We start from the raw sequence: 221,790 nt of genomic DNA, 5'->3' as shown, positions 1-221,790 counted from the left end.
GTAATCACCCTGGGCAGAACGCCGCAAGCCTTCTCCCACTTCTGCCGTACTTGTGGATTGAGAAATCCCGTCGTAACAATGAAAGACCTCTGCACAATCTGCCTTGGATTTGCCACTAAAGATGTCAAGTGCGACACTATATCGCGATACTCCTTCCTACTCTGCATAACATGCGAGATCTGCTCAAATGCGTCAACAACATGACTAGCCTTCAGTTCAACAAGTATAATGTCGACGCGGCCAGATCTAAATAAGACGAAAAGTCCATCACATTTTTTTGGTAATCCGTAAAGACACATCCATCAAGCGCCAAGGCAGCGGCAATTTCTCCTTTTTTTGGCCTTATAGTAACACGTATCCCCTGATCTAGAAAACAAATCTTACCGCAGCAGAGATCACAGGGATTCTTGTTGGCCAAACAAATACAATGAACCAGACTGGCTGGAATAAGGTCTAAACGAGGGGTTCCTGCCATGTCCTAGCCATTTTCTTCTTGATGTTCATTCTGCAATCTCCACTCGAGCTCACGCATGTGTTCAAAGGTGAGTGAGACTTGATTAAAGTTCTCAATTAAGCTGTCAGCAGTTAGGCCTTCTTCCATGTCCATAAGCTCTACTTGATCGTATTGCGTAACCTGATAGACTGCCGTTTCCGCTGGATTGAGCGGGTGCAGGGCCCTAATATTAATCAGCGAGTCATCGTCCAAGAAGGCTGGAAGCAGTTTGTCAATGGCATATCTTTTCAAGAGATTATTAATCCCTTCAACAATAATCGGGCTATGAGTCGTTACGATAAATTGAGTATTGGGAAAGCATTTGAGCAAATCCGAAACAATCCTCTGTTGCCAGGCTGGGTGGAGATGTAGATCCACCTCATCAATCATTACGATTGCGGGCGATTCCAAAGGGTTATCCATGTCAGGATTGCCTGCTGCCATGCGACGTGACAGGTCAATAGCTACACCGATCATGGTTTTATAGCCATCGCTCAATTGTGAAAGTTCTAGATCCTCTCTATTCTCAGTGACTATGAGACGAAGGGGAGGTTTCACGGAAAAACGAGGATTCGTAAGAGTTGGAAAAAGTGTCGTTAAGCATTTACGTACAGCCCTTAGCTGTGGAAGCGTAATGTCAAAGTTACGTATCTCATTGCGTAGCCTCAACTCTTCCATCTCTTTGTTGAAATACCATATAAAAGCAGATCTGAAATTAGATCCAGATGTCAGGGCTTGATCCAGGGCATCAAAAATTCGATCGGACTCTAAGTCAAAACCACGACGCCTTTCTGGAATATCAAGCAAGGCCCTGCTGACCCCGTAGAAAGCGAAGATTGGAAGAACAAAATCATCTTCATTGGCGAGTGGCTCGAGAATTTGTTGGTCAAGATATTCCTTCAGCTGTCTCTTGCCAATCTCAGGTATCTTGACTCTTGACTTCGGATCTTTCTCGACGCAATCCCAAGAAATACCCTCTATACTTTCAACAGCAATACGCGCGTATTTGAGTGTCCTCCCTCCAATTTGACGAATCTCTCCACGCTTCTGGAAGCTTCTCCCTTTAGCCTTGGGTAAATAGGAAATGATGGCACCTAATGCGATCGCTATCGCATCAAGGAATGTTGTTTTACCAGACCCATTCTCGCCGAGAAGTAGAGTAAGACGTGAGCCAAGCTTAAGAGTGGCCTTGTCCTTGCAGCGGAAGTTTTCAATTTCTAGCCTTTTTATTTTCACAAGCTTTTGTGTGCCACGGCAGGAATAAGTAGCGTTACTTGTTTGTAATAACCTTATTATACCTCAGTCCTCCTTCGCCGCCAGCCCAGGAATCGGTGCAAGCACCTCCTGAAGCTTGAGGTAGTTCACCTTCACACCGTCATCGAGGTCGAGCTCGATGCGTTGCTGGGCCAGGGGGAGGAGGGCGTCCTGCTCCCAGGCCTGGCATTCGCGCAACACCTTGGTGATTTTCTCGGCCTCCTTGCGGGCGGCGGTGCGCTCGCGGGTGGGGAGATCGTCGTTGAGTTGATCGAGGCCTAGCTGGGCGAGGCGAGCCTCCAGTTTGGAGAGGTAAGGGCGGAAGTAGTTGTTGAGCACAAGGTTGAGGGTGTCCTTGGTATAGCGGTGCAGGTAGATCAGGCAGCCGAAGCCCTTCTTTGGGCTCTGCACCATCCAGTAGATCGGCCGCTTCTTGTAGGTCTGCAGGTGGTCCTTGTAGAAGTCTGAGCAGAAGTATTTGCGCAGGTCTTTGCTGAGGGAGGTTTCGATGAAGCGCAGATTCTCGGCCAGGGAGCTCTCTGGGAAGGTGACGGCCAGGAACTCGCGGCTACGGGCCACGATGTCGTCTTCAAACCATTCACCATCGAGCACGGGGAGGATGCCGTCCGCATCGGGCAAGTACTGGACTTCGCTGAGGGGCTTGCCCGCCTTGCCTTCGTAGGCAGCGAGGTGGTCGGCTTGGCTATCGAGGGAATCGGCCAGGGTCAAGCCTGGCTCATCGAGGCTGTAGCGCCCCATCATGCAGCCGACGGCATAGGAGAGGAAAGCGGCCACATCCGTGCGGGCGTCGGCGCGGGCGAGGGTGATTTGCTCTTCGGGCACTTCCGGCTCAAGCTCATCCTCGAGGCCGTAAGCGGCGATGAAGAGCCGGTTGTTTTCCGTTTCCAGCTCCTGCATCCGGCGGATGGCGGCGGTGCTCTGCGCCTCCCAATTCCGCCAGCTCGCCTTCAACGCCTGGCCCTTCAGCCCCGGCCGTAGCAAGGGCTGGTCATGGAAGTCCCACGAAGTCTCGAAGTTGTCCCAGTCACGCTTGGCAAGACCGATCAGTTCTGCTACGAAGGTATCCTTACATTTTTGAATAAATGGAACTCCCTCGATGTCTTGCTTTTGATAGTTTAGCGTAGGGTTAATAGCTTCAAGAAAGTGATTGCCGAGTTTTGAGTTAAGCAGTCCTGTTACCTCATGACATCGGTCGTTAGCAAAGATGCCTGGTCCGGCATCTGAGAAAAGAACTCCATTGTCGATAACTCGAAATGCAACGTCTGACGAGCTAATCCTTGACCAAGTAACGAATGGCTTAAAATACCAGGACTTGTCACGAAGCCGATAATCTGGACTTTTTGTTTTAATGTCAATCGCGTCATCATACAAATTAACAACGTGTTCGGAATTGCCATACCACTTTCTAAACGGACCTCCCTTATGCAGAGGAAACCAACGTAGATCATCTCTCATTTGAGCCGCATCTGTTAGGCCAAACTGAATCGCATTCTGTGAGACTTCAAACCAAAGTCTCAAGAACTGCTCATCTCTTCCTGTGCGGATTCCCGGATTGACGCTAAAGATACTGCCAAGTTTCTCGTTTGACTGGAAAATTGTTCCCGTACGCTTACTAAGCCAATATGCGATCTGGCTGCCAGGTATTTTGCAGAAGTCTGAAGTGGATGCACGGTAAACCATTGAATTAGTGGAGCGAGATAAAGACTCAACTGATTGGACGAAGGCTGTCTCTTTGGCAAATTCGTTCTGCCCTTCAACTAGACGGAAGAAATAGCCTCGATAATTATTGGCAGGTCTTTTCTCAAAAATGAAAGCTGTCGTTTGAACGACTGCGCCGCCAATGCTGTCAAATCCACGAGGTCCAAGATGTACCATCGAAAGAATTCGAGTCTGCGAAAGAAGTTTTTTACGGAGATTCTGGTATGAAGACAAAAACATCCAACTCTGCATCGTTATCATCGCATTTGTTCCATTGGGGATGAGACGAGCGTTGTTGGATTCGATAAACGCAGCAAATAAATCTGATTTTGAATCAGGATACCGCTCGGAAACAAAAGCCTTTAATTCTGGGTTCATAACACCTTGGCCCATGTAAGGCGGATTGGCCACGACGACGTGACACCGCTGGGTGAGCGCCTCAGCTTGATCGAGCAAACGCAACACTTTGCCGTGCGTCTCGGAAAGGAATAGCTGCCCGCCGAGGTCCTTCGCCTCGATGGCTTGGCGCACGAAGATGATACTCCCCTCATCCATACAGGGCTGGATCAACGAACCGAAGGTCTTCGCGTCCTCGAACTGGTGGAGCAGCTTGAGCAAGCGCTGATCGAAGAGCTCGCCTAGATCCAAAGCCTGGATGTAGTCATTCAGCTCATCATCACCAAACCGCACATCCTGCAGGTCAATGATCTGCGGCCGCACCAGCTGATCCGGCTGGAAGAAACGCCGTGATGATTCCCGCGCCTTGAACACAAGAGCCAGCTCAGAGAGCTGGGCGGCACGGGGGCAGATCTCCAGCCCATACAGATTGTTCCGCAGGATCAGAGCTGGGATCTCGCTGGGCGCGTAGCCTTCCTCCGCGTAGATGAGGCTGAGCAGGTCGAAGGCGTAGGTGAGCATGTGCCCGCTGCCACAGGCTGGATCCAGCAGCTTGATTTCTTCTGGTCTATTGATCTTCAGGAAATCGGTTTCTGCTTCGCCCTCGATGTAGTAAGGCATCTGCTCGCGCAGCTTCGAGTCCGGGCGGTTCAGCAGCCACAGCCGCCCCAGTGAGTTCTCCACCAGGTAACGCACGATCCAGTGGGGCGTGAACAGCTGGGTTACCGCAGGAATGTCTTCCGTGGGCACCGCCTTCTTGCGGGCCATCACCTCATCTTTCTTCTCGGCGATATAGAACTGATACAGCCAGCCGAGGATCTCCACGTCGTCGCAGTCGGTGTCGCTGATCGAGTGGCGGAAGCCTGCCGCGATCGAGCCTTCGGTGAGCAGGTCGTCGGGCAGCAGCAGCTCAGTGGCGTCATCAAGCCCCTCGAACAGGTTTGGTAGCAGCTGGTGATAGAAGCGGCACACCGCCAGCACCAGCTCCCGATACACCTCCCCTGGGGGTCGGCGCCAGCGATGGCCGGTGGGATCTGGCCATTGAGTAGGCCATGGAGCCGATCTTCGTTGGTGTGCAGCTTGAGCTCGGCTGGCAGGCCTCCCGAGCGCATCAGCTTGAGCAGCTCCGGCTGGGTTTCGGCTTCACTGGCGGGCATAAGAACCCTGCAGCCAAACGGATGCCAGCCTTTGGCATCTAGGTATCGCAGCGCAGCCAGCCGGTTGAACCAGCTGTAGGCCACCCGCTCCAGCAGCACCGCTCGGTTTTCCGCCTCCTGCTCGCGAAGCTGTGCGATCTGGCTGGCGTAGGTCGCCAGAGTGTCGGTCGTCTGGCTGTTGAGCAGCAGATCGAGCTTTCGGCCCACGGCCACCAGTAGCTGACGGCGCATCGCCGGCGCGAAAGATTTCAGGGCAGCGGTGTTGACGGTCATGGATCAGGAGGGGTTAGCAGGTGGGTCAATCGCGTGGTCAATGAAAACGGTCTGGAACCTCAAAGGCTGATCCGATGCCCCTGATCCAGCTCGGTTTGGGCTGCTGTCCGTAGGGCATCGAGCCACTGCTGCAGCTCCTGGCCGCTGGTGATCTGGCTGAGCGGGCAGTTCACCTTCAGGTTCGAGGCCGCTACCACCTTGATCGGCGCCACCGCTTCGACTCCCTGAGGCATGCTCAAGGCCGCGATCCGCTGCAGTTGCCGGGGCACCTCCTCCTGCCGGTAACGGTTCACCCGCAGGGCCACGCGGCCCGGTTGTGCGGCGGTTTTCACATCCGCTTTCGCCTGGGTGGTGGCCTGAAGCACCTGGCTCTGTTGTTCGTCGTTGAGCTTCTGGAAGGCGGCATCTGCCTTCAGGCGGGTTTCCTGCTCCTCGAGCACCAGTAGGGCTGCAGCCTGGGCCTGTTGCAGCTTTTGCTTGAGCTGGCCTTGCAGTTCCACCATGGCGTTGTTGGCCTGGGGGACGAGACCACCGGCAAAGGGCCTCGTGCTCGCCAGCAAGGTGGTCAGGCTCTTCACCAGCTGTTCTGGCAAGTCGGCGAATTCATCGCGGTAGCTGGCCTCGAAGGCCTTCACCTGGTCAAACACCGCCTTCTGGTTGCCCTTGAGGAATTGCTTGATCGGGGTCAGCAGCTCTTGCTCGCCGTCCAGCCAGTCGCCCTTGAAGCTGGTCAGTTGGTTGAGCAGATGAGCGTCGTCTTTCTTGCTCAGCTCCTCAGCCTTCGCGGCCCAGGGCTTCAGCTCGGCCAGGAAGGGATAGGCATCAGCCTTGGTGGCGATCTCCCGCAGCTCCTGTGCTTCATTCGCCATCACCATTCTGAACGATTCACCGGTGCTGCGAGCATCGGTGCCGCTGCTCTGCACGCCAAACAGCTCCTGGTGGAAACGCTTGAGCGCATTCACCGCACTGGCATCGAACTGCTCCTGCTTGCGCACGCCCACACCAGCCAGCCGGCGGCTGTTGGTGAGCGCCTCGATCACCTGGGCGTTGCTCAGCAGTTCCTTCTCCCGCAGCTCGAGCTTCCCGAGCCGATACAACCGCGCCACAAAGGTGAGCGTCGCCCAGTTGCCCCACCCGTAAGGCCTGGCCTCAAACTTGCGCACCAGATCTTCCGCACTGAGCCGCTCGCCCAGCTTCTGCTGGCGCTCCACCTCCACGAGCACCTCTTGCTCCGCTTCTGAGAGCTGAATCGCCGAGCCCTCCAGCAGGTCGTCCTGCTCCTTCACCACCTTGGCCACGGTGGCTTCACTGAAGTTGCCGTGGATCATCTTGAGCTTGGGGAAGGCCGAGCGGATCAGCTCCTGATACGCCTTGCTGAAGCGGGTGGCCGGTTCCCCTTCTCCCGCCGAGAGGGTCTGGCCATTCACCACCAGGGTGGCCTTGCGCAGCAGGGCGGCCGCTTGCAAGTTGATCTCCTGGCGCCGGCTGGTGTTCTGCCGGGCCCTGACGCCGAGGATCGCGTTCAGCGTCTCGTCGTCGCCGCCAGTGTTCTGGCGGATGTAGAGGTCGGTCTTCAGGTAGCTTCGGATCTGATCGAGCAGCCGGCCTTCTGACGGCAGGATCGCCATCAGCTCGGTGCCACCGAAGTTGCGGCTGTGCAGCACCGCCTCGCTGCTGTAATGGGGGTGCTCCGGCGTCACCAGGTTCACAGCCACATCAGACTCCTTGCCCTTCACCAGCCCGTCGTCGATCTTCTGGGCAAACGGGTAGTCGTTGCCGTTGTCTTCAAAACGAATCTTGTTGCTGCGCAGCACGTCGTCAAACACCACCCCGTGCAGGGCCTTGATCACCTGAGAATCCGCCACCTCGGTGCGCTTGATCTCCTGCTCCACATCCTTTTCCTTGTCGGTGAGGAATTCGTAGAGCTCTCCGCTGCGCTGTAGGTACGACTGCGAATCGAGATTGATCAGGGCCTCTTTGATCGCCTGCTCATGGGCGCGGATGTCGAAACTTGGTTCATCGATGAGCAGGATGGCGATGTTGCGCGCCGTGCTCTTGAACTGGGGCACCCACTTGAGCAGGAACAGGGCCTTGAGGATGCGCAGCTCCAGCGGACCCACCTGGTTCTGGGCCAGCACCATCGTTTGCTGCTTGTCGGCCCGGATCACATCGCGGATACCGTCATAGAGCTGGTCAAAGCTGGCCAGGCGCCCCACGGGTAGCTCCTTGATCGCCTTGGCCACTTCCTGGAACACCGAGAGCATCGAGCGCTCCCCCACCGCCATGTTGCGCCCTTCGAACACGCTGTGGGCCGCGAGGCTCTGAATCGCCTGTTGGAACAGGCTCAGCTGGTAGGGATGGAAGGGATAGAGGCCGCAGAAGCTCTGGCAGTCGCCCCAGCCCTTCAGCTGCAGGGAGCCATCGCCAAAGCGGAACAGGGTGGTGAAGTTGTCCTTCTCCTGTTCGTAGATCTCGATCAGCTGTTCAGGCTCATCGGGTGTTTTGGCCAGCAGGCGCCGCTGGATCACCTCCTGCACATCAGCGCTGGCCAGGGTGAGCTTGGTCTTGAAGCGGCCCTGGATCTTGCTCAGATCATCGGCTTGCTCGAACTTCACCTGCCCCAGGATGTTCTCCAGGTCGGCCTGGGAGGTGATGAACACCGCGGCCCGCCCATCGGTGGCGGTGGCCAGGCTTTCCACCACGGTCTGCAGATTCAGCAGGCGGCTGCGTTCCTGGCCGATGAACTGACCCGCCTCATCCACGAAGAAATTGAGCCGAAAGCCTGCTGGCTGGCTGTCGAGATACTGCTTGACGCGGGCGGCAAAACCCTCGATCGAGAGGCGGTAGCTGTCCTTGGCGTCATTGATGACCTTCACGGCATCGTCTTCGCTGCCGCCGAACTGTTCGGCATAGGCCCGCGCGAAGCTGCGCTTGGTCACCGTGGCCAGGGCGTCGCGGTCTTGCTCCCAGCTGCGGCCATTGAGGCGCTGATACGTCTGCTTGAAGGCCTCGAACTGGCCGCGCGTGTCGAGGTCGTGCTCCAGCTGGGCCACATAGCCCTGGTTGCCGTAGTAGCCCTGCAGCTCGTTGAGCACCTTCATGAACACCTCGAGGATCGGTGCCTCGTGGGTGCCGCCGATGCCATCGAACTTCTGATCGATGTTGAACAGCAGGCTGCGGGCCGGGATCGCCGCTGCTTTCTTGAGATCGGCTCGGATGATCTCATCCTCCACCTTGGGCAGGAGGATCTCCACCGGCAATCTGCCCTGCTCACCTACCCGTTTCTCGCCATCGAGCATCAGCGAGAGCATCTTCAGCAGGTGCGACTTGCCCGAGCCAAAGAACCCTGAGATCCACACACCGTTGGCGGTGGGGTTGTGCAAGTAGGCGTCGGTGAAGGCACCCAGGCCTTTGCTGACCTCCCGGGTCACGACGTACTCGTCGAGCTCGATCTCGAGGTGGCGCTCGTCGTCGGCCTTGATCACCCCGTCGATCGGGCGATCAACCGGCTTGGCAAACAGCTCGCGGATGGTGGAGGCAGTCATGAGCTCTTGATGTCGAAGTAGTCGAGGTTGGTGGCGCGGTAATGCGGGTTTTCGATCTTGGTGGTGGCACTGGTGCCGAACAGGCGCAGGTAGGAGCCGCCGTCGGCGTCCTGCGAATACTCGCCGGGGAAAAAGATCACCACCGGATGGCGCACCATCGCCGGCTGCAGTGCCTCCAGGATCGTGTGGGTTCGCAGGAACGGGTAAACGCGGCCGGAGCCGGTGATCAGGCTGACTTGGGTGTCATCGCCCAGGTCAGCCATCAGCTTGGGCACCAGGGCCGATGTGGGTTCAGCCACGTTCTGCAGGGTGTCGAATAGATCGCTCTTGCTCCAACTCGCCTCCTCCTGCAGCACCACATCCAGGTATCCCTTGGCCTCCAGCAGCTGCAGCACCAGCTCAAACAGGTCCACCTGCTTCACTCGCAGACCCTGCTTGCGCAGGTGCTGCTCCACCCCCTCACCACCAACCGCAGCTGATCTTCATCGGCGGGGTTGTAGGTCTGAATGAAAATCGGCACTTCCTTGGCGACGCCACGCATCTCAAGGAACTCCGGCCGCATGAGGATCTCTTGCAGACGCTTGTCGAGGCCGGCGACGCTGCTGCTCATGCCGTCCTCTTGGTGCGGCTTGCTGGCTTACGGCTTGCTGGCTTCGCCGCGGTGGGTTGAATCGCTCGCAGGCTCGGTGGGCTGAGTAGGAAGCCGCCTAACAGAGCTGGATCGTCTTCCGTCACCAGCTGCTGGGCCTGAGCTGTGAGCGAGGAGCTCTGCACCATTCCAAGTGTTCCTCCTTTTCCGGACTTACCGGCGAGTAGCCCCGCTTCGCGGAGCATGTGCAACAGGGTGGAGCGGATCTTCTGCTGCGAGGACGGGGCCACCTTGGCCAGCTCCGGGTGGTGGCGTTCCTGCAGGTCATAGAACGCGACCATTTCGGAGCGGCGTAACACCGGATCCATCCCGACCAGCTTCTTGGCCAGCACCTCCTGCACTAGATCGCAGGCCAGCTGGATCCGCTTGAGCACCGCCAGCCAGGCCATCGCCCTGCGCTCCTCGCTCGTCCCCCTGGCCAGCAGTTCCATTTGGGCAGGCGTGAGGGTCTGCAAGCGCTGCCGCAATTCCGACTCCAGCCTTTTTGCGGTGCTGGCGGATCGGGCTTGGAGGGCGTTGCTCTCCAAGACGGCCGCCTTGGTCTTGCGCCAATCCCCTCTTGCAGGTGCACTTTGGCGATCACGGCCGCCAGTTCGGGCCTCAGGCTGGCGGCGGTGAAGCTCAGGCAGTAGCGCATGGATCCGACTGCAGCTTCCGCCAACGCCCCCAGCCACCCCCTTTGCCCTGATCCTGGCATCGCCAGGGAAGCCCCCAGGTCCAACAAGCCAATTCCCCCATGCCGTTTCGTGTCAACGCAAGTTATGGGGGCTCAGCGTGTTTTGGTCGGCGTTTCCTGCGAAGCACCAGATTCCTGCAACCAGCAACCATGGCCAGCTTTCGCTGATGTGCTTCACCTCAGCTTCAGGGCCTCCAGCTGAGAGAACGGTTCGTAACCATTCAAGTGGGCAGGGCCAGGCCCTGGGACTCCAGCTGCCCAGCCGCCTCAGGACAAATCAGATCCGCCGCCTGCCGCGCCTCGCTGAGCACCTGAAACAGCACCCTGGGCGATTCCTTGAGCAGCTCGATCCAGTGGCCGAGATAGGCGGCATGACTCTCGATCTCGCTGCCGATCTCCAACCGATCACCCAGCAGCACCGCCCCCAACTCAGCAACAAGTTCCTCGCGGGCATAACGCGCCTTCCCGAAGACACCGCCGAGATCCCGCTTCAGGCGCGACTCATGGCCGGTGGAGTGGACGGCTTCATGGGCCCAGGTGGCGCAGAACGCCGCTGGTGAGTGGAAGCTGGCGCGATCAGGGAGTTGGATCCGATCGATCGCCGGCAGATAGCAGGCTCGATCACCCCCGAAGCTGACCGGCGCCGGCCAGGCACCCAGCACGGCCTCGGCGGCCCCCAGGCGCTCGGGCTCCGGCTTGGACTCCACGCCTTCCGCTGCATTGCGGGCTTCGATCAGGCCAGCCAGTGCTGCTCCCTCAAGATCAGATGCATTGAAGACCGCCACCGGCCGGTAGCTGGCCCAGCTACGCACGTTGACTTCACCGCCAACGCTTGCCTCCTCGCAGCTGTGTAGCTGGGGCCGCAGGATGCAGACCGCCTTGCTGCCCTTCTTGGGGAAGATCCCCAGCTTCCTGGCCTCGGCAAAGCCGCACCAGAACGGCAGGGCCGATCCCCGAACGTGCATCCCAAGTGTGAGCATGATCGGATTGGCGCCGCGGTAGCGATGACCCGAGATCAAGTTGACGTGGTGGCCGCCGCCGCTGCCATCCCATGGCCGGCGCCAGGGAGCTGAACCGGCCTCCATCAACTCGATCAACGAGGCGAGAATCTTTTCCTCAGCCGTGGGACCAGCGAAGGTTTTGTGTGAGCGGGACTTGGACGCGGCCATGAAAGGCAAAGCGCGGGACGCCCGAGTGGTGCCCCGCGCAGGCAAGGGCGGCGACGGCGCCTGTCGCCGAGCCGCTTGCGTCAGCCCTTGCCCGTGGGGCGACCATGAGGAAGCCCGCGCGACCCATCCCCAGGTGAGTCAGTCCCCAATGGCCCTTCTGGTGGTTCACGGGGCACTATCAGCCGAGGAAGGTGCCATCGTTGGAAAGCGAGTAGAAGCTTCCATGGCGATCGCGATCGAACTCAGCGACCACCAGGCCCAGGCGCTCAGCGAGGCTGCCGCTCGGCTCCAGGTACCAGAGGCGGAGTTGGCCGCTGCAGCCGTACGGGATCTGCTGGCTCATCAGTCCGCCGATTTCGATGCTGCCGCGCAACGGGTTCTTGAGAAGAACCAGGTGCTCTATCAACGCCTGGCTTGATGCGTTGGCTGCACTTGGCAGAGGTGCTGGAACTGCACCGTCGCCTGATTCACCAGAGTGGTGGCATGACCGGCCTACGCGATCTGGGCTTGCTGGAGGCCTCTCTGGCCCAGCCTCGCCAAAGCTTTGCCGGTGTTGATCTCTACCCAGGGTTGATCGCGAAAGCAGCAGCTCTGGGCTTTTCGCTGATCCAGAACCACCCCTTCGTGGACGGGAACAAGCGCGTCGGCCATGCCGCCATGGAGACCACCTTGGTGCTCAATGGATTTGAGCTTTCCGCCAGCGTGGATGCTGCCGAGGCGGTTGTGCTGGCCGTCGCCAGTGGTCAACTGAATCGTGAAACCTTCACCCGCTGGGTGATGGCCAACCAACGATCCCTCAACCCCTGTAAGCAGAGCGATCGTTCGGCTTGCTTGCTTCGAGGACTCAGGCTGAATCCGTGCCTGTGCCGTGGCTATGGGGTGCACCGCCCCGTTCGTCCAGCGCTCAAGAGATCCTGAGCAGATTGCCGCTGCTCCAGCCACCGGTGCGCCGCACCCGTGACGGCACAGGCAGGGTGGTCTTCGTCATCTGCCGATCGAAGCTGCCCCGCGAGGGGGCCATGGCGACGGAAAAGGCAACGCCCGGTGCGCCGACCACCTGCTGGGGCCAGATGCCGGTGCGGGGTTTGGCGTGGACCCGGGCGACCTGAGCCGGGGCCTTCATCGACCTGGCGCTGATCATGGTGGCGGGCATGGCTGGGCTCCTTGTGTTCAGGCTCCATTGCCAGGCCACGGTTGCCGCTGGCAAGGGGTGTTGACGTCTTGTGGCTGCGCTGATGCCTCCGGCCATTCGTGGCTCTGCCAGCCGTGGCTCTGCCAACCGTGAACCGCCGCCACAGGAACCAGCTGGCCCCTGGCGCGTGTCGGCCAGGATCAGTGGCGGCCTGCTGCAGATCAGCAACAACAACGAGTCGCGGGTGATCCGCAAATCTGAGGTGGAGGCCTACCTGCGGAGCGGCAAGGCCTGGTGATTCGAATCCTGTGGAGTTCAAAGCGCCTGTGCGGCGCCTTACGCCGTTGGTGCCCAGTTATCAACATGCAGACCGGGCACTTGGGCAAACTCACGGGTGTTGTTGGTGATCAGCGTGGCCTGCAGGCTCAGGGCATGGGCCGCGATCATCGTGTCGAGTGAACCAATCGGTGTACCCCGGCGTTCCAGCTCCGCACGCAGGTCGCCGTAGGCCCAGGCGGCGCGCTCGTCAAAGGGCAGTATCGTTAGTGGGGCCAGAAACATCTCCAGAGCCTGACGGTTGCGTGCCGAACTACTCTTGGCAACACCAAAGGCCAGCTCGGCAGCTACCACACTGCAGAGGCCAATCTCTCCAAGTCGGTAGTTCTTGAACCGCTCCAGCACAGCGGCTGGTTTGGCATTGATGATGTAAATACAGATGTTGGTATCGAGCAAGATCATGGGCTGATCGCTTCTCGGATCTGCTCTTCGGGTTGCTCGCGCGTGATCACAAACCCCGGCTCAAAGGCTGCCAGCCCCGCCTCCAGGGTTTGCCAGGGGTCATCGATGGGCAGCAGCAGCACGCCGTTGCCGAAATGCTTCACCACCACCTCGTTGCCGCTGAAGCGGTAGTCCTTCGGGAGCCGTACCGCCTGGCTGCGGCCCGATTGGAACAGACGTGCGGTGTCCATCGGATGCCCCTGATCTGGTAATGACCCATGGTAGCTACCACGGCTGGAACTCGACTCACGGCGACAAGGCCAGCTGCGCTCGCCCGATTGCCCTTGCCCGTGGGGCGACCATGAGGAAGCCCGCGCGACACACCCCCACCGTCAGATCGCTCGACCTGCTGGGCCTGGCAACAGAAGTGAGCGGCACGATGACAGGTGGTTGGAGCACGAGACGAGCTGGCGGCCTTGTTGGGTGAGTGCCCGAGGCCGGTCCCGACTGAACCCGGCCCATGGCGAGCCACGGCTGCCATGACCGGTGGCCTAGTTCAGATCAGCAACAACCACGAGTCGCGGGTGATCCGCAAGGCGGAACTGGAGAGCTACCTACGCAAGGGCAAAGCCTGGTGAGGGGCATGGCCCCGAGGGACAGAGCCCCAAAAGGGCTGGCGCGTGGCAGCCCCTGATCGCCTCAGGCGGCGGCTGCCTCAGTGGCAGGAGCGCGATCACGAACGGCCTCCAGCTGGCACCTCTCCAGAAATTCCTGCTCTCGCCAGGAGGCAATCATCGATCTCCTTGATGCGGGAGAGGAACTCCTCCATCGCAGGGATCAACTCTTCTTCCAGCAGGGTGATCTCCTCTTCTCCATAGGGCTGATCGCTGATCCAGGAGCGCTGGATCGGGTTGCATTGCTGAGAGCGCAGGATCTGCAGCAGGTGCAGGTGGCACTGCTCGATCACGGCGACGGGATCCTTGCGGGTGATCGCATCGAGATAGCAGGACATGGCAGGTAGCGCCTCGGGGGCGCTGTGACGGGACGCCCGCCAGTCCGTCGGGAAGGCAAGGGGCGGCCACCGCGCAGCGGCCAGGCCGCCTCGCGCAGCCCTTGCCCCCGGCGGAGACTGCGGCAACCCGGCACAGCCTCCCCAGCAAGGGGTCGCTCCGAGCAGCGACCCCAACGGACTCAGCTGCTCTTCTGGGGCTCCTCGCCATCGGCGAACGCCTCCTCGAACAGAGAAGCCGGGAGTTCGATGAAATCTGGCTGGCTGGTGGCATCCGTGAGCTGGGCCAGCTTGCGCTCCAGCTCCTTGCAGCGGAGCTCCAGCTCGCTGATGCGGTGATCCTGCTCCCTGACATGGGTGATCAGCACCCTCAGCAGGTGGAAGGCACCCAGGGGCAGGGCATCGAGATCAGAGCCGCAGCTTTGCAGCAGATCGAGCAGCTCATCGGATCGGAAGGTGTTGCGGGGCATGGGAAGCCAGGCGCAGGACCCCATGGACCATCCCGGCGTGGGCCAGGGCGGCGAGGCACGAGCCGCTTGCGCAGCCCTTGCCCCGCCGGGAACCATGGGAGGGCCTGCGCGGCGTACCCCCAGGCGTTTAGCTCCCCGAACTGCTCCCCGAATTTGGCTCGGCAGCTCCCCGAATTTGGAAGACATGCTCCCCGAATCTGCCGCTGTGATGGCTGCTGGGCCAGCCGCAGCTGGCCCGCTGGCCTCGGGCCTTTAGGCCAGCTCACAGCGCAGGGTGGCCAGGCCGGCCTTCTCCCGGCGATGGGCGCTCATCGGACTGATGCCCAGCTCGGCCGCCACTTGGCGGAGGGAGCGGCCCTGGAGGATGTGGAGCCGGATCACCGCGGCCTGAGCGGCGGGCAGCTGATCGAGCAGCGCCTCGATTTCTGCGGAGGTGGGCTCATCCTCCTGGGGGGCTGAATCGGGGGACTCGATGAGATCGAGGGCGCTTCTGAAAGCGCCTGCTGCGGTGACATCCAGGCTGTGGTGCCCCCAGGGGTGGATGCCCTTCTCGTGCTCCCTGCGGGAGACGCGGACCAGGCGGCCGTGATCGCGGAGGTGATGGAGCAAGGCGCCTTTGATGCAGCGGCTCAGGTAGGCGGGGGCTGTGATCGATTCAGTGATCTGGCAGCAGGAGAGCCAAAGCTGCATGTGGGCCCCCTGCCGATCGTGCGAAGTCCGGCATGGCCCTACGGAGCTGGCGGCCTGTTGCTGTCGCTCAAGGCCTTGCCGCCGAGCAAGGCCAGCAGCGTGTTGAGTGCGACGCCGAAGGCGGTGTGGACGGCGTTGTCAAGGCGGGTACACAGCCCCCCTGGGGCACCAGTTGTTGAGCGCCGCGCCAGGCGCAGACACCGGCGCCAAAGGAGTAGAGCGAGACCTCAGCGATCAGCACCACGGCGACCAGACGCAGCAGGAAGCGCTCGCGGTTGAACGGCCGCTGCTCCACTTGCTCAGGGCTCCTGGAAGACGCCGACATAGACCGTGCCCTTCTCGTAGAGCGGCAGCACCTTGTCACGCAGGTCGACGTTCTGCAGGCGGATGCAGCCGAGCGTCGGCAGCAGAGGCTGATTCGCGGCCCAGGCTCCGGGCCAACCGCAACCGGAGCCGCCGCCATGGAGCATGATCCCGGCGCGCCCGACCTTCACCTCCTGGTTTTCCAGCTCCACCAGATCGAAGCTGTACCAGCCGTAGGACATGGCGGTATCGCTGCAGGGGGTTGTGGTTGTGCTCGTAATCCGGGTAGACGGTGCTGAGCTTGTAGAGCCCAGGCGGGGTGTCGGTGCTGGTGTGTTTCCAGTCGTTGTCGGCACCCTGACCCCGCGCCAGACAGGGGACCTTCCACAGGAACGTGCCGGAGTGATCAAACGCCTCCAGGTCCTCGTCGCGGTCGTTGACGAGCAGGTAGGAATCGCCCTGTTTGACCGGTGCGGCGATCTTCGGGCCCACCAGGCCTGCTTCTTCTGAACCGCGTGGATCAAGGCCTCCGGTGGGAGCTGGGGGAGCCGGTGGAGCCGGTGGTTTCTCGCTGAACTTGAGGGCCCAGACGGCTTGCTCGTCGAGCACGACCTCGCTGCCTGGGAGATCTGCAATGGCGGAGTGGAGGAGCCAGACGCCGGAGACCTGTTGGGGTTCCCCCTTGAAGGCTTCCCAGCGGTCCTGGAACCGCTCGGGGGTCATGGTGCTGGACATGGCGGCAAGGGGCTCTCAGCTCCAACCCATTGCCATGTGCGATAGCGGTACGCTTTGACGTACGTGCCTGACGCTCTGCTCTGGTGGCCAGCATTTCCGCGACAGAAGCTCGCAAGCGGTTGTATGCCCTGATCGACGAGGTCGGCGACTCCCATGAGCCGGTGCAGATCACCGGCAAGCGCGGCAATGCCGTGCTGCTCTCGGAGGCCGACTGGAATGCCATCCAGGAGACCCTGCACCTGGTTTCAATCCCGGGGATGCGCGAGTCGATCCTCGATGGCTTGGCCACACCGGCAGAAGATCTCAGCGATCAGCCCGGCTGGTGAGCTGGAGCGTTCGCTTCACCAGGCAGGCGCAGAAGGACGCCCGCAAGCTCGCTGCCGCCTCACCTGCCTTGAAGGCCAAGGCCGAGCAGCTGCTGCAACTCCTAGCAGAGGATCCCTTCCGGCAGCCACCGCCCTATGAGGCGCTGGTGGGTGATCTGCGCGGAGCCTTCTCCCGTCGGCTCAACATCCAGCACCGGCTCGTCTACGAGGTGCTCCGCGAGGAAAGGATCGTGAAGGTGCTGAGGCTGTGGACGCACTACGAATAAGCCCGGCCGCAGCCGGGCCGGAGCTGCGCTCAATAGGGCAGCTGCTCCAGCTCCATCCAGGCCGGGAAGCTGGCGGGCGTGAGCAGCTGGCGCTCAAAGAGGATCTGCTCGGCGAGATCCGCGAGCCGGGGCAGTGGCACCAGGGCCGTGCGGCAGCAGAAGCTCAGGCGATCCAGCGAATCGGAGCTGTGGCGCTCCAGAGCGGAGCGGCGGAAGGAAGAAGCCATTGGGGCGTTGAGAAGGACGCCATGGGAGCGCGGGGTGGGGTCAAGGGCGGCACCGCCGCTTGCGTCAGCCCTTGAGGCCACCCCGCACCATGCAGCGGCCTGCGCAACGCCAACCCACCAACCAACGAACAGTGGCGTCAGGGATTGAACCGGCCAGTGGCCGGCCCGCCGCCATCAGCGGCGCGAGAGCTCTTGCATGCCCACCTTTTGCTGCGCCATCCAGGCACCGACCGGATACTTGATCCGATCGGCAGCTATCTGAGCCTCGATCTTTGGCTTGAGCAGATCGGCGGCTGCCTTGCGCTCGGCCAACACCCGCAGGCGGATGGCGAGCTTGCCGGCCTGATCGGCCGCTCGATACTCCACAAGCAGCGGATGGCAGATGCTGCCAGCGAAGGCTTGATCCACCGGGCAGAGAAGCGGGCTGAGTGGCTGGGCTTCATCCCGCAGCCAACGGAGCGCATTGCGGCCCTCCCACTCGGTGAGCGGCCGCATCGCAAAGGGCTCGTGACAGGCGGACTCTCCAGGCCAGCGCGCTCCCATGCGCAGGCCGATGGCGCGGCCGTGGATGACGGGCTGATCCAGGAACGGCCAACGCAGGGAATCGAGCTGGCGCCTTTTGGCCCATTGGCCGCCATGGGCCAGTTCAACCGGCCCGACGCGGGTGAACTCGATGGCCTTGGCCGGGCAATCGATCATCCAGCTCAGCGTGGCCAGATCAAGCTCTGGGGTGGGCGCGATCACGAGCCGGAGCCGCGAGAAGGAGAAGCTCGGGCGCTCCTCGCGGGAGATCAGCAGCAGATGGATGGACATGCCAGGCAGGGCGATGGACCCGCAGACCCACCACGGCGAGGGCAAGGGCGGCGTAGCCGCTTGCGTAGCCCTTGCGCCGCTGTGGACACTGCGGATCCCCTGAGCCCCAACCTTTTTGCCGTTAAAGTGTGTACACAATCAGCAGGATCCAGTGATGGCGAGCCGCGTCGGCATCCGGGAGCTCAGGGCACAGCTCTCCTCTCATCTGGAAACCTCGACGCCGATCGAGGTGACCCGCCACGGCCGCACGATCGGCCTCTACGTTCCACTGCCGCAGCACCCTGATCTCAGCGAACGGGAGCAGCTGATCGAGGCCAGCCGTCAGATGCAGGCTGAGCTTCTGCGCCTCGGCCTCTCGGAAGAAGACATTGCCACTGACTTCAAGGGCTGGCGTCAGCACCAGACCCGGGGTGCCAGGAACAAGGCGTGAGCAAAGAGCGCAAGCGCCTGGTTCTCGACGCCAACATCTTGATCCGAGGCGTTTTCGGCGTCCGCGTCAGTGCTCTGATCGCCGAGTACGCCGATCGTGTCGACTTCTTTGTCGCCCAGGCCAACACGGAGGAAGCCGCCCACTACATCGCTGAGTTGAGCGAGAAGCGGAAGCTGAACCCTGAGATCACCAACGAGGCGTTTCTGCGCTTGATGCGAATCGTCCAGGTCGTGGATGACTCAGCTCTCGAATCCGCGCAGCAGGAGGCCGAGGCAAGGATCCGTGATCCGAGCGATTGGCCGGCACTGGCTCTGGCCATTCAGCTGGAATGTCCCATCTGGAGCGAGGACCAGGACTTTTTCGGCACAGGAGTGGCCACCTGGGTGACCGCGACCGTCGAAGTGTTCCTCCGCGACTGACTCACCAACCCCCGTGCTCGCCCATGGCAATAGGTGGTGACGTTGCTGGGGTCAGGCCCCGGGAGTGACCATGGGCCTCACGTTGATCGAGGCGATGAAGCACGAAACCCGAGTCGACAGGCTCGCGGTTGCCAAGACCTTCACGGAAGGTCAGCTGCTTCGTCGTTTGCCGTTCCGCAATCTCTCGGGCGGCGCCCTGCAGTTCGCCAAGGAAAAGAAATTGCCCCGCGTCGGCTTTCGTGCCGTGAACGAGGGCTACCGCCGTGATTACGGCGCGGTGGCGCAGGAGAGCGAGTTCGTTCACCTCTTTGGTGGTGATCTCGATGTGGACCGCTCGATCGTTGACCTCAACGGCCCCGAGGCCCGTGCTTCTCAGACCGAGCAGAAGGTGCGCTCGATGCGGCTCACCCTGGAGGCGGCGATCATCAATGGTGACGCCACCTTTGATCCGCGGGCGTTCAACGGCCTGAGCAAGCGGCTGGTCCCTGGCGGGGCCCAGACCGTCGACAACATCAGCGGCACCGTCAAGCTCACCAAGCTGGAGGCGCTGGTCGATTCGGTCAACGCCCTGGGCGGCGAGAAGGTGATCCTCACCAGCAAGGCCGGCCGGCGCCAGATCAGCCATGCCTCGCGTGAGGCGGGCGGCGATCTGTATCAGGTGATCGACGGCCGCCACTGGTTCGAGGACACCGAGATCCTGGTCGTGGATCAGGACGCCCAGGGCCATGAAGTGCTGGGCTTTGGCGAGGCGGCGAACACCACTTCGATCTACTGCGTGGCGCTTGGCGATGAGCTGATGACCGGCATCCAGGGGCCGTTCGAGGGCCGCTACGGGATCTCGGTGCGGGACTTCGGCGAAGTACAGGACGCCCCGGTGTTCCGCACCCGCGTCGATTGGTACGTGGGCTACGCGGTGGTTCACGACAAGGCGATCGGTCGCCTGTACAACGTCGGCCCCGCTGTGGCCTGAGGGCCATAGGCCCCAGGGCCATAGGCCCAGAAGGCCACACCCCTGATCTCTTCATCTCTAGAGGACACGACCATGGCCCAACAGGGCAACAAACTGATCGACGCCGCCACCACCTTGGTTGGCTGGGTCAACTACAACGCCACCGATCCGTTTGAGCGCACCCGCGTCAGCGCTGAGGTGGTGCGGCTGACCACGCCGCTCGATGCCGCCGGAGCGTTCACGCTGCTGGCCAGCCACCCCGGTGCTGCGGTTGCGGTGACGGTGGTGCTCCAACTGGCGCCGCTGCTCAAGGACGGCACCGTCGGCACCTGGGTGACGGCGGCCACCGTGGCGATCCCCGCCGCCGGTGGTCAGGTGGAGGCCCCGATCGCGGGCGGCAGTTTGGCGGTGGCACCTGCTGATGCCGCCAACGTGGAACTGCCGGCCTTCTTCTACGCCAAGGCCACGTTGACGCCGTCGACCCCGAACGGCGCCCACGTCAGCCTCACCTACTGAGGCGGCCATGAGCGACCTCGATAAAGACAAGCCTGACAAGCCAGGCAAGCCGGTGATCAAGCCGACCAAGCCAGGGCGGCCCTGGGCGCCGCCGCAGCCGGAGGTGGAGGGCACGGATCCAACGGTTCCGACCGCACCGACACCAGATGCTCCCCCAGAGGAGCCGACCGACCCCACCACCCCCAGCGATCCGACCGTGCCCCTTGAACTGACAGACACCGATCCAGTGCTGGAACTGCCGCCCGAGGGGATGCTGCGCATCTCCAAATCGGGCCGACACGATCAGTTCGTGTACCCAGTCCATTCCGACCGCTGGGCGGCGGAAGGCTGGAAGGTGCATCCGCCGGTGAACGTCGATCCGAGCGCGGGCGTTGAGGATCGTGCTGAGCCTGAGGTGCCCGAGCTGCCTGTGGATCCTGTTGTGCCTGAGGTGCCTGAGCTGCCACCAGTGGAGACACTTCCGGGAGCACTCCCGGATGCAGTCGAACCTGTTGTGCCTGAGGTGCCGCCTGCCGATGCGACTGATTTCGCGTCGATGACGAAGGCTCAGATCGTTGCGGAGGTCGAGGCCACCTATGGCGTCGCCCTGGACCCCTCTCAGACCAAGAGCGAGCTGGTGGAGCAGGCCGAGACGCTGGCGACCGAGCCGACGCCCCAGCCAGTCCCTGGCCTCGATGCTCCGAGCACAGAACTCGACACGTCGATTCCCGCTGACCTGTTGGGCTGATCCCTGCCAGCTGGCAAAGGGAGATAGCGCCAACCTCCCGCGAGGAACCGCCTGCTCATGCCTTACCCCTTGCCTCCCATCGATGAGAGCGGCCGGGTGCGGCTGCTTCCTCCGTACGGCTGCCCGGGTAAAGAGGAGTGGGTCTTGCACCACGAGGCCGACCGATGGCTGCAGCTGGGCTTTCGGGTGGGGACGGTGCCAGCCCAGGCGCTGGAGTTGTTCTGGATGCCCTCTGATCGGCTCTGGAGTGATCCGATAGCTGTAGCGCCGATCACGCTCTCGATCGATCCGTTGATCAAGGCGCCCCAGCCGATCCAGGTGGACTGGGGCGATGGAAGCATCGAGACGATCGGCTGGGATGCCCTCTCGCGGGAGGTGCCGATGCCGCGGCATGTGTACCTCGATCGGGTGGATCTGACGGTGACGGTGTCGATCGGCCTGACGGTGGCCAGCTTGCCTGTGGCGCTGCTGGGTTGCCCGGTTCCGCCGAGCGTGGTGCAGCAGGGGCTCTCCGGCGGTGGCGATGGAAGCGGCGGCCTGGCCGGTGTGGAGCCCCTTGTGCCGGGCGATGGCCTCGATGGGCGCGCCTACAACGGCTCCACCACGGAGCTGTGGCGGCTGCGCCTGCACCCGGACGGTGGCTTGGCGCTGCTGCCGAGCCCGGTGGATGGCAAGCCTGCGCTGGCGGTGATGTACGGCAGCGGCGCCGCCAGTCGCGGCACCCGCTGGTATTCCGGTGATGGGCCGCCCGTGAGCGCGGCGCTGAATCCGCCGCCTGCTCCGGGCGATCTCTACCTCAATCGCCTGAATGGCCAGGTGTACGAGCTGATGCCGGGCGCCTAGGGATTGCTGGGCAATGGCAATAGGGGTCGTAGAGCCAGGAGCACATGGGCTGGGACTCCACCGGCGATTCGATCAAGGGACCGGCAGGTGCTGGCGGGGCCGTTGGCCCTGCTGGTGCTGATGGTGCGCCCGGCGCCCAGGGCCCCCAGGGGATCCAGGGTGAGCCGAGCGGCCCGGGTCAGCCGATCTTCATTCAGGCAGCCCAGCCAACTTTCGGCGAACTGAGCGGCGCCACTCGCTACGAGTGGTGGCAGCTGCTGGGCCCTGATCTCACCTGCTGGATCGAGGACGGAACCTGATGCTGCGCAACGCCTTCTCCAATCTGGTCTCCGAGGGACTGGCCCTGCGCCTCAATCAGGTCGCCTCTGTGCTGGCCGACCTGTCGATGACCTTCGACACGGCGGGCGCCAAGCTCCGCGTCTCGCTCACCGGTGAAACGCTCCCGACCGTGACGACAGTGGGCACGGTGTCGGCGGTGACGACCGTTGCGACGGTGACGACCTGCTCGACGGTGACGACCGTGGGCGCGGTCACGAACCTGGCCTCGATCGGTGGTGTGAACGCCGCCGGGATGGTGCTCGAGAGCATGGAGACCAGCTGGTCTACGTCCATCCGGGGGCGGATCACATGAACCCGAGCGCCCAACTCTTTCCGCCCCTCTGAGCGACCGCGATGCCCACCACGCTTGCCTTCAAGGACATCCTCGATCTGCCCAAGTGGCGGCCGCTGGCTCCTGCGCCTGCGGCATCAGCGGCCGGGAGTTCGCTGGCCTTCGACATGCGCGGCGGCGGCAAGGCGCACCCGCTCCACTACCTGCTGAGCAATGCCACCACGTTCTCGGCCTACAGCCCGCAGAACGATGAATGGATCGGGCTGAGCAGCCCGGCGCTGGCAGGCGCCTTCGGGGCGGGAGCGAGCTCGATTGTTCACCCCACCAGGGGCCCCGCGGCAGCCTCGCGGCTGGCAATACCACCACCTCTGTGGTGCTCTCCACGGCGCTTCCTGCCGCCGTGGCCGTCAACCAGCTCGCCAACCGTGGTGATGGGGTGGGTTTCACCCTGCGGGTGATCGGCAGTGCCGCCGGTGGTTCTGGCAAGACGGAAGAACGGCTGATCGTGGCCAACACGGCTGGCACCACTCCGACCCTCACGCTCGATGCGGCGCTGACCTTCACGCCGGCGGTGGGTGACACCTACGAGATCCTTTCGGGGCGGGTGTTCCTGCTCTCGGCGGGCACCCTGGCGGCCGGGATCTGGAAGCACTACGACATCGCCACGAACAGCTACAGCGGCAACCTGGCCACCACCAACCTGCCGGCGACGATCGGCAGTGACTCGTCGCTGGTGGCCCTGAGCGAGGGCTACGTCCCGAACGATCTCCTACCCGGCGCCGGTTTCCTGGGAGTGCTGAGCGCCACAACGGGCGCGACGAGCACCACGATCGTGCAGGGCACCGCGTCGGTCCCGGCGCTGCTGCTCAACGAGTACCGCAACTTCCAGATCCGGATTACGGAGGACACCGCCACGCCGACGGCGGTGGGCCAACGGCGCCGGATTGCGTCTCACACGGCCGGCGGCTCGCCCATCTGGACCGTGGCGACGGCCTGGACGGTGACGCCATCGGCCACCGCCAAGTTCGTGGTCGAGAACGACGACGACAAGATCCTGCTGTTCACGAACCAGACCAGCGTCTTCACCTACAACATCACCGCCAACAGCTGGGACACGTCCAGCTTTGCGGCGGCGGCTGTCGCTGGTGGTGCTGGGATCTTCTGTGAGCACAGCTTCGGGATTGGCCGTGATCCCTCCGGCAATGCACGCCACAGCTTCATCTACCGGATCCGTGGTGGTGCTGCGAACATCATCGACCTGTTTGATCTGGCCGGCGGCGCCACCGGGGTGTGGTCGGCGGATATCGCCTACGGCAACAAGGGGCTGACGACCTTCACCACGGGCACCTGCGGTGCCCATGACCCACTGGCGAATGGCGGGCGCTATCTCTACCTGAGCATCAACGGCACCCAGCGGTTTGCGCGCTTTGACTTGCGCAACCGGGTGCTGGAGCCCTGGACCTACCTGCGCTATCCCCAGGGCGCCGCATTGGTGGGCGCCAAGTTGGCGATGAGCTTTTTCGTGGATGGGTCCACCAAGCTGCCGTTCCTCCATGCCTTGATCAACACAGGCACGCTGCTGTTCTCGATTGCCGCTCAGCGGTGAGCACGTCAGTGGCAATAGCTGGTGACGTGATGCGGCCTGGCTTCGATGCCCTGGAATAACACCGGCTCCCTGCTGGGTCCGCAGGGTTCCCCTGGACCGACCGGCACGGCGGGCGCACCCGGGTCAGCCGGCCCGCAAGGTCCAGCCGGCCCGCAGGGCACCGCCGGCACAGCAGGTACAGCTGGCAGCACTGGCCCGCAAGGTCCGGCTGGCACGGCTGGAGCTCCTGGAGCAGCCGGTCCGACTGGCCCGCAAGGCGCGGCCGGCACCGGCATCAACCTCAAGGGCTCGGTCGCCACCTACTCGGCGCTGCCGACCTCGAACCGGCAGCAGGGTGACGCCTACATCGTTCAAGACGAGGGCGACACGCTCTATTCCTGGAACGCCGCTGGCAGCAACTGGGTCAACGCAGGTCAGATCCAAGGCCCGGCCGGTCCGACGGGCCCCGCTGGAACAGCAGGTGCCCAAGGTCCGGCTGGCGCCGCTGGCCCCCAGGGCCCGGCTGGTACGGCTGGATCGGCTGGCATCCAGGGCCCTGCTGGCGTGGCTGGCACCACTGGCGCGGTGGGCTCCCGCGGCACGGGCTGGTTTGTGGGATCCGGGCCGCCACCGGCCAACATCCCCGGCCAGATCGACGGGGACATGTACCTCGACAACGTGTCGGGCACCGTCTACAAGCTGACGGTGAGTGCTGGCACTCCGGTTGGCAGCCTGCCGGCGATCGGTTCTGCCTATGAGGGGGCTACTACGGCGGGCTGATCTCGGCTACGGCGAATGGGGTGGCCACCCATGCGCTGATCATTTCGCCCAAGTCCACGGGTCAGGCCCTGAAGGTGCTCAAGACCGCCAATACGGCCACGGCCGGGGCCACGAGCACGTTCGATGGGCTGGCCAACAGCAACGCCGCCAACGATGCGGGCCACCCCGCTGCCCAGTGGGCGCGGGCGCTCACGATCGGCGGCTACAGCGACTGGTATGTGCCGGCGCTCTACGAGCTGGAGATCCTGTACCGGAGGTTCAAGCCCGACAACACCGATGGCAGCACTCCGGGCTATGGCGCCAACCCCTACGCGGTGCCGGTGACCACGGCGAACTACAGCCTGTCGATCCCGGCCCAAACCGTGGTGACGGGCTTCTCCATTGGTGGTGCTCAGGCGTTCTTCGAGGGGAACATGTGGACCTCGACTGAGGATCAGGCCACCACGGCGATCTGCCAGGACTGGTATTACGGCTCGTGGGGGCCCATCAGCAAGAGCTTCAGCCAGACCACTCGCGCCATCCGCAAAATCCCTGTGGTGCCCTGATGGGCTGGGTTCCCCGGATCGACACGCCTCGGCGCGTGGAGGAGCAGCGGGTCACGGCGACTGTCACGGCGCCGTCGGTGCTGGATCTGACCTTCGTGGAGCTGGGCACTGATGGCCGCTTCCTGGCGGTCGGTTGTGACATCGCCGCCTGGATCACCTTTTATGCGAGCGCGCAGGCGCGGAACGCTGATACGGCGCGGCCGATCGTGGAGGATCCGCCGCTCTCAAGCGGAGTGCTGCTGGATCTGAGCTTCGATGGCGTGATCCCGTGGCTGTGGCCTGCACCGGGCTCGACCTATTCCAATGGCGAGACGCCGCTCAAGGCGCGGCTCTTCGCTCGGGTGCGCACTGCGCTGAACGTGGCCCATGCGGCGACGGTGACGGTGCGGGCCCTGGTCGAGCACGACACGGTGCCGTCCTGATGGCGGCAACGATCCGCGATCTCTCACGCCGCGGTGACGAGCCAAACGCCTTGGGTGCGCTGAGCGCGATGGCGGCGCAGGTGGACATGGAGCTGGCCACCTGGATCAGTGCGGCCAACTCTCAGAACCTGGCTCAGCTGCTGACCCTGAGCACCAACAGCGCGGCAGCGCCCGGTTTCCTCGGTTGGACGATCAAGGCACGGCTCACCGCTCAGAACCTCGGCTCGCCGGTGGAGCTGATGAGCCAGTGGGTGATGAACACCTCCACGGCGGCGGTGAACGCCCATGCGGGCCTGGCTGCGGGCCACGCGCCCGCTGGCGGCTTGGGTAACCACGGGTTGCTCTCCGGTGGTCGGGGCACGACGAACACAGCGGGCACGGTGACGTTGCCGATGCCGATTGGTGCGGCGACGGCCTGGAGCCTGACACCGGGCCAGGAGTTTTTCGCTTTTGGCCTCACTCAGCACGCCTTTACTAACCGCCAGGCCTTGCCGCTGCTGATCGCCAAGGACGTCACCACTGGTGACTGGCACCTCTCGAACACCGACATGGCCGCTGTGATCAACACGGCGGCCTGGAGCCGCAACCTGCCGCAGGTGCTGCTGTCTGGGGGTTTCCGCAATGACTGGACGGCCAGCGGTCCTCCGTTCCTGCTCGCCCGGCCGGCGCAGTGGCTCCCGATCACACCCGGCGTGGCCTTTGCAACGCCACTGCCGCCGGTGCAGTGGTGGGATCCGGTGGTGTTGCCACAGGACCTGGCGACCTACAACCGCACCTTCGTCACGCTCGGTTATTTCAAGGCGGCTGACGGCAGCGAATGGCTGCAGCTCGGCCCCTCGCGCCTGGCGGTGCGGGTCGTTAATCCCACCACCTGATTCCAGCGCAGTTCTTCCCTATGGCCCTTGCCACTTCAGCCCAACAGTGGGCCTCCTGGAACTGGACCAGCAAGGCAGTCGGCAGCCCTGGCCTGCGGCTGAGCGAGGCCTTCTCGGCGTTCGCGGCGGTGGTGAACGCCACGCCGGCCAATGCTGCTCTGCAGTTGCAGGTCGTCAAGGATCACAATTCCGCGTCGGGAGTAACGAACTTCGGGTATGTGTGGCGCCTCGGCCATCCGGTTAATCCGGTGCTCTTGAGCTTCTACAACACCAGCAAAGTCCAGGGCTACAACGCATCTTCGAGCACGGCTCTGTTGCGGCTGGGCCTGGAGAGCGCCTACACCATCGACAGCAGCAACGGCGGCTACGGCACGTTCGCTTCCACTTTGCACAGCGTCAGTGCTGGTCTGTCTCATTACGCGGCGGATGGATCGCCGGCGATTGATTACGGCGCGATGTTGCTGGTGCTGATGGACACGGCACCTGGCCGTGAGTTTTTCTGCTACTCGATTGCACCGATCGGCGCGGACACCTACACGCAGAACCACACGATGGTTCTGTTCAGGTCGCCGGCAACATCAGGCTGGAATGTGTTCTTCAACCGCTCCAATGCCTATGTCGGCATGTTCTATTCGCAGAACAGCTACATCTGGAACAACAACACGTTGGTGTCATGTTCTGTGATGCCGTATGCGCTCGGTGGTGTTCAGCAGCTGAGTCAAGGCTATGGGTTGTATGCGAACCCCACCAGCGGTCTGTTCCAGCCGGGGACGATTCAGCCCCGGGTGGTGCTGCCCGATTGCTTGTGGTTGGGGGACAACCAGCTCAGCAGCCCGCGCCGCCTGGGCCGGGTCAGCAGTCCGGCCGGCGGCGGCACCTTCTATCAGCTGGCGGCGGCCTATGGCGGTGCCACTGATCTGTGGTTCCTGCAGCCAACGGGGACGCCTGCGGCGTTGGCGCTCTGGAGCACCGTCGGCTCACTGCCGTGGGAAACGGTGCCGGATCGCCTGAGCTTCTGCCCGCTGGCGCCGCTGCAGGCCCTTGGGATGGGTCCGGCCGCTGCGCCGGACTTCCTGACCGACTGGAGCATGTCGGCGCTCGGCGCCGCTGGGGTGCGCCAGCACCCGTTCTATGCCAAGCAACTGCAGGGCAGCGGCGGGGGCGGTGGTGGCAGCAGGCCCAGCAGCGGGGTGCTGTGGCCGAGGGGGACGTCGTGATCTCCTACGGGTGCTGACGATCCGACTGCAGCGAAGCCCCAGGAGCCGTGTTGATCGGCAGTGACTTCCGGCTGGACCGCACCACCCAGGTCTGCCTCAGCCAGCACCTCCGCCATTGGGACCAATGCAGCACCTGGGGATCGGAGCAGCCAGCTGGCAGATCTCAGTGCCCAAGCAGGTCCAGCTGTTCGTCGGCCCTGCGCAGAATCTCAATGGATTCCACCGCCACAAGACTGGGCTGCTTGTCGGCAGCCGCCTCATAGCTGCCGCTGACCCGGACGGTGCAATCAAGAATCTCCTTGACTTTTGTCTTATACCGCTCGTCGTACATGCAACGGATGCCGCGCAGATACCGGGCGCCGCGGATCTCAAAGCGAAAGGCATCCAGATCGATTTCCCGCACCACACCCTCAAAGGAATCGGTGCCACTGGAGCGCTTCCAGGACGGTTCGTTCAAGCTTTTCCTCAAGATCTCCCGGCTCTTCTTGGTCAGCGCAGTGGGTGCCAGCTCGTCTTCTCCTGGGCAACTCAGGTACAAATTGGTGATGCCTTTGTTCTTGGAGGATGGGGCCAGCTTGTGGGCAGCCAGCATGATCGTGTCTCGTACGGCAGGATCAGGAAACAGGGAATAAACCTCTTCACTGACACCGTCATCCTCGATCAGCCTTGGGATGATGGGAAGGCTGCGGACAGCGTCACGCACGGCTTGGTAAAGCCCGTCGGTGACGCCTTCGAGAACCAACTGCCCCTGGGAGTCCAGTTCCCCAGGGCGCGGCACCCGCATCCCCACCACCAGGCTTCCGTAGGCCAACCCGGACAGGTTGGGATCGAGATGCTCAGGCCAACGCACCTTCTTCTCTTCCAGCCCTGCGATCGATTTGGCGATGTGCTGAATCTGCGTGCGCAGCTTGGAGAAGGCTCCGGTGACCAGCGAAACCGGCGGCTCGTGATTGAGAACCCCTGGCCCCGTAAAGCGAGCGACCAAATCCGAATGATCCGCCAGGAAGGCAATGGGGAAATCATCCCGATAGAGCTTCGCGAGCAGCTCGAAATAGGGAGAGCTGATTTCATCGGGATCTTTGCCCATGCGCACGGCTAGCTCACGCGCCGCCAGTAACTCCTGGTGGATGATGCGGGCCTTGCCCTCAGTCGCGTCGATCCAGCCGCCCATCACCGCAACCTCAACAGACCTTTTTTGTGGTCGTGATACAGATTCATGGCGATTGCCTCCCTGGGATCCAAAGAGCTGAAGTAAGCAACAAGGTCTGCCCCCGATCGCTGCAGCGCTGTTTTCAGGTCGATCCGATAACGCAGCAGGATGTCAGGGCATCGTTGGCAAAGCTCAAGTGCCTGCATCTTTTGCTGATCAGGAAATTCCTGCAGCTCCATGACGAGGTTGATGTCGGCTGGGTTCTCCTCCGAGGTCACATAACTGCCGTCCAGCACCACGGGAGGAAGCACAGAAAAGCGAGGTGACAGTTCCTCCGTGATGAATTCCCTCAGCAGCGAGGTCAGCTGACGCCGTTGGGCATTCCAAGCAAGGGCGGCCTCCACTTCCTGCATCGTGCATCCATGAACTCCACCTGGAAGCAGGCCATACCGATCAAAACCTGGGACGGGCATGCGCTACCTGCTGGCTGCAGCAGGTAGGCGGGTGGCGTTGCCTCCCATGCCTGCGCAAGGATCGCTGCCCAAGGCAGTGCCGGCGGTGTGGCTGGGCATTGGCTGAAAGGATTACCCGGTTTATACCGAGCCTCCCTGGCAAGCGGAACAGGCCGACAGGGTTTGCAGATGCCCCTGGCAGCGTCAGCCGTGACATGGAGGTAGGGCCGCTCGTCGATCGACATCTTGAGCCGAACAGCTTGCGCTATCTGCCGGGGAGGAAGAACCGCCATCACCGATCAGTTGCCCACGCCTGCACTGGCTCGACTCCGGCTCGACCGAAGACCGTCCGAGGAGCCGCCACTTCTTCGGTTGTCACACGCGCCTTATTGAGAACGATGAGAACCGTTGCGCTGCAGTGCCTTTGCGCGGTGTTACTGGAATGAGGTTGCGCCGGTTCTCGGGATGCCCAGCCAGACGGGCTCTCACAACCAGATCACAAGGGGGCGATCCTACGGACAACCACCAAATCTGGCAATCGCTGAGGGCCCTTACACCACTCCTGGTGTTTGCCGCCCGTCTTGGCCCAGAAGCCGGTGCTAGACCTTGAACTCCGCACGGGACGGCCCTTCTACGCAAGAAGGGCCCAGGGAATCTGACCTCCCTGAGCCTCCCCTTGCGGGCCACTCCACATGTTCTGGAGCCTTTTCATGCTGAATCATTCCCGGCAGTCACCGGAGCCCGATCCGTACAACTCAACAACCGCCCACCCATGGCGGGGGACTGCGCCTGCTTTGCTCATCCGCTCCCGCCAGGTGACATCGATGGAGATGTCTAGGGCGAGAACGGCAGTCGATCGCGTGTGAGCGGAGAGCTGAACGATGACGACGGATCAACCGACGCGAGCCCTGCTCCACAAGGTGGTAACGACAGCGGAAGGGCCCTTTGGCACCTCCTATACCGTTGCCTACTTCGAAGATCGTGAGGGCGACAAGCTCCTGGCGTTCGCGACCTCCGACCACTTCGGGGACCTGGATCTTCTCCCATTGATGACAGGCCAAGAGCTCGCTCTGGCACCTGGGAGCGCTTGTCTCGAGGTGCTGCCGCTAAAGGTCCAGAGCGAGGAAGTTCAGCATCAGGTTGCTGAGCAACGTTCCCTGCTCTTGCTGCAACAGTTCATGCGGACTGGGCACTGACCCACTCGGGCGTAATTGGGTGCAATGAAGGTGCCCACAAGTAGCACAGCCGCTTCTACTCCTGGAATCACGCTGGAACAGCTGCGTGCTGCACCAGGAAGGCCTCGATCCAATCGTGATGCCGCTTCTGCAGCATCCGATCGGCGATGGAAGTTGCCTCCTCCGGGACCTGAAACCGCTTGCGGAATGCTTTGGTGAAGACGGAGTCTTCCGCGGAGCGGTACCCCTCCAGCTGAGGCTGGGAAAGGCTGCGAATGGTGGCGTGAATCCGCTGGATCGTGGCGCCATCGAGGGGCAGCAGCGCCTGGTCCTCGATGGCTGAGTCGGCGCCATCGGTCGGTGCAGCATCGGATGGCAAACCTGCGGGCAGGCGGTTGGGAGCGTGGCCGTTGCCAGCTGCTGGGCGCCGCGAAGGGATGTTCGCGACTGCGGCGCTGAGGTGTTCAGGGAATGAACAGTTCCTCGTAGCCACCGCTTTCAATGGCGGCGACCGCTGCCTGGAGCTCGCCTGTGACCTCCCGAATCCGCGGCCAGCTGGTTGTTGTCAGCACCAGGATCGCGTTGCTGCGCCCGCTCAGGTTCTGCTGATATCGCAGGTTCGTATCGGTGGTCATCAGGAGCTCGTAGCCCTCCCGCTCCGCCAGGCGAATCAGCTCGCCATTGGTGACGGTCGACCAACCCAGCTCATAGGCCGTGACCACCACATGGCCGGTCAATGAGCGGCGGAGGGGAACGGGTGTCCCCTGGTCAAACAGGATCCGCACTCAGGCCAGTGCGGCAGCAGCGGTGCTCCGAGCGGCGTGCTCCAGGACTAGCCGTGACTGCTCGAGGCTCACCCCTGGGAACAGTTCGACGAATTCAGCCAAGGAGACACCGTCTTCCAGGTTTTCGAACAGAGCCGCCACCGGAATCCGGGTACCGCGGAACACCCAGGCTCCGCTCACGCGCTGAGGATCCATCTCCACAGCACTGCAGCCTGCCCAGCCCAGATCGGTTTGCGTGGTCATGGCCCTTAGGGCGGCCGGTCTCATGAATGGTAGGCAGCTCATCCGATCTGAGCTGCCGGATCACTGGATCTCAGACAACGCTCTGGTGCTGAACCAAATACGCCTCGATCCAGTCGTGGTGACGCTTCTGACAAATCCGATCGGCGATGGAGGTGGCGTCCTCCGGGACCTGAAAGCGCTTGCGGAAAGCCTTGGTGAACCCCTCCAGCACCGGCCTCGGCAGACTGCGCAGGGTGGCCAACATCTGGCTGATGGTGGCCGGATCGAGGGGCGACAGGCTTGGGTCGCCTGTGGCTTCCGCTGCGGCGTTCTGTGCCGCGGGGGACGGGCGGCGATGGATCGACCTCTTGCCGTTGCTGGCAGGGACTTGATGGGCTCTGTCCCCTTCCGATTGGGTGACCTCCCGCTGCTGCTTGTCATAAAGCGCCAGCCCGAACGGGTTCCCGAAGGTCATCAGGGCACGCTTCATGGCATCGGTTTCGGACTCCTTGATGGCCGATTCATGGGCCTGGCCCAGGTCCACGTCAATGCCGTGGCCGGCGCCGGTTCCCTCGCGGATCAGTGGGGCGGTGCCCAGATGGCCGACGGTGATGCGAACCCGGGCTGTGTAGGTGACGCCCCAGCCAGGGCGGTTGTCCCGGCCGATGCTGCGCTCGCTCTGGTTGACGCAGCGGACTGAGGTTGTTTCTCGCGTCCAACCGTCAAAGCCAAAGATGCGGTTGGCTTCCGCGATCACCTGCCATCCCTCCAGGTAGCTGACGGTGGTCCGGCCCTGCTCCCGCTGACGCACCTTGGCGCGATCGAGGGGTGCAGTGAGGGTGGCGATCTGCTCGGCAGTAAAGGTGCTGCTGGTCATGGCTTGTTCTGTAAGGGGTGCAGTGGGCCGCCAGGCAGCGGCCCGGTTGAAACAGCTCTGGCCGGTCAGCGGATGCGCCAGCTGCGGCGGCTGATCAGCTGGGCGCCTGGGACGTCCTGGCCTGCCTTAAGCGCGTCTTTGATGAGCAGGCGATCCGGCTTCCAGCTGGTGGTGGAGGACTGCCACTCCCGCGCCAGGGTCTCCTCGTCCTCGATCTCGACGGCCTGGGATTTGCGGCTGCTGAGCTCGTGATTGGGGAAAGAGAAGGCGGTGGCGCCGGGCTGTAGCCGGGTGAGCACCAGCACCAGCGATTCCTCCAAGGCATCGGCCCGGCCGACATCGGAGCGGGAAAGCTCCGTGAGGCGCTTGGCCTGCTGCTGGCGATAGGCGGCCTGGCCGCGCAGATGCTCGATCACCCAGCAGGTGGCATCGGCCTTGGCCGCCAGGGCCTGCTTGTTGCCCTCCTCAGCCAGCAGGGCGGCCTCCAGCTCAGCGAGGGCCTGACTGCGGGAATCGTCGTCATCGGCCTCAAGCTGCTCGGCCAGCTGGCCGATGGCGGTGGTGAGCTCCTGGGCCTCGATGCCCAGCTGCCAGAGGGAACCGTTGCGCTGCAAGGCGCAGGCGGGACCGGCGGATTCAGAAGCAGCTACCGGTGGGGCAATGGCCGGAGAGACGGAAGCGATCGGGATGGGGGTGAGAACAGCCATGTCGTTGAGAGGAATGGGGAACGGAGGCAGCAACAGGCGCGGAAGGCTTCAACAGCGAGCGGCAGCAGCGGGATGGGCCCAGCGACCGGCGGATGGGCTGACTTCCACCACGGCGATCGGCACCGGGGAGCGTGAGGCCATCCGGCGGGCCTGCTGCACCAGGGAGGCGGTGCCTGGCCCGCCGGGGAAGGCCACCACCAGCACCGAGGTGGAGACACCGGGGGAGGAGTGGGACAAGGCCCGGGCAACGGCCAGTTCGAGCAGTTCCCGATTACGGATCGGCCCGGCAGCCCGGCCATGGCGCCGCCACTCGGCAGGCATGACCAGTGCCGACCAACCCAGCTGATGGGCGGCGCGGGCGATGGCGGCATCGGCTCCGCGTGCTCCGCCATGGAGCAGCAGATGAACGAGCCGGCCGCTGCTGCGGGCCAGCAGCTCAGCAGCCACCCGCTGATGGGGCCAGGCCAGATCTCGGCCGCCGCCGGCCACGATCACAAGGGAGCGACCGGGGCCCACTTCAGGCCTGGATGAAGTACAAACAGCCATGGAATCAGTTGCCGCAGGTGACAACTGATCGGGGCATCATGCCGCTGATACGAATGCGGCGGTGATGGCGAGATCAGGGGATGACGTTGCCGCAGGCGATGGGCTCGGGGCCTTTGGCGCTGACCTAATCTTAGCAGTACAAATCCACTTTATGCAGGCCAGAGCCACTGCAATCACTGGAATTTGAGGGGTCACAGCTCACGCTCCACGGCTGAATTGAGTGGCGTCCAACTGGCCATCTTTGTGGCCAGCTTGGTGCTCCAGGCCTGATTGATAGCCCGCGCAGCCGCGCGAGGGAACCTCTTGCAATCAGCACACCTGATCCATCAAGCACCAGCCGGCCGGATGAGCAGCGGCACCGCAGCCGCGGGAGAGGCGCCGTGCAGGCGTGACCTCAGCCACCCATCCCGGTGGCGGCGAGGAGCGAAGAGATCACGCGAGCGCAAGGGTCGGTGACCGCGCAGCGGCCTCATCGACTCGCGCAGCCCTTGCGCCGTGTGACACCATCACTCCCCGCTCCCGGGGTGGGCCTTCATGGCTCAGAGCGGCTCAGTGCCCTCGCTGAGGATGGCCAGATAGGCGTCGTAGGCGAACAGGCGATTGCGCCGCCCACCGGTGATCTCGCGGGCGATCCCGAGCTCGACCAGGGTCTCGATGGCTTTGCTGATGGTGGGAAAGCTCAGGCCGCTCATCGCTCGGATCTGGCCGATGCTGGTCAGTGGGCGCTGGCGCAGGGCTTGGAAGATCTGGCGCACGCTCGGACCAGACCGCCCCAGGCCCGTGAGCCTGGCCTCGTCGCCGCGAAAAAGCGCCAGCAGCCGGTGTGCGGTGGCGACGGCTGAGCTCGCGGTGGTCACGATTCCCTCCAGGAAGAAATCGATCCAGGCCTCCCAGTCGCCCTCGCGGCGAACACCTTCCAGCAGCTCGTAGTAGCGGCTGCGGTGCTGCTTGAAAAACAAGCTGAGGTAGAGCAAGGGCTGCTGCAGAACGCCGGCATCGATCAGCACCAGCACGATCAGGAGCCTGCCCAAGCGACCATTGCCGTCGAGGAATGGGTGGATCGTCTCGAACTGCACGTGGGCCAGGGCGGCACGCACCAGCACCGGCAGCTCGTGCTCGTTTTGGGCGGTTCCATGGATGAAGTGCTCCAACTGCGCCATGCAGTCCTCCACTAGGCCCGGTGGCGGCGGCACGAAGCTTGCATTGCCGGGCCGGGTGCCGCCGATCCAGTTCTGGCTGCGGCGAAATTCACCAGGAAGCCGATCGGCCCCGCGGCCCCGTGCCAGCAGCTTGGCGTGGATCTCCCGCAGCAGGCGGGAGGACAGAGGGAATCCTTCCCGCAGCCGCGCCAGACCATGCTCAAGGCCGGCCACGTAGCTGGAAACCTCCACCACGTCATCAAAGGGAACACCAGGCGCCTCTTCCAGTTCAAAGAGCAGCAGATCGGAGAGGGACGACTGGGTGCCCTCGATCTGGGAGGAGAGCAGCGCCTCTCGCCGCACGTAGGTGTAGAGGAAAAGCTCTGGATCCGGCAGCAGCGCCGAGACTCCGTCCAGACGTCCGCAAGCCAACAGGGCTCGCTCGTGCAGGGCCTGAAGCGGCCCTTCAAGAGTGATCGGTGGATGAGGAGGTAGCGACGCCGGCACGAAGGCCCGCACGGATTCTCCTGTGGTGGTGCTGATTTCGTAGCGACCTGTGGACTCGCGCCGCATGGGAACGTCCCTCGACGAACCTTGAACACAGCCGAAGCTTATTCAAGGAAAGCAGGCTTGCCTTTAATAGGGGCGGCAAGGAGTGGTCTGCTTGCGCTTGGGGTCTTAGGTCAACGGCGTGGCGTCCGACTGCCTTCGTCTCGGAGGTCCAGAAGCTGTCTCGCCAACTCCCAAGAACCCCCTGCTCGATTTTTGCCGCCGGGGCTTATTGACAACGCCTGCGCCAAAACATCTCACATAACATCTCACATGGCCGATTTTTGTAATTGAGAAACCAGTCACAGCAATGAGACTGGGCATTTTATAGCTCAGCCTTCCAAGCTGATGATGCGGGTTCGATTCCCGCCGCCCGCTCTTGTTTTGTTGGCACGACGCCCGTTGTGTTGGGGGTTCCTCTCCTGATGTGACGGGCGGTTCCGCTTCGTCCTCAGAGCCTCACTCCTGCCAGCAGCGGGGCGGCCACCAGCAGCATCAGGCTGCGGCTCTCCAGCGGCGCCCCCGGCGGACTCCAGCGTTCGGGCCGCTCGGGCAGGTCCTGACCGGCGGGCAGGGCGGTGTCGATCACCCGCAGCCAGCCGCCGGGGCAGGGGGGCAGATCGAAGTGCATGGCCTTGAAGTAGGCGTTCATGCCGCACCAGAGCAGCGCCCCCTGGTGGGGGTCTCCAGGCTCCAGGCCAGGGAGTGGGACCACTTGGCCCAATCGGGGGCATTCAGCTCCACCCCGTGCCAGTGGCGTTGGACCGGGAGCTCCTCGAGGGTGGCCTGGTCGGGGTTGAGCAGCGGTGTCAGCCGCTCCCGTAGCCGCAGCAGCCGGCGACAGAATTGCCGCAGGGCCAGGTCTTGGGCGTTGGCGCGCCAGTGCATCCAGCCGATCGGGTTGTTCTGGCACCAGGCGTTGTTGTTGCCCCCTGGCTGCGGCGCACCTCATCGCCCATCAGCAGCATCGGCACCCCCGGTGCCAGCAGCAGGGAGGCCAGCAGGTTGCGCAGCTGCCGCTCCCGCAGGGCCACCACCGCATGGTCGCTGCTGGGGCCCTCCACCCCGTGGTTCCAGCTGTTGTTGTGGTTGTCACCGTCGCGGTCGTCCTCGCCGTTGGCGAGGTTGTGCTTGCGGTTGTAGCTGACCAGGTCCGCCAGGGTGAAGCCATCGTGGGCGGTGATGAAGGTGATGCAGCGGCCGGCCTCCGCCGGCTGGCCGCCAAACAGATCCGGGCTGCCGTTGAGCCGCTGGGCCATCGACCAGCTGGTCTTTTCATCGCCTTTCCAGAAGCTGCGCAGGTCATCGCGGAAGCGGCCGTTCCAGGCGGCCACCCGCCGGGCCGGAAAATCGCTCAGCCGGTAGAGGCCGCCGCAGTCCCAGGGCTCGCTCACGAGCTTGAGATCGCTCAGTTCCGGGTCGGCCTCGATGTCCTCGAACAGGGGCGGCTGGTCGAGGGGGCGAGACCCTCCCCCGCGAGAGGGCAATGCCCAGATCGAAGCGAAAACCATCCACCCCCAGCTCCAGGGCCCAGCAGCGCATCGATTCCAGGATCAGCCGCCGCACCAGGGGCCGGTTGGCCGCCACGGTGTTGCCGCAACCGCTCACATCCAGGTACTCCCCCTTGGCGGTCTGGTGGTAATAGAGCCGGTCGTCGAAGCCCCGCCAGCTGAGGGTCGGGCCCTCCTGGTTGCCTTCGGTGGTGTGGTTGTAGACCACATCCACCAGCACCTCGAGGCCGAGCTGGTGGCAGGCGCTCACCAGCCGGCGCACCTGCCCCCGGGCCGTGAGCGGATCACCGCCGGCGACGTAGGCGTGGTGGGGCGCCAGCCAGCTCAGGGGGCTGTAACCCCAGTGGTTCAGCCGGCCGTCGGGGGCGTCGTGGGGATCGAAGGCCATCACCGGCAGCAGTTCCAGGGCGGTGACCCCCAACGCCTTGAGCTCGCCGAGCACCTCGATCAGCCCGAGATAGGTGCCCTGCAGCGCCCGGCTCACCGGGCAGCCGGGGCCCTGGGTGAAGCCGCCCACGTGCAGTTCATAGATCACGGTGCGCGACCAGCTGTGGCGGGGCCGCGGCGCCGCCTCGAAATCGAAGCGGTCCCGTTCGGTCACCACACCCTTGAGGCAGCTGCTGGTGTTGGGGGCGGCGCCGGCGGCGGCGCCACGGCGGTAGACCTGCCAGCCGTCGATCGCCCGGGCGCAGGGATCGAGCAGCACCTTGGAGGGATCGAAATTGTGCTGGCCGGGCAGCAGGGGCCCGAAGACCCGGTAGCCGTAGCAGGCCCCCAGCCCCAGCCCCGGCACCTCCACATGCCAGTGGTCGCCGGAGCGGTGGCGCCCATCCAGGGCAATCACCCGATCGGGTTCGGGGGAATCGCCGCGCTCAAACAGCAGCAGTTCCACCCGGGTGGCCCGGGGCGCCACCACCGAGAAGTTCACGCCAGCGGCGGTCAGACTCGCCCCCAGGGGCCAGGGGTGTCCCAGTTGGATCGACGCCAAGGGCCCGCGCAGATGGCGTCACAAGCTAGGTCGGTGATCCGGTTCGGTGACTCCATGGCCATCGCCAGCCCCAGCGAAACCGGACGACCACCCCAGCCGGTGCAAGACAACCTGTGGGTGTTCGCCCCCAGCCGCGACAGCCAGGGGGCACCGCCTGGTGGCAGGCCCTGCCGGGCGGCGGTGGCGGCGTGCTGATCGATTGCCCGGGGTACACCGAGGCCAACCTGACCTTTCTGCGCGAGCGCCAGAGCGGCAGGATCCTGCTCACCAGCCGCGAGGGCCATGGCCGCTGCCGGCGTTTCCAGGAGGCGCTCGGTTGGCCGGTGCTGGTGCAGGAGCAGGAGGCCTATCTGCTGCCGGGGGTGGCCCGGCTGGAGACGTTTGCCGAGGAGGCCGAGCCCCAGCCCGGGGTGCGCCTGCTCTGGACACCGGGGCCCACGCCGGGGGCCTGCGTCGTGCTGGCGTTGGAGGCGGGCGGGCTGTTCTGCGGACGCCTGCTGGTGCCCACCGGCGTGAACCAGCTGGCCCCCCTGCGCACGGCCCGCACCTTCCACTGGCCGCGGCAGCGGCGCAGCCTGGAGCGCCTGCGCCGCTGGCTCCCCCCGGGGCCCCCGACTGGATCGCCAGTGGGGCGGGGCTGGGGGCGCTGCGGGGCGAAAAGCTGATCAGCGGCGGCCGCCGGCTCCTGGAGGACCTGCTGGAGGATCTGGCCGCTCAGGCCGCAAGGGAAGGCGAATGAGCCGTTCGCCGATCGGCCCACGGCGAAGCTCGATTGTGTGCCCTGGGCAACCAAAGGCCCCCTTGAGCGTTCGTGCGGGGCCAAAACTATGGCTGAGATTGATGTTCCGGTTGCCTGGGGCCGCGAACACCCATACGATTAGCGCGCTCACACCCACGGCCGCAAGGGACTCTCCGACCCGCACGGCTTCCGCTGATCCGGAGGATTCCGTTCCCGATGACCAACAAAGCTGATCTCGTCAACCTCGTTGCCCTCCGCACCGAGCTCACCAAAACCGATGTGTCCCTGGTGATCGATACTGCCATCGAAACCATCATCGATTCGGTGGTGGGAGGAGAAAAGGTATCCATCCTTGGTTTCGGTTCCTTCGAAGCCCGCGAGCGCTCCGCCCGCCAGGGTCTGAACCCCAAGACCGGCGAGAAGATCGCCATTCCCGCCAAGCACGTGCCCGCCTTCACCGCCGGCAAGCTGTTCAAGGACCGGGTCCAGACCGAGTCGAAGAAGACCAAGAAGAAATGAATCCGCCCCTTGGCGGCTGAGCTGGGCGGCCCGCTGGGCCGCCTTTTGCTGGCCCAGCGGTGGCGTTGCCGGCCCATCTGGTGCCCCTGCTGCGGCCCGCCCCTGGGCGGAACCCGGCCGAGGTCGCTGGGCCGGCGCCCTACCGCGGTCGCTTCGCCCCCTCCCCCACCGGAGAGCTGCACTGGGGCAACCTGCGCACCGCCCTGCTCAGCTGGCTCGACGCCCGGCTGCATCGGGGCGAATGGTTGCTGCGCTTCGACGATCTCGATCGGCCCCGCAACCGTGTCGGCGCCGAGGACGCCATCCTGCGGGATCTGGACTGGCTGGGGCTCCACTGGGATGGTCCGCTGCTGCGCCAGAGCGAGCGGCGGGGCCTCTATGGCTCGGTGCTCTCGGCCCTGCGGCGCTCGGGCGAGCTCTACCCCTGCCGCTGCAGCAGGCGGATGCTGGCGGACCCTTCAGCGCCCCACGGCGAGGCGCCGGTCTATCCGGGCACCTGCCGGGGGCGGCCGAACCGGTGGGGGATCGAGGCGGGGCGCCTGCCCAGTTGGCGCCTGCGCCTGCCGGACGCGCCGATCCAGTGGCGGGAGCGGCTGGCGGCCCCTGGAATCCTGCAGGCGGCCCGGCAGGTGGGCGATCCGGTGCTGCGCCGCGCCGACGGGGTGCTGGCCTACCACCTGACCACGGCGGTGGATGAGCTGGCCCTGGGCATCACAACCGTGGTGCGCGGGGAGGATCTCTGGGCCTCCACGGCCCCCCAGGTGGCGGTGATCGAGGCGTTGGGGGGAGTGGCCCCCAGCTACGCCCATGTGCCCCTCTGGCGCCAGCCCTCGGGGGAGCGCCTGGCCAAACGCCAGGGGGCTGAGGGCCTGGCGGCCTGGAGGAGCGAGGGGCTGGGCGCCCCCGAGGTGATCGGGCGACTGGCGGGGAGCCTCGGCCTTGTGGCTAGGCCCAGCGCGCTGAGCGCCAGGGCTCTGCTGGAGCAACTGAGCCTGGAGGCGTTCGAGCGGGCCCTGAGTCTTAACAAAGGCTTCGGGATCAAGGGCGCCCTGGGGTCCGAAACTGGGTTCAACTCCTGATTGTTTTGATGAGCGACCCGCTCACCCCATCACCAGACTCCCCATCACCCAGCCCTGGTGATCGTCCCTGCTGCCAAGCCTGCGGCGGGAGCGGTGTGCTCCGGATGAGCCACCATCGTTTTCGCACCTGCCTGGATTGTCTCGGTCAGGGGGTGCTGCCGCAGTTCAGCGCCAGCCCAGAGCTGACCCGCCTCCTCAGCGGGGAGAGCAAGGCTGCTCCCATCGCGCCCGGGGTGGTGGGGGAGGCCGAGGTCAGCGCGGGGGCTTTGCGGGTTTCTTCGCGATGAAGAAGACCGCGGTGGCCACCACCACCGCCAGCGGGGCGGCGGTGAGCAGCAGCAAGATGACGGCGGTCCAGTCGGTGTACATCGCTGCGTGGAAGGAGACCTCTGCCATCATTACCTTGAAGGGTCCGCGCTGAACATGGTTCGAAGGTTTCGCCCCCTGCTCGCCAGCGCCCTGTTGCTGGGTTGTCTGGCCGCGCCGGCGGGCTCCCGCGCCGATGTGCGTTTTCAGAACTGCACGCCGGCTCCAGGTGGTGGCATCACCTGCGACACCCGCCCCGAAGGCAACACCTTGCTCAACGACGAGGCAGCCCGCTTCGGTCTGTTCAACGACGCCAGCCCCGGCTGGGATGAGTTCAACCCCTACCAGGGGGTGGATCAGATGTTGGGTGGCAACCAGAGCTGAGCTGAATCCCTCAGGCTTCAACAGATCCTTGGCAGCTGCTCCCCCGGCCTGGATCCAGCCAGCGCCTCACCCCCATGGCGTTCTCCAGGCGCACCTTGCCGGTCCCAGGACCCTCCACCTGGCCGATCCGCTGGGCCGTCGGCTGCACCTGCCTGAGCAGGGCGAGGGCGGCCTCCGCCTGGGAGTCCGGCAGCGCCACCAGGAAGCGACCCTCGTTGGCCATGGCCAGGGGTTCAAGCCCCAGCAGGTCGCAGGCGCTGCCCACGGCGGCGGCCACCGGCACGGCTTCCTCCAGCACCAGCATGTCGAGGCCGGCCGCCGCCGCCAGTTCATCGAGGGCCGCCGCCAGGCCGCCGCGGGTGAGGTCCCGCAGGCCGTGGAGTTCCAGGCCCGCGGCCAGCAGGGCTTGCACGTCTTCGTGCAGGGGTGCCAGGTCACTGGGCAGGGGGCTGCTGAAGCCCAGTTCATGGCGGGCGGCCAGGATCGCCACCCCGTGGCGGCCCAGGTCGCCGCTCACCAGCAGGGCGTCGCCGGGGCGGATCGCCGCCGGGCCGATCGCCAGGCTGTGCTCAATGCGGCCGATGCCGGCGGTGTTGAGGAACATGCCGTCCCCCTTGCCCCGCTCCACCACCTTGGTGTCCCCGGTGACCACCGCCACGCCGCAGCGCTCGGCCGCCGCCCGCAGCGAATGGAGCACCCGTTCCAAGGTGGCCAGGGGCAGGCCCTCCTCCAGGATCAGGCCGAGGCTGAGGGCCAGGGGCTGGGCCCCCACCATGGCCAGATCATTCACGGTGCCGTACACCGCCAGGGAACCGATGTCGCCCCCGGGGAACTCCAGCGGCCGCACCACATAGCTGTCGGTGGTGAAGGCCAGCGGGCCTTCCTGGGCCGGCAGCAGCGCCGCATCGAGGGCGCCCCCTGCGGGAGTGCCCAGGATGGGCAGGATCAGGGTCTCGAGCAGCTGGCGGCTGAGGCGGCCGCCGCCACCGTGGCCCAGCTGGATGGTGCCGGAGGGTTCTGTTGGTATCGGGCAACCTGAGGTCATGGCTCAGGGGCGGTAGCGGTGGTAGGCGGCACAGGCCCCCTCCGACGACACCATCGGCGCCCCCAGGGGCCGATCGGGGCTGCAGTGCGTTCCGAAGCTGGGGCAATCCGTGGGCCTGGCCAGCCCCTGCAGCACCCGGCCGCTGAGGCAGACGGGCTCGTCTTGCGCGGCTGGTGTCGATTCGGTGCTCGCGGCACTTTGGTGCGGCCCATCGGCAGCCAGGGCGTCGTAGGGGGCGCGCAGGCACAGGCCGCTCAATCTGAGCACCCCGAGGCCCCGCCAGATTCGGTCGCAGGGCACGAACACCCGTTCGATCAGCGCCTGGGCGGCGCCGTTGCCCCCGTCTGGGGCTCCCTGGAGGTAGGCGTTCTCCACCCGGTGCTCCCCCTGCTCCAGTTGGCTCACGCAGCGCAGCACCCCTTCGAGCAGTTCGATCGCCCCGAAGCCGGTGGCCACGATCGGCACCCGGTGGCGCTGGGCGATCGGCTCGTACTCCGCCAGGCCCATCACCGCCGCCACGTGGCCGGCGGCGAGGAATCCCTGCACCCGCGCCGCTGGCTCGGCCAGGATCGCCTCCAGGGCCGGCGGCACCCGCACCAGGGACACCAGCAGCTTCAGGTTGCTGAGCCCCTCGCTCCAGGCGTGGTGGGCCAGCAGGGCGGTGGCGGGCGCGGTGGTTTCGAAGCCCACCGCCAGAAACACCACCGTGAGCTCGGGGTGGGCGCGGGCGATGGCCAGCACGTCGAGGGGGCGTAGACGATCCGCACCCGGCCGCCGCCTGAGCGCACCGTGAGCAGATCGTTGCCGCTGGAGCCCGGCACCCGCAGCATGTCGCCGTAGGTGCACAGGAGCACGCCGGGGGTGGCGGCCAGGGCCTGGGCCCGATCGATCACGGCGGCGTCGGTGACGCAGACCGGGCAACCCGGGCCGTGGATCAACTCCAGTTCCGGGGGCAGCAGCTGGTCGAGGCCATGGCGCAGGATCGCGTGGGTCTGGCCGCCGCAGACCTCCATCAGGGTCCAGGGCCGGGTGAGGCGGGCGCGGATCGACGCCAGCAACGCCTGAACCTGGGCCACCTGGGGCGGATCGAGTCGTTGGCTCACCAGGGCCCCTGCTGGGCATAGCTGCCCAGGGCGCGCATGTACTGGGCCCGCTCGAACTCCTCCGGGTCGGGGCTGCGCCGCTGGCTCATGCAGCCGCGCAACTCCCTCAGCGAGAGGTGGCCGTGCGCCTCGAGCCAGGCGCGCAACTCGCTCTCCAGTTGGCGCAGGTGGCCCGGGCCGTGGCGCAGCAGGGCGCTGACCACCTGGGTGATCCGTGCCCCCACCATCAACAGCCGCACCACATCGCTGCCGCTCTCGACGCCACCGCTGGCGGCCAGCTCCAGCTCGAGGCGGCCCTCCAGCAGGGCGATCCAGCGCAGGGGCGCCCGCAGGTCGGCGGCCGTGCTCAGCAGCGGGTTGGGGCGGATCTCCAGGGTTTCGATGTCGATGTCGGGTTGGTAAAAACGGTTGAACAGCACCAGACCACTGGCCCCCGCCGCCTGGAACTGGGCGGCCATGTGGGCCAGGTTGGTGTAGCTGGGGCTTGGCTTGACCGCCAGCGGCAGGGCCACTGCGGCGCCGACGGCGCGCACGATCGCCACATGCTGCGCTTCGATCTCGGCGCCCGGCAGCCGTGGGTCGGTGGGCACGCTGTAGAGGTTGAGTTCGAGGGCGCTGGCGCCGGCCTGCTCGATGGCCCTGGCCGCCTCGGCCCAATGGCCCGGCCGCAGGCCGTTGAGGCTGGCGAGGATCGGGATGTCGACCCGGCGCCGGGCGGTTTCGATCTCCCGCAGGTAGCCATCCAGGCCCAGGTGGGCCGGATCAATGCTGGGCTGGTAGCTGATGGATTCCGGATGGCTCTGGGAGCCGAGCTGGTGGTGGTGCTCCCACTCCAGCCAGTCGCGTTCGACCTGCTCGAGGAACAGGGAATGGAGCACCACGGCGGCGGCACCGTGCTCGGCCAGCAGCGGGATCCGGTCGGGATCGGCGCTCAGGGGCGCGCAGGCCCCGACCACCAGGGGGAGGCCAGGGGCAGCCCGAGCCAGGACGTGCTCAAATCGATGCGGCTCATGGCTCCTGCTCCGCCAGGCGGTGGTAGAGATCCCAGCGCCGGGACACGTTCTCCTGGGCCGCGCGGCTGAGCTCCCGGGCACGCTCCGGCTGGCTCAGGCCCAGCATCCGGAAGCGGTTCTCCGTGGCCATGGCTTCGGCCAAGGGCACGGTTGGGGCACGGGAATCCACCACCAACGGCGATTCTCCGCGTTCGCGGCGGCGCGGGTCGTGGCGGTAGAGCAGCCAGCGGCCGGAGTCCACCGCCAGACGCTGTTGCTGCAGCCCCTTGGCCATGTCGATGCCGTGGGCGATGCAGTGGGAGTAGGCCAGGATCAGCGACGGGCCGGGGTACGACTCCGCCTCCAGAAAGGCGCGCAGGGTGTGTTCATCTTTGGCGCCCATGGCGACGCTGGCCACGTAGACGTTGCCGTAGGTCATCGCGATCAGGCCCAGATCTTTCTTGGCGGCGGGCTTGCCGCCGCTGGCGAACTTGGCCACGGCCCCCATCGGCGTGGCCTTCGACATCTGACCACCGGTGTTGGAGTACACCTCCGTGTCGAGCACAAGGATGTTGACGTCGTGGCCGCTGGCGAAGACGTGATCGAGCCCGCCAAAGCCGATGTCGTAGGCCCAGCCATCACCGCCGATCATCCAGATGCTGCGCTTGACAAGATCGTCCGCCAGGTTCAGCAGGGTGGCGAGTCGGGGGTCGGTGTCTGCTCCTGAATGGGCGTTCAGCTGCCGCTTGAGGGCCTCCACCCGCTGGCGCTGCTCGTAGATCCCGGCCTCATCGCTCTGGTCGGCCGTCAGCAACCCCTCGGCCAGGGACGGCGGCACGGCGGGTGCAGGCGTGCTTCCCTCGCCGTTGCTGGCGGGGGCGGACAGCTCCCTCAGCAGCCGCTCGGCGGTGGCCTTGCGCTGGTCGAAGCCGAGGCGGAAACCGAGGCCGAATTCGGCGTTGTCTTCAAACAGCGAGTTCGACCAGGCGGGGCCGCGCCCCTCGCCGTTGGCGCTCCAGGGTGTGGTGGGCAGGCTGCCGCCGTAGATTGAGGAGCAGCCCGTGGCGTTGGCCACCACCATGCGGTCGCCGAACAGCTGGGTGGCCAACTTGATGTAGGGGTCTCCCCGCAGCCGGCGCAGGCGCCGGAGAACTCGAACAGCGGTTGCTGCAGCTGCTGCTGGTTGATGTGGCGCAGGTCCAGCGTCTGGCGGTCGGCCTCCGGCAGTTGCAGGAAGAAGTCCCAGTTGGATCGCTCCTCCTCGCGCAGGGGCCGCTGGGGAGCCATGTTGATCGCCTTGAGGCGCGGCTCACGGCGGTTGCGGGCCGGACAGACCTCCACACAGAGCCCACAGCCCGTGCAGTCTTCGGCGGCCACCTGCAGGCTGAAGGCCTGGCCGGCCAGGTGGTGATCACGGGCGTCGGTGCTGCGGAAGCTGGCCGGCGCCGCGGCCAGCAGGGCGGGGTCGTAGGCCTTGGCGCGGATCACCGCATGGGGGCACACGAGCACGCACTTGGCGCATTGCACGCAGACCTCGGGATCCCAGACCGGGATCGATGCGGCGATGTTGCGCTTCTCGAAACGGGCGGTGCCGCAGGGGAAGCTGCCGTCGGCGGGCAGGGCACTCACGGGCAAACGGTCGCCCTGGCGCTCCAGCTGGGGCTGGATCAACTCCCGCACCCAGGCCGGCGCCCCCGCCAAAGGCTCGAGCGGGGGGTGATCGGCCGCCTTGATCGGACCCCGGGGCACGGGCTTCAGTTCGCTGAGGGCCGCGTCCACGGCCGCCAGGTTGGCCGCCACGATCCGCTCCCCCTTGCGGCCGTAGCTGTGGCGGATGGCGGCGCGGATCGCCTCCAGCGCCTGCTCCAGCGGCATCACCCCGGCGAGGGCAAAGAAGCAAGTCTGCATCAGGGTGTTGATCGCCGGCCCGAGTCCCAGCTCCCGCGCCAGGCGGCTGGCGTCGATCGCCTGCACCGAGAGGTTCCTGGCCAGGATCTGCCGCTGCACGCGCTCGGGGAGTCGCTCCCAGGTGCCCTCAGCCCCCAGGGGCTGTTGAGCAGCAGGGTGGCGCCGGGCAGGGCCGCTTCGAGCAGCTCGAAGGAGTCGAGGAAATCCCAGTGGTGGCAAGCGATCAGCTGGGCGCGGCGGATCAGGTAGGTGGAGTGGATCGGCTGGGGCCCGAAGCGCAGGTGCGACACCGTGACGGAGCCTGATTTCTTGGAGTCGTAGACGAAGTAGCCCTGGACCTGGAGGCCGGTGGCGTCTCCGATGATCTTGATGGCGTTCTTGTTGGCGCCCACGGTGCCATCGGAGCCCAGGCCGTAGACGATGGCGCGGAACACCGTGCCGGCTTCGGTGTCGAAGGCTTCGTCGACCGGCAGGGAGCGATGGGTGAGGTCATCGTCGATGCCGACCGTGAAGTGGTTGAGCGGATCACTCCCTTTGAGGTGATCGAGCACCGCCTTGACCATGGCGGGGGTGAATTCCTTCGAGGCCAGGCCGTAGCGGCCGCCCACCAGCTTCGGCCGCTCGCCGGGCCAGGCCTCGTGCAGGGCATTGAGCACATCGAGGTAGAGGGGTTCACCGCCGCTGCCGGGTTCCTTGCAGCGGTCCAGCACCGCCAGGGCGCGCACGCTGTTGGGCAGCGCCGCCAACAGGGCCTCGCTGCTCCAGGGGCGGAACAGACGCACCTTCAGCACCCCCACCCGCTCGCCGCGGGCCATCAGCGCATCGACGGTTTCCTGGGCCGTTTCGCATCCCGAGCCCATCAGCACCAGCACGCGCTCGGCATCGGCGGCGCCGTGGTAGTCGAACAGGCGGTAGGCACGCCTCGTGAGTGCCGCGAAGTGGTCCATGGCGGCCTGCACCGCCGCCGGTGCCGCCTCGGTGGTGGGGTTGACCGCTTCGCGGGCCTGGAAGGCCACATCGGGGTTCTGGCTGGTGCCGCGCAGCACCGGGTGATCGGGGGTCAGGCCCCGGGCGCGGTGGGCCTCCACCAGGGGCTGGGGGATCAGCTGGCGCAGGTCGCCATCGTCCAGCAGGGCGACCCGCTGGATTTCATGGGAGGTGCGGAAGCCATCGAACCAATGCAGGAACGGCAGGCGGCACTGCAAGGTGGCGGCGGTGGCGATGGCGGCGAAGTCTCCCGCCTCCTGCACCGAGGCCGAGCAGAGCAGGGCGCAGCCCGTGCCCCGTGTCGCCATCACATCGCTGTGGTCTCCGAAGATCGAAAGGGCGGAGGTGGCCAGGGCCCTTGAGGCCACATGGATCACAGCGGCGGTGAGTTCTCCGGCGATCTTGTAGAGGTTGGGGATCATCAACAGCAACCCCTGGGAGGCTGTGAAGGTGGTGGTGAGGGCGCCGCTCTGCAGGGCCCCGTGCACCACCCCGGCGGCCCCGGCCTCGCTCTGCATCTCCTCGACCACCGGCACGGTGCCCCAGAGGTTGGGGCGGCCCGCCGCCGCCCAGGCATCGGCCGATTCGCCCATCGGGGTGGCCGGGGTGATCGGGTAGATCGCCATCACCTCGCTGAGCCGGTAGGCGACTCGCGCCACCGCCTCGTTGGCGTCGATGGTGGCGAGGGCGGTGGTGGTCATGGCAGCTCCGCTGGTGGCTCAGTCGGCTGCACAAAAGCCGAGGCGTCGTCGTCGCCTGGTTGCCAGATCCCCAGGGCGAAGCCCACATGCACCAGCACCAAATCCCCCAGGCGGGCCTCCGGCACGCAGGCCAGGCTCACCTCCCGCAGCACCCCAGCGAAACTCACCTGCCCCACCCGCCAGAGCGGATCGTCGTGCTCCTCGATCCGGATCAGTTCACCGGGCACCGCCAGACACATCGGGCGCCTCCCCAGGGCCATCAAGGGCCCCGGAAGGGGCTGGTTCCTTTCTAGGCCTCCCCGGCGCCTGCGCAGGAACTGTTGCGCCCCGTTGCAACGCGATCGCCAGCAGCTGACCCACCGCCAGGGCACCGTCGTTGCAGGGGAGCCGTTCGGGCCGGATCGGGGCGATGCCCGCCCGCTCCAGGGCGGTGCTGGCCAACTCCAGCAGCAGCCGGTTCTGGAAGCAACCGCCCGCCAGCAGCAGCTCCCTGGCCCCCAGCCGCTGGGCCAGCTCCACCAGCAGCCTCGCCAGGGCGACGTGGAAGCGGTGGGCCAGGGCCGCGGCGGACGTGCCCCGGTCTCGCTCCGCCAGCAGGCCATCGAGCAGCGGTCGCCAGTCGATCTCCAGCGGTTCGCCCGGGGCGCCGGCCCGCAGCGCGAAGCCGCTGTCCTGGTCTGGGTGGGCGTCCTGCCAGCGCCAGGCGGCCGCCTCCAGGGCCATCGCCGCTTCCCCCTCATGGCGGTTAATCGGGCAGAGCCCCAGCAGGGCCGAGAGGGCATCGAACAGGCGCCCGATGCTGCTGCAGCGCGGACTGTTCAGCCCCTGGCCCATGGCTCGGGCGAGCACGCCCCGTTCTTCGGTGCTGAAGCCCCAGGGCCCGCTGGGCCCCAGCCGCTCCAGGCCGGCTGGGCCGTAGGCCGCGAACAGCAGGCCAAGGGCGGCGCGGCGTGGTTCCTTCAGGGCCCGCTCGCCCCCGGGCAGGGGAAGGGCCGCAACCGGGCCAGGCGCTCGTAGCCATCGGCGCTCACCCGCAACAGCTCACCGCCCCAGAGGCTGCCGTCGGGTCCGAGTCCGGCCCCGTCCCAGGCGACCCCCAGCCGTGGCGGCCCCAGGCCGTGCTCGGCCATGACGGCCAGCAGGTGGGCGTGGTGGTGCTGCACCGCCAGCAGCGGCAGATCTTTGCCAGCCTCGGCGCCCGCCTCGGCCAGCTCTCGGGCGAGGCGGCTGGAGACGTAGCCCCGGTGCTGATCACAGGCCAGCCGGGAGGGCTGGACGCCATGCAGTTCCGTCCAGCGCCCCAGGCTCCAGCGCAGCCGCCTCTCCCCCGCCTCGCTCTCCAGCTCCCCCAGGTGTGGGGTGAGCAGCGCCTGGCGGCCGAGGCCGAGGGCGAGGCTGCTCTTGAGCTGCGCCCCCAGGGCCAGGGCCCCATGCAGATCAACGTCTTCGTCCAGCAGCGCAGAGAGATCGATCGCCAGGGGGCCAGGCCCCGGGCCAGCCGCAGCACCAGCGTCCGCCCTGCCACCACCTGCACGACGCTGTCATCGAAGGGCAGGGCGATCGGCCGGTTGTGAACCAGGAAGCCATCGGCGAGGGGAGCGAGCCGTTCGAGGGCGTCGTCGTCGTCGAAGCAGAGCGGTTCGCCGGAACGGTTGCCGCTGGTGGCCACCAGGGGGCGCCGCAGGCCCTGGCGAGCAGGTGGTGCAGGGGCGTGGCCGGCAGCATCACCCCGAGGCTGTCCAGGCCGGGGGCCACCGATGGGGCCACCAGTGGGTCCAGGCGAGTGGGTGATGGCGGGCGCCGCAGCAGCACGATCGGCGCCGCCGCCGAGCTGAGCAGGGCTTCCTCGGCGGGGTTGATCGCCGCCAGGGCGCGGGCGCCCTTGAGATCCGCCACCAGCAGAGCCAGGGGCTTGGTGGGCCGGCCCTTGCGCCGCCGAAGCTCCTGCACCGCCGCCTCGTTGCCGGCCTCCACCAGCAGCTGGTAGCCCCCCAGCCCCTTGAGCGCGACGATCCGGCCGGAGCGCAACGCCGCCACCGCCTGGGCCAGGGGGTCAGCGCCCTCCACCTCGGGGGGCAAGGGGCACCTCCCCGCCAACCTCAGCTGTGGCCCGCAGGCCGGGCAGCCGATGGTCTGGGCGTGGAAGCGACGGCTTGTGGGGTCTGTGTACTCGGCGCGGCAGGCGGCGCAGGGGGAAAGCTCGCCAGGGTGGTGCGCTCCCGCTCGAACGGCAGGCCGAGCAGCAGGCTGGAGCGCGGCCCGCAGCTGCAGCAGCTGATGAACGGATCGCCATGGCGCCGGTTGGTGGGATCAGACAGTTCCGCCAGACAGTCCTGGCAGGGGGCCCGATCCGGGGGCACCAGGCTGCCGCCTATGCCCTCGACGCCAGCCGAGTGGGCGCTGGGGCGAATCGAGAAGACCGTCTCCCCGATGGGCTCCTGCCAGCGGCGCTCCACCGCCTCCAGCTGGCTGTGGGCGGGCGGGGCCCGTTGCAGCTGAGCCAGGAACCGCTCCAGTGGCTCGCGCTCTCCCTCCAGTGCCAGGGTCACGCCGCCGGGGCCGTTGCTCACCCAGCCCCCCAGTCCCAGCGCCGTAGCGAGGCGGTGGCAGTGGGGCCGAAAGCCCACCCCTGCACCAGCCCGCTGATCTCCAGCCGCAGCCGCTGCCTGCCCTGGGCAGGCTCCGCCAACTCCGTCACACGCCCTTCGCCGCCAGCCAGGCCAGCAGGGGCTCCAGCCCTGCGCCGGTGCGGGCGGACACCTCGAAGATCCGCGCCTGGGGCGCCACCTGGGCGAGGTTGGCGAGGGACTCCTCGCGCCGGAAGCCCACGGCCTCCGCCAGGTCGATCTTGTTGATCACGATGGCATCGGCTGACTTGAACAGGCCCGGGTACTTCAGCGGCTTGTCCTCGCCCTCGCCCACGGCCGTGAGCGCCAGCCGCAGGCCCTCGCCCAGATCAAAGGCGGTGGGGCAGACCAGATTGCCCACGTTCTCGATCAGCAGCAGATCCAGGGCCGCCGGATCCAGCTGCTCCAGGGCCCGCGCCACCATCGAAGCCTCCAGGTGGCAGCCCTGGCCGGTGGTGATCTGCACGGCCTTGGCGCCGGCCCGGCGCAGGCGCCGGGCGTCGTTGTCGGTGGCGAGATCGCCCACGATCACGCCCACGGGCCCGCCTTTCCAGTGCTGGCTCACCTGCTCCAGCAGGGCGGTCTTGCCGGAGCCCGGCGCCGAGAGCACGTTCACCACCGTGAGCCCCAGATCCGCGAAGCGCGCTCGGTTGTGGGCTGCCTGGTGGTCGTTCTTGGCCAGCAGGCCCGCCTCCAGCACGACGGTGCGCCGGGGCGGGGTCAGGGCTTCGACTGGGGCTGGAGGTTGCCCGCAGGAACAGTCGCGGCACATCTCAGGACACCTCCAGGGAGGTGAGCTCCAGCTCCCGGCCGCTGAGGATCCGCTGGCTCAAGGCGCCGCAGCTGGGGCAGGCGTAGATCACATCCACCGGCGCGAACTCCAGGTCACACTGGCCGCAGAAGCAGACCGTGGGGATCACTTCGAGACGCAACGTTGCGCCCTGGGCCGCCCCCCTGCATCACCACCTCGAAGGCGAAGGCGAGGGCGTCGGGGTCCACCCCCGAGAGGCTGCCGATGCGCAGGTGCAGCGCGTGGATGCGCAGCGCCCCTGGGCCGCCGCCTGCTCTTCGGCCAAACGGCGCACCTCCTCCATCAGCGCCAGTTCATGCATCGCGATCGAGCCAGCGGCACAGGGCCCGCCGCGCCGGCGCCAGCTGGGCGGCGGTGGCAGGCGACAGTCCTTCTCCAAGTTCGAGGTCGTGGGCGGGGACCCGCAGCCACCAGGCTGGCGGCCGCTGGCCGTAGAGCACTTCGGCCAGCTGCAGCAGGGCCTCGGGGGTGTGGTGGTGGCTGAAGCGGGTGGCAGGCGCGGTTGTCGCTGGTGAACCTGCGGCGATGGCCTCCAGGCGCGGGGTGGTGGCCCCACCATCACCCAACCAGGCGTCGATGAACAGCACCCGCACGCAGCCGGCCAGGCGCGGGGCGAGTTCAGGGGTGAGCTGTGGCACGGCCATCGACTCCACGCCTGAGAGCCCCCAGGCCCGCACCTCCTCGGCCAGGAGCGGGCCCACACCGTCGTCGCGGCGCAGGTCGTTGCCGAGGCCGATCACCAGCTCAACCACGGATCCGCTCCTCCATGAGCGCTCCATCGGCGCCAAAGAGTCGCACCTGCAGGGGCATGGAGCCGGCGGCGTGGGTGGAGCACGACAGGCAGGGGTCGTAGCAGCGAATCCCCGCCTCCACGCGGTTGAGCAGGGCCTCACTGAGATGGGCGCCATCGAGGTAATGGCGGGCGATCTGGGTGACCGTGCGGTTCATGGCGCGGTTGTTCTGGCCCGTGGCGATGATCAGGTTCACCTTCTCGATCAGGCCGTTGGCGTCCACCCGGTAGTGGTGGAACAAGGTGCCCCGGGGCGCTTCGCTCACCCCCACGGCCTCAAGGCAGTTCACACTGGCCCGGGCGCGCACGTGGCGCCCCCCGATGCCGGGATCGTTCAGCAGGGCTTCGATCCCCTCCAGGCAGGCGACGATTTCGATCAGGCGGGCCAGGTGGTAGTACAGCGAGCCGTTCACCACCCGCCCCCCGCTGGCGCAGCTCGGCCAGCTCCCGGTCGGCCCGGGGGTGCCGATGCGCTCGCAGAGGTTGAGGCGGGCCAGGGGGCCCACCCGGTAACTGCCCGCTTCAGGGCCCAGGGGCTTGTAGTAGGGGAACTTCAGGTAGCTCCAGGGCTCCACCGCCTCGGCGATCACGCTGGCGTAGGCGTCTTCACTCAGGCCATCGACGAGCACGCTGCCCTCGGCGTTGATGATCCGCAGGCCGCCGCCGTAGTGCTCCCAGCGGCCATCGCTGCCCACCAGGCCCATGAACAGCGACGGGAAGGAGCCGAACACCTCCAGCTCTTCGCCGAGCTGGGTGTCCAGCAGTTGCTTGAACAGGCCCAGGGCCAATTCGGCGATGGCGAACATCTCCGGCAACTGGCCCAGGACGCGCTCCTTGAGCCCCTCGGCCAGGGGCGCACGCACCCCCGGGCACCGCCCAGGCGGCATGGATTTTGCGGCCCCCGAGGGCTTCGATCAGGGCCTGGCCGAACTGGCGCAGGCGGATGCCGGAGCGGGCCAGTTCGGGGTCGGCGGCGATCAGCCCGAAGACATTGCGCTTGGCGGGATCGCTGTCCCAGCCGAGCAGGAAATCGGGGCTGCTGAGGTGAAAAACGAGAGGGCATGGGACTGGCAGATCTGGGCCAGGTTCATCAGCCGCCGCAGCTTCTCGGCCGCCGGAGGGATCGTCACCGCCAGGAGCTTGTCGCCGGTTTTGGCGGCCGCCAGCAGATGGCTCACCGGGCAGATGCCGCAGATGCGCGCGGTGATCGCCGCCATCTCGGTGAACGGCCGGCCCTCGCAGAACTTCTCGAAGCCGCGGTACTCCACCACGTGAAACCGGGCCGTCTCCACCTGGCCATTGGCGTCCAGGTGGATCGAGATCTTGGCGTGGCCTTCGATGCGCGTGACCGGATCGATCAGGACCGTGCGTGGCTGGCTGGTTTCGGGGGTGGGGCTGTCCATCAGCCGAAGCGGATCATTTCGGCGCCTTCCATCACGGGCCATTCGCCGTGGAGCAGCGGCTCGAGGCAGGCGCGGATGCGATCGGCCGAGGGGGGCAGCCGGGCAGGTAGACATCCACCGTCACCACTTGATGCACGGGCAGCACCTGCTCCAGCAGCTCCGGCACCAGGCCCGGGGCCTGGGGCAGGGCGCCGCTGCCATCGGCCAGCTCCAGGTAGGACCGGCGCAGCACCGGTTCGCTCCCCCGAGCATGTTGCGCATGCCGGGGATGTTGGCGGTGATGGCGCAGTCGCCGAACGACACCAGGATGCGGGTGCGCGCGCGCACCTTCAGGATCAGCTCGAGGTTGTCGCGGTTGGCCACACCGCCCTCCACCAAGGCGATGTCGACGCCCTCGGGGTAGATCTTGGTGTCGGAGGCCACGGGGCTGTAGACGACGTTCGCCAGCTCGGCGAATTCCAGCAGCCATTCGTCGAGATCGAGGAACGACATGTGGCAGCCGGAGCAGCCGGCCAGCCAGACGGTGGCGACGTTGAGGCGGCTCATGGCGACCCCCCTGCCGGCGGACCCGCACCAGGTTCTGGAGCTGTTCGGGGTGCCCCTCCTTTTCCTCTGTTCCTTCGCCCTTGTGGAACAGGGCACCGGTGGGGCAGACCTGCACGCACTTGCCGCAGTCGGTGCAGGCGTCCACCGCCCCCCAGGGCTGATCGAGGCCGGAGATGATCCGGCAGTGTTCGCCCCGCCAGCCCACATCCCAGACGTGGGCCCCCTCCACCTCAGCGCAGACGCGCACGCAACGGGTGCAGAGGATGCAGCGGTTGTGATCGAGGCCGAACAGGGGGTGGGAGAGATCCACCGATCGCGATGGGAAGCGGTAGGGCAGGCGGGAGTGGTCCATGCCCACGGCCACAGCCAGGTCCTGCAGTTCGCAGTGGCCGTTGGCCACGCAGATGGCACAGACGTGATTGCCTTCAGTGAACAGCAGTTCGATCACGGTGCGGCGCAGCTCCGCCAGCCGGGGGCTGCTGGTGCGCACCACCATGCCGTCGGCCGCGGCCGTGACGCAGGCGGGCTGCAACCTCGAATCGCCGTCGATCTCCACCAGGCAGAGGCGGCAGGCGGCCACCGGACTCAGCCCCTCCAGGTGGCAGAGGGTGGGGATGGCGCTGCCCCCGGCGCGGGCCGCCTCCAGCAGGGTGGCGCCGCTGGCTGTGGCGACGCTGCGGCCATCGATCGTGAGGGTGATGACCGTCATGGGGCAGCGCTCGCGCCGGGCTGCAGCAGGGCGAGGAAGTCGCCGCGGAAATGGCGCAGGGCGCTGAGCACCGGCCTCGGGGCGCTCTGGCCCAGGCCGCAGAGGCTGGTGTCGGCGACCATGTGGCAGAGCGATTCCAGTTGCACGAGATCAGCGGCGGTGGCGCGCCGCCCCAGGTGTTTGCGCAGCAGATCGTGCAGCTGCACCGTGCCGGCGCGGCAGGGCACGCACTTGCCGCAGGATTCCTCCCGGCAGAAGCCCATGAAGAAGGCCGCCAGGTCCACCATGTCGGTGGTCTGATCGAGCACCACCATGCCGCCGGAGCCCATGATCGTGCCCAGCTCCTTGAGCGATTCGTAGTCGACCGGCGTGTCCAGATGCTTCTGCCGGCACGCAGCCGCCCGACGGGCCGCCGGTCTGGACGGCCTTGATGGGGACCCCGCCCGGCGCGCCGCCGCCCATCTGCTCGACCACCGTCGCCAGGGGGTGCCCATGGGCACCTCCAGCACCCCGGCCAGGCGCACGTGGCCGGTGAGCGAGAACACCTTCGTGCCGGTACTGGTGGGGGTGCCGATGGCGGCGAACCAGTCGGCGCCTTCGCGCAGGATCGGCACCACGTTGGCGAAGGTTTCGACGTTGTTGATCAAGGTGGGGCGGCCCCAGAGGCCGTGCTCCGCCGGGTAGGGGGCGTGGCCGCGGTGTGCCCCGGCCGCCCTCGATCGAATGGATCAGCGCCGTTTCCTCGCCGCAGACATAGGCCCCGGCGCCCACCCGCAGCTCAAGGGAGACATCGCCGAGCAGATCGCGCCCGCGGGCCTGCTCGATCGCCCGGCGCAGGTGGGCGATCGCCAGGTCGTACTCGGCGCGGATGTAGATGAAGCCCAGACGGGCGCCGACGGCGTAGGCGGCGATCGCCATTCCCTCCAGCACCCGGTGGGGATCGCCTTCGAGCACGGTGCGGTCCATGAAGGCGCCGGGGTCACCCTCATCGGCGTTGCAGACCACCACCTTGTCGGGGCCGGCCATGGCCGCCACCAGCTGCCATTTCCGGCCGGTGGGGTAGCCGGCTCCGCCGCGTCCGCGCAGGCCGCTGCGGCGGATCTGCTCGATCACCTGCTCGGGGCTCACGCCGGCGCGCAGACGCTTCAACTGGACATAAGCGCCGGCGGCGATCGCCTCGTCGAGGTTTTCGGGGTCGAGCTGGCCGCAGTTCTCCAGCACGATGCGCCTCTGCAGCTTGAAGAAGGGGTGCTCCGGATCAAGTCGCTGGGCGGTGGCTGGTCTCCAGGTGTCGAGGGCACCAGTGTCCAGTGCACCAGCAGCGAGGGCGTCAATCAGGCCATCGGCATCGGCGAGCGTCACACCGCCGTAGATCACACCGCCACCCTGATCACCGCCACCCCGATCAGCGCCGGAATCGAGAGCCAGCAGGGGGCCGGCGCCGCACGGCCCGAGGCAGCCGACGCTGCGCAGCCGCAGCCGCTGGGCCAGGCCTCGTTCGGCGAGGGACGTCTCCAGATGGGAGCGGATCGCTTCGCTGCCGCAGGCTCGGCAGCCCGCCGCCGCGCAGAGCCGCAGACTCGCCGGCGCCCCCGGGGCCGCAGACCCGCTCATCGCGGAAGCGCCCGCAGCCGCTGGAGCAGGGAGGTCGCGCTCTGGTGGGTCCAGACGGTGCCGTCCACCACCACCAAGGGCGCGCCGCCGCAGGTGCCCAGGCAGCGCACACGGCTCAACTCGAATCCCGCCGTCTGGTCGCCTTCCGCCCCTCGCCCTGCCAGTGCCGCCAGCAGCCCATCGGCGCCCTTCACGTGGCAGGCGGTGCCGGTGCAGACCACCAGCTGATGGGGGGCCGGTGGCTGGAAGCGAAACAGGTGATAGAAGCTGGCCGTGCCGTAGACGCGGCTGAGGGGCAGCTCCAGCGCCACCGCCAGGTGACGCAGCAACGGCCCGCTGAGGTGGCCGTAGAGCTCCTGGGCGCGGTTGAGCAGTTCGATCAGGGCGGAGGGCTGGCGGTGGCACTCCCGCAGGCTGGGCTCCAGCTCGGCGAACGTCTCGGTGCTGGCTTTGGTGCTGGCTTCGGTATTGGCATCGCTCACGGCCTGGACCCGGCGCTTTCGTCACCATAAGCAGATCTGTTGCCGCTGTCCGCCGCCGCTTCACAGGACTAGAACGTGGTCAGCCACCCGTTCGCGCTGCCATGGCTTCGTACACGATCAGCCTCGAAGACGGTCGCAGCTTCAGCTGTGGCGACGATCAATACATCCTCGATGCCGCTGAGGAAAAGGGCGTCGATCTGCCCTGTTCCTGCCGTGCCGGCGCCTGCAGCACCTGCGCCGGCCAGGTGCTCGCCGGCAGCGTCGACCAGGCGGATCAGAGCTTTCTCGACGACGATCAGATCGCCCAGGGCTATGCCCTGCTCTGCGTCAGCTACCCGCTGGCCGATTGCACCATCCGCGCGGGCGTGCAGGCGGAGCTTTGATTGCTGCGCTCCCCACCGGGCGCCTCAAGGTTTCTGGGCGGGCTTGGGCAGCACCTGATCCACGCATTCGGTGGTGGCGTAGCGGCGGTTGGTGGTGCAGGTCTGCACCTTGATGAACGCGCCGGTGACGCGGTCGGTGGTGGTGCAGGTTTCGATCGCCCAGGCTTCGGCTCCGCTGAGGGGATCGCGGTTGGTGGCCTCACGGCGGCAGTCGGTGATCGGCTGGGCCAGGGCCCCTGGGGCGCTGAGCGCCAGCAGGCCCGCCACAGGCACCATGGCCGCCAGCGGCAGCAGGGCCGCCAGGCGGCGGGCGAGAACAACGAGCGTTTCAGGTGCCTGGGCTTGGGCCCTGGTGCGATGGCGAAGGTTCATGGGCTTCGAGTCGACGCCGGGCGTCCTTGATCGCCAGAGTCTGGCCGACATGGGTCCCCAGCACGGAGCCGGCCGTGATCAGCCCTGCGAGCGCCCATTCCAGGCCTGAACCATGGAGGGGCGATCCGCCCAGGTGATCGGGCAGGGAGCGGCGCAGGCAGTCACGGACCTGGCGCTCCAGCTGGTCCGGGGGGCGAGCGGGTCGAGGAAGGCCAGGCACTCGAGGCTTGCCGAAGGATGGCCCAGGGCCCCGTAGCCGATGCCCGCGAGTCCCAGGCCCGCCAACAGGCCCACGGAGGCCCCGATCATCGGCGTGATCGTGCGCCGACTGATGGCGTAGTAGAGCTGCGCGGCAAGACCTGCCGCCGGAACGTTCTGGGCGAGGGCCCACAGCCAGGTGCCCAGGGGGCGTTCCTTGAGGCGGAGCCGGTAGGCCGTGGCGTAGGGCAGCGGCGCTCGCGTAGAGGCCGGCTCGGGGGCGGTCATCGCGAGGCTGTCATCGTCGGGCGTTTCGCGGCCGTTTCGCGGCCGTTGTGGCTGACGCCCCCTGTGTGATTCGAACACACGACCGGCTGCTTAGAAGGCAGCTGCTCTATCCAGCTGAGCTAAGGGAGCAGGGCCCCACTTGGGGCTTCAGCATTGTGACAGTCCTGTTGTTTCGGCCGCCCGTGGCCCCTGGAAGTATTGAGTTCCATCGGATCCTGTTCACCGCTGACTTGAACCTTGGCCTGGCTGGGCCAGGATGAGAACCAGGCGGAATCTGAGCCATGGCACGTTCTGGCGATTTACCGCCCCGCCGTCACAAGCGTCATCCCCTTCCGGCCACCCTCGCCATGGTCGAGGCGGAATTCCACGACACCCAAGGCGACCGGCAGATCGGCCAACTCTGGGACGTCAGTTCAGCGGGTGCGTGCCTGCAGTTGCGCCAGCATGTGCCCATCTCCGAGAACGCCCTCGGCCTGTTGCTGCTGCATCATCCCTTCAGTTCCGATCAGTTTTCTCTGCCCGTCCAGGTGTGCTGGTCGTGCCCAGCCCGTCACGTCACCTTCCTGGGTCTGGTGTTTTCCGATGGCCTTCTGGGGCCCGGCACGTTCCTGGATGACTACATGAAGGCCTCCTGGGTGGACCGGATGCAGGTTTACCGGGAAGCTGGTGGTAATTGAATTGCCCTCGGGGCTGCGATGACCGGTTCCGGGCCAGAGATCCCCCGCCGCCATCAGCGGTACATTTTGCCCTCAGCCCTGGCGTCGGTGGTTGGGCATTTCTCTCCGGAAGCACAGGAGGAGACTCTTGAGGGCAAGATGTGGGACATCAGCCCCCTGGGGGCCTGCCTGGTGGTCCCGAGCCGCGTGGGTACCGGGGTGGGCTGCCGCGGCGAGCTGCTGGTGTGCGATCCCCACAGCCCAGCTCAGCTCATATTGGTGGTGGAGCTGCGCTGGATCGAGCCCGCCCCCCAGGCCACCTTCATGGGCCTGATGTTCATCGGCGGTCGGCTGCCGCAGAAGAGCTTTCTCACGCCCTACTTCAAGGTGTCCTGGGTGGATGCGATGCAGGTGCGCCGGCTGGATGATCTGCGTTAGGTCACCGGCAGGAACCTCAGGCGCCCATTGCAATTAAGGTGGTTGGCTGAGCGAATGTGTTTCATGGCGGTCACCCGGCTCAGCGACAGCCAGAAACAGGAGCTGGTGGCGCGCTTCCGGGCGGGCGAGGCCACCTTGGTGCTGGCGGAGGCCTACGGCTGCAGCCCCAACACCGTCAGCCGGGTGGTCAAGGCGGCCCTGGATCCTGCTACCTACGCAGAGATCAAACTGCAGCGCTCCCGGGGGGCTGCGGCCCCCGGGCAGCTGCCGCTGATGCCCGAGGCCAGTTCATTGCCCCTGGGGGCCGAAGCCTTTGAAGATCCCCTCGATCTTCTTGATCCGTTGGAGCCCTTGGATCCGCTCCCTGGGGAGGAGACCGAGTCTCTGGAGAGCGATCCACACCTGGTGCTGGCCATCGATGACGCCGATGATTTTGGCGAGGATGCCCAGGACGATCCCGATCTCGATGGCGAGGACGACTCTGAGCCCTTCGAGGCCAGCGAGTTCGTCACCGTGGCGGTGGTGGGCCAGCCGATCGAGGAACGGCCCCCCGCCTCGGCCCAGCCCCTCAGCGGCGTCGAGCTGCCCAGCAGCGTCTACCTGCTCGTGGACAAGACCGTGGAACTGCAGGCCCGCCCGCTCACGGATTTCCCCGAGCTGGGCTCGCTCAGCGCCGATGAACGCGATCGCCAGGCCCTGGCGGTGTTCGCCAACCCGCGCCAGGCCAAGCGCCACTGCGGCCGCAGCCAGCGCGTGATCAAGGTGCCCGACAGCGGTGTGCTCGAGCGCACGGCCCCCTACCTGCTCTCCCAGGGCATCAGCCGCCTGGTGCTGGAGGGTTCTCTCTACGCGTTGCCCGGCTCCTGATCGCGGTCTGATTCCGATCCCGGCAGCAGCAGGGCCGCGCTGACACCGCCGCTGATCACCCCCACCACCAGCGCCAGGCCCACCAGGAAGCCGCTGGGGAGCGGCGCCACATTGCGGCCCAGTCCCAGCTGCAGGCTGGGCCGATCACTCAGGTTCTGGGCCCCGAGGCAGAGAATCAGCAGCAGCAGCAGGCCCCCCGGCGCTGGCGAGCAGCAGGCGCAGGCGCAGCAGCATCAGGGTTCCCCGTTCCGGTGCAACAAACCGTAGAGGGTCCGGCGTGAGAGGCCCGTGGCCTCCGCCAGCTGGCGGGCCGCATCCCGGGGACTGGCGCCCGCCGCCACCCGCCGCTGCAGTTCCGCCAGCAGCTCCTGTTCATCAGGGGCTGCTTCGATCACCGGCGGCGCTCCGCCGAGCACCAGGGTGCATTCCCCGAGCGCAGGGGTGCCCCTGAAATGGACCAGGGCGGCGCCCACCGTGGGGCCGATCTGCTGCTCGTGGCGCTTGGTGAGTTCCCGGGCCACCTGCAAGGGGCGGTCTCCCAGCGCTTCGAGCAGATCCTCCAGCAGCTCCAGCAGCCGGTGGGGGGCCTCATAGAGCACGAGGGTGCGTGGCTCATCGGCCAGCTCCTTCAGCCGCGCCCGGCGCGGGTTGCGCTTGGGCGGAAGGAAGCCCTCGAAGCAGAAGCGGCCGCTGGGCAGGCCGCTGCTCACCAGGGCCGTGGTCAGGGCGCAGGGGCCTGGGATGCAGATCACCGTGCGGCCGGCCGCGCGCGCCGCCGCCACCAGTTCCTCGCCGGGGTCGCAGATGCCGGGCAGGCCCGCATCGCTGATCACCGCCAGCCGCTCACCCCGCTCCAGGGCCTCCAGCAGCTGGGGGATGCGGGCCAGGTGGTTGTGGGCGTGGAAGCTGATCAGCTTCGAGCGGATGCCGAACCCCGCCAGCAGCAAGCCGCTGTGGCGGGTGTCTTCGCAGGCGATGCGGTCCACACCGGCGAGCACCTTGAGGGCCCGGGGGAGAGGTCGTCACGGTTGCCGATCGGCGTGCCCACCAGGTAGAGGACGCCGGCGGCGGGTTCCAGGTCCTGCACAATGCACCGATGAGCGCTTCCATGATGCCGGCCGCCGCGGCCATGCCCCCGGCGTTGACCCCGAGGGGCTGTTTCAAGAGCTGCGTCGCTTGAGCTGGGGCGCGGCGGACATCCTGCGGGCCTATGCCCGCGGCGAGCAGCCGCCCCATGGATTCCCCCGTGCCCTGAGCGTGGAGGAGGGCGGCGAAGGGCCCGTGTCAGCGGCGGATCTGGCGGTGAACAGTTGGTTGCTGGAAGGATTGGCCGCCGCCTTCCCGCAGGCCGGCTGGACCGTGCTCAGCGAGGAGACCGCCGCTGAGCAGCTCTATGCTGGCGAACCCCTGGCGGCCGAGTGGCTGTGGATCCTCGATCCCCTCGATGGCACCAAGGATTTTCTGCAGGGCAGCGGTGAGTACGCCGTGCATCTGGCCCTGGTGAAGGACCATCGCCCGGTGCTGGGGGTGGTGTTGCTGCCCGAGCTCGACGAGCTCTGGATCGGCTGGCTCGGCGCCGATGGCAGCGGCCGCGCCTGGCGGGAGGACCGCTCCGGCGGGCAGTTCCCGCCCGCCCTGAGTGGCCGCCGCGAGCTAAGCGAGCTGGTGCTGGTGGCCAGCCGCAATCACCGCGACCAGCGGCTCGAGCAACTTCTTGAGGCCCTGGCCCTGGGCGACACCAAGGCGATCGGCAGCGTCGGCGGCAAGGTGGCGACGATTCTGCGCGGCGAAACCGACCTCTACATCTCGCTCTCTGGCAGCAGTGCCCCCAAGGACTGGGACATGGCGGCACCGGAAGCGGTGCTGATCGCCGCCGGTGGAGCCTTCAGCCATGCCGACGGCCGCCCCCTCTCCTACAACGATGGCGACGTGCGCCAGGCCGGTTGCCTGGTGGCCAGCCATGGCCTCAGCCACGGGAGGATCTGCGATCGGGCCGTGACGGCGCTGGCGCAGATCGATCCCGGCTTCGCGGTGTAGCCCCCGCAGGGGGTCAGGCGGTGACGGCCACGGGCTCTTCCTGGTCGACGCCGCGCAGGGTGAGGTTGATGCGGCCGCGGTTGTCGATTTCGCGCACGCGCACGCGCACCTGATCGCCCACCTTGATCACATCTTCGACCTTCTCCACCCGGGCTTCGGAGAGCTGGGAGATGTGGATCATCCCCTCCTTGCCGGGCAGGATCTCGACGAAGGCGCCGATCGGGATCACGCGGGTGACGTGACCGCTGAACTGCTCCCCTTCGCTGATGCGGCGGGTGAGGCCCTCGATGATCCGCTGGGCTTCCTCGGCGGCGGAGCCGTCATGGCTGGCGATCGTGACGATGCCGCCGTCCTGGATGTCGATCTTGGTGTTGGTGCGCTCGGTGATGCCCTTGATCGTGCGGCCACCGGGGCCGATCACGGTGCCGATCAACTCGGGGTCGATGCGGAAGCTGAGCAGCCGCGGGGCGTGGGGCGAGAGGGTGTCGCGCGGCTTGTCGATCGCCTCGAGCATCTTGCCGAGAATGTGCAGCCGGGCCGGGCGGGCCTGGTTGACGGCCTCAGCGATGGTCTTGACCGCCAGACCGGCCATCTTCATGTCCATCTGAAGGGCGGTGATGCCCTTTTCGGTGCCGGCCACCTTGAAGTCCATGTCACCGAGGAAGTCTTCGATGCCCTGGATGTCGGTGAGGATGCGCACCTCCTCGCCCTCCTTGATCAGGCCCATGGCGGCGCCGCCGACGGGGGCCTTGAGGGGCACGCCCGCATCCAGCAGCGCCAGGGTGCTGCCGCACACCGAGGCCATGGAGGTGGAGCCGTTGGAGCTCAGGCACTCCGAGACCACGCGCAGCACGTAGGGGAAGTCTTCCTTGGCGGGCAGCACGGGCACCAGGGCCCGTTCGGCGAGGGCGCCGTGGCCGATCTCGCGGCGGCCGGGGGAGCGCATCGGCCGGGTTTCACCGACGGAGTAGGGGGAAGTTGTAGTGGTGCAGGTAGGTCTTCTCGCTGGACGGGTTGAGGTCGTCCAGTTCCTGGGCATCGCTGGGGGTGCCCAAGGTGGCGGTGGAGAGCACCTGGGTGAGCCCGCGCTGGAACAGGCCGGAGCCATGCACGCGCTTGGGCAGCACGCTGACGGCGGCGGTGATCGGGCGCACCTGGTCGAGGTCGCGGCCATCGACGCGCTTGCCCTCGTTGATGATCTGGGCGCGCATCATCTTCTTGGTGACACCTTTGTAGGTGTTGCCCAGGGCCTTGCCCGCGGCGGCCAGGCGGATCGGGTCGTCGTCGCCGAGGGTGGCGATCTTGGCAGCCACTTCGCCCTTGAGGACGTCGAGCTTGGCGTCGCGCTCAGGCTTGGTGAGGCTGTACTGCTTGAGCACCTCGGCGATGCCGGCGCCACATTCCTGCTCAAGGAAGTTGGGCAGGGCCGGGTCTTCGATCTTGGTCTCGGGGATCACCTGCTCGATGCCCAGATCGCTGAGCAGCTTGAGCTGGGCCTTGATCAGCTCGCCCACGGCCTCATAGCCGAAGTCGATCGCTTCGATCACATCCTGCTCGGGCAGCTGGTTGGCGCCCGCCTCCACCATCACCACGCCGGAGGGGGTGCCGGCCACCACCAGATCGAGCTCGCTGCGCTCGATTTCCCGGTAGCTGGGGTTGAGCACGAAGTCGTCGCCGAGCAGGCCCACGCGCACGGCCGCCATCGGGCCGCTGAAGGGCATGCGGGCGAGCAGGCAGGCGATCGAGGCGCCGGTGACGGCGAGCACATCGGGCGGCACCCGCTCATCGAGGGAGAGGGTGGTGGCGACCACCTGGATGTCGTCGCGCAGCCAGGAGGGGAACAGGGGCCGCAGGGGGCGATCGATCAGGCGGGTGGTGAGGATGGCGCGCTCGGGGGGCGGGCCTCACGGCGGAAGAAGCTGCCGGGGATGCGACCGGCGGCGTACAAGCGCTCTTCGTAGTCGCAGGTGAGCGGGAGGAAATCAATGCCTTCGCGGCCCTTGGCACGCGTGGCCGTCACCAGCACGGAGGTATCACCGCATTCAACCAGTACCGAACCCCCGGCCTGGGGGGCATACAAACCTGTGGTCAGCCGGATCTCCCGACCATCGAAGGAGACCGTCTGAATGTGTCCTGACACGTGCGCTTATGTCCGTTTTGTTGTCAAATGCCATTCTCGCATTCGGTGTGAACTCCCCGTGATGGGGCGCAAAAAAGGGGCCCCCAACGGGGACCCCTCCTGGCTCAGCTTGGGCGGCGGGGCCGCCGGCTGGTTCACCAGCTGGATTTGGTGACGCCGGGGAGCAGGCCCTTGTGGGCACGCTCGCGCAGCTGGTTGCGGCAGAGGCCGAAATCGCGGTAGTAGCCCCGGGGCTTGCCGGTGGCCCAGCAGCGGTTGCGCACGCGGTTGGGGGCGCTGTTGCGGGGCAGGCCCTGGATCTTGCGGTGGATCTCAAGGCGCGCCATCGGATCAGCCGCCGCCCCGAAGGCCTCCATGAGCGCAGCGCGCTTCACAGAGAAGCGCTCGACCATCTTCTTGCGCTTCACATCACGCGCGATCATCGACTTCTTCGCCATGCGGCTGGGGCTGGGTAGCAGGAGATTGCTGAGCTTACCGCCCCGGCGGATGGCTGGGGCAGAGGTCGGCCAGGGGGCAGCCGTCGCAGGCGGGTTTGCGGGCGTTGCAGACGGCGCGGCCGTGGAAGATCAGGCGGATCGAGAAGGTTTCCCACATCGGCTGGGGCAGCAGCTTCATCAGCTCCGGCTCGATCCGGCGCGGGTCGCTCTGTTTGGTGAGCCCGAGGCGGTTGCTGAGCCGTTTGACGTGGGTGTCGACCGTGACCCCGGCGTTGATGCCGAAGGCGTGGGCCAGCACCACATTGGCGGTCTTGCGCGCCACACCGGGCAGCTCCAGCAGCTCCTCCATCGAGCGCGGCACCGCGCCGCCGTGGCGCTCCATCAGCAGGCGCGAGCTGGCGACGATGTTCTTGGCCTTGTTGCGAAAGAAGCCCGTGGATTTCACATAGGGCTCCACAGCGAGGCCGGTCACCGCGGCCGCGGCGGCCGCATCGGGAAAGCGCTCGAACAGGGCCGGGGTGACCTTGTTGACGCGCTCGTCGGTGCACTGGGCCGAGAGCATGGTGGCGACCAGCAGCTCCCAGGGGGTGCGCCAATCAAGCGAGCAGGTGGCCTCGGGGTAGAGCTCCCCCAGGCGCTCGAGGATCAGCGGCGCCCGGGTGCGGGCGCTGGGGAAACGGGGCATGGTCGGGTGGCTTGGGGGAGGCCTGGCGGGCGCGATCAGCGGGGGATCAGTGGTTGAGCAGTTGCTGCACCAGCGGCAGCTGGGAGGTGTCCTTGACGATCAGCACCACGCTCAGGCTCACCAGCAGCACGAAGCCCGATTGGAGGAAGGCCATCTGGAGGCGCTCGGGAATCGGCTTGCCGCGCACGCCCTCGAGCAGCAGCAGCAGGAACTGGCCGCCATCGAGCAGGGGCAGGGGCAGGGCGTTGAGCACCGCCAGGTTGATGGAGATCAAGGCGGTGTACACGAACAGGCTGCTGCCGCCCTGCTTGGCCAGCGAGGCCCCCATCTGAACGATCTTCACCGGCCCGGACACCTGGCCGGCGGTCTCGCCGAAGTGGGTGGCGAGGGTCACGAAGCCATCGACGGTGCGGCCGAGCAGCTGGGAGAACTCCCGGTTGGCCTGGCCGATCAACTCCAGGGGGCTGCTGGGGGCGCGGAAGGATTCCGTGCCATTGGGTTGCAGCTGGGCGCCGATGCGGCCGCTGCCGCTGCGCTCGACCGGGGTGAGGCGCAGGGGAATTCGCCGGCCCTCCCGCTCCACCTCAAGCTGCAGCGCCTGGCCGGGGGCGCCCTTGATCTGCTCCACCACCCCGACCACGGCCTCCTGGCCGCCGGCGATCGCGCTGCCCCCGAGCGCCACGATCCGATCACCCGCCAGCAGGCCGGCGCTGGCGGCCGCCTGGCCCGGTTGGACGGCCACCACCAGCACCCCGGGGGTGGCGCTGAAGCCCGAGGGGATGCCCAGCACCAGGCCCTGGCCCAGCAGCACCGCGTAGGCCAGCAGCAGGTTGGCGAGCACGCCAGCGGCGATCACCAGGGCCCGCTGGGGCAACGGCCGGTTGCGCAGCAGATCCGGGTCATCGCTGGGGATGCCGCTGTCCTCGTCGTCATCGGGGAAGGCCACGAAGCCGCCGAGCGGAAGGGCGCGCAGGGCGAACTGCACGCCCCGGCGTTGGCGCTCGAGCAGCACCGGCCCGAAGCCGATCGAGAAGCTGCTGACGCGGATGCCCTGCCAGGTGGCGGCAAAGAAGTGGCCCGCCTCATGCACGACGATCAGGCCCGCCAGGATCGCCAGTGCGGTGAGGACGCCCATCCAGTGACAGCTCGTGAGAATGGTTGAGTCTGGCGCAGTGGCTCAGGCTTCCGCTGTGATCCGCTCAGCGCCGAAATAGCTCCATAGCGCCGCCGGCAGGGCCACCGAGCCATCGCCCTGTTGGCCGTGCTCCAGCAGGGCGGCCATGGTGCGGCCGATCGCCAGGCCGCTGCCGTTGAGGGTGTGCAGCAGCTGGGTGCTTTTCCCTTCTTTGAAACGGATGGCGGAGCGGCGGGCCTGGAAGTCGGCGCAGGTGCTGCAGCTGGAGATCTCCCGGTAGGTGCCCGCCCCCGCCAGCCAGACCTCCAGATCGAAGGTGCGGGCGGCGGAGAAGCCCAGATCGCCCGTGCAGAGCTCGATGCGGCGGTAGGGCAACTCCAGGGCTTCGAGCACCGCCTCGGCATCGCCGGTGAGCTGCTCGTGGGCGGCGTCTGAGTGCTCGGGATGGCTGAACCAATACAGCTCAACCTTGTGGAACTGGTGCAGACGGATCAGGCCCTTGGTGTCGCGGCCGTAGGAGCCGGCCTCGCGCCGGAAGCAGGGGGTGAAGGCGACATACCGCAATGGCAGCTGCTCGGCCGGGATGATCTCGTCGCGGTGCAACGCGGTGACCGGCACCTCGGCGGTGGGGGTGAGCCAGAGGTCGTCGTCGGCGCAGCGGAAGCTTTCCTCGGCGAACTTGGGCAGCTGGCCGGAACCCGTGAGGCTGGCGGAATTCACCAGGATCGGCGGCAGCACTTCGCGGTAGCCCTTGCGCGCGTGTAGGTCGATCATGAAATTGATGAGCGCCCGCTCCAGCCGCGCCCCCTGGCCCAGGAGGGTGACGAAGCGGCTCTGGGCGATGCGCACCGAGCGCTCGGTGTCGAGCAGGCCGAGCCGTTCGGCGATGGCGCCGTGCTCCAGCAGGCCCGCTTCGATCCGGGGTTTGCCCCAGCGCTTGACCTCCACGTTGTCGGCTTCGCTGACGCCTTCGGGGCTGAGGGCCGAGGGCAGGTTCGGCAGGCCCAGCAGTTGCTCGCGCAGGCGGGCGCTGAGGGTTTTCTCCTCCTCATCAAGCACGGAGACCTGCTGTTTGAGCCGGTTGCCCTGCTCGCGCAGTTCCTTCACTTCAGGGCCAGTCGGCGCGGCGCCGGCCTGGATGCGCTGGCCCACCTCCTTGCCCACACGGTTGCCTTCGGCCTGGAGGCTGCTGAGGCGCTCTTCGAGGTCGCGCTGCTGCTGGGCGATCAGCTGCAGGCCGGTGAGATCGAGCTTGAGGCCGCGGCGCCCCAGCTGCTCCACCACCAGCTCAGGGTTCTGGCGCACCAGGCGCTGATCCAGCACGGGGCAGGCGGCAGGGGAAAGGGGAGCTTACGGGGCTGCCCTTGCTGGGCCGCAGGGCTTCAGAGCACCTGAACGACTTCGTTCACTTCGGGGATTTCCTCGCGCAGCTTGCGCTCGATGCCCATCTTGAGGGTCATGGTGCTGCTGGGGCAGGTGCCGCAGGCGCCCTGGAGGCGCACCTTCACGATCGGGCCGTCGATCTCGACGATCTCGACGTTGCCGCCATCGGCCATCAGGTAGGGGCGCAACTCATCGAGCACCCGCTCGACGTTCTCGATCGTGAGCGCGCGGGGGTCGTTAACGGTTTCGGTGCTCATGGGAATTTGGCGCGATGGACTGAGCTTAGGGAGGCACCTCCATGGCTGACGGATGGGCCTGGGAGCTCGCTTCGCCTTCAGCGCTCGTTCAACGCCCGCAGAACCGGCGCTGACCGCTGAATCAAGCGTTGGAGCTGGGGGCAACCGTTGCAGGCAGGGGCCTACAGGCCGAGCCCGCGCCGGGCGGCCTCCAGATCGGAGCGCGTGTCGGCCGGATCGCTGGAGCAAAGGGGAAGCTTCAGGTTGGAGAGCAGCTCCAGGAAGCGGGGCAGCGGCAGGTCGGCGAGGCGAGCGGCGGCGGCGGTGGAAATCGAACCGGACTGGATCAGGGTCAGGGTCACGCCTAGGTGGGCCAGGTGCTGGGGACTAGCCCTCTGATTCCTAGGATCGGCCCCACTGGTTTCCCTGAGCGGGCTTTCAAGGCGCGATGACCGACGTTCCCGTTTCACGGATCCGCAATTTCTGCATCATTGCCCACATCGACCACGGCAAATCGACCCTGGCCGACCGGCTGCTGCAGGCCACCGGCACCGTGGCGGCGCGGGACATGCAGGCCCAGTTCCTCGACAACATGGAGCTGGAGCGCGAGCGCGGCATCACGATCAAGCTCCAGGCGGCGCGGATGGAGTACACCGCCGCCGATGGCGAGGTGTACATCCTCAACCTGATCGACACCCCCGGCCACGTCGATTTCTCCTACGAGGTGAGCCGCTCGCTGCAGGCCTGCGAGGGGGCGTTGCTGGTGGTGGATGCCAGCCAGGGGGTGGAGGCCCAGACCCTGGCGAACGTGTATCTGGCGATGGGGAACGATCTGGAGATCATCCCGGTGCTCAACAAGATCGACCTGCCCGGAGCTGATCCAGCGCGCATCAGCGAGGAGATCGAGTCGATCATCGGCCTCGACACCTCGAATGCGATCCCCTGCTCCGCCAAGACGGGCCTGGGAATCCCCGAGATCCTGCAGGCGGTGGTCGACCGGGTGCCGCCGCCGCCCGATCGGGTGAATGAACCGCTGCGGGCGCTGATCTTCGATTCCTACTACGACGCCTACCGGGGGGTGATCGTTTACTTCCGGGTGATCAGCGGACGGATCGCCCGCAAAGACAAGGTGCTGCTGATGGCCAGCGGCAAGACCGTCGAGCTCGATGAGGTGGGGGTGATGGCGCCGGATCAGCGCCAGGTGGAGAGCCTCCATGCCGGTGAGGTGGGCTACCTGGCGGCCTCGATCAAGGCGGTGGCCGATGCCCGCGTGGGCGACACGATCACTCTGCTGGCCGATCCGGCCGATGCGCCCCTGCCGGGCTACGCCGAGGCCAAGCCGATGGTGTTCTGCGGCCTGTTCCCCACCGACGCCGACCAGTACCCGGATCTGCGCGAGGCGCTCGATCGACTGCAACTCTCCGATGCGGCGCTGAAATACGAGCCCGAAACCAGCAGCGCCATGGGCTTCGGGTTCCGCTGTGGTTTTCTGGGGCTGCTGCACATGGAGATCGTGCAGGAGCGCCTGGAGCGCGAATACGACCTGGATCTGATCGTGACGGCGCCGTCGGTGATCTACCAGGTGAACATGATCGATGGCTCCACGATGCTGGTGGACAACCCGGCGACCCTGCCCGATCCACAGCAACGCGAATCGATCGAAGAGCCCTACGTGAAGCTCGAGATCTACACCCCCAACACCTACAACGGGGCGCTGATGGAGCTGTGCCAGGAGCGCCGGGGCGAGTTCATCGACATGAAATACATCACCCCGGAGCGGGTGACGCTGCACTACGAGATGCCGCTGGCGGAGGTGGTGACCGATTTCTTCGATCAGATGAAGAGCCGCACCAAGGGCTACGCCTCGATGGAGTACAGCCTGATCGGCTACCGCAGGAACGAACTGGTGCGCCTCGATGTGCTGATCAACGCCGAGAAGGCCGATCCGCTCACCACGATCGTGCACCGCGACAAGGCCTACAACGTGGGCAAGGGGCTGGTGGAGAAGCTCAAGGAACTGATCCCGCGCCAGCAGTTCAAGATTCCGATCCAGGCCTCGATCGGCAGCCGCATCATCGCTTCCGAAAGCATCAGCGCGATCCGCAAAGACGTGCTCGCCAAGTGCTACGGCGGCGACATCAGCCGCAAAAAAAGCTGCTGTCGAAGCAGGCCAAGGGCAAGAAACGCATGAAGGCGATGGGCAAGGTGGACGTGCCCCAGGAGGCGTTCATGGCGGTGCTGAAGTTGAACCAGTGATGGATTGATCGATGGGATCACGGGCAGGCGATTGGCTCCAACAGGCCGGACGAGACCTGGAGCAGGCCCAGTCCTCGATGGAGGCCGAACGTCATGAGTGGGCTTGCTTCGCGGCCCACCAGGCCACGGAGAAGGCGCTGAAGGCTCTCAACCTGGCCCTCGATCAACAGGCCTGGGGGCACACCCTCACGCGGCTCTGGTCGTTGGTGCCTGCGCAGGAAGCCTGGCGGCCGGCCCCCCGGATGGGCTTGAAGATCGCCTGCGCCTGTTGGATGGCTTCTACATCCCGACGCGCTATCCCGACAGCTATCCGGACGGCACACCCGGTGAACATTTTGGCAAACTACAGAGTGAACAAGCGTTGTTCCATGCCCGCGCTGTCGTCGACTGGATCCGTGCTGCGCTGGCCGAGCGCGGCTGAGGTGCTGGCCCAGGCGGAGCGCTGGGCGCGGCAGCAGGCCGCGGACCACAGCGATCTGCAGGCGGTGGGAGTGTTTGGCTCCTACGGACGCGGCGATGCCGGTGTGGGCAGCGACCTGGATCTGGTACTCGTGCTCGAGAGCTGTGAGTTGCCGATTTGGGAGCGGTTGCGGCGCTGGGATACCGCCCCTCTGCCACTGGCGACGGATCTGCTGGTGTACTCACGCCAGGAATGGGACACCTTGCCCCAATGGAACCCGCGCCTGGCCCAGGTTCTCGGCACGGAAACGCGCTGGCTGATTCCGCTCTGACGTTGAAGCCGTCGCTCCAGCGGCATGGGCAGGGCTGGCGGCACCGGCAGAATTGGAAGTGGAAACTCCAAAAAGGCGGCGGATCTGGCGGCCCTGATGACGTCGGTAGCCTGAAGGTCACCAGGCGGATGGTTCATGACGCTGGCCCCTCCAAGCCCAGGGCCCGTTCTGCAACCTCTGCAGCTGCCGTGGGATCTGCGGCTCAATGCCGATCAGTTTGAGCGGGTGTGCCAGGCCAATCCCGATGCGGTGCTGGAACTGACGGCCGATGGCGAGCTGATCGCCATGACCCCCACCGGCAGCGAAACCGGCGCCCGCAACAACGAGCTGTGCTTCCAGCTCAAGCGCTTCGCGAAGGCCTCGGGCGGCTGGCAAGGGTTCGACAGCTCCACCGGCTTCCGCCTGCCGGACGGCTCGGTGCTGAGCCCCGATGCCTCCTTGGTACGCATGGATCGCTGGCAGGCCCTCAGCCCGGAGCAACGCCGGGGCTTCGCCCCCTCTGCCCCGAGTTGGTGGTCGAACTGGCCCGCGCCTCAGACGAGGGAGCCGCGGCGTCAGCGCCCTGCGCCAGAAGATGGAGACCTACCGGGCCAATGGGGCCCAGCTGGGTTGGTTATTGCTTCCCGAGCAACGGGCCGTGGAGATCTGGCGTGCTGGCGCCACCAGCTCCGAGCGCCAGGGCGGCGCCGCCACGCTGGAGGGCGGCGAGCTGTTCGCCGGGTTGACGTTGGATCTGGCCCCCATCTGGGAGGTTTGAGCAGGCCCTTGGCGGTAGCCCGTCAGCCGCCCTGAGTCTTGGGACCGTTTGCCCCGATGGAACCCGCGCCTCGCCCAGGGCGAGCGAGACCGGCAGAATTGGAAGTGGAAACTCCAAAAAGGCGGCGGATATGGCGGCGGTCCAGCGATGTCTGCAGGAACCAGCCGGAAGTTTCTTCCTGTTTGGTCCCCGCGGCACCGGTAAGTCCACCTGGTTGCGCCAGGTCCACGGCACCGCCTACTGGCTCGACCTGCTCAATCCGGAGGCTCAGCGCTTGCACCAGGCCCGGCCGGAACGGTTGCGAGAGAGGCTGGCCGCCGAACCCACCATTTCCACGGTGGTGATTGATGAGGTGCAGAAGGTGCCGGCGCTACTGGATGTGGTGCATTCACTGGTGGAAGAGCGACCGGGCCTGCGGTTCGTGCTCACCGGATCGAGCGCCCGAAAGTTGCGCCGGGGCAGCTGGAACCTGCTGGCTGGTCGACTGGTGGCTGCCTCCATGCATCCCTTCCTGGCCTCAGAGCTGGGGGCCGCGTTCAGCCTGGAGCGCGCTCTGCGGATCGGACTGGTCCCCTTGGTGCTGGAAGCCGCCGACCCGGAGCAGACGCTGCGGGCCTACACCTCGTTGTACTTGAGGGAGGAGGTGCAGGCAGAGGCGCTGGTTCGCGATCTGGGCGGCTTCGCCCGGTTTCTCGAGGGCATCAGCTTCTCCCATGGATCCACTCTCAATCTCTCCGCCGTGGCAAGGGAGTGCCAGGTGGGTCGCAAAACGGTGGAGAGTTACCTCGGCATTTTGGAGGATCTGCTGCTGGCTTTCCGGGTGCCGGTGTTCAGCCGGCGAGCCCAGCGCCAACTGGTGGCCCACGAGAAGTTCTTCTACTTCGATGCCGGAGTGTTTCGCTCCCTGAGGCCCGCCGGCCCGCTGGATGCCCCCGCGGAGATCGAGGGCATGGCCCTGGAGGGATTGGTGGCCCAGCATCTGCGGGCCTGGATGGCCTATCGGGGCAGTATCGACAAGCTCTTCTACTGGCGCACCAAGGCTGGCCGGGAGGTGGATTTCGTTGTGTACGGACCCGAGAGCTTTGCGGCCCTGGAGGTGGAAGCGCAGCCGCCAGGTGCACTCCCGTGATCTTCAGGGCTTGAAGGCCTTCCAGGCCGATTACCCCGAGGCGGACGTGGCCCTGCTGCATCTGGGCCCGGAGCCGCTGCGGATCGACGGCATTCTCTGCCTGCCGTGCGGCGATTTCTTGCAGGCCCTGGATCCCCAGGCGCCACTGCCGATCTAGTCGGCCCTGTCCACCCGTGGGAACGCTGAACGGGTGTTCATCCGGAGAGGTTTCCGATGCCCCGCCCCCTTCAGCGCCTGGGCCCCCCAGGCCCCCTCGCTCCAAGACGCCCCGCCCCCGAGCTGACGCCGGATCCGTGTTGCCGTTGGCCACGGTGGCGGCGCTGGTGATGGTGCTCAGCAGCCTGTCGCTGCTCGGCACGGCCCTGGCCGGCCGCCAGGCCCAGGCCGCCGACCTGCGCCGCCTCCAGGGGGAAGACGCCCTGAACTCGGCAGCCCAACTGATCGCGGCTCAGCTGCTGCCCGGCAGCCCGCCCACCGCGAGCCTGCAGGTGCCCCTTGGGGAGGCCAATGCCACCGTTCAGCTGCTGAGCTGGCAGCCCGGGGCTGATTCGGCGTTGATGCGGCTCCAACTCCAGGCGGATCCGGCCCAACAGGCGAATCCAGCCGCACAGGCAGGACAGGCGGCGGGCCGCACCGGCAGCTTCCGGCTGATGCTTGATCCCAGCACAGCCCAGGTGCGCGGCCTGCGCATGGAGGGGCCATGAACTTCGCTGATGTGTTGGTGGGTTCGCTGGTGTTCTCGATGGCCAGCGGCAGTTCGTTGCAGCTCACCGCCGGCATGGGCCGTTCGCTCCTTGAGCAACGGGCTGACCGACAACGGAGCGAGCGGATCGAGCTGGAGTTGCTGGCCGCTGACCAACGGCTGCGCCAGGGGGCGGCCCAGATCCCAAGCGCGGACCCGGCCTGCGCCGATCCGGCGGGGCTGATGGTGGCACTGATTCAGGCGCCCCAAGCCCAGGCGCCCCTTTCAGAGCCGTTGCCAGCAGGACTCGAGCGCCGCTTGGAGGCCGTGGGCCCCCAACAGGTGCGCCTGAGCTTCATGGGGGCGGGCCCAATGACGGCACGCCAGAGGCTGTTCACACCGGCGGCCTATGGGCTGTGCGCCCCTGGGGCCTCAACGGGGGTGACGCCATGAGCCGCCCCCCAACACCAACGCCGCCTTCACCCTGCCGGAACTGATGATCAGCGCCGCCGTGCTGGGGCTCCTGGCGGCCCTGTCTTTTGGCACGGGCGCCGAGCTGCTGGCCCGCCAGCGGGTGGAGGCCAGCGCCCGCCTGCTGCAGGAGGGCATCTTGAAAGGCCGCGCCGAAGCCGAGCGTTCCGGCCAACCCTGCGGCCTGAGCCTGGGGGCCGAGGGCTGGCAGGCACCCAGCGATGGGTCGCTGCCGGCCTGCCAGGGTGCCCTCAGTGACCTGGGCGACAACCACCGCGCCTATGGCGTGGAGTGGGCCAGCAATTTCCCGTTGAGCCTGCGCTTCAGCGCCAACGGCCTGGTGATCGATGGCGGCACGGCCGTGGTCTGGGGACGCGGCACCGGCCTGCAGCGCTGCCTGGTGATGGCGCTGCCCCTGGGGGTGCTGCGGGTGGGCCGCTACGAGGGCACACCCCAGGCGACGCTCAGCGGCAACTGCCTGCGCGATGGGGCGTCATGAGGAACGCCAAGCACCAGGCCAACGCCGGGTTCACCCTGGTGGAACTGCTGATCGCCCTGGCGCTCTCCCTTGTGGTGGGCGGCGCGATCGTGCAGGCCCTGCTGGCTAGCACCGCCCTCAGCCAGCGACTGGGCCGCCAGCTGCGCCAGCAGGAGTTTGCCCAGCGGGCCCGGCGACTGGTGGAGAGCGACCTGCGCCGGGCCGAGGCGGTGAGCGCCGATCCGGCCAGCGAGCAAACCGCCTGCAACCTGAGCGGGCGTACACCCGTGCTGCACCTGAGCCTGGGGCCCAACCGAGCGCCGATCACCTACTCCCAGGGTGCGGCGCCAAGCGCGATCTGGGGCGGCCAGGTGCTGATGCGCTGCGGGCCCGCCTTCGGGATCGACGGGGCCCAGAACCTCGACGGGGCCTGGCAGAACCGGGTGGTGCTGGATGGGATGGAGGGGGAGGAGGGGTTGAGGGAGTGGATGGAGACCGTTGCCTCCCAGCTCCAGTGAGCCGAGATCACTCGAAATCTTCAGGGTTGCAGGTGCTGAAGGTTTTGATGGCATCGGGCACCATCGCTTGTCCATGACGGATTTCGGGCGGGAGGATTTTCTCCAACTCGGCCTGGGCGCTTTCAAGATTTCGCTTGGCGTCCAGGAACTCGATGGAGTTGGGATCCCCAACCTTCATCGCACGCACCCACGGCCCCTGGACAGCAACCAATTGCTGGCTGGCAGCGATCACACGATCCTGGTGTACCTTGCAATACATGTAGCGATCCGCTCCAGTGAGAGACGGTTTTGTTAGTAGGGTTGGCGTGGGAGCTGGGGGATCTTGCCTGGGAACGATCGTCGGACCTCCTTGGGCCAGGCACTTCTGATAGGCCGCCATCTGCTGCCCGCTGATGGGCTCAGATTCGGCTTGCTGTCGGCAGGCCTGTTTGAGACGGGGGAAAGTTCGCTCCCCTTCGGTTGACAGGCTTGAACCATCAACAGGGCCAAGGAAAGAGAAACAACAATGGCAGGTTTGCTAATCAATTTGGAATTCAATTGGTGGGATAGCTTTGGATCCTTGTCCGAGCAGCGCTGGAGAGACCTGTATAAGTAGTACCCCTGGAATCGGTGAGGGTCATCGTGTAGACAGGGTCTCTGGAGTTGGCGGCAGACGGAGTAAAGCTACTGACGTTTTCTGCAAGGGTGGAGGTGCCACTCCCCGCTCCGAGTGAGCCGTTATCATTGATCGGAGGGCCAGTCCGCTGCAGATCAGTTCCGCTCCGGGAATAGGCGATTGTTGAACCGTTGGGAAGGGTCAGGGTCAAAGTGCTGCCGCTGACAACCGCCGTGCTGGCTTCACCAATTTCGGTGTCCATCAGGTAGTTGATGCGACCCCAAGTATCTCTGAGCCTACGGACCGACTCCTGGCTGGCTTCGGCTTTGATGTTTGAAACAATAACCCTTGCACCGCCGACAAGAATGACACCACCAATCGCTGCGGCAATCAGAAGCTCGATAAGCGTGAAGCCAAAACTCGTTATCACCACGCAACGGTTTGTGGCGGAACGCAGAGAAGGTGTCGAGGGAAAGTTCAGCTGTTTCATAACAAATTAGAAGGTTCCGCCATAGGTACAAGTCCCACCGGAGGTGTCGCTGGAACCAATGCTGATCAGGCCCAGGCCTGGAGAAATCTGAACACAGCGCTTAGGCCCCGTTGAGCCCGTCAGAAAGACCTCAATAACAACGGCACTTCCCAAAGGTGTATTGTCTGCTTGTGCATTGACACTTCCTCTGGGAGTGAATTTGAAGATTGTGGGGCCATTTGGTGAAATTGTCATCGTTTCATTGGTCGCAAACACTGATGATATTGTCAGGGGCGAGTTGGAAAGGCAATTATTAGTGATCTCACTCCCTGTGGCTGCAATCTCAGTGGCTGAAGCTAGTGGAGCGTTACCAATCAAGTCCCCTCCCGTGATGGTGACCTGGCAGGCATTGCCTTTGAGAGAGGCGCGGCGCACAGCTTCCAGCCAGCCCGAGAGCTCCGTGACCACAGTGTTGACCCGCGTGCGGCGCCATTCTGCTCCGCTGATGGAGATGGCAATGCCACTAAGAATGCCCAGGATGGCAACAACAACCATCAACTCGGTCACGGTGAAGCCAGGCTGTCGCTTAGGCATGGCCATCAAGTTAAATTTGCTGGTTCCGATATTGTGGGACACCAAGCAACTGTGGTTGGAGTTAAAGAGACTTGGCGGAGTACTTCTGATGTAGAGGTGTTGGTGTAAGTCACCGTATAACGATGAACAGCAGATTGCGATCCGGTATTAACGGCAAAGGTGATTCCTTCCGTTGCAAGCGAGCCAGGCAAAGTGGCGTTGAGCTCTGTTACAAGATCTGTGATCAGGGTTGTGCCCGAACAGCGAGCTTGAAAGTTGGTGATTCCGTTGGCAACAGAGGGGAAATACTGGATTTTCGTTGGATCTGAGCCTCTGATCACACAGGTGCCTCCCGTGGCTACAGTAAGATCACCACAGGTGAAGCGGTCATTGAGGCGCTGCACCCTTGAGATATCTTGGTCCACAAGCGCTTGAAGCCTGATCCGGGTATTGGTGGATGCGGACATCTGGTTCGTTCGGCTGAACAGCTGTGCGGTGCCCGCCAGCACCACACCAAGCACTACGACAGACACAAGCAACTCCGTGAGGGTGAACCCCTCGCCGGCTTTGGAGTATCTCGCAGGGGTCTCCATCCGGCTGCGCTTGATCCGGGGTGGGCTGGGCTGGGCTGTCATGGTGTTACCTCAACCAATCAGAAGAACCGCATCGACTGGATGGAGCGGGTTACATAGTCAATATATGGATTAAAGGCTGTATCCCATTGGGTTCCGCCTAGCCCCATTAGCTCGACGACGTTGGCGATAACAGTGTCGGGAATTGAGATTGTGTTTTTGCCGGCGCTTTGAAAGTCATTGGTCCAGATCGCTCCGGTGTAATCTGCGGTGCCTCCCATCTGGATGTCTCCATTGGGGAAGTAGAGAAAAAGCTGAAGACTGGTCCCAGAGCCATTTCGAAGTTCTACAACCTGAGTGCCACAGCTTTGGCAACCGAACATGGAGAGGTCTGTCTCCTTTAGTGGAAGGTTTCCGGTGTTGGCTGTGTTGACATGAATGAAGCCGCCGTTGTTGTTTAGCTGAATTGTGTTTTTGCCTGAATTGCCACTTGTGTTGTTTGGGAAGAAGAACCGTACTGGGCCACCGGCTGTGTCAAGGGTAGGATTCTTGGGCCCGCCACCGCTTATCGCTTCAAATCTATTCATTGTGCAATTGATTTCTGCCGGTTTGGCCAATATTGGTAGTGGCAGCGCTAGTGGATCTGCTGTAACGGCGGGTGTACGAGCGCAAACGTTTCCGATTGCAGTGATTTTGGCTGTTGCTGTGGTTGTCCAGGGCCAATAATCAATAGTTGCTGTGTCTATGTTGGTTGCGGTTGTGGGTGCTGTTGAAAGTGTTAGGCTGTCTGAAAGTATTACATTGCAATCTCCGGAACGAATGCCTACGCAGGATGTTGTTGGGGCTGGGGAGGCGGGGGCAGTAAGCGCGTCGGGAAGTGGAATATTAACGACGTTGACGGTATTGTTGTCGAGATTATCTATGCAACCTTTGGTAAATGTAGCAATGCAGGTGACTGGGTCGACCGTTACCTTGCCTTTGCCGGAGATTGTCAAATCACCGCTGTTACTCTCGGCCGCCCCGGCGATGAACCCTGCGCCTGCGGGAAGTGTGCATACCCTCGTGTCGTTGCCGAAAGCATTGCCGAAGGTGCTGTTGATCCCACGTAGGCTGCGATCGAGGCATTTCGGCACCACCTCAAAACTCTTGGTAACCGTGGAGGTTCCCACGATCGTGGAGCCCCGATAGGCAAAGCCTTGAACCGTGAGAGTGATCACTCCTGCTTGAGCCGGAGTGTTTTTGTTGCCAATTGTTACAGAGAATGACCCAGTGGGCGGCAAATTGGGACCAAATGTACCAGTGGTCTTACTGGCAGAATAAACATCTGGAGGAGGATTGCTGCTGCAATTAGAGCTGTTGCAGATCGACACCAACTTGAATCGCTTGGTGGCATCAATGGTCTGCTCAGCCTTGAGGTCTGTGGTGGTAAAGGTGGCCGAAAGATCGGGCACTTTATTCGCAAGACCATCGGGCACATTGATGGTGGCGCCGTATTTGGTGCCGTCCTCGAGAATCGTTCTGGTCTGCGTGTCCAGTAGAATCGCATTGACGAGCAACTGCCTATTACGGCGCCGGTTGAGCTCGCTGATGATGTTGTTGATTCCAATCTCAGCGGCCGATCGGGCTTCACGGCTCTGGCTGTCATAGGCCGAGCCAAGCACCCCCAGGCTGTTGCGGTTGGCCAGGGCCAGGGTGCCCAGGATCACCGCCAGGACAATCAGAAATGTGGCGGCGAGCGAAAAACCTGCCTCCGATCCCTGCGGCCGTGACAGCGAGCGCTGGGTTCGGGTGCGGGCCAGCAGATTCAGAAGAACTCGAGGTGTCATCTCCTCTGGCGATCCGTGCTTCGCCATACCTTGTAGGTTCCATCCTAGGCCTGATCGATCGGATCGACCGGTGATGGCCCTTGGCGCCTCCGTTCCCTTCAGGCACCGGAGGCAAACACCCCCAACGACCGGAGCAGTGGGAGGCGCTCACGGGCCAGCGTCTCCGCCATCCCCCGCAGCACCTCCACCTGCTCGTTGGCTTCGCTCACCAGTTCGTTCTGTGGGCCCCGCAGCTCAGCGCCGATCTCCGAGAGTGCAAACAGCACGCATGCGATCAGGTTGTCAGTCTCCAACCCCTGTGCTAAGGCCGTGCGGATGAGACTTTGCAGCAGATTGAAGCCCACGCCGCTGCCGATGGCTGGAGCCACCAGTTGCGTGTAGCCAGCGCCCTCCGCCATCAGTTCCATCAGCTTCAGGTTGATGCGTTGGGCACCTTCCAGGGCTTTCCGCCCAGCCTCGCCTCGATCGAGGCCCAGCCGGTTGGCGCTGAGCAGCAAAGCGACGAGCAGCACCAGCTCCTCGACATCCGTTGTGGTAGCGGCGAACAGCTCGCCGAGGCTTTTCGGGCCTGCCACCAAGACGGCTTCCAGGGCCGCGCAATTGACGGGGTCAGCCGTCAGTTCGCCAAAATCGGAGTTGAATTTGTAAGTGTCGGTGCTGGTGGGTTCCTGTAGGCGCACCTGGAGGGCCGCCAGCCGCATCTGCCGGCGTTGCGGCGAGAGCGGCAGCGGACCTCTCACGAAAAGATCACGGCGGAAGGATTTGTTGGTCGCCAGATCGATCAAGGTCTGCCGGATCACGGGATCGCTCTCGGCCAGCACCAGCGAACGCATGGGTTCCGCCATCAGTTGCTCGAAGAGGTCAGCCAATGTGGCGCTGCCCGCAGGCTCGAGGGCGTGATCAGCGCAGCGCTGGTGCATCTCGGCCACATAGAGCGGCTGCCAGCCTTCGTTGGCGAACTCCTGACACAGATAATTGGCTGGCTGTTGATCGATGACATCAAGAGAAGCACCCAGGCCTGGGAAGGCCCTGGCCAGGGGCATGGGAGCCTCACTGGAACCCATCATCACCCGCAGCTGGTCTGAGGCTGTGCGATAGGCCAGATCAGGCCGGTGGCGATCGGTGCGATCCAGTTCGAGCAGGGCCAGGGCCCGGAAGGCGCTGCGTTCGAGCCAGCCCGGATAGGTGTTGTAGGAGCAATAGAACACTCCTGCAGGCCGCAGCGCGGCTGCGGCGACGGTCAACAGGGCCTTCTGGACCGGCTGGGTAACCCAGGTGGCAATGCCGTGGGCCGCAACGTAGTCATAGAGATCCACTCCAGGCCGAACATCGATCGGGGCCGGATCTTCGGCCAGGGCCAGGAAATCAGCCTCCAGAAAGCGGATGTTCTCCAGGCCCAGTTCATTGGCCAGCCAGTTGCTGTGGGCGATGTGGGCTGGCAGAAAATCCACGCCCAAAAAGGTTCCTTCCGGGTAGGCCGCCGCCAGCAGGCAGAGGCCCAATCCCATGCCACTGCCCAGTTCCAGATAGCGGAAGGGGCTGCCTTCCGTTGGCCTGGGGGGCTCATGGCCACGAATCAACAAGGCAAAGTCAATCCAGTTCGGAGCAAGCTCCCTGTAGAACTGCTTGGTGTAGGTGCCGTGGCTGTAGTAGCCGTGATTCCAGGCCATCAGGATCGACTGGGGGAAGGGATCCGTGCCCCCTGCTCAGCCATGAGCCGCTGGATCAGCTCAGTCCAGTCACCGATCGGTCGCTGTCGAACTAGCCGCGCTGAGGGAGACCAAGCGGTGCTCTCCCCATCTGGCCCCCAGCGCCACTGGTAGAAGTCGGAGAGCAACAGCAAGAAGCGATGACCGAGAGTACCCGTGAGGTGCGCGAGGCTGGAATTGTTGGAGATCAACAAGTCGAAGGCGGAAGTGATGAGTCTAGTTTCGACGAAATCAAAGGCAGTGTCCACCTCCGGCTGGGCCTCCATGAAGCGGTCACCGCAAGGCACCTTGCTTGGTAGAGCTGCTTTGCAGCCTTTCTGAAGGGAGACGAAGTCGACTTCGGCGAGTTCCGCGGGGTTTCTCTGTCAATGGAGCCCGATCAGATGCAGACCCGGCAGCTGCACTGAATGCCGAGAGTGGGCCACACGGATCAGAGGGATGACATCTTTCCTGAAAGCTGAGGGATCATTCAAATTGTGGACAATCGCTCTGGCTTGAGGGTATGAATCCGAGTCATCGTGTTGACCTACACGTGCTGAGGATTTCCTTGCGGCATCTCAAGGTTGCCTCGAGAGTGGCAATATTTTTGGTGCCCTGAGGTCGTGGGGTTTTGTGCCTTAAACTCATCTTCTGTAGTCTCTACACGATGCCGCCTTCGCCAGGCAAGGAGAAGCGCCCCCTCCCTGCGCCGCCGCCTGCTGACCACCACCCTGCTGGCGGTTCTGGCCGGATACGGCTTGCTGCTGGTTGTGCAGCGGGCGATTTCCTCCCAGGCGCGGGTGCAGGCCCATGAACAATCGGTGGCGTTGGTGCGCTCGGAGCTGTTGACCCGGCGCTCGCCTCTCAAAGGCGCAGCGGGCCTGCAGCAGTTACTGGGTCAGATCCTCAGCCCGGGGCTGCTGGTGTGGGTGGGTCTGGAGGAGGGCAAATCCTACAAACTTCCCAGCCCCAACGAGAGCTTTTCGCTGCCTGGCTCCGTGGTCAAGCTGGTTTCCAGGGCTGATGCGGCGGCCGAATCACAGTCAACGCCCCAGGAGTTCGAGCTCGATGGCAAGGTCTACGTCACCAGCAGCCAGCCGATCCAGCTGGAGGGGCGTTCAAAGGTGATGATCTAGGATGGATGAGTAGGTTGGCTATAAATGTATCGTTTCTAGCAAAACCTAAGGTGCATTAGAGGCCTTGTGCCAACCCAAATTCAAGCGAGCATGAGGATGTCAAATGCCAAGTCATGCCAGGACAGCGGCGCAACAAACCCATTACATTTAAATCCATGAGTAATCCAATTCCTGATTCAGGATCTTATCTTTCGAGCAAGATCATTCCCCCGGAAGACAGGCTTATCGTAGCGCTTGACGTGCCGACGGCCGAGCAGGCAAAGCAACTTGTTAACGACTTAGGAGAGACGGTAACTTTTTATAAGCTCGGATTGGAGCTTTTCATGGCAAGCGGCTATTTTGAACTTGTTGACTGGTTAGTTAAACAAAAGAAAAAAGTGTTTGTAGACCTTAAGTTTTGGGATATTCCACGCACGGTTGGTTCTGCTGTCCGGCGCGCCCATGAGCACGGAGCCTCTTTTGTCACTGTCCATGGGGATGATGAAATGCTGAAAGAGGCCGTGCGCGAAAGGAATGGCGTTAAGATCTTGGCTGTAACGATGTTGACAAGTCTCAATCAATCAGACTTGAATAGCTTTTATGGGATCCCGAATTCTATATCGATTGAAGAATTTGTCATAGGCCGCGCTCAGCGCTTTCTTGAGGTGGGCGTTGATGGTGTCATTTCTTCGGGGATTGAAGCTCCTGCGTTGCGCGACAAATTCGGCGATAGTTTTTTGATAGTATGCCCGGGAATTCGTCCAGTAGAGAATACTGACGACCAGAAGCGCACCGTCGATGTTGAAAAGGCTTTCCAAAATGGAGCGGATTATATTGTTGTTGGTCGTCCTATACGTGAGCCTGAAAAAGATATGATTCCATCGGAAGCAGCTAAAGATATTCAACGGAGAATTTCAAAAATTTTTTCTAGTCAGCCGAATTCCTTTGGCTACGGCGTATCATAAGTCGTTCTGATCGCTTTACATCAAGCAGGGTTTTGGTCAGTGATCAAGCCGGGTAGCCTTCCTTCGAAAAGCATGGAAAAACACCCCCTCTCCCTCCGCCGTCGCCTGCTCACCACCACCCTGCTGGCGGTGTTGGCCGGCTACGGCCTCCTGCTGGTGGTGCAGCGGGCGATCTCCTCCCAGGCGCGGGTGCAGGCCCATGAACAATCGGTGGCGCTGGTGCGCACGGAGCTGCTGAACCGGCGCTCGCCTCTTGAGGGGGCGGCGGGACTGCAGCAGTTGCTGGGCCAGATCCTCACCCCGGGGCTGTTGGTGTGGGTGGGCCTGGAAGAGGGAAAAACCTACAAGCTTCCCAGCCCCAACGAGAGCTTTTCGCTGCCTGGCTCGCTGGTCAAGTTGGTTTCCAGGGCGGATGCGGCGGCCGAGTCAAGGTCAATCCCCCAAGAGTTCGAGCTGGGCGGCAAGGTCTACGTCACCAGCAGCCAGCCAATCCAGCTGGAGGGACGCCCGGCCCAACTACGTTTTCTTGAGGATTTCAGCGCCAGTGCCCAGCAGGAGCGCAGGGCCCAGCTTCTGCTGATCGCGGCGGCCGGCCTGGCCACCCTGTTCACCAGCCTGTTGCTGCGGCCCGTGATCCGCAGCGGTCTGCGGCCGCTGGAAATCCTCTCCGATCGCCTCGAGGGGGTCAGCTCCGAGAGCCTGACTCGGCAGCACATTCCGGTGGAGCGTCAGCCGGCCGAACTGGCGCCGATCGCCTTGGCCTTCAATGATTTGCTTGATCGGCTCAGTCTTTCCTTTGAGCGGCAGCGCTCGTTCGTGAACGGGGTGTCCCATGAATTGCGCACACCGATCACTTTGATCGGGGGCTATGCCAGCCGCTTGCGTCGCGGTTCGGTGGGTCTCGATGGGGAGCAGCAGGAGCAGATCGCCTTGATCGAGGCCGAATCCAGGCGCATGGCACACCTGGTCACCGATTTGCTCGATCTGGCCCGCAGCGATGCCGGCAAGCTGCAGCTCGAGGCCAAACCCATCGATCCGATCGCCTGCCTCGGCAACGTCTGCGATCGTCTGCAGCGCCATGCCGGCAGCCGCCTGCAACTGGGCCCCTTCACCGAGAACGAGGGCTGCTTTGCCTTGGGTGATGCCAAGCGCTTGGAGCAGTGCCTCGCCAACCTGATCGAGAACGCCCTCAAGTACGCCCCAGCGTCTACTCCTATCAGCCTGCGCCTCAGCGCCACCCCTGAGGAGCTGCTGCTGCATGTGATCGACCAGGGCCCCGGCGTGCAGGCGGCCGACCGGCAGCTGATCTTTGAGCGCTTCAAGCGTGGCAGCAGCGCCGGCGATACGGCCGGCAGTGGCATCGGCCTGGCGGTGGTCGATGCGCTCATGCGTGGGATGGGCGGCGCTGTGTTCGTCGTGGATGCCCCGGGGGCGGGGCCGATTTCCGCTTGCAGCTCAAGCGCTCTGCAGCGCCCGTTCCTGCCCTGGGCAGGGCTTGAGGCCCGGGAGCAGGTTGGCCAGCAGCTCGGGCAGTTGCTCGAGCAGGCTGGTCTTGACGATGTAGTCGTTGGCACCAGCGGCGATCAGTTGCTGGGAGCGTCCCAGGTTCCAATTGGCGCTGATGATCACGATCTGCCCCTGATGCCCCTTGGCCCGCAGCCGTTGGAGCGCCTTGAAGCCATCGATACCGGGCAGCACCAGATCCAGCAGCAGCAGATCGAAGCCAGGGCACTGGGGATCAACGAGCAGCTCCTCTGCCGAGGCGTAGACCGTGGCGGTGGAGCCCAGGTCGGCCAGTTCAAGGGCGAGTAGCTCCCTGATCCGCGGGTCGTCATCGACGACCGCCACGCTGAGATGTTTTTGATGGCCACTCATCGGACCAATCTGGCCGGCTTAACACGCCTTTGGCTGAGGGGGATCCATCGGTTGCCTGAGAGTTGGCTGAAGGCTCAGCCGCGGAGCTCCCCTTCCCGCAGCATGAAGCCCACGCCGCGCACGGTCTGGATCAAGGTGGGCTGGCCGGGGCCCTCGACCTTTTTGCGCAGATAACGGATGTACACATCCAGCAGGTTGTCGTCGCCGAAGTGGTTCTCGCCCCACACCTCCCGCAGGATCGTTTCCCGGTCCACCACGCTGTTGCAGCGCCTGAGCAGGCACACCAGGAGGTCGTATTCGCGCACCGAGAGCTGGATCGGGCGGCCGCCACGGCTCACATCGCGGGTGGAGAGGGTCACCGAGAGATCCGCCAGCACGAGCCGGTCGCGGTTGGCGGCGGCCTGGGCGTAGCCAGCCCTCCGCAGCTGGGCCCGCACCCGCGCCAGCAACTCCTCGATCGAGAAGGGCTTCAGCAAAAAATCGTCGGCGCCGGAATCGAGCGCCTCGACCCGATCGCGCACCTCGTCGCGGCCGGTGAGCATCAGGATCGGCGTGAACACGCCACTGGAGCGCATGCGCCGGCAGATTTCCACACCGCTGAAGTCCGGCAGGGTCCAATCCAGCAGGATCAGGTCGGTGGGCACCGAGCGCAGGTGGATCAAGGCCGACTGGCCATCGAAGGCCTCGTTCACCCCATAGCCCTCCACGCCGAGCTCCCCGGCCAAGAGGGCGCGAAGGCGCGGATCGTCATCGACGATCAGCACCTGGGCCTGGGTTTCTGTCGCGTCGCTCACACCCGATACGCTAGCCCTAGTGGCGCCGGCTTACCAGCCGTTTTCGTGGCAGCTCAGCAAGGCCGGTCGCTTTCCAATCGTCTGGCCCGCTGGGGGTGGTGATCGTGCTGCTCTATGCCCTGGTGGCGTTGCTGACGCCGCTGCTGGTGCAGCTCGGTGCCCTTGCGGATCCCAACGCCGGCTTGGAGAATCCCATCAACGCCGCCCCCAGCTGGGCCCATTGGTGCGGCACGGATCGCCTGGGGCGGGATGTGGGGGTGCGCACCCTCGCGGGCAGCGGCGTGGCGCTGCAGGTGGTGGCGTTGGCGCTGGTGCTGGCCCTGTTGATTGGGGTGCCGCTGGGGATGCTGAGCGGCTACCTGGGGGGCCGTGGACCGGGTGCTGGTGCTGCTGATGGACACGCTCTACACCTTGCCGGTGTTGCTGCTCTCGGTGGTGCTCGCCTTCCTGCTGGGCCGCGGCCTGCCCAATGCGGCGGCGGCGCTGTGTGTGGTCTACGTGCCCCAGTACTTCCGGGTGGTGCGCAACCAGGCGGCCCAGGTGAAGGCGGAGCTCTACATCGAGGCGGCCCAGTCGCTCGGGGCCGGGCCGCTCTGGATCCTGCGGCGCTACCTCTTTCGCAATGTGATCACCTCGGTGCCGGTGCTGCTCACCCTCAACGCCGCCGATGCGGTGCTGATCCTGGGGGGATTGGGGTTTCTTGGGTTGGGGTTGCCGGAATCGATTCCCGAGTGGGGCAGTGATCTGCAGCAGGCACTCACGGCCCTGCCCACGGGCATCTGGTGGACGGCGTTGTTTCCTGGGCTGGCGATGTTTGTGTTGGTTTTGGGGCTCTCGTTTCTGGGGGAGGGGTTGGAGAGTTGGGTGAGTGGGGGTGATGCGGCAGGAGGGATCTGATAGGGTTTGATAGGCTTGGCGTAGGCGTGACATGCTCTAAACTTTCCAAGATAACCATGATCTTTGTGGACTGTCCATTCTCTCTAGCGATGATTTTGGACTTCCACAGATTTCGTGAATATCGATAAGGAAAAATCAGAGGAGAGTGTCAGAGTGTCGAGGAATACCTGCTCGTGACTGATTGAATTGGAGTGATCGTTCCTTGAGTGAAGGAGCTCGCAGTTGTCGTATTCATAAATCCAGCGCTGTAGCTCGCACTGAAGCTGTCGGGGTGAGAGCAGAACGTCAAACGTCATGCCCGTCATCAAGGCAGCTTCATTTTGATGGTGGAGAAAAACCCCTCCACCATGGAGATTTGTATGCAGCAAACCTGGCGGACAAATTGCCGAAGATCTGATGTGTGCTGAGCAGCTTGCGCCAGGCGGACATCCGGCATTACCTGCCCTGGTGAATGTGGAGCAGAAGGCTTTTTGGGCTCGACCCACCGATAATCGAGGGGCTTGACCACCATGAAATCCTTCAGCCTTGAGTCCACCAGCAGAGGACACACCGGTCGAACAGATTAATAGGTACTACTATCTATTCCCAGCCGCAGGTTGAGCGTATGAAGACGATATTCCCCCATTAGCCAAGATGCTGAGATGTTCGAGGCGTCTCGCGACTGAAATTAAAGAAATGTCTTTACTGATGTAGAGATCAACACCATGAGTTATCTAATGCGGCGTGAACCAGCGCCTTGCGGTGGGATTCGCCGGCAAAAAAGCAGAGAGCGTTTCAAGGGGTGAGATCTTAAAGACTTGCCGTCTGAACCATGAAATTTGTTCAATGATTACTGCAAATAGCAATTGATAAATGAACAAGGCTAGAGCCCTGAATAACATGGCTTAATCAGGGGTTAAATCTTTTTTCTAAGTCCAGCCTCACCCGTTCAATCACCCCGGTCCAATCTCCTAACATGGTCTGGCGATAGAGCCTTGCAGAGGGGTACCAAGCTGTACGATCACCTACCAAGCCCCAGCGCCACTCGGGTACCATTGACAAAAGTAAGAGAAGCGGATGTCCCATTGCTCCGACAAGATGAGCAAGGCCAGAATCACTGGATACTACCACATCGCAGCATTTGGCAATGGCCATGGTTTCAATGAAGTCCCAAGCTTCGTCGACTTCCGATTGCGCATCAACGAAGCAATTACGAAATGAAATCGTATCCATCTGCTCAGAGCCATAGCCCTTCTGCAAAGATACGAAATGAATATTATGCAATGAAGCCAGCGATTCAAATACAGCCAATGGCAGTGAACGCCCGCGAAAAGTAGTGCGTTCAGCAGCTGGATTGCCTTGCCAGTGAAGGCCCACTAGAAATGAGTCTTTTGTCCTAAGGCGATCATGCCAGTGTTTTACTCGATCAGTGGGAGGAAACAGGTAAGGCGGATCAACTAATGGCTTTTCTGGCGTGATGCCAAATACTTTTGGAATACTTAGAGCAGGTATCCAGCCATAGGTTTTTCCATCCTCAAGCGTAGTAATTGCTCGAGTTTCAATTTGATCAAATAAGCCAGAGTTATCAGCAACTGGGGCCATTTTGGGAGGACAGAGCAGAACGGCTTGACGGCCATGATCTCGCACTAATTGACCGTAGCGCATAAATTGAATGCTGTCTCCAATTCCATTCTCATGCGCAATAATAACAACATCAGGGAGGCCATTTGCACTTGTTATCTCAGGGATAGACCATTCATCGCAAATATGTGGATCATCGCGTAGTGCTCTTCGCCATTCATACTCCGCCCAGCCAGTGGCGAAATCTCCCATCAGCAGGAGAGCGATTCCTAGATTTAAATGAGCCATCGAATGCATCGGCTCATGAAAGACTGCCAATATATAGCTGTTAATCGCGGCTTCTAGCTGGCCTTGAATATGATAAACTAGACCTAGATTGGAATGGGCCGAAGCTGAGCTTGGAGCATGCTCAACTGCTTTGTAATAGCACTCAAATGCTTTGCCGTAATCTTCGATAGCCAGGAATGTATTGCCTAGTTTTAGTATTTCTTTCAAGCTAAGGTCGCCCAATAATAAGGCTTGATCAATAAGCGCTTGAGCCTCTGGATATTGCTTGCGATAAGCGTACACAAGCCCTAGGTCAAGTAACGCTTGTCGAGACTTCGGATCATATTCTAGCGCTTTACGAAAATATTTTTCAGCCTCTTCTAAAGTTGATAAATCGAGAGCGATTAAGCCAATGAGATAATACGCTTTTGAAGCTCTTGGGCCAACTTGAGCAGAAGATGCTATTTGCACAGCTGTCTCAAGCTGCCCAAGCATGGCCATTAATCCAGCCTGCAATAGCTTGGTTCGTTGATCCGAAGGATTGATATCAAATGCCAGCCTCACGGTTTTGATTGCTTGATCAGTTTGCTGCAGTTCAATTTGAAGCTCGCCTATCAAGTAGAGAATTTCAAGATTGACAGAAGAGGTGGAGTCAGCCGACTCCAGCTCAAAGGCCATCAAAGCCTTATCCAATGCCGGCTGATGCTGGTGCTTTGATAGGAGGAGATAGGCTTCTTCTATCAATTGCTCCACTGATTCTTTGCTGGCTGACATACTAAAGACAGAAAGTTGCTCAATTAAACACCCAAATATGCAAGAGCAAGCAGGCGTAATTGTTAATTATTTTTAAGGGAGCTATTGCTGGAAGCTGTGACCATAGAATGCTAGAGGTAAATGTACCTATTAGAGTTTGGCATTTTAGCGCATTGATCCGCTATTGGCCAATCTGTCCTTGAGGGGTCATCAAGCCTATCTATGCAGACTTTTCTCGCAATCTGCGTGGCTAGCAACAGAGATGGATGCCATTGCCTTTAGTGATTCTTCGGCCATTCACCGTGCCTCAACAGCAGCAGCAGAAAATGCTATTATTAGTTCTTGAAAGCATACGGTCGGGCTTCAGTAGAGCAAATGGTGAGCGGCAGACACTACTATAAACAATTGGATAATGGCTGATTGGATCATCTAGTCCATACCCTGTGGTATAGGACGGTGAGAATTAGTGTTGCCAAGGTTTTCACTGAAGTCATAGAACAATCCATAAATTTGAATTTATGCCGTGCACTTGATCATATTCTGCAAAGTCAGGCATTCTCGCTTATGAGAACACCCTTGGCACTCGCTGGAGTCAAAAACCAGAAGTAGCCAATACCAGCTCATTTTATGATAATAGGCGTCAAGGACTTCCGTGTCATCATCATTTGTCTTGCCCGATTAGGCTTGGCGCTAATTGTCCTCATGTCACGCTAAATTAACTTGGCATAGATTGGCCAATGCTGAAGATTGGATGGTGTTAATTAATTCAAGTCAGAATATTCTTGCATTGTGATCCTGTTTGCCGACACTAAACTATCTTCGTTGATCTGGTTTGTTCAAGGACGTGGCCAACCAACATTTATGGACGGTTTAGCATTCAATGATAATAAATCAGCGCCACACTAGCTGGATGGAGGCATAGGCTCGAAGGATTATGTTCAAGAATTTTACATGTGTTATCCCCTGCGCTGTATGCTTCCTAGCAAGTATACCTTGTGCTGCTGAGAGGCAAAATGTGATCGCTTGCAGATACTAGTCGTGCATGACCATTGGGTAGGTTAAAACACATGTGGCTCATATTTTCGAAAAATGTACAAAAAAGCCGCTTAAATATAAGCGGCTTTGTGAGACTATTAAGGGAAGATTGTCGAACGCTTAGGCGCAGCTAAGTCCGCCATTGGAAGAGGCTGTGACGACAAAGCTGGCAGCAGATGCAGCCGTTGCTTGCAAACACTTCACTCCATCAGTCGTTCCACCAGACCAGGTGGCGTTAAAGAGGACAGGTGCTGAACCATTGCAAATTTTTCCCGAAATCGGTGTGGCTGGGAGCTGAGAAGCCTGAGCTACCGCGCATTCTTTAGCCAATCCGATGGTTTCGCCAACCGCAGCACCCGCCGCGGCCCGAACACGTGCTTGCAGATATTGAGGTAAGGCTACAGCAGAGAGAATGCCGATCACAGCCACAACAATCATCAGCTCGACAAGAGTGAATGCGGAGGCTGTGGCCCTTCTACGAGCCTGCAGGCTGCGGATGAGAGCCAACTGGGTTTTGGTGCGCATGGTTTTGGGTATCGCTCTTTCCAATTCTAGGCTCATGCTGAGGGCGCGTCCAGTCATCCACACACTGATGGAGCCTGCTGCACTGAGATCCTTTGGTGCGTTGATTCGGATGAGATATCTGCCAAAACCCCTGCAGTCATTAGCTTTTTCGGGTCAACGGACGGTTAAAGAGCCCGTGCACACCCTCTCAGCTGCCCTTAGGTGCCGCTTGATATCAGGGCAGTCACCTCTGCTTCTCGACGAGCTCTCACCATTTTTTAATCTTGCCATGGTTCCCGTGCCTTCACGGCAAAGAGGCTGGCCCGTACCTCACGTCAGTCTCCCTTGGGATTTGCGGAAAGCGTTTCGATTGAGGAGCGGATCCTGGCCCGTTACCCGCTTAAGCGGATTCGGAAGCTGGTAGATCTGCCTCACTGGCTCTCAATTGACTTAATCCTACCTTTTGTGATTTTTATGCTTAATTAGGAGCGCCGTCGGTGGTGAAGGCAGCGCAGTTGGTGTTGGCCTCGTTGTTGCAGGCTTTCAATGTGATTCACTCTGAGAGGCTGTGGGTTGAGCGGCTCCGCCGTAAGGTGCTATTTCTCTGGGTAGATGGCCTGACCATCCGATCGGTCATCCCAGCACCGATAGCCTCCGGTCAATTTCATCTACACCATGAATCGTGGCCAGCCTCTCAATGAGGCCGTCCTTGGCAAGTTTCTAGAGAAGCTGATGGGCGCTCTGGAGGCCAGCCTCTGTGCGCTGTCGGCTACTTCTGTGGGGATGGCAAGCTTTTGCAGGCCTTGGCCTCATACGCCTCCTTGAAGCGGACCATTGGTCGGGAGGATGGTTCGCCTCCGCCCACAGGGCAGGGTGAGGGATTCGGCGCTCCCCAAAAAAAGTGACGACACCGTGCATGAGGCGACTTCGCTTCATCAAGCTCAGCAACGAGGCCTCCCCGTTTCTGCATGGATTTCTCAGACGCAGTCTTTGCTGAAGGAGTGGCCTTGCTGACCCGGAAGCCCAATGCACATCCATTTCAGCGGTGTTGCCGATGCCACGTACTCATGGAGAACCGTCATGATCTTGCGGTCGGTTGACGTATGGTGGTGTTATAAACATAAAAGGAGAGGAGCGCGGCCAAGGCGATAGCAAGCTAGGTGGCTTCAGTCAAGACAGATCTTTATTAGGAAGTGGCCAAGTTACTAGGTACGGGCTCACGAGGATCCTGAGATGTTTTCTCTGTACAACGTGGCTGAATCGACGACCGTACTGCTCACTCTCTTTATGTTTTCGACATTATGATGGTGTCTGGTCTGTCGTCCCATGGGAAGGAGATGGAGACTTTTCTTGGTGAAGGTATCGGCTGGCAATGCCCCTCCCAATCAACTCGAAAAACATGTACTAGGGAGGTGTCTTTGTGAATCCTGGAGAAGAGCATAGCCTCGATCACGTCTCAGATCAGAAGCAGGCCACAAGCTATTACTGTCTCGGTAATGATCTCCTCGCTCGCGGTGATCACTCTCAAGCCATTGAGGCCTATGGCCTAGCGCTGTCCATCCGGCCGGAGTATCCAGAGGCACTCAACAATCTTGGGAACGGATTGAAGGCAGCGGGCCGCCTTGACGAGGCCATGGTCGCTTACCAGAACGCTCTGAAAATCCAACCCGATCTAGCAGTTGCCCAGTTCAACCTTGGGAACATACTCAAGGAACAGGGTAGGCTCGAGGAGGCAAGCATGGCTCTGCTTGGAGTCTTGCTGCTCAAACCAGATATGCCCAAAGCTCATCTCTTGCTTGCTGAGGTGCTAGAGGAGATTGGTGATCTAGAGCAGGCTGCTGAGGGTTATCTTAAAACCATTAGGCTTGAGCCTTCTTCAGCGGAGGCTTGGCGTTCACTAGGTGGGATTCATCGCTTGCGCGGATTGCTAGATGAGGCCATTAAGTGCTTCGATCGTGCGCTTGAGTTGCTCCCAGGTGATTGGCTCTCATTCACCAATCTCATGTTCTGTTACTCGATCGGCGGCAGGGAACACCAGCAGTTGCTTCTGGAGACCTCTGAACGCTATTGGCGCGAAATTGGTGTGCGAACAGCCACTGATCATTATGATCTGGTTTGGGCACTAGTAAGTGGGCAAGCCAGACCATTGAGGATTGGTTTTCTGGGCCGACATTGCGACAACTTATTTCTCAACTCCTTCCTCCGGCATTATAGCCGAAATGACTTTTCGGTCGATTTGATTTTTCTGACCAGGAATCAATCGATGACATCCTCGCCAATGGGAGCGCTGGTGAGCGAGGAGGTTTTCTTGGATGGTCTCACACTCTCTGAATGCCGCGACCTACTGCTCAGGAATAAGTATGACATTATCGTCGAAACATCAGGATATCTGGCCGATTCAGGGATCCAGATTCTTGCCGAACGATGCGCTCCGGTTCAATGCCACTATATTGGATTCCATGCGTCAACAGGATTGCACGCGATTGATTATTTCATTTGCGACTCCGAAACCGGACCGCCAGAGTTCGAAGATGTCTTCAGCGAGACCCTCTGGCGTTTGCCTCGCCCTTGGCTAGCTTGTACCTTCTCCAAACGACCGCCTCTTGCTCTCCCCCAGGCCTGGGGAGAAGAACCTGTGTTCGGATCGTTCAATCAACTCACCAAAGTCCGACAAGATACCTTGAATCATTGGGCAGCAGCCCTGCGGGCCGTGCCCAATGCGATCCTGCTGATTAAGGGTCGCCATGCAGAAGATTTACACCTACAGCAGAGAATCCTTTCCACGCTTCGAGGGCTAGATGTGGAGGAGAAGCGAATCGGCTTCCTTCCAGCTACCGCCACATGGGAGGAGCATATGGCCACTTACAACCGAATCGATTTAGCTCTCGACACCACGCCATGGAGCAGTGCAACTACCGGGTTCGACGCCTTGGCGATGGGTGTGCCACTTGTGGCGATCAAGGGGGATTGCATGGCGGCGCGCATGAGTTCGTCTTTGGTCTCGGCTCTCAATCGCGGGGGATGGGTTGCATCTTCACCAGAAGACTACGCCAGAATTGTCATAAACCTATGCGCAAACCTCAACGATCTTCGGTCGGCCAAGGCTGCTCGACAATCAGAATTTCTTGCCAGTTGTCTGTTCGATGGGGCGGATCTGTCTCATCACCTCCAGGAGGCATTTCAAGAGATGAGCCGGAGGGCTTATTTACACGTACAAGATGTGGAATGGACAAGATAATCAAGGCCCATCCGGCCATGCGATCTTTCCAGATTTCCAATCAAGGCTTCAGGATCCCTGTCCGATTCAACAACCCTCTCGTTGCAGCGTTAATGAAGCCGAAGTGGTGTGATCGCTAGTGAAAATGGAGATGGTTGCAATTCGCTGTTGTCAACACTTGGAAGTCGCTCCATCGTGGTCGGCAGGCCATATTTGTCATATATGGCCTCCACTTGAATTTGTGTAACCGACCCCTGCGATAACCAAGGGGTGATCTCGACTGGCCCGTCACCGGAGCGCAAAGAAACTATTTGGCAACGGTTCTTTGATGTAGCGGTCACTTTCGAGGCTATGCAAAGATCCGCTCCTTTCAATCCAGGGCCGAGCAGTGCTTTCACAGATAGCTCCCTTGAGGCAAGATTGGCTCGCGCCGATGCCGGAAGCTCTGATGGCTCGTAGCGATAGAGGCTCAATGCCCATAGTGCCCGCGCTCGTATCCGCATCGATCCGGTGGCAGCCTTCAAAGACTCTGCCTTTGGCAGCCACCATTGGTTGGGGGCAAAGACCAAACCATTCCAACGTGGAGATGCTGATTGCTGTGGCAATAGCGGGATGCGGCGCTGAAACGCTGCGAGGGAGCGGATCCATATAATGGCTTTCCGGTTCATGGGATACAGGGAATAGCCGTCTGACGTGTGTTGGCAACCGGTGATTTGACGACATAACTTAAGTGCTTCTATTGGGTCTTCGACGGCCCCGAGATCCAGAGCGAAGAAGCGGTAGCCGAGGCGCTGGGCCAGGTGGGCCTCCGCCACCAGTCCCTGGCTCGAAGCCTGGGTAAACAGGCTGTCCGCGGGGCTATGCTTGAAGGCTCCGTAGTTGCTGCTGATCCCGGAGTCGGGAAAGGTCTTGAAGGTGTCGTAGACCCCCTGGCGCAAGCGGCTTTCGACTACCCCAGTTTCCGGAAAGGTGGTGTAGGGCGCAAACCAGACCTTGCGCTCGGCCAAGGGCACTTCAGATAGAAGGGCGCTGAGTTTTGGACTTGATGTCTTGTGGGTGCTGTCTGTCTCTAGGAGTTGGTGGTGCTGCTGGATCGAGGGGAGCTCCAACCAGCGGCTGCTTGAAAGCAGTTCTATGCCGATCCAGAGAGCCAGTAGGCCAAAGCCAGCCCAGATCGGATCAATTGTCTGCGGGCGGGGGTGTTCATTGCTTTTGCTCCGCCGCCCCAGAGCCCTGGATGTGTAGCCCGAGGCAGCGGTCGAGGAGCGCGCACAGCATCAGCACGGCGGCCCCGTACTCGAAGGCCGTGAAGCGGGCGAGAGAGCGCAGAACCGGGCTCACCACCACGGCGAAGAGCGTGCCCAGCCCCCCCATGGTCATCCAGAACAGGCCCACAAAGGTGGTAATGAAGAGCAGAAGCGCGAAAAACAGCAGGTCCCTGTGGCCCAGCCCATGGCTCCTCTGGAGGGGCGGGCCTACCTGGGGCGGCCGCTGGCGCTCCCGAGCGACGGTCCAGAGCGCCACCCCCAGGCGATCGGAATCAGGAAGCTGCCCGTGGACCAGAAGTAGTTCTCCGTTCCGGTGCTGATTCCTCCGTCCTCCAAAGCCTTTTGGACCACCACCACCCAGGGGGAGGGGATCACCCAGGTGAAGGGCAGCAGTCCGTATTGGAACTGTTCGATCGCATAGCGGGGGTGGCCCAGAAAGCTGGAGGTGCCGTGTCCGCCTGGGTCACCATTATCAGTTTGGGTACGTAGAGCAGCACCAGCACTGCCACAAAACCGGTGCTGAACAGCAGCCCCCGGCCAAGAATGGATCCCAACTGGCCCAGATCCACCGTGCGGGTGGCGGCGAGCAGCAGCAACAGGCCAAAACAGCAGAGGAGTAGCAGCAGGGTGAAGAACACGTAGTAGTCCTGGGTGGGCAGGCAGAGCAGCGCGGCGATCGCCCCCGCTGCTGCCAGGGTTAGGGGCTCGCGTCGGCTGCCCATGGATCGCCAGAGGCCATGGCAGGCCAGCAGCCCAGGAATCACAGCCCAGAGGGTGGCCAGGGAGAGGTGACCCACCCGGGAGAAGGCGCAGGGGGCCGTGGTGATCAGGAAGGCGGTGATCAGGCTGGTGTCGGGTCGAAACCCAGCCCAGCGGCAGGCCAGGGCCGTGAGGCCGAACGTGAGCAGAAGGCCTAGGATCAGGAACGCTTGGAGCGGGTCTAGGCGGCTGTGGCGGGCAAGTTGGCAACTCAGGCCCGTGACGGCCGTCGAGGCCAAAGAACCGGTGAACGCACCGAGATTCTGACTGCTTCCAGGCCCGATCCAGCCCAGCTGGAAGCGTTCAGCGACGCAGGAGCTCCCAATGCCGAAGCGTTCCCAGACCTGATCAGCGGAAGGAAGCGAGAGGCTCAGGAAGGTGGGCCACCAGGCGAGGGCGGCCAGGGGAAGGAGAGCCCAGGGGAGGAGGCGTTGAGGCGATCCGGGCAATCTGGGGTGCTTTTGCAAGGAGAAAGCCCCTTGAATGACCAAGAGACTAAAACCTGAAAGGCTGCTTGTTCTGGATCGGTAGCTGCCAGGGCCTTCTCCTTGCGGCGCAGCTCCTGTTTGAGCTGTTTGATTTCCCGCTGGTCCTGGTGATGGTGGCGGTCTTAATGTAGGGGGCGATAGCAGTTAACGCTTACGGCTCTTGCGGGCTTTGTATTTTATATCGGCATTTTAAAGTATTTGTTGTTAGCAGTAGTGATTCGCTAAATATTTTAACTAGGGGAAGTTGCAAGGCAGGCGGGCACCAGCGAAAAGCTCATAGGCTTCGCTGCGAGCGCTGAAACATGACAGATCAAGCATTGCATACGATTGTAATCGAGAAAGATTTTCATTCGGGGATCAACCGCTCCTCAATTATTTTGCATATCATATGCCAAGCAAGTATGTGGCTCTCCTGAATTCTTGCAGTGTTGGTTGAATCAACCATGAGTAGATGGTCGCACAGTGGGACCATATCCATGCCTCTGCTCCCCGTGAAGCCCACCGTTGTCGCTCCTTGATTGCGCGCTACTCGCAGCGCTCTCAACACATTTTTCGATTGCCCGCTCGTACTGATAGCTGCAAAGCAATCACCCGGCTTGACCAACGCCCTGGCTTGCCGTGCAAACACCTCTTCAAAGGTTATGTCGTTGGCAATGGCCGTAAGAACGGAACTATCGGTGGTCAATGCAACTGCAGCAATCGGTCGGCGACTGAGCTGGTAACGCCCCATCAGCTCGGCCGCCACGTGTTGGGCATCTGCAGCACTGCCTCCATTGCCGCAGAGGTAGACTGTACGACCCACTTCATCGACATCAAGAATCAACTTGGCAATCGAGGTGAGTACAGAAATTGATTCACCTAGCCTGGAAAGGACGCTAAGTGCATCGCTGAGCTCTTGGCCTAATGTATCAGTGTAGAGATGTTCTTCGGAACTTGGCATAATATTCAAGTAATTCAGCTGTTCAAAATGGTGGCTTGATTCCGAAATGGATTCTAGCCTGCAAAGCTGAGTAATTAGGCTCATTATCGAAGAGGTGAGGGAATTGGCATGAAAATTTCTTCATCATTACCCAAGTTCACTTGGATCTCTGGGCAGAGGTCGATGGTTAAAATCCTCAAGATTCCTCTGCGCTCGATGGATAACGAATGGTTAAGGCAAGTAAAAATGCCTTTATGAGCAGGAATGCTGCCGATGAAAGCTGATTTGGATTGTGAGTTTAAATATCTTTCTTAATGAATTTTACCCGGGGAGGCCTTGAACGAGGCTGAACATGCAGAGCATTGCCAAGAAATGCACTATCTTGAAAGTGCCTCCAGCAAATATGGGAATTAAAGAATAGACGTTTCCTAGTGACGCAAGTCGCTAGCCATAATGTGCTATTTATGCTCGGTCATTTTCCTGTTTTACATTAGTCGATTCTTGGTCAAAATAATAATTTCTGCATCTTTGCTTGGGCTTAAGCTCATGGTTTGGTTTTTGCCTTGGAAATCATCCACAAGCCTGTTAGACTAGGCATTGCTGGAGGTTTATTCGCTAACCTACCGTTTCGGAGTTGTGCATTGAATGTAGCCGAATTTCTTCTTCAATCTGTTATTAATCTTGGCACGGATACAGCATATTGCTTGACAGGTGGGATGGCCACGCATCTTCATTATGCAGCAGCAAATTCTAGCCTTAATTTATTATACTGTAATCATGAACAGGCTTGTGTTGCATCGGCTGATGGCTATGCAAAGGCTTTTGATTATCTTCGCCCAGGCTTGGCGATTGTAACCTCAGGACCTGGCGTGACAAATATTGCTACGTCTATTGCCTCGGCGTATCATGATTCAGTTCCTGTTGTGATTCTGGCGGGTCAGGTTAAATCCGCAGATATCAATCGATTTGGCCTCAGAAGCCATGGCGCTCAGGAGGTTCCTTCTTTGGATGTGATTAGGCCAATCGCCAAGAGCGTACTCCGCTATGATCCTGCCGAGATTGATGATGAGAGCCTTGCCTTGGTGTTAGCCAAGTCTGTATCTGGACGCATGGGCCCAGTTCTTATTGAAGTCCCATTAGATTTCCAGGCAATTGATGTAGACAATGCAAAATCTAGGCTTGATCTAATCATTTCGATTATCCACGGCCATAGGTCAACACGCCTGGCACCTTCGGAAGGATCTGGCCATTGGTTGCAGACATACTGGCGCGGGGCTTCACGTCCAGTGCTCTTTATTGGGAACGGTACCAGGATCTCAGGTGTTTCCCGAGATCGTATAAGGTCATTGGCTGAGACACTCAATGTTCCGACGCTATTCAGTTGGCCTAGTGCTGATTTGCTTGATTCAGGACATGGTCTAAATTTTGGATGCCCAGGTGGATTGGCGTCGACCCACAGTAATAGAATACTTCAGAATGCTGATGCAGTAATTTTTCTTGGCGCTAGATTGGATTTGTTGACTACTGGTTTTAATCCTTCAGCATTTGGCAGGCGAGCGCATCGCCTTGTTATTGATGTCGATGGTTTGGAGTTGGAAAAATTTGCCAAGATTGAGTTTCTTGATTGTTGTCATTCTGATGCATCAGAAGCACTGGATTGGCTGAGGGCCATGGCAGCAGGGCCTGTTGATGCACATGAAGCCTGGTTTTCTCAGTGTTTGTCTTGGAAGCAGGAAGATGAGCGTCATGAAATGAGGTGTCTTGGTGCTGGCGGAGCCCTCAATGCTAGAAATATTTCCCTTGCTTTGACAGATACTTTGTCTAATATGATTTTTGTTACAACTGCGTCTGGTTATGCTATCGAAGGCATCGCAAGATTCTTCCGCCCTGCAAACGGTAATCGGATTATCTACGGTGGGCATTCTCTGGGGTCTATGGGCCTTGGCCTCCCAACAGCAGTAGGCGCTGCGGCGGCTCGCGTTGGCAGAGTGGTCTGCCTGGAGGGGGATGGCGGATTAATGCTCAATGTCCAGGAATTGGCGACTATTCAGGCCAATCCAGAGCTTGATATATCAATTATTTTGCTTAACAATGGAGGCTATGTGTCGATATCCCGTTCACAGCTGCGCACTTTTGGAGAGGAATTTGGAGCCTCACCGTCTTCCGGTTTATCATCTCCTGATCTTGAACAATTATCCTCCGCGTTCGGGCTCAAATACAGGCTCGTCGACAGCCCTAGGGCATTGATGGACACTCTTGAGGAAATCAAGCAGGGAGGTAGTAGGCTGATGATAAATCTAATGATTGATGCTGATGGCTATCGTGGCCCCTCTATCGTGACGCGCTTCCGAGATGATGGTACTCCTTATTCTACTGATCTCGAGGAAGTGTCATGGACGGTGTGAGTGTTGATGAGGGCAATACACATTTTGCCTCGCCGAGCAGTGGACTCCCTTTTCCCTTTTCTTTGTTTGATCTTCGGGGGAGGACAGTGTTAGTCGCGGGTGCTTCACGCGGCATCGGTGCGACGCTTGCGGAAGGTCTATCAGCTGCAGGTGGTGACGTGATTGGCTGTGGACGAACGGCCTGTGAGCAGATATCATCTCAAGTGTTTGACTATCGCGTTTGTGACCTTACAGATGGTGGCGCTTTTCAGGCGTTGTGTGCGGACATTGCATCTTCGAGAAAAAATATTGATGCATTTGTTTTCTCGGCAGGCGTTACTTATCCCTCACAATCTGCCCTTCAAAACATGGACGACTTTTCCAGAACCATCTCGACTAATCTTTTGGCCGCATATAGCTGTACACTCTCGGCGCTTCAGTGGATGAGTGGCCCAGCTTCAATCGTTTTCATTACCAGTGTTAATTCAGCATTGGGATTCCCTGGAAATCCAGGGTATGCGGCTGCCAAGGGCGGGCTCAGGCAATTAGCAAAAGCACTGGCTGTTGATCTGGGAGATATGGGAATACGTGTCAACTGCTTAGCACCAGGATATGTGAAAACTGCAATGACAGCTGAGAGCTATGCTGATTCGACTCGTCGTAGGCAAAGAATTCAACGAACCATACTCGGGCGCTGGGGGGAACCTGTGGATTTGGTTGGAGCAATTCTTTTTCTTGTCTCAGACGCATCTCTTTATGTCACAGGCCAAGATATTTTTGTTGATGGAGGCTGGACAGCAAAGGGATTGTAATGAGGAAGATTGGATTTATGCAAGGTAGGCTTTCTCCGCTTGTTGATGGCCGCATACAGGCATTCCCTTGGAGCTGCTGGGAGGATGAATTTATTCGCGGTTCCCAAGCAGGGTTTGATCTTATTGAATGGACTATCGATCACGAGCGCCTTCACGAGAATCCACTGTTGAGTACATCGGGCCGAAGCACAATACGCCATCTAAGTGATGAAATGAGATTGACAGTCGCCTCGGTGACCGGAGACTGCTTTATGCAGGCTCCTTTTTGGAAAGCGGAAGGCTCGATCAGGAGACATTTGCTTAACGAATTTAACTACGTCCTACAGGCGTGTGAAATGTTGGGAGTTTCCTTCCTAGTTGTTCCCCTGGTAGATTCAGGTAGTATCGATAACCATGAGCAGATATCCGCACTTCTCGACGACTTAATGCCTTGGACTTATTGGCTTCTTGACAGGAAAATCTCAATACTTTTTGAGTCAGACTTTGGTCCCCAGGAGCTTGGTGAAATGATTGGTCAGTTTCCATCTATAGCATTTGGTGTGAATTACGATGTGGGTAACAGCGCTTCTCTGGGATGGAACCCACATGAGGAGATTTCTGTTTATGGTGATCGCATTATGAATGTTCATGTCAAAGATCGTTTGCGGGGTGGTGAGAGCGTACCTCTAGGTCAAGGAGATGCAGACTTCGCAATGGTGTTCGGAGAGCTTGAACGCGTCAGCTATTCCGGTGATTTCATTTTGCAGACAGCTCGTGCCGTCGACGACGATCATCTAGGTGCTTTGGTGGTATACCTCAATATGGTTAAGGGCTGGCTGAAGGACTCTATTTCTTAGGAGAACACGATGGACCTTGGCCTTGATGGACGCCTTGCCTTAGTTACGGGAGCTTCGTCTGGAATTGGCGAGGGTGTTGCTCGCATCCTGGTTCAAGAAGGTTGTCGGGTGCTTGTTAATGCACGTCATTCTTCCAAGCTCGAAATTGTTTCCGATGAGATTGGTGCAGAGGCCTTTTTCTCTGCTGATGTTTCTACCGCGAGTGGTGTTAATAAGCTGGTCGATTGGGTGACTAACCGATTTGGCTTGTTGGATGTTCTGGTCTGCAATGTAGGATCTGGACGTTCGCTTACAGGTCTTCAAGAAGGGCTGGCTGAATGGGAGATGATGCTGCGGATTAATCTTTTTCCGCAACTTTACTTGTCAAGACTATCGCACCGCTGATGCGTGGGGCTGGCGGGTCAATTGTCTGCGTTTCATCGATCTGTGGGCTCGAGTCATTGGGTGCTCCTCTGGCGTATTCAGCTGCCAAGGCTGCTCTAAACAGTTACGTTCGTGGTGCGTCGCGGCACCTTGCGCCTGATTCTATTCGCATCAATGCTATTGCACCTGGAAATATTATATTTCCAGGCTCTGTTTGGGAGTCTAAATTGAAAACGGATGCTATTGGCGTGAAGCAGATGATTTCGCGTGAAGTTGCTTTGGGCCGTTTCGGCACTATCAATGAAGTTGCATCGTGTGTGGTATTCCTAGCTTCGCCACTTTCTGCCTTCGTCACTGGTGAAGTTTTTGTTGTCGATGGGGGGCAAGTAAAATCGTGAGCTTGATTTTGCCGAAAGCTTTCAATCTATCTGGCAGGGTGGCCGTTGTTACTGGTGGAGGCGGGTTACTGGGGCGTGAACATGCGTTAGCACTAGCGGAATTGGGCGCAACTGTGGTGGTTGCTGATCTCGCAGAAGAAGCGGCTTATGCTGTCTCCGAGGAAGTGAATGCCATTGATTATCCTGGATGCGCAATTTCATCATGGATAGATGTAACGTGCCAGAGAAGTATCGAGGCTCTGGCTTGCAGGTTGGAGAGTGACTTTGGGACCGCTGACGTACTAGTAAACAATGCATCAATTGATCCGAAGGTAGGCACTCAGGGATTATTTGAACCGTCAAGATTGGAAAGTCTAGATCGAGGCTCGTGGCAATTACAGATTGATGTCGGCTTGACTGGGGCATTATTATGCTCTAAAGAGTTTGGAACGCGGATGGCCAATAATGGCCGTGGTGTCATCCTCAACATTGCTTCCGACCTTTCTGTGATTAGCCCTGATCAGCGACTCTATAGATTGGCTGAGTGTGATGAGAATTCGCAGCCAGTGAAGCCAGTGTCGTATTCAGTGATTAAGGCAGGGATGCTCGGACTTACGCGCTATTTGGCCACCTACTGGCCTGGTGGGGTTGTGCGGGCGAATGCCCTCTCTCCGGGAGGTGTTTTTAATGGACAGAGTTCTACATTCGTTGAAAAGCTCAACGATCGCATTCCGATGGCTCGTATGGCCCGTACAGATGAGTACAGGGGTGCTGTTCAGTTCCTTTGTTCTGATGCATCGTCCTACATGACTGGACAAAATCTTATAATTGACGGTGGGAGATCGGTTTGGTGACAATACCAATGGATAAAATGAATCAGGCGATATCAGAACTTTCGTATTCTGACTTCAGGAATATTCTGCAAAATGCGCAGCAGCGGGCAAATATTAGGCTTATGGAAGTTAGTAAAATGGCAAATATTGGCCGGGTAGGTTTCTTCGGCTTCGGAGGGAAAGGACGTGGGCTTGCCTCTCACATTCGTGCCACATCCAACGTTGAGCTCATTATCTACGACTCTGATCCTGCCGTTCGTGCTCGTGCTTTAGCTGAAGGTTTTGATGTAGTAGAGGACCTTTATTCGATACAGAGTTCCGAGGGGATCGTCATTCTTGGCGCATGTCAGTCGCAGCTCGAACAGGCGCGAGAAGTAGGGGCCAGAGCTGTTTTTTTCAAGAAGCTGCCCATCTGTTTGATGCCCCCCATCTTGCAAACAAAGTACGTGAGTTTTCTGAATGGGTAGTCGCAAATCTAGACTCCCTCTACAGGACCTACATGCTCGTACATCCTCGCTCTCGCGAGGCCTTCATGGCAGTTATTAGATTCCGCAATTCACTTGATCCAAGAGATCTTGTTGATACTAGAAGGAATAATCGTAATATGTGGTTTGACATTATTGAAACAGGCTCCACAAGAGACTACAAAATATTTCTCGATGTAGGCGCTTTCGATGGAGATACAATTCGGCAGGCATTTTCAAGGTTGTTGATTCAACGTGCGATTGCTGTTGAGGCGAACGCAGCGCTTTTTCCTCAGATACGATCTTCAGGAATCGGAATCTCTGAAGAGGTCCTGATTGTGCCTTATGCTGCATGGTCACACCGTTGTCGCCTAAAAGCAACTGAGGTGAGAGGTGGGATGGTTTCTGTCATCGAGGCCGATGATGGAGAGTTAGAGGCCGCTCCAATCGACGAAAGTGTCAACGAATCTGTTGATCTTATTAAGATCGACATAGAAGGTGCCGAGATCAACGCACTCGTTGGTTTGCGCTCTGTTCTACAGGGTTTTCCTGACCTTGCGATAGCCGCATATCACAAGCCACAAGATCTAGCTACAATTCCTGATTACCTTTTTGGTCATGGTTATCGTGTGGAGAATTTTGACCTCCATGTCGCACACTATAGCGACTGTCTCGATGATACTATTATCTATTTTCTGAGAAAACAGTGACTTTTCGTACAAGATGCCTAATCTGAGGCATTTTTTCCACTTCAAGATGAGAGGTTCTCTTATTGCCTCTATTAGTGCTAGGGCGCATTGACGTATTGTTAGAAGAGCGAGACTGTTATGTCTAAGTCAGTTTCTGATTTCTTATGGGATTGTGCCGGATACTCTGTCCTTTGGTCATCCCTTAAGAATCAAACCGTACTTATTAGCGGAGGAACAGGGTTTCTAGGTTCTCCACTTGTTGGCTTGGCATGCGAGGCGAATATCCGTTTTAATCTTAATTTAAGACTTACATTGATCACCCGTAGCATTCCTAAAACCTTGGCTCGCTTCCCTTCTTGGAGCACGCAATCTACTATAAGTCTTGTTGAAGTAGATGTTTGTAACCCTTTTTCCCTTAATGGATCTTATTCAGCATGTATCCTAGGGGCTGTAGATTCTAGTAATGTGGGCGGCTTATATTCAAACTCTAAAATTGATGTCATTTTGAAGGGCACGCGTAACTGTCTTGAATTTTGTCGAATAAAGTCAATTCAAAAGATACTATTCCTAAGTTCTGGAGCTGTTTATGAGTGCTCTTTAACTCAAGGCGGGCAAAACTTATCGGAAGATATTAAACTTCATACGCCAATTGAAAGCGAACTCAATGATTATGCTCATGCAAAGTTGATGGCTGAGAGCATGTGCTCTAATTTTCACAAGCAATATGGCGTTGATTTTACAATTGCGCGCTGTTTCGCTTTTGTTGGTCCTTCAATGCCAGTCAATGCACATTTTGCCATTGGTAACTTTATACGTGATGCTCTGTATTCTGATTCCGTGGTTGTCAAGGGAGACGGTTTGGCTGTACGCTCCTACCTCTATACATTTGATTGTGCATTTTGGCTTTGGTCCCTTTTGGTATCGGCGAGTGGCATTGAAGTCGTCAATGTCGGCTCTGATGTTGGTATGACAATTTTGGAGATTGCTACAATTGTTCGTAACTTGCTTTCGCCTAGTAAGTCGATCGATATTTTAAGCACATCTACTTTAGTTACAAGACGCAATTACTATCTACCAGATATTAGTCGTGCACGCCTGCTTCATGGCCTCGAGGTATGGACTTCTCTTGAGCATGCGATCAAGGCCACTGCACTACACCATGATCTAGGTATTTAGCCTTATTAGCTTCTTTACCAATGGTTTTGCTTGTTGGAGTTGTACAACCACCTTGACCATAGAAAACCCATTGCAATCCCAGCGAATAAGCCTGAAAGAACCAATGTTTCGCGCGAAAGATAACCTGACAGGACTTTCACATAGAGGAATCCTAGAATAGATACCGGAAGGATTGCCACCAAATATAGTTGAAATGATTTACTGAGCGGCCTTGAGCTTGGATAAACGTAGTAGTGGTAGCAGGTGAAGCGAATTAGGTGCACTGTGCATTCTGTACATAGGTACGCGATTATTGCACCTATTGGATACAGAATCCAGAACAAAAAAGGACCCAGCAGAGTAAAACAAGCACCCGCTACAATGTATCTTTGAAGTGCATTTCTTGGTGGCATTTAGGCGCCTGCGTTCATTGCTTTATTGTCTTTTGAAGCACTTGTGCACGAACACGAGGGCGTTTGTATGTCATACGCTGGTTCTCGATTTGGAATGAGAGCATTGCAAGCATGAGGCTTTGCACGCCCAGGCTCAGCAATACAAGCAGCATGATTGTAGGGGTGCCTGCTGTATAGCCACTTTGTCCGCTGACCACGCGAATTAGAAGTGTTATCCCTAGAAGTAGGCTTGCAAGTAAGGAAGTTGCACCAAGGCTTGTCATGAATCGGCTATTAAGTGCATCTCCACTAAGAATGGTCTCGGCTGCAAAGCTTACATATCCCCACAATCCATAGCTTGATGTACCATATCTTCTTTTTGGCTTCTTATAGTTTATATGAATCGGTTGTACCAATGAGTTGTATAAGGCAGTCCGAAAACCTTGTGGATTGTTACGCCAGGCTCTAATGGCATCTTTCATCGCTAATTGCTTATAACATCCGAAGCCATGAAAGCCGTTCGGGATGGTTTTATTGCGGCTTCCTGCGTCTAACAGGGAGTAGTATATGTGCCGTGCGGCTCTCATTAATGCCCATTCATCTGTATTGCTTTTTATCGCGACTATGCCATCATATTTTTCTTCTGCTAGTACTAGCATATTTAGCATCTCTGCAACTAGCTCGGGTGGATCTTCAAGGTCTGATGCTATCAGTACATAAATATCCGACTGAGTGTTAGCAAGTGCATTGACACCAGAAATTTCCGGTCCATAGTTCCTTGCATTGAGAAGTACTTTTACGCGTTCGTCTTGATTCGCTATTTCAGCTAGTACTTTGGCTGTGTGGTCTGTGCTTGCGTTGTCGGCAATTGTTAGGGAAAATGCGAATCTATGCGGATTCCTTTGCTGATTCTTAAATGCTTCATATGCATCAACACATTGTTTGTATAGTGGCCATACGTTTTCGGCTTCATTGAGACATGAGCAAACAAAGCCTATTTTCAGATATCTGTTCTCGATACTCATTTGTTTTGAGTTTCCTGACTGGCTCTTTTGAGTGTAAGTTCAATGAAATCCCTAACGGCCCCTTCCCCACCCTTTAACTCTGATGTGTAAGATGCTCGTTTCATTACTTCTTTCTGCGCATTCGCCGGGGCTGCGCTGTAGCCTGCTAAATCCAGCGCTTCGAGATCATTGACATCGTCACCCATGAATGCGACCTGTGACAGTGCGAGTTTATTTCGGTTTGCAAAAGTTCGCAAGGCAGAAGCTTTGTCATTGCAATCTTTGAATACATCTTTGATCCCCATCTTTGCCGCAAACCTGTCAACTAAAGGACTACCTTCGCCAGATATCAAGCTGAAGATCAGTCCAGCCTTTTGGCCTATTGAGATTCCCATGATGTCGGCAAAGCAAAACCGCTTCCATTCCTCTCCATTTGGCCCCCACCAAAAGCTTCCATCGGTCAGGACGCCATCCACGTCGAGTGCAATCGCCTTGATGTCCTGGAACTTGGTACTAGCGGTCACGCCATCCCCCTACTCTCCTTAACTTTTCCATCACAGGAACTTCTCGAGGGAGAACGCGCTTTACGCCGTCGCCCATGGATGTTTCGACGAGGCGGATGTCGCGAACGAGCCGTTTGAACCCACTTGGCTCTAGAGATGCAGCCTGATCTGTTCCCCAAAGTGATCGGTCTATTGTAATGTGGCGTTCAATGACGGAAGCCCCGAGTGCTGTAGCCGCCACACTTGATGCAATTCCTGTTTCGTGGCCAGAGTAACCTACGGGTACGTCATACTGTTGCATTAGTACTGGTATAATGCGTAGATTGAGCTCTTCATAGTAGGCAGGGTATGTGCTGCAGGAATGCAGAAGAACAAGATTTTGCTTCCCGAGAACTTGGACAGCATCGTGTATTTCATCATGGCTGCTCATGCCTGTAGATAAAAGAATAGGCCCACCTGCTTTGCGCGTGTGGAGAAGTAGGTTGTGATCGGTAAGAGACGCGGATGCTATTTTCCAGCAGGGTGGATTGAATGTCGAGATGAAGTCGACAGATTCTTCGTCCCAGCAGGAGGCAAACCAGTCGATTTGCTTTGATCGGCAGTAGTCGTCGATCCATTTATACTCTTTCATTCCAAACTCAAGTGCTCTCTTCAAATCTCCATTTGTTGTGCCGAACGGACTTTCCCGAGCACGTAGTAGCTCTTCTTCGCCGTAGACTTTTTCTATTGTGCGCTTCTGAAACTTTACTGCATCGCAGCCTGCATCAATGGCTGAGTCTATTAATTCTCGGCATAGTTGAATGTCACCGTTGTGGTTGATGCCAATCTCGGCAATTATGTATGCTGGATTTTTTTCGCCAATTGTCCGTCCTCTGATTTTGGTGAGAGCCATGCCTCAATTTTTGCCATGTCTTTTGGATTTTACCATTGCTTGGACGCGCAATGACTCGTGATAACTGGTTTCCGACAAATTCTGACTTTCTACGATTGGCTGATTCTGATAGGTTTGTTTGGCATGCATTTACTTTGTGGTAAAAGTATGCAATCCTTCCCGTGGTCGAATCATGTCAAACTTTTAACTTGTCTTGTATAAGTCGTTGCCACGGCGGTACTTCCTATTCCTTATTGATATATCTTTTGATGAATTTATTGACTTCATTGGAGATCTTGCCGAACTGTGCAAAGTTTAACCCCGGATAGGTTCCCAGAAACAAGGCCCGCTCCATCAACCCATCAGCCCCTTCCATCTGCCCTGCCACCCCCCGTAGCGCCTCCGGCCGATCCTGGCGCAGTTGCACAAATGCCGGCTGCCGCAGCAAGTTCCCTCCAAACAACATGCGGCTGCCAATTCCCTCAGCCGCCAAGTGCCGTCCAAGTTCCGAATTCGTGAACGGCGCCTCCGGCCGCACGAGCAGCAGAAACCCGAACCAACTGCAGTCGCTCCGGCAACCACTCGCATCCCACTGGACGTCTCCGGATTCCGGATCGAAACCCGTGGCATGGGTGGGCAGGCCGAAGTCGAACAGGTGGGAGAGGGGCTCCAGTTCACACCTCAGCTGAAGCCAGTTGCGCTTACGCGCCTCCACGAACCCCGGCAGCCGCCTCAGTTGCACCCGCCCGATCGCCGCCTGCAGATCCAGGGGTTTGAGGTTGTAGCCCAGGTGGGAATAGATGTATTTGTGGTCGTAACCGGGCGGCAACTCCCCCAGCTGCCAGCCGTAGCGCTTGCCGCACGTATCGTCGCGGCCGCTCTGGCACCAGCAGTCGCGGCCCCAGTCGCGCAGGCTCTCGGCGATGCGCCTGAGGCGGCCGTTGGCGCTCACCACGTTCACAGCGCCGCCCTCGCCCATGGTGATGTGGTGGGGCGGATAGAAGCTCTGGGTGCTCAGATCGCCCCAGGTGCCCGTGTAGCGCACCACCCGCTCGGAGCCCTCATCCAGGCCTGGGCTGTTCTCGCTGAATCCCAGCCACTCGGCCAGCGGCCTGGGCATCGAATAGGTGGAGCCGAGGGCATCGCAGTTGTCCTCGATCAGCCAGAGGTCATGGCGGCGGCAGAAGCCCAGCACCGCAGCGATGTTGAAGGGGTTGCCCAGGGCATGGGCCAGCATCACGGCTTTGGTCTTGCCCGGGGAGTAAGCCGCCTCCAGCTGGTCCACCCGCAGATTGGCGGTGATCGGGTCGGCATCCACGAACACCGCCACGCAGCCGTTCTGCAGGATCGGCGCCACGGTGGTGGGGAACCCCGCCGCGCAGGTGATCACCTCATCGCCTGGCCGCAGCCGCCGCTCCGCTTCGATCAGCGGTGAGGTCAACGTGCTCAGGGCAATCAGGTTGGCCGAGGAGCCCGAATTGACCAGCAGCGAGGAGCGCACCCCCAGGAAGGCCGCCAGCTCGCGCTCGAAGGCCTCACCCTCGGCCCCCAAGGTGAGCCAGAAATCGAGGCTGCTGGCCACCGCCGCCTCTACCTCCTCTTCCCCGAAGACTCTTCCGGCGTAGGGGATCGGCCCACCTCTCCAGGTTGGGCGCCCCGGGTCATCGGCGGGCAGGTGTTGGGCGTGGACCTGCCGGGCATACTCGCGAGTGAGCGCGAGGATCTGCGTTTTGAGTTCCTCGGGGCTTTGGGTCATCAACCAATCAAACTCCAACAGGGAGTTGAGATTTCAGGGGATCAGCGAGGAGACGGACCATTCCTGAAGGATCGCGGATGTCGAGGCACAGCAAGGTGGAACCGATGAATTCAATGGTGTAGCCGTCTCCTTCGATAACCAGATCTGGGATGCCGCGCAGGCTGGGATGCCGGAAGAGGATGGCACCGCTTTCAGTGTCAACGAGACGCTCCATCTGCTTGAGCTGAAGGGTCAGTTGTTGGGAACGATCCATCGGCCTCCTAGGCGGCGATTGTTGATCGTCCGCTCATCGCTTGGGTAGGTCGTCACGACCTTGTTGCCATCCTCGCTCAAAATCACCACCCAAGGCCGCTCTTCCCAGTGAACAACCACACCAAAAGCCCCAGTGGTCGTATCGAGAAAGCTTTCTCCGGCACTCAGCGCCTGGAGCCAGCCCTGCAAACGGTCAGCGCAGACCCCATAGGTCTCGAGCTTGTCGATGGCGTGGCGGCTGAGTTCCACTACGCGCCGCCGCCCATCCGCCGATAGGACTCCAGATCCGCCAGGCAACACTCTAGGGGTCTGGCCCCTTCGTGCACGGCGCGATACCAGCCCACCGTGCGGGTCACCGCCTCCTCAAAGCTCCACAGCGGCCGCCAATCGAGCAGCTGGCGGGCTCGGTCGGAATTGAGCCGAAGCTCGCCGCTCTCGGCCGGGGCCTGGGGATCCGTCTGCTCGCGCCACTGGCCTGGCCAGTGGCGCAGCAGCGTGTCCACCACCTCCGCGACGCTGCGGCTGTCCGCCGGATCGGGCCCGAAGTTGAAGGTGTTCTCGGCCAGGGTGCCGTGATGAAGCCGCTCCGCCAGCAGCAGATAGCCCGCCAGCGGATCGAGCACGTGCTGCCAGGGGCGGATCGCGGCCGGCTGACGCACCACGATTGCTTTTTCAGCCTGCAGCGCCCGGATGGCATCGGGGAGGATTCGGTCGTTGGCCCAGTCGCCGCCGCCGATCACGTTGCCGGCTCTGGCCGTCGCCAGCGTCAGCCCCGGATGCTGGTGGGGGGCCGAGCCCCAGAAGCTCTCCCGCCAACTGTCCACCGCCAGCTCCATCGCCGCCTTGCTGCTGCTGTAGGGGTCATCTCCCCCAGCCGGTCGTCTTCCTGGAAGGCGGCTACGCCGCCGTGGTTCTCGTACACCTTGTCGGTGGTCACGCAGACCACCGCACAGGGCTCGGGCCGCTGCCGCAGGGCCTCCAGCAGCTGCAACGTGCCGATCACGTTGGTCTGCCAGGTGAGCAGCGGATCGCGGTAGCCCCGTCGCACCAGCGACTGGGCGGCCAGATGGAACACCAGCTCTGGGCGGCACTGCTCAACCAGCTCCCGCACCCCGCCGGGGTCGAGCAGGTTGACTTCGCGATGCCGCAGCCGGTCGGCCCGCGCCCCGGCCAGCCCCAGTTGCTCGAACAGGTTGGGATCCCCTTCCGGCGCCAGGGACAGCCCCCACACCTCCGCCCCCAGCTCCAGCAGCCAGAGCGTGAGCCAGCTGCCCTTGAAGCCCGTGTGGCCGGTGAGCAGCACCCGCCGGCCTTGCCAGAAGGAAGGATCAGGGCTGAGCACAGCGCTCACCACACCTTCCAGGGGCCTTGCCGCTGGCCCAGAGCTCCTCGAGCTGGGTCTTGTCCCGGAGCGTGTCCATCGGTCTCCAGAAGCCCCGGTGCTGGAAGGCCTCCAGCTCACCCCGGTGGGCCAGGGCCCTCAGCGGTTCGAACTCCCAGGTGGTGGCGTCGCCCTCGATCAGCTCCAGCACCTGGGGTTCGAGCACGAAATAGCCCCCGTTGATCCAGTGGCCATCGCCCTGGGGCTTTTCCTCGAAGCCGCCCACGGACGTCGCCCCTGCCTCGATCAGCAGACTGCCATAGCGGCCGGGGGCTGCACCGCCGTGACCGTGGCCGGCTTGCCGTGGCTTTTGTGGAAGGCCAGCAGGGCGGTGATGTCCACATCCCCCACCCCATCGCCATAGGTTAGGCAGAACGGGCCCTCATCCAGGTGCTCCGCCACCCGCTTGAGGCGGCCGCCGGTGGCGGTGTCCTCGCCAGTGTCCACCAACGTGACCCGCCAGGGTTCGGCCTCCTGACGGTGCACCTCCATGCGGTTGGCGGCCAGATCGAAGGTCACATCGCTCAGGTGAAGGAAGTAGTTGGCGAAGTACTCCTTGATCACATACCCCCGGTAGCCGCAGCAGATCACGAACTCACGGATGCCGTGGTGGCTGTAGGTCTTGAGGATGTGCCAGAGGATCGGTTTGCCGCCGATTTCCAGCATTGGCTTGGGCCGCAGATGGGTCTCTTCGCTGATGCGGGTGCCCAGCCCCCGGCGAGGATCACGGCTTTCATCGGGGGCGGGAGCTCGGACGGGCCCATGTTGCCGCCTCCCACCCCTCAACACCGCAAGCATCAGTGTCTGCGGTCAGATCCAGCCGGTCGATGGTTGGGATAGGCGGGCTGGGCCATGATCCGCACAACCCCATTTCGATGATGGGACAGGTGGTTGTCCCCGTGCATCAGAGGCCGTCGCGATCACGGAGCTGATCGATCTGCTCGTTGCTGATCAGTTCCGCCTGGATTGACTGAAAGGGGCGGAACCCAGCAACCGCTTGGGGTTTCCTCGCCATTGGCGCCCCATCGCCCGATAGGGCAGCCGGGACGTCGTCCTCAATGTCGAGCGTGATGCACATGACTGCATCGTGGCATCAGTGCATCAAGGCATCACCGGCTCGGGCGCGCTCTGGAGCCTGTTGGCACTGGATCCCGCTGGGCTGTAGCGGTTCAGCGGTCAACCACCCTGCGGTGAGCGATCCGCAGCACCAGGATCACAAGCTCGCTGCGCTGCCATTCGTAGACAACGCGGTAGTGGCCCACCCGTAACCGTGACATTAACCGTCCCACGCTGCGGCTTCCCTCGGGCGCGGGGCCTGTCCGGTCAGGAGTGCGCGGATCAGACCGCCTGCGTCGTTGACACCGGGCACCCGCCCCTGAAACGGCTGATGCAGGGGATCAGGACGATCGCGGATCTGCAGGATTACCAAAGCCCCTGCCGGTTGTTGTCAAAGTAAAAGCACCGGCTCACCGGCCTCACTCAGCAGACGCGCGGCTTCGCGGTCGAACGTGGCCAGCTGGTCGCTGCCCAGCTGCCGCCCGCCAAAGGCGATCACGCCATCGGCGAAATCGCCGCCCGCCGAGAGCAACTTGAGCCCGGTTGCAACGGCAGGCCGATCGACGGCCACGCTGCTGCTGGCCAGCAGTGCTTCGATGGCGCTGACGCAGCTGGCGTTGGAGAAGTGGTAGACACGGCGCAGCACCCACACCAGTTCACTCAGCACCGGTAGCGAGATCGCAACCCGCTCCGCCTGCTCCAGAAGCGCACTGGCTGAGCGGGCTTGCTCCGGATCGTCCTGCACCAAGGCGCGCACCAGCACGTTGGTGTCGGCCGTGATCCTCATGGGCTGGTGCCGCCCAAAGCGGCCCAGCCCGAGGCAGCGGCCTCATCAAGCTCTTCCAGGCTGGCACGGTGGCTGCTGCGGCCTGCCAGCAGGCCGATGAAGTTGGTGATGCTGCCGGTGGCTTGCTCGGCGTGGAGCTCTAACCGGCCGCCTGGCAGAACTTCCACGTCAATGCGCTGGCCAGGCTGAAGGCCGAGGTGGACCAGCAGCTCTTTGCGTAGCGTCACCTGACCCTTGCTGGTGACGGTGAGGGATCGAGAGCCGTGACTTGGAACGTTGGTCATCGCCATGTGGCCATCCAACACTGAATGTAAGGCGTTTTTGCCTTGCTAATCGCCATGCTGAGCCGCCGCACCTGGGTCGCAGGGCCTCATCGGGATGAACAGCGCCTGGCAGCCCATAGCCCCCGTGCTCTTGTTCTGATTGCCTTTGGTCTAACTAACTTGGTCATACAGGCGATAGGGTTGGTGACTCGTTGAAGCAGCCTCGTGCGACAGGCGAACCTCTACGCCGCGAAAACCCAGCTCTCCGAGCTCGTACAGGCGGCCCTTGACGGCGAAGAGGTCTGGATTGCCCGGGCTGGCAAGCCGTTGGTGCGTCTGGTGCCGGGCACACCGATCCAGCCCCTGGCCGGCAGGGGCCTGTTGGCGCTGGATCCCGCCCAGATCGATGCTGCCTTTTCCACCGAGGTTGAGGAACAGGTGGCTGAGCTGATGCTGGGGCCCGCTCGGCCATGACCACCAACGGCCCCTATCTGCTCGATACCCACGTGTTGCTCTGGTGGTTGAGCGGCGACGCCCGCCTGAGCCGGGCGCGGGAAGCCCAGATCCGTGCGGCCCGTGCCCTGGTGAGTGCGGCCTCGGTCTGGGAGGTGGCGATCAAACATCAACTGGGCAAGCTTCCGGTGTCGCCCCAGCAACTCATCGAGGCCATCGCCAGCGCCGGGTTCGACCTGCTGGCGATCGAGGCCAGCCATGCCGCCGCCACCGCCCTGCTGCCCACGCTGCATCAAGATCCGTTTGATCGCTTGCTGCTGGCCCAGGCCAAGGCCCTGAAGCTCACCCTGCTCACGGCTGACCGCCAACTGGTGGCCTACGGGCGACGGGTGGAGCAGATTTGAGGCTCCTTACACCCACCAACGTGGCCAGGAGCTCAGCGCTACGGTTAAGCCCCGCCCCTGCTTTCGGCACCAGGCCGCCACCGACACATTCAGCGACGGCACCATGCCGATCATCGGGACGAACAGCGCCTGGTCCAGCGCGTGGGCCGTGGCCTACGTCAGGCCCCATTTCTCAGCACCGAGCGCGAAGGCAAGAGCGATGGCCCCTGCCTGTTTCAGTCACAGGAGATGCACCGGCTCACCGGCCCCGCTCAGCAGGCGCGCGGCTTCGCGGTCAAACGTGGGCAGCTGGTCGCTGCCCAGCTGCCCACAGCGCACTCACATCGCCAGCCGTTGATCGAGACGGAAGGGGATCTGATCCACAAGGGAGACCTGGGCGATGGCGGGATGCAGTGGGTTGAGCAGCAGGTTGCGGGCCTGGGGAACCACCACCGACGGCAGCACCAGAGCGAGTTGCTCAGCAGCTCTGAGCCAGTCAGCTCCGTCGGTAGCGCTGGCACCGTGATGGGGGATCGCATCCCACTCATCAGGCAATGTGTCGAGCTCAGGCCGAGTGATCAGCCCCGGAGCATCCGGCACCGCATAGGTGCACAACACCAGGGGGCGCTCAGGACACCATTGAGATGAACCAGCAACTCCAGCACCGTGATCTCGGCGGTGAGCCCCAGATAGACCGCCCGCTGACCGGGCTGATTCCAGCGCTGACCATCCCGTGCGGCGCCCCCACCTGACAGATCACCGGCGTAGGCAGCCTTGCTGAGCCGCCAGGCCTGGATCAAACCGGGGCTCCCTGGGCGATCGCCTGCAACAGCCGCCGCACTTGGGCTGCGCCGATGGCGGTGCGGCAGTGCTGCAACGGCGGGGCCTGCAGCAGCAGTGGATGGGGCGTCTTCAGCCAGGTTTCTGTGCTGCCTGGTGATTCGAACACGTCATAGGCCAGGCTGATCACCTCGATCAGGCGATCCAGCCGTTCGGATGGCGCCAGCTCCAGTGGGGCCTCCTGCCGGACGCGTCGCGCCAGGGTGGCTTCCGAGAAGGCCAGCAAGGGCTCCAGCTCGGCATTTTTGAGATGAAGGTGCTGGCGCAGGGCGCTCAGCCAGCTGCTGCTCCAGCCCTGCTCAATGGCTTCGAGACGCTGCTGCTCACTGAGGGCACCCAGTTCAGCTGTGCGCTGCCAAAAGGTCTCGGCGAGGTTGCCGGGATCACAGGCGGTCGGACAGGCAAGGGCCATGGCGGGCAAGGTCCGGACCACTCCGGCAGGTTGTCAAGTGATAGAACACTAGCTTCAAATGACGGTGATGGCCGGCGGCGCGCCCCGTTCCACGGCCGGGGCCAGCAGGCAAGGGTCTGTCGTTTCACAGGAAAGGGCTTCCACGCTCAGCCCAGCTGGTCCCGCAGGGCGTTCACCAGTTCCAGATCCACAGGGGCTCCCTCCGGGCGAAGGGGCAACAGGGGAAAGCCGTTGCGGCTGGCTGGCAGGGCGCAGCTTGAAGCCAATCCCTTGGGCTGGGCCTCACGGGCCATCACCCTGGCGGCTGACGGGGTAGGTCCCAGGTTGGCGGCAGGACTCACTGCGGCAGCCTCCCTTCACGCCGCACCAGGGGCAGCAACTCAGCACCAGGCCGGCCCTCCGGCACACAGCACCAGCCCGCCAGGTCGTTGGCTGGGCACCAGAGCACGATCACCTCGGCCGCAACGGGCAAAGCAGCCATCTGATTGGCTCCTTGCTGGACCCGCAGGCATCGATGGCTTTGCACCTCGAGCAAGGCCGCCGTCGGAGCTTTCAGCCCCGTTGCACCGCAGAGCTTGAGCATGGCCACCTGATTGAGCCGAGCCTGGGCTGCGGCCTCTGTGGTGCTGAGCACGGTGTGGGAGCGGTAGAGGCACCGCCGCCAGGTGATCAGGTCCCCAGGCCTCAGGAATCAGCACCGCCCACAGGGCCGCCGCAATCCCCTCAAGATCGGCTGGGTCTTCGATCTCTTCATGGCGGAGCCACTCGGCCCAGGCCACCATCGGCGATGAGGCCATGTAGTGAATGGGTTCATCGCCAGCCTGATTCCAGCGGCCTGAGCGCTGACCAGGACCATCCCAGAGGAACGCCAAACGCCGGTCACAGACGCGGAAACCCAGCCGAAAGGGCGCTTCAGGCACCGCTCAGCTGGCTGTCATGCCCAGGCGGGTGGCTTCTGCCAGCCCTAGGACGGCCTGCACCGTGGCCTCGTCGGGGTCCCAATCCCCGTGGAGTCGTTCATGGGGTGCCTGGCCCCCAAGCGCGGAGCGGGGCCGTTGGAACCAGCGCCGGATCCCGTAGGGGTTGTAGCTGCCCTCCAGATGATCGATGAGTAGTGCAAGCCAGTGGAGCCGGGCCGCGACCCGATCCGGGCAGACCCGCTCCCCTTTGGCGTAGCGGCGCAGGCTGGGCAGCGACACAGCCACCAGCGGGGCCAGGAGCTCGTCACCCAGCAACTCCCTGAGGCCCTGCCACTCCGTTGTGGGTGTCGGGCACTCCTCCAGGCGCCGGTAGGTCTCCGTCAGGAGCTCAGCGCGTGCCTCGGCTTGAGCGGGCCCGAGGGCTAACCACTGCTCCGCGGGCGTCCTGCAGAGCCCATGAAGAATGAGGCTGCGCATGGCCGCCTCCGTGGTGTCTGAAGGGTGCTTCACAAGGCCAAGCCGCCGCACCCGGGCCAGGAACTGAGCCTCAGCCAGCTGGGGTCGCGTGGATCCAGATTGGATTGCAAGCATGATCCAAATCTAGACCAGTTGATTGCTTCTGCCCCTCAGCACCGCAGCCTCAGCGTGCGCGGCAGCTCCTCGGCGATCTCTCCTTCGGCCGTGAGTGCCGGGTAGGGGCGCCCCTCCCTCTGGCACCAGGCCGCCACCTGGGGGTAGGCCCACTCGAACAGCAGCCGCCCGTAGCGCTCCGGCGCCACCCCTTCGCCCTGGGTGGGCACCAGTCCGGCCGCCTGGCGCTGCCTGAGCGCCTCGAACAGCAGGATCGCCGCCGCCACCGACACATTCAGCGACTGCACCATGCCGATCATCGGGATGAACAGCGCCTGGTCCACCCCGTTGGCCGTGGCCTCCGCCAGGCCCCATTTCTCGGCGCCGAGCACGAAGGCGGTCGGGCCGGTGAAGTCGCAGGTTCGGTAATCCACGGCGTTCACGCTCAGGTGGGTGCCGAAGATCCGGAAGCCCTGCTCCCGCAGCAGGGCCAGGGCTGTGGGGGTGTCGCTCTGGGGGTGCAGGCTGACCCACTTCTGGCTGCCCTTGGCGGTGTCGTTGAAGGTGCGCGGCCGCCCCGGCAGGCTCACCACATGGGCCTCAAGCACCCCCACCGCATCGCAGCTGCGCAGGATCGCCGAGAGGTTGTGGGGCTTGTCCACATGCTCCAGCAGCACCGTCAGGTTCTCCATGCGCTGGTTGAGCACGCCCTGGAGCCGCTCGAAGCGTCGGGGCAGCAGGGGCATGGGCGGATGGGCGGTCACTCCTTACTTTGGTGCCATGGGCCAGCTCGCTGAACTTCGTGACCAGCTCCAGCAGGAGCGCTTTGGACGGCTGAGCACGTCGGTGGCGCCACTTCTGGCGGGCCGTGTGGGCACGGAGGTGTGGCTGTTTGGTTCTTGGGCCCGGGGGGATTGGGATGCCCGCACTGATTTGGACCTGATCACCGTGGACCTGATCGCCGTGGAGACGTCCGAGTGGCAGGCCCGCCGTTCGCTCGGCGATCCCCATTGGCGTGCGATCAGCCGCGAGGCGATTTTGATCGCCGCTGGAAGCAAGCCATGACACCTCGGCTGGAGGCCTGGCCTGAGCGTTCTTTCGGTGGCATCCGCTGCCATTCGCGCCACCGTGCAAGGTCAGGCTATGAAGGATGTGCCCCTGCGCCTAGTGATGCCCGTCTGGCTGACCCTGCTGCTGCTCGCCTTCAGCGTGGTGCTCTGGTCCATGGGCTCCAGCAACCGCGACGATGTGATCGGTCTGCTGGAGCTGCTGCTCGGCACCGCCGCCTTTCTGGTGTGTCTGTTCACCGGCCATCACCTGCTGCTCGATGTGGCGGGGGTGTCCCTGGCCCTGTGGCTCCCGAGGGCCCACGCCGACATGGCCTCGGTCCGTGCGGCCGATAGCGACGATCTGCTGCTGCCCTTTTGAGCTCCAGCTTGAGCGCCGCGTCAGCCCCCAGCTTTGACCAGAGGGTCTGGGCGGAGGTGGCCCGCATTCCCTTCGGCCAGCTCGCCACCTATGGCCAGATCGCCGATCGGATCGGAGCCTTCGGCTGCGCCCGCCAGGTGGGCTGGGCCCTGCGGCGCCTGAGCCTGCCCTCCGACGTGCCCTGGCACCGCGTGGTCAACGCCAGGGGGCAGATCAGCCTGAGCCTGAGCCGCCTGGGCAGCGACTGGATCCAGGCCGACCGGCTGCGCTCCGAGGGCATCCCCGTCGATGCCCAGGGCCGCCTGCCCCTGGGGCGCTATCTGTGGAGACCCGAGCCGGATCCCTGCGTTTGAGCCGTCCCCTTTGAGCACACCTCCTGATTCGAGCGCCATCGGCCTGGAGGCCCGCCAACTGGCCTGGCAGGTGCTGCTGGCGGTGGGTTCGGGGGCCTATGCCGACGCCGCCCTGGAGCGGGAACTTCAGCGCCATCCCCTGGCTCCGGCCGATCGGGCCCTGGCCACTGAGCTGGCCTACGGCTCGATCCGCCGGCGCCGGGAGCTTGATGGCTGGCTCGATGCTCTCGGCAAGGTGCCGGCCGCCCGCCAGCCCCCGAAGCTGCGCTGGCTGCTGCACCTGGGGCTCTACCAGCTGCTGCACGCCGATCGTGTGCCCGCCTCGGCGGCGGTGAGCACCACGGTGGAGCTGGCCAAACGCGGCGGCCTGGGCCGCCTGGCGCCGGTGGTGAATGGATTGCTGCGCTCGTTCCTGCGGCGGCAGGAAACCGGCGAACCCCTGCCGCCTCCCTCCAGCCCCGCAGACGCCCTGGCCCGGCGTCACTCCCTGCCGGACTGGCTGGCCGCCGAGCTGCTCAGCTGGCTGCCTCCCGCGCGGGCCGAGGATTTTGGGATCGCCTGCAACCAGCCGCCGCCGCTGGATCTGCGCGTCAATCCCCTGCGTACCAGCGTTGAACGGCTGCTGGCTGATTTCGCCGCCGCTGGCGTCGCCGCTGCTCCGCTGCCGGAGCTGCCCCAGGGCCTGACGCTGACCGCCCGCAGCGGCGATCTGCGCGCCCTTCCGGGCTTTGCCGAAGGGCACTGGTGCGTGCAGGACCGCTCTGCCCAGTTGATCGCGCCGCTGCTCGATCCCCAGCCGGGGGAGCGCGTTCTCGATGCCTGCGCCGCCCCCGGCGGCAAGTGCACCCACCTGGCCGAGCTGATGGGCGATCGGGGTGAGGTCTGGGCGCTCGATCGCTCCGGCCCGCGCCTGCGGCGGGTGTTCGCCAATGCCGAGCGCCTCGGCATGGGCTCGATCCAGGTGCTCGAGGCCGATGGGCTCACCTTGGCCCAGGACCGCCCGGAGCTGCTCGGCAGCTTCGACAAGCTGCTGATCGATGCCCCCTGCTCGGGCCTGGGCACCCTGGCGCGCCACGCCGATGCCCGCTGGCGCCTCACCCCCGAGGCGATCGCTGAGCTGGTGGCGCTGCAGCGCGATCTGCTGGAGGCGCTGCTGCCTCTGCTCAAGCCCGAAGGACGGCTGGTGTATGCCACCTGCACGGTGCATCCGGCCGAGAACCAGCGGCAGCTGGAGGCGTTTCAGCTGCGCCACCCCGATTGGACGCTGCACGCCGAGCTGCAGATCTGGCCCGGCCCCGCTGGGGGCGATGGCTTTTTCGCGGCGGCGCTTCAGGGCAGCGGCGGGGGCGCCGAAGGAGCCACGGGCGGTGGCGGCGCCACAGGGGCGCTGGGCACGGGCGGCGGCGCGCTGGGGCTCTCGGGAGGCGCCGACGGAGCCGGAGTGGAAGGCCCGCTGGTGGGGGGTGGTTCGGAGCCCGTTGGAGCTTCGTAGGGGGTGTTCTCCGCTGGCAACTTGGTGGGCTCGGGCTCCCAGCTGCGCTCGCGGGGTCGTTCGCTCCAGGCGTCGCTGCGGCTGGAGGTCTTGGACTTCTCTGGCCGGAACACCCCCGTCAGCACCGGTTTGGGCGGGAACGGGCGCACGGGCAGATCCTTGACGATCGGCGCCATGTAGTCGTGCCAGGCGTAGGTGGCCACCACGCTGGTGGAGCCGGTTTCACGGTTGTTGTCGTAGCCCAGCCAGACCCCCGTGGTCAGCTGGGGAATCGAGCCGATGAACCAGAGATCGCGCCCCCCTCGGAGGTGCCGGTCTTGCCGGCCACGGGGCGGCCGGGCAGGGCCGCCCCGCCGCCCGTGCCGCCGTTGACCACCTGCTGCAGCATCCAGAGCATGGCGTCGGCGATGTCGCTCTCCACGGCCCGCTTGCCGCGGTCGCCATCCACCCGGCGGCTCCAGAGCAGCTCGCCGCTGGGCCCGTCGATCTCCTCGAAGGGCGTGGGCGTCACGTAGACGCCGCGGTTGTTGATCGCGGCGTAGGCCGCGGTCATGTCGAGCACGGTCTGCTCGTAGGCGCCGATCGCCATCGGGTAGAAGCGCCCCAGCTCCCGGTGGATGCCCAGGCTCTTGGCGGTGGCGATCACCTTGTCGAAGCCGAGCTTCTGCAGCAGCCCCACCGCCACCACATTCAGGGAGTTCTTGAGGGCTACATAGAGCGGTACGGCGCCCATGTAGCGGTTGCCGAAGTTCTTGGGGCAGTAGCCGGCGAAGCAGCGGGGTGAATCCACCACGATGTCTTCGGGCTTCATCCCTTCCTTGATGGCTGTCAGATACACAAACAGCTTGAAGGTGGAACCCGGGGAGCGCAGGGCCTGGCTGGCGCGGTTGAACTGGCTCTTGCTGTAATCCTTGCCCCCCACCATCGCCCGCACCAGGCCGGTGCCCGGCTCCATCGACACCAGCGCCCCCTCCATCGCTCCGTAGGCGTAGGTGTCGATCACCTTCTGCCCCTGGTTCTGCCAGGCCAGGTTGAGGCTGGTGCGGATCGTCAGCCCGCCCACCTCCAGCTGTTCGGGGGTGAGCACCTTGGGCAGCTCCTGGGCCACCCAGCTGGTGAAGTAGGGCGCCCGGCTGTTCCAGTATTTCGGCAGGGCGGGCTTGAGCTTCAGGGGGCTGGCCTCGGCCTGCTGCTGCTGCGCATCGTCGATGAAGCCGGCCTCACGCATCCGCCTGAGCACCACGGCGCGGCGCTCCAGGGCCAGCTCCGGGTTCACCAGCGGCGAATACACCGAGGGGGCCGGCGGCAGACCGGCGATCAGGGCCGCCTCCGGCAGGGTCAACTGGTCCGGGGTCTTCGAGAAGAAGATCCAGGCCGCATCGGAGAGGCCATAGGCGCTGGAGCCCAGATACACGTAGTTGAGGTATTGCTCAAGGATCTGCTCCTTGCTCAGCTGGCGCTCGAGCTTGCCCGCCAGGGCCGCCTCCTCCAACTTGCGCCAGAGGGTGCGGTCCTGGCTCAGATACACCGTGCGCGCCAGCTGCTGGGTGATCGTGCTCGCCCCCTCCTCCACCGAGCCGCGGGTGATGTTGCGCACCATCGCCCGGCCGATGCCCACCGGATCGATGCCGTCGTGCTGGTAGAAGCGCCGGTCTTCGGCGGCGATGAAGGCGCGCTTGACCAGCAGGGGCATCTGGCCACTGGCCACCTTCTCGCGGGTGGCGGGGCCGAGTTTCTGCAGCACCTGGCCATCGGCCGAGAGCACCGTGATCGTGCCCGGGCGGTTGAAGCTGCTGATCCGCTCCACTTCGGGCAGCATCCCGTCGATCGAGCGCACCAGGGCCCCCTGGCCCACCGCCACCAGAGCGCCGGCGCCGGCCGCCAGCGCCCCCAGCAGCAGCAGTTGGAGACTGCGCTTGCTCACATCGTGGCGACCAGGCTGCTGTGGCCGATCGCCAGGGCGGTCACCAGCATGCCCAGCACCAGAAACGGTTGGGCGCTGGCCTGGTATTTCACATCGAAGGCCACCGGATCCCGCAGCAGCCAGATGTCCTGGAAGGTCATCTGGGGAACGATCAAGAGCACCAGCAGCACGGCGGCGAAGTGCTGGCCGATCGCGATCAGCACGCCCACCATCGCCAGCTGGAACACATTGATCATTCCGGCGCTGATCCAGCTGGCCCGCTGGATCCCGAAGACCACCGGCAGTGATTGCAGCCCCAGGGCCCGATCCCCCTCCACGCTCTTGAAATCGTTCACCACCGCGATGCCGAGCCCCGCCAGGCTGTAGGCGAGGGTGAGCAGGGCGGTGGTCCAGGTGAGCTGGCCGAACAAGGCCTGGCCCGCCCACCAGGGCAGGGCGATGTAGCTGGCGCCGAGGGCGTAGTTGCCCAGCCAGCCGTTCTGCTTGAGCTTCAGGGGCGGAGCTGAATAGATGTAGCTCACCAGTGAGCCCCCCAGAGCCAGCAGCAGCAGCACCGGGGTGCTGTGGCCCGCCCAGAGGTCGAGCCCCCAGGCCACCGCCAGGCCGGCGAGCAGCAGCACCCAGATCTGCAGCTTCACCGCCCCCAGGCTCACGGCGCCCGACGGGATGGGCCGATAGGGCTCGTTGATCGCGTCGATCTCGCGGTCGTAGTAGTCGTTGATCGTCTGGGTGTAGCCCGCCAGCAGCGGACCGCTCATGAGCATGCAGGCGATCGAGGCGCCCACCTGGCTGAGCGACCAGTTGAAGTTGCCGGAGGCGGCCGCCCCGCAGATCACGCCCCAGATCAGGGGGATCCAGGTGACGGGTTTCATCAGCTGCAGATGCAGCTTCCAGGCACTGGTGGTGCCGGCCGCCCCCTTCATGCCAAGGAGCTGGCGGGCGCCGCCGCCGCTGGGAGTGGGCTCAGGGGAGTCGCTCACCTCAGGCGGGGGTGATCTCGTCGTCGAAGAACCAGCCGCTGCTGCCGTTGCTCAGCTCGACCACGACGCCGACACCGCTGCCGTCGGTCATCTTGTAGCCGCTCACGGTGCCCGTGGCGTCGGTGCGCAGCAGCTCCACCATCTCGGCGGGAATGCGATCGCGCACCCGGGTGACCTTGACCCGCGAGCCGATCTGGACCGTGCCGGAGGTGGCAGCCTGGGACATGGCCTGCGCGACGGGAGAGAAGCGCAACACTAACAGTCACCCCCTGCCAGTTCTGATGGTTGCCAAGCGCATCATTCCCTGCCTCGACGTCGCCGCTGGGCGGGTGGTCAAGGGGGTCAATTTCGTCGACCTGCGGGATGCGGGCGATCCGGTGGAGCTGGCCTGCCGCTACGACGGCTCCGGCGCCGATGAGCTGGTGTTCCTCGACATCGCCGCCAGCCACCAGGGGCGCGGCACCCTGGTGGAACTGGTGCGGCGCACCGCCGAGGCGGTCACGATTCCGTTCACCGTGGGGGGCGGCATCCGCTCGGTGGAGGGGATCACCGAACTGCTGCGGGCCGGCGCCGACAAGGTGAGCCTCAATTCTTCGGCCGTGGCCGATCCCGAGCTGATCAGCCGGGGGCCGAGCGCTTCGGCTGCCAGTGCATCGTGGTGGCGATCGACGCCCGCCGCCGTTCAAGCAGCGAGGGCTGGGATGTGTTCGTCAAGGGCGGCCGCGAGAACACCGGCCTCGATGCCCTGGCCTGGGCGCGGCGGGTGGTGGAGCTCGGGGCCGGCGAGATCCTGCTCACCTCGATGGATGGCGATGGCACCCAGGCGGGCTATGACCTGGCGCTCACCGCCGCTGTGGCCTCCGCCGTGGAGGTGCCCGTGATCGCCTCCGGCGGCGCCGGCTGCATCGACCACATCGCCGAAGCCCTGGGGCCCGGCCAGGCCTCGGCGGCCCTGCTGGCCTCCCTGCTCCACGACGGCGTGCTGACCGTGGGGGAGATCAAGGCCGACCTGATCGGACGGGGGCTGGAGATCCGCCCGCTGCATGGGCCCTGAGCCTTGATGGGCCGGGCGGCCCTTCGGGGCTGTGATCCCTCGTTACATTGTGAGTAACAATCCGAGACCATCCGTTGCCGCCCCTGGCTCCACCCCTGTCCACTGCCCTGGCCCTGCTGATGGTGGTCACGGTGTTGGCGCTGGTGGCCTGGGCCCTGCAACTGATGCAGGCCGCCAATGACCGCAAGGAGTTCGCCCTGATGCTGGCGGGCTGCATGGTCTGCTTCGCCGCCGTGGGCCTGGCCACGGTGATGGTGATCACCCTGTCAGGGCCCCACGGTCTGCTCGCCGCCCGCCCCCTGGTCTGGCCAGCGACGGCGAAGCTGGGATCAGTCTCGATGCGATCGCCTTGCCGTGGGATCAAATGGCCCTTGATCAAGGGGCCTCGGGAGCAGCGTTCCGGCTGGCCCCTCCAGCGGCCGGACCGCTGATCCCCTCGGCTGAGCGCCCGTGAAGCCCGGTGATCCCGCCGCGGTGCGCGAGCTGTTCGAGGCGCTCGCCCCCCGCTACGACCTGCTCAACGACCTGTTCAGCCTGGGGCTGCACCGGCTCTGGAAACGCCAGGCGATCGCCTGGCTGCGGCCGTGTCCCGGCCAGCGGATGCTCGATCTCTGCTGCGGCACCGGTGATCTGGCCCTGCTGCTGGCGGCCCGGGTGCGTCCTGCGGGCCGGGTGCTGGGGCTCGATGCGGCCGCCGCTCCCCTGGCGCTGGCCCGCCGCCGCGCCGCCGCCCAGCCCTGGTTGCCCCTCGAGTGGCACCAGGCCGATGCCCTGGCCACCGGCCTGGGCAGTGCCAGCGTGGATGGGGCGGTGATGGCCTTCGGGCTGCGCAACCTCACGGATCCCGCCGCGGGCCTGGCGGAGCTGCGGCGTGTGCTCAAACCGGGCGCCCGCGCGGCGGTTCTGGATTTCAACCGGCCCAGCGCCCCGGCGGTTGCGGCCCTGCAGCGCCAGGCCCTGCGGCGGCTGGTGGTGCCCACGGCCGAGCGCTTCGGGCTGCGGGAGCACTTCGCCTACCTGGAGCCCAGCCTGGAGCGCTTTCCCAGCGGCCCCGAGCAGGAGCGGCTGGCCGGGGCGGCCGGTTTCGCCCAGGCCCGCCACCGCCCCCTCGCGGGGGGCTGATGGGGTTGCTGGAGCTGGTGGCCTGAGGCAGGTTCCCCTGCCCCTCCCCATCGCCAGGCTGCCGCTGGCCGGTAGACGGTTGCGGCACTGGTGGGCCAGGGAAGGCAGCGCCAACCATGCACGTTGAACTGAAGGCGATTAGACATCATCCGAACGGAACCTTCAGCGTGGAAAACTTCCACATCCAGCCCATCGTCGATCTCGCCAGCGGCCGTGTCTGCGGTGGGGAGGTCCTCTGGCGGCCGAACGGCAATGCTCCTGCCTCTGAGCAGCTCCAGGCCCTGCAAGATGATCCGACCTTGAATCTGAAGGTCACCCAGGATTCCTTCGTCTTCGTCCTCAACCAGCTGGAGCGGATTCAGACCAACGTCTGGCTGTCGGTCAACCTCTCCTGCCGCTTCATCGGCTCGGGCCGGATGTTCTTCCGCCCGATCTCCCGCGCCGTCCCTGACCTCGACAACCTGCGCCGCAAGGTGGGCAAGCGTCTGGTGGTGGAGGTCACCGAGCGTGGCGTGGCCGGCCATGAGGAATCGGCCTTCATCAACGAGCTCACGGGTCTGCACACCATCGCCGTCGATGACTTCGGCACCGGGGATGCTCCCCTTTCCCACATGCTCTCGCTGAAGTTCTCCAAGGTGAAGGTCGACCGCTCGATCATCACCGGCATCGATTCCGACAGCTACCGCCAGCGTTTTCTGCAGTGGCTGCTGGCCGGCTGCCATGCCATCGGTGTGGAGGTGTGCGCCGAGGGCGTCGAAACGGAATCCGAGGCCGCCTTCCTGCGCCGCATCGGTGTCGACCAGGGTCAGGGCTGGCTTTGGAGCAAGGCACTCCCCGCCGATCAGTTCGAGGCGCTCACGGTGCCGATGGAGTCGGTCACCCAGTCGCTCGGGCGCATCCTCAACGCCTCCTGAGCGGCGGTCTGGGATCATCGGGATCGACCAGGTCGATCCTCAAGCGGCGCGGGCGATGCACTTCCAAGACATCATTTCCACCCTGAATCAGTTCTGGGCGGCACAGGGATGTCTGCTGCTCCAGCCCTACGACACTGAGAAGGGGGCTGGCACGATGAGCCCCCACACGGTGCTGCGAGCGATCGGCCCGGAGCCCTGGGCCGTGGCTTATCCGGAGCCCTGCCGCCGCCCCACCGACGGCCGCTACGGCGACAACCCCAACCGCGCCCAGCACTACTTCCAGTACCAGGTGCTGATCAAGCCCTCCCCCGATGGCATCCAGGAGACCTACCTGGCCTCCCTTGAAGCGTTGGGCATCCGCGCCGCTGACCACGACATCCGCTTCGTGGAGGACAACTGGGAATCCCCCACCCTCGGTGCCTGGGGCGTGGGTTGGGAGGTGTGGCTCGATGGCATGGAGGTCACCCAGTTCACCTATTTCCAGCAGTGCGGCGGTCTCGATTGCCGGCCGGTGTCAATCGAGATCACCTACGGCCTCGAGCGCCTGGCGATGTACCTCCAGGACGTGGAGAGCATCTGGGAGCTGAGCTGGAACGGCGAGCGCACCTACGGCGACATCTGGTTGCCGTTTGAGAAGGGTCAGTGCACCTACAACTTCGAAGCCTCCAGCGCCGAGCGCCTGCTGCAGCTGTTCGCTCTCTACGAGGCCGAGGCCACTGAGCTGGTGGAACGGCGCCTGCCGGCCCCAGCCCTCGATTACGTGCTCAAGTGCAGCCACACCTTCAACCTGCTGGAGGCCCGTGGCGTGATCTCGGTCACCGAGCGCACCGCCACCATCGCCCGCATCCGGCACCTGGCCCGGCAGGTGGCCGAAGCCTGGCTGCAGGAGCGCGAGGCCCTGGGCTTCCCCTTGCTCAAGGCCCCGGCGGTGCCGGTGTGATCAAGCGGATCCTGCTGCTGGTGGTGGTGGCTGCGGGCAGTTTCCAGGGGGGCCGCCTCACCGAGCGGGCCGTGGGGCCCTGCCGCATCCGGCCCGTGGCCGCCCTGCTGGCGCCGCTGATCGGCCAGAAGATGCCCAGCCCCCAGCTCTGCGATCTGATGCTCAAGTTGCCCAGCCCCTGAGCGCTCAGGGGCCACCGGCAGGGCCGGTGCATCGAGGGTGTTGCTGCACAGGTCGATCACGATCTGCTGGCCGATGGATCTGGGATCCGGCGGCGCCCAGCCCTCCCAGTCCCCATCGATGCGCCAGGTCTGGCGCAGGCTCTCGCACTGCACCGCCACCGCCGTTGCCCCGGCCCGCCGCACCCCCAGATCGGCCACGGCCGGCTTCCACCAGGGTGATGCGCACGCCGCCCGGGTGCAGCCGCCAGCCGGCCCAGTCCACCTCCGTGCTCCCGTAGCGGCGCCAGCGGGCCCGGCCCGATTGCTCCCGCAGGCTGAGATCGGCCCGGTCGCGGCGCTCGGCTGGGCTCAGCAGCAAGGCGGCGGCGGCGGTCTGGTCCCCCGTGCCGGCCGGCGGCGCTGGAATGGCGGGCCCCAGGGGGCGCGGCGGAGCCGGCGCTTCAGGGCGCACTCCCTGGCTCCCCGGCAGCTTCAGCCAGCTGCCCACCGGCAGGGCCTCGGCCCGCAGGCCCGGGTTGAGCCGCTGCAGGGCGTCCACGGTGGTGTCGCTGCGGTTGGCGATCGCTTCGAGGGTGTCGCCGGAGCGGATCAGCAGCCCCGGCCCCGCTGGTGGCAGCCGTAGCCGCTGGCCCACCACCAGCTGGTTGGCGTCCTTGAGCTGGTTGATCTCGATCAGCCCCTCGACGCTGACGCCGTGGCGCTGGGCGATGGCCTCAAGGGTGTCCCCTTCGCGCACCGTGATCGAGCGACCTGGGCCGAGGCCCTGGGCCAGGGACTGGGCCTGGAGAGGGGCTTGGCTGAGCCCTGCGGGCACGCAGGCGGCCAGCAGCAGGGCGAAAACCACGGCGGAGGCACGCACGGGCTTTGGGAAACGGACGGGACAGTGGCCGAACCCTAGGGGAACCCCCTGGGAACCCTGACGAGGTGTTCTCCGACCTCCCTATGCCTGCCGTTGTGGTGGCGTTGGCCCTGGTGGCCCTGGCCCTGGGGGTGGTGTCGCTGCCGGATCCCGTCCGCTGGCTGGCCCTTGTGCCCCTGGTCGCGTTAGCGGGCTGGTTGAGCCAGCGCCGCGCCTGGGGCCTGCGTCAGCGGGCCCTGCTGCTGGCGCTGTTGCCGCTGCTGCTGCTGTGGGGGCTGATTCACCAGAGCCACCCCGGGCCGGCCGATCCGAGCCGGCTGGTGGGGACGGCCCCGATCACCGTGCTGGAGGGGCGCCTGGCGGTTGATCCCCAGCCCCTCAGCGCGGGTGAGGGCTGCCGGGCGGTGCTCGAGCAGGCCGGGGGCGCCACGGAGCTGCGTTTTTCCACCTGCCCCGACCTGCGCCAGGGCTGGCGCCTGCGTGTCAGCGGCGTCCTGCGACGGCCGGCCTCGGGGCCCCATCCCCTGCTCAGTAGTGCCGCCGAGCGGCTGGCCCGCCAGGGCATCTGGAGCCAGATGCGTGTGGAGAAAGTGGAGGTGCTGGAGCGACCGGCGACGCCGGTGGCCGACTTGCGCCGGCGTATGGCCACGGCCCTGCTCCAGCAGGGCGGACCCGACAGGGGCGGGGTGCTGGCGGCCCTGGTGCTGGGCAGCGCCGTGGTGCCCGTGCCGCAGGCCGTGCGCGAGGCCTTTCGCGTCGCCGGCCTCTCCCACGCCCTGGCGGCCAGTGGCTTTCACCTCACGGTGCTGCTCGGGGCGGTGATGGTGCTGGGGCGGCGCTCCCCCGGCCGATCCGCTGGACCCTGGCCGGCGGGGCGATGCTGCTGTTCTTGCTGCTGGCGGGGCCCCAGCCCTCGGTGGTGCGGGCCGTGCTGATGGGGGCGGTGGCCTTCGTGGTGCTGGAGAGCGGCCAGCGCGGCCGGCCCCTGGGGGTGCTGCTGCTCACGGTGCTGCTGATGCTGCTGGTGCAGCCCCTGTGGCTGCTGGATGTGGGTTTCCAGCTCTCGGTGGCGGCCACCGCCGGTCTGATGCTCACCTCCCGCGACCTGGAAACAGCCCTGGCCGCTCGCCTGCGGTCGCTCAGTTCCGCTCCCTGGGCGCACAAGCTGTCGGGGGGCCTGGCGGCGGGGCTGGCGGTGCCCCTGGCGGCCTCGCTCTGGACCCTGCCGCTGCAGCTGCTGCACTTCGGCAGTGTGCCGATTTGGGCCGTGCCCTCCAATCTGGTGGTCTCACCACTGCTGACGCCCCTCACCCTCGGGGCGATGGCGATGGCGCTGCTGGCGGTGCTGGCGCCACCGCTGCTGGTTCTGCTGGCCTGGCCCCTTGTGACCCTCACCGGAGTGCTGCTGGCGATCACCCGCTGGTTTGCGGCCCTGCCCATGGCCCAGTGGCAGCTGGGGCGGCCCAATGCGGGGCTGGTGCTGCTGTTCAGCCTGGGTTTGCTGCCGCTGCTGGTGGCGTCCTTGGGTCGATGGCGCCGGGGTCGGGCCTGCGGGCTGGCCTTGATCGCCCTGGCGAGCGCGGTGCACCTGGCCCTGATCGGTGTCGACCAGCTGCTGTTGGTGCACCAGGGGGCGGGGGATCTGCTGCTGGCCACCCACCAGGGACGCGCTGCCCTGGTGAGCACCCGAAGCGATGGCCTCAGCTGCAGCCGCGCCCGTCAGCTGGCCCTGGGCCTCGGTCTGCAGCGCTACGACTGGCTGTTGGTCAGCGATCCGGTGGCAGCGGCCGACCCGGCCTGCTGGCGTGCGCTCTCACCCCTGGTGCTCAGCTCCGGTGAGCAGCGCTTGCCGCTGGCGCCTGGGCAGCGGCTGGAGAGTCCGGGGCTGAGCCTGGAGGCTCTGGCGGCCGGCGGTCTGGCCCTGCGGCTGCAGGTGGGGGAGCACCCCTGGGTGCTGCTGCCGGATCGCCAGTCGCTGTGGTCTTGGCAGCAGGCGGTCGTCGGCGAAAGGCCACGGCTGGCGGGCCTGTGGCTGGGTTTCCGGCCCCGCCGGGCCGAGCGGGTGTGGCTGGCGTCGCTGGCTCCCCCGCGGCTGTGGTTGAGCGGACGGGCCCCGGCCGGGAAGGGGCGCTACCCGGGGGCTGGTTCGCCAGTGGGGACAGCGGTTCCCTGCAGGGGCCGCCGGGCTGAGGCCGTTGCTGGATCTGCGGACCCAGGGCCGATGTCTACAGTGCCCTCGGCCTGCGGGCCGGCCAGGCGTTGTGGTCCCTGCAGCGCGGTGGTCTGGAGAGGTGGCTGAGTGGTCGAAAGCGAACGACTCGAAATCGTTTGAAGGGAAACCTTCCGTGGGTTCGAATCCCACCCTCTCCGTTTTTGCTCCATCCGACGAAATCCGGCGGCGCACGAGAAGTGTTGCACCGTAAGGCTTTTGAGGAAACCCTGGTCCGGGCTGATCCGGGGAAATCCGCCTGCATCAACCCCCGGCTGACGCCGATACCGTCAACTACGGCGCCTCTGCGTTCGGAGCCTTTGCGGCAAGATGGCCTCCGCGAATTCCAAAATGCTTTCGGGGAAAGCAATTTGGGCCCTCCGTCGAGCGGTCACAAAGCCGGTACCAGGCACCACGACCGCGATCGCCTCTAGCCCTGGGTGGCTCGCTCCGTCGCCAAGACCCGGCGCAGGGACGGCCGCTGGGTGGGGCAAGCGCCAATAGGGAGTTCCCCCTGCTGTTGCCGTGCTCATCCCAGGTAGAAGCTTTAGCCTGTTGTACAGGGAATTGGACGGATCAGATGCAGGTGGTCAGTTTTTCGGAGGCCCGCGAGAGCTTCAAGGCCGTCCTTGATCGCGTGGAAGCTGATGCGGATGTGACCCTGATCACCCGCCGCCACGCCCAGGGCGCCGTACTGATGTCGCTCAACACCTACAACAGCCTGATGGAGACGGTGCATCTGCTGCGCTCTCCCGCCAATGCAGCCCACCTTCAGCGTTCCCTTGGGCAGGCGGAGCGCGGTGAGCTGTTCCAGCATGGTCTGATTGATCCGGATCTCGCTGATGCCGGCAGCTGAGCGGCTCGGTTGGACCCCGGCGGCATGGGAGGACTACCTCTACTGGCAGGGTCAGGACCGCCAACAGCTTCGGCGGATCAATCAACTGATCCAGGCCTGTCTGCGGGACCCTTGTGCGGGCATCGGCAAGCCTGAGCCGTTGCGTGAAAATCTCTCCGGTTGCTGGTCGCGGCGCATCAACGACGAGCACCGGCTGTTTTATCGACTGGAGGCAGGTGTTTTGCTGATCCTGGCTTGCCGGTATCACTACCGCTGAAACGGGCAGCTCGGCAAGAGCCCGTGACGTTGCTGGGGTGAGCCCCCGGGAGTGCCATGGGCCACTCCAGGCCCGGTGGGTGATTGATCGGGCAGCAGCGGAGAAGTTGGGCTGCGCGGCGGGACCTCAGCCTTGCCTTGGAGCGTATGTGATGCATCTATGCTGCAACGTTGGTCTGTGCCTGCTTGGGCTTGGATGAAGGCCTGGATCCGGCGCGGTTCCCCCGCCGCCTTGAGCTGGAGATCTCCGCAGAGGCCATGGAACTCCTGATCGAGCTGGCGCAGCGCACGGGCCGGTCGATCAACGAAGTCGCCCTGGAGTTGCTTGATGGGCAGATTCGTCGCCTGCAGGGTGATTGAGCCCAGCGAGATCCGCTTGGTTGTCTTGCACGGATCGCGGCAACGATCGAGCTGGGGGCCCGGGCGAGAACGAGGAAGCGGATCGGCCCATGGGCGCGGCTGGGACCGATCCCTACTGGAGCGTCATGGCTCTGGGGCACCCTCTACCCCTCGGCAACGGTTGTTAGCAACCTTCCGTAGGCCAGATCGCTGCTGGAAGCATGGATGGGCAAGAAAAAGCGGACCCGGGTGGCTCCGCTCGATGACCAGTTCCACTTTATGGCACTTTGTAACGAATCTCTCGTCTTGGGCGGTTCGGTTCACCGATCCGTGTAGTTGCTTCCTCAATCGATCGACCATGGGCCCGAACCCATGGCCCTGGAGAGGGCTCGCTCGGGTGATCTGTTGTCACACTTGCGTTTGAGCAGGACTGAGGTAGCGGGTTTAGGGTGAAAGCAACGGGCCGTTGGACGTTGAAAGTCACCCACTACAACGACGAGCACCTCATCGGCTTGTCTTCAGAGGAGGCAGCCCTGTTCGTTGATGTCTGCCATGCGGCGATCTTCTCGGATTTCATGCCACAGGATCCCGAGACCCAGAACCGCCTGATGTTGTTGCTGGGTCAGGTCCAGATCGGTCTGCTGCCCACCGCCCAGCAGTACTGGGAGCAGCAGCGCCTGTCGGCCACCTCCTCCCCCTCCTCCCTGCCCTGAGGGGCGGCGCTCCTTGCCGGCTCACCGCCGAAACTCAGGAGTGGAACAACAGCACCAGACCGTTGCTGAGCTGGTGAAACTCCCGCTCCTCACGGCTCAGGTCGAGTCCCACCAGCAGGCCCTCCTTGAGGGCGTCCTCATAGGGCGGCGAGACGGGCGGCTTCCCCACACGCCAGAGCGCCGCGATGCCCACCGGGGTGGCATGCCAGCTGAAACAGGCCGTCGTGCCGATCGACGGCTCCTTCATGGCGTCTTCAAGCAGCTCGCGGATCGGCATGGCCTGACGGAACTTCGGACAGCATCGGAATCTCTGGGCTGGGGGGCAATCAGCTGAGAGCTTTCGTGATGTCCGCCCCCGATGGCAGCGCCACCTACGGTGCGCCCATGCACCGCCTTCCCGCTCCGATCGCCCTCGTGCACGAGTGGTTCACCCCCGCTCGGTGGGGGGATCGGAGCAGGTGGTGCAGGCCCTCGATCCGGTGCTGCGGCCGGACCTGTTCGCCCTGGTGGATGGCGAGAGCCACCGCGACGACAGCTGGCTGGCGGGCCGCCGCATTCGCACCAGCTTCATTCAGCAGCTGCCCTGGGGCATCAGCCATGTGCAGCAGTACCTGCCCTTGCTGCCCCTGGCGATCGAGCAGCTCGATCTGGCGGGCTATCCCCTGGTGGTGAGCAGCAACCATCTGGTGGCCAAAGGGGTGCTCACCGGCCCCGACCAGCTGCACGTGAGTTACGTGCATACCCCCGTGCGCTACGCCTGGGACCAGATGCACCCCTATCTGGCCAGCTCCGCCCTGGCCCGCAGCCCCCTGGGGCCGCTGATCCGCTGGCAACTTCACCGCTTGCGTCTGTGGGACACGCTCAGCAGCGGCCGGGTTGATGTGCTCGTGGCCAATTCCCGCTTCACGGCCCGCCGCATCCGCCGTTACTGGCGGCGCGAGAGCCTGGTGGTGCCGCCGCCGGTGAGCCTCTCCCGTTTCAGACCGGGGGCCCCCCGCGATGACTTCTATCTCTCTCTCTGCCGCCTGGTGCCCTACAAGCGGGTGGATCTGGTGATCGAGGCCTTCAATCGCCTCGCCCTGCCGCTGCTGGTGGTCGGCGATGGCCCTGAGCGGCGGCGGCTTGAGGCGATCGCGGGCCCCACCGTGCGGCTGCTGGGGCGCCGCAGCGAGGCGGAGGTGAATGAGCTGATGGGGCGCTGCCGCGCCTACGTGTTCGCCGGACTGGAGGATTTCGGCATTGCCCCGGTGGAGGCCATGGCGGCGGGCGCCCCGGTGATCGGGCTGGGCCAGGGGGCCTGCTGGACAGCGTGCGCTGCCTGCGCAGTGGCGTGCCGGGCCCCACCGGTCTGCTGTTCCCCGAGCAGACCGTGGCCTCACTGGAGGCGGCCGTCGCCTATTTCCACGACCAGGAGCTCTGGAGGCGTTTCTCCAGCGAGGCCCTGCGCCATTGGGCCGAGCGTTTCGCCCCCGAGCGCTTCGAGGAACGCATGCTCAGCGTGCTCGAGCGCAGCTGGGAGCAGCACCGGCGCCGGCTGGCCCACGACAGCCGACCGGGCGCTGTGCCTCTGGTTTGAGTGACCCTGGCGATTGGATCGACGCACCTGGGGATCATTGAATGATGTCCATGGCTGACAGCACGCTGAGCCCTTCACCCCGCCGCCTGAACGATCGCGCTGGTGATCTGTTGCTCGTGGAACTTGATCATCAGCGCCGGACTTCAGTGCCCACGGCCCAGGATCTGATCGACGCCCAGGCGATCGGTTCACGGGTGCTCAAGCGCAGCGGTGATCTGCTCTTCGCTGCCCTGGTGCTGACGCTCGGATCACCCGTGCTGCTGGCTCTGGCGGTGGTCGTGAAGCTGAGTTCCCACGGGCCGGTGTTCTACGTGCAACGGAGGGTGGGCCGGGGCTACCGCGATTTCGGCTGCATCAAGTTCCGCACGATGCGCAAGGACGCCGATCGGATCTTGCCTGAACTGCTGCAGCGCTCACCGGAACTGGAGGCGGAATTCAGGAACGATTTCAAGCTCAAGGATGACCCGCGCATCACCCGGATCGGGAAATTTCTGCGCCGCTCCAGCCTCGATGAATTGCCCCAGTTCGTGAATGTGTTGCGGGGCGAAATGAGCGTGGTGGGTCCGCGTCCCATCGTGCGCGCCGAACTCAAGCGCTACGGCCTGCAGATGGATGAGGTGCTGGCCGTGCGCCCGGGTCTCACAGGCCTCTGGCAGGTGTCGGGCCGCAACAACCTCAGCTATAAAACCCGGGTGAGCCTGGATCTGCGTTACGCGCGCCGCCGCAGCCTGGTGATGGATCTGGGCATCATCGTGCGCACCATCGGCGTGATCCTGTTCCCCCGCGACCGCGGCGCCTACTGAGGCAGCGGCAAGCTTCCCAGCTGCCAAGTCGCCAGCCGTCCAGCCGCCTGGAGCCCAGCCGGAAGAGCCAGCGCCACCGCCAGACTGGTCCCCAGCCAGAGTCCCTCCAGCCTGCGGCTGAGCGACAGGATGCGACCAACCCCCGGGGCCGTGACGGCCCCCAGGCCAGTTCCCAGCACGGGTTTGTTCATCCACTGGCCGCCATAACGGTTGGCCCCTCCCAGTTGCAGCCTGGCCGCATGGGCGTAGGCCGCCTGGGAGACCCCCGCGTTCGGGGAGGGGTCGGGCGCCCCATCAGCCAGGGCTTGCTGGAGCAGCTTGATGGGGTGCCCTGCCAGCAGTCCCAGCCCCAGGGCCACCAGTCGGCAAGGCAGCCAGGTGAGCAGATCGTCGAGCCTCGCCCCGGCGGTGCCCAGCCAGCGCAGGCGGCCGCGGCGGTAGCCCAGCATCGAATCGAGGGTGCTGGCCGCCTTGAAGACCCAGGCCAGGGCCAGGGGGCCAGGGCCCCCCAAGGGCCAGAGCAACCCCCCAGCAGCATCCAGAACAGGGGTCCGAACAGCCCGTCAACGGCGTTTTCCGCGGCGGTCTCCGCCGCTGCCCGCAGGATCTCCGCCTCCGCCAGACCCTCCACATCGCGGCCCACGATCCAGCTCAGGCGTTCGCGGGCCTGCTCCAGGTCGCCGGCCGCGAGGGCGGCCAGCACGCTCCCCACGGCCTGCTCGAGGCTGCGGCCGGCCAGGGCACTGGCCAGGCCGAGCAGCAGCAGCGGCAGCCCAAGCAACGGACGTGCAAGCACCAGGTGCTCCACCGCCAGGCCCGCGGCGGCGCTTCCCCCAGCAGCAGCAGGGTGATCAGCAGCCCCGCCAACCGCAGGGCAGCGGGCCGATCGCCCGCCCAGGCCTCGGCCAAGCTCCGCAGGCCGTCGATCACCCAGCCCATCACCTGCACCGGATGCAGCCAGCGGCGCGGGTCCCCCAGCAGGCGATCGAGCCCACAGGCCAAGGCCACCAGGAACCAGGTCACCAGCAGCCTGGTCCCCAGTGCCGCTGTGGCGGTGACGTCGAGGCTGGTGGCATTCACGCCAGCTGGGGGCGCCAGCGGCGGTGCAGCAGCAGGGCGGCAAGCACGAAGGCCGCCAGAACGATGGGCAGGGCCCGCTCCAGGCCCAGTGCCTGACTGAGAGCTCCGATCGCCAGGGTGCCCAGCAGACCCCCCAGGGCCCCTGAGCGCTCCAGCACCTGCCAGCGCACGGCCACCGCCCCCAAGGGGGCCAGCGCGTCGATCAGATGGCCGTCGCTGCCGGCCGCCAGCAGGCCCATCGGCAGGAACAGCAGCACCGCCCCCCAGCCCGGCAGCGCCTGGGTGGCCGCCAGCAGCAGGGCGATCAGCAGGTAGGGCAGCCCGGGCCGCAGCCTGGGCTGCAGCGGGGTGGCCCCCAGGGTGCGGCCGAGCCCATAGGCGGTCAGCACCATGCCGAAATCGAAGCAGTTGCCCGCGCCCACCTTGCGCACCCACAGCGCCAGCAGGGCAAACAGGCTGCCGAACAGCACCCCCTGCAGGAGGCTGCGGAGCTCGAATCCACCCTTGGGCACAGGCAGCGGCGTTGGGGGCGCGGCCTCAGGGCCGCTGCGGCCGGAGGCCCAGGCCAGGGGCAACAGGGGCAAGAGCAGCACCAGGGCGTTGGCGTACTGGGCGACGGCCTTGCCGATCGGGAACAGCACGCCGGTGAGCAGGTTTCCCAGGAGTTGACCGAGGGATCCACCGAGGCGCAGCTGCTCCATCGGCACCCGCGAGCGGCTGAGCAGGGTCTGCTGCAGGGGCAGGCGGCTCATCTGACTCCCGAGGCCGAAGAGCAGCACCGCCAGCAGCGGCCACAGCACCGAGGGTCCGGTGAGTTTGACGCTCACCGCCAGCAGCAGCAGCGCGCTGGCCAACTGCAGGCCGTATCCCTCCTTGGCCTTCAGGGGCAGGGGCAGCAGGGCCGGCAGGGCTCCGAGCGCCGGGAGCAGGCTGTTCACCAGTGGTGAGGGGCTCAGCCCGCTGACCAGCCAGCCGGTGGAGGCCACCGTGAGGGCTCCACCGGCCTGGGCACTGCCCCAGGCCAGGGAGGGAAGCAGGCTGCTCATGGCTTCAGGCGATTGGCGCCAGTTTGCCCCCGGAGGTCGTTCGAGCCAGCCCGTTGCGCCGCGCTCAGGCGGCTTTGAGCCAGCTGAACATCGCCCGCAGGCCTGTGCCCACCTTCTCGATCGGGTGCTGGCTGTCCCGCTCACGGATGCGGGTCATCTCGGGTTTGCCGGCGTCGCATTCGGCCACGAAATTGCGGGCGAAGGTGCCGTCCTGGATGTCGGTGAGGATGCGCTTCATCTCCGCCTTGGTGTCGGCGGTGATCAGGCGCGGGCCGCTCACATAATCGCCGTATTCGGCGGTGTTGGAGATCGAATCGCGCATGGCGGTCAGGCCGCCCTTGACCATCAGATCAACAATCAGTTTCACCTCGTGCAGGCACTCGAAGTAGGCCAGCTCGGGCTGGTAGCCAGCCTCCACCAGGGTTTCAAAGCCGGCCTTGACCAGCTCGCTCAGCCCGCCGCAGAGCACCGCCTGCTCCCCGAAAAGGTCGGTTTCGGTCTCTTCCTTGAAGTTGGTTTCCAGAATCCCGGCGCGGGTGCCACCGATCGCCTTGGCGTAGGCCATCGCCAGGGCGCGGGCGTGGCCGGAGGCGTCCTGCTCGATCGCAAACAGGGCCGGCACGCCCTGGCCGTTCTGGTACTCCCAGCGCACGGTGTGGCCCGGGCCCTTGGGGGCGATCATCACCACGTCGACATCAGCAGGGGGCTTGATCAGTCCGAAGCGGATGTTGAAGCCATGGGCGAAGCTCAGCACCTTGCCGGCGCTCAGGTGGGGCGCGATCTCAGCGTCGTAGACCTTCTTCTGGAATTCATCGGGCAGCAGCACCATGATCCAGTCGGCCTTGGCGCAGGCATCGGCCACGCTCAACACTTCAAGGCCATCGGCCCTGGCCTTCTCGGCCGACCGGCTGCCTTCATAGAGGCCCACCACCACGGCCACGCCGCTGTCCTTGAGGTTGAGGGCGTGGGCATGGCCCTGGGAGCCGTAGCCGATGATCGCCACCGTCCTGCCGTTCAGCAGGCTGAGGTCGGCGTCGGAGTCGTAGAAGAGCTGGGCCATTCCGGGCGGCGGGCGGTGCAATCGGCGACTTTACGGTCGCGGCCGACCGGCCTAAGAGAGATCAGGCGTCAGTGGGGTGGGCGATCACCCGGTCGATCAGGCCGTACTCCTTGGCCTCGGCGGCGCTGAGGAAGTAGTCGCGGTCGGTGTCCTTGGTGACTTTCTCGAGGCTCTGGCCGCACATGTCGGCGAGCGACTGGTTGAGCATGTCCTTCATGCGCAGGATCTCGCGCGCCTCGATCTCGATGTCGCTGGCCTGCCGCTGGCTGGTGCCTCCCAGGGGCTGGTGGATCATGATCCGGCTGTGGGGCAGGGCCAGGCGTTTGCCCTTGGTGCCCGCCGCCAGCAGGAACGCCCCCATCGAGGCCGCCAGGCCCACGCAGATCGTCACCACATCGGATTTCACGTACTGGATGGTGTCGAAGATCGCCAGGCCGGCGGTCACCGACCCCCCGGTGAATTGATGTAGAGGTAGATGGGTTTGCTATTGTCGTCGGAATCCAGATAGAGCATCTGGGCGACCAGGCTGTTGGCGATCGAGTCATTCACCTCAGAGCCCAGAAACAGGATCCGCTCCACCCCGAGGCGGGTGTAGATGTCGACCCAGCGCTCGTATTGGCTGCCGGGGAGGCGGTAGGGAACGCTGGGGGTGCCGATGGGCATGGCGGAAGCAGGTGCAGTGGTGGAAGCGGGATCGGTGGGAGGAAAGGCTCAGAGCCCAGGAAGCGGTGCCGGCAGGTCCTTGAGGCTGGTGAGCACGCGGTCGATCAGGCCGTACTCCACCGCTTCGGCGGCGGTGAGGTAGGTCATGCGATCGGAATCCTTGGAGAGTTGCTCGGGGCTGCGACCGGTGTTCTCAGAGAGCATCTCGAGCATCGTGCGCTTGTTGTGCAGCACCTCGGTGGCCCGGATCTGGATGTCGGTGGCCTGACCGCGGGCGCCGGAGCGGGGCTGGTGCAGCACGATCGAGGCATGGGGCAGGGCCGCCCGGTGGCCCTTGGCGCCGGCCGAGAGGATCATCGCGGCGGTGCCCATGGCCTGGCCGATGCAGATGGTGTGCACCGGCGGCTTGACATAGCGGATCGTGTCGCAGATGGCGAAGGCCTCGGTCTCGAAGCCGATCGCATCGCCCGAATACCAGCTGGTGCCGGTGGAGTTGATGTAGAAGAAAATCGGCTTGTCCGGGTTGTCGAACTCCAGAAAAAGCAGCTGGGCGATGATCAGCTCGGTCACGTCGACGCCCATCTGCCGCTTGGCATCGTCGTCGGAGAAGAGCGGCAACCCGAGGTAGACGATCCGTTCCTTGAGCAGCAGCGAGGGCAGATCAGGCGGCGGTGTGCGCATGACGGCTGAATCGCCGTAGTAGGGGGCCGACACCGACATCAAAGGGCTCACTCCAAAACCACTGCGCTGGAGCCTAGCGGGGGGCGCGGGCTCCTGATCCCAGCGGGCGAAGACCATGCGGCCCGATGGGGTCTGCAGGGCACCGGTGACGGTCACCGGCAGGCGCTCGCCGATCCGCCCCCTGGCCGCTTCCACCACCACCATCGTGCCGTCGTCCAGGTAGCCCACCCCTTGCTCGGCCTCCTTGCCCTCGCGCACAATCTTGAGCTGCAGGGCATCCCCCGGCCGCACCTCGGGCCGCAGGGCGATCACCAGCTCGCTCAGGTTCATCACCTTGAGCTCCTGCACCTGGGCCACCTTGGTCAATCCGTAGTCGGCGGTGAGCAGGGTGCCGCCGGTGTCGGCGGTGAGCTTGAGCAGCTTCTCGTCGGCGCCAATGCCCTCGTAGCGGGTGGTGTTGACCACCAGCCGGCGGCCGTAGAGCTTGCGCAGCTCCGCCAGCAGGATCAGACCCCGACGCCCCTTGCCCCGCTTCTCGTTGTTGCTCGAATCGGCCAGGGCCTGCAGCTCATCGATCACCGCCTGGGCCACGATCACCTGGCCTTCGAGCAGCCCCGACTCCAGCAGGCCGCGGATGCGGCCGTCGATGATCACGCTGGTGTCGAGGATCTTGGCGCTGGCGGGCTGGAGCACCCCCTCGGCGACGAGCAGGGCCTCGGTGCTGGAGGGGTTGAACAGGCGCAGCAGCGTGCGGCCGTGCACCTCCGCCAGGTTGTAGCCCAGCACCCCGAAGAAGACGTTGCTGAGCACCGCCGCCAGCGGTTTGACGAACACCACCTCCCAGGGGAGCGGCAGCAGCAGGATCGGCGCCAGCAGCAGGTTGGCCACCAGCAGCCCCAGGATCAGCCCCACCGCCCGGCTAACCAGCAGGTCGGTGGGCATGCTGCGCACCTGGGCCATCAGCCGCCGGCGCAGCTGCTGGAAGAACAGGCCCGCCAGCAGGGCGACGAAGGTCCCGAAGCCCGCCAGTTCCCAGCGCAGCTTGGCGAGATCGCTGACCTTGATCAGAAGGTCTTCGGGAAGCAGATCGACCCCCAGCCACCCCGTGGCCGCACCGGAGATCAGGAACAGCACCAGGATCAGGGTGTCCACCATGGCCGGCTTGCGGCAGTCCTGCGCTCAGGCAGGCAGCATGCCGGACGATGGCCGGTTTGACTCGGCCAGGTAACCGCACCTCGGGGCCAGCCCTTGCTCCAGCCCCGCAGCGCCTACCTCCACATCCCCTTCTGCCACAGGCGTTGCTTCTACTGTGATTTCGCGGTGGTGCCCCTGGGGGACCACGCTGACGGCGCCTCCTCCGGCTCGATCGCCGCCTACCTCGAGCTGATCGAAACCGAAATCGAGCGCTCGCCAGGCGGCCCACCGCTCTCGACGGTGTACCTGGGGGGCGGCACCCCCTCGCTGCTCACCCCGGCCCAGGTGGGGCGGCTACTGACGGCCCTGGCGATGCGGTTCCGAATTGCCCCGGGGGCGGAGATCAGCCTGGAGCTCGATCCCGCCAGCTTCGACCAGGGCCGGCTGGCGGGCTACCTGGCGGCGGGCATCAACCGGGTGAGCCTGGGGGGCCAGAGCTTCGATGACGCCGTGCTGGCGCGCCTGGGGCGGCGCCACCGGCGACAGGATTTGCTCGAGGCCGCCGGCTGGCTGCGCCAGGCCCAGGCGATGGGGGAGCTGGGCAGCTGGAGCCTGGATCTGATCCAGGGGCTGCCGGAGCAGGGCCTGGAGCACTGGCGCGCGCAGCTGGAGCAAGCCCTGGCTGAAGCGCCCCCTCACCTCTCGATCTATGACCTGATCGTTGAGCCCGGCACCGTGTTCGAGCGCCTGCAGGCCCGGGGCCAGTTGCCCCTGCCGGATCCAGACCAGAGCGCTGATCTGATGGAGTTGAGCGCCGAGCGGCTGCGGGCGGCCGGCTATGGCCACTACGAAATCTCCAACTACGCCCTTCCTGGCCATGCCTCCCGCCACAACCGTGTCTATTGGAGTGGGGCCGGCTGGTGGGGGTTTGGCCTCGGGGCCACCTCCGCCCCCTACGGCCGGCGCCTGGCCAGGCCCCGCACCCGGGCGGCCTACGCCGCCTGGTTGGGGAGCTCCAGGCGACGGCGGAGCCCCCGATCGAGCTGAACCATGCGGCGGCGGTGCCCCTGCCCTTCGATGAGCGTCTGTTGGTGGGCCTGCGCCGCCGGGAAGGGGTCGACATGGCCGAGCTGGCGGTTGAGTCGGGCTTGGGGGCCGGTGAGCTCGATCAGTTGCGGGAGCTCTGCGCGCCGTTCAGGGAGCGGGGGCTGCTGCGGATCGAGGGACCCCGCTGGCGGCTGAGCGACCCGGAGGGTCTGGCCCTCAGCAATGCGGTGTTGCGGGAGCTGCTGGCGTGGTGGGAGCAGCGCTCTGCCGCTGCCGTTCCAGCCAGCCCCTGAGCGCCTCCACCGCCAGCTCCCGGCCCGGCAGCAGCGGCGGGCAGAAGGGGGCGGGCTGGGGGTGAGGCCGAGCAGGTCGGCGGTGACGCGCACCTGGCCGTCGCAGTCGTCGCCGGCGCCGATGCCGATCACCGGGATGGAGAGCTCCCGCCGCAGGGCGCCCGCCAGGGCGGCCGGCACGTGCTCCAGCACCAGGGCGAAGCAGCCGGCGGCCTCGAGGTCGAGGGCCGCCCGGCGCAGGCGCTCCTGGCTGATCGGGTCGTTGGCCTGGCGGCGGTAGCCCAGGCGGTGCACCGACTGGGGGTGAGCCCCAGGTGACCCATCACCGGAATGCCGCTGCGCACCAGCCGGTCCACCACGGCCACGGTTTCGCTCTCCCCCCTCCAGCTTCACGGCGGCGGCGGCGGTCTCCTTGAGCACCCGCCCGGCCGCCGCCACGGCCTGATCCAAGCCGCACTGGTAGCTCAGAAAGGGCAGATCACAGACCAGCAAGGGTTGGCTGGCTGGCGCGGCGCCCAGGCCCCGGGCCACCGCGCGGGTGTGGTGGATCATCTCCTCGAGGGTCACAGGCAGGGTGGTGGCGTGCCCCAGCACCGTCATCGCCAGGGAGTCGCCCACCAGCACCACATCGGCGCCGGCCTCCAGCACCAGGGCGGCCGAGAGGGCGTCCCAGGCGGTCAGCACCGCGAAGCGCTGGCCGGCCTGCTTCCGCTTGATCAGATCACCGGGACGCAGGGGCACAGGCCAGAGGTGCGCAGGGGCCATTGCTAGCATCCATTCGACTCGGACCCACGCGGCTCAGACGCCCAAACCTGGTCAGACCCGGAAGGGAGCAGCCAAACGGGATGCTCGGGGCAGGCGTGGACTCCGGGTCACCCTTTTCATGGGACTCGCCGTTGGCGGCTCGATGGCCTTAGGCCCCACGCTTTCAGCGATTCGCCAGCACACTCGGCAGCACAGCTGCGGGCCCTGGGAGAGCCAGCGTCAGCCCTCGTGTTTCTGGCGGTTGAGCAGGAAAGCCGGAATCGTGGCGCCCCGCAGCTCCGTTTCGCTGGTGCTGGCGTTGGAGGAGCCCAGGGAGGAGACGAAGCTGCTGATCGAGGCCTCCGGGCGGTAGGTGTTGCCGGCATCGAAGCCTGTGGCGATCACGGTGACGTGAATCTCGCCCTCAAGGCTTTCGTCGACCACGGCTCCAACGATGATGTTGGCCTCGGGGTCGACCACGTCGTAGATCACCTCAGCGGCGCTGGTCATGTCCTCGAGGGTCATGTCCTTGCCACCGCAGACGTTGATCACCACGCCTTTGGCGCCGTCGATGCGGGCCGCCTCCAGCAGGGGGCTGCTGATCGCCGCCTGGGCGGCCTCGGTGGCACGGGAGCGGCCCGAGCCCACACCAAGGCCCAGCAGGGCGGTGCCGGCCTCGGCCATCACCGAGCGCACATCGGCGAAGTCCACGTTCACCAGGCCCGGCCTGGTGATGATGTCGCTGATGCCCTTGACGCCGCTGCGCAGCACGTCGTCGGCGGCGCGGAAGGCCTCCTGCAGCGGCGCGCCCGCGATCGCCTCCCGCAGCCGGTCGTTGGGGATCACGATCAGGGTGTCCACATGCTCGGCCAGGCGGGCGATGCCCTCTTCGGCCTGGCGCATGCGCTTGCGGCCCTCGAAGCTGAAGGGCTTGGTGACGATCGCCACCGTGAGGGCGCCGCACTCCTTGGCCACCTCCGCGAGGATCGGGGCGGCGCCGGTGCCGGTGCCGCCGCCCATGCCGGCGGCAATGAACACCAGATCAGCGCCCTGCAGGGTCTGGGCCAGTTCGGCCCGGGATTCCTCGGCCGCCTTCTGGCCGATCACCGGGTTGCCTCCGGCGCCGAGGCCACGGGTGAGTTTCTGGCCCAGCTGAACCCGTTGCTGCGCCGCCGACTGGATCAGGGCCTGGGCGTCGGTGTTGAGCACCCGATAACTCAACCCCTGGAGGTCGGAGGCAATCATGCGGTTGACCGCATTGCTGCCGCCGCCGCCGACGCCGATGACCTCGATCCGCGCGGATTGGCTCGGAACGATGCCGTTGCTGCTGGCGGGGCTCAGGGACATGTCGGCGGGTACCGCAAATAGAGGGATGGGGACGGTCGGCAGGGCCTCGGGGGGCTGTTCCATGGGGCGCACCGCTCCGAAGACCATGGGCAGCATTATGTCGGTGGAAAGCGCGATGGGTCTTCGTCTCCTGATACACCTTTGCCGGATTCCCCACAGCCGGCAATCGGCCTGAGCCCAGGGGGACGGCGCTGCACTCAGTCCACCCCGGCCGGAGTGGCTCCCTTGCCGCCGCTGCCGTTGAAGGGGGCTGGCAGTCCCAGCTCCGGTTGGTCGGGGTTGCTCAGGTCGATGGACTGCAATTTGAGGTTGCGCACCTTGGCGGGCAGTTCCTCGGACAGGTGGCTGAGCACCTCCAACTGGCGCTCCAGCTGGGCGTCGGGGGGACCCAGGCGGATCAACCCCAGGGAGGCGGTGCGCAGCCGCAGGGAGCCACTGGGCTCGAAGCGCACCTCCAGCAGGGGGCTACCGAGGTCATCGCGGCGGGCCAGCACCTGTCCGAGGGCGGGGCGATAGCGCTCCTGCCAGCCGACCACGGTGGTCCTGGAGGCTGGGCCGGCGCCACCGGCCCCCTGCTGCTGGCGCCGGCTCATCCAGCTGCCGAAACGATCCACATAGCCCAGCTCAAGCCCCCGGGGGTGCGCCGTTCGGCCCGGGCCACCGCCTGGCGGTCCACCAGCTGGATGCGCAGCCGGGGCGGCAGCATCAGCCGGCTCACCTGGACGTTTTCCACCGGCAGGGCCGCCGCCAGTGCCGCCGTGATCGCCTGGGGACGCAGTTCCAGCAGCGGCAAGGGGAACCGCAGCTGGGCGGCCTGGATCACCTGCTCGCGGCTCACCTGCTGGCTTCCGGAAACCTCCACCTGCGCAGGGCTCTGCAGGGTCCAGCCCTGGCGCAACAGCACCCAGCCCAGGCCGGCCGCGGCGGCGCTGAGCACCACCACCTGCCAGCTGTGGCGCAGCAGCTGAGTGCGTCGTTGCTGGCGCAGCTGGCGCCGCCGCTCGGCGCCGGCGGGGAGCACCTGGCGGGGTCCTGCGGGCGGGGACTCCGGCTTGGAACTCACAGTTCGCAGCGGGAGCGCGACATCAGATCGTCCATCCAGCGGCGGGCCCGTTCGGCATCGGCGAAGGGGAGATCCTTCTGAATACCGGAGCCCACCAGCCGCAGGCGGCAGCTGCCCTGGCTTTCCTCGGTGAGCGGCGCTTCTCCGGATCCCAGGGCCAGCAGCTCGACGAGCTCCAGCGACTTGATCGTGAAGGTGTCCTCCAGCTCCAGGTTGCCGGCGTGGAAACGGCTCCAGCTCAGTTCACCATCGATCAGTCGGGCCGCGCCGCAGCCATCGAGCTTGGCCAGCTCAGAGCCTTCCGCCCACTCCTGGAACAGCCGCTGGCGCCGCCGCTCCAGCCAGCCCAGGGCGGTGAGCAGCACGAACACCACCAGCAACGGCAACCACAGCAGTCCCTGACTCATGCCGCCTGTGCCTCCCTGTCTGGGTGGGTGTCGATGGACCATTCTCCCGCCAGCTGCACCAGTTGGTGCACCAGCTCCTCCAGCGGCAGGCCCGTGGCGGCCCAGAGCAGCGGATACATGCTCTGGTTGGTGAAGCCGGGGAGGGTGTTGATCTCGTTGAGCCAGAGGGTGCCGCCACCAGCTTCGACAGCGCTTGCGGCGCCGCCCGCGTCGCCGCCACTTTCTTCATAGAAGAAGTCGACCCTGGCCAGCCCTTCGGCCGCCACCGCCCGGCAGGCCTGGATCGCCAGCGCCCGGGCCCGCTCGCTCACCGCCTCTGGCACATCGGCGGGGATCACGGTGTGGCTGAGCCCCTCGGTGTACTTGGTGGTGTAGTCGTACCAGTCGGCGTCGAAGCGGATTTCCCCCAACACCGAGGCCCGCATCGCCTCGCGGCCGAGCACGGCGCATTCAAGCTCGCGGGCGACGATGCCCTTTTCCACCACCAGGCGCCGGTCGTGGCGAGCGGCCTCTTTCAGGCCCTCTTCGAGGCTGGCGCGGTCGGTGGCTTTGCTGATGCCCACCGAGGACCCCAGGTTGGCGGGCTTGATGAAACAGGGATAGCCGAGGCTGGCCTCCAGGCGCTCCAGCAGGGCAGCCGCGCGCTGGGGGGCGTCCAGTTCGGCGGCCTGCACGCAGACATAGGGCACCTGGGGCAGGCCGGCGGCGGCGAAGGCGGCCTTCATCGCCTGCTTGTCCATGCCCACGGCCGAGCCCAGCACCCCGGAGCCCACGAAGGGCACCTGCATCAGGGTGAACAGCCCCTGGATCGTGCCGTCTTCCCCGTTGGGGCCGTGCAGCACCGGAAACCAGACCTCCACCTCAGCCGCCCCGGCGGGCAGCCCCTGGAAGCCCGGCCGCACCGACGTGGCCGGCTGCTCCTCCGGCTCGGGGGGCAGCCCGCCGCCAGCACCGCCTCGGCCACCGCCGGCGGCCACCAATGGCCGGCCTGGTCGATGTAGAAGCACAACAGCCGGTAGCGCTCTGCATTGGCACCGCGGCCAAGGGCGCCGGCCACGGTGGCGGCCGAGCGGATCGAGACCGCATGCTCCCCGGACACTCCGCCGAACACCAGACCGATCGAGGTGGGCGCAGACGGCATCGGGAACTGGCCCAGGGGCCAGGGGGCAGGGCCCAAACGTATCAGTGCCGCAGGGCGGGGGCGAGGGAGCGACCGCTGAGCGAAAAGGAGCGGGTTTCCTCGATGCGCACGGGCACCAGCGCGCCGAGGCCCTGCCCTTCGTCCGGGAAGAAGGTGAGCCGATTGGTCCGTGTGCGGCCCATCAGCTGGCCGGGATTCTTGGGGTTGGCGCCCTCCACCAGCACTTCCTCGACGCGCCCCAGGTAGCGGGCGCTGCGGGCGCGGGCGGTGCGCTCCACCAGGGCGTTGAGCTCCTGCAGCCGCTCCACCTTGACCGTCTCGCTGAGCTGGCCGGGCCAGTCAGCGGCCGGGGTGCCCGGGCGGGGGAGTAGGCGGCGGTGTTGACCAGATCGAAGCCGATCTCCTCGATCAGATCGAGGGTGTGGCGGAACTGGGCATCGGTTTCGCCCGGGAAGCCGACGATCACATCCGCGCTGATCGAGGCCTCCGGCATACGCACGCGGATGCGCTCGATGATCCGCCGGTAGCGCTCCACCGTGTAGCCGCGGGCCATGGCCTTGAGCACGTCGTTGTCGCCGCTCTGGAACGGGATGTGGAAGTGTTCGCAGACCTTGCTCAGATCCGCGCAGGCGTCGATCAGGCGCTCGGTGAAGTAGCGCGGATGGCTGGTGGCGAAACGGATCCGCTCGATCCCTTCGACGCCATGGATGTGATGCAACAGGTCGGTGAGGGTGTGCTGGCGGCGACCCTCGGGGGTGATGCCGGGCAGATCGCGGCCATAGGCATCGATGTTCTGCCCCAGCAGGGTGATTTCCTTGAAACCTTGGGCCGCGAGCCCCTCGATCTCCAGCCGGATCGCTTCCGGCAGCCGCGACTGCTCCTTCCCCCGCACGGCCGGCACCACGCAGTAGGTGCAGCGCTCATTGCAGCCGTAGATCACGTTCACCCAGGCGCAGCTGCCGCTGTCACGCCGGGGGTGGTGAGGTCTTCGAGGATGTGGTGCTCGCCGGTGGCCACCACCTGCTGGCCGAGCTCCACCTGCTCCAGCAGCGTGCCCAGGCGGTTGGCGTGCTGGGGTCCCATCACCAGGTCCAGTTCGGGCACCCTCCGCAGCAGCGCTTCGCCTTCCTGCTGGGCCACGCAGCCCGCCACCACCAGGGTGAGGTGGGGATTGAGGCGTTTGCGCTGGGCCTGGCGGCCCAGGTAGCTGTAGACCTTCTGCTCGGCGTTGTCGCGGATCGTGCAGGTGTTGTAGAGCACCAGATCGGCGCTGTGCTCGTCGCTGCCGGGGGCATAGCCCATGGTTTCCAGGATCCCGGCCATGCGCTCGGAATCCGCCTTGTTCATCTGGCACCCGAAGGTGGTGATCCAGTAGCTGCCCCTCACGGCTGGTTGCGCGCCCATGGGCCCAGTTTCGTTGATCGCCGGCCCATGCGCTGACTTCGCTGGCGCTGGCTACGGTGCAAGCCTTCTGCGGACAAGGCCCCGCCCCCATGGAGCTGCGCCTCGATCGCTTCGTGCTCACCAAGGCCGTGCCGCTGGCGATCAGCCGCGGCACCACCGCTGCGGTCACGCGTCTGCGGGTGCGGCTGATCCATGAAGGGATCGAAGGCCAGGGGGAAACCGGCGGCTTCGAGACCGGTCACCGGGCTTACCACCTGGAGCCGGTGGAAGCCGAACTGCGGGCCCTGGCACCGGCCCTGGCGGGACGGGACCCCGCCAATCGCCAGGCCCTCGAGCCCCTGCTCGCAGAGCTCTCGCCACCGGCCCGCTGCGGCCTGGATCTGGCCCTGCATGACTGGTGGGGCCAGCGGCTGGGGCAGCCCCTCTGGCGGCTCTGGGGCCTGGATCCAACGGCCGTGAAGCCCACCAGCCTCACCCTGGGGCTGGGCAGCGTGGAGCAGGTGCTTTCGCGGCTGGAGCGCTGGTGGCTGCAGCTGCCGGCGCGCCGTCTCAAGCTCAAGCTGGGCAGCCCCGATGGGGTGGAGCATGACCGCGCCCTGGTGCGGGCGGTGGCGGAAGCCCTGACGCGCCAGGGCCAGGCCCAGGGTGAGGCGCTGGAGCTGCAGGTGGATGCCAACGGCGGCTGGGACCTGCAGGCGGCCTGCCGGCTGATCCCCTGGCTGGCGGAGCAGGGGGTGGTGCTGGTGGAGCAGCCCCTGGCGCCCCTGGCGGATCCCGAGGCCGATACGGCGGGGTTCGCCGCCCTCGATCTGCACTGCCCGATTCCCCTGGTGGCCGATGAGAGTTGCTGGAACCTCGAGGATCTGCTGCGGCTCGCTCCCCATGTGGATGGGGTGAACCTCAAGCTTCTCAAGACCGGGGGCCTCAGCGAGGCCCTGTTGATGGCCGGCGTCGCCCAGCGGCTGGGGCTTGATCTGATGCTCGGCTGCTACTCCGACAGCGCCCTGCTCAACGGCGCCGCCGCCCAGCTGCTGCCCCTGGTGCGCTGGCCCGACCTGGACAGCCACCTGAACCTGGTGGATGACCCCTTCGAGGGCCCGCCGCTGGAGGGCGACCGGGTGCGGCCGTCGGAGCGGCCGGGGTTGGGGGTGCGCTGGATCGGCCGGCCATGAGCGCGGCCCTGGCGCTGGGCCCCCGTTCACCGCTGGATCCCCAGGCGCCGCTGGTGCTGCTGCAGCACGGCGGCCTCGACAACCTCTCCGGCAAGACCGGTCTGGCGATGCTCCGCTATCGCTCCGGACCGATCGTGGCCGTGGTGGACCCGGCCCACGCGGGCGAAGATCTCGGGGCGCTCACGGGAATTCAGCGGGCGGTGCCGATCCTGGCCTCGCTGCAGGAGGCCCTGCCCCTGGGGCCGCAGGTGGCGGTGGTGGGGCTGGCCCCCTCCGGCGGGCTGCTGCCGGAGCCGTTGCGGCGGGATCTGCTCGCGGCGCTGGCGGCGGGCCTGAACGTCGCCAGCGGGCTGCATACGCGCCTGGGGGACGACCCCGCCCTGGCGGCCCTGGTGGGGGAGGGCCAGTGGATCTGGGACCTGCGCCAGGAGCCCGAGGGGCTGCAGGTGGGGGCCGCCCGGGCCGCGGCGTTGCCGGGCCGGCGCCTCCTGGCGGTGGGCAGCGACATGGCCGTGGGCAAGATGAGCGTCTGCCTGGAGCTGCGGGCCGCGGCCCTGGGTCGCGGGCTGGACGCCCGCTTCGTGGGCACCGGCCAGGCGGGGATCCTGATCGCCGGCACAGGGGTGCCCCTCGATGCCGTGCGCGTCGACTACGCCGCCGGGGCGGTGGAGCGGGCCGTGCTGGAGGCGGGCCAGGGCTTGCCCGAGGACGGACTGCTGCTGGTGGAGGGCCAGGGCTCCCTCTGCCATCCGGGCTCCACCGCCACCTTGCCCCTGATCCGGGGCAGCCAGCCCACCGATCTGGTGCTGGTGCACCGGGCTGCTCAGGAGTGCATCCGGGAGCGGCCGGGAGCGGCGCCGGTGCCGATTCCCCCCTGGAGCAGCTGGTGGCCGTGGTGGAGGCCCTGGCCGCCCTGGCCCGTCCGGTCGGCTGCGTGGCGGCCCCCGCGGGTGCGCGCCATCGCCCTCAACACCAGTGGCCTCGATCCGGCCGGGGCATCAACGGCGATCGAGGTTTGTCAGAATGGGCTTGGCCTGCCCACGGACGATCCGGTCAGAAACGGGGGTGCCACGCTTCTCGAAGCCCTGCTGGGGGACTGACGGCGAGGGACGAAGCCGAAGGGGAGCGAAGAGAAAAAGGGCGAGCGAGGGGAATTGAACCCCCGAATGGCGGAATCACAATCCGCTGCCTTAACCACTTGGCTACGCCCGCCGTGGGCTGCGCGATCCTATCAACCTGACTCCTCTGTTCCCTTGCCGTTGAGCCCCCCGCCCACCACCTCGACCCGGCGAGCGCGGACCCTGTTGCTGGGTGGCGGAGCGGCGCTGGCCGCTGGCGCGGCGCTGGTGTTCAGCAATCCCACCCCCGCCGAGTTCGAGCTCTACGCAGGGGAGCGGCTGGTGGACCTGACCACCCGTGAGATCTGCGGCGACGACGGTCTGCCGATGCTGCTCGGCCTGCTGGTGCAGAACTGCCCGGAGCTGGTGCACGGCCAGCGCAAGCTGCTGGGCTCCTTGGCGGCTGCGAACACCCGTCGTTTCAACGCTGGCCTGTTCAGCCTCTACAACACCGATGTGGGGGCAGGAGGTATTGCCCTGGCTGCATCTGCCCCGTTACCACGTCACCACCCTGGCGGGGGCCGGCCAGTTCCTGCAGCTGGAGGCCATCAGCCGCCCGGTGGAGCGGAAGTGAGTCGCTCGGGCCCTCCGCTGCCGCCCCTGCTCCTGCCGCGGGCGTTGCTTGATCCCCTCTGGCTCGCCTGTCCCAGGGCCGATGGCGAGGGCCTGGTGGCGGTGCAGCTGCGCGTGGCCGAGGGACGCATCAGCGCCCTGGAGCCCCATGAGCCCCAGGGCGGCGCGCCGCTCCCCCTGGCCCTGACCCCGCCGGTGGAGCCCCACGCCCACCTCGACAAGGCCTTCAGCTGGTCGGAGCATCCCAACCAAGCCGGCACCGTGGCGGGAGCCCTGGCGGCCAACGGCCAGGAGCACCTCAGCCGCACGCGTGAGCGGGTGCTGGAGAGGGGGAGCGGGCCTTGGGGCTGGCCTGGGCCTCGGGGCTGCGGGCCGTGCGCAGCCACATCGACAGCCTTGGTCCTGCGGCGGCGGTCAGCTGGGAGGCCTTGCTGGAGCTGCGCCAACGCTGGCAGGGGCGAATCGAGTTGCAGTTGGTGGCCCTGGTGCCGATCGACCACTGGCAGGCGCCCGAGGGGGCGGCCCTGGCGCGGCGGGTGGCGGATGCCGCTGGGCTGCTGGGGGGCGTGCTGGGGCCGGGGTTTGTGGCGCCCCAGGCGGCAGAGGCGGGGCTGCTTGCCCTGTTGCGCCTGGCGGAAGGGCTGGGTTGCGGCGTGGATCTGCATGTGGATGAGGCCGACGTCCAGCCCGGGGTGGGCGTCTCCCTGGTGAGCCGCCTGGTGCGCCGGCACGGGTTCGGGGTGCCCCTGGCCTGCAGCCACAGCAGCAGCCTGGGCCTGCTGAGCGCGCCGGCCCTGGAACGGCTGGCGGAGGCGATGGCGGCGGCGGGCCTGGGGGTCGTGGCCCTGCCGCTCACCAACCTCTGGCTGCTGGGTCGACGCGGCGAGGCCACCCCCAGCCGCCGGCCCCTGGCCCCGATCCGGCAGTTGCAGCGGGCCGGGGTGACCGTGGCAGTCGGCGGCGACAACGTCCAGGACCCCTGGTATCCCGGCGGCGCCTTTGATCCGATCGAACTGCTGCGCCAGTCGTTGGCGGCGGCCCAGCTGGCCCCCTGGCAGCGGCTGGGGCTGGCGCCGTTCACGACGGCGGCCGCCCGGCTCCTGGGCCTGGCCTGGGATGGGGTGCTGCGGGTGGGGGCCCCCGCCGATCTGGTGGTGCTCTCGGCCGGCTCCTGGGGTGAGCTGCTGGCCCGACCGCCCCAACGGCGGGTGCTGCGCGCCGGTCAGTGGCTGGCGCCGGAACCGACCGACTCCCCGTTTCTGGCGGGGTTGTCACCGCAACCCCAGGGCCCATGACCCGCCCGGCCCACGAGTCGCCCGCTCCGGCCAGCGCCGAGCGGCTCGAGGCGCTGGTCGCCGATCTCAGCGGCCTCGATCTGGTGCGCGCGGGCCTCGAATTGGAACGCCTCTCCAGCGACTACTTCGATTACTCACCGCTGTTGCATCGCCAGCTCCAGGGACGGCTGGCCCAGTTGGTGGTGCGGGCTCAATCCGTCGATGACGTGCTTCGGGTGGCGGCGGCCTGCGCCCGCCACGAGGTGGCGCTGACGCCGCGGGGGCGGGCACCGGCAACTACGGCCAGTGCGTGCCCTTGGCCGGTGGCGTGGTGCTGGATCTCAGTGGGCTGAACCGGTTGCGGGGTTTCGATCCGGCCAGCGGCATCGTCACCGCCGAAGCGGGCTGCCTGCTGGCGAGCCTCGACCGCCAGCTGGAGCCCCACGGCCGGGCCCTGCGGCTGGCCCCCAGCACCTACCGGAGCGCCACCCTCGGCGGCTTCATCGCCGGGGGCTCCGGCGGCATCGGCTCGATCCGCTGGGGCTTCCTGCGTGATCCGGGCCATCTGCTGGGCCTGGAGGTGGTCACGCTGGAGCGGGAACCCAGGTTGCTGCAGCTCGATGCCTCCGCCAGCCGGGCGCTCAACCACGCCTACGGCACCAACGGCCTGCTCACCGCCCTCACCCTGGCGACCACCGAAGCGGTGGACTGGCGGCAACTGGTGCTGGAGTTCGAGCACTGGGACGCCGCCCTGGAGGCGGCCCGCGCCCTGCCGGCCGCGGCCCTGCTGCTCAATGCCCTCTGCCTGCTGGAGGCGCCCCTGGCCAGGCGGCTTCCCAGCCCGGCGGGCTGCCCGCCGGCCGCCGGCCACCGGCTGCTGCTGCTGGCGGCCCCCGATGCCCTGCCGGTGCTGGAGCCCTGGGTGCCCCAGCTGGGGGACGGATCGTCTGGCAGGCCCCCCAGGCGGGTGCCAGGGGGCTGCCGCTGCGGGAGCTGAGCTGGAACCACACCACCCTGCACCTGCGCGCCCAGGATCCCGGTTGGACCTACCTGCAACTCCTTTTGCCCCAGCCTGAGGGCCCAGCGATCGCGGCCCTGCGCCGGCGTTGGGGCGACGACCTGCTCTGGCACCTCGAAGCGGTGCGTCAGCAGGGGGTGGCGCGGCTGGCGGCGCTGCCGTTGGTGCGCTGGAGCGGGGATGGACCCCTTGCGGAGCTGATCGCCCAGGTGAAGGAGCTGGGGGGCGTGCTGTTCAATCCCCACGTGCTCACCGTCGAGGATGGCGGCCTGGGGGTGATCGACGCCGACCAGGTGGCCGCCAAGGCGGCCCATGACCCCAGGGGTCTGCTCAACCCCGGCAAGCTGCGGGGCTGGCTGGAGCGCTGAAGTGGCATGGGAGCCGCACGGGCCAGCTCAACTCAGCCGCAATCGAGGCTGAGGCGGGTGTCGGCGCCGGTGATCGGGTTGGTGCCCTGGGCGCGCCGGCAGAGGCTGCGCTGGTCGTTGCGGTCCAGCAGGGCGCCGCTGAAATCGGCCCCGTCGATGCGGGCCTGGCTGAAGCTGCTGCCGCTGGCGATCACGCCTGTGAGCACGGCTCCGGTGAGGTTGGTGCCACTGAAATCGGTGCGGTCCATCAGGGCATCGGAGAGGTCAGCGCCGCTGAAATCGGATTCGGCGAAGTTGGCCTGGGTGAGGATCGCGCCCTGCAGCTGGGCACCGGCGAAGTTGGCACCGCGGGCCACCGCCCCGGCAAAGGAGCTGCCCGCCAGTTCCTGGCCGTGGAAATCGGCGCCGTTCTGGCTGGTGAGCGTGAAATCGACGGCGAACGCGGGGGCGGCCCTCCAGGGACCGGGGGCGCCCAGCACCAGAGCCAGCAGCAGCGACCCCAGCGCCATCAAACGCCAGCAGCGACCGGCGATCCCCCACCGAGGCATCAAAACGGATGGCATGGCGGGGACGGCGTCTCACCCTGGTCTAGGTCCGCCGCGGCCAGCAGGTCGCCCAGCAGGTAGAGGGAGCCGGCCACGATCACCGGGCGCGTGGGGCTCTCTCGCGAGCCGGTGGCGTCCGTGAGGGCGGCCTCGAGATCTCCGGCGCCCCTGAGCCGGCCCGCCAGTGCGGGGCAAGCGGCCGCCAGCTCCTCGGCCCCCCAGCTGCTGTGGCCGCTCACCGGCACGATCCAGGCCCGATCCTGGTGGGCGAGCAGGGTTTCGAGCATCTCCGGCGCCTGCTTGTTGGCCAAGATCCCGAGCACCCAGTGGATCGACCCGTCGCCGAGCCGATCCCGCTCGGCTCGCAGGGCAACGGCAGCGGGTGGATTGTGCGCCCCATCAAGGATCAGGGGTTGGCCGCGCCAGCGGACGCGCTGCAGGCGCCCCGGCCAGCGGGCCTCGCTGAAGCCACGGCGGATCGCCTGATCCGGGATCGCCCAGCCCAGCTCGCGCAAGGCCTCGATCAGCCCGAGGGCCACGGCCGCATTGGTGCGCTGCACCGACCCCGCCAGGCCGCTGCACCAACGCAATTCCCTGGCCACCAACTCCTCGCCCTGTTGCTGCAGGGGTTCGCGCCATTGCATTTGGCAGCCCTGTCGCACGGCCTGGGCCTCCAGCACCGCCCGCACCGCCGCCGTCTGGGGGCCGCTCACCACCCGGGCGCCCGGGTGCAGCACCCCGGCTTTTTCCGTGGCGATGCTGGCCAGGTCAGGGCCGAGGAATTCCCTGTGATCGAGGCCGATCGAGGCCAGGCCGATCACGTCGCGGCGGGGGTGGACGGTGGTGGCATCCAGTCGCCCCCCAGGCCCACCTCCAGCACGGCGATCGTCACCCCCGCGCCCGCGAAGGCCACAAACGCCGCCGCCGTGATCAGCTCGAACGGGGTCAGATCGTGGCGGCGGGCCAGCGGTTGCAGCTCCAGGAGCCGGCGCCGCAGCTCACCTTCGGTGATCGGCTCGGCCCCCAGCCGGATGCGCTCGCACCAGCTCAGCAGGTGGGGAGAGGTGTAGAGCCCGCAGGAGTGGCCCGCCGCCAGCAGGGCGGCGTGCACCAGGGTGCAGATGGAGCCCTTGCCGTTGGTGCCGGCCACCTGCACGGCCATGAACCGGCGTTCGGGGTGGCCCAGTTCGGCCAGGGCACCCTGCAGGCGCTCCAGACCCAGGTCCACCCCCGGCGCTGGAAGGGTTCGATCAGATCCGCCAACGGATCAACGCGGCTGGCGCTCACCCGCTCAGCCGGCGGCGGTGAGCTGGATCAGGGTCGTCTCAAAGCGCTTCACCGCTTGCTTGAGTTCCCGGGGGCGGATCACCAGGGGCGGTACGAAACGCACCACATTCGGGCCCGCCGGCACCAGCAGCAGGCCGTGATCGATCGCCGCCTTGACCAGCTCAGGAGCACTGGGGGCTCCGGGTTGGAGCACCAGGCCCTGGATCAGCCCCCAGCCCCGCACCGACTCCAACTGGTCTGGATGGCGCCGGACCAGGTCTTCGAGCCCCTGCCGCAACTTGGCGCCGACGGCCGCCACATGGGCCACCAGATCGCGTCGCTCCAGTTCGTGCACCACGGTGAGGGCGGCGCGGCAGGCGAAGGGATTGCCGCCGAAGGTGCTGGCATGTTCCCCGGGTTTGAACAGATCAGCCTTGGCGGTGGTCACTAGGGCGCCGATCACGAAGCCGCCCCCCAGACCCTTGGCCAGGGTGAAGGCATCGGGGCGCACCCCCAGGCGCTCATAGCCCCAGAGCTTGCCGCTGCGGCCTACCCCCACCTGCACCTCATCGAAGATCAGCAGGATGTTGCGCTGGTCGCAGAGTTCGCGCACCCGGGCAAAAAAGGCGGGATCGCCGGGATTGACCCCACCCTCCCCCTGCAGGGGCTCGATCAGCACCGCCGCCACCCTCGGGCCTTCGGCCTCGGTTTCTTCCAGCAGCGCTTCGAAGGCGGCGGTGTCGTTGTAGGGGAAGAAACGGAAGCCCTCCACCAGGGGCTCAAAGCCGTGGTGGTACTTCGGCTGGCCCGTGGCGCTCACCGCCGCCAGGGTGCGGCCATGGAAGCTGGCCTGGGCCGTGAGGATCACCGGCCGCTCGATGCCGCGCTGCTGGTGGCCATGCTTGCGGGCCAGTTTGATGGCGGCCTCGTTGGCTTCGGCGCCGGAATTGCAGAAGAACACCCGCTCACCGATGCTGTGGTCGGTGATCCAGCGGGCCAGCTCCTCCTGCTCGGGGATCCTGTAGAGGTTGGAAACATGCTGCAGCCGGCCCAGCTGCCTGCTCAGGGCCTTGCGCAGGGCCCGGTCGCTGTGCCCCAGGGTGCAGGTGGCGATGCCTGCCACGCAGTCGAGGTAGCTGCGGCCGTGGCTGTCCTTCACCCAGACGCCCTTGCCCTTCACCAGCTCCAGATCGAAGCGGCTGTAGGTGTCCATCACGGCCGAGATGGGAGCGGTGGGACTCGAACCCACATGCCCGAAGGCGCTCGATTTTGAGTCGAGTCCGTCTACCAATTCCGGCACGCTCCCGCCCTTCGACTGTAGGTGAGGGCCTTCGCTGGCTTCGTGCCGCGCTTCAGCCGCCGTGGCGACGAATCGAGGCTCCGACGGCGTTCAGCTTGCCCTCGAAGTCGGCGTAACCCCGATCGAGATACTCCAGCCCCTGCACCCGTGTGATCCCCTCTGCCGCCAGACCCGCCAGCACCATGGCGGCGGAGGCCCGCAGGTCGCTGCCCTGCACGGGCGCACCGCTGAGGCGGTGGACCCCTTCGATGAAGGCGGTGTTGCCCTGCATGCGGATCGCGGCCCCCATGCGCTGCAGTTCAGCCACGTGCTGCAGGCGGTTCTCGAAGATGTTCTCGGTGATCACGCTGGTGCCCTTGGCGGTGGCCAGCAGGCTCATGAACGGGGCCTGCAGGTCGGTGGGGAAACCGGGGAAGGGCTGGGTGCGCAGGTCGACGGCGTTGATGGTCTCGGCCGAGATGGTCATGGCGGTGCCATCGGCTTCGAGCAGGGCGCCCGCCTCTTCGAGCTTGGTGAGCACGGCGCCCAGGTGCTCGGGGATCACCGGCGACACCCGCAGGGTCGAGCGGGTGATGGCGGCGGCCAGCAGGAAGGTGCCGGCTTCAATGCGGTCGGGGATCACGGCGTAGTCGGCACCGTGCAGGCGATCAACCCCGACGATGGTGATGCTTGGGGTGCCGGCGCCACGGATGCGGGCGCCCATGGCGATCAGCAGACCGGCCAGATCGACGACCTCAGGCTCGAGGGCGGCGTTCTCGATCACCGTCTCGCCGTCGGCCAGCACCGCGGCCATCATCAGGGTCTCGGTGGCGCCGACGCTGGGGCAGTCCATGTGAATGCGGCCGCCGCTGAGCCGGTGGCCGCGGCCCGGGACCACCGCCGAGACCACCCCGTGCTCGATCGTGACCTGGGCACCGAGGGCCTTGAGCCCTTTGACATGCTCCACCACGGGACGGGTGCCGATCTGGCAGCCACCGGGCAGGGGAACCCGGGCGACGCCGAGGCGGGCCAGCAGGGGGCCGATGCAGAAGAAACTGGCCCGCAGGCTGTTCACCAGTTCATAGGGCGGCGCCGATTTGTTCAGCGTGCGGCCGTCCATTTCGATCCAGTCGCCCCCCGGCGCACACCCACCCCAAGGGCGGCGAGGATCTCGCCCATGGCGGCGATGTCGGTGAGCGGAGGCACGTTGCGCAGTCGCAGGCCGTCTTCGCTCAGCAGGCAGGCCGCCATCAGCACCAGAGCGGAATTCTTGGCGCCACTGACGCGAAGATCCCCACTGAGACGGCGGCCGCCGGAGATTTCGAGTTGGGGTGTCACCAGGCTCTGGGACGGAACGGCCGTCAGGGTCATGACTTAAGCGGTTCCGCTTTTTGTGCCGACATCTTGACAATGATTCGCTGCACCGTCTAGAGGTCCGCCGCTGGAACTGTCTTGTCCCCCAGTCCTCCACTGCCATGGGACAAGTTCCGGCCATGGAGGGTGTGGGCGCCAGGCGGTGTTTTATGGTGGCCAGGTCGCCATCGCGACGAACGCCCGCGGATGTGGCGGAATTGGTAGACGCGCTAGTTTCAGGTACTAGTGGCAGCAATGTCGTGGGAGTTCAAGTCTCCCCATCCGCACTTCACTCTTCTCGGCTCTTCTCGCTTCATCACCTCAGCTGAGCCCTCCACATGATCGTGCTGAAGATCACCAACGCCTCTGAAGTGGTGGCATCGAAACTTGGAAAGTTTCTCGGAAGCCTTAGCCCCGAAAGCCTCGATGATTCGATGATGGAAGACATCCTGGTTAAAAAATTGGTCGAAAACCTCTCCCAGGAGGGTCTCAAGGGTGAGGTGGCCTCCGTGAACGGTCTCGACCTCGCTGACACCAAGCTGGTGCTCGGTGACAAGCTCCATGTACGCCGTCATCAGTTGTTCTGAGCCTCGGCCGCGGCAGGCCCGATGAGCGCTGGTCGGACCCTGCCCGAGCTGATCAGCAGCCGTCGCCATCCGCTGGTGGCCCGTTTTCGTGCCCTCCATGGCGCCCGTGGCCGGCGGGAGCAGGGTCTGGTGCTGCTGGAGGGCACCCATCTGCTCGAGGAGGTGATGGCGCGGCAGTTGCGCCCTGAGCTGGTGCTGGCCACGGAAGCCTGGCTTGAACGCCACGGGCCCCTGGTGCGGGCCCTTCCTTTGGATGTTGCGCTGCAGCCTGTGGGGGAGTCGCTGCTGGCGGCGGTCGCCACCACCGAGCACCCCGATGGGGTCGTGCTCAGCCTGCCCCTGATCGAACCGGGGCCGGCCCCACAGCTCGATCTGGTGCTGGCGCTCGATCGCCTCCAGGATCCCGGCAACCTGGGCACCTTGATGCGCACGGCCCTGGCGGCCGGTGTCGACGAGCTCTGGCTGGCGGCGGGGGCGGATCCCTGGCAGCCCAAGGTGCTGCGGGCCTCCGCCGGTGCGGCCCTGGCCCTGCCCCTGCGCCGCCTGGAGGGGACGGCGGCCCTGTTGGAGCGGCTGATCGCCGCCCGGGACCAGGGGTTGCAGGTGGTGGCCACGGTGGTGCGCGGCGGCCTGCCCTACTGGCAGCTGGATTGGTGTCAGCCCACGGTGTTGCTGCTGGGCAACGAGGGGGCGGGGCTGGCTCCGGAGCTGCTGGAGTGCTGCACTCAGCGGATCAGCATTCCCCACAGCCCCCAGGTGGAATCGCTGAACGTGGCCGTGGCGGCGGCTCCGCTGCTGCTGGAGCGCAGCCGCCAGCGCTTCGCTTCAGGGGGCGAGGGCCCGGGGACGGACTGAGGGGGCTGCGGCGGGGGAGAATGCCACCTCAGTTGCCTCCGGCCGGTGTCTGACGCAAGCGCGCCTTTCGACTTCGATGTGATCGTGATCGGCGCCGGCTACGGCGGCTTCGATGCGGCCAAACACGCCGCCGACCACGGCCTGCGCACGGCGATCATCGAATCCCGCGACATGGGCGGCACCTGCGTGAACCGCGGCTGCGTGCCCTCGAAGGCCCTGCTGGCGGCCAGCGGCCGGGTGCGGGAACTGGCCGACGCCGAGCACCTTCGCGCCTTCGGTATTCACGCCGCCCCGGTGCGTTTCGAGCGCCAGGCGATCGCCGACCACGCCGCCCAGCTGGTGGCCGCGATCCGCGCCAACCTCACCAAAACCCTGGAGCGCTCCGGGGCCACGATCCTGCGGGGCAAGGGCCGGCTGGAGGGGCCCCAGAAGGTGGGGGTGCGCCAGAGCAATGGCGTCGATCGGATCTACTCGGCCCGGGAGGTGATCATCGCCACGGGCTCCGATCCGTTCGTGCCCCCCGGCATCGAAACCGACGGCCGCACCGTGTTCACCAGTGACGAGGCGATCGAACTGGCCTCGCTGCCGCGCTGGATCGCGATCATCGGCAGCGGCTACATCGGCCTGGAGTTTGCTGATGTTTACACGGCGTTGGGCTGTGAGGTCACCTTGATCGAGGCGCTCGATCGGGTGATGCCCACCTTTGATCCCGACATCGCCAAGCTGGCGGCCCGCAAGCTGATCGAGGGCCGCGACATCGAGACGCGCACCGGTCTGCTGGCCCGCAAGGTCACCCCCGGCAGCCCCGTGCGCATCGAGCTGGCCGACATGGCCAGCAAGGAGTTGGTGGAGGTGCTGGAGGTGGATGCGGTGCTGGTGGCCACCGGCCGGGTGCCCACCAGCAAGGAACTCAACCTGGGGAGCGTTGGCGTCGAGACCAACCGCGGCTTCATCCCCGTCGATGACAGCCTGCGGGTGCTGCTGAACGGGGAGCCGGTGCCCCACCTCTGGGCCGTGGGCGATGTGACCGGCAAGCTGATGCTGGCCCACACCGCCGCCGCCCAGGGCACCGTGGCGGTGGACAACATCCTGGGCCACCCCCGCACGATCGATTACCGCTCGATCCCTGCGGCCACCTTCACCCATCCGGAGATCAGCTCGGTGGGGCTGAGCGAAGCCGATGCCAAGGACCTGGCTGTCGCCGGCGGCTTCGAGCTGGGGGTGGTGCGCAGCTACTTCAAGGCCAACACCAAGGCCCTGGCTGAACTGGAGAGCGATGGAATGATGAAGCTGCTGTTCAACAAGGCCAGCGGCGAGGTGCTCGGCGCCCACATCTACGGCCTCCATGCGGCTGATCTGATCCAGGAGATCGCCAACGCCGTCGCCCGCCGCCAGAGCGTGCTGCAGCTGGCCACCGAGGTGCACACCCACCCGACCCTCAGCGAGCTGGTGGAGGTGGCCTACAAGCAGGCGGCTTCAGCGGTGAGCGCCGCCCGTCAGCCCGTGGGGGTCTGAGCGATGGAGATCCGTCGTCGCCCCCCGAACCCGCCGGTGAAGGTGGCCCACCTCCAGTTCGGCATCCGCCATCCGGAGGCGGAACCGCGCCACATCCTCGAGGAGATCGTCTGGGCCAAGGACAGGGAGGTGGACGCGTCCCGTGAACGGGTTCCCTTGGCGGAACTCAAGAAGCAGGTGGCGCTCCTGCCTGCGCCCAGGGATTTTGTGGCCGCCCTGCGTGCCAGCTGCCGCAAACCGGCGGTGATCGCCGAAATCAAGAAGGCGAGCCCGAGCAAGGGGGTGATCCGCGAGGCCTTCGACCCGGAGGCGATCGCCCGGGGCTACGCCGCCGGTGGGGCCAGCTGCCTGTCGGTGCTCACCGATAAGGCCTTCTTCCAGGGGGCTTCGAGGTGCTGGTGGCGGTGCGCCAGCAGGTGGACCTGCCACTGCTCTGCAAGGACTTCATCCTCTCGCCCTATCAACTGTTCCAGGCCAGGGCGGCCGGGGCCGACGCCGCCCTGCTGATCGCCGCGATCCTGAGCGATCAGGATCTGGCCTATCTGCTCAAGGTGGCCAGGAGCCTGGGCCTGGCCGCGCTGGTGGAGGTGCACGACGGCGCCGAACTGGAGCGGGTGCTGGGGCTCGAGGGGGTGAACCTGATCGGCATCAACAACCGCGACCTGGCCACGTTCCACACCGATCTGGCCGTCACCGAAACGCTGATGGCGACCTACGGCGAGCGGGTGCGCCGCAGCGGGGCCCTGCTGGTGAGCGAATCGGGCCTGCTCAACCGCGGCGATCTGGACCGGGTGGTGAGCGCAGGTGCGGACGCGGTGCTGGTGGGAGAAGCGCTGATGCGGCAGCCGGACGTGACGGCCGCCCTGGAGACCTTGATCGGCGGCTGAGTGGGCTGGGTGGGCCACGCCTTGGGCGTTGGGCCCATGAAAAACCCCGGCTCTGGCCGGGGTTGGACTCCCGGCCAGAGCCAGGAGATAAGAGGAAACGAATTCAGACCTTGCGGGAGTAAAACTCGACCACCAGCAGTTCGTTGATCTCCAGGGCCACCCACTCGCGCTCGATCTTGCCGTTGACCTTGGCGGTCAGCTTGGCCTTGTCGAGTTCGAGGTTGGGGGGATGTTGGCCAGGCCGGGGAACTCCAGGTTCCCTTCGGCGAGCCTCTTGCTGGCCTTGCGTTCCCGGATGACGATCACATCGCCGGCCTTGCACTGATAGCTGGGGATGTCGACGACGCGGCCGTTGACGCTTACGTGGCCGTGGTTCACCAGTTGGCGGGAGCCGGGGACGGTGGGACCGAAACCAAGGCGGAAACAGACATTATCGAGCCTGTTTTCCAAAAGTTTGAGCAGGTTGGTTCCGGTGGAACCTTCCTGGGCACGGGCTTTCTTGACGTAGCGAACCAGCTGACGTTCGGAAATCCCGTAGTTGAAACGAAGCTTCTGCTTCTCTTCGAGGCGGATGGCGTATTCGGAGCGCTTGCGACGGGCTTGGCCGTGCTGACCGGGGGATAAGCCCGCTTGGCGGACTTACGGGTGAGACCGGGAAGGTCTCCCAAGCGCCGCGTGATCCTCAGGCGAGGGCCGCGGTATCGAGACATTGAGGAAGGAAATCAAAGGTTGAACGATGTGGCGTGGCCCAGGTTCGGGAGCATGCTGGAGGGAAGGCCCTCGGCAACTCTCCGCTTGGAACGCCAGCCAACGATCCTATCCGCTGGCCTGGCGGCCGTTTCGACGGCACTGGCCAGCCTGCTGCTGGCCTTGATCGGTGGCTATCGCCGCTGGATTTCCCCGCTGCTCGGACCGCGCTGCCGCTTCATCCCCAGCTGCAGCGCCTACGGCCTCGAGGCGATCGGCCGCCATGGTCCCTGGCGGGGGGCTGGCTCACCCTGCGGCGGCTGCTGCGCTGCCACCCCTTCACCCCTGCGGCTGCGATCCCGTTCCCGATTGAGCCCCCTGTCGATGCATGAAGCCCCTTACCGGCTCTACACCCGCTCCGACTGCTGCCTCTGCCAGGGCCTGGAGGAGCGCCTGTCGGCCCTTGATCCGGCGCCGGAACTGGTGCTGATCGACGTGGACACCGACCCGGAACTCCAGGCGCGCTACGGGCTGGAGGTGCCGGTGCTGGCGGTTCGGCAGGGGGCGGCTGGCGCGAACTGCCGCGGGTGTCGCCGCGGCTGGCGGGGATGGACTGCGGGAATGGTTGCGGAAGAACAGCGTTACGCTCCCGCCCGCTTAAAAGGCCCCGCCCCTGCGTCCGGTGATTGGTCCGGATGCCGCGACCCCACCACCCATGAGCCCCTTGCTTCATCCACTGCTGCAGTCGGTCGGCCTGGACGTGCCCGAAGGGCTGGTCAATGGGGAGGTGGAGGCCCTGAGCTGTGACTCCCGCCGGGTGGGCCCCGGCACCCTGTTCGTGGGCCTTCCGGGCCAGAGCGTCGATGGGGGCAGCTTCTGGCCGGCGGCCCTGGCGGCGGGGGCCGTGGCGGCGGTGATCAGCCCGGCGGCGGCGGCGCTGGCGCCGCCCTCCCCAGCCGATGCGGTGCTGGTGGCCCCGGCGCCCCTGGCCCCCTGGCGGGGCGGCTGGCGGCGGCGTTCTGGGATCACCCCAGCCGCCAGCTGGCCCTGATCGGGGTCACCGGCACCAATGGCAAGACCACCATCACCCACCTGATCGAGCATCTGGCGGCGGCCTGCGGCCGCCCCAGCGCCCTGTTCGGCACCCTGGTGAACCGCTGGCCGGGCCATGGCGAGACGGCCAGCCACACCACCGCCTTCGCTGATCAGCTCCAGGCCCAGCTGGCGGCGGCGGTGGCGGCGGGCGCCCGGGTCGGGGCGATGGAGGTGAGCTCCCACGCCCTTGACCAGGGCCGGGTGGCCGGTTGTGACTTCGCCGGGGCTGTGTTCAGCAACCTCACCCAGGACCACCTCGACTACCACCTCTCGATGGAGGCCTACTTCGAGGCCAAGGCCCTGCTGTTTGCCCCGCCCCTGCTGGCCGGCGGCGAAGGGGCCAGGGCGGTGGTCAACGTGGACGACCCCTGGGGGCGGCAGCTCGCCGAGCGGCTCGGTGGGCTCTGCTGGCGCAGTTCGCTGCTGGCCACTGAGTCCGCTGAGGCAGAGCTGCGGGTGAAGGATCTTGCCTTCGGCTCCAGTGGTGTGAGCGGCTTGTTGATCACTCCACTCGGTCAGGGGCGCTTCGACTCACCGCTGCTCGGGCGTTTCAACCTGATGAACCTGCTCCAGGCGGTGGGAGCGCTGCTGCAGCAGGGTCTGCCCCTGGAGACGCTGTTGGCGGCCATCGGCCGCTTCGGCGGCGTGCCTGGGCGCATGGAGCGGGTGAGCACCAGGCACGACGCCACTGGACCCGGCTCAACTGGTTCCGGCACGACGGCGGCGGCGCCCACCGTGCTGGTGGACTACGCCCACACCCCCGATGGCCTGGAGAACGCCCTCAAGGCCGCTCGGCCGTTTGCCGCCGGGCGCTTGATCTGTGTGTTCGGCTGCGGCGGCGACCGCGACCGCGGCAAGCGGCCCCAGATGGGCGCGATCGCCGCCGCCCTGGCGGATCGGGTGGTCGTCACCTCCGACAACCCGCGCACCGAGGACCCCCAGCGGATCCTCGACGATGTGGTGGCGGGCATCCCGGCCGGCACCGATCTGCTGGTGGAGGGGGACCGGGCGACGGCGATTGCTACCACCGTGGCCCAGGCCAACGCCAACGATCTGGTGTTGATCGCCGGCAAGGGCCACGAGGACTATCAGATTCTCGGCACCACCCGCATTCACTTCGACGACCGCGAACAGGCGGAGATGGCGTTGCGCAGCCGTGCCGCCAGCGCCCCGGCTTGAACTCTGTCTTCCGATCCACACCCTGGCCGGTGCCACAGGGAGGCCAGCGCGTCTGCACGTAACTTTGCAGCGTTGAAGCGATCTTTTTCTGCGTCCATGGCTGCTGCTGTCCCCCTCTCGAGAAAGTTCCTGGCCGAACTGATCGGCACCTTCTGGCTTGTGTTCGGCGGCTGCGGCAGTGCCGTGCTGGCGGCGGTGTTCCCCTACGCCCAGGCCGACAACAACCCCCTGGGCCTCGGCTTCCTGGGCGTGTCACTGGCCTTCGGACTCACCCTGCTGACGATGGCCTACACGATCGGCCATGTCTCGGGCTGCCACATCAACCCGGCCGTGAGCTTCGGTCTCTGGGCCAGCGGTCGTTTTCCGGGCTCCCACCTGCTCACCTACATCGTCGCCCAGGTGCTCGGCGGAGTGATCGCCGGTGGGCTGCTGTTCGCCATCGCCAGCGGCCGCGCCGGCTTCCAGCTCACGGGCAGCAACCCCCTGGCCACCAACGGCTTCGGGGCCCATTCGCCTGGGGGCTATGGGCTGCTGCCTGCCTTGATCATCGAGGTGGTGCTGACGTTCATCTTCCTGCTGGTGATCCTCGGCACCACTCACAAAGACGCCATCAAAGACCTGGCGGGTGTGCCGATCGGCCTTTCGCTCGTGCTGATTCACCTGATCAGCATCCCGATCACCAACACCTCAGTGAATCCCGCCCGCAGCACCGGCGTGGCCCTGTGGGTGGGCGGTGATGCGGTGGGTCAGCTGTGGCTGTTCTGGCTGGCGCCGATCGTGGGCGCCCTGCTGGCCGGTTGGGTGCATCGGAACCTGCTGGAGGGCCGCGGCGACTGAAACGGCCGCGGGCTCTTCTCACCGTATGGGGAAGAAGATGTTGGCTGCTCAGGCCAACTCATTCCCTTCCTTCGAGCGCAGGAAGACATAACTGCCAGCAGCTAACACCAAGGGCAACAGCAGGCCCCAGAGGCGCCCAAGGGTAGGGGAGCCCAGCAGGGGCGAGTCTTTGGCGGCGGCGTAGGGCGACGACTTCTTGCTCCCTGGGGCTTTGGTGCCACCGATCGGACCTGCCAGGGGAACGGGTGCATCGCTGCCGGCGTCATCGGTGGCGGCGGCATAGGGGGACTGCTTCTCGCTGCCCGCGGCCTGCGTGCCCGCACCGGGGCCGCCAGCGGGGCCGGCAGCGAGGTCTGTGCCGGCAACGACCGGAGCCACGCAGATCAGGGCCAGAACCCCGGCGGCCAGGGTCAACCTGAGTGGATGGCGCGACGACCTGAAAAACGTTGGCATCGATTCACTCCAGCGGGGTGTCAAGGGAAGTCCTGAAGCACCTGGAAAAAATCTAAGCAAAGCCTCCAGAATCAGCCGCGATCGCCACAGGTTGTTTCATGACCCAGCCGGCGCTGATCCATTGCAGGCCGCTCAGAGACTGGCGAGGGCCTCCAGCAGCTGATCCACTTCCGCTTCGGTGGTGGTGACATGGGTGCAGGCCCGCAGGCAGGCGGGCTGATCGAGGCTGCGGATCCACAGCCCCCGCTCCCCCAGGGTCTTGACCACAGCGGCGGGGTCATCGCCCCGCAGGCGGAAACTCACCAGCCCTGCTGTGGGAGGGATGGCCAGCACGGGCTCCACACCCGGCAGATCGTTTAACCCCCGCCAGAGGCGGCCGCTGCGCTCGGTGATCAGTTCCAGGCGCTGCGCCACCGGGCCCACCTGCTCCAGCAGCTCCAGGGAGCGCAGCAGACCGGCGAACAGAGGCACACAGGAGGTGGCCACCTCGAAGCGGCGGCCATCGCGGTGCCAGCCGCTGTGCTCGTCGGTTTCCTGGCGCAGGTTGCGCCAGCCGATCAGGGTGGGCTGGGCCTGCTCCAGCACGCGTTCGGAGAGGGCGACGCCCCCGAGCCCCTCGGGTCCGCAGGCCCACTTGTGGCCGGTGAAGGCGTAGATGTCGGCGGCATTGGCGGCCGGGCCGATCGCCAGGCTGCCGAAGGACTGGGCCGCATCCACCAGCAGCCAGGGGCGCCTGGGGTGGGCGGCCAGGCGCTCGGCCACCGCCGCCATCGGCATTTCGACGCCCGTGTTCCAGAGTAGGTGGGAGAGCACCACCAGGCGAGTGTTGGGGGTGAGGGAGCGTTCCAGGGCCTCCAGGGCCGCTGCCGGAGCACTGGCCCCCTCGGCCCCCACCAGCGCCTTGACGCCAAAGCTCCCCAGCTGGAGCCCCTGGCGCCGGGCCAGCTCAGCGCAGGCGGCCACCACCCCGTGGTGCTCGCAGTCGCTGATCAGGATCTGATCGCCTGGCTCCCAGGGCAGGCCCCAGAGGGGCAGCACGCAGCCACTGCTGACGTTTTCCGTGAGCGCCAGGCGGTGGGGGTGCACGCCGCAGGCGGCCGAGAGGGTGCGGCGCAGCCTGGAGGTGAGCGTCTCCAGCCAGGGCCAGACCGCGCTGGTGAACGGCCCCAGCTCCTGAATGGTGGCGAAGGCCTCGTTGATCGCCTCAAGCGAGGGGTGGGCAAGGGGCCCTGGCCGCCGTAGTTGAAGTAGGTCTTGTTCGCCAGGGCGGGCATCAGCGCCCGCAGCTGATCTGGGGTCAGGGCCCTGTGCTGCTCCGCGCTCAAGGCTGACCTGCTGACATCCGCCAAGGTTGGCACCACCCGGCGCAGGGAAAGGCCAGACGGTGCAGGCGGCGAGGCAAGTGGCAGCCCTGTTGGTGATTCAGCGGTCTTGAGTAAGAGCGGGGTTGAGCTCAGCTGAGGGCAGCTTTTACTCCCGTCAGGCAGGAGGAGCCAGGGAAAATCTGCTCGCTCGCAAGAACGAGGCCTCCATCAGGGCAGGCAGGCGGACCCCTTGGCTCAGAGCACCTGACCCACCATCACTGCCGCCACAGCTGAAAACAGCGTGATCCCCAGGGCGGTGAGCGGGTTCTGACCTTGGGCCACCGCAAAGCTGGTGATCACTCCGGCCCCAATGCAGGCCACGGTCAGCTGCATGGCGATGGAAGGACGTGTCTCCAAGGGATCACCGATCGGGTGCGCTGAAGCTAAGGGCCGTGGCCCGCTGCGCCAGGACCTCCCCCGCTCTTCGTTACCCAGCGTTGGTTTTCGTTACGCCGCGCAATCTGGCCGGTGTCGTCTTCAGCAATGGAGTGAGGCAGGCCGGGCCCGGCCGCCGCTGGCCCATTGCTTGAGCGCCGCCAGCTGTTCCTTGGCGGTGCGGGCCAGGGGCACAAGCTGGGCCGCCGCCACGATCAGGTCGGCCTCGCCAAACTCCCGGCCCTCGCTGAAGGCCAGATGCATCGCCTCCACCACCGTCTGCTCCAGCTCCGCGCCGGAGAAGCCTTCGCTCCTGTCCACCACCACCTCCAGCGGGATGCCATGGGCGGGGCGGCGGCGGCGCAGCTGCAGATCGAGGATCGCCCGTCGCTCGGTGGCATCCGGCAGGTCGAGCAGGAAGATCTCGTCGAAGCGACCCTTGCGCATCAGCTCCCCCGGCAGGTTCTCTACCCCGTTGGCGGTCGCCACCACGAACACCGCTGAGGCCTTCTCCGCCATCCAGGTGAGCAGGCTGGCCAGCACCCGCTGGCTGGTGCCGCCATCGCTGCGGCCATCACCCCCGAAGCCCTTGTCGATCTCGTCGATCCAGAGCACGCAGGGGGCCATGGCCTCGGCCCGTTGAATCATGTCGCGGGTGCGCGCTTCGCTGGCCCCCACCAGCCCGGCGAACAGCCGGCCCACATCCAGCCTCAGAAGCGGCATCCCCCAGCCGTGGGCGATCGCCTTGGCGGTGAGCGACTTGCCCGTGCCCTGGGGGCCCACCAGCAGCACTCCCCGGGGCAGGGGCAGGCCGTAGCGCTGGGCTTCGTCGCTGAAGGCCTGGTGGCGGCGCTCCAGCCATTGCTTGAGGGCGTCGTGGCCGCCAATGTCGGCGGGGCTGGCGTCGCTGGGGCAGTACTCGAGCAGTTCGCTGCGGGCGACGGCCTGGCGTTTTTCCTCGAGGATCTCGGCCAGATCATCGCTGCTCAGGCGGCCGCGGCGGGCCAGGCCCCGGGCCGCCACCTGGCGGATGCGCTGCTCGCTCAGGCCGCTGCAGCTGTGGGTCAGCTGCTCCAGTTCGCCGGCCTCCAGGGGCTGGCCGCTGGCCTGGGCGATGCTGAGCAGCAGCGCACGGATCGCATCGGCCTCCGGCAGGGGCAGATCCAGCAGCGTGACGCACTCCTCCAGGTCCCGGGGCAGCTGCCACTCGGCAGCGGTGATCACCACGGTGAGCGGGTGCTGGCGCAGGCTGACGAACAGGTTGCGCAGCTTGCGGCAGACGGCGCCGTCCTCGCAGTAGCGGTGGAAGTCGTGCAGCACCAGGATCGCCCCCTGCTCACCGCCGAGGCCCTCGAGGCACTCCAGGGCCGCCAGGGGGTTGCGGGCGGCCTCGCCGTCGCGGTTGGGGAGGCCGCGCAGGCCGTGGATGAAATCCCAGCGCAGCAGCAGGCGCTGGCCCAGCCGCCGGGCCCCCTCCCCCAGCAGGGTGGCGATGCGCTCCTCCTCAGGGCTGCGGATCCAGAGGATCGGCGTGCGGGCGCGGATCAGCAGATCCAGGTGGTCCGACCAGGCCTGGCCCATGGTGCCTCAGGGCAACTGCAGGAGTCGGAGTGCCGCCCAGCGCGGGTCGCCGCAGGGCTCCGCGGCCTCGCTGGCCGTGGGCTCCGGGCGCTCCTTGGGCAGGTCAGGGCCTGGGCAGTCGAGGCCGCAGTCGTTGCGCAGGGGCAGTTGCAGGTGCAGCTGCTCAAACAGCCAGCGGGCCGGATCGAAGCTGCCGCGGGGATCGAGGGTTTCGCAGGGCGCCTCGGGATCGAGCTCCAGCACCTCAGGGCACTCCACCTCGGCTTCGCTCAACCAGATCAGCTCGTTGCTGTCGCTCCTGAGCGGATGGTTGTAATGCTGCAGGCAGCGGTCGCAGCAAAGGGTGACGATTGTTTCAGCCCGGCCACGCACCTCGAGCACGGTGCCGCGATGGACGGCCTCCAGCTCCCCCGCACCGGGGTGAGGCTGGCCAGATCGTCCAGGGGTTGGTCCACGGTCCAGCGGCGGCCGTCCGCCAGGAGCCTGAGCTCCTGCAGGGGCACCGGCAGGAGCGCGCCGCTCACTTCTTGCCCTTGGGCTCAAAGGGAAGACGCCCGCCCTCAGTGCTGCCCCCTGCCGTGACGGCCACGGCCTGCTGGGCGATCTGCTGGTCGAGAATCGTCTGCAGATTGTCCGGCAGGGCCTCACGGGTGAGCAGGAAGGTCTGCAGGGCCTGGAAGATGTTGGCCACCACCATGTAGAGCAGCACCCCGGCCGGCAGGGGGAAGAACAGGAACATCCCCGTGATCATCACCGGGGTGATCTTGTTGGCGGTGGCCTGCTGGGGGTTGGCCGGCATGCCCATGCCCGAGAGCAGCTGAGAGGCCAGCAGGCTCAGGCCGAAGCCCGCCACCAGGATGGCGATGTCCCAGTTGATCGCTCCATCGGTGTAGAAGCCCACCTGGCCGAGGGCCTTGATGAACAGGAAACCGCTTCGGGCCGCGAGGCCGGGAATGCTGGCCTCCACGGTGGCATCGCCGGGGGCCAGGGCCTCGATCGTGCCGTCGCCGCTGACCCGCACCACCTCCTCGCCCTTGCTCACCTTCCAACTGGGCCTGAAGGCGTCACCGTTGTCGATCCCGGCCAGCAGGGAGCTGAAGGCTTCACCTTCTTTGGTTTCGATCTTCACCTGCTGGCGTTCACCCACCCCGAGCTTGGTGCCGGTCGGCAGGCTGGCGATCACCGGCACGTGCCTGGTCTCGGTGATGAAGATCGAGTGGCTGGCGCTGGCGAAGGGCTTGGTCTCCAGCGCTGCGATCTCCTCGGCGGGCACCACCTTGAGGTTGAGGGTGTAGGGCACATCCGCAAACGGTGAGCCGCGCAGGGTGGCGAAGAGAGCGAACAGGATCGGCATCTGCACCAGCAGAGGCAGACAGCCCGCCAGGGGGCTGCCGAACTCCTTCATCAGCTTGCCCAGTTCCTCCTGCTGCTTCTGGGGGTCGGAGGCGTAGCGACTCTTGATTTCCGCCTGGCGCTTCTGCATCACCGGCTGGGCGATGCGCATGCGCCGGGCACTGCGGATCGAGCCGGCACTCAGGGGGAACAGGGCCAGCCGGATCACCACGGTCAGGGCAATGATCGCCAGCCCGTAGCTGGGCACCAATCCATAGAAGAAATCGAGGATCGGGAGCAGCAGATTGTCGGAGATGTAGCCGATCACGGCGTCGGGGTCTCAGAGGACAGGTTCGATGGGGACAGTGTGCATGAGCACAGGCCGGTGTTGACGGGCGGGCTCAGGCGCTGGCGGCCTGGGGGTTGCCGAAACCGTTGGCGGCCGCTGGGGTGCGTGCCGCGATCTGCTCGTTGATGTAGGCCTCCGCCTCGCGGAAGCGGGGCATGGCGCGCATCTCCAGCCGGGCGCCGTCGCTCAGCACCAACACCATGTCGCCCCAGAAGCCAAAACCGCGCGGAATCGAGCGCACCTCCTTGATCTGGCCGTAGGCCACCTGGCTGCGGTCACGGCCCATCCAGCCACCCGTGACCGACACCCGGCGGCTGGTGATCCGAAAGCGCAGCCAGAGGGCCCGGATGATCGCTCCCACCGTGAACGGGAGGCCGATCAGGGTGAGCCCGAATAGGAGGTTGAAGATCAGGTCACCCCGGGCGGGCCCCCTTCGTAGAACAGGGTTTCGGAGCTGGTCAGGGGTGTGCTGGTGTCGGGGGTCATGGGCGCAGTCCAGCTTTCTGCAGAAGCATGGAACATTCTCCCAGCAGATCGTCGTCCGGCACCTCGGCGCTCCCTGGCTTCAGGCTCAGCAGGATCCACTGGGCCGGCTGCTCGGGCGCCTGGGCATGGCAGAACAGCCGCAGGTGGTCGTGGAACAGACGCCGCAGGCGGTTGCGCTGCACCGAGCGCTTGCTCACCTTGGTGCTGATCACCACCGCGCAGCGGCAGGGGCTGGGGGCCTGCCGGCGCAGTTCGCTCCTGAGCAGCTCATCACGGGCCGCCATGGTGCGTAGCACCATCCATTGGCCGTGGTGGCGCACCCCTGCTGGTAGAGGTGATCGAACACGAAACGGCCCCTCAGCCGATGTTCCCTAGGCAGGACCATGGCTGCGGGGCCGTTGGGTGAAACCGGTTCAGACCGTTCAGACCGCCAGGCGGGCCCTGCCGCGGCGGCGGCGGGTGCGGATCACGCGACGGCCGGTGTGGCTGCGCATGCGCACGCGAAAGCCCGAGACCCGCTTGCGCTTACGGCTGGTTCCTTCGAGGGTCCGCTTGGTCATGGCTCAGGCTCTGCTGCTATTTCGTCTTGATCGATCAACCTATCAGTCGGCGCCGTCAGTTCGAGGGATCGATCTGGATAATCCAGCTGCCCAGGTAGCCGGACATCGGCACGTCACCGGGAGCCTGGGCGAGGGCATTGAACTGGTACATGCCGATGTTGAAGGGGTTGAACAGGTTGATGTAGACCCCGATGGTCTTGTCATCCGGGACAGGCGTGTTGGGGAAGATCTCGATCGCCCGGCCACCCTTGGGGATCTCCACCACGGCAGGAATCTCCTGCAAGCAACGGGTGCGGGAGAGCATGCCACCTTCCTTCATGACGCAGAGTTTGACGTCCTTGGGATCGATCTTCACATCAAAGCTTTCGGGGATGGTGATGCTCAGTTTGAGGATGGCGGTCTTGCGGTCCTTCGGTTTGAGGATCAGGTAATACTCCGAACGCTTCAGCCGCGTGGTGTCGGTGACGAAGTAGTAGAGCTTGCGGTAATCCCGGTTGTTGTCCCAGCGGAACTCCAGCAGGCTGGGGGTGCCCTGGGCCCGGGCCGGGGCGGGCGCGGCGCCCTCCAGCAGGGCCGTGCCACCGGCCACCGTCAGACCCCCCAACACGGTGGCACCGGCGGCGGCGGCGGCGATGGCCAGGGGCGCCGCAGGACGGCAAACGGAGAGGTCATGGTGGTGAGGAGAGGCGGGCGCCGAGGCGGCGCGCCAACGACTGGATTCTGGTCAGCATGGGGGACCCGCAGCTCCCCAGGTGGGCGGCAGGCGAGCTGTCAGTTGTGACCAGATCGGTCTGGTCGCAGCAGGGCTGCCCCTCGCAGGTAGGGGTGGACCACCGGCTGGTCGCGCTCCATCCAGGCGTGGGCCAGCAGCCGGATGCAGCGGGGCAGGTCGCCGGCCACGGCCATCTGCTGGCAGTCCAGCAGGGCGACGGCGTCCCAGCCGGCCCGCTGCCGGGCCACCGCCGCGGGAAAGCAGGCATCCAGATCCGTCGTGCAGCTGAAGGTGACCGAGAGCACGCGCTCTGCCTGCAGTTGGTTGCGCTCGATCAGGTCGCTGATCAGTTCCGCCACCGCCTCGGCGATCGCTTCGGCGCTGTTGGCGCTGGCGGTGGTGGCCCCCGCAGGGCCCGCAGGGCCAGGGTCTCGCTCATGGGCGGTAGAGCCAGAGGGGTTGGCCGCCCCAGGCCAGCTCCAGGCTGAGGGCCGCCCGCAGCTCACCCCAGAGGGCCCGGCCCGGGATCAGGCTCCCCAGGCCCTTGCGCGGATGGCCGAAGCTCACCGGCCGGGTTTTCTCCTCATCGAGATCGGCCAGCCGGGCCGCCAGCCGCCGGGCCGCATCCTCATCACCCAGCTCGTCCACCAGGCCCAGCTCCCTGGCCTGGGCACCGCTGAACACGCGCCCGTCGGCGAAGCCCCGCACCACCTCCTCGCTGAGGCTGCGGCCCTCGGCCACGGCCGTGACGAACTGGCCGTAGCTCGAATCGATCAGGGCCTGCAGCAGCTCCCGCTCCCCCTCGGTGAGGGCCCGATCGGGGGAAAGGATGTCCTTGTAGAGGCCGCTCTTTACCGTCTCGAAGCTGATGCCGACGCGCTCCAGCAGCTTCGAGAGGTTGTTGCCCCGCAGGATCACGCCGATCGAGCCGGTGATCGTGCCCGGGTTGGCGACGATCCGATCCGCCGCCACCCCCACATAGACGCCGCCGGAGGCGGAGATGTTGCCGAAGCTGGCCACCACCTTGCAGCCCTTGGAGCGCAGGCGCATCAGGGCGGCATGGATCTCCTGGCTGTCGCCGACGGTGCCCCCGGGGCTGTCGATCCGGAGCAGCAGGGCGGGGAATTCGCGTTCCTCCACCTGCCGCAGGGCCTTGAGCACCCGCTCCCGGGTGGCGCCGGCGATCGCTCCTTCGATGGCAATCCGGGCCAGCTTGCGGCGGGACTTGCGGCGCCAGGGCCAGGACATGAAACGCGGTGCAGAGTCGCTGGATCTTAAAAGGGGTTCTGCAGCCTGCCCGATGCCCTTTTTGCCGCGCTGGCTCCTGATGCTGCTGCCCTTCGCGCTCTGGGGCACGGCGATGGCGGCAATGAAACCTCTGCTGGTGGGCGCCGGTCCGCTCACCCTGGCCTGGATGCGCCTGGTGCCCGCCGGCCTGCTGGTGCTGCTGGCCGCTGCCCTGTTGGGCCGCTCCCTGCGCGTCGAGCGCCGGGACCTGGGCTGGCTGCTGCTGTTTGCCGCCGTCGACGCCACCTTGTTCCAGGCGCTGCTGGCCGTGGGCCTGGGCCAGACCGGTGCCGGCCTGGGGTCGGTGTTGATCGATTCCCAACCCCTGGTGGTGGCGCTGCTGGCCCGCAGCCTGTTCGCTGAGGCGATCAATCCCGTGGGCTGGCTCGGCCTGCTGCTGGGGGTGCTGGGCATCGTCTGCCTGGGACTCCCGGCGCCGCTGTTGCAGCACTGGTGGCTGGAAGCCCCCTCCAGCCTCGGGGCCCGGGCCTGGAGCCACGGCGAACTGTGGATGCTGGGGGCGGCCCTGGCCATGGCCTTCGGCACCGTGATCAGCCGCTACGCCTGCCGTTCCAGCGATCCTGTGGCGATCACCGGTTGGCACATGCTGCTGGGGGTGTGCCCCTGCTGCTCGCTTCGGCTCTGGCCCCGCTGATCTGGAGCGGCGCCCCCCCTTCTGGCCCCAGTGGAGCGCCCAGGACTGGGGCCTGATGGCCTACGCCAGCGTCTTCGGCAGCGCCCTGGCCTATGGCCTGTTCTTCACATTCGCCAGCCGCGGGGACCTCACCGGCTTCAGCTCCCTCACCTTCCTCACCCCCTGTTCGCCCTGGTGTGCGGCCAGCTACTGCTGGCGGAGGAGCTCAGGCCCCTGCAGTGGCTCGGGGCGGTGGTGGCCCTGATCTCCGTGCTGTTGATCAACCGGCGCCAGCAACTCTGGGAGGGCCCAGGCGATGGGGGCTGAGGCGCTGCGGCTGCTGGTGGTCAGCACCCCGGTCGGGGCCCTCGGCAGCGGCAGGGGCGGCGGGGTGGAGCTCACCCTGGCCAGCCTGGTGGCGGGCCTGCTGGAGCGCGGCCACCACCTCACCGTGCTGGCGGCCGATGGGTCGCGGCTGCCCGCAGGCTGCGAGCGCGCTCGCCTCTGGAGCTGCCCCGGAGTGGACCAGCCCAGCTGGCAGCACCAGCGCCGGGACTCCCCCGTCGTGATGCCCGCGCAGGCCCTGCTGCCGCGGCTGTGGCAGCGGGCCGTGGGGTCGCAAGCCGGCTTCGATGCCCTGATCAACCTGGCCTACGACTGGCTGCCGTTCTGGCTGACGCCCCAGCTGCACACCCCCTGCTGCACCTGGTGAGCATGGGCTCGGTGGCGGAGGTGATGGATGCGGTGATCGCCGATGTGGCCCGCTGGGATCAACGCCGGCTGGCGTTTCACACCCGGGCCCAGGCCGACGATTTCGAGCTCAGCGAAGCGCCGGTGCTGGTGGGCAACGGCTTCGATCTGGAGGCCTACGGTTTCTGCGCCGCGCCCGAGCCCCTGCTGGGCTGGGTGGGGCGGATCGCCCCGGAGAAGGGGCTCGAGGACGCGGCCAGGGCGGCAGCCCTGCTGGGGCGGCGTCTGGCGGTGTGGGGGCTCGTGGAGGATCCCGCCTACGCCGCCGCCGTGGAGGCCGCGGTGCCCGCCGGCACCGTCGACTGGCGAGGGTTCCTGCCCACCTCCGAGCTCCAGGCCGAGCTGGGCCGCTGCGCGGCGCTGCTCAACACCCCGAAGTGGAACGAGGCCTTCGGCAATGTGGTGGTGGAGGCGATGGCCTGCGGCGTGCCCGTGGTGGCCTACCGCCGCGGCGGCCCTGGGGAGCTGGTGCAGCCCGGGATCAATGGGCTGCTGGTCCCCCCGACGACGTGCCCGCCCTGGCGGCGGCGGTGGCCGACGCCGAGGGACTCGATCGCCAGTCCTGCCGGGCCTGGGTGGAGCGCACCTGCTCGAGGGCCGCCTTCGCGGAGCGCCTGGAGCGCTGGCTGCTGAGCGCCCTGGGGCGGTCGCCTGCTTGACAGCCATCTGGGAATAAGTTCGTTTGCCGTGTTTCGCGCCGCGTGATTCCAGAGCGTCCTTCCCGCCTGAGCAGCGGCGTGGTTCTGGGCCTCACCGTGGCGCTGGGGGTGCTGCTGTTCCTGCGGGGGCTGGGCGAATCGGGCCTGGTGGATGAGACCCCGCCCCTGTTTGCCGCCGCTGCCCGGGCCATGGCCGAGACGGGCGACTGGCTGACCCCCGCCGTCAACGGCCTGCCCCGCTACGACAAGCCGCCACTGGTCTATTGGGCGATGGCCCTGGGCTACCTGCTGCCCGGCCAGCCGCACTGGAACCCCCTGGGCACCTGGGCCGCCAACCTGCCCACGGCCCTGGCGTCGATCGCCGTGATGGTGGCCCTGGCCTTCACCCTGCTGCGCTGGCCCCAGCCGGCCGGATCGTCAGGGCGGCCCCCGCGCTGGCCGGCGCTGACGGCCCTGGCGGCGCCCCTGGCCTTCGCCCTTTCGCCCCTGGTGATCCTCTGGGGGCGCATCGGCGTCAGCGATGGTCTGTTCACCGCCGGCGTCGCCCTCACCCTGCTGCTGTTCTGGCAGGCCCACGCCGACCCACGCCGCCCCAGGTGGGCCCCCTGGCCGCTGCTGGGGCTGGCGGTGCTGGCCAAGGGGCCGGTGGCGCTGCTCCTGGTGGGTCTCACCCTGCTGGTCTTCGGCCTGCACCAGGGCAACCTTGGCGTCCTGGTGGGGCGGTTTCGCCCCCTGCGGGGCCTGGCGATCACCGCCCTGGTGGCGGTGCCCTGGTTCGCCGCTGAGCTGGTGGTGGAAGGCAAGCCTTTCTGGGACAGCTTTTTCGGGTACCACAACCTGCAGCGGTTCAGCTCGGTGGTGAACCAGCACCTGCAGCCCTGGTGGTACTTCGGCCCGGTGCTGGTGGTGGCCAGCCTGCCGTTCACGCCCCTGCTGCTGCTGGGCCTGGGGCGTGCCCTGGGGCGCCCCCGAGGTGCGGGCCGGCAGGCCAACAGCCTTCCTGCGACCAGCCCTCCTGCCACCAGCCTTGGGGCTTTTGCCGCCTGCTGGCTGCTCGTGGTGCTGGCCTTCTTCACGGTCTCGGCCACGAAGCTGCCCAGCTACTGGCTGCCGGCCACCCCGGCCGCAGCCCTGCTGGTCGCCCTGGCGGCCCAGGGCGCCGATCAGCCGGCTCCCCCTTGGCCTTCAAGGCCGGTGCCGGATCGGCCCCTGGCCTGGGCCCAGGGCCTGACCCTGCTGCTGGGGGCCCTACTGGCCGCTGCCCTCTGGGCCTCCCCCGCTGGGTGCCGCTGATCAACGATCCGGAGATGCCCACCCTGCCCGCTGAGCTGCTGGCCAGTGGACTGGTGCTGCGGGCGGCCTTCTGTTTCTCTCTGCTGGTGGTGGTGGGCCTGGTGCTCTGGCGCTGGCCCCTGCGGCCCCCGGGCTGGCTGCTGGCCGTGCAGCTGCCGCTGGTGCTGTTCCAGGCCGTGGCGGTGTTGCCGATGTGGAGCCTGGGGGATGGGGTGCGCCAGCGGCCGGTGCGCCAGATCGCTTCTGAGCTGGTGCGCCAGCGACGGCCGAGTGAATCGGTGGCGATGGTCGGGATCCTGAAGCCGTCGCTGCACTACTACAGCCGCCGGGTCGTGCTCTACGAGGGCCGCCTGCCGGCGGATCTGGTCAACCTCAACGACCGGCTGTTGAACGAACGCCGCCATGGCCAGGCCCCCGCCCGCCTTGATGAGGCGCCCACGGTGCTGGTGGTGATCGACGACACCACCTCCCAGGAGCCCTATTGGCAGGGGTTGGGGGCCGAGGAACTGGCCCACATTGGCCTCTACAAGCTCTGGCGCCTGGACCGCCGCCGCCTGGACGAGCGGGCCCGGGGGCTGATCAACCGGGGCCAGGCCCGGATCCAGTGGCGGGATCCCCGGCCGGAGCGCTACTGAGATTCGCCCAAGGGCTCCTGGGGCTGGCGCCGGCAGAAGCTGCAGTGCCCCCAGCGCTGGATTTCACCGCCAGGGGAGGGGCGGCCGCAGTCGGGGCAGGTGCCCATGCCATGCACATCCACGCGGCTGGGATGGACGGCCCAGGTGGCCGCCTCCGCCTCGGCGCCGGGGGTGAAGGGGGCGGCGGGCTGGATCTGTTGGAAGCGCAGGTCGCGCACCGTGAAGCCCGCCCCGCGCAGGGCCCCCAGCAGCTGATGTCGGTTGTAGCGAAGCCCCTGCAGCCACTGGGGGTGGCTGGCTCCCACCGTGAGCAGACCGCCGCGGAAGCTGGTGGGGCGGCAGTGGGGCGCCAACTGCGGGCCGGCGATGCGTGGCCAGGCCTGCCACAGGGCCGCCAGGCTTCCTTCCCGTTGCCACTCCTGCTGGAGACGCGCCAGGCAGTCGCCGAGGGCTGCGGCGGGGGCGCGGCGCCGCCATCAGCAGCGACAGGTTGCCGATGCGGCGGGTCTGCTCGGGGCGGGCGCGGGCCATGGCACAAGGCTAGGTGCGGGCATCCGGCCCTGGCCGGACTGTTTTGACCGGGCGCTGCCGCTAGCCTCCGGATCGCTCCCACTTTGATTCATGGGCTTCTTCGATCGGTTGAGCCGTCTGCTGCGCGCCAACCTCAACGACCTGGTGAGCAAGGCTGAGGACCCCGGGAAGATCCTGGATCAATCGGTGGCCGACATGCAGGCCGACCTGGTGAAGCTGCGCACGGCCGTGGCCACCGCCATCGCCAGCCAGAAGCGCATCCAGAACCAGGCCGAGCAGGCGGAGTCCCAGTCGAAAACCTGGTACGAACGGGCCGAGCTGGCGCTCAAGAAAGGTGAAGAGGATCTGGCCCGCGAAGCGCTCAGTCGCCGCAAGACCTACCAGGACACCGCCACCGCCCTGAACGCCCAGCTCAATGGCCAGGCCGGCCAGGTGGAGACGCTCAAGAAAAGCCTTCTGGCCCTCGAGGGCAAGATCGCCGAGGCCAAGACCAAAAAAGACATGCTCAAGGCCCGCTCCCAGGCCGCCCAGGCCCAGGAGCAGCTCCAGAGCGCCGTCAGCGGGCTGGGCACCAATTCCGCCATGGCCGCCTTCGAGCAGATGGAGGAGAAGGTGCTGCAGCAGGAGGCCCGCAGCCAGGCGGCCGCCGAGCTGGCCGGCGCCGATCTGGAAAGCCAGTTCGCCTCCCTCGAGGGCGGCAGCGACGTGGACGACGAACTGGCCGCCCTCAAGAATCGGCTCGAGGGCGGTGCGGCGGCCATCCCCCTGCTGGCCGCCGATGCTCCGCTGCCCAAGCTGGAGCCCGCCAAGGCAGCCCAGGTGGATGCGGAGCTCGAAGACCTCAAGCGCTCGATCGACAAGCTCTGATCGCCCCATCCGAGCGGCGAGCCTGGGCCTGAGCATCGGCTCGGTCCAGGACCACGCGTCCATACAATCGGCCCAGCTTCCGTTCGCCGCCGTGGCCGTCGCCGAGTTCAACGATGCCAATTTCCAGGCCGCCGTGCTCGATCAGCCCGGTGCGGTGCTCGTGGATGTCTGGGCCTCCTGGTGCGGCCCCTGCCTCCTGATGGCGCCGCTCATGGACTGGGCCGCCACCGCCTACGCGGCAACGTTGAGCGTCGGCAAGCTGGAATCCGATGCCAATCCCTTTAGCCGCGATGGCCAGAAGGTGCAGGGGCTGCCCACGTTGATCCTCTACCGGGGAGGCGTCGAGCTGGCACGCCACGAGGGGGCCATGGCCCAACCCCAGCTGCAGGCGTTCCTGGATGCACACCTCTGAGCGGCTGAGGCGTCTGGGCAGCGGCGTCTTCGCCCGCAACGACCAGCGCAAGGCTGCCTACGTCGATCGGCTGCGTGCGGGGCCCGTGGGCGGCAGGCCCCTGGCGCCGTTGCTGGATCTTTCCCTCGGCTCCACCGACCTCCAGCCCCCGCCCGGGGCGATCGCCGCCATCGCTGAAGCCCTGCGGCAGCCCGTCAGTTCCAGCTACTGCCTGCACGCCGCCACCGGTCCCTTCAGGGAGGCCGTGGCCGCCTGGGCCCACAGGCGTTTCGACGTGGCGGTGGATGCGGAGCGGGAGGTGCTGCTGCTGGTGGGCTCCCAGGAGGGCACCGCCCACCTGCCCCTGGCGGTGCTCAATCCAGGCGATTCAGCCCTGCTGCTGGATCCCTATTACCCCTCCCACCTGGGTGGCCTGCATCTCGCCTCGGCCGAGCCCCGTTTCCTGCGGCTGCGGCCGGAGCAGGGCTGGTGCCCGGATTTCGACCAACTGCCCGCCAGCGCCTGGGATCAGCTCAAGCTGATGGTGCTGGGCTTTCCCCACAACCCCACGGCCACCGTGGGCCAGCAGGCCTGGGTGGATGAGGCGGCGGAACGGGCGGTGCGCCATGGGCTGGTCTTCGCCCACGACAACCCCTACGTCGACCTGGTGCTCGAGGGGAGGCCCCGGCGCTGCTGCGCAGCCCGCTCTGGCGCCAGTGCGGGATCGAATTCTTCTCCTTCTCCAAGGGCTGGTGCCTGGGGGGCTACCGGATGGCCTTCGCCATCGGCGCCGAAGCGCTGATCACGGCCCTGCGCCAGGTGAAGGCTGTGGTGGACTTCAACCAATCGCTGGCGCTTCAGGCCGGGGCGATCGCCGCCCTGGAGCAGGCTCCCGACTGGCCGGCCCAGCTGCTTGTCACCTATCGCCAACGGCGTGAGGCAATGGCGAAGGCCCTGGAGCGTCACGGCTGGCCGGTGCAATGGCCCCAGATGGCGCTCTACCTCTGGTTGGAGCTGCCACCGGCGGCTAGGGCCGCCGGCCTTGATTCCGAACGCTTCTGCGGCCAGCTGCTGGAGGCCACCGGCGTGGCCCTCACCCCTGGCAATGGCTTCGGGGCCCAGGGTGAGGGCTGGCAGCGGCTGGCGCTGGTGCATCCTGCGGCGGAGCTGGAGGCTGGCGCCGAGCGCATCGGCGCCTGGCTCTCGAGTCTGTGACTGAGTTGGCGAGCCCTTGATCGGGCGCATCGCCGCCGCACGCCTCCGGGTGCTGGGGAGGGCAGGCCCAGGCCTTCCCTGGCGACTGCAATGGCGAGCCGTCTGCGCCAGCACCGAATCAGAGCTGGAGCGCTGGTTGCTGGCCGGGGCTGACGCACCTCTGGCGGTGCTGGCGGGCCATCAGCGCTTTGGCCATGGTCAGCAGGGGCGGCCCTGGCAGGCCCCGTCCGGGGGGTCTGGATCAGCGCCGCCCTGCCCTGGCCACCCCAGGTTGACGGCACGGCGGCCCTGGGGCTGGCGGTGGCGGTGGGGTTGGCGTTGCAGCTCGAAGCGCTCGGCCTGGAGCCGCGCCTGAAGTGGCCCAACGACCTACTGGTGCAGGGCGCCAAGGTGGCTGGTCTGTTGCCACGGCTGCGTCGCCGCGGGGAGCGGATCCGCTGGGCCCAGGTGGGTCTGGGTCTCAATGGGCACAATCCCGTGCCGCCGGGGGGCTGGCCCTGGCCCGTGCCCTGGGCCGCCGCCGCCTCGATACCGCTGCGCTCTCTGCCCGGGCGTTGCTGGCCCTGGAGTGGGCCGCCGCCCATGCCCTGGCCCCTGAACGGGTGCGGCGGGAGGCGGAGGGTCGCCTGCTGCTGCCCGAGGCTCCCGTGCCGTTCGAGGGGGAGCTGTGGCGGGCCACCGGCCTGGCGAGCGACGGGGCCCTGGAGCTGGCCCTCGGTCCGCGGCGGGCCCAGCTGCGGCGCTGTTTCTAAGCTGCCCGGATCCGTTGGCCGTCCAGCCTTTGCCCCGCGCGCGCTCCCTGGTCCTGTTCGCCCTGGCTGCCGTCGCGCCCCTCGCTGGCTTGCCCCTGGCCTGGGCCCAGCAAGATCCGAGCGCCCCGGGGCCTGCGGCAGCCGCTCCTTCGGAGAGCCCAGGCCCCCTGCTGCCTCCCCCTGCTGCCGCCCCTGCCACCCCAGCGGGCCCCCGTTTCCGGCGCCGTGCAGGAGCCGCTGCGCCCCAACACCGGCCAGTGGTCTGGGGCGGAGACGGCCCCCGCCGCTTTGATCAATCGCTGGATGAGCTGGTGCGCGAGGGGGTGGTGACCCCGAGCGAGCGCGCCCAGCTCCGCCAGGGTTCGATCCAGGTGCCGATCGATGTGCCCGCCCACCAGCAGGCCTGCCGCAGCGGCGCCCTTTCCGAGCAGGAATGCCGTTCGGGGCTGGCGATTCGCTGGCGCAGCCGCAATGGTGAGACAGGACTGGCCGGGGCCGGTGGGCTGGAGCGGATCGGTCCCGATGGGATGCCCCTGCCTCAGATCACCGTGCCGGTGTCCGCTCTGCTCGCGGGCAGCGGTGGCAGCTTCAACCTGGCCCAGGTGTTCGGGGTCACGCCCCGGCCAGCGCCGCTGATCGGCAACGGCAACCGCCTGTTGCTGTTTCCGATCATCGGATCCGCCCTCACCACCAGCAACTTCGGCTGGCGCCTGCATCCGGTGCTGGGCAGCTGGCTGATGCATGCCGGCCGTGACCTGGCGGCCCCGGAGGGCACCCCCGTGGTGGCGGCCCTCAGCGGAAGGGTGGTGAGCAGCGGCCTGGCCGGGGGCTATGGCATCGCCGTGGAGCTGGAGCACCAGCGCCCCACCCGCCGCACCCTCTACGGCCATCTCTCGGAGATCTACGTCAAGGAGGGGGACTGGGTGCGCCAGGGGGACGTGATCGCCCGGGTGGGCAGCACCGGGCTGAGCACCGGTCCCCACCTGCACTTCGAGCTGCGCCTGCCCCAGGACGGCGGCTGGGTGGCGGTGGATCCGGGCGAACTCGACCCCGGCAAGGGTTCCGCCGGCAGCGATGCGATCGCCCTGCTGATGGGGCAGTTGCTGCAGACTCTGGAGCGGCCCAGGGCCGCCGCGCCCCAGGCCAAGGCGGGTTGAGCCCGGGCCTCAGCCGGCGATGCGGCCGTCCCGGAAGTGGACGATGCGCTGGGCCCGGGCCGCCACATCGTCTTCGTGGGTGACGATCACCACGGTGATTCCCTGGTCATGGAGCTCGTCAAGGATTCCCAGCACCTCGGCCGTGGTGCGCGAATCGAGGGCGCCGGTGGGTTCATCCGCCAGCAGCATCGCCGGATGGTTGATCATCGCCCGGGCGATCGCCACCCGCTGCTGCTGGCCGCCGGAGAGCTGGTTGGGCTTGTTCTGCAGGCGCGCCCCCAATCCGACGCGCTCGAGGGCTTCTTTGGCCCTCTGGGCCCGTTGCTCGGGTTCCACGCCGGCGTAGATCATCGGCAACATCACATTTTCGAGGGCGCTCATGTGGGCCAGCAGATGGAACTGCTGGAAGACGAAGCCCAGTTCCCTGTTGCGCAGCGCCGCCAGTTCGTCGTCGTCGAGTTCATTGACGGCGATGCCGTTGAGGCGGTAGCTGCCGCTGCTGGGACGATCCAGGCAGCCCAGGATGTTCATCGCCGTGGATTTTCCCGAGCCGGAGGTGCCCATCACCGCCAGGTAATCACCGCGCCCCACGCTCAGGCTGAGGTCGTCAAGGGCATGAACTTCGGTGTCACCCTGCCCGTAAACCTTGCTGACGTGGATCAGCTCAGCGACCGCTTCACTCAAGGGATCCTCAACCGGTGGCGACCGAGAGGCCTGAGGCAATCGCCCGTTGCAGCATCGGCGTGCCGGCGACCGTGGCGCTGGCCCAGTTGAAGAGTGGATTCGAGAGCACCCCGCCCACGGCGGTGATCAGCACGCAGGCCACCAGCGCTGTGCGCAGGGAGGGCATGCCGGCCACCGACCAAGTGATTTCGGGATAGGCCTTGACGGCGTCGGACGCTTCCTGGGGCTCCTTCCACCACCATCATCTTGATCACGGAGATGTAGTAATAAATCGACACCACCGAGGTGATCAGGCCCACCACCACCAGCAGGTACTGGTGGTCGGCCCAGCCGGCGAAGAAGAGATAGATCTTGCCGAAGAAGCCCAGCATCGGCGGAATCCCTCCGAGCGAGAGCAGGCAGAGGCTGAGGCCCAGGGTGATCAGCGGATCTTTCTGATACAGGCCGGCGTAGTCGGAGATGCGATCGCTGCCGGTGCGCAGCGAGAACAGAATGATGCAGGCGAAGGCCCCCAGGTTCATGAACAGGTAGGCCGCCATGTAGAGCACCATGGCCGAGAAGCCCTCTTCGGTGCCGCACACCAGGCCGATCATCACGAAGCCCGCCTGGCCGATGGAGCTGTAGGCCAGCATCCGTTTCATCGAGGTCTGGGCCAGGGCGACCACGTTGCCCAGGGTCATGCTCAGGATCGCCAGCACGGTGAACAGCAGCTTCCACTGGGTTTCAAAGCTGTCGAAGCAGCCCACCAGCAGGCGCAGGGCCAGGGCGAAGCCCGCCGCTTTCGAGCCCACCGAAAGGAAGGCCACCACAGGAGTGGGGGAGCCTTCGTAGACGTCCGGGGTCCACTGGTGGAACGGAACAGCGGCGATCTTGAACGCCACCGTGGCCAGCACGAACACCAGGGCCAGGGCGGTGACGGGGGTTTCGCTGGTCTTGAGGGCCAGGGCCACCGCATCGAGACCGGTGGCGCCGCCGGTGAGCCCGTAGAGCAGCGAGGCGCCGTAGAGGAACACGGCCGCCGCCGCCGAGCCCACCAGCAGATATTTCAGGGCCGCCTCTGAGGAGCGGGCATCCCGCTTCATGTAGCCCGACAGCAGGTAGCTGGAGACCGAGAGAGTTTCCAGGGAAATGAAGATGCTGATCAGATCCGTGGATCCGCAGAGGAACATCGCTCCGAGGGTGGCGGCCAGCAGGATCGCGGCGTACTCCCCCACCGGCGTGCCGCTGCTTTCCACGTAGCGCCAGCTGATCAGCAGCGACAGCAGGGTGGAGCCGGCCACCACGGCACGGAAGGCCACAGCGAGGTTGTCGGCCAGGAACGAGCCGAGGAACGAGGGCTCCAGGGGGGCATTCCACTGCAGTGCCAGCAGCACCAGGGAGGCGACCAGGCCGGCGTAGCAGATCGGGGGCACCCACTGGCTGGCCACCCGTTCTCCGGCCAGGTCCACCAGCAGACAGCCCACCAGGGCGAACAGCACAGCCACTTCCGGAGCGATCGCCCCAGCGTTCAGCTGCAAGCTGGTGATCGTCGGGGCCACATCGGCGAGGGCACCAATCAGCGTCATGTCAGCGGAAATGGGGGGCCGGTGGTGCGGACTGTAGTCGTCATGGAACGCCCATGTCGCCATCGCGGGCCGGCGGTGCGATAAAGAGGGAGCCGGTTTTTCGCCTGCCTGTGGCGCACACCCTGGTCATCGTCGAGAGCCCCACGAAGGCCCGCACCATCCGTGGATTCCTTCCCAAGGACTTCAAGGTGGAGGCTTCGATGGGCCATGTGCGCGACCTGCCCAACAACGCCAGCGAGATTCCGGCCGCCTACAAGGGCGAGAAGTGGTCGAACCTGGGCGTCAACACCAGCAACGACTTCGAGCCCCTCTACGTGGTGCCGAAGGACAAGAAAAAAATCGTCAAGGAGCTCAAGGACGCCCTCAAGGGCGCCGATCGACTGCTGCTGGCGACGGACGAGGACCGGGAAGGGGAGAGCATCAGCTGGCACCTGCTGCAGCTGCTCAACCCCAAGGTGCCGGTCAAGCGCATGGTGTTCCACGAGATCACCAAGGAGGCGATCGCCAAGGCCCTTGACCAGACCCGCGAGCTGGACATGGAGTTGGTCCATGCGCAGGAGACCCGCCGCATCCTCGATCGCCTGGTGGGCTACACCCTTTCGCCCCTGCTCTGGAAGAAAGTGGCCTGGGGCCTCTCGGCCGGCCGGGTGCAGTCGGTGGCGGTGCGGCTGCTGGTGCAGCGGGAGCGGGCCCGGCGGGCCTTCCGCAGCGGCAGCTACTGGGACCTCAAGGCTCAGTTGGAGCAGGGGAGCGGCCGTTTCGAGGCCAAGCTCACCCATCTGTTGGGCGAGCGCATCGCCGGTGGCTCCGATTTCGATGAGACCACCGGCGCCCTCAAGGCCGGCAGCAAGGTGAAGCTGCTCAGTGAAGTCGAGGCCACGGCCCTGCGCGCGGCGGTGCAGGCGGGCGCCTGGCGGGTGGCGGAGGTGGAAGAGAAGCCCACCCTGCGCAAACCCGTGCCGCCCTTCACCACCAGCACCCTGCAGCAGGAGTCCAACCGCAAGTTGCGGCTCTCGGCCCGCGACACCATGCGCACCGCCCAGGGGCTCTACGAACGCGGCTTCATCACCTACATGCGCACCGACTCGGTGCACCTCTCGGAGCAGGCGATCAGCGCCGCCCGCAGCTGCGTGGCCGAGAAGTACGGCAAGGATTACCTCAGCCCGGCCCCGCGTCAGTTCTCCACCAAGAGCCGCAACGCCCAGGAGGCCCACGAGGCGATCCGCCCCTCGGGCGATCGCTTCCGCACCCCCAACGAGACCGGCCTCGAGGGCAAGGATCTATCGCTCTACGAGCTGATCTGGAAGCGCACCGTGGCCAGCCAGATGGCTGACGCCCGCCTGACCATGCTCAGCGTGGGACTGGAGGTGGCCGGCGCCAGTTTCCGGGCCTCCGGCAAGCGCATCGATTTCCCCGGCTTCTTCCGCGCCTACGTGGAAGGCAGTGACGATCCCGACGCCGCCCTCGAGGGCCAGGAGGTGCTGCTGCCCGCCCTGGCGGTGGGCGATTCCCCCGCCTGCCGGGGGTGGAGGCCCTGGGCCACCAGACCCAGCCCCCGGCCCGTTACAGCGAGGCGGCGCTGGTGAAGATGCTCGAAAAAGAGGGCATCGGCCGCCCCTCCACCTACGCCAGCATCATCGGCACGATCGTCGACCGGGGCTACGCCACCCTCGCCAATAACTCCCTCACCCCCAGCTTTACGGCGTTTGCCGTCACCGCCCTGCTGGAGGAGCATTTCCCGGATCTGGTGGACACCAGCTTCACGGCGCGGATGGAGACCACCCTCGATGAGATCTCCACCGGCAAGGAGCGCTGGCTGCCCTACCTGACCAAGTTCTTCAAGGGCGAGGGCGGCCTGGAAACCCAGGTGGCCCAGCGGGAGGGCGACATCGACCCCACCGCCTCACGCACGATTCAGCTGGAGGGGTTGCCCTGTGTGGTGCGCATCGGCCGCTTCGGCGCCTACCTGGAGGCCAAGCGTGTGGCCGAGGACGGCACCGAGGAACTGGTCAAGGCCACCCTGCCCCAGGAGGTCACCCCCGCCGATCTGGATGCCGACCATGCCGAGCAGATCCTGCGCCAGAAGACCGAGGGCCCCGAAAGCCTCGGCGAAGACCCCGAAACCGGCGAGCTGGTGTACCTGCTCTTCGGCCAGTACGGGCCCTACGTGCAGAAGGGCCAGGTCAGCGACGAGAACCCCAAGCCCAAGCGCGCCTCCCTGCCCAAGGGGGTCAAACCCGAGGACTTCAGCCTTGAGGATGCCCTCGGCTTGCTGCGACTGCCGCGCCTGCTGGGGGATCACCCTGAGGGCGGCAAGGTGCAGGCGGGCCTGGGCCGCTTCGGCCCCTATGTGGTGCACGACAAGGGCAAGGGGAGAAGGAGTTCCGCTCGCTCAAGGCCGAGGACGACGTGCTGAGCGTGGCTCTGGAGCGGGCGATCGAGCTGCTGGCCCAGCCCAAGCGCGGCCGCGGCGGCCGCACCGCCCTCAAGGACCTGGGCGCCCCCGAGGGCGACTCCGAAACCATCCAGGTGTTTGACGGCCCCTACGGCCTCTATGTCAAACAGGGCAAGGTGAACGCCTCGCTGCCGGAGGGCAAGGGCGCCGAGGAGATCACCCTGGCCGAGGCGATCGAGCTGCTGGCGGCCAAGGCGGCGACGGGCAAGGCCAGCAAAGCGGCCAGCCGCAAGGCGGCGGCAACGAAGTCGGCGGCAACCAAGTCGGCTGCAACCAAGGCGGCGAGCAAGCCCCGAGCGGCCTCCCGGTCGACCGCCACCAAGGCCGCCAGCCCGAAGGCCCCGGCGCTCCCCAAGGCGAGCCGCAGCGGCAAGCCCCGGGCCGGTGCGGTGCGCATCATCAAGGCCGCCAGCAGTTGAGCCGGCTCGGTCGTCCTGGTTCCTTCAGCCCCACCGGGCCCTGGGCCGGTTCGGCTCTGGGCCTGGCGGCCCTGCTTGCCCTCGGGGGCTGCGGCAGCACCACGATCGGCCGGCGGCTGTCCAGCAGCTTTGAGGCACCGCCGCCGGCGGTGCTCTCTGGTGCGGGCACCCCTGGCGCCACGGGAGCTTCGAGCTCGACGGCGGAACCTGCCACGACCCAGCCAGCGGCACCAGCAGAGGCCCAGCCGGCCAGCCCGTCAACCTCCCCGCCAGGCGCTGAGCCCAAGGCCGCCGGGGCCAAGCCTGCGCAGCCCCCGCTGTCCCCATCACCAACGGCTGCCCAGGCCCGTCCATCCGCGGCAAGGGGCGCCGCTCCCGTCCCCTATCGGGTCACGATCAAGCTGCCCGCTGCGGATCCCTCCGCCCCCGCCGAGGTGGTCACCGAGGCCCTGCGGGCCGCAGGCGTGCGCTTCGAGGTGGAGACGATCGAGCGCATCCGCTCCGGCCCAGCGGCCGCACCATCCGTCACTGCGGCCCCCGCCCCGTCACCCCTGGTGACCCCGGCTCCCCCGGCCCGCTGAGTTCGATCCGATGCCGCCCCCGCCGCGCAGCCTCAGCCGACGTCAGGCCCGCCAGCTGATGGAGACCGCCTACCTGGCCTCGGCCACGGCCCTGCTCTGGGTGGCGCTCTATTACCTGCCCGTGGGCGGCCCCCTGTTCCGGCTGGCCCTGCCCCTGCCCCTGGCGTTGCTGCTGCTGCGCAACGGCTGGCGCTGCGGCGCCGAGGGGGTGCTGGTGGCGCTGTTGCTGCTGGTGGCGCTGATGGGGCCGATCAGGGGGCCGCTGATGCTGTTCCCCTACGGCCTGCTGGCCCTGTGGCTGGGCTGGGGCTGGAGCCGCCGGCTCAGTTGGTGGCTCACCTGGGGCGTTGGAACGTTGATCGGCGCGCTGGGGTTTCTGGTGCGGGTGGCGGTGCTCTCGGTGCTGGTGGGGGAGAACCTCTGGGTGGTGATCACCAACGCCGCCGCCGGTCTGCTCGATCAGCTCGCCGGCCTGCTCAACCTCGGCGGTGGACCCGAACTGATCGCCGTGCAGCTGATGGCCCTGGGCCTGGTGCTGTTCCAGAACCTGATCTACGTGCTGGCCCTGCACGCCTTCGCCTACTGGATCTTTCCTCGCCTCCAAGCCCCCATCAGCGAGCCCCCCGAGCTGCTGCGCTCCCTGGTGGCCCTCGACCCGCTCTGAGTCCGGTGGGCCCACGGCAACTCTGCGGTGATCCCGTCCTGGGGGCGCAATGGTGCGCGCGGGTGGCGGCCCAGGCCCGCCGCGCCCGGGTGCTGCTGCTGCTGGCGGGTACCGACACGGCCGCCGTGGAGGGCATCTCCGCCGCCGGGGCCACCGCCGTCTCCCGTCGCCTCACCGCCGCCGCCGATGCGGAGCTGCTGCTGCTGGGGCCCCTGGCCCACCGCCCCCATGCCCTGCCGCCGCTGCCGGCGGGTGTCAGCCCGGCGTTGATCAGCCAGGTGGTTTGCGCGGGCCTGGAGCTCGAGCCCCTGGTGATCGACCTGGGGGCCCCGATCGCCCCCGCGGTGCCCCACGTGCGGTTGCTGCAGGCGCCCGCCCGTTGCCTGAGCACAGGCTCCGCTCTCGATCCCGCTCAGGTGCAGCGCCTGCTGGCCCTGGGCCGCCGCTGGGGCCGTCGGCCCTCGGCGGTTCCGCTGGTGCTGGCGGAGTGCGTGCCGGGGGGCACCAGCACGGCCCAGGCGCTGCTCACGGGCCTGGGCATCGCGGCGGCGGGGCTGGTGAGCGGCAGCCTCCGGGAGCCGGCCCACCGGCTCAAGGCGGAACTGGTGGAGCGGGGGCTGGGGGCCGCTGGTCTGGGTGGCCGCTCCGCTGCACGAGGCGGCGCGGTCGATCCGTTGGCGGTGGTGACCGCCGTGGGGGACGCCATGCAGGTGCTCGCGGCGGCCCTGGTGCTGGCGGCCGCGGAGCAGGGCCGCCCGGTGCTGCTGGCGGGCGGCAGCCAGATGGCCGCCGTGCTCGCCCTGGCGCTGGCCCTGGCGCCCGCCCACCAGCGCCAGCAGCTGGCTGGGCAGGTTGCCCTGGGCACCACGGCCTGGGTGGCCACAGAGCCCCAGAGCGATCTGGCCCTGTTGCTGGAGTGGATCGGACGGCGCTGGGGCGTGGCTCCCCTGGCCTTTGCCGCCGGCCTGCGCTTTGGCGCTTGCCGCAGCCGCGCCCTGCGCGACTACGAGGACGGCTACGTCAAGGAAGGGGTGGGGGCGGGCGGGCTGGCCCTGCTCTGGGAGCTGAGCGGCCGCAGCCCGCAGTCCCTGGCCGAGGCCTGTGATCGGGCCTGCGGGCAGCTCCTGGGCGGCACCTAGGGTCGGCCCCATGACCGCTCCGCCGCTCTCCCGCCGCCAGCTGCTGCGCCTCTCGGCCCTGGGCGCCGTGGGGCTGCTGGCGGGCTGCGCTGATGGCCGGTCCCCTCAGCTGCTCAGCTCCAGCGGCCAGTTCCCCGCCGCCTGGCTCAAGCGCCTGCCCTCCCCTGGCAGGCCCGGCGACTGGAGACGGCCGCCGCCGTGATCGGGGCGGCAACGCAGCCCCGCAGCGCCCTGTTGCAACTGGGGGATGGCTGGGCCCAGACCCTTGAGCCCGCCGCCCTGCAGGCCTTTGAGCCCGCGGCCGCCCTGGAGGGCCTGCTGAGCCAGGCCGAAGCGGTGAGCCGCCTGTTCCGCGTCGGCCCGCCCGTGGCGTTGCCCTGGGCCTTCGGCACCTGGCTGCTGCTGCTGCGCAGTCGACCGGATCTGGCCACGCAGCCCGACCGGGGCTGGGATCTGCTGCTGGATCCCTCGCTGAAGCAACAACTGGTGCTGCCCTCCAGCCCGCGCGTGGTGATCGAGCTGGCCCTGCGTCAGCTGGGTCTGGCCAGTGCCGAGGCCGGCGCCCTGGAGGATTCGCGCCTGCCCGCCCAGCTGGCACGGCTGCGGCGCCAGGCCCTGGCCTTTGATGAGCGCGATGGGCTGAACCTGCTGCTGGCTGGGAACGCCCAGGCGGCGGTGCTGCCCAGCCAGGTGGTGCTGCCGCTGCTGCGCCGTGATCTCCGCCTGGTGGCCCTGTTGCCCGAGAGCGGCTCCCCCTGTGGTGGAACCTGTTGCTGCGGCCGGCGGGGGAGCATCCCGCCCCCCCTGGAGTGGCTGCGGGAGAGTCGCTCACCTCCCCTGCTCGATCGCTTGCTCAGCGGCGGTTGGGTGCCGCCCCTGCCCCGGGAGCGCCTCGGGGCCTCCCTGGCCCTTTGGCCGAGGGAGCAGGCCCGTCTGCTCTACCCCGAGGCCGCCGTGCTGGAGCGTTGCAACAGCCTCGCTCCGCTCAGCCCCGCCGAGCGCCAGCGCTACCAGCGGCTCTGGGATCAGACGGCCGCCTGAGCCGCCTTCGGCTCCCCCTGGCTTATTCCTCAGCCCCAGAGCCGCCGCCGCGGGGCCTCTACTAGGCGGGCGTGGGTGTCGGCGAGCAGATCGGGGATGGCCAGCCCATGGGGGCAGCGGGGCAGGCAGTCGCCGCAGCGCTGGCAGGCACTGGCGTTGAGGGTTTCCCACCAGTGGCCGGCGCGGCCGATCAGGTTGTAGCGCTCGCGGGCGAAGGCCCCCATGCCGTGGCCCAGGGCCAGGTTGCGCAGCCGCAACAACTCGGGGATCGGCACCTCGTTGGGGCAGGGCAGGCAGGCCCGGCACTGGCCGCAGCGCTCCGCCCCCAGCCGCTCGGCGGCTCGCCGCTCCAGCTGCTCCAAAGCGGCCCTTTCGCTGGCCCCGAGGGGTTCTATGGCCCCCGCCAGGCGCTTCGCCCAGTCCAGATCGCCCGGTGCGGCGGCCCCCAGGCTCAAAGAACTGATCCCCTGGGCCAGCAGGAAGCGGTAGGCCAGCTCCAGGGGGTGATGGGGCTGGCAGTCGCCCACCAGCTCAGCGGGCGGGTCGTAGAGCCGACCGCCCTTGTCGGCGGGGGAGATGGCCAGCACCCCCAGGCCGGCGGCCAGGGCCGCCTGGGCCAGGGGCAGCCGCTGGGGGTCGAACAGATGCAGGTGCAGGCTGCAGAAGCCGAAGCGGCCGCTGGCCAGGGCCGCCTCGATCAGGTCGTTGTCGCCGTGGCTGCTGAAGCCCACCTGGCCCACCAGCCCTTCCCCCAGGGCCCAGCGCAGCAGCTCGGAGCCCTCACCGCCTAGGGCCCAGCCCAGGTGCTCCGGGAGGTTCAACCCATGGACCGCCAGGTTGTCGAGCCGCTTCACCCCCAGGCGCGCGAGGCAGTCGCGTAACTGGAGCTGGCCCTGCTCCAGGGGCACCCCCGGCAGCAGCTTGCTGGTGATCACCAGCGCTGGGCGCGGCACCGCCAGCAGGCGCAGGGCCTCCCCAGGAAGCCCTCGGCAGGGCCATAGGCGGGGGCCGTTTCCAGGTGGTTGATGCCGCAGGCCAGGGCGGCCGAGAGCACCGCCCGCATCTGCTCCAGGCCGTTCACCGCCCGCATGGTGCCGAGGGTGAACAGGGAGACATCAGGGCTGCCTGGGCCGAAGGGCCGGCGGGCCGCCAGGGCCTCGCTCACGCGGGGGTGTCGGTGTCCTGGTCCTGCTGGGCCCGCTTCAGGTTGCGCACCAGTTCGGCCGGGCTGACGCCCTCGAGGAAGCGACGGAAATCCTCCTGGTCCTCGGCGTCGGCGTCGGCATCGACGGGGATCGAGGCGTCGGCGACCACCTCCTCCAGCATCCAGATGCCGCTGCCGGTGCGCAGGGCCAGGGCAATGGCGTCACTGGGACGGGCATCCAGTTCAGTGGCGTCCCCTTCGGCGTCGGTGAGTTTGAGCACCGCCCGGAAGGTGTTGTCCTCAATGGCGTGGATGATCACCCGCTCGAGGGTGAGACCCCCAGGACCATCAGTTCGGCCATCAGGTCGTGGCTGAGGGGGCGGGGTGGCTTCTGGCCGCCAAGCCCCACCAGGATGTTCTGGGCCTGGGCCTGGTCGATCCAGATCGGCACCTGGCGCCGGCCGGATGGATCCCTCAGCAGCACGATCGGGCTGCGGCTCGCCGCATCGAGAGCGATTCCGGCGACGCCCATTTCGACCATGGTGCTGACGCATGGGCCTTCGACGATTATGGCCATCGGCGAGGGGTGGGAGATGTTCACCGGTCTCATTCAGGCGGTCGGACACCTGCGCCCCTGGGCGGCGGGGGTGGAGGTGCGCGAGGCCGCTGCCCTGGGGCCCCTGGCCCTGGGGGACAGCATCGCCGTCGACGGGGTCTGCCTGACGGTGGCCTCCCTGGTGAGCGATGGCTTCCGCGCCGACGTCAGCGAGGAGACCCTGGGACGCACCACCCTGGCCAGCAAGGCGCAGCGGGGGGCGGCCGTCAATCTGGAGCCGGCCCTGCGGTTGAGCGACCGGCTTGGTGGCCATCTGGTGAGCGGGCACGTGGATGGCCTAGGCACCGTGGCCGCGATCGAGCGTCAGCCGGCCTCCTGGCGCCTGGTGGTGCGCTGGCAGGACCCCGCCTATGGCCGCTACGTCTGCGAGAAGGCCAGCATCGCCATCGATGGCATCAGCCTGACCGTGGCCGGTTGCGACCCCACAGGGGCCGAATTCTGGATCGCGGTGATTCCCCACACCTGGACCTCCACCACGCTGCAGCACCTCCAGCAGGGGGATGCGGTGCATCTGGAGGCGGACCTGCTGGCCAAGTACACCGAACGGCTGTTGGCGGACAGCCGATCGGGACCCAGGCCCACCCGGCCCATGGCCGAGCCGCCCCTCGATCGCGGCTGGCTGGCCGAGCAGGGCTGGGGCTGAGTCCCCAGGGCTGAAGTTGGTTGGAAGCCGTTGCCGTGACTACGGTTCAGTCGGCAGCGATCTCCGCTCGCCTTCGCGACGTTCCCTTGAACCTCCCGGCCATGACCTCAGAGCGCTCCACAGCTTCCCTGCGCTCCCTGCGGGCCTTCACCGTGGCCGAGGGGATCTTGATGCTGGTGCTCGGGGTGCTGGCCCTGGTGTTTCCGGTGCTGGCCTCCTTCGGGGCCACGGTGTTGATTGCTGTGGTCTTCCTGGTGGCGGGCCTGGTGGGCTGGATCAACAACCTGGTGCGCTCCAGGCAGATCGGCCGCTGGATCAGCTTCTGGCGTCTGGTGGTCTCCACCCTGTTCTTGGTGGCCGGGATCTGGATCCTCACCAGCGCCGGTCAGGGGGTGGTGGGGGCGGCCCGGCAGGTGGCCACCCTGGCCCTGGCGGTGGGACTGGTGTTCCTGGTGGAAGGTCTGGTGGCGGTGGTGGTGGCCCTCACCAACACCCGCACCAAGGGTTGGGGCTGGGGGCTGCTCAACGGCCTGGTGACCGTGGGGCTGGGCCTGCTGATCGTGACCATGCACTTCGGCGGGCTGTTGCAGGTGCTGGGGGTGCTGGTGGGGATCAGCTTTCTGTTCAGCGGCCTCGATCTGCTGGTGTTCAGCTCCAGCTTCCACCTCCTGGTCCCGAACGAAGGGCCCCAGGGTGGCCCGTCGGCTCAGCCGATCGAACCCTCCTGATCAGCCGGAGCGCTGGATTCCTCCAGCGGCACCAGAGTGATCGAGCCGGTTTCGCGGTGGATCTCGATGCGGAACTCCTGGCCGGGTTGCAGGCCCAGGCGGCGGGTGTAGGCATTGCCGATCAGCAGATTGCCGTTGCCGTGCACCCGCGTGCGGAACTCCGCCTGGCGTCCCTTGGTGGGCCCGGCCTCGGCGGCGGGCACGCGGTAGCCCCTGGCTTCCACCAGGGCGCGATGGAAACTCTTCTTGAGCACCCGTCCACTGGGTCCCACGTAGCCACAGGCCCGGGCGATCTGCTCCTCGGGGCGGTTGCTCAGGGAGCGGGCCTTCTCCAGCAGAGCCTTCCCTTCCAGCATTGATTGGGAACTTTCAATGGATTGATTCTGCCCAGTTGGCTGCGGGGACTGCAAGAACGAAGGCCATGCCCTCACTGGTTTCGTCTCTGGGAACACCACCGAAGCGCCGATGACGCCCTCTCCTCTGTTCCCGCTCAGCCCAGGGGTGCGGGAGTTGAGCCGCCGCCAGCAGAGGCCCGTTCAGGCGCTCACAGGAGCTGCGGCGCTTCGCAGGGTTCCTGCCCCGAACATGTTGAGCCCGATGGGCTCAAGGGCTTCGTTGTGAGCGATTGCACATGATTGGCCGGCCAAAGCTGATGGGAAAGCCGCTGATCTCGGAGCCTCAGAAATCACCGCTACCGTGCCCGAACGGCGAAGGGGGAAAGGGTGAGCGCAGCGTTCCAGCGCCATGGCCCGACCATGGCGCGTTTGACCCTGCTCACGGCCCACCTGGTGGTGGCGCTGGTGGCGCTGGTGGCGATCGGAGGAGCCACCCGTGTCATGGAGGCGGGGCTCGCCTGCCCCGATTGGCCCCTTTGTTACGGCAGCCTTTTCCCCGGCAGCCGCCTCTCGCTGCAAGTCTTTCTGGAATGGTTCCACCGCCTCGATGCCTTCCTGGTGGGTGTGGCGCTGCTGGTGTTGTTCGGCTTCAGCCTCTGGCGCCGCAGGGAGCTGCCGGCCGCGCTTCCCTGGGGCGCTGGTCTGGCCCTGGCTCTGGTGGCCTTCCAGGGGGCTGGGCGCCCTCACGGTGCTCCAGTTGTTGCCCGCCGGGATCGTCACCGCCCACCTCGGCACTGCCCTGGTGCTGGTGGCCCTGGTGAGCGGCCTGCATCAGATCCTTGAGGCATCAGCCCAGGGCCTCAGGCCCCAGGGCGCGGGAGCGCCCCGCTGGTGGCCTGCCCTGGCGGTCGTCGCCACCACCTGTGTTCTGGCCCAGTGCCTGCTTGGGGGCGCCATGGCCAGCCAGTGGGCCGCCGGCCGCTGCCTGGCTGCCGGCGAGTCCTGCGGCTGGCTGCTGGCCCATCGCCAGGGGGCACCCCTGGCGGCAACGGCCGTGCTCGTTCTGGCCGGCGCCACGGCCCTGGCTCCCCCTGGCCCGGCCGGCCCCGGGGGCTGGCTTTGCTAGCCGCTGTGCTTGTCGCGCTTCAGATCGCCCTGGGTGTCTGGAGCCTGCGGCTGACCCTGGCCGTGCCCGCGGTCACCGTGCTCCATCAGCTCACGGCAGCCCTGCTGGTGGCGGTGCTGGCGGCCCTCAGCGTTCGCGGCGGGTTCCTTCCGATGCCCCTGGCGGACGATTCGGCCACCGCAGGCCTGGAGGTGTCCCGTGGTTAGCGCCGCCCCTCCGGCTCTGGTTCCCCCGGGCCCGCTGCCCCCCAGCCTGGAGCAGCCTGCGCCCGCGCGGACCCGACGGCCCCTGCCCCCCTGGCTGGAGATCGTCAAGCCGCGGCTGATCCCCCTGCTGCTGGCCACCACCTTGGGGGGATGGCCCTCTCCGATGGCTGGCCCCTGCCCGCGGGACGACTGGCCTGCACCCTGGCGGGTGGGGCCCTGGCCGCGGCCTCGGCGGGGGTGCTCAATTGCCTCTGGGAGGAAGGTCTTGATGGGCGTATGCAGCGCACCAGCGGCCGGGCCCTGCCCTCCGGCCGGCTCTCGTCTCGCTATGCCTTCGCCCTGGCGGTGACCCTGGCCCTGGCGGCGACGGGTCTGCTGCTGGCGGGGGTCAATGGCCTGGCCGCCGGCCTGTCGCTGCTGGGGCTCTGCAGTTACGTGCTGCTCTACACGGTGCTGCTCAAGCCGCGCACCCCCAGAACATCGTCATCGGCGGGGTGGCCGGCGCGATTCCCCCCTGGTGGGCTCGGCGGCGGCCACGGGAGCGCTGGGGTGGGGGGCTGGTGGCTGTTCAGCCTGGTGATGCTCTGGACCCCCGCCCATTTCTGGGCCCTGGCCCTGCTGCTCCGGGAGGACTACCGCTCCGTGGGTATTCCGATGCTGCCGGTGGTGGCCGGGCCGGTGCTCACCGTTCGGGCGATCGGCCACTACGCCCGCGCCACGGCGCTGTTCAGCCTGGCCGGAATCGTCGCCCTGCCGGCCGGGGGCCTGCTCTACGGGCTGCTGGTGCTGCCCTTCAATGCCCGGCTGCTGCAGCTGGTGGCTGATTTGCAGCGGGATCCCGATGATCCCAAGCGGGCCCGCAGGCTGTTCGCCTGGTCGATTCTCTACCTGTTCGGCATTTGCCTGCTGCTGCTGCTCTCCCGCCTGCCAGCGGCGGAGCTGTTCGGCCGCCAGGGGTCCGAACTCCTGCTGGGGGCGCTGCCCTTCTTACATTGATCCGATTGGACCGCTGAGCGCCAGGGAGTCGCCTTGATCGAGCTGCACAACCTCAGCAAGCGCTACGGATCGGTGGAGGCCCTGCGGGGGCTGTCGCTGAAGGTGCCCCAGGGCACCCTCTTCGGGCTCCTGGGTCCCAATGGCGCCGGCAAAACCACCGCCTTGCGCATCATCGCCACCCTGCTGGCTCCTGACGCCGGCACGGTGCGGGTGGGGGCCTTGATGCCCTGGTCGAACCCCGCGCCGTGCGCGAGCTGCTGGGTTATGTGGCCCAAGACGTGGCGATCGACAAAATTCTGACCGGACGGGAGCTTCTGGAGCTTCAAGGTGACCTCTACCACATGGTTTCAGCGGAGCGGGACCGGCGCATCGCTGAGCTGGTGGGGCTGCTGGCCATGGAGGGTTGGATCGACCGCCGCTGCGGCAGCTACTCCGGCGGGATGCGCCGCCGGCTCGATCTGGCCTGCGGTCTGCTGCACCGCCCGGCCTTACTGGTGCTGGATGAACCCACCGTCGGCCTCGACATCGAGAGCCGCTCGGCGATCTGGCAGGTGCTGCGCCAACTGCGGGACCAGGGCACCACGGTGCTGCTCAGCAGCCACTACCTCGAGGAGATCGATGCCCTGGCGGACCGGCTGGCGATCATCGAGGGGGGCAGGTGATCGCCGAAGGGGCCCCTGCGGAACTCAAGGCCGCCCTTGGCGGCGACCGGGTGACGCTGCGGGTGCGGGAATTCAGTGATGAGCAGGAGGCCCTGAAGCTGCAGGCCCTGGTGCGGGGCTGCCAGGGGGTGCGCCAGGTGGTGGTGAACCGGGCCCAGGGCTTCTCCCTCAACTTGGTGGTGGAGCACGACGGGGTGGTCGAAGCGCTCAGGCGCCAACTGCTGGAGGCCCACTGGCCCGTGTTCGCCTTGGCCCAGAGCCGCCCCAGCCTCGATGACGTCTACCTGCAGGCCACCGGCCGCACGCTCATGGATGCGGAGCTGGCGGTCGCCGGCAGCCGCGATCCCAAGGCGGAGCGCAAGCAGGCCATGCGCTGAACCGCCCGCTGACCCGTCCCGTTTCCCGGTCCCGTTGTCCAAAATTTCCTTCGCTGTCCGCCGATGACCAGCGCTCCCTCGCTTCTGGCCCCTCCCCCAGCCCCGCGGCGGGCCGTTCGGCCCTGGCGGACCTGAGCCAAGAGACCCTGGCGCTCACCAAGCGCCTGTTTCTGCAACTGGCGCGGCGCCCCAGCACCCTGGTGGCCGGGGTGCTTCAGCCTTTGATCTGGCTGGTGCTGTTCGGGGCCCTGTTCGCCAACGCGCCGGCGGGCCTGCTGCCGGACGGCATGAGCTATGGCCGCTTTCTTGGGGCCGGAGTGATCGTGTTCACCGCTTTCAGCGCCGCCCTCAACGCCGGTCTGCCGCTGATGTTTGATCGGGAATTCGGCTTCCTGAACCGGCTGCTGGTGGCGCCCCTGCGCTCCCGCTTTTCAATCGTGCTGGCCTCGGTGCTCTACATCACCAGCCTGAGCCTGGCGCAGAGCGTGGCAATCATGGGCACCGCCGCCCTGCTGGGCTACGGCTGGCCGGGTGGTGCCGGCCTGGTGCTGGTGCTGGTCACCCTGCTGCTGCTGGTGTTCGCCGTCACCGCCTTGAGCCTGGGGCTGGCCTTCGCCCTGCCGGGCCACATCGAGCTGATCGCCGTGATCTTCGTGGCCAACCTGCCGCTGCTGTTCGCAAGCACCGCGCTGGCACCAATTTCCTTCATGCCCCCCTGGTTGGGCTGGCTTGCGGCCCTTAATCCCCTTACCTTCGCGATTGAGCCCATTCGTGCGGCCTACGCGGGGGCCTTCGCGCTCTCCGATGTGGTGCTCGTCGCGCCCTATGGCTCCCTGACCGCCTCCCATTGCCTGCTGGTGCTCGCCGTTCTGGCGCTGTCCCTGTTTCTGCTGATCCGTCCCCTGCTGGATCGCAAGCTCACCTGACTTCCCCGCCGTGATCTCCCAGCCATCTGCCTTCCGTTCCCTGTCCCCCCGCCAGGAGGATCTCCGGCAGCGGTTGCTCGGGGCGGTCGCCCGGAGGGACGCGGTGGCGGTGGCCCCGTTGTCGTGGCAGTGGGTGCACCGCCAGGGGGTGGAGGCCCTCGATTCACTGGTTGTCTCGCTGGCCGATCCGGAGGCTGCTGGCTGGTGGCGCCAGCAGTTGGTGGCCGGACCGGTCGCCCTTGGGGCACAGGAGAGCCAAGGCCCTGTTGTGGCGGTGATGGCCCTCGATCCGGCAGCTCCGGCAGCCCCAGTGATCCTGGAGTCTGCGGAGTTGGAGCCCGAGGATGAGTCCCTCCTGCCCACAGCGGCTGACTCCAGTTCTGACTTCTGGCTCAGTGAGGGTCCAGAGGTGGAGGAGGTGCCGCTGGCGGATTTCGTGGCCCTCGGCGGCACTCCGGTGGCGGGCGACCTCGCGCACGGCAGAAGCACTCGGGGCCGGTGATGGTTCCTTTGAGGCAGCTACACCTGCGGTCGGACATGACGCCATGGCCGACCGGGACTTTGGGGACGGCCTGGCTGCAACGAACCTGGCCAAGCCGCTGCCGATCACTGAGGCGGCGGCCTTCACCGATGGGGTGCCCCTGAAGGAACCTGCGGCGAGTGAGAGCAGCGGAGCCACTCCCTTCGCCGAGGCCACGGGCTTGCACCCGCCCATGGCCGCTGTGGCCCCACAGCCCCCTGCTCCCGCGGCCCAGTTCAGCGGTGCCGACGAACAAGCCACCGCAGCGAGCGAGTCAGGCCCTGCTGCCGTTGCCGCCGCCGAGGCCGCTCCCGTGCGCGTGGGTCGTTTCGCGCGTTTGCGCCACCTGGTGCGCGATTGCTTCGAGGAGGTCGCCAGCACGTTTCAGGGCCAGGACGAGGAGGCCGAGGCTCAGCTTGACGACGCTTTCGCCTCCACGCCGGAGCGGTGGTTGCAGGACAGCCCGACGACGGCCTCCCCTGGGGAGAACCCACTGCCCGCCGACCGACTGCCCGTTGACCCCCTGCCTGGACAAACCCTCAAGCCGTTTTCGGCCCCTTGGGCTGCCATCGAGACCAAGGCAGCGGAGACTCCGCGGCCGCTATCTCCGTCGCCGGCAGAGCACCTGCCTTCAGCGTTGCAACAGCCAGCGCCGCAACAGCCAGTGCTGCAACTACCAGCCCAGCAACAGCCCCTGCAACAGCCTTCAGCCGTGGCCCGCTTGCCGCTCGCCCCCAGGCCCGCCCAGGCCCTGATCCGTCCGGCGCCGGCCCCAGCCCATCCGGCCCTTGATCAGCTGCGCGCCTGGCTCCCCGACGAAAGCCTCGATCCGCCCCAACGTCGTGCCTCCTGAGCCTTCATCGAGCCTGGAGCGAGCGGCGCTGAAGGGCGGACTGATCGTGTCGGTGCAGGCGCCGGAGGGCTCGCCCCTGCGCGATCCGGACGTGATCGCGGCCATGGCCGAGGCCAGCCTGGCGAACGGCGCGATCGGCGTGCGCCTGGAGAGCCCCGAGCACATCGGTGCCGTGCGCCGTCGCTGCCCCGGAGCCTTGATCGTCGGGCTCTGGAAGCGCAGCTTTGAAGGCAGCCCGATCTACATCACTCCTGGCTGGGAGGAGATCCGCGCTGTCTGGGCGGCCGGCGCCGACGTGGTGGCGCTCGATGCCACCGAGCGCCACCGCCCCGAGGGCCAGCAACTGGGGGCCTTGATCGAGCGGGCCCGCGAGGAACTGGGGGCCCCCTGATGGGCGACATCGACAGCCTCGCCAGTGGTCTGAGGGCGGCGGAGCTGGGCTGCCGTTGGGTGGGCACCACCCTCTACGGCTACACCGAGGCCACCTCTGGTCTGAAGCCACCCGGCTGGGGCCTTCTGGCGCCACTGCGCCAGGGACTCCCAGGTGATGTGGCTCTGATCTGCGAAGGCGGCATCTCCGACGCAGATCAGGCCGTTCGGGCCCTGGCAGAGGGGGCGGATGCGGTGGTGGTGGGAACCGCGATCACCGGGGTGGATCTGCAGGTGGCGGCCTACGTGAGGGCCCTGGGCTGATCGCGTTCAGCCAGGCTTGCCGGTGGCACCTCAAGGCCAGGTGCCCCTGGGACTCACATCATCCCGGGCATGCCCATGCCACCCATGCCACCCATGCCGCCCATCCCACCCATTCCACCCATGCCGCCATCGGGTGCGGCCTGACCCTGGGGCTCGGGCTTGTCAACGATCACGGCCTCGGTGGTGATCAGCAGCGCGGCGATCGAGGCCGCATCCTGCAGGGCCAGGCGCACCACCTTGGCCGCATCGATGATGCCGGCGGCCAGAAGGTCTTCGTAGCGGCCGCTGAGGGCGTTGAAGCCCAGGTTCAGCCTGGCCACCTCGGCCACCACCACGGCGCCGTTCTCTCCGGCGTTGGCGGCGATCTGGCGCAGGGGGCGCTCAGGGCCCGTTGCACGATCTCCACACCGGTGCGCTCGTCGCCGGAGAGCTGGGACACCAGAGCGTCCAGGTCCCGCGCCAACTGGGTCAGCACCGTGCCGCCGCCGGCGACGATGCCCTCCTCCACCGCCGCCCGGGTGGCATTGAGGGCGTCTTCGATGCGCAGCTTGCGGTGCTTGAGCTCGGTTTCAGTCGGAGCGCCCACCTTGATCACGGCCACACCGCCGGCGAGTTTGGCGATCCGCTCGTTGAGCTTCTCCTTGTCGTAGTCGGAGTCGGTGGCCTCCAGTTCCCGGCGGATCGCCGCCACCCGATCCAGCACCGCCCCATGGCGGCTGTCGTTCGCCACGATCGTGGTGGTGTCCTTGCTGATCGTGATCCGGCGCACCCGGCCCAGATCCTCAAGGCTGGCCTTCTCCAGGGTCATCGCCTGGTCTTCGCTGATCAAGGTGGCACCGGTGAGGATGGCGATGTCCTGAAGGGCCGCCTTGCGCCGCTCGCCGAAGGAGGGGGCGCGGACGGCGGCCACCTGCAGCACGCCACGGTTCTTGTTGACCACCAGGGTGGCGAGGGCTTCACCCTCCACCTCCTCAGCCAGGATCACCAGCGCTGAGCCGCTGCGGGAGACTTTCTCCAGCAGCGGCACCAGATCCGCCAGGGCACTGACCTTGCGGTCGGTGACCAGCAGCAGGGCGTTGTCGAACTCCGCCACCTGGCGCTCGCCATCGGTGACGAAGTAGGGGGAGGAGTAGCCCCGATCGAAGGCCATGCCTTCGGTGATCTCCAGTTCGGTGGCCAGGGAGTTGGATTCCTCAACGGTGATCACCCCGTCGACGCTCACCTTCTCCATCGCCTCGGCGATCATGCGGCCCACCTCCTCATCGCCGCCGGAGCTGACGGTGGCCACCTGGCGGATGGCATCGCCGCTCACGGGCCGGGCCAGCTGCTTGATCCCTTCCACCACCTGGGCCGTGGCCCGTTCAATGCCCCGCCGCAGCCCCACCGGGCTGGCTCCGGCGGCCACGTTGCGCAGGCCCTCCTGCACCAGGGCCTGGGCCAGAACCGTGGCAGTGGTGGTGCCGTCGCCGGCCTTGTCCTTGGTTTTGGAGGCCACCTGCTGGATCAGCTTGGCGCCCACGTTCTCGAAGGGATCCTCGAGTTCGATCTCCTTGGCGATCGTGACGCCGTCATTGACGATGTCGGGGGCGCCGAACTTCCTCTCGAGCACCACATTGCGGCCGCGGGGGCCGATGGTGACGCGCACCGCATCGGCGAGGGCGTTGACGCCCCGCTCCAGGGAGCTGCGGGAGTCATCGGAGAAGTTGATCAGCTTGGCCATGCCTGGGAACGGGGGCGCACGTTTCCCACAGGCTCCCACAGGGCCTTGCCCGCGGTCATCGCGGCGCGGGTGGGGAAACCCGAATCGGCCTGCGGGCGCCTGGTCTCCCCGATAGGGTCTGGCGATGGACGAGCTGCTGCAGACCACCCTGGAGAACGTGGCGATCGATCCGTTGGTGGATCCGCTGATGGGCCCCCTGGCCGGCCCTTTGGCGGGGCCCAACTACGCCACGTTTCTGGTGGTCACCGGCCTGGGGCTGCTGATGGCGCTGGTCTATGTGCCCCTGCGCCTGTTCCTGACGTACACCGCCCGCAGCCGTCGTCTGCGCTTGCTGCAGCAGATTCGCCGTCTTCGCGAGGAGCTGGGCCAGCCGCTCGAGAACTGAGCCCCACTGGTTCCCCTTTCAGCGCATCACCAGGCCGCCATCCACCTGCAGCACCTGGCCGGTCATGTAGGCGCCGGCGGGATCGGCGGCAAGAAAGCGCACGGCACTGGCCACTTCCTCGGGCTGGCCGAGTCGGGCCAGGGGGATGGCGGCGATGATCGGCTCCGCCTGCAGATCCTTGGTCATGTCGGTGGCGATGAAGCCTGGAGCCACGGCATTCACGGTGACGCCCCGGCTGGCGAATTCGGCCGCCGTGCTGCGGGTCAGGCCAATCACTCCCGCCTTGGCGGCGCTGTAGTTCGCCTGGCCGGGGTTGCCCATCAGCCCCACCACCGAGGTGATGTTGATGATGCGCCCGTGACGCGCTTTGAGCATCGAGCGGCTCACCGCTCGGGTGCAGAGGAACACGCCGGTGAGGTTGAGGTCGATGACGCTGCGCCAGTCGGCGGTCTTCATGCGCATCAGCAGGCCATCACGGGTGATGCCGGCGTTGTTGACCAGCACGTCAATGGCTCCATGGCGCTCGAGCACCGCCTTGATCATGGCCTCCACCTGCTCCTCGTCGGCCACGTCGGCGCCGTAGGACCAGGCCTCGCCACCTTCGGCGTTGATCTGGGCCACCACCGTTTCGGCGGCCTCGGCGGAGCTGGCGTAGTTCACCAACACCTTGGCCCCGGCGCGGGCCAGTTCCAGGGCGATCGCCCGGCCGATGCCGCGGCTGGCGCCGGTCACCACGGCGGTCTGTCCGGCCAGGGGGGTGGCGGGCACGGACATCGGCGGGCAGGACAGTCGAGGGCGATCGTAGGCCGAGGGGTTCAGCTGGCCATCGGGTCGCTGCCCTCCAGGGCGGGGCCCAGCAGGGCCTCGAACCGTTCCAGCTGCTCCTTGCTGCCCAGCACCACCAGCAACTGCCCAGGCGCCAGGCGCACATCGCCGCCGGGGTTGGCGATCAAGGTGCTGCCACCCCTGGAGTAGGTGCTGCCCTGCAGGCTGGAGGGTTCGGCGTCCTCGGGTTCCGGTGAGCGGATCGCCAGCACCAGGGCGCCGCTGTGACGTCCGAACTGCATCTCCGCCAGGCTGCGGCCGCTGATGCCCTTCATCAGTTCCGGGCGGCTGCTGAGCTGGAACTCCTCCACTTCGCAATCGGAGCCCGCGAGCAGTTCCATGAAATCCACCGCCAGGGGCCGCAGGGCGGTGGCGGCCATGGCCCTGCCGCCGGCCACGTAGGGACTCACCACCTGGTCGGCCCCCGCCAGGCGCAGTTTGCGCTCGGCCTGGTCACTGTCGGAGCGGGCGATCAGCCGGCAGTTGGGGGCGATGCCGCGGGCGCTGAGCACCACGTAGAGGTTGGCGGCGTTGCTGGTGAGGGCCGCCACCAGGCTGCGACAGTGGTGGATGCCGGCGTCGCGCAGGGTTTCATCGAGCGTGGCATCGGCCTGGAGCACGGGCAGTCCCCGCGCCTCCGCCGCCGCCTTGCGCTCCGGCTCCAGCTCAACCACCAGCACAGGGATGCCTTCGGAGCAGAGCTTTTCAGCGATTTCCCGGCCGATGCGGCCATAGCCGCAGAGGATCACGTGGTCGTTCATGCGTTGCAATGAGCGGCGAAAACTGTTGTCCCGCAGGCGACGGAAGTAACCGGATTGGGAGAGCCCCAGCAGGCGCTGGATCGCGAACTGGACCACCACCAGGCCCCCCACCAGGGAGAGGGTGGTGACCACCCTCCCGCCCGTGTGCATCGCGGCGGTGGTGCCGTCGCTCCAGCCCATGGTGCTCAAGGTGACCACCACCATCCAGTAGCAGTCCCCCCAGTCCCAGCCTTCGGTGAACCGGTAGCCCGCCGCCGAGGCATTGATCAGCAGCGCCAGTGCCAGCAGTGGCGTGCGCCACGGGTGTTGGTTCCGCTCGTGTGACCGGGGCCGAACTCTGCTCCGGAAGCGTTGGATCATCCTCTAGAGGTGGGTGGGGGCGGAGCGGATCAACCCAGCCCGAGGGCTTGCAGGACCTCGGCAACACCGAGGTCATCAAGGCCTGCCGATGAACCAATTCCTTGTACTCCCTGGCGCGCCGGGAGTGTGTCGCTGCGGCGACCCAGGGCCACCAACGGGGTGCCGCTGAGCAGGGCCAGCTCGATGCTCGTCGGATCGCTCCCCAGCACCACATCGGCCGCGGCCAGCTGGGCCGCCCGGTCCACGGGGCTGTCGTCGCTGAGGGTGTGGAGCACCCGCAGGCCGGGCACCTGGAGGCGCACCTGCTCCGGTAAGAGCCGCCAGTTGGCCTCGGGCCAGTCGCCGGCTCCCCGGCCGGGGCCAGCAGCAGGGCAGGGCCATCGCCCGGGGGAAGCGCGGCGACCGCCTGCTCCAGGGCGGGCCTGGGCAGGGAGAGGCGGAAGGTTTCGGCGTCCAGGCTCACCCCCAGGGGGCGCAGGTAGGACTCCATGGCCTGGTTGGGCCACCCCTCCTGGGGGCTCACCCGTTCGGTGAGGCCGAAGCCGTCCTGGGCGATGCGGGTGGGGATGTGGGTCATCGAGAGCATCAGGTTCACCTGGCGCCCCGTGGCGAGGTTGATGCAGGCCTGGAAGTCGGGGTCCCGCACGGAGCCCAGCAGGTTGCTCCAGTCCGCAAGGCTGTTGCCGGCGCCAGGGCCGTTGCCGCTGCCGAAGCTCCCGTCCCCGTCAGCGCCGAAGGCCAGCACCCGCGTCACCTGGGGGAGCAGCGCCCAGATCGCCGCCGAGGCCGTGGGGCAGACCACCTGCACCTGGGCCTGGAGCTGATCAGCGACGGCGGCGACGGCAGGGAACGCCTGGAGTTGCGACGCGCTGGATCCCGGGATCAAAAAGAGAACGCGCATCAGGGCGGCAGGGCAGGCTTGTCGCGGGCCGATTGTATGAATCAGGTCTGGATTTCTCCCTGCCGCCCCCTCCGTTGTGCATTTACTGATCGCCGCCGCCGGCAGCGGCCGCCGCATGGGCGCCGAGCGCAACAAGTTGCTGCTGAGCGTGGCCGGCCGGCCGGTGCTCGCCTGGACCCTGGAGGCGGCGCTGGCCTGCGCCGCCATCCGCTGGATCGGACTGGTGGGTCAACCCGTGGATCGCCCGGATGTGGAGGCCCTGGTGGCCGCGGCCGCCCCGGATCGGCCGGTGGTCTGGATCGACGGTGGGGACAGCCGCCAGGACTCCGTGCGCCGCGGATTGGCGGCCCTGCCGCCGGAGGCTGAGCATGTGCTGATCCACGACGGCGCCCGTTGCCTGGTGGAGCCCGAGCTGCTGGAGCGTTGTGCGGCCGCTGTGCGCCAGGGGCAGGCGGTGATCGCCGCCACCCCTGTGAGCGACACGATCAAGCGGGTGGATGGCGCCGGCACCATCCTCGACACCCCGGATCGCAGCCAGCTCTGGGCCGCCCAGACCCCCCAGGGTTTTGCGGTGGAGCGGCTGCGCTCGGCCCACGAGCGGGCCCTGCAGGAGGGCTGGAGCGTCACCGATGACGCCGCCCTGTTCGAACGACTGGGCTGGCCGGTGCAGGTGCTGGCGGCGGAGCCCTCCAACATCAAGGTCACCACCCCCTTCGACCTGCGCATCGCAGGCGCGGTGCTCTCCCTTCGGCCTACTCCAGCAGGCTGAGACGCCCGCTGGAAGCATCCAGGCGCGCACGCACCCCCAGGGGCAGGGCGGCGTTGCCGGGGCCATGGCCCACCTCCAGGCCCCCGAGCACGGGGATGCCCAGGTCGGTGCTGCGTTCCTTGAGCACCTGCTCAGTGCTGAAGCGCCCGTCCCGCCCGTCCGATTCCCCCTGCGTCTCAGGCGCTTCCCCGTCGTCGCTGAAGCGTCCGAAGGCCAGGCCTGCCAGTTGCTGCAGGGCGCCGCAGAGGCGCCAGTGGGTGAGCATGCGATCGACGCGATAGGGGGCTTCGCCCACGTCTTCAAGCACCAGCACCGCCCCCTTGAGGTCCGGCAGATGCTGGGTGCCCAGCAGGTGGGTGGCCACGGTCAGGTTGGCGACCAGCAGCGGGCCTTCGGCCACGCCCCCTTGCCAGCCCTCGCCGCTCAGATCCTCCATGGGGGCACCGAAGAGCAGATTGTGCAGCCGCTGGCGGCTCCAGGCGGGCTCGCTGGCCAGGGTGGTGATCAGCGGGCCGTGGATGCCGCCGCCCTGCCCCCGGGCCCGTTGGGCCCAGAGCAGGGAGGTCACATCGGAGAAGCCCAGCAACCAGCCAGGCGTCAGTTCCAGGGGCTGCTCCAGCAGCCGTGCCGCCCCCCAACCCCCGCGGACGCAGGCCCGTAGGGCCGCCGGGGCCCCCTCGGGGTGCGGCTCCAGGTCGGCGCGGCGCTGGTGATCCTCGCCGGCCAGATAGCCCCAGCGACGGAGGGGATCGAAGCCAGCTTCCCGCTCCAGGCCCCAGCTCTCAAGCACGGCCAGGCCAGCGTCCAGCCGCTCGCTGTCCTCCAGGGCCGAGCTGGCGGACACCAGCCGCACGCGATCGCCCCGGCGCAGGGGAGCCGGCAGCCCAGCCCCCAGGGGATGGCGCTGGGGGGATGCGCCGCTCAAGGCACCTGTCCCAGCACCAGGGCCAGCAGCAACAGGGCGCCAAGACGCACCTGGCGGCCGAAGTGGCCGCCATCGAGCCGCCTGGCCTCCCGCTGCATCGCCAACGCGGCCAGGACCCAGAGGGGCCAGAAGATCGCCCCCACCCCCTGCAGGGCCGCGGCGATCCCCAGCGCTGCGGCTGTGAGGCCATAGCTGAGGGCGACCGCCAGGGGCGCGCGCTCCCCCAGGGTGAGGGCGCTGCTGCGCAGGCCCAGGGCGGCGTCATCGCGGCGGTCGGCCATGGCGTAGACGGTGTCGAAGCCGAAGGTCCAGGCCAGGGTGGCCAGCCACACCAGGGCCAGGGGCCAGCCGCCTGCGAGCGATCCGGTGGCGGCGGCCCAGGGGATCAGCACGGCGAAGCCCCAGCACAGGGCCAGCACAAGCTGCGGCAGGGGGAACCAGCGTTTCGCCGAGGGGTAGAGCAGCACCGGTGGCAGGGCGAGCAGGGCCAGCAGCAGGCAGAGCCCCCGGCTGGCCGCTGGCAGGGCTAGCACCACCGCCAGGGCCAGCAGCAGGCAGAGCGCCAGCAGCACCAGAGCACTGGCGACACTCACCCGGCCACTGGCCAGGGGCCGCTCGCGGGTGCGCTCCACCTGGGGATCGATGTGGCGGTCCCAGAGGTCGTTGGCGACGCAGCCCGCACCGCTCACCGCCAGGCCACCGAGCACGATCCAGCCCACCAGGGGCGCCATTGGCGGCGCCTGGGGCACGAGCCACAACGACCAGCCCGCCGGGATCAACAGGATCAGCCGGCCGCTGGGTTTGTGCCAGCGCAGCAGTTCGAACCAGCCCCGCAATAACGAACCGCTGCCTGCGCTGGCCATGGACGGGATCGATCGCCAAAAGCTGGCGGCACCCTAGGTCGCAGTTGCTTCGAGCTGTCCGCGCCAGGGGCGCTGGTGGCAAAGTGACGCCGAGTCCAGGCGATCTGCCCCCATGCCGGAGCTTGAGCAGCAACGGGCCTCCGTCAGCGACCTGAAGGCCCCTGCCGCAGCGGCTTCGGCCCCAGCGAAGAGCCTGCGCCATGTGGCAGCGATCGACATCGGCACCAATTCCATCCATCTGCTGATCGCGGCGGTGGATCCGGTGCTGCGCAGCTTCAGCGTGGTGCTCACCGAGAAATCCAGCACCCGCCTGGGGGAGCGCGACGAGGACAGCGGCGATCTGACCCCCGAGGCGATCGAACGGGCCTTCGTCACCCTGCGCCATTGCCGCGAGCTGGCGGCCAGCCATGGGGTGGAACAGATCGTGACGGCGGCCACCAGCGCCGTGCGTGAGGCCCCCAATGGCCGCGACTTCCTCCAGTCGCTGCAGGAGCAACTCGGGCTTGAGGTGGACCTGATCAGCGGCCAGGAGGAGGCCCGGCTGATCTACCTGGGGGTGCTCTCGGGCATGGCCTTCGGCGACCAGCCCCATCTGATCCTCGACATCGGTGGGGGCTCCACCGAGCTGATCCTGGCGGACGGCCGCGACGCCAGGGCCCTCACCAGCACCAGGGTGGGGGCGGTGCGCCTGCAGCGTGATTTCGTGCGCGAGGACCCGATCCCGCCCGAGCGCCGCTCGTTCCTGACCGCCTTCATCGAAGGCTCCCTGGAGCCCGCCGTCGACAAGGTCAAGCGGCGTCTGCAGCCTGGCGAGACGGCGGTGATGGTGGCCACCAGTGGCACCGCCATGGCCCTGGCGGCGATGGCGGCGGCCCAGGACGAGCGTCCGCCGCTGCGGCTGCAGGGCTACCGCCTGAGCCGGGAACGTCTGGATCTGCTGGTGGCCCGGCTGGTGGAGATGACCCCCGAGCAGCGCCGGGCCCTGCCCACCCTCAACGAGCGCCGGGCCGAGATCATCGTGCCCGGTGCCCTGGTGCTGCAGACCGCCATGGCGATGCTCGACGTCGACGAGCTGGTGATCAGCGAACGGGCGCTGCGGGAGGGCCTGATCGTCGATTGGATGCTGCGCAAGGATCTGATCGTCGATCGCTTTGCTTTCCAGAGCTCGATCCGTCAGCGCACGGTGCTGCACCAGGCCCAACGCTTCGGGGTCGATCAGGTGCGCTCCAAGCGGGTGGCGGACCATGCCCTCAGCCTCCACGACCAGACGTCCGGGCTGCTGCATGCCGATGATGGCGAGGGCCGCCAGCTGCTCTGGGCCGCCGCGATGCTCCACGCCTGTGGCCAGCACATCAACATTGGCGCCTACCACAAGCACACCTGGTACCTGATTCGCCATGGGGAGTTGCTGGGCTACTCCGAGGCCGAGCAACTGATGGTGGCGGCGATTGCCCGTTACCACCGCCGCGGCCTGCCCAAGAAACGCCATGAGTCGTGGCAGTTGATTGAGGGGCGCTCCCAGCGCCGCACGGTGGCCTCAATGGCCTTGCTGCTGCGCCTGGCCGCCTCCCTGGACCGCCGCCCCGAACCGTTGATCGGCGAGCTGGTGGTGCGCCCGGGTCCTGCTGCCGTCACGATCGAGCTCAAACCCCTGAGCGCCGAGCTGGACCTGAGCCTGGAGCGCTGGAGTCTGCAGGCCTGCGCGCCGGCGGTGATGGAGGCCATGGGCCTCCATCTGGAGGTCACCTGAGCGGGCGCCAGATCACTTCGTTGATCGGCCCGAGGCGGCGGGCGGTTGAATTGCCGATGCGCACGGTGACCAGATCAGGACGGCCGGCCAGCACCTTCAGACCTGGTTCGGCGGGAAATCGCCGCTCACCTTTGAGCAGGCCCTGGTAGAGCCGTTGCCCTGAGCCGTTGCGCACAGCAATCCAGCTGCCCTCGGTGCTGGAGAGGACCACGATGGCCTTCGTTGCGGGGGCCGTCACACCTGCCTTTGGGGATTGAGGGGTGGACGGGGCCAGGGCCGGTGGCCTGTCGGCTGTCAGGGGCGCCTCGGGAGGCGCTGAGCGGGGACGGACCTCCTGTCCCTGGCGCCAGGCCAGGGTGCCGAGGCTGGTCACCAGCACCAGCGCACCAAGGGCCCCCAGGACCCACTTGGGGGCAGTGCGGGGGAAACGGTTGGAGGCGCTGGAGGGACGGGGCGAGGGCGCCTGGGGGCTGAGGAGGGGCGATGGGAGTGCCGCGGCGCTGGGGCGCCGACTGGAGGAGGTGCCGTTGCCGCCGGGGGTACCCAGATCCATTCGTCGCAGCTCCTCGATCAGGGGGTCGGCGTCCAGCCCCAGGACGGTGGCCACCCGACGGACCTGGGCCACCACGAACACTTTTTCAGGCAGGCGGTCGTTGGCGCCCTGCTCCAGCGCCTGCAACTGGTCGCTGCCCATGCACAACTGATCGGCCAGGGCTCCAAGGCTCAGCCCTTTGGCCTCCCGGGCCTCCCGAAGCACCTTGCCGAGTCTGACGAGGGGATCACCGGAAAGCGACGGGGGGTCGGGGATCGGCTCGGACACGGATGGCTGCGGGTGGTTGGCCAAAGGCCACTTCCCATTCTCCCTCCAATCCGCTGGAACGGTCTGTAGTTGGGTTTACCACCGGGGTTGCCAGGCCGAAAGTAAAGGCCAAAAGAAAAAATAAGCGACCTGAAGATGAACGACAGGCCTCTGTAATCATGGGCGATACTGGATTCGAACCAGTGACCCCTTCCGTGTGAAGGAAGTGCGCTACCGCTGTGCTAATCGCCCGCACCCTTCAATCATAAAACCTCGTCGGCCCACCCCCGGCCCCCGGGGGCGACCATGAAGAATTGACGGAACCTCCGTCCCCCGCGCGCGCGTGATCGCCACGTCCACCGCCACCGTTGACCCTGAGGCCCGCCAGGAGGTGGATGTGCTGATCGTGGGCGGAGGCGTCTGCGGTACCGCTCTGCTGTTCGAGCTGGCCCGCTACACCGATCTGCCCAGGCTGGCTCTGCTGGAGCGCTACGAGCGGCTGGCCCAGGTCAACTCCAAGGCCACCAACAACAGCCAGACGATCCACTGCGGCGACATCGAGACCAACTACAGCCTCGAGAAGGCCCTGAAGGTGAAGCGCACGGCGGAGATGATCGTGCACTACGCCGCCCTGCTGGATGCTGAGCGGCGCGGGCGCACGGTGTTCCGCACCCCCAAGATGGTGCTCGCCGTGGGGGCCTCGGAGTGCGCCTTCCTGCGGGAGCGCTTCTCGCGCTTTGCCCCCACTTCCCGGCCATGGAACTGCTGGAACCGGAGCAGATCGCTCAGTGGGAGCCCCATGTGGCGCTGGTGGATGGGGTCCCGCGCCGCGAGGAGCTGGTGGCGATCGGCATCCGCAGCACCTACACCGCCGTCGACTACGAGCAGCTGGCCGAGTCGTTTGTGGAGCAGGCCCACGCCGCCGTGGTCGGCAGCGATCGCCAACTCGAGCTGGGGTTGGGGCAGCGGGTCGAGAGGATCACCCCAGAGGGAGAGGCGTTCCTGGTGGACGCCAGCACCGCGGCGGGTCCCAGGCGTTACCGGGCCCGCCATGTGGTGGTCTGCGCCGGCGCCCACAGCCTGCTGATGGCCCAGCAGCTGGGCTACGGCCTGGAGTACTCCTGTCTGCCGGTGGCGGGGAGCTTCTACTTCACTCCCGACCTGCTCAAGGGCAAGGTCTACACGGTGCAGAACGACAAACTCCCCTTCGCCGCCATCCACGGCGACCCCGATGTGCGAGCCCCGGGACAGACGCGTTTTGGGCCCACCGCCCTGCTGTTGCCGCTGCTGGAGCGCTACAGACCCGCCTCCTTTTTTGAGTTCCTGAAGGTGCTGCGGCTGGATTGGTCGGTGCTCGCCGTGTTCTGGCAGCTGCTGCGCGTGGCCGACATCCGCAGCTACATCCTGCGCAACCTGCTGTTTGAGGTGCCCTGGCTCAGGCGCCGGCTGTTTCTGGCCGATGCCCGCAAGATCGTGCCCGGCATGCAGTTGGAGGATCTGCGCTTCGCCGAGGGCTACGGCGGGGTGCGTCCCCAGCTGATCCACAAGGGGGAGCGGCGGTTGATGCTCGGGGAGGCACGCATCGCGCCACGGCCTGGCCTGGTGTTCAACGTGACGCCTTCTCCCGGCGGCACCTGCTGCCTGGGCAACGCCGCCATCGACCTGGAGGCGATCGTGGCGCGGTTGGGCTGCGGCTTCGATCAGGCGCGTCTGGCGCGGGAGCTCTACGGCGATGGGGAGCCGCCGCAGGCCGCCAGCGCTCCCCCGCCCCTGATCAGGCCGGACTGGAGGCGGCGGCGGCCCTGAACAGGTGATCGTGGCTGGCGGAATAAAGCTTCGAGCGGGCGTCCGCCGGTGAGCGCAGGGCGGGGCTGACCACGAAGAGGGTGGTGCGGATCAGATTGCGTTCGAGGCTGACGGCCGCCATTCGCTCCAGGGGCACCACCTGCAGCCACTGGTCGGGCCAGCTGACCCGGTAGCCGATTGCCACGGGGGTGTCGGCGGGGTAATGCTCCAGCAGGGCAGCCTGCACCTCCTCCACATGGCGGGCACTGAGGTAGAGGCAGAGGGAGGCCCGCAGGGCCGCCAGCCGCCCCAGGGATTCCCGTTCGGGCACACCGGTGCGGCCTCCCGCCCGGCTGAGCACGATCGTCTGAACCAGCCCCGGGATCGTCAATTCGCTCTGCAGGGCGGCGGCGGTGGCCTGGTAGGCGCTCAACCCCGGCACCACCTCCAGCTCCAGCCCGGCATCGGCCAGCCGGCAGATCTGCTCGGCCAGGGCGCCGTAGAGGCAAGGGTCGCCATCGTGCAGCCGCACCACATGGAGGCCGGCGCGGGCCCGCGCGCTCACCACGGCCATCACCTCCTCCAAGGTGAGGGTGCTGGTGCGGATCGATTCACAGCCCGCTGGGGCCAGGGCGGCGATCTGGGGCGACACCAGGGAGTCGGTCCAGACCAGCACATCGGCCTGCTCGATCGCGCGGGCGGCCCTCAGGGTGAGCAGATCGGGGGCGCCGGGGCCGGCGCCGACGATCTTGACGGTGGGGGCCACGGGCCCTGCAGGTGGAAGGCTCAAGGGGCCGTGCCGTTGACGTGGGTGGACACACCGCTGGGGTCGGGCAGGGCCCGCCGGCGGCCGTAGAGCCACCAGAGGCCGAAGCCGCCGATGGCGATCAAAATCAAGCTCATCAGCTGGGCCATGCGTAACCCACCTTCACAGAACGGCGGTTGGCCCAGCAGGCAGAGGGGGTCGATCCGCAACCCTTCGATCCAGAATCGACCGGCGCTGTAGGCGATCAGGTAGACGCAGCTGAGGGCGCCATCGGGCAGAACGAGCTTGCCTTGGCTGGCGCGCTGGAACAGCAGCAGCAGCAGGGTGAGCACCCCCAGGTTCCAGAGCGATTCGTAGAGGAACGTGGGGTGGAAGCTGCTCTGGCCCAGGAAGGCCGTGGGTCGGTTCGCCAGGGGGATGGTGAGGGCCCAGGGCAGATCGGTGGGCACGCCGAAGGCCTCGGAATTGAAGAAATTGCCCCAGCGGCCGATCGCCTGGCCCAGGGCCACCGAGGGCACGAGCACATCCAGCAGGGCCCAGAAGGGTTGCCTGCGCCAGCGGCAGAACAGGATCACCGCCAGGGAGCCGCCGATCAACGCCCCATGGATGGCGATGCCCCCTTGCCAGACCTTGAGGGCATCGAGCCAGTTGAGGGAATACTGGCGCCACTCAAAGGCCACGTAGTAGATCCGGGCACTGATCACTGCTGCCAGCACCAGGATCGGCAGCAGGTCGGCGATCAGGCCCGCATCGATGGCCCTCCTGCGACCCAGGCGGGTGGCCAGGGCCAGGCCCATCAGCACCGCCAGGGCGATCAGCAACCCATACCAGCGCAGGGAGAAGGGCCCCAGCTGAAACAGCAGGGGCCCGGGTGAACTGAACACGGCCAGGGCGGACGGCGCAGGAAGGGTCAGGGCTGGAAGAGGGATGAGCTCAGGCGCGGCGGTGAATCAGATCAGCCCCTCGGCGGCCTGGACTTTCTCGAACTGCTTCTTCTTGAGCACCAGCATGATCTGGGCCAGGGTGACGGCGGCGAAGAAGGCGAGCAGGCCATAGATCCTGACGGGGTTCTGCAGCACGATTTCGGTGTCCAACTGACCGAAACCGCCGACGTTGGGGTCGTCGGTGAGCGGGGCTCCGGCGGCCAGCTGATCACCCACGGCCACCAGCAGGGTGGGGCCGGCGGGGATGGTTTCGCTGACGCTGGCCCCATCGGCGGTGGTGATCGTCACAGCGGTGGCGCCGTTCTCGCCGGGGGTGATGCTGGCCACCCGGCCCGCAGCGGGGGCGGTGTAGACGGTGTTGTTGGACTTCTCACCGGTGGGGGTCACCTGGCCCCGGCCCCGGTTGCCGCCCACATTGATCGAGTATTTGCCGAAGTGAATGCCGCTGTCGGTGGCGGGATCAGGCGAAAGGATCGGGAAGACGATCTCCTGGTGCTGGTCACCGGGGAGTGGGCCCACCAGCAGGATGTTGGGGTAGGCATCGCTGTATTGGGTGTAGTAGACGCCTTCGGTTTCCTGCTTGAGCTCCTCGCTGAGGCGCTCGGGGGGCGCGAGGGTGAAACCGTCTGGAAGGATCACCACCGCCCCCACGTTCAGGCCGGTGCGGCTGCCGTCACCGCCCACCTGCTGCACGCTGGTGTCGTAGGGGATCTCGACGGTGGCCTTGAAGACCGTGTCGGGGAAGACCGCCTGGGGCACTTCCACGTGGGTGGGCTTCTTGGCCAGGTGGCAGTTGGCGCACACCAGTTTGCCGGTGGCTTCGCGGGGATTCTCGTAGTTCTGTTGGGCCCAGAAGGGATAGGCCCAGCTGCTCTGGGGGGCGATCAGCAGAACGCCGAAGGTCAGCAGGGTGGTCAGCAGGAGGGTGAGGGAGCGGCGCATGGGACGGACGGGCAGGCGACGGGAGGGGGAAGAAGGCTCAGCGGATTCAGGCCCACCAGGGCTGCTCACCGTTGCGGAAATCGGTGTCCGTCCAAGGGCTGAGGAACACGTTGTCGTTCTCGACGCTCACCTGGGCCAGGGCCAGGGAAAGGGGCGCGGGGCCGCGCACCACCTTGCCGGTGGCGTCGTACTGGCTGCCGTGGCAGGGGCACATGAACTTGTTGGCGCCGCTGTTCCAGGGCACCACGCAGCCCAGGTGGGTGCAGATCGCGTTGATGCCGTAGCTGCCAATCGCATCGGGCCCTTCCACGGTCAGGTAGGTGGGGTCACCCTTGAGGCCCTGCACCAGGCTGCGGTCGCCTTCGTTGTGGGTGGAAAGCCAGCCGCTGGCGGTGACGGAATTGCCCAGTTCGTCCTTGGCGCTCACCCCGCCGGAGCCGCCCACCGCCTTGGGGGGAATGAAGTAGTTGACCACCGGATAGAGGGCCCCCAGGGCGACGCCCGTGACCGATCCGAAGGTGAGCAGATTCATGAACTGCCGCCGACCCATTCCGGGGACATCGCTCGCTGGGATCTGAGTCATAGGAGCGGTCCAGTGAGCCGACGTGACGTGCCGCCCATTATGGACGCTGCCCTGCCCATCACCGTTTGTGGCGGCGGGGCCATGGTGGATTGCTGCAACATGCTGTTGCGCAACCCGACCCTTTCCCGTGCCCGAGCCTCCCGATGTGGAGCCCGCCCCGCCCCTCGGCCTTGAGGAGGTGCTCGGAGTGCTGCGCTCCCGTTGGCGCGCCTCCTACGACATGCAGCTGGTGCAGCGCCGGGGCCGGCTCTATCTGCAGGTGATGTGGGCCTACCTGGAGCAGCAGTCGTTCCCCCTGGACGCGGAGGCCTACGCCGCACACATCGGGGAACTGATCGCGCTGCTCAACGAACTGGGGGTGGCCGGCCAGGTGCGTGAGTGGCTGCTCACCACGGCTGAGCGCCCACGGCTGGGCAAGGCCATGGGCCTGGCACTGGAGACGGGCGGTCGGGGAAAGGAGTTCCTGCTCTAGCTCTCGCCCGGGGCCCCATCCGCAGCCTCGTGCACGCCGTCGCCGGCCGTGCCGGCTTCGGTTCGCACCGATTGCACCAGGGCAACGAGTGCCACCCCCACCAGGTAGAGGGCGGTGATCGCCCCGGTAAGCAGCAGCATCGTCACCGGATCGGTGGAGGGGTGAGCACGGCCCCCGCCAGGGCCGCCGCCAGCACCACCCAGCGCCACGCCGCCAGCATCGTTTCAGCCCGCAGCAGGCCGAAGGCCCCGAGCAGCAGCTGCAGCACGGGCAACTGGAAGGCCAGACCCGTGGCCACCATCAGCAGCAGGACGAAATCCAGGTAGCGCTCGATCGACCAGATCGGCTCGACCACATCGGCGCCGTAGCTCACCAGAAAGCGCAGGGCCGCCGGCACCAGGGCCCACCAGGCGAAGGCCAGGCCCCCCAGAAACAGCACGGCCGATCCAGCCACCGCCGGCGCCACCAGCCGCCGTTCCCGTCGGGTGAGGCCAGGGAGCACGAAGGCCAAGCCCTGATACAGGATGAACGGCAGTGCCAGGGTGAGGCCGGCATAGCCCGCCACCTTGAGCGACACGAACAGGAACTCCCCGGGAGCCAGCTGCAGGAAGCGCATGCCCTCGGCGGGCACCTCCAGCAGGCGAACCAGGGGTTTGACCAGGACCAGGCAGGCGGCGGCGGCCACCACCACAGCCAGCAGGCTCTGCAACACCCGCTGGCGCAGTTCCTCGAGGTGATCGACCAGGCTCATCTCCACCTCCGCCGGGAAGTCGCCTGGATCCCCCCGGGGCCGTTTTCGCTAACCAGCGGCCTGCGGCGTTGATGGGGGTGACTCGAATCGGTGCGGGCGGCTGGCCCGGTGGGGAATCGTTGGGACTCATGGCCGCTGCGCTGGTTCGAGGCTAGGGACCGGCGCTCCTGATCCGCCTGCCGGGCGGCTCAGCCAGGCTGCGGCGCGGCCTGGATCGGCCCAGAGCTGTTCGCCACCCCGGTGGCGCACGGTGCCGGCCCCCGCACCGGGGATGCGCTGCAACTGATCGGTGGGCACCATCACCACCGCCACCCGTCCATTGCCCCGGGCCCGGCTGAAGTGGGCGGCCAGATCGGCCGCCAGCTGGAGGTCGTCGTCCTGGGCCGGCGCCTCCGAGCTCTTGAGCACCACGTGACTGCCCGGGCATTCCTGGGCGTGGAACCAGAGATCCCCGCGGCGGGCCTGGCGCAGGCTGATCCACTCGTTCTGGCGGTGGTTGCGGCCCACCTGCACCCTCAGGCCACCTCCACTGCGCAGCTCCAGGGGTTGCGGTGGGACCGGCGCGCTGTTGGCGCCTCCGCCCAGGGGGCGTTTCGGTTTCCGGCCCTCGGCGCTGAGCTCCTGCAGTTCGGCCTCCAGGGTCTCCAGCTGGGCCAGGTCGTCGGCCTGCTCCATGAAGGTGAGGCTGGCCTCCAGTCGTTCGAGCCGCTCTCGATGGTGGGCGATCCGCGGGGTGATCGCCGCCTGCGAGCGCCGCAGCTTGCGGGCCTGGCGGTAGAGCCGCTGGGCCTCATCGATCTGCTCCCGGCGCGGGGCCTGGCCACTGAGCAGGGCGTGGGCGCGTTCCTGCAGCCCATCGCTGTCCTCCACCCGTGCGAGCAGCTGCTCTTGCTGCTGCAGCAAGCGCCGCTCCCGCTCGATCGCCTGGTTTCCCCGCTGGCGCAGGCCGCCCTGGCGCTCGGCCAGCAGCCGGCGGTTCAGCTCGCCGCTGTAATACCGGCTGAGGGCTCCGTTGATGGGCAGCCCAGCTGGGTGGGCCTCGCAGTCGCTGGTCGCTGCACCGGCCTCTTTCCAGCAGCGGAAGGCGCAGGCGCCGCCGGGGGTGAACTGGAAATCGCCAGTGGCCACGGCCCGCAGCCAACGCTGCCAGCGGCGCCAGAGTTGCTCCCATTGCGGCTCGTCCAGGGCGGCCACCGGTTGCTCCAGCAGGGCTCTCGAGACCTCCGGCTGATCTCCCGCCAGTTGCAGAGCCAGGGCGGGACTGATCCCCTGATAGGCCTCCCGCAGGGCCTGGCCCAGGGTCATGGGCACCAGGCTGAGGCGCCCCCTCCAGCGAGGGAAGGGCTCCTCGAGCGAGGGGCTGTGCCCCTGCAGGGACGGTGGCGGACCGTAGGCATCGCCGGTGCCGATCGGCCGCAGCCGTGAGTGCTGCTCCTTGACCTGACGGGCCAGGGTGATCACCCGTTGCTGCTCATCGAGCAGGAACACGTTGCTGTGGCGGCCCATCAGTTCCACCACCAGGGTGCGGCTGATCGGATCGCCTGGGCGGCGGGCGAAGCGCAGTTCCACCACCCGTTCCCAGCCCCGTTGCTCCAGCTCCACCAGGGCCAGACCGGCCAGGCCGTGTTGCAGTTGCTGGGCCAGGGTGCTGCCCGCACCGATGCGGGGGCGGCTCGATCGCCAGCAACCGCGGTGCCTCCGCCTGCCAGCTGATCTCCAGCCAGACACGTCGATCCAGCGCCCGCAGCCCCAGTTGCAGGGTGTGGGGGCGCTCTGCTGGGCCTTCTCGAAGCGGCAGGGCAGCAGGGTGGGCCGCCATTCCGCCAACACCGCCTTGAGGCTGGTCACATCGAGGGCCTGAAGGGGAAGGCGTTGCGGGCTCGCTCGGCTGGTGGTTCCAGCGGCTGTCTCAGGCGCGGTCATGGCCCCTACTCTGCTGGCAGGCGGTGTTTCCGATGATGGCTTCCCCTTCCTCCGCCGGGCGGCTCACGCTGATCACCGGACCGAGCGGTGTCGGCAAGGGCACTCTGGTGGCGGCCTTGTTGCGGCGCCATCCCCGCATCTGGCTGTCGGTGTCGGCCACCACACGCTCGCCCCGCGCCGGGGAGGTGGACGGGGAGCACTACTTCTTCCTCAGCCGCGAACGCTTCGACCGTCAGCTGGAGGCGGGGGGACTGCTGGAGTGGGCCGAATTCGCCGGCCATCGCTATGGAACGCCGCGCGAACCTGTGGAGCGCCACCTGGCCGCAGGACATCCGGTGCTGCTGGAGATCGAGCTGGAGGGGGCGCGCCAGGTGCGGCGCAGCTTTCCCGAGGGCTTTCAGATCTTCCTCAAACCCCCTTCCTTCGAGGAGTTGGAGCGGCGCATCCGCGGTCGCGGCACCGACAGCGAGGAGGCGATCGCCCGGCGGCTGCAGCGGGCGCGGGTGGAGCTGGAGGCCGAGGCGGAGTTCGATGCGGTGCTGGTGAACGGAGATCTCGATCAGGCCCTGCTCCAACTGGAGGCGTTGATGGGCCTTGGCGCAGAGCCGGCGGTTGCCCCCAGTGCCTGAGGGGGCTGGTCGGGATGGCGGCGGGTGGTCAGCCCATAAAAAAGCGGCCCTTGGGCCGCCTGAAAGGGATGGGTTTCCCGGCTCAGAGGGGGTGGAAGAGCAGATCGGGGAAAAACCGATTGAACTCGATCATGATTCCGGCCGTGAGGGTGAACCAGACGGCTGCGACGACGGGGGCGGTGGTGAGGAATTTCTTCATGGTTCCAGTAATCAGCGGGGGAAACGGTGACTTTGGAGTCGTCTTCCAGCATTTTTCCGCCGGCGAACTCCTTGAAGGCCGCCAGGGGCCAGGCGGCGGCGGAGAGGGTGGATTTGAACGCCAGGGGCATGTCGATCTGGATTTCCCGCATGGTGGCGTCCTTGCTGCCGCGGATGGCCATCAGGTAGGAGCGGCCGGCCCAGCCGATCGTGCCGGTGATGTAGAGGAAGGCAATGCTCGGAATCAGGAAATCACCGGCATGGCTGAAGCGGCCATCGACGATCAGGTGGGGCAGGCCATCGGTGCCACAGAGGGCCTGGCTGTAGTTCGAGAACCGGGCCTTGGCCTGGTCCGTGGTGGCTTGGCTCGCCCGCTGCTGGAAGCGGGGGCTCTCAGCACAGGGGGTCAGCCCCGCGATATCGGCGTGGGCCACGGGGGCGAAGCCGAAGATCAGGAAGGCTGAGATCAGAACAGCAAAGAGACGGCGCATCGTGTCCGGTGCTGGGGAAAGACCTGCGGGAAGGCAGGATGTCACTTGCGGACAGTAGGGGACATCTCAAGAGCCGATGCCGACCCTCCTGGCCGTCGAAACAAGTTGTGACGAGTCCGCTGCGGCGATCGTGCGCGACCAGACGGTGCTCGCCAGTGCCGTCGCTTCTCAGGTCGAGGAGCACGCACTCTGGGGTGGGGTGGTGCCTGAAATCGCCTCCCGCCGCCATGTGGAAGCCCTGCCGCTGCTGATCGAGCAGGTGATGGCCGAGAGCGGTCTGGGCTTCGGCGATCTGGACGGCATCGCCGCCACGGTGGCCCCCGGGCTGGTGGGGGCGTTGCTGGTGGGTTCGGTCACCGGGCGCACCCTGGCCGCCCTCCATGGGCTGCCGTTTGTGGGGGTGCATCACCTGGAGGGCCACCTCTGCTCCGTGCATCTGGGGGACCCCCTGCCGCCGGGGCCCGCCCTGGTGCTGCTGGTGAGCGGTGGCCACACCGAACTGATCCGGATCGATGGTCCGGGTCGCTACGAGCGCCTGGGCCGCAGCCGCGATGATGCGGCCGGCGAGGCCTTCGACAAGGTGGCCCGCTTGCTGGGCCTGGGCTACCCCGGTGGTCCGGCGATCCAGGCGGCCGCTGCCGGCGGCGACCCCCACCGCTTCCCCCTGCCCAAGGGGAGGGTCTCCCTGCCCCAGGGCGGCTTCCATCCCTATGACTTCAGTTTCAGCGGCCTCAAGACGGCGGTGCTGCGGCTGGTGCAATCGCTGGATGCCGCGGGCGGGCCGCTGCCGGTGGCCGACCTGGCGGCCAGCTTCGAGCAG

The 221,790-nt window shown here is 65.8% G+C and carries 218 protein-coding genes, 6 tRNA genes, 1 other RNA gene and 56 pseudogenes (1 of these 281 only partly in view); 129 read left to right on the top strand and 152 right to left on the bottom strand.

Translation table 11 applies throughout. From position 1 onward, the window contains the following. Positions 1-478: 478 nt before the first annotated feature. A complete protein-coding gene (locus AAF143_RS02415; protein WP_255005486.1) occupies positions 479-1,729 on the bottom strand; it encodes an AAA family ATPase in 1,251 nt (416 codons plus the stop codon). 63 nt (positions 1,730-1,792) lie between these two features. Then, positions 1,793-4,858 carry a BREX-1 system adenine-specific DNA-methyltransferase PglX gene (pglX, locus tag AAF143_RS02410; protein WP_414026466.1) on the bottom strand — a complete coding sequence of 1,022 codons (3,066 nt, stop codon included), beginning with the start codon at positions 4,856-4,858 and terminating at the stop codon, positions 1,793-1,795. Positions 4,859-4,914: 56 nt separating this feature from the next. Here pglX and AAF143_RS02405 point away from each other — a divergent pair, with 56 nt between their 5' ends. After that, positions 4,915-5,061, top strand: coding sequence for a hypothetical protein (locus AAF143_RS02405; protein ID WP_414026465.1), 147 nt, complete (start codon positions 4,915-4,917; stop codon positions 5,059-5,061). A gap of 290 nt (positions 5,062-5,351) precedes the next feature. Here the strand turns inward: AAF143_RS02405 and brxC are convergent, their stop codons facing one another. From brxC to AAF143_RS02375, 6 genes are all read right to left on the bottom strand, one after another. After that, a complete protein-coding gene (gene brxC / locus AAF143_RS02400; protein ID WP_255005473.1) occupies positions 5,352-8,837 on the bottom strand; it encodes a BREX system P-loop protein BrxC in 3,486 nt (1,161 codons plus the stop codon). Next, positions 8,834-9,292 (bottom strand): DUF1788 domain-containing protein, encoded by a 459-nt coding sequence (locus tag AAF143_RS02395; RefSeq protein WP_414026464.1) that lies wholly within the window; start codon positions 9,290-9,292, stop codon positions 8,834-8,836. The genes brxC and AAF143_RS02395 overlap by 4 nt, the downstream gene beginning before the upstream one ends. Beyond that, positions 9,256-9,447: a hypothetical protein gene (locus AAF143_RS02390; RefSeq protein ID WP_414026463.1), complete on the bottom strand. Its 192-nt coding sequence runs from the start codon at positions 9,445-9,447 to the stop codon at positions 9,256-9,258. Before AAF143_RS02390 ends, AAF143_RS02395 begins: the two co-directional genes overlap by 37 nt. After that, positions 9,444-10,160, bottom strand: coding sequence for a BrxA family protein (locus AAF143_RS02385; protein ID WP_414026462.1), 717 nt, complete (start codon positions 10,158-10,160; stop codon positions 9,444-9,446). Before AAF143_RS02385 ends, AAF143_RS02390 begins: the two co-directional genes overlap by 4 nt. A gap of 223 nt (positions 10,161-10,383) precedes the next feature. Further along, on the bottom strand, positions 10,384-11,331 hold the full coding sequence (locus AAF143_RS02380; protein WP_255005469.1) for an ArdC family protein: 948 nt from the start codon (positions 11,329-11,331) through the stop codon (positions 10,384-10,386). Between the two features lie 178 nt (positions 11,332-11,509). Continuing rightward, entirely contained in the window at positions 11,510-11,704 is a 195-nt protein-coding gene (locus AAF143_RS02375) for a hypothetical protein (RefSeq protein ID WP_255005461.1), read from the bottom strand. A 44-nt stretch (positions 11,705-11,748) separates the two neighbouring features. Here AAF143_RS02375 and AAF143_RS02370 point away from each other — a divergent pair, with 44 nt between their 5' ends. Further along, complete coding sequence (locus AAF143_RS02370) at positions 11,749-12,249, top strand: type II toxin-antitoxin system death-on-curing family toxin (protein ID WP_414026461.1); 501 nt, start codon at positions 11,749-11,751, stop codon at positions 12,247-12,249. Here AAF143_RS02370 and AAF143_RS02365 read toward each other — a convergent pair. The 8 genes from AAF143_RS02365 to AAF143_RS02330 all read right to left on the bottom strand — a co-directional run bounded on the left by AAF143_RS02365 (position 12,236) and on the right by AAF143_RS02330 (position 15,894). Continuing rightward, a complete protein-coding gene (locus tag AAF143_RS02365) occupies positions 12,236-12,484 on the bottom strand; it encodes a hypothetical protein (RefSeq protein WP_255005455.1) in 249 nt (82 codons plus the stop codon). The genes AAF143_RS02370 and AAF143_RS02365 overlap by 14 nt on opposite strands. A gap of 315 nt (positions 12,485-12,799) precedes the next feature. Next, positions 12,800-13,201 carry a type II toxin-antitoxin system tRNA(fMet)-specific endonuclease VapC gene (gene vapC, locus AAF143_RS02360; RefSeq protein ID WP_255005454.1) on the bottom strand — a complete coding sequence of 134 codons (402 nt, stop codon included), beginning with the start codon at positions 13,199-13,201 and terminating at the stop codon, positions 12,800-12,802. Beyond that, positions 13,198-13,431, bottom strand: a complete 234-nt coding sequence (locus AAF143_RS02355) for an antitoxin (protein ID WP_255005453.1) — start codon at positions 13,429-13,431, stop codon at positions 13,198-13,200. Before AAF143_RS02355 ends, vapC begins: the two co-directional genes overlap by 4 nt. Positions 13,432-13,913: 482 nt before the next feature. Next, entirely contained in the window at positions 13,914-14,192 is a 279-nt protein-coding gene (locus tag AAF143_RS02350) for a hypothetical protein (RefSeq protein WP_414026460.1), read from the bottom strand. A 179-nt stretch (positions 14,193-14,371) separates the two neighbouring features. After that, positions 14,372-14,659: a hypothetical protein gene (locus tag AAF143_RS02345; RefSeq protein WP_255005447.1), complete on the bottom strand. Its 288-nt coding sequence runs from the start codon at positions 14,657-14,659 to the stop codon at positions 14,372-14,374. Between the two features lie 252 nt (positions 14,660-14,911). Continuing rightward, the gene (locus AAF143_RS02340) at positions 14,912-15,349 is read right to left on the bottom strand and encodes a sigma-70 family RNA polymerase sigma factor (RefSeq protein ID WP_255005445.1); all 438 of its coding nucleotides are present in this window, start codon (positions 15,347-15,349) and stop codon (positions 14,912-14,914) included. Between the two features lie 67 nt (positions 15,350-15,416). Beyond that, positions 15,417-15,644: a hypothetical protein gene (locus tag AAF143_RS02335; protein ID WP_414026459.1), complete on the bottom strand. Its 228-nt coding sequence runs from the start codon at positions 15,642-15,644 to the stop codon at positions 15,417-15,419. Between the two features lie 4 nt (positions 15,645-15,648). Continuing rightward, on the bottom strand, positions 15,649-15,894 hold the full coding sequence (locus tag AAF143_RS02330; protein ID WP_414026458.1) for a hypothetical protein: 246 nt from the start codon (positions 15,892-15,894) through the stop codon (positions 15,649-15,651). A gap of 576 nt (positions 15,895-16,470) precedes the next feature. Between AAF143_RS02330 and AAF143_RS02325 the strand changes: the two genes are divergently transcribed. Both AAF143_RS02325 and AAF143_RS02320 read left to right on the top strand, forming a co-directional pair. Next, entirely contained in the window at positions 16,471-16,713 is a 243-nt protein-coding gene (locus AAF143_RS02325) for a type II toxin-antitoxin system Phd/YefM family antitoxin (RefSeq protein ID WP_255005442.1), read from the top strand. After that, complete coding sequence (locus AAF143_RS02320) at positions 16,710-16,979, top strand: Txe/YoeB family addiction module toxin (RefSeq protein ID WP_254938857.1); 270 nt, start codon at positions 16,710-16,712, stop codon at positions 16,977-16,979. The genes AAF143_RS02325 and AAF143_RS02320 overlap by 4 nt, the downstream gene beginning before the upstream one ends. Before the next feature lie 29 nt (positions 16,980-17,008). Here AAF143_RS02320 and AAF143_RS02315 read toward each other — a convergent pair whose 3' ends face one another. Next, entirely contained in the window at positions 17,009-17,206 is a 198-nt protein-coding gene (locus AAF143_RS02315) for a hypothetical protein (protein WP_254938858.1), read from the bottom strand. A 174-nt stretch (positions 17,207-17,380) separates the two neighbouring features. Continuing rightward, on the bottom strand, positions 17,381-18,019 hold the full coding sequence (locus tag AAF143_RS02310; RefSeq protein ID WP_255005440.1) for a hypothetical protein: 639 nt from the start codon (positions 18,017-18,019) through the stop codon (positions 17,381-17,383). Positions 18,020-18,173: 154 nt separating this feature from the next. Here AAF143_RS02310 and AAF143_RS02305 point away from each other — a divergent pair, with 154 nt between their 5' ends. The 15 genes from AAF143_RS02305 (at position 18,174) to AAF143_RS02235 (ending at position 27,937) form a co-directional block, all read left to right on the top strand. After that, a complete protein-coding gene (locus tag AAF143_RS02305) occupies positions 18,174-18,449 on the top strand; it encodes a prevent-host-death protein (RefSeq protein ID WP_255005439.1) in 276 nt (91 codons plus the stop codon). Then, positions 18,446-18,868, top strand: coding sequence for a PIN domain-containing protein (locus AAF143_RS02300; protein ID WP_255005436.1), 423 nt, complete (start codon positions 18,446-18,448; stop codon positions 18,866-18,868). Before AAF143_RS02305 ends, AAF143_RS02300 begins: the two co-directional genes overlap by 4 nt. 70 nt (positions 18,869-18,938) lie before the next feature. Continuing rightward, complete coding sequence (locus AAF143_RS02295; RefSeq protein WP_255005435.1) at positions 18,939-19,838, top strand: major capsid protein; 900 nt, start codon at positions 18,939-18,941, stop codon at positions 19,836-19,838. 72 nt (positions 19,839-19,910) lie between these two features. Continuing rightward, the gene (locus AAF143_RS02290; RefSeq protein ID WP_255005434.1) at positions 19,911-20,333 is read left to right on the top strand and encodes a hypothetical protein; all 423 of its coding nucleotides are present in this window, start codon (positions 19,911-19,913) and stop codon (positions 20,331-20,333) included. 7 nt (positions 20,334-20,340) lie between these two features. Beyond that, positions 20,341-21,060 carry a hypothetical protein gene (locus AAF143_RS02285; protein ID WP_255005433.1) on the top strand — a complete coding sequence of 240 codons (720 nt, stop codon included), beginning with the start codon at positions 20,341-20,343 and terminating at the stop codon, positions 21,058-21,060. Positions 21,061-21,129: 69 nt separating this feature from the next. After that, on the top strand, positions 21,130-21,903 hold the full coding sequence (locus AAF143_RS02280; protein WP_255005432.1) for a hypothetical protein: 774 nt from the start codon (positions 21,130-21,132) through the stop codon (positions 21,901-21,903). A 44-nt stretch (positions 21,904-21,947) separates the two neighbouring features. After that, positions 21,948-22,202 (top strand): hypothetical protein, encoded by a 255-nt coding sequence (locus tag AAF143_RS02275; RefSeq protein WP_255005907.1) that lies wholly within the window; start codon positions 21,948-21,950, stop codon positions 22,200-22,202. Then, positions 22,202-22,534, top strand: a complete 333-nt coding sequence (locus AAF143_RS02270; protein WP_255005431.1) for a hypothetical protein — start codon at positions 22,202-22,204, stop codon at positions 22,532-22,534. The genes AAF143_RS02275 and AAF143_RS02270 overlap by 1 nt, the downstream gene beginning before the upstream one ends. Before the next feature lie 41 nt (positions 22,535-22,575). Further along, entirely contained in the window at positions 22,576-22,971 is a 396-nt protein-coding gene (locus AAF143_RS02265; RefSeq protein ID WP_255005429.1) for a hypothetical protein, read from the top strand. Further along, a complete protein-coding gene (locus AAF143_RS02260; protein ID WP_414026457.1) occupies positions 22,887-24,119 on the top strand; it encodes a hypothetical protein in 1,233 nt (410 codons plus the stop codon). The genes AAF143_RS02265 and AAF143_RS02260 overlap by 85 nt, the downstream gene beginning before the upstream one ends. A gap of 45 nt (positions 24,120-24,164) precedes the next feature. After that, positions 24,165-24,878, top strand: coding sequence for a hypothetical protein (locus AAF143_RS02255; RefSeq protein ID WP_414026456.1), 714 nt, complete (start codon positions 24,165-24,167; stop codon positions 24,876-24,878). Positions 24,879-24,898: 20 nt separating this feature from the next. Further along, on the top strand, positions 24,899-25,423 hold the full coding sequence (locus AAF143_RS02250) for a hypothetical protein (RefSeq protein ID WP_414026455.1): 525 nt from the start codon (positions 24,899-24,901) through the stop codon (positions 25,421-25,423). Further along, entirely contained in the window at positions 25,423-25,845 is a 423-nt protein-coding gene (locus tag AAF143_RS02245; protein ID WP_255005424.1) for a hypothetical protein, read from the top strand. Before AAF143_RS02250 ends, AAF143_RS02245 begins: the two co-directional genes overlap by 1 nt. Beyond that, positions 25,845-26,720, top strand: a complete 876-nt coding sequence (locus AAF143_RS02240) for a hypothetical protein (protein ID WP_255005423.1) — start codon at positions 25,845-25,847, stop codon at positions 26,718-26,720. The genes AAF143_RS02245 and AAF143_RS02240 overlap by 1 nt, the downstream gene beginning before the upstream one ends. A 20-nt stretch (positions 26,721-26,740) precedes the next feature. After that, entirely contained in the window at positions 26,741-27,937 is a 1,197-nt protein-coding gene (locus tag AAF143_RS02235) for a hypothetical protein (RefSeq protein ID WP_255005422.1), read from the top strand. A gap of 163 nt (positions 27,938-28,100) precedes the next feature. Here the strand turns inward: AAF143_RS02235 and AAF143_RS02230 are convergent, their stop codons facing one another. Further along, complete coding sequence (locus tag AAF143_RS02230) at positions 28,101-29,108, bottom strand: hypothetical protein (protein WP_255005421.1); 1,008 nt, start codon at positions 29,106-29,108, stop codon at positions 28,101-28,103. Then, positions 29,108-29,560, bottom strand: a complete 453-nt coding sequence (locus tag AAF143_RS02225; protein ID WP_409995590.1) for a DUF6932 family protein — start codon at positions 29,558-29,560, stop codon at positions 29,108-29,110. The genes AAF143_RS02230 and AAF143_RS02225 overlap by 1 nt, the downstream gene beginning before the upstream one ends. 860 nt (positions 29,561-30,420) lie before the next feature. Here AAF143_RS02225 and AAF143_RS02220 point away from each other — a divergent pair. After that, positions 30,421-30,735 (top strand): hypothetical protein, encoded by a 315-nt coding sequence (locus AAF143_RS02220; RefSeq protein ID WP_255005419.1) that lies wholly within the window; start codon positions 30,421-30,423, stop codon positions 30,733-30,735. Between the two features lie 67 nt (positions 30,736-30,802). Here AAF143_RS02220 and AAF143_RS02215 read toward each other — a convergent pair whose 3' ends face one another. The 8 genes and pseudogenes from AAF143_RS02215 to AAF143_RS02180 form a co-directional block, all read right to left on the bottom strand. Then, positions 30,803-31,093: a hypothetical protein gene (locus AAF143_RS02215; protein WP_255005417.1), complete on the bottom strand. Its 291-nt coding sequence runs from the start codon at positions 31,091-31,093 to the stop codon at positions 30,803-30,805. Between the two features lie 85 nt (positions 31,094-31,178). Next, complete coding sequence (locus AAF143_RS02210; RefSeq protein ID WP_255005415.1) at positions 31,179-31,499, bottom strand: DUF5615 family PIN-like protein; 321 nt, start codon at positions 31,497-31,499, stop codon at positions 31,179-31,181. Further along, on the bottom strand, positions 31,500-31,694 hold the full coding sequence (locus AAF143_RS02205; protein ID WP_414026454.1) for a DUF433 domain-containing protein: 195 nt from the start codon (positions 31,692-31,694) through the stop codon (positions 31,500-31,502). It lies immediately after the preceding gene. A 118-nt stretch (positions 31,695-31,812) separates the two neighbouring features. Further along, on the bottom strand, positions 31,813-32,598 hold the full coding sequence (locus AAF143_RS02200) for an RAD52 family DNA repair protein (RefSeq protein ID WP_255005412.1): 786 nt from the start codon (positions 32,596-32,598) through the stop codon (positions 31,813-31,815). A gap of 65 nt (positions 32,599-32,663) precedes the next feature. Continuing rightward, a complete protein-coding gene (locus tag AAF143_RS02195; protein ID WP_255005410.1) occupies positions 32,664-33,305 on the bottom strand; it encodes a siphovirus Gp157 family protein in 642 nt (213 codons plus the stop codon). Positions 33,306-33,353: 48 nt separating this feature from the next. Next, a complete protein-coding gene (locus AAF143_RS02190; protein ID WP_414026453.1) occupies positions 33,354-33,851 on the bottom strand; it encodes an SLOG family protein in 498 nt (165 codons plus the stop codon). 539 nt (positions 33,852-34,390) lie between these two features. After that, positions 34,391-35,563, bottom strand: a complete 1,173-nt coding sequence (locus AAF143_RS02185; RefSeq protein WP_255005401.1) for a Fic family protein — start codon at positions 35,561-35,563, stop codon at positions 34,391-34,393. A 427-nt stretch (positions 35,564-35,990) separates the two neighbouring features. Further along, positions 35,991-38,038 (bottom strand): annotated as a pseudogene (locus tag AAF143_RS02180) (glycogen debranching protein). Positions 38,039-38,151: 113 nt separating this feature from the next. On the opposite strand from AAF143_RS02180, the gene AAF143_RS02175 reads away from it, so the two are divergent. From AAF143_RS02175 to gluQRS, 3 genes are all read left to right on the top strand, one after another. Then, positions 38,152-38,703: an MBL fold metallo-hydrolase gene (locus AAF143_RS02175; RefSeq protein ID WP_414026452.1), complete on the top strand. Its 552-nt coding sequence runs from the start codon at positions 38,152-38,154 to the stop codon at positions 38,701-38,703. A 290-nt stretch (positions 38,704-38,993) separates the two neighbouring features. Next, the gene (locus tag AAF143_RS02170; RefSeq protein ID WP_255005397.1) at positions 38,994-39,296 is read left to right on the top strand and encodes an HU family DNA-binding protein; all 303 of its coding nucleotides are present in this window, start codon (positions 38,994-38,996) and stop codon (positions 39,294-39,296) included. A gap of 59 nt (positions 39,297-39,355) precedes the next feature. Further along, complete coding sequence (gene gluQRS, locus AAF143_RS02165; RefSeq protein ID WP_409995599.1) at positions 39,356-40,375, top strand: tRNA glutamyl-Q(34) synthetase GluQRS; 1,020 nt, start codon at positions 39,356-39,358, stop codon at positions 40,373-40,375. Between the two features lie 252 nt (positions 40,376-40,627). Here the strand turns inward: gluQRS and AAF143_RS02160 are convergent, their stop codons facing one another. Next, a complete protein-coding gene (locus AAF143_RS02160; protein WP_255005906.1) occupies positions 40,628-40,771 on the bottom strand; it encodes a hypothetical protein in 144 nt (47 codons plus the stop codon). Between the two features lie 27 nt (positions 40,772-40,798). Between AAF143_RS02160 and AAF143_RS02155 the strand changes: the two genes are divergently transcribed. Continuing rightward, a complete protein-coding gene (locus AAF143_RS02155; protein WP_255005395.1) occupies positions 40,799-41,065 on the top strand; it encodes a hypothetical protein in 267 nt (88 codons plus the stop codon). A 10-nt stretch (positions 41,066-41,075) separates the two neighbouring features. Here AAF143_RS02155 and hypE read toward each other — a convergent pair whose 3' ends face one another. From hypE to AAF143_RS02065, 18 genes and pseudogenes are all read right to left on the bottom strand, one after another. Further along, positions 41,076-42,110, bottom strand: a complete 1,035-nt coding sequence (gene hypE / locus AAF143_RS02150) for a hydrogenase expression/formation protein HypE (protein WP_414026451.1) — start codon at positions 42,108-42,110, stop codon at positions 41,076-41,078. A 3-nt stretch (positions 42,111-42,113) separates the two neighbouring features. After that, positions 42,114-43,123 (bottom strand): annotated as a pseudogene (gene hypD / locus AAF143_RS02145) (hydrogenase formation protein HypD). Positions 43,124-43,209: 86 nt separating this feature from the next. Then, a complete protein-coding gene (locus tag AAF143_RS02140; RefSeq protein WP_414026450.1) occupies positions 43,210-44,169 on the bottom strand; it encodes a dihydroorotate dehydrogenase-like protein in 960 nt (319 codons plus the stop codon). A 52-nt stretch (positions 44,170-44,221) separates the two neighbouring features. Then, positions 44,222-47,801, bottom strand: a pseudogene (gene nifJ / locus AAF143_RS02135) (pyruvate:ferredoxin (flavodoxin) oxidoreductase). Next, positions 47,798-48,040 carry a HypC/HybG/HupF family hydrogenase formation chaperone gene (locus AAF143_RS02130; protein ID WP_255005368.1) on the bottom strand — a complete coding sequence of 81 codons (243 nt, stop codon included), beginning with the start codon at positions 48,038-48,040 and terminating at the stop codon, positions 47,798-47,800. The pseudogene nifJ and the gene AAF143_RS02130 overlap by 4 nt, the downstream one beginning before the upstream one ends. Then, positions 48,018-49,219, bottom strand: a pseudogene (locus tag AAF143_RS02125) (hypothetical protein). The gene AAF143_RS02130 and the pseudogene AAF143_RS02125 overlap by 23 nt, the downstream one beginning before the upstream one ends. A gap of 137 nt (positions 49,220-49,356) precedes the next feature. Continuing rightward, a pseudogene (locus AAF143_RS02120) lies at positions 49,357-49,946 on the bottom strand (Sua5/YciO/YrdC/YwlC family protein); the annotation flags it as partial. Next, positions 49,901-50,371, bottom strand: coding sequence for a hypothetical protein (locus AAF143_RS02115; protein WP_414026879.1), 471 nt, complete (start codon positions 50,369-50,371; stop codon positions 49,901-49,903). The gene AAF143_RS02115 and the pseudogene AAF143_RS02120, both read right to left, overlap by 46 nt. A 124-nt stretch (positions 50,372-50,495) precedes the next feature. Continuing rightward, a complete protein-coding gene (hypB, locus tag AAF143_RS02110; RefSeq protein ID WP_255005357.1) occupies positions 50,496-51,200 on the bottom strand; it encodes a hydrogenase nickel incorporation protein HypB in 705 nt (234 codons plus the stop codon). Position 51,201: 1 nt separating this feature from the next. Beyond that, positions 51,202-51,363: pseudogene (locus AAF143_RS02105) on the bottom strand (hydrogenase/urease maturation nickel metallochaperone HypA); the annotation flags it as partial. A gap of 169 nt (positions 51,364-51,532) precedes the next feature. Further along, complete coding sequence (locus AAF143_RS02100; protein ID WP_255005348.1) at positions 51,533-51,991, bottom strand: hydrogenase maturation protease; 459 nt, start codon at positions 51,989-51,991, stop codon at positions 51,533-51,535. Then, the gene (locus AAF143_RS02095) at positions 51,984-52,892 is read right to left on the bottom strand and encodes a Ni/Fe hydrogenase subunit alpha (RefSeq protein WP_414026449.1); all 909 of its coding nucleotides are present in this window, start codon (positions 52,890-52,892) and stop codon (positions 51,984-51,986) included. The genes AAF143_RS02100 and AAF143_RS02095 overlap by 8 nt, the downstream gene beginning before the upstream one ends. Positions 52,893-53,006: 114 nt before the next feature. Next, positions 53,007-53,432, bottom strand: coding sequence for a nickel-dependent hydrogenase large subunit (locus AAF143_RS02090; RefSeq protein ID WP_414026878.1), 426 nt, complete (start codon positions 53,430-53,432; stop codon positions 53,007-53,009). Beyond that, positions 53,432-53,978 (bottom strand): annotated as a pseudogene (locus AAF143_RS02085) (oxidoreductase). The gene AAF143_RS02090 and the pseudogene AAF143_RS02085 overlap by 1 nt, the downstream one beginning before the upstream one ends. Positions 53,979-53,988: 10 nt before the next feature. Next, positions 53,989-54,687: pseudogene (gene hoxU, locus AAF143_RS02080) on the bottom strand (bidirectional hydrogenase complex protein HoxU); the annotation flags it as partial. Further along, positions 54,684-54,950, bottom strand: coding sequence for an NADH-ubiquinone oxidoreductase-F iron-sulfur binding region domain-containing protein (locus AAF143_RS02075; protein WP_414026448.1), 267 nt, complete (start codon positions 54,948-54,950; stop codon positions 54,684-54,686). The gene AAF143_RS02075 and the pseudogene hoxU, both read right to left, overlap by 4 nt. After that, positions 54,838-56,301, bottom strand: a complete 1,464-nt coding sequence (locus AAF143_RS02070; RefSeq protein WP_414026447.1) for an NADH-quinone oxidoreductase subunit L — start codon at positions 56,299-56,301, stop codon at positions 54,838-54,840. Before AAF143_RS02070 ends, AAF143_RS02075 begins: the two co-directional genes overlap by 113 nt. Then, on the bottom strand, positions 56,298-56,783 hold the full coding sequence (locus AAF143_RS02065; protein WP_255005335.1) for an NAD(P)H-dependent oxidoreductase subunit E: 486 nt from the start codon (positions 56,781-56,783) through the stop codon (positions 56,298-56,300). The genes AAF143_RS02070 and AAF143_RS02065 overlap by 4 nt, the downstream gene beginning before the upstream one ends. A 101-nt stretch (positions 56,784-56,884) precedes the next feature. Here AAF143_RS02065 and AAF143_RS02060 point away from each other — a divergent pair, with 101 nt between their 5' ends. Beyond that, the gene (locus AAF143_RS02060) at positions 56,885-57,166 is read left to right on the top strand and encodes a 2Fe-2S iron-sulfur cluster-binding protein (protein ID WP_255005331.1); all 282 of its coding nucleotides are present in this window, start codon (positions 56,885-56,887) and stop codon (positions 57,164-57,166) included. A 24-nt stretch (positions 57,167-57,190) separates the two neighbouring features. Here the strand turns inward: AAF143_RS02060 and AAF143_RS02055 are convergent, their stop codons facing one another. The 3 genes from AAF143_RS02055 to AAF143_RS02045 form a co-directional block, all read right to left on the bottom strand. Beyond that, positions 57,191-57,589, bottom strand: a complete 399-nt coding sequence (locus AAF143_RS02055; protein ID WP_414026446.1) for a hypothetical protein — start codon at positions 57,587-57,589, stop codon at positions 57,191-57,193. A gap of 27 nt (positions 57,590-57,616) precedes the next feature. Continuing rightward, positions 57,617-58,024 carry a hypothetical protein gene (locus AAF143_RS02050; protein WP_414026445.1) on the bottom strand — a complete coding sequence of 136 codons (408 nt, stop codon included), beginning with the start codon at positions 58,022-58,024 and terminating at the stop codon, positions 57,617-57,619. 55 nt (positions 58,025-58,079) lie between these two features. Further along, positions 58,080-58,153 (bottom strand) — tRNA-Arg (locus AAF143_RS02045). Between the two features lie 152 nt (positions 58,154-58,305). Between AAF143_RS02045 and AAF143_RS02040 the strand changes: the two genes are divergently transcribed. From AAF143_RS02040 to AAF143_RS02030, 3 genes are all read left to right on the top strand, one after another. Next, positions 58,306-58,701, top strand: a complete 396-nt coding sequence (locus AAF143_RS02040; protein WP_255005326.1) for a PilZ domain-containing protein — start codon at positions 58,306-58,308, stop codon at positions 58,699-58,701. Positions 58,702-58,839: 138 nt separating this feature from the next. Then, the gene (locus tag AAF143_RS02035) at positions 58,840-59,118 is read left to right on the top strand and encodes a hypothetical protein (protein ID WP_255005325.1); all 279 of its coding nucleotides are present in this window, start codon (positions 58,840-58,842) and stop codon (positions 59,116-59,118) included. 63 nt (positions 59,119-59,181) lie between these two features. After that, entirely contained in the window at positions 59,182-59,985 is an 804-nt protein-coding gene (locus tag AAF143_RS02030; RefSeq protein ID WP_255005323.1) for a hypothetical protein, read from the top strand. Here the strand turns inward: AAF143_RS02030 and AAF143_RS02025 are convergent. Further along, positions 59,964-60,219 (bottom strand): annotated as a pseudogene (locus AAF143_RS02025) (hypothetical protein). The gene AAF143_RS02030 and the pseudogene AAF143_RS02025 overlap by 22 nt on opposite strands. Next, positions 60,219-61,075, bottom strand: a pseudogene (gene rsmI, locus AAF143_RS02020) (16S rRNA (cytidine(1402)-2'-O)-methyltransferase). The pseudogenes AAF143_RS02025 and rsmI overlap by 1 nt, the downstream one beginning before the upstream one ends. 18 nt (positions 61,076-61,093) lie before the next feature. Here rsmI and AAF143_RS02015 point away from each other — a divergent pair. Further along, positions 61,094-62,022 (top strand): annotated as a pseudogene (locus AAF143_RS02015) (3'(2'),5'-bisphosphate nucleotidase CysQ). A 13-nt stretch (positions 62,023-62,035) separates the two neighbouring features. Here AAF143_RS02015 and AAF143_RS02010 read toward each other — a convergent pair. The 7 genes and pseudogenes from AAF143_RS02010 to AAF143_RS01980 all read right to left on the bottom strand — a co-directional run bounded on the left by AAF143_RS02010 (position 62,036) and on the right by AAF143_RS01980 (position 68,400). Further along, positions 62,036-64,162 (bottom strand): annotated as a pseudogene (locus AAF143_RS02010) (polyribonucleotide nucleotidyltransferase). A gap of 134 nt (positions 64,163-64,296) precedes the next feature. Further along, positions 64,297-64,599 carry a 30S ribosomal protein S14 gene (rpsN, locus tag AAF143_RS02005; RefSeq protein WP_255005319.1) on the bottom strand — a complete coding sequence of 101 codons (303 nt, stop codon included), beginning with the start codon at positions 64,597-64,599 and terminating at the stop codon, positions 64,297-64,299. A 34-nt stretch (positions 64,600-64,633) separates the two neighbouring features. Further along, positions 64,634-65,284: an endonuclease III gene (nth, locus tag AAF143_RS02000; protein WP_255005317.1), complete on the bottom strand. Its 651-nt coding sequence runs from the start codon at positions 65,282-65,284 to the stop codon at positions 64,634-64,636. Between the two features lie 46 nt (positions 65,285-65,330). After that, entirely contained in the window at positions 65,331-66,419 is a 1,089-nt protein-coding gene (rseP, locus tag AAF143_RS01995; RefSeq protein ID WP_255005316.1) for an RIP metalloprotease RseP, read from the bottom strand. 42 nt (positions 66,420-66,461) lie between these two features. Continuing rightward, positions 66,462-67,742 (bottom strand): serine--tRNA ligase, encoded by a 1,281-nt coding sequence (gene serS, locus AAF143_RS01990; protein WP_255005314.1) that lies wholly within the window; start codon positions 67,740-67,742, stop codon positions 66,462-66,464. Positions 67,743-67,801: 59 nt separating this feature from the next. Then, a complete protein-coding gene (locus AAF143_RS01985; RefSeq protein WP_254938407.1) occupies positions 67,802-68,059 on the bottom strand; it encodes a NifU family protein in 258 nt (85 codons plus the stop codon). Positions 68,060-68,220: 161 nt separating this feature from the next. Then, positions 68,221-68,400: a UPF0175 family protein gene (locus AAF143_RS01980; RefSeq protein ID WP_255005312.1), complete on the bottom strand. Its 180-nt coding sequence runs from the start codon at positions 68,398-68,400 to the stop codon at positions 68,221-68,223. Positions 68,401-68,486: 86 nt separating this feature from the next. Between AAF143_RS01980 and lepA the strand changes: the two are divergent. The 12 genes and pseudogenes from lepA to AAF143_RS01920 all read left to right on the top strand — a co-directional run bounded on the left by lepA (position 68,487) and on the right by AAF143_RS01920 (position 75,060). Beyond that, a pseudogene (lepA, locus tag AAF143_RS01975) lies at positions 68,487-70,294 on the top strand (translation elongation factor 4). An 11-nt stretch (positions 70,295-70,305) separates the two neighbouring features. Continuing rightward, positions 70,306-70,449 (top strand): annotated as a pseudogene (locus AAF143_RS01970) (HEPN domain-containing protein); the annotation flags it as partial. A gap of 113 nt (positions 70,450-70,562) precedes the next feature. Beyond that, positions 70,563-70,715 carry a hypothetical protein gene (locus tag AAF143_RS01965; protein WP_414026877.1) on the top strand — a complete coding sequence of 51 codons (153 nt, stop codon included), beginning with the start codon at positions 70,563-70,565 and terminating at the stop codon, positions 70,713-70,715. Next, entirely contained in the window at positions 70,690-71,025 is a 336-nt protein-coding gene (locus AAF143_RS01960) for a nucleotidyltransferase domain-containing protein (RefSeq protein WP_255005306.1), read from the top strand. Before AAF143_RS01965 ends, AAF143_RS01960 begins: the two co-directional genes overlap by 26 nt. A 135-nt stretch (positions 71,026-71,160) precedes the next feature. Next, positions 71,161-71,478, top strand: a pseudogene (locus AAF143_RS01955) (Uma2 family endonuclease); the annotation flags it as partial. Further along, positions 71,456-71,782: a Uma2 family endonuclease gene (locus AAF143_RS01950; RefSeq protein WP_414026876.1), complete on the top strand. Its 327-nt coding sequence runs from the start codon at positions 71,456-71,458 to the stop codon at positions 71,780-71,782. The pseudogene AAF143_RS01955 and the gene AAF143_RS01950, both read left to right, overlap by 23 nt. A gap of 130 nt (positions 71,783-71,912) precedes the next feature. Beyond that, positions 71,913-72,911 (top strand): ATP-binding protein, encoded by a 999-nt coding sequence (locus tag AAF143_RS01945; protein WP_414026444.1) that lies wholly within the window; start codon positions 71,913-71,915, stop codon positions 72,909-72,911. Further along, on the top strand, positions 72,898-73,068 hold the full coding sequence (locus AAF143_RS01940) for a hypothetical protein (RefSeq protein ID WP_414026923.1): 171 nt from the start codon (positions 72,898-72,900) through the stop codon (positions 73,066-73,068). Before AAF143_RS01945 ends, AAF143_RS01940 begins: the two co-directional genes overlap by 14 nt. A gap of 136 nt (positions 73,069-73,204) precedes the next feature. Then, the gene (locus AAF143_RS01935; RefSeq protein ID WP_414026443.1) at positions 73,205-73,615 is read left to right on the top strand and encodes a hypothetical protein; all 411 of its coding nucleotides are present in this window, start codon (positions 73,205-73,207) and stop codon (positions 73,613-73,615) included. After that, on the top strand, positions 73,612-74,046 hold the full coding sequence (locus AAF143_RS01930) for a hypothetical protein (protein ID WP_255005299.1): 435 nt from the start codon (positions 73,612-73,614) through the stop codon (positions 74,044-74,046). Before AAF143_RS01935 ends, AAF143_RS01930 begins: the two co-directional genes overlap by 4 nt. A 22-nt stretch (positions 74,047-74,068) precedes the next feature. Next, positions 74,069-74,563, top strand: a pseudogene (locus AAF143_RS01925) (prepilin-type N-terminal cleavage/methylation domain-containing protein); the annotation flags it as partial. Beyond that, positions 74,560-75,060, top strand: a complete 501-nt coding sequence (locus AAF143_RS01920; RefSeq protein WP_255005297.1) for a type II secretion system protein J — start codon at positions 74,560-74,562, stop codon at positions 75,058-75,060. The pseudogene AAF143_RS01925 and the gene AAF143_RS01920, both read left to right, overlap by 4 nt. Before the next feature lie 7 nt (positions 75,061-75,067). Here AAF143_RS01920 and AAF143_RS01915 read toward each other — a convergent pair whose 3' ends face one another. The 6 genes from AAF143_RS01915 to AAF143_RS01890 all read right to left on the bottom strand — a co-directional run bounded on the left by AAF143_RS01915 (position 75,068) and on the right by AAF143_RS01890 (position 80,765). Continuing rightward, entirely contained in the window at positions 75,068-75,292 is a 225-nt protein-coding gene (locus AAF143_RS01915) for a hypothetical protein (RefSeq protein ID WP_414026442.1), read from the bottom strand. 301 nt (positions 75,293-75,593) lie between these two features. Then, the gene (locus AAF143_RS01910; RefSeq protein WP_255005295.1) at positions 75,594-76,145 is read right to left on the bottom strand and encodes a type II secretion system protein J; all 552 of its coding nucleotides are present in this window, start codon (positions 76,143-76,145) and stop codon (positions 75,594-75,596) included. Between the two features lie 6 nt (positions 76,146-76,151). After that, positions 76,152-76,760: a Tfp pilus assembly protein FimT/FimU gene (locus AAF143_RS01905; protein WP_414026441.1), complete on the bottom strand. Its 609-nt coding sequence runs from the start codon at positions 76,758-76,760 to the stop codon at positions 76,152-76,154. Beyond that, positions 76,724-77,290 (bottom strand): prepilin-type N-terminal cleavage/methylation domain-containing protein, encoded by a 567-nt coding sequence (locus tag AAF143_RS01900; RefSeq protein WP_414026875.1) that lies wholly within the window; start codon positions 77,288-77,290, stop codon positions 76,724-76,726. The genes AAF143_RS01905 and AAF143_RS01900 overlap by 37 nt, the downstream gene beginning before the upstream one ends. 59 nt (positions 77,291-77,349) lie before the next feature. Then, on the bottom strand, positions 77,350-79,122 hold the full coding sequence (locus AAF143_RS01895; protein ID WP_255005288.1) for a hypothetical protein: 1,773 nt from the start codon (positions 79,120-79,122) through the stop codon (positions 77,350-77,352). A gap of 71 nt (positions 79,123-79,193) precedes the next feature. Then, positions 79,194-80,765: a class I SAM-dependent methyltransferase gene (locus tag AAF143_RS01890; RefSeq protein WP_255005287.1), complete on the bottom strand. Its 1,572-nt coding sequence runs from the start codon at positions 80,763-80,765 to the stop codon at positions 79,194-79,196. Between the two features lie 641 nt (positions 80,766-81,406). Here AAF143_RS01890 and AAF143_RS01885 point away from each other — a divergent pair. The 3 genes and pseudogenes from AAF143_RS01885 to AAF143_RS01875 form a co-directional block, all read left to right on the top strand. Next, complete coding sequence (locus AAF143_RS01885; RefSeq protein WP_414026440.1) at positions 81,407-81,919, top strand: hypothetical protein; 513 nt, start codon at positions 81,407-81,409, stop codon at positions 81,917-81,919. A gap of 113 nt (positions 81,920-82,032) precedes the next feature. Then, positions 82,033-82,863 carry an orotidine-5'-phosphate decarboxylase gene (gene pyrF / locus AAF143_RS01880; protein ID WP_255005285.1) on the top strand — a complete coding sequence of 277 codons (831 nt, stop codon included), beginning with the start codon at positions 82,033-82,035 and terminating at the stop codon, positions 82,861-82,863. Between the two features lie 72 nt (positions 82,864-82,935). Next, a pseudogene (locus tag AAF143_RS01875) lies at positions 82,936-84,288 on the top strand (sensor histidine kinase); the annotation flags it as partial. Positions 84,289-84,318: 30 nt separating this feature from the next. Here the strand turns inward: AAF143_RS01875 and AAF143_RS01870 are convergent. Then, positions 84,319-84,738: a response regulator gene (locus AAF143_RS01870; protein WP_255005283.1), complete on the bottom strand. Its 420-nt coding sequence runs from the start codon at positions 84,736-84,738 to the stop codon at positions 84,319-84,321. A 74-nt stretch (positions 84,739-84,812) separates the two neighbouring features. Continuing rightward, positions 84,813-85,532, bottom strand: coding sequence for a response regulator transcription factor (locus AAF143_RS01865; protein WP_255005282.1), 720 nt, complete (start codon positions 85,530-85,532; stop codon positions 84,813-84,815). Between the two features lie 81 nt (positions 85,533-85,613). On the opposite strand from AAF143_RS01865, the pseudogene AAF143_RS01860 reads away from it, so the two are divergent. Then, positions 85,614-86,429 (top strand): annotated as a pseudogene (locus tag AAF143_RS01860) (ABC transporter permease). 304 nt (positions 86,430-86,733) lie between these two features. On the opposite strand, the gene AAF143_RS01855 reads toward AAF143_RS01860, so the two are convergent. The 3 genes from AAF143_RS01855 to AAF143_RS01845 all read right to left on the bottom strand — a co-directional run bounded on the left by AAF143_RS01855 (position 86,734) and on the right by AAF143_RS01845 (position 90,569). Next, entirely contained in the window at positions 86,734-86,940 is a 207-nt protein-coding gene (locus tag AAF143_RS01855) for a hypothetical protein (RefSeq protein WP_414026439.1), read from the bottom strand. Between the two features lie 377 nt (positions 86,941-87,317). Further along, positions 87,318-89,030, bottom strand: a complete 1,713-nt coding sequence (locus AAF143_RS01850) for a tetratricopeptide repeat protein (protein WP_255005280.1) — start codon at positions 89,028-89,030, stop codon at positions 87,318-87,320. A 1,134-nt stretch (positions 89,031-90,164) separates the two neighbouring features. Next, positions 90,165-90,569 (bottom strand): type IV pilin protein, encoded by a 405-nt coding sequence (locus tag AAF143_RS01845; protein WP_414026438.1) that lies wholly within the window; start codon positions 90,567-90,569, stop codon positions 90,165-90,167. Positions 90,570-91,968: 1,399 nt separating this feature from the next. Between AAF143_RS01845 and AAF143_RS01840 the strand changes: the two genes are divergently transcribed. After that, positions 91,969-93,786 carry a tetratricopeptide repeat protein gene (locus AAF143_RS01840; RefSeq protein WP_255005279.1) on the top strand — a complete coding sequence of 606 codons (1,818 nt, stop codon included), beginning with the start codon at positions 91,969-91,971 and terminating at the stop codon, positions 93,784-93,786. An 89-nt stretch (positions 93,787-93,875) separates the two neighbouring features. Here the strand turns inward: AAF143_RS01840 and AAF143_RS01835 are convergent, their stop codons facing one another. The 4 genes from AAF143_RS01835 to AAF143_RS01820 all read right to left on the bottom strand — a co-directional run bounded on the left by AAF143_RS01835 (position 93,876) and on the right by AAF143_RS01820 (position 97,304). Then, positions 93,876-94,772, bottom strand: a complete 897-nt coding sequence (locus AAF143_RS01835) for a hypothetical protein (RefSeq protein WP_414026437.1) — start codon at positions 94,770-94,772, stop codon at positions 93,876-93,878. A 196-nt stretch (positions 94,773-94,968) separates the two neighbouring features. Further along, positions 94,969-95,289, bottom strand: coding sequence for a hypothetical protein (locus AAF143_RS01830; protein WP_414026436.1), 321 nt, complete (start codon positions 95,287-95,289; stop codon positions 94,969-94,971). A gap of 115 nt (positions 95,290-95,404) precedes the next feature. Next, on the bottom strand, positions 95,405-96,241 hold the full coding sequence (locus AAF143_RS01825) for a hypothetical protein (protein ID WP_414026435.1): 837 nt from the start codon (positions 96,239-96,241) through the stop codon (positions 95,405-95,407). A 385-nt stretch (positions 96,242-96,626) separates the two neighbouring features. Next, positions 96,627-97,304, bottom strand: coding sequence for an SIS domain-containing protein (locus AAF143_RS01820; RefSeq protein ID WP_414026434.1), 678 nt, complete (start codon positions 97,302-97,304; stop codon positions 96,627-96,629). Between the two features lie 446 nt (positions 97,305-97,750). Here AAF143_RS01820 and AAF143_RS01815 point away from each other — a divergent pair, with 446 nt between their 5' ends. From AAF143_RS01815 to AAF143_RS01780, 8 genes and pseudogenes are all read left to right on the top strand, one after another. Continuing rightward, entirely contained in the window at positions 97,751-99,604 is a 1,854-nt protein-coding gene (locus AAF143_RS01815; protein ID WP_414026433.1) for a thiamine pyrophosphate-binding protein, read from the top strand. After that, positions 99,601-100,395, top strand: a complete 795-nt coding sequence (locus AAF143_RS01810; RefSeq protein WP_414026432.1) for an SDR family oxidoreductase — start codon at positions 99,601-99,603, stop codon at positions 100,393-100,395. The genes AAF143_RS01815 and AAF143_RS01810 overlap by 4 nt, the downstream gene beginning before the upstream one ends. Beyond that, positions 100,395-101,231 (top strand): sugar phosphate isomerase/epimerase family protein, encoded by an 837-nt coding sequence (locus AAF143_RS01805; RefSeq protein ID WP_315859586.1) that lies wholly within the window; start codon positions 100,395-100,397, stop codon positions 101,229-101,231. The genes AAF143_RS01810 and AAF143_RS01805 overlap by 1 nt, the downstream gene beginning before the upstream one ends. A 9-nt stretch (positions 101,232-101,240) precedes the next feature. Continuing rightward, positions 101,241-101,992: pseudogene (locus AAF143_RS01800) on the top strand (SDR family NAD(P)-dependent oxidoreductase). After that, on the top strand, positions 101,989-102,825 hold the full coding sequence (locus tag AAF143_RS01795; protein ID WP_255005272.1) for an SDR family oxidoreductase: 837 nt from the start codon (positions 101,989-101,991) through the stop codon (positions 102,823-102,825). The pseudogene AAF143_RS01800 and the gene AAF143_RS01795 overlap by 4 nt, the downstream one beginning before the upstream one ends. A 17-nt stretch (positions 102,826-102,842) precedes the next feature. Next, positions 102,843-103,271: a hypothetical protein gene (locus AAF143_RS01790; protein WP_414026431.1), complete on the top strand. Its 429-nt coding sequence runs from the start codon at positions 102,843-102,845 to the stop codon at positions 103,269-103,271. A 137-nt stretch (positions 103,272-103,408) separates the two neighbouring features. Beyond that, positions 103,409-103,978 carry an FkbM family methyltransferase gene (locus AAF143_RS01785; RefSeq protein ID WP_261358772.1) on the top strand — a complete coding sequence of 190 codons (570 nt, stop codon included), beginning with the start codon at positions 103,409-103,411 and terminating at the stop codon, positions 103,976-103,978. A gap of 117 nt (positions 103,979-104,095) precedes the next feature. Continuing rightward, a complete protein-coding gene (locus AAF143_RS01780; protein ID WP_255005270.1) occupies positions 104,096-105,133 on the top strand; it encodes an NAD-dependent epimerase/dehydratase family protein in 1,038 nt (345 codons plus the stop codon). Positions 105,134-105,539: 406 nt separating this feature from the next. Here AAF143_RS01780 and AAF143_RS01775 read toward each other — a convergent pair whose 3' ends face one another. The 11 genes and pseudogenes from AAF143_RS01775 to AAF143_RS01725 form a co-directional block, all read right to left on the bottom strand. Next, positions 105,540-106,529, bottom strand: a complete 990-nt coding sequence (locus AAF143_RS01775) for a glycosyltransferase (protein ID WP_255005269.1) — start codon at positions 106,527-106,529, stop codon at positions 105,540-105,542. Then, positions 106,526-107,032, bottom strand: coding sequence for a KdsC family phosphatase (locus AAF143_RS01770; RefSeq protein WP_255005268.1), 507 nt, complete (start codon positions 107,030-107,032; stop codon positions 106,526-106,528). Before AAF143_RS01770 ends, AAF143_RS01775 begins: the two co-directional genes overlap by 4 nt. Further along, positions 107,022-107,903 (bottom strand): N-acetylneuraminate synthase family protein, encoded by an 882-nt coding sequence (locus AAF143_RS01765; protein WP_255005267.1) that lies wholly within the window; start codon positions 107,901-107,903, stop codon positions 107,022-107,024. The genes AAF143_RS01770 and AAF143_RS01765 overlap by 11 nt, the downstream gene beginning before the upstream one ends. A gap of 223 nt (positions 107,904-108,126) precedes the next feature. Continuing rightward, positions 108,127-109,638 carry a lipopolysaccharide biosynthesis protein RfbH gene (gene rfbH, locus AAF143_RS01760; RefSeq protein WP_255005266.1) on the bottom strand — a complete coding sequence of 504 codons (1,512 nt, stop codon included), beginning with the start codon at positions 109,636-109,638 and terminating at the stop codon, positions 108,127-108,129. 7 nt (positions 109,639-109,645) lie between these two features. Then, entirely contained in the window at positions 109,646-109,891 is a 246-nt protein-coding gene (locus AAF143_RS01755) for a hypothetical protein (RefSeq protein WP_255005265.1), read from the bottom strand. After that, positions 109,870-110,139, bottom strand: coding sequence for a hypothetical protein (locus tag AAF143_RS01750; protein WP_255005264.1), 270 nt, complete (start codon positions 110,137-110,139; stop codon positions 109,870-109,872). Before AAF143_RS01750 ends, AAF143_RS01755 begins: the two co-directional genes overlap by 22 nt. Continuing rightward, positions 110,139-111,193 (bottom strand): annotated as a pseudogene (gene rfbG, locus AAF143_RS01745) (CDP-glucose 4,6-dehydratase). The gene AAF143_RS01750 and the pseudogene rfbG overlap by 1 nt, the downstream one beginning before the upstream one ends. 44 nt (positions 111,194-111,237) lie before the next feature. Continuing rightward, positions 111,238-112,008 (bottom strand): annotated as a pseudogene (gene rfbF / locus AAF143_RS01740) (glucose-1-phosphate cytidylyltransferase). A gap of 432 nt (positions 112,009-112,440) precedes the next feature. Further along, entirely contained in the window at positions 112,441-112,548 is a 108-nt protein-coding gene (locus AAF143_RS01735; RefSeq protein WP_255005261.1) for a type II toxin-antitoxin system RelE family toxin, read from the bottom strand. A gap of 170 nt (positions 112,549-112,718) precedes the next feature. Continuing rightward, positions 112,719-113,114: a type II toxin-antitoxin system VapC family toxin gene (locus AAF143_RS01730; RefSeq protein ID WP_255005260.1), complete on the bottom strand. Its 396-nt coding sequence runs from the start codon at positions 113,112-113,114 to the stop codon at positions 112,719-112,721. Beyond that, positions 113,111-113,398 (bottom strand): AbrB/MazE/SpoVT family DNA-binding domain-containing protein, encoded by a 288-nt coding sequence (locus AAF143_RS01725; RefSeq protein ID WP_255005259.1) that lies wholly within the window; start codon positions 113,396-113,398, stop codon positions 113,111-113,113. Before AAF143_RS01725 ends, AAF143_RS01730 begins: the two co-directional genes overlap by 4 nt. 204 nt (positions 113,399-113,602) lie before the next feature. Between AAF143_RS01725 and AAF143_RS01720 the strand changes: the two genes are divergently transcribed. Together AAF143_RS01720 and AAF143_RS01715 are read left to right on the top strand one after the other, a co-directional pair. Further along, complete coding sequence (locus AAF143_RS01720) at positions 113,603-113,851, top strand: type II toxin-antitoxin system Phd/YefM family antitoxin (RefSeq protein WP_255005258.1); 249 nt, start codon at positions 113,603-113,605, stop codon at positions 113,849-113,851. Further along, entirely contained in the window at positions 113,848-114,234 is a 387-nt protein-coding gene (locus AAF143_RS01715; protein ID WP_255005257.1) for a type II toxin-antitoxin system VapC family toxin, read from the top strand. The genes AAF143_RS01720 and AAF143_RS01715 overlap by 4 nt, the downstream gene beginning before the upstream one ends. Before the next feature lie 318 nt (positions 114,235-114,552). Here AAF143_RS01715 and AAF143_RS01710 read toward each other — a convergent pair. From AAF143_RS01710 to trmH, 7 genes and pseudogenes are all read right to left on the bottom strand, one after another. After that, positions 114,553-115,013 (bottom strand): annotated as a pseudogene (locus tag AAF143_RS01710) (RES family NAD+ phosphorylase). Further along, positions 115,010-115,465 carry an antitoxin Xre/MbcA/ParS toxin-binding domain-containing protein gene (locus AAF143_RS01705; protein WP_255005255.1) on the bottom strand — a complete coding sequence of 152 codons (456 nt, stop codon included), beginning with the start codon at positions 115,463-115,465 and terminating at the stop codon, positions 115,010-115,012. The pseudogene AAF143_RS01710 and the gene AAF143_RS01705 overlap by 4 nt, the downstream one beginning before the upstream one ends. A 146-nt stretch (positions 115,466-115,611) precedes the next feature. Further along, positions 115,612-115,806, bottom strand: a complete 195-nt coding sequence (locus AAF143_RS01700; RefSeq protein ID WP_414026430.1) for a hypothetical protein — start codon at positions 115,804-115,806, stop codon at positions 115,612-115,614. Further along, the gene (locus AAF143_RS01695; protein ID WP_414026922.1) at positions 115,803-116,099 is read right to left on the bottom strand and encodes a hypothetical protein; all 297 of its coding nucleotides are present in this window, start codon (positions 116,097-116,099) and stop codon (positions 115,803-115,805) included. Before AAF143_RS01695 ends, AAF143_RS01700 begins: the two co-directional genes overlap by 4 nt. A gap of 85 nt (positions 116,100-116,184) precedes the next feature. Continuing rightward, positions 116,185-116,385, bottom strand: a pseudogene (locus AAF143_RS01690) (RES domain-containing protein); the annotation flags it as partial. 3 nt (positions 116,386-116,388) lie between these two features. Next, positions 116,389-116,895 carry a hypothetical protein gene (locus tag AAF143_RS01685; protein WP_414026429.1) on the bottom strand — a complete coding sequence of 169 codons (507 nt, stop codon included), beginning with the start codon at positions 116,893-116,895 and terminating at the stop codon, positions 116,389-116,391. A 116-nt stretch (positions 116,896-117,011) separates the two neighbouring features. Next, on the bottom strand, positions 117,012-117,701 hold the full coding sequence (gene trmH, locus AAF143_RS01680) for a tRNA (guanosine(18)-2'-O)-methyltransferase TrmH (protein ID WP_255005251.1): 690 nt from the start codon (positions 117,699-117,701) through the stop codon (positions 117,012-117,014). A gap of 34 nt (positions 117,702-117,735) precedes the next feature. On the opposite strand from trmH, the gene AAF143_RS01675 reads away from it, so the two are divergent. Genes AAF143_RS01675 through AAF143_RS01660 form a run of 4 tightly spaced genes read left to right on the top strand, consistent with a single transcriptional unit; the run spans position 117,736 to position 120,228 of the window. After that, entirely contained in the window at positions 117,736-118,020 is a 285-nt protein-coding gene (locus AAF143_RS01675; protein ID WP_255005250.1) for a nucleotidyltransferase domain-containing protein, read from the top strand. Between the two features lie 36 nt (positions 118,021-118,056). Beyond that, positions 118,057-118,383, top strand: a complete 327-nt coding sequence (locus AAF143_RS01670; protein WP_255005249.1) for a hypothetical protein — start codon at positions 118,057-118,059, stop codon at positions 118,381-118,383. An 8-nt stretch (positions 118,384-118,391) separates the two neighbouring features. Further along, entirely contained in the window at positions 118,392-118,736 is a 345-nt protein-coding gene (locus AAF143_RS01665; protein ID WP_255005248.1) for an MGMT family protein, read from the top strand. 10 nt (positions 118,737-118,746) lie between these two features. Then, positions 118,747-120,228, top strand: coding sequence for a 16S rRNA (cytosine(967)-C(5))-methyltransferase (locus AAF143_RS01660; protein WP_414026428.1), 1,482 nt, complete (start codon positions 118,747-118,749; stop codon positions 120,226-120,228). 92 nt (positions 120,229-120,320) lie between these two features. Here the strand turns inward: AAF143_RS01660 and AAF143_RS01655 are convergent. From AAF143_RS01655 to AAF143_RS01645, 3 genes and pseudogenes are all read right to left on the bottom strand, one after another. Next, positions 120,321-122,152: pseudogene (locus AAF143_RS01655) on the bottom strand (transglycosylase domain-containing protein); the annotation flags it as partial. Next, entirely contained in the window at positions 122,149-123,075 is a 927-nt protein-coding gene (gene chlG / locus AAF143_RS01650; RefSeq protein WP_255005880.1) for a chlorophyll synthase ChlG, read from the bottom strand. The gene chlG and the pseudogene AAF143_RS01655, both read right to left, overlap by 4 nt. A 58-nt stretch (positions 123,076-123,133) precedes the next feature. Then, positions 123,134-123,358 carry a DUF2862 domain-containing protein gene (locus AAF143_RS01645; RefSeq protein ID WP_255005247.1) on the bottom strand — a complete coding sequence of 75 codons (225 nt, stop codon included), beginning with the start codon at positions 123,356-123,358 and terminating at the stop codon, positions 123,134-123,136. A 52-nt stretch (positions 123,359-123,410) separates the two neighbouring features. Here AAF143_RS01645 and hisF point away from each other — a divergent pair. From hisF to AAF143_RS01615, 6 genes and pseudogenes are all read left to right on the top strand, one after another. After that, positions 123,411-124,186: pseudogene (gene hisF / locus AAF143_RS01640) on the top strand (imidazole glycerol phosphate synthase subunit HisF). A gap of 74 nt (positions 124,187-124,260) precedes the next feature. Beyond that, a complete protein-coding gene (locus AAF143_RS01635; protein WP_414026427.1) occupies positions 124,261-124,617 on the top strand; it encodes a hypothetical protein in 357 nt (118 codons plus the stop codon). Between the two features lie 19 nt (positions 124,618-124,636). Further along, positions 124,637-125,334, top strand: a pseudogene (ubiE, locus tag AAF143_RS01630) (bifunctional demethylmenaquinone methyltransferase/2-methoxy-6-polyprenyl-1,4-benzoquinol methylase UbiE). 90 nt (positions 125,335-125,424) lie between these two features. Further along, positions 125,425-126,222: an EAL domain-containing protein gene (locus tag AAF143_RS01625; protein WP_261358734.1), complete on the top strand. Its 798-nt coding sequence runs from the start codon at positions 125,425-125,427 to the stop codon at positions 126,220-126,222. A 55-nt stretch (positions 126,223-126,277) separates the two neighbouring features. Next, complete coding sequence (gene glyQ / locus AAF143_RS01620) at positions 126,278-127,162, top strand: glycine--tRNA ligase subunit alpha (protein ID WP_255005242.1); 885 nt, start codon at positions 126,278-126,280, stop codon at positions 127,160-127,162. Further along, positions 127,159-127,344 (top strand): hypothetical protein, encoded by a 186-nt coding sequence (locus AAF143_RS01615; protein WP_255005241.1) that lies wholly within the window; start codon positions 127,159-127,161, stop codon positions 127,342-127,344. Before glyQ ends, AAF143_RS01615 begins: the two co-directional genes overlap by 4 nt. A 4-nt stretch (positions 127,345-127,348) precedes the next feature. On the opposite strand, the gene AAF143_RS01610 is transcribed toward AAF143_RS01615, so the two are convergent. Further along, entirely contained in the window at positions 127,349-128,203 is an 855-nt protein-coding gene (locus tag AAF143_RS01610) for a LysM peptidoglycan-binding domain-containing protein (RefSeq protein WP_414026426.1), read from the bottom strand. Positions 128,204-128,286: 83 nt separating this feature from the next. Between AAF143_RS01610 and AAF143_RS01605 the strand changes: the two are divergent. From AAF143_RS01605 to AAF143_RS01580, 6 genes and pseudogenes are all read left to right on the top strand, one after another. Next, a pseudogene (locus AAF143_RS01605) lies at positions 128,287-130,502 on the top strand (ComEC/Rec2 family competence protein). Next, positions 130,489-130,573, top strand: a tRNA-Ser gene (locus tag AAF143_RS01600). Before AAF143_RS01605 ends, AAF143_RS01600 begins: the two are co-directional and overlap by 14 nt. A 419-nt stretch (positions 130,574-130,992) precedes the next feature. Further along, the gene (locus tag AAF143_RS01595) at positions 130,993-131,268 is read left to right on the top strand and encodes a type II toxin-antitoxin system Phd/YefM family antitoxin (protein ID WP_255005238.1); all 276 of its coding nucleotides are present in this window, start codon (positions 130,993-130,995) and stop codon (positions 131,266-131,268) included. Continuing rightward, positions 131,255-131,524: a Txe/YoeB family addiction module toxin gene (locus AAF143_RS01590; RefSeq protein ID WP_255005237.1), complete on the top strand. Its 270-nt coding sequence runs from the start codon at positions 131,255-131,257 to the stop codon at positions 131,522-131,524. Before AAF143_RS01595 ends, AAF143_RS01590 begins: the two co-directional genes overlap by 14 nt. A 191-nt stretch (positions 131,525-131,715) precedes the next feature. Further along, entirely contained in the window at positions 131,716-131,883 is a 168-nt protein-coding gene (locus AAF143_RS01585; RefSeq protein ID WP_255005236.1) for a ribbon-helix-helix protein, CopG family, read from the top strand. A gap of 452 nt (positions 131,884-132,335) precedes the next feature. Continuing rightward, positions 132,336-132,575, top strand: coding sequence for a hypothetical protein (locus tag AAF143_RS01580; protein ID WP_255005235.1), 240 nt, complete (start codon positions 132,336-132,338; stop codon positions 132,573-132,575). A gap of 34 nt (positions 132,576-132,609) precedes the next feature. On the opposite strand, the gene AAF143_RS01575 is transcribed toward AAF143_RS01580, so the two are convergent. Beyond that, positions 132,610-132,852, bottom strand: coding sequence for a hypothetical protein (locus tag AAF143_RS01575; RefSeq protein WP_255005234.1), 243 nt, complete (start codon positions 132,850-132,852; stop codon positions 132,610-132,612). A gap of 107 nt (positions 132,853-132,959) precedes the next feature. On the opposite strand from AAF143_RS01575, the pseudogene AAF143_RS01570 reads away from it, so the two are divergent. Together AAF143_RS01570 and AAF143_RS01565 are read left to right on the top strand one after the other, a co-directional pair. Then, a pseudogene (locus tag AAF143_RS01570) lies at positions 132,960-134,151 on the top strand (glycosyltransferase). Positions 134,152-134,201: 50 nt separating this feature from the next. Next, a complete protein-coding gene (locus AAF143_RS01565; RefSeq protein ID WP_255005232.1) occupies positions 134,202-134,954 on the top strand; it encodes a sugar transferase in 753 nt (250 codons plus the stop codon). On the opposite strand, the pseudogene cbiB reads toward AAF143_RS01565, so the two are convergent. The 6 genes and pseudogenes from cbiB to AAF143_RS01535 all read right to left on the bottom strand — a co-directional run. Then, positions 134,948-135,962, bottom strand: a pseudogene (gene cbiB / locus AAF143_RS01560) (adenosylcobinamide-phosphate synthase CbiB). The gene AAF143_RS01565 and the pseudogene cbiB overlap by 7 nt on opposite strands. A gap of 68 nt (positions 135,963-136,030) precedes the next feature. Then, positions 136,031-137,080: a hypothetical protein gene (locus AAF143_RS01555; protein ID WP_255005231.1), complete on the bottom strand. Its 1,050-nt coding sequence runs from the start codon at positions 137,078-137,080 to the stop codon at positions 136,031-136,033. 64 nt (positions 137,081-137,144) lie between these two features. Next, the gene (gene ilvC, locus AAF143_RS01550) at positions 137,145-138,140 is read right to left on the bottom strand and encodes a ketol-acid reductoisomerase (protein WP_255005230.1); all 996 of its coding nucleotides are present in this window, start codon (positions 138,138-138,140) and stop codon (positions 137,145-137,147) included. A 61-nt stretch (positions 138,141-138,201) separates the two neighbouring features. Then, a pseudogene (locus AAF143_RS01545) lies at positions 138,202-138,803 on the bottom strand (ATP-dependent Clp protease proteolytic subunit). A 48-nt stretch (positions 138,804-138,851) separates the two neighbouring features. Then, positions 138,852-139,523: an ATP-dependent Clp protease proteolytic subunit gene (locus AAF143_RS01540; RefSeq protein ID WP_255005228.1), complete on the bottom strand. Its 672-nt coding sequence runs from the start codon at positions 139,521-139,523 to the stop codon at positions 138,852-138,854. A 24-nt stretch (positions 139,524-139,547) separates the two neighbouring features. Further along, positions 139,548-140,639, bottom strand: a pseudogene (locus AAF143_RS01535) (PIN/TRAM domain-containing protein); the annotation flags it as partial. 93 nt (positions 140,640-140,732) lie between these two features. Between AAF143_RS01535 and hemW the strand changes: the two are divergent. Both hemW and AAF143_RS01525 read left to right on the top strand, forming a co-directional pair. After that, positions 140,733-141,665, top strand: coding sequence for a radical SAM family heme chaperone HemW (hemW, locus tag AAF143_RS01530; protein WP_414026425.1), 933 nt, complete (start codon positions 140,733-140,735; stop codon positions 141,663-141,665). Between the two features lie 74 nt (positions 141,666-141,739). Beyond that, entirely contained in the window at positions 141,740-141,958 is a 219-nt protein-coding gene (locus tag AAF143_RS01525; RefSeq protein ID WP_414026874.1) for a hypothetical protein, read from the top strand. 105 nt (positions 141,959-142,063) lie between these two features. Here the strand turns inward: AAF143_RS01525 and AAF143_RS01520 are convergent. Continuing rightward, a pseudogene (locus AAF143_RS01520) lies at positions 142,064-142,723 on the bottom strand (3-methyl-2-oxobutanoate hydroxymethyltransferase); the annotation flags it as partial. A gap of 15 nt (positions 142,724-142,738) precedes the next feature. Between AAF143_RS01520 and ffs the strand changes: the two are divergent. After that, positions 142,739-142,835, top strand: an RNA gene (gene ffs / locus AAF143_RS01515) — signal recognition particle sRNA small type. Positions 142,836-142,942: 107 nt separating this feature from the next. Here ffs and ftsZ read toward each other — a convergent pair. From ftsZ to miaB, 6 genes and pseudogenes are all read right to left on the bottom strand, one after another. Then, the gene (ftsZ, locus tag AAF143_RS01510; protein ID WP_409995588.1) at positions 142,943-144,112 is read right to left on the bottom strand and encodes a cell division protein FtsZ; all 1,170 of its coding nucleotides are present in this window, start codon (positions 144,110-144,112) and stop codon (positions 142,943-142,945) included. A 134-nt stretch (positions 144,113-144,246) separates the two neighbouring features. Continuing rightward, positions 144,247-144,663 carry a hypothetical protein gene (locus AAF143_RS01505; protein WP_414026424.1) on the bottom strand — a complete coding sequence of 139 codons (417 nt, stop codon included), beginning with the start codon at positions 144,661-144,663 and terminating at the stop codon, positions 144,247-144,249. Continuing rightward, positions 144,639-145,070, bottom strand: a complete 432-nt coding sequence (locus AAF143_RS01500; RefSeq protein ID WP_414026423.1) for a cell division protein FtsQ/DivIB — start codon at positions 145,068-145,070, stop codon at positions 144,639-144,641. The genes AAF143_RS01505 and AAF143_RS01500 overlap by 25 nt, the downstream gene beginning before the upstream one ends. A gap of 38 nt (positions 145,071-145,108) precedes the next feature. Next, on the bottom strand, positions 145,109-145,519 hold the full coding sequence (locus AAF143_RS01495; protein WP_255005224.1) for a hypothetical protein: 411 nt from the start codon (positions 145,517-145,519) through the stop codon (positions 145,109-145,111). Further along, positions 145,516-146,660: pseudogene (locus AAF143_RS01490) on the bottom strand (D-alanine--D-alanine ligase family protein). The gene AAF143_RS01495 and the pseudogene AAF143_RS01490 overlap by 4 nt, the downstream one beginning before the upstream one ends. 41 nt (positions 146,661-146,701) lie before the next feature. Next, a pseudogene (gene miaB, locus AAF143_RS01485) lies at positions 146,702-148,064 on the bottom strand (tRNA (N6-isopentenyl adenosine(37)-C2)-methylthiotransferase MiaB). Positions 148,065-148,153: 89 nt separating this feature from the next. Here miaB and AAF143_RS01480 point away from each other — a divergent pair. Together AAF143_RS01480 and AAF143_RS01475 are read left to right on the top strand one after the other, a co-directional pair. Further along, positions 148,154-149,236, top strand: a complete 1,083-nt coding sequence (locus AAF143_RS01480; RefSeq protein WP_255005221.1) for a dipeptide epimerase — start codon at positions 148,154-148,156, stop codon at positions 149,234-149,236. Then, positions 149,233-150,336 carry a DUF1611 domain-containing protein gene (locus tag AAF143_RS01475; RefSeq protein ID WP_414026422.1) on the top strand — a complete coding sequence of 368 codons (1,104 nt, stop codon included), beginning with the start codon at positions 149,233-149,235 and terminating at the stop codon, positions 150,334-150,336. Before AAF143_RS01480 ends, AAF143_RS01475 begins: the two co-directional genes overlap by 4 nt. Before the next feature lie 39 nt (positions 150,337-150,375). On the opposite strand, the gene AAF143_RS01470 is transcribed toward AAF143_RS01475, so the two are convergent. Next, positions 150,376-150,448: transfer RNA gene (locus AAF143_RS01470), tRNA-His, on the bottom strand. Between AAF143_RS01470 and AAF143_RS01465 the strand changes: the two are divergent. The 4 genes and pseudogenes from AAF143_RS01465 to AAF143_RS01450 all read left to right on the top strand — a co-directional run. Beyond that, a pseudogene (locus AAF143_RS01465) lies at positions 150,403-150,759 on the top strand (DUF4359 domain-containing protein); the annotation flags it as partial. The gene AAF143_RS01470 and the pseudogene AAF143_RS01465 overlap by 46 nt on opposite strands. Further along, positions 150,653-150,928 (top strand): hypothetical protein, encoded by a 276-nt coding sequence (locus tag AAF143_RS01460; protein WP_414026421.1) that lies wholly within the window; start codon positions 150,653-150,655, stop codon positions 150,926-150,928. The pseudogene AAF143_RS01465 and the gene AAF143_RS01460, both read left to right, overlap by 107 nt. Positions 150,929-151,268: 340 nt before the next feature. Continuing rightward, positions 151,269-152,222: an amidohydrolase family protein gene (locus AAF143_RS01455; protein ID WP_414026420.1), complete on the top strand. Its 954-nt coding sequence runs from the start codon at positions 151,269-151,271 to the stop codon at positions 152,220-152,222. Next, a pseudogene (locus tag AAF143_RS01450) lies at positions 152,219-153,587 on the top strand (FAD-binding oxidoreductase). Before AAF143_RS01455 ends, AAF143_RS01450 begins: the two are co-directional and overlap by 4 nt. Positions 153,588-153,619: 32 nt before the next feature. Here the strand turns inward: AAF143_RS01450 and AAF143_RS01445 are convergent. From AAF143_RS01445 to murA, 6 genes and pseudogenes are all read right to left on the bottom strand, one after another. Further along, positions 153,620-154,096 carry a pentapeptide repeat-containing protein gene (locus AAF143_RS01445; protein WP_315859585.1) on the bottom strand — a complete coding sequence of 159 codons (477 nt, stop codon included), beginning with the start codon at positions 154,094-154,096 and terminating at the stop codon, positions 153,620-153,622. A 38-nt stretch (positions 154,097-154,134) separates the two neighbouring features. Beyond that, entirely contained in the window at positions 154,135-154,953 is an 819-nt protein-coding gene (locus AAF143_RS01440) for a bifunctional folylpolyglutamate synthase/dihydrofolate synthase (RefSeq protein WP_414026419.1), read from the bottom strand. Next, entirely contained in the window at positions 154,950-155,360 is a 411-nt protein-coding gene (locus AAF143_RS01435; protein WP_414026418.1) for a hypothetical protein, read from the bottom strand. Before AAF143_RS01435 ends, AAF143_RS01440 begins: the two co-directional genes overlap by 4 nt. Before the next feature lie 63 nt (positions 155,361-155,423). Next, a complete protein-coding gene (locus AAF143_RS01430; RefSeq protein WP_414026417.1) occupies positions 155,424-156,647 on the bottom strand; it encodes an aspartate aminotransferase family protein in 1,224 nt (407 codons plus the stop codon). Next, positions 156,623-156,704 (bottom strand) — tRNA-Leu (locus tag AAF143_RS01425). Before AAF143_RS01425 ends, AAF143_RS01430 begins: the two co-directional genes overlap by 25 nt. Positions 156,705-156,750: 46 nt before the next feature. Next, positions 156,751-158,048 (bottom strand): annotated as a pseudogene (murA, locus tag AAF143_RS01420) (UDP-N-acetylglucosamine 1-carboxyvinyltransferase). A gap of 185 nt (positions 158,049-158,233) precedes the next feature. On the opposite strand from murA, the gene AAF143_RS01415 reads away from it, so the two are divergent. The 5 genes and pseudogenes from AAF143_RS01415 to trpC all read left to right on the top strand — a co-directional run bounded on the left by AAF143_RS01415 (position 158,234) and on the right by trpC (position 161,874). Continuing rightward, positions 158,234-158,317 (top strand) — tRNA-Leu (locus AAF143_RS01415). 51 nt (positions 158,318-158,368) lie between these two features. Then, entirely contained in the window at positions 158,369-158,617 is a 249-nt protein-coding gene (locus AAF143_RS01410) for a hypothetical protein (RefSeq protein WP_255005212.1), read from the top strand. 21 nt (positions 158,618-158,638) lie between these two features. Then, complete coding sequence (locus AAF143_RS01405; RefSeq protein ID WP_255005211.1) at positions 158,639-159,472, top strand: TrmH family RNA methyltransferase; 834 nt, start codon at positions 158,639-158,641, stop codon at positions 159,470-159,472. A gap of 45 nt (positions 159,473-159,517) precedes the next feature. Further along, on the top strand, positions 159,518-160,987 hold the full coding sequence (locus AAF143_RS01400) for a dihydrolipoyl dehydrogenase (RefSeq protein ID WP_255005210.1): 1,470 nt from the start codon (positions 159,518-159,520) through the stop codon (positions 160,985-160,987). 3 nt (positions 160,988-160,990) lie between these two features. Next, a pseudogene (gene trpC / locus AAF143_RS01395) lies at positions 160,991-161,874 on the top strand (indole-3-glycerol phosphate synthase TrpC). 103 nt (positions 161,875-161,977) lie between these two features. On the opposite strand, the pseudogene rpsD reads toward trpC, so the two are convergent. Continuing rightward, positions 161,978-162,584: pseudogene (gene rpsD / locus AAF143_RS01390) on the bottom strand (30S ribosomal protein S4). A 52-nt stretch (positions 162,585-162,636) separates the two neighbouring features. Here rpsD and yidD point away from each other — a divergent pair. From yidD to aqpZ, 4 genes and pseudogenes are all read left to right on the top strand, one after another. Next, positions 162,637-162,934 (top strand): annotated as a pseudogene (yidD, locus tag AAF143_RS01385) (membrane protein insertion efficiency factor YidD). Between the two features lie 11 nt (positions 162,935-162,945). Further along, positions 162,946-163,368: a glutaredoxin family protein gene (locus AAF143_RS01380; protein WP_414026416.1), complete on the top strand. Its 423-nt coding sequence runs from the start codon at positions 162,946-162,948 to the stop codon at positions 163,366-163,368. Next, positions 163,277-164,835, top strand: a pseudogene (locus AAF143_RS01375) (UDP-N-acetylmuramoyl-L-alanyl-D-glutamate--2,6-diaminopimelate ligase). The gene AAF143_RS01380 and the pseudogene AAF143_RS01375 overlap by 92 nt, the downstream one beginning before the upstream one ends. Before the next feature lie 96 nt (positions 164,836-164,931). Next, a complete protein-coding gene (gene aqpZ / locus AAF143_RS01370) occupies positions 164,932-165,672 on the top strand; it encodes an aquaporin Z (RefSeq protein WP_255005200.1) in 741 nt (246 codons plus the stop codon). A gap of 48 nt (positions 165,673-165,720) precedes the next feature. On the opposite strand, the gene AAF143_RS01365 is transcribed toward aqpZ, so the two are convergent. The 12 genes and pseudogenes from AAF143_RS01365 to sppA all read right to left on the bottom strand — a co-directional run bounded on the left by AAF143_RS01365 (position 165,721) and on the right by sppA (position 174,132). Continuing rightward, entirely contained in the window at positions 165,721-166,086 is a 366-nt protein-coding gene (locus tag AAF143_RS01365) for a hypothetical protein (protein WP_414026415.1), read from the bottom strand. Positions 166,087-166,257: 171 nt separating this feature from the next. Then, a pseudogene (locus AAF143_RS01360) lies at positions 166,258-167,399 on the bottom strand (aminotransferase class V-fold PLP-dependent enzyme). A 285-nt stretch (positions 167,400-167,684) separates the two neighbouring features. Next, complete coding sequence (locus tag AAF143_RS01355; protein ID WP_254938519.1) at positions 167,685-167,846, bottom strand: hypothetical protein; 162 nt, start codon at positions 167,844-167,846, stop codon at positions 167,685-167,687. A gap of 120 nt (positions 167,847-167,966) precedes the next feature. Further along, a complete protein-coding gene (locus AAF143_RS01350) occupies positions 167,967-169,445 on the bottom strand; it encodes an AAA family ATPase (protein ID WP_255005197.1) in 1,479 nt (492 codons plus the stop codon). 6 nt (positions 169,446-169,451) lie between these two features. Continuing rightward, positions 169,452-169,826: a YceD family protein gene (locus tag AAF143_RS01345; protein ID WP_414026414.1), complete on the bottom strand. Its 375-nt coding sequence runs from the start codon at positions 169,824-169,826 to the stop codon at positions 169,452-169,454. 139 nt (positions 169,827-169,965) lie between these two features. After that, on the bottom strand, positions 169,966-171,105 hold the full coding sequence (yidC, locus tag AAF143_RS01340; protein ID WP_255005193.1) for a membrane protein insertase YidC: 1,140 nt from the start codon (positions 171,103-171,105) through the stop codon (positions 169,966-169,968). 73 nt (positions 171,106-171,178) lie between these two features. Beyond that, positions 171,179-171,487 carry a PH domain-containing protein gene (locus tag AAF143_RS01335; protein WP_414026413.1) on the bottom strand — a complete coding sequence of 103 codons (309 nt, stop codon included), beginning with the start codon at positions 171,485-171,487 and terminating at the stop codon, positions 171,179-171,181. 121 nt (positions 171,488-171,608) lie between these two features. Then, positions 171,609-171,997: pseudogene (gene rnpA, locus AAF143_RS01330) on the bottom strand (ribonuclease P protein component). Between the two features lie 37 nt (positions 171,998-172,034). After that, positions 172,035-172,172 carry a 50S ribosomal protein L34 gene (rpmH, locus tag AAF143_RS01325; protein ID WP_006170261.1) on the bottom strand — a complete coding sequence of 46 codons (138 nt, stop codon included), beginning with the start codon at positions 172,170-172,172 and terminating at the stop codon, positions 172,035-172,037. Between the two features lie 55 nt (positions 172,173-172,227). Then, positions 172,228-172,779, bottom strand: coding sequence for a DUF2808 domain-containing protein (locus AAF143_RS01320; RefSeq protein ID WP_414026412.1), 552 nt, complete (start codon positions 172,777-172,779; stop codon positions 172,228-172,230). 164 nt (positions 172,780-172,943) lie between these two features. Beyond that, complete coding sequence (gene aroH, locus AAF143_RS01315; protein WP_414026411.1) at positions 172,944-173,390, bottom strand: chorismate mutase; 447 nt, start codon at positions 173,388-173,390, stop codon at positions 172,944-172,946. Further along, complete coding sequence (gene sppA / locus AAF143_RS01310; protein WP_255005184.1) at positions 173,320-174,132, bottom strand: signal peptide peptidase SppA; 813 nt, start codon at positions 174,130-174,132, stop codon at positions 173,320-173,322. Before sppA ends, aroH begins: the two co-directional genes overlap by 71 nt. Before the next feature lie 52 nt (positions 174,133-174,184). Between sppA and AAF143_RS01305 the strand changes: the two genes are divergently transcribed. From AAF143_RS01305 to AAF143_RS01285, 5 genes and pseudogenes are all read left to right on the top strand, one after another. Next, positions 174,185-174,826, top strand: a complete 642-nt coding sequence (locus AAF143_RS01305; protein ID WP_414026410.1) for a DMT family transporter — start codon at positions 174,185-174,187, stop codon at positions 174,824-174,826. Continuing rightward, positions 174,750-175,070: an EamA family transporter gene (locus AAF143_RS01300; RefSeq protein ID WP_414026873.1), complete on the top strand. Its 321-nt coding sequence runs from the start codon at positions 174,750-174,752 to the stop codon at positions 175,068-175,070. Before AAF143_RS01305 ends, AAF143_RS01300 begins: the two co-directional genes overlap by 77 nt. A 51-nt stretch (positions 175,071-175,121) precedes the next feature. Then, positions 175,122-176,214, top strand: a pseudogene (locus AAF143_RS01295) (glycosyltransferase). A 78-nt stretch (positions 176,215-176,292) separates the two neighbouring features. Continuing rightward, complete coding sequence (locus tag AAF143_RS01290) at positions 176,293-177,507, top strand: ArnT family glycosyltransferase (protein WP_414026409.1); 1,215 nt, start codon at positions 176,293-176,295, stop codon at positions 177,505-177,507. After that, positions 177,498-178,142, top strand: a complete 645-nt coding sequence (locus tag AAF143_RS01285) for a hypothetical protein (protein ID WP_414026408.1) — start codon at positions 177,498-177,500, stop codon at positions 178,140-178,142. The genes AAF143_RS01290 and AAF143_RS01285 overlap by 10 nt, the downstream gene beginning before the upstream one ends. Here the strand turns inward: AAF143_RS01285 and AAF143_RS01280 are convergent. After that, entirely contained in the window at positions 178,136-178,531 is a 396-nt protein-coding gene (locus tag AAF143_RS01280; RefSeq protein ID WP_414026872.1) for a DUF721 domain-containing protein, read from the bottom strand. The genes AAF143_RS01285 and AAF143_RS01280 overlap by 7 nt on opposite strands. Before the next feature lie 232 nt (positions 178,532-178,763). Between AAF143_RS01280 and AAF143_RS01275 the strand changes: the two genes are divergently transcribed. The 6 genes and pseudogenes from AAF143_RS01275 (at position 178,764) to AAF143_RS01250 (ending at position 183,055) form a co-directional block, all read left to right on the top strand. Beyond that, positions 178,764-179,540 (top strand): PspA/IM30 family protein, encoded by a 777-nt coding sequence (locus AAF143_RS01275; protein WP_255005175.1) that lies wholly within the window; start codon positions 178,764-178,766, stop codon positions 179,538-179,540. Between the two features lie 91 nt (positions 179,541-179,631). Next, entirely contained in the window at positions 179,632-179,952 is a 321-nt protein-coding gene (locus AAF143_RS01270) for a thioredoxin family protein (RefSeq protein WP_255005173.1), read from the top strand. After that, positions 179,939-181,146: pseudogene (locus AAF143_RS01265) on the top strand (aminotransferase class I/II-fold pyridoxal phosphate-dependent enzyme). The gene AAF143_RS01270 and the pseudogene AAF143_RS01265 overlap by 14 nt, the downstream one beginning before the upstream one ends. Positions 181,147-181,162: 16 nt before the next feature. After that, the gene (locus AAF143_RS01260) at positions 181,163-181,501 is read left to right on the top strand and encodes a hypothetical protein (protein ID WP_414026407.1); all 339 of its coding nucleotides are present in this window, start codon (positions 181,163-181,165) and stop codon (positions 181,499-181,501) included. After that, positions 181,387-182,190 carry a hypothetical protein gene (locus AAF143_RS01255; RefSeq protein WP_414026871.1) on the top strand — a complete coding sequence of 268 codons (804 nt, stop codon included), beginning with the start codon at positions 181,387-181,389 and terminating at the stop codon, positions 182,188-182,190. Before AAF143_RS01260 ends, AAF143_RS01255 begins: the two co-directional genes overlap by 115 nt. Further along, positions 182,156-183,055: a M23 family metallopeptidase gene (locus AAF143_RS01250; protein ID WP_414026870.1), complete on the top strand. Its 900-nt coding sequence runs from the start codon at positions 182,156-182,158 to the stop codon at positions 183,053-183,055. Before AAF143_RS01255 ends, AAF143_RS01250 begins: the two co-directional genes overlap by 35 nt. Positions 183,056-183,064: 9 nt before the next feature. Here AAF143_RS01250 and AAF143_RS01245 read toward each other — a convergent pair whose 3' ends face one another. Together AAF143_RS01245 and AAF143_RS01240 are read right to left on the bottom strand one after the other, a co-directional pair. Beyond that, a complete protein-coding gene (locus AAF143_RS01245; RefSeq protein ID WP_255005162.1) occupies positions 183,065-183,739 on the bottom strand; it encodes an ABC transporter ATP-binding protein in 675 nt (224 codons plus the stop codon). Between the two features lie 7 nt (positions 183,740-183,746). Beyond that, positions 183,747-185,304, bottom strand: a pseudogene (locus AAF143_RS01240) (NAD(P)H-quinone oxidoreductase subunit N). A 110-nt stretch (positions 185,305-185,414) separates the two neighbouring features. Here AAF143_RS01240 and topA point away from each other — a divergent pair. The 6 genes and pseudogenes from topA (at position 185,415) to AAF143_RS01210 (ending at position 191,603) form a co-directional block, all read left to right on the top strand. Next, a pseudogene (gene topA / locus AAF143_RS01235) lies at positions 185,415-188,178 on the top strand (type I DNA topoisomerase). Then, positions 188,175-188,759 carry a hypothetical protein gene (locus tag AAF143_RS01230; RefSeq protein ID WP_255005156.1) on the top strand — a complete coding sequence of 195 codons (585 nt, stop codon included), beginning with the start codon at positions 188,175-188,177 and terminating at the stop codon, positions 188,757-188,759. The pseudogene topA and the gene AAF143_RS01230 overlap by 4 nt, the downstream one beginning before the upstream one ends. A gap of 10 nt (positions 188,760-188,769) precedes the next feature. Then, on the top strand, positions 188,770-189,423 hold the full coding sequence (locus AAF143_RS01225; protein WP_255005155.1) for a DUF2232 domain-containing protein: 654 nt from the start codon (positions 188,770-188,772) through the stop codon (positions 189,421-189,423). A gap of 5 nt (positions 189,424-189,428) precedes the next feature. Continuing rightward, positions 189,429-190,562, top strand: coding sequence for a nicotinate mononucleotide-dependent phosphoribosyltransferase CobT (gene cobT, locus AAF143_RS01220; RefSeq protein WP_255005153.1), 1,134 nt, complete (start codon positions 189,429-189,431; stop codon positions 190,560-190,562). Positions 190,563-190,572: 10 nt separating this feature from the next. Then, positions 190,573-190,764 (top strand): hypothetical protein, encoded by a 192-nt coding sequence (locus AAF143_RS01215; RefSeq protein WP_414026406.1) that lies wholly within the window; start codon positions 190,573-190,575, stop codon positions 190,762-190,764. Continuing rightward, entirely contained in the window at positions 190,761-191,603 is an 843-nt protein-coding gene (locus AAF143_RS01210) for a hypothetical protein (protein ID WP_414026405.1), read from the top strand. The genes AAF143_RS01215 and AAF143_RS01210 overlap by 4 nt, the downstream gene beginning before the upstream one ends. Before the next feature lie 29 nt (positions 191,604-191,632). Here AAF143_RS01210 and AAF143_RS01205 read toward each other — a convergent pair. Next, a pseudogene (locus tag AAF143_RS01205) lies at positions 191,633-192,693 on the bottom strand (aldo/keto reductase). Between the two features lie 25 nt (positions 192,694-192,718). Further along, positions 192,719-193,288: pseudogene (locus AAF143_RS01200) on the bottom strand (bifunctional nuclease family protein). A gap of 52 nt (positions 193,289-193,340) precedes the next feature. Here AAF143_RS01200 and AAF143_RS01195 point away from each other — a divergent pair. Together AAF143_RS01195 and AAF143_RS01190 are read left to right on the top strand one after the other, a co-directional pair. Next, positions 193,341-194,006: a riboflavin synthase gene (locus tag AAF143_RS01195; RefSeq protein WP_255005150.1), complete on the top strand. Its 666-nt coding sequence runs from the start codon at positions 193,341-193,343 to the stop codon at positions 194,004-194,006. Positions 194,007-194,041: 35 nt separating this feature from the next. Continuing rightward, positions 194,042-194,734, top strand: a complete 693-nt coding sequence (locus AAF143_RS01190) for an HdeD family acid-resistance protein (RefSeq protein ID WP_414026404.1) — start codon at positions 194,042-194,044, stop codon at positions 194,732-194,734. Here AAF143_RS01190 and AAF143_RS01185 read toward each other — a convergent pair. Next, the gene (locus AAF143_RS01185) at positions 194,713-195,090 is read right to left on the bottom strand and encodes an AbrB family transcriptional regulator (RefSeq protein ID WP_255005145.1); all 378 of its coding nucleotides are present in this window, start codon (positions 195,088-195,090) and stop codon (positions 194,713-194,715) included. The genes AAF143_RS01190 and AAF143_RS01185 overlap by 22 nt on opposite strands. 399 nt (positions 195,091-195,489) lie before the next feature. On the opposite strand from AAF143_RS01185, the gene AAF143_RS01180 reads away from it, so the two are divergent. The 9 genes and pseudogenes from AAF143_RS01180 to AAF143_RS01140 all read left to right on the top strand — a co-directional run bounded on the left by AAF143_RS01180 (position 195,490) and on the right by AAF143_RS01140 (position 201,428). Next, entirely contained in the window at positions 195,490-195,912 is a 423-nt protein-coding gene (locus AAF143_RS01180; protein ID WP_414026403.1) for a COX15/CtaA family protein, read from the top strand. Beyond that, a complete protein-coding gene (locus AAF143_RS01175; protein ID WP_414026402.1) occupies positions 195,887-196,195 on the top strand; it encodes a hypothetical protein in 309 nt (102 codons plus the stop codon). The genes AAF143_RS01180 and AAF143_RS01175 overlap by 26 nt, the downstream gene beginning before the upstream one ends. A gap of 5 nt (positions 196,196-196,200) precedes the next feature. Beyond that, positions 196,201-196,401 carry a hypothetical protein gene (locus tag AAF143_RS01170; RefSeq protein ID WP_414026401.1) on the top strand — a complete coding sequence of 67 codons (201 nt, stop codon included), beginning with the start codon at positions 196,201-196,203 and terminating at the stop codon, positions 196,399-196,401. A 150-nt stretch (positions 196,402-196,551) separates the two neighbouring features. Beyond that, positions 196,552-197,397, top strand: a complete 846-nt coding sequence (locus tag AAF143_RS01165; RefSeq protein ID WP_414026400.1) for a heme o synthase — start codon at positions 196,552-196,554, stop codon at positions 197,395-197,397. A 33-nt stretch (positions 197,398-197,430) separates the two neighbouring features. Beyond that, positions 197,431-198,436, top strand: a pseudogene (locus tag AAF143_RS01160) (ATP-binding cassette domain-containing protein). A gap of 122 nt (positions 198,437-198,558) precedes the next feature. After that, on the top strand, positions 198,559-199,362 hold the full coding sequence (locus AAF143_RS01155) for an ABC transporter permease (RefSeq protein WP_414026869.1): 804 nt from the start codon (positions 198,559-198,561) through the stop codon (positions 199,360-199,362). 10 nt (positions 199,363-199,372) lie between these two features. After that, the gene (locus tag AAF143_RS01150; RefSeq protein WP_414026399.1) at positions 199,373-199,864 is read left to right on the top strand and encodes a hypothetical protein; all 492 of its coding nucleotides are present in this window, start codon (positions 199,373-199,375) and stop codon (positions 199,862-199,864) included. Between the two features lie 43 nt (positions 199,865-199,907). Then, on the top strand, positions 199,908-200,735 hold the full coding sequence (locus AAF143_RS01145; RefSeq protein WP_414026398.1) for a hypothetical protein: 828 nt from the start codon (positions 199,908-199,910) through the stop codon (positions 200,733-200,735). Beyond that, positions 200,725-201,428: pseudogene (locus AAF143_RS01140) on the top strand (N-acetylmannosamine-6-phosphate 2-epimerase). Before AAF143_RS01145 ends, AAF143_RS01140 begins: the two are co-directional and overlap by 11 nt. Positions 201,429-201,481: 53 nt before the next feature. On the opposite strand, the pseudogene groL reads toward AAF143_RS01140, so the two are convergent. Further along, positions 201,482-203,148, bottom strand: a pseudogene (gene groL / locus AAF143_RS01135) (chaperonin GroEL). A gap of 124 nt (positions 203,149-203,272) precedes the next feature. On the opposite strand from groL, the gene AAF143_RS01130 reads away from it, so the two are divergent. Then, positions 203,273-203,533: a hypothetical protein gene (locus AAF143_RS01130; protein WP_409995600.1), complete on the top strand. Its 261-nt coding sequence runs from the start codon at positions 203,273-203,275 to the stop codon at positions 203,531-203,533. An 18-nt stretch (positions 203,534-203,551) separates the two neighbouring features. On the opposite strand, the gene fabG is transcribed toward AAF143_RS01130, so the two are convergent. The 3 genes from fabG to AAF143_RS01115 are packed head-to-tail and all read right to left on the bottom strand — an operon-like array spanning position 203,552 to position 205,781. Then, positions 203,552-204,307 (bottom strand): 3-oxoacyl-[acyl-carrier-protein] reductase, encoded by a 756-nt coding sequence (fabG, locus tag AAF143_RS01125; protein ID WP_414026397.1) that lies wholly within the window; start codon positions 204,305-204,307, stop codon positions 203,552-203,554. A 41-nt stretch (positions 204,308-204,348) separates the two neighbouring features. After that, complete coding sequence (locus AAF143_RS01120; protein WP_255005132.1) at positions 204,349-205,479, bottom strand: potassium channel family protein; 1,131 nt, start codon at positions 205,477-205,479, stop codon at positions 204,349-204,351. Positions 205,480-205,508: 29 nt separating this feature from the next. Continuing rightward, on the bottom strand, positions 205,509-205,781 hold the full coding sequence (locus AAF143_RS01115; RefSeq protein ID WP_414026396.1) for a hypothetical protein: 273 nt from the start codon (positions 205,779-205,781) through the stop codon (positions 205,509-205,511). A gap of 186 nt (positions 205,782-205,967) precedes the next feature. Between AAF143_RS01115 and AAF143_RS01110 the strand changes: the two genes are divergently transcribed. Further along, entirely contained in the window at positions 205,968-206,303 is a 336-nt protein-coding gene (locus AAF143_RS01110; protein ID WP_414026395.1) for a hypothetical protein, read from the top strand. 153 nt (positions 206,304-206,456) lie between these two features. Further along, positions 206,457-207,149, top strand: a complete 693-nt coding sequence (gene ispD / locus AAF143_RS01105) for a 2-C-methyl-D-erythritol 4-phosphate cytidylyltransferase (RefSeq protein ID WP_255005840.1) — start codon at positions 206,457-206,459, stop codon at positions 207,147-207,149. Here ispD and AAF143_RS01100 read toward each other — a convergent pair. Next, positions 207,133-208,074 carry a S66 peptidase family protein gene (locus AAF143_RS01100; RefSeq protein WP_255005130.1) on the bottom strand — a complete coding sequence of 314 codons (942 nt, stop codon included), beginning with the start codon at positions 208,072-208,074 and terminating at the stop codon, positions 207,133-207,135. The genes ispD and AAF143_RS01100 overlap by 17 nt on opposite strands. Beyond that, a complete protein-coding gene (locus AAF143_RS01095; RefSeq protein WP_255005128.1) occupies positions 208,071-208,937 on the bottom strand; it encodes a 4-hydroxybenzoate polyprenyltransferase in 867 nt (288 codons plus the stop codon). Before AAF143_RS01095 ends, AAF143_RS01100 begins: the two co-directional genes overlap by 4 nt. A gap of 112 nt (positions 208,938-209,049) precedes the next feature. On the opposite strand from AAF143_RS01095, the gene AAF143_RS01090 reads away from it, so the two are divergent. Continuing rightward, entirely contained in the window at positions 209,050-210,687 is a 1,638-nt protein-coding gene (locus tag AAF143_RS01090) for a Ppx/GppA phosphatase family protein (RefSeq protein ID WP_255005125.1), read from the top strand. Here AAF143_RS01090 and AAF143_RS01085 read toward each other — a convergent pair. Continuing rightward, a complete protein-coding gene (locus tag AAF143_RS01085; protein WP_255005124.1) occupies positions 210,680-211,507 on the bottom strand; it encodes a helix-turn-helix domain-containing protein in 828 nt (275 codons plus the stop codon). The genes AAF143_RS01090 and AAF143_RS01085 overlap by 8 nt on opposite strands. A 159-nt stretch (positions 211,508-211,666) precedes the next feature. Beyond that, positions 211,667-211,738 (bottom strand) — tRNA-Val (locus tag AAF143_RS01080). Positions 211,739-211,829: 91 nt separating this feature from the next. On the opposite strand from AAF143_RS01080, the pseudogene AAF143_RS01075 reads away from it, so the two are divergent. Beyond that, positions 211,830-212,168, top strand: a pseudogene (locus tag AAF143_RS01075) (malate:quinone oxidoreductase); the annotation flags it as partial. A 74-nt stretch (positions 212,169-212,242) separates the two neighbouring features. Beyond that, positions 212,243-213,292 (top strand): FAD-dependent oxidoreductase, encoded by a 1,050-nt coding sequence (locus AAF143_RS01070; protein ID WP_414026394.1) that lies wholly within the window; start codon positions 212,243-212,245, stop codon positions 213,290-213,292. Here the strand turns inward: AAF143_RS01070 and cobM are convergent. Genes cobM through petC form a run of 4 tightly spaced genes read right to left on the bottom strand, consistent with a single transcriptional unit; the run spans position 213,261 to position 216,506 of the window. Then, a complete protein-coding gene (gene cobM / locus AAF143_RS01065) occupies positions 213,261-214,037 on the bottom strand; it encodes a precorrin-4 C(11)-methyltransferase (protein ID WP_255005117.1) in 777 nt (258 codons plus the stop codon). The two genes, AAF143_RS01070 and cobM, sit on opposite strands and share 32 nt — an antisense overlap. A 20-nt stretch (positions 214,038-214,057) precedes the next feature. After that, entirely contained in the window at positions 214,058-214,927 is an 870-nt protein-coding gene (gene lgt / locus AAF143_RS01060; protein ID WP_255005838.1) for a prolipoprotein diacylglyceryl transferase, read from the bottom strand. 60 nt (positions 214,928-214,987) lie between these two features. Then, a complete protein-coding gene (petA, locus tag AAF143_RS01055) occupies positions 214,988-215,923 on the bottom strand; it encodes a cytochrome f (RefSeq protein WP_255005116.1) in 936 nt (311 codons plus the stop codon). A 46-nt stretch (positions 215,924-215,969) separates the two neighbouring features. Further along, complete coding sequence (petC, locus tag AAF143_RS01050) at positions 215,970-216,506, bottom strand: cytochrome b6-f complex iron-sulfur subunit (RefSeq protein WP_255005114.1); 537 nt, start codon at positions 216,504-216,506, stop codon at positions 215,970-215,972. Positions 216,507-216,633: 127 nt separating this feature from the next. On the opposite strand from petC, the gene AAF143_RS01045 reads away from it, so the two are divergent. Next, positions 216,634-216,978: a DUF3067 family protein gene (locus AAF143_RS01045; protein WP_255005109.1), complete on the top strand. Its 345-nt coding sequence runs from the start codon at positions 216,634-216,636 to the stop codon at positions 216,976-216,978. On the opposite strand, the pseudogene tatC reads toward AAF143_RS01045, so the two are convergent. Together tatC and AAF143_RS01035 are read right to left on the bottom strand one after the other, a co-directional pair. Then, a pseudogene (gene tatC, locus AAF143_RS01040) lies at positions 216,975-217,729 on the bottom strand (twin-arginine translocase subunit TatC). The gene AAF143_RS01045 and the pseudogene tatC sit on opposite strands and share 4 nt — an antisense overlap. A gap of 126 nt (positions 217,730-217,855) precedes the next feature. Continuing rightward, entirely contained in the window at positions 217,856-219,652 is a 1,797-nt protein-coding gene (locus tag AAF143_RS01035) for an NFACT family protein (RefSeq protein WP_414026393.1), read from the bottom strand. Between the two features lie 32 nt (positions 219,653-219,684). On the opposite strand from AAF143_RS01035, the gene gmk reads away from it, so the two are divergent. Then, positions 219,685-220,281 (top strand): guanylate kinase, encoded by a 597-nt coding sequence (gmk, locus tag AAF143_RS01030; protein WP_409995598.1) that lies wholly within the window; start codon positions 219,685-219,687, stop codon positions 220,279-220,281. Between the two features lie 82 nt (positions 220,282-220,363). On the opposite strand, the gene psaJ is transcribed toward gmk, so the two are convergent. Further along, positions 220,364-220,480 (bottom strand): photosystem I reaction center subunit IX, encoded by a 117-nt coding sequence (gene psaJ / locus AAF143_RS01025; protein WP_255005098.1) that lies wholly within the window; start codon positions 220,478-220,480, stop codon positions 220,364-220,366. Positions 220,481-220,496: 16 nt separating this feature from the next. Further along, positions 220,497-220,970, bottom strand: a pseudogene (locus tag AAF143_RS01020) (Photosystem I reaction center subunit III); the annotation flags it as partial. A gap of 76 nt (positions 220,971-221,046) precedes the next feature. Here AAF143_RS01020 and tsaD point away from each other — a divergent pair. Continuing rightward, a pseudogene (gene tsaD, locus AAF143_RS01015) lies at positions 221,047-221,790 on the top strand (tRNA (adenosine(37)-N6)-threonylcarbamoyltransferase complex transferase subunit TsaD) (it continues 332 nt past the right edge of the window).

It is taken from the genome of Cyanobium sp. ATX-6F1 (genome assembly GCF_047395825.1).
Lineage (GTDB): Bacteria > Cyanobacteriota > Cyanobacteriia > PCC-6307 > Cyanobiaceae > ATX-6F1.
The sequence above is the reverse complement of the archived record's forward strand: the minus strand, read 5'-3'. Positions and strand labels throughout refer to the sequence as shown.

Coding starts and splice junctions, on each gene's coding strand:
- AAF143_RS02185 (WP_255005401.1), bottom strand. CDS start 35,563: ATGCGGCGCGAGTCCACAGGTCGCTACGAAATCAGCACCACCACAGGA.
- AAF143_RS01095 (WP_255005128.1), bottom strand. CDS start 208,937: ATGGCCAGCGCAGGCAGCGGTTCGTTATTGCGGGGCTGGTTCGAACTG.
- AAF143_RS01410 (WP_255005212.1), top strand. CDS start 158,369: ATGATCGTGCTGAAGATCACCAACGCCTCTGAAGTGGTGGCATCGAAA.
- AAF143_RS01645 (WP_255005247.1), bottom strand. CDS start 123,358: ATGTCCCAGGCTGCCACCTCCGGCACGGTCCAGATCGGCTCGCGGGTC.
- AAF143_RS02195 (WP_255005410.1), bottom strand. CDS start 33,305: ATGGCTGTTCTCACCCCCATCCCGATCGCTTCCGTCTCTCCGGCCATT.
- AAF143_RS01225 (WP_255005155.1), top strand. CDS start 188,770: ATGCCGCCCCCGCCGCGCAGCCTCAGCCGACGTCAGGCCCGCCAGCTG.
- AAF143_RS02200 (WP_255005412.1), bottom strand. CDS start 32,598: ATGACCAGCAGCACCTTTACTGCCGAGCAGATCGCCACCCTCACTGCA.
- AAF143_RS01575 (WP_255005234.1), bottom strand. CDS start 132,852: ATGCCGATCCGCGAGCTGCTTGAAGACGCCATGAAGGAGCCGTCGATC.
- AAF143_RS01985 (WP_254938407.1), bottom strand. CDS start 68,059: ATGAGCACCGAAACCGTTAACGACCCCCGCGCGCTCACGATCGAGAAC.
- AAF143_RS01735 (WP_255005261.1), bottom strand. CDS start 112,548: ATGTCACGGTTACGGGTGGGCCACTACCGCGTTGTCTACGAATGGCAG.
- AAF143_RS02245 (WP_255005424.1), top strand. CDS start 25,423: ATGGGCTGGGTTCCCCGGATCGACACGCCTCGGCGCGTGGAGGAGCAG.
- rpmH (WP_006170261.1), bottom strand. CDS start 172,172: ATGACCAAGCGGACCCTCGAAGGAACCAGCCGTAAGCGCAAGCGGGTC.
- AAF143_RS01775 (WP_255005269.1), bottom strand. CDS start 106,529: ATGAGTATCGAGAACAGATATCTGAAAATAGGCTTTGTTTGCTCATGT.
- AAF143_RS02310 (WP_255005440.1), bottom strand. CDS start 18,019: ATGTCCATCCATCTGCTGCTGATCTCCCGCGAGGAGCGCCCGAGCTTC.
- AAF143_RS01145 (WP_414026398.1), top strand. CDS start 199,908: ATGGCCGACCGGGACTTTGGGGACGGCCTGGCTGCAACGAACCTGGCC.
- vapC (WP_255005454.1), bottom strand. CDS start 13,201: ATGATCTTGCTCGATACCAACATCTGTATTTACATCATCAATGCCAAA.
- AAF143_RS02055 (WP_414026446.1), bottom strand. CDS start 57,589: ATGTCGGCCAGACTCTGGCGATCAAGGACGCCCGGCGTCGACTCGAAG.
- AAF143_RS01195 (WP_255005150.1), top strand. CDS start 193,341: ATGTTCACCGGTCTCATTCAGGCGGTCGGACACCTGCGCCCCTGGGCG.
- AAF143_RS01895 (WP_255005288.1), bottom strand. CDS start 79,122: ATGGCGAAGCACGGATCGCCAGAGGAGATGACACCTCGAGTTCTTCTG.
- AAF143_RS01215 (WP_414026406.1), top strand. CDS start 190,573: ATGACCGCTCCGCCGCTCTCCCGCCGCCAGCTGCTGCGCCTCTCGGCC.
- ftsZ (WP_409995588.1), bottom strand. CDS start 144,112: ATGGAACAGCCCCCCGAGGCCCTGCCGACCGTCCCCATCCCTCTATTT.
- AAF143_RS01855 (WP_414026439.1), bottom strand. CDS start 86,940: ATGGTGGTCAAGCCCCTCGATTATCGGTGGGTCGAGCCCAAAAAGCCT.
- rfbH (WP_255005266.1), bottom strand. CDS start 109,638: ATGACCCAAAGCCCCGAGGAACTCAAAACGCAGATCCTCGCGCTCACT.
- chlG (WP_255005880.1), bottom strand. CDS start 123,075: ATGAAGGGGGCGGCCGGCACCACCAGTGCCTGGAAGCTGCATCTGCAG.
- AAF143_RS01820 (WP_414026434.1), bottom strand. CDS start 97,304: ATGAGCCTAATTACTCAGCTTTGCAGGCTAGAATCCATTTCGGAATCA.
- AAF143_RS02075 (WP_414026448.1), bottom strand. CDS start 54,950: ATGGGCTTCTGCCGGGAGGAATCCTGCGGCAAGTGCGTGCCCTGCCGC.
- AAF143_RS01780 (WP_255005270.1), top strand. CDS start 104,096: ATGTCTAAGTCAGTTTCTGATTTCTTATGGGATTGTGCCGGATACTCT.
- gmk (WP_409995598.1), top strand. CDS start 219,685: ATGATGGCTTCCCCTTCCTCCGCCGGGCGGCTCACGCTGATCACCGGA.
- AAF143_RS02225 (WP_409995590.1), bottom strand. CDS start 29,560: ATGCCCGTCCCAGGTTTTGATCGGTATGGCCTGCTTCCAGGTGGAGTT.
- AAF143_RS02040 (WP_255005326.1), top strand. CDS start 58,306: ATGGCACGTTCTGGCGATTTACCGCCCCGCCGTCACAAGCGTCATCCC.
- AAF143_RS01805 (WP_315859586.1), top strand. CDS start 100,395: ATGAGGAAGATTGGATTTATGCAAGGTAGGCTTTCTCCGCTTGTTGAT.
- AAF143_RS01275 (WP_255005175.1), top strand. CDS start 178,764: ATGGGCTTCTTCGATCGGTTGAGCCGTCTGCTGCGCGCCAACCTCAAC.
- fabG (WP_414026397.1), bottom strand. CDS start 204,307: ATGTCCGTGCCCGCCACCCCCCTGGCCGGACAGACCGCCGTGGTGACC.
- AAF143_RS02345 (WP_255005447.1), bottom strand. CDS start 14,659: ATGCCCCGCAACACCTTCCGATCCGATGAGCTGCTCGATCTGCTGCAA.
- AAF143_RS01930 (WP_255005299.1), top strand. CDS start 73,612: ATGAACTTCGCTGATGTGTTGGTGGGTTCGCTGGTGTTCTCGATGGCC.
- AAF143_RS01725 (WP_255005259.1), bottom strand. CDS start 113,398: ATGACCAACGTTCCAAGTCACGGCTCTCGATCCCTCACCGTCACCAGC.
- AAF143_RS01305 (WP_414026410.1), top strand. CDS start 174,185: ATGCCCTTTTTGCCGCGCTGGCTCCTGATGCTGCTGCCCTTCGCGCTC.
- petC (WP_255005114.1), bottom strand. CDS start 216,506: ATGACTCAGATCCCAGCGAGCGATGTCCCCGGAATGGGTCGGCGGCAG.
- AAF143_RS01625 (WP_261358734.1), top strand. CDS start 125,425: ATGCACGTTGAACTGAAGGCGATTAGACATCATCCGAACGGAACCTTC.
- AAF143_RS01180 (WP_414026403.1), top strand. CDS start 195,490: ATGGCGCGTTTGACCCTGCTCACGGCCCACCTGGTGGTGGCGCTGGTG.
- AAF143_RS01900 (WP_414026875.1), bottom strand. CDS start 77,290: ATGGAGACCCCTGCGAGATACTCCAAAGCCGGCGAGGGGTTCACCCTC.
- AAF143_RS01790 (WP_414026431.1), top strand. CDS start 102,843: ATGAATCAGGCGATATCAGAACTTTCGTATTCTGACTTCAGGAATATT.
- AAF143_RS02290 (WP_255005434.1), top strand. CDS start 19,911: ATGGCCCAACAGGGCAACAAACTGATCGACGCCGCCACCACCTTGGTT.
- sppA (WP_255005184.1), bottom strand. CDS start 174,132: ATGTCCTGGCCCTGGCGCCGCAAGTCCCGCCGCAAGCTGGCCCGGATT.
- AAF143_RS01090 (WP_255005125.1), top strand. CDS start 209,050: ATGCCGGAGCTTGAGCAGCAACGGGCCTCCGTCAGCGACCTGAAGGCC.
- AAF143_RS02070 (WP_414026447.1), bottom strand. CDS start 56,301: ATGAGCGGGTCTGCGGCCCCGGGGGCGCCGGCGAGTCTGCGGCTCTGC.
- AAF143_RS01765 (WP_255005267.1), bottom strand. CDS start 107,903: ATGGCTCTCACCAAAATCAGAGGACGGACAATTGGCGAAAAAAATCCA.
- AAF143_RS01035 (WP_414026393.1), bottom strand. CDS start 219,652: ATGACCGCGCCTGAGACAGCCGCTGGAACCACCAGCCGAGCGAGCCCG.
- AAF143_RS02235 (WP_255005422.1), top strand. CDS start 26,741: ATGGCCCTTGCCACTTCAGCCCAACAGTGGGCCTCCTGGAACTGGACC.
- trmH (WP_255005251.1), bottom strand. CDS start 117,701: ATGCCCCTGCTGCCCCGACGCTTCGAGCGGCTCCAGGGCGTGCTCAAC.
- AAF143_RS01595 (WP_255005238.1), top strand. CDS start 130,993: ATGCAGGTGGTCAGTTTTTCGGAGGCCCGCGAGAGCTTCAAGGCCGTC.
- AAF143_RS02315 (WP_254938858.1), bottom strand. CDS start 17,206: ATGGCTTCTTCCTTCCGCCGCTCCGCTCTGGAGCGCCACAGCTCCGAT.
- aqpZ (WP_255005200.1), top strand. CDS start 164,932: ATGGCTGCTGCTGTCCCCCTCTCGAGAAAGTTCCTGGCCGAACTGATC.
- rseP (WP_255005316.1), bottom strand. CDS start 66,419: ATGGGCGTCCTCACCGCACTGGCGATCCTGGCGGGCCTGATCGTCGTG.
- AAF143_RS01070 (WP_414026394.1), top strand. CDS start 212,243: ATGGAACTGCTGGAACCGGAGCAGATCGCTCAGTGGGAGCCCCATGTG.
- AAF143_RS01785 (WP_261358772.1), top strand. CDS start 103,409: ATGTGGTTTGACATTATTGAAACAGGCTCCACAAGAGACTACAAAATA.
- AAF143_RS02265 (WP_255005429.1), top strand. CDS start 22,576: ATGCCCACCACGCTTGCCTTCAAGGACATCCTCGATCTGCCCAAGTGG.
- AAF143_RS02295 (WP_255005435.1), top strand. CDS start 18,939: ATGGGCCTCACGTTGATCGAGGCGATGAAGCACGAAACCCGAGTCGAC.
- AAF143_RS02230 (WP_255005421.1), bottom strand. CDS start 29,108: ATGGGCGGCTGGATCGACGCGACTGAGGGCAAGGCCCGCATCATCCAC.
- AAF143_RS02305 (WP_255005439.1), top strand. CDS start 18,174: ATGGCGAGCCGCGTCGGCATCCGGGAGCTCAGGGCACAGCTCTCCTCT.
- AAF143_RS01525 (WP_414026874.1), top strand. CDS start 141,740: ATGGCCGAGCTGGCGGTTGAGTCGGGCTTGGGGGCCGGTGAGCTCGAT.
- AAF143_RS01945 (WP_414026444.1), top strand. CDS start 71,913: ATGGCGGCGGTCCAGCGATGTCTGCAGGAACCAGCCGGAAGTTTCTTC.
- AAF143_RS02350 (WP_414026460.1), bottom strand. CDS start 14,192: ATGTCCTGCTATCTCGATGCGATCACCCGCAAGGATCCCGTCGCCGTG.
- AAF143_RS02060 (WP_255005331.1), top strand. CDS start 56,885: ATGGCTTCGTACACGATCAGCCTCGAAGACGGTCGCAGCTTCAGCTGT.
- AAF143_RS01110 (WP_414026395.1), top strand. CDS start 205,968: ATGGCCTGGTTGGGCCACCCCTCCTGGGGGCTCACCCGTTCGGTGAGG.
- AAF143_RS01910 (WP_255005295.1), bottom strand. CDS start 76,145: ATGAAACAGCTGAACTTTCCCTCGACACCTTCTCTGCGTTCCGCCACA.
- AAF143_RS02365 (WP_255005455.1), bottom strand. CDS start 12,484: ATGCCCGCCACCATGATCAGCGCCAGGTCGATGAAGGCCCCGGCTCAG.
- AAF143_RS01590 (WP_255005237.1), top strand. CDS start 131,255: ATGCCGGCAGCTGAGCGGCTCGGTTGGACCCCGGCGGCATGGGAGGAC.
- AAF143_RS01845 (WP_414026438.1), bottom strand. CDS start 90,569: ATGCGCACCAAAACCCAGTTGGCTCTCATCCGCAGCCTGCAGGCTCGT.
- AAF143_RS02220 (WP_255005419.1), top strand. CDS start 30,421: ATGACGACGGATCAACCGACGCGAGCCCTGCTCCACAAGGTGGTAACG.
- ilvC (WP_255005230.1), bottom strand. CDS start 138,140: ATGGCCCAGCTCTTCTACGACTCCGACGCCGACCTCAGCCTGCTGAAC.
- AAF143_RS01405 (WP_255005211.1), top strand. CDS start 158,639: ATGAGCGCTGGTCGGACCCTGCCCGAGCTGATCAGCAGCCGTCGCCAT.
- AAF143_RS01480 (WP_255005221.1), top strand. CDS start 148,154: ATGGAGCTGCGCCTCGATCGCTTCGTGCTCACCAAGGCCGTGCCGCTG.
- AAF143_RS02190 (WP_414026453.1), bottom strand. CDS start 33,851: ATGGCTGTTTGTACTTCATCCAGGCCTGAAGTGGGCCCCGGTCGCTCC.
- brxC (WP_255005473.1), bottom strand. CDS start 8,837: ATGACTGCCTCCACCATCCGCGAGCTGTTTGCCAAGCCGGTTGATCGC.
- AAF143_RS01730 (WP_255005260.1), bottom strand. CDS start 113,114: ATGAGGATCACGGCCGACACCAACGTGCTGGTGCGCGCCTTGGTGCAG.
- AAF143_RS02050 (WP_414026445.1), bottom strand. CDS start 58,024: ATGACCGCCCCCGAGCCGGCCTCTACGCGAGCGCCGCTGCCCTACGCC.
- AAF143_RS02255 (WP_414026456.1), top strand. CDS start 24,165: ATGCCCTGGAATAACACCGGCTCCCTGCTGGGTCCGCAGGGTTCCCCT.
- AAF143_RS01165 (WP_414026400.1), top strand. CDS start 196,552: ATGGCCCTCTCCGATGGCTGGCCCCTGCCCGCGGGACGACTGGCCTGC.
- pyrF (WP_255005285.1), top strand. CDS start 82,033: ATGCCAGGACAGCGGCGCAACAAACCCATTACATTTAAATCCATGAGT.
- AAF143_RS01380 (WP_414026416.1), top strand. CDS start 162,946: ATGCATGAAGCCCCTTACCGGCTCTACACCCGCTCCGACTGCTGCCTC.
- AAF143_RS02240 (WP_255005423.1), top strand. CDS start 25,845: ATGGCGGCAACGATCCGCGATCTCTCACGCCGCGGTGACGAGCCAAAC.
- AAF143_RS01870 (WP_255005283.1), bottom strand. CDS start 84,738: ATGAGTGGCCATCAAAAACATCTCAGCGTGGCGGTCGTCGATGACGAC.
- AAF143_RS02270 (WP_255005431.1), top strand. CDS start 22,202: ATGCTGCGCAACGCCTTCTCCAATCTGGTCTCCGAGGGACTGGCCCTG.
- AAF143_RS01675 (WP_255005250.1), top strand. CDS start 117,736: ATGGGCCAGCTCGCTGAACTTCGTGACCAGCTCCAGCAGGAGCGCTTT.
- AAF143_RS02330 (WP_414026458.1), bottom strand. CDS start 15,894: ATGTCCTACGGCTGGTACAGCTTCGATCTGGTGGAGCTGGAAAACCAG.
- AAF143_RS01120 (WP_255005132.1), bottom strand. CDS start 205,479: ATGATCCAACGCTTCCGGAGCAGAGTTCGGCCCCGGTCACACGAGCGG.
- AAF143_RS02090 (WP_414026878.1), bottom strand. CDS start 53,432: ATGGACAGCCCCACCCCCGAAACCAGCCAGCCACGCACGGTCCTGATC.
- AAF143_RS01555 (WP_255005231.1), bottom strand. CDS start 137,080: ATGAGCAGCCTGCTTCCCTCCCTGGCCTGGGGCAGTGCCCAGGCCGGT.
- rpsN (WP_255005319.1), bottom strand. CDS start 64,599: ATGGCGAAGAAGTCGATGATCGCGCGTGATGTGAAGCGCAAGAAGATG.
- petA (WP_255005116.1), bottom strand. CDS start 215,923: ATGCGCCGCTCCCTCACCCTCCTGCTGACCACCCTGCTGACCTTCGGC.
- AAF143_RS02370 (WP_414026461.1), top strand. CDS start 11,749: ATGCGTTGGCTGCACTTGGCAGAGGTGCTGGAACTGCACCGTCGCCTG.
- AAF143_RS02155 (WP_255005395.1), top strand. CDS start 40,799: ATGGTTCGAAGGTTTCGCCCCCTGCTCGCCAGCGCCCTGTTGCTGGGT.
- AAF143_RS01475 (WP_414026422.1), top strand. CDS start 149,233: ATGAGCGCGGCCCTGGCGCTGGGCCCCCGTTCACCGCTGGATCCCCAG.
- AAF143_RS01130 (WP_409995600.1), top strand. CDS start 203,273: ATGGACGAGCTGCTGCAGACCACCCTGGAGAACGTGGCGATCGATCCG.
- AAF143_RS01920 (WP_255005297.1), top strand. CDS start 74,560: ATGAGGAACGCCAAGCACCAGGCCAACGCCGGGTTCACCCTGGTGGAA.
- AAF143_RS01890 (WP_255005287.1), bottom strand. CDS start 80,765: ATGGCCTGGAATCACGGCTACTACAGCCACGGCACCTACACCAAGCAG.
- AAF143_RS02355 (WP_255005453.1), bottom strand. CDS start 13,431: ATGGACACCGCACGTCTGTTCCAATCGGGCCGCAGCCAGGCGGTACGG.
- psaJ (WP_255005098.1), bottom strand. CDS start 220,480: ATGAAGAAATTCCTCACCACCGCCCCCGTCGTCGCAGCCGTCTGGTTC.
- AAF143_RS01445 (WP_315859585.1), bottom strand. CDS start 154,096: ATGGCGCTGGGGTCGCTGCTGCTGGCTCTGGTGCTGGGCGCCCCCGGT.
- AAF143_RS02390 (WP_414026463.1), bottom strand. CDS start 9,447: ATGAGCAGCAGCGTCGCCGGCCTCGACAAGCGTCTGCAAGAGATCCTC.
- AAF143_RS01950 (WP_414026876.1), top strand. CDS start 71,456: ATGCCTCCTTGGTACGCATGGATCGCTGGCAGGCCCTCAGCCCGGAGC.
- glyQ (WP_255005242.1), top strand. CDS start 126,278: ATGCACTTCCAAGACATCATTTCCACCCTGAATCAGTTCTGGGCGGCA.
- AAF143_RS02030 (WP_255005323.1), top strand. CDS start 59,182: ATGGCGGTCACCCGGCTCAGCGACAGCCAGAAACAGGAGCTGGTGGCG.
- AAF143_RS02170 (WP_255005397.1), top strand. CDS start 38,994: ATGACCAACAAAGCTGATCTCGTCAACCTCGTTGCCCTCCGCACCGAG.
- AAF143_RS01495 (WP_255005224.1), bottom strand. CDS start 145,519: ATGAGTCAGGGACTGCTGTGGTTGCCGTTGCTGGTGGTGTTCGTGCTG.
- AAF143_RS02405 (WP_414026465.1), top strand. CDS start 4,915: ATGGAGCCGATCTTCGTTGGTGTGCAGCTTGAGCTCGGCTGGCAGGCC.
- nth (WP_255005317.1), bottom strand. CDS start 65,284: ATGCCCCGTTTCCCCAGCGCCCGCACCCGGGCGCCGCTGATCCTCGAG.
- AAF143_RS02340 (WP_255005445.1), bottom strand. CDS start 15,349: ATGCAGCTTTGGCTCTCCTGCTGCCAGATCACTGAATCGATCACAGCC.
- AAF143_RS02160 (WP_255005906.1), bottom strand. CDS start 40,771: ATGGCAGAGGTCTCCTTCCACGCAGCGATGTACACCGACTGGACCGCC.
- AAF143_RS02275 (WP_255005907.1), top strand. CDS start 21,948: ATGGGCTGGGACTCCACCGGCGATTCGATCAAGGGACCGGCAGGTGCT.
- AAF143_RS01185 (WP_255005145.1), bottom strand. CDS start 195,090: ATGCTGGAAGGGAAGGCTCTGCTGGAGAAGGCCCGCTCCCTGAGCAAC.
- hypE (WP_414026451.1), bottom strand. CDS start 42,110: ATGACCTCAGGTTGCCCGATACCAACAGAACCCTCCGGCACCATCCAG.
- AAF143_RS02205 (WP_414026454.1), bottom strand. CDS start 31,694: ATGGATCCTCAGCGCGTGAGCGGAGCCTGGGTGTTCCGCGGTACCCGG.
- AAF143_RS01715 (WP_255005257.1), top strand. CDS start 113,848: ATGACCACCAACGGCCCCTATCTGCTCGATACCCACGTGTTGCTCTGG.
- AAF143_RS01350 (WP_255005197.1), bottom strand. CDS start 169,445: ATGGGCCAGGCCTGGTCGGACCACCTGGATCTGCTGATCCGCGCCCGC.
- AAF143_RS02130 (WP_255005368.1), bottom strand. CDS start 48,040: ATGTGTCTGGCGGTGCCCGGTGAACTGATCCGGATCGAGGAGCACGAC.
- hypB (WP_255005357.1), bottom strand. CDS start 51,200: ATGTGCCGCGACTGTTCCTGCGGGCAACCTCCAGCCCCAGTCGAAGCC.
- AAF143_RS01540 (WP_255005228.1), bottom strand. CDS start 139,523: ATGTCGGTGTCGGCCCCCTACTACGGCGATTCAGCCGTCATGCGCACA.
- AAF143_RS02380 (WP_255005469.1), bottom strand. CDS start 11,331: ATGGCCGCGTCCAAGTCCCGCTCACACAAAACCTTCGCTGGTCCCACG.
- AAF143_RS02285 (WP_255005433.1), top strand. CDS start 20,341: ATGAGCGACCTCGATAAAGACAAGCCTGACAAGCCAGGCAAGCCGGTG.
- AAF143_RS01850 (WP_255005280.1), bottom strand. CDS start 89,030: ATGTCAGCCAGCAAAGAATCAGTGGAGCAATTGATAGAAGAAGCCTAT.
- AAF143_RS01705 (WP_255005255.1), bottom strand. CDS start 115,465: ATGGCCCTTGCCTGTCCGACCGCCTGTGATCCCGGCAACCTCGCCGAG.
- AAF143_RS01565 (WP_255005232.1), top strand. CDS start 134,202: ATGGCTGACAGCACGCTGAGCCCTTCACCCCGCCGCCTGAACGATCGC.
- AAF143_RS01755 (WP_255005265.1), bottom strand. CDS start 109,891: ATGGATCGTTCCCAACAACTGACCCTTCAGCTCAAGCAGATGGAGCGT.
- AAF143_RS02035 (WP_255005325.1), top strand. CDS start 58,840: ATGTGGGACATCAGCCCCCTGGGGGCCTGCCTGGTGGTCCCGAGCCGC.